The organism is Ramlibacter sp. P4_H7 (assembly GCF_056400765.1).
The window spans coordinates 1-207,452 of the sequence record NZ_JBFUKP010000008.1; the positions used below are offsets into that span (position 1 = coordinate 1).

Below are 207,452 nucleotides of genomic sequence, written 5' to 3' on the forward strand. Positions count from 1 at the left end.
GGCCGGCCCGCCGGCCAGCGRCAGGCGGCTCTCCGCCTTGACCTCCTTCAGCACGACACTGGAGCGCACGTGCGTCACGCCCGGCAGCTTGAACGCGGTCTCGTGCAGGAAGGTCTCGTAGCTCTTGATGTCCGGCACCAGCACCTTGATCACGTAGTCGGCCTGGCCGGTGGTGGCATAGCAGCTGACGATCTGCGGGCTGCCCGCCACCGCCTGCTCGAAGCGGCGCACGTCGTCCTCGTTGTGGCGCGTGAGGTTCACCTCGGCCAGCACGCACAGCGACAGGCCCACCTTTTCGCGGTCCACCAGCGCGGTGTAGCCGCGGATGATGCCCGCCGCTTCCATCTCCTTCACCCGCTTCCAGCAAGGCGTGCTGGACAGGCCCACCGCGTCGGCGAGCTGCTGCACGGTCTGGCGGGAGTCGCGCTGCAATTCGGCAAGCAGCAGCACGTCGTGGCGGTCGAGCTGGTTCATTCCTGTTTTCCGGCGAATGGAAGAACAGCATTCTCCAAGATCCGCCGAACGAGAGGAAATAGGAAGCCCATTCGCCGGCTCTGCGCCTAAGCTTTGCTTTCCCCAAGAAGCGAGTCAAGCCATGGAGACCAGCAGCACCATCGTCCGCCCCGGGTACCGGTTGAGCGACAGCCTCTGGGCCCCGGATGGCGCCATCTTCCTCACCGGCACGCAGGCGCTGGTCCGCCTGATGCTGATGCAGCGCCAGCGCGATGCGGCCGCCGGCCTGGACACGCGCGGCTTCATCAGCGGCTACCGCGGCTCGCCCCTGGGCATGGTGGACCAGGCGGTGTGGAAGTCCGGCAAGAAGTTCGAGGAAGCGGGACTGCGCTTCCTGCCCGCGATCAACGAGGAGCTGGGCGCCACCGCCGTGCTCGGCACGCAGCGCGTCGAAGCCGACCCCGAGCGCACCTGCGCCGGCGTGTTCGCGCTCTGGTACGGCAAAGGCCCGGGCGTGGACCGCGCCGGCGATGCCTTGAAGCACGGCAACGCCTATGGCGCCTCGCCGCACGGCGGCGTGCTGATGGTGGCGGGCGACGACCACGGCTGCGTGTCCTCGTCCATGCCGCACCAGAGCGACCAGGCCTTCCAGTCGTGGCACGCGCCGATCGTGGCGCCGGCCAACGTGGCCGAGTACCTGGAGTTCGGCCTGTACGGCTGGGCACTGTCGCGCTTCTCGGGCAACTGGGTGGGCTTCACGGCCTTGTCCGAGGTGGTGGAAAGCGGATCGACCGTGGACCTCGACCTGGTGAACGCGCGCGTGGCCACCTGGCAGGACGCAGCCACCGTGCGCAGCCTCACCGGCCATGAGCCGCCGCACGGCGGACTGCATTACCGCTGGCCCGACCTGCCCTCGCTCACCATCGAGCAGCGCCTGCATGCCAAGCTGGACGCCGTGCGCGCGTTCGCACGCATCAACAGCATCGATCGCCACGTCGTTCGCAGCGAGCGCGCGACGGTGGGCATCGTCACCGCGGGCAAGGCGCACGCCGACTTCATGGAAGTGTTGCGCCGCCTGGACATCTCGCCCGAGACACTGGCGGCACACGGCGTGCGCATCGACAAGCTGGGCCTCACCTACCCGATCGAGCCGACGCGCATGCGGGAGTTCATGCGCGGACTCAAGGAAGTGCTGGTGATCGAGGAAAAGGGGCCGGTGGTCGAGGAACAGCTGCGCTCCATGTTCTACAACGCGGCCGAGCGGCCGGTGATCGTTGGCAAGCGCGATGCGATGGAACGACCGCTGGTGTCCGCGCTGGGCGAGCTGCGGCCCTCCCGCCTGATCGAGATCGTCGCCAACTGGCTGGTCGGCCACTTCCCCGACCTGGACCGCCGCCACCTGGTGCGCGACTTCACGCTGCCCGAGCTGCTCTCGAACGACAGCGACAGCGTCAAGCGGGTGCCCTACTTCTGCGCCGGCTGCCCGCACAACACGTCGACCAAGGTGCCCGAGGGCTCGCATGCGCAGGCCGGCATCGGCTGCCACTTCATGGCGAGCTGGATGGACCGCGACACGGAGGGCCTGATCCAGATGGGCGGCGAGGGCGTCGACTGGGTCTCGCACGCGATGTTCACCAAGGTGCCGAACGTGTTCCAGAACCTCGGTGACGGCACCTACTACCACTCCGGCTATCTCGCGATCCGCCAGGCCGTGGCGGCGAAGGCCACGCTGACCTACAAGATCCTGTTCAACGACGCGGTGGCGATGACCGGCGGGCAACCCGTGGACGGCATCATCAGCGTGGACGGCATCGCGCGGCAGGTGGAGGCCGAGGGCGTGAAGCAGGTGATGGTGCTGTCCGACGACATCGCCAAGTACGACGCGATCCGCAACCGCTTCCCGGCGGGCACCGAGTTCCACGACCGCGACGCACTCGACGCCGTGCAGCGGCGCCTGCGCGAAATGCCTGGCGTCACGGTCCTGATCTACGAGCAGACCTGCGCCGCGGAAAAGCGCCGACGCCGCAAGAAGGGCGAGCTGGTCGACCCCGCACGCCGCGTCTTCATCAACGACCGCGTGTGCGAAGGCTGCGGCGACTGCTCGGTGCAGAGCAACTGCGTCGCCGTGCAGCCGCTGGAGACCCCGCTGGGCCGCAAGCGCAAGATCGACCAGAGCAGCTGCAACAAGGACTACTCCTGCGCCAAGGGCTTCTGTCCCAGCTTCGTGGGCGTGCTCGGCGGGCAGCCGCGCAAGCGCACGGGGGCACTGGCCGGCGGCGCGCAGGACTTCCTGCAACGCGTCGAGGCCCTGCCGCGTCCGGCGCCGCACGCCTGGTCCGCACCCTACGACCTGCTGGTCACCGGCGTGGGCGGCACCGGCGTCGTCACGGTCGGCGCGCTGGTCGCGATGGCCGCGCACCTGGAAGGCAAGAGCGCCAGCGTGCTGGACTTCATGGGCTTCGCGCAGAAGGGCGGCTCGGTCCTGAGCTTCGTGCGCTTCGCCGACATCGCAGCGCGGCTGAACCAGGTCCGCATCGACACGCAGCAGGCCGACGCGATCCTCGCCTGCGACCTGGTGGTCGGCGCCTCCGCCGACGCGCTGGTCACCGTGCGCCACGGCCGCACCCGCATCCTGGCCAACACCCACGAGGTGCCGGTGGCCGAGAGCCTGCACAACCCGGATGCCAGCCTGCGCGTCCCGCTGCTGCTGGAAAAGCTGCGCTTTGCCGCCGGCGTCGACCGCGTGGAGACGCTGGATGCGCAGGCGCTGGCCGAAGCCTTCCTCGGCGATTCGATCTTCTCCAACATCTTGGCGCTGGGTTCGGGCTGGCAGCGCGGGCTGGTGCCGGTCAGCCTCGAAGCATTGCTGCGGGCCATCGAGCTCAATGGCGTCGCGGTGGACAACAACAAGCTCGCGTTCTCGCTGGGCCGGCTCGCTGCCGCCGATGCCGGTGCGATCCAGGCGCTGCTGCGCGGCGACACGCTGGCCGCACCGGCGCCGGACACGCTGGACGCGATCATCGCCCGCGGCGTCGCGCACCTCACCGGCTACCAGGACGCCGACTATGCGCGACGCTACGCGGACTTCGTCGCGCGGGTGCGTGAACGCGAGGAGGCGCTGCACGCAGACGCGGGCCTCCCCTTCACGCGCACCGTCGCGCAGGGCCTGCTCAAGCTGATGGCCTACAAGGACGAATACGAGGTCGCGCGGCTCTACACGGACGGCGAATTCACGCGCACGCTGCAGCAGCAGTTCGAAGGCGACGTCGCGCTGGAGTTCTACATGGCGCCGCCCGTGCTCAGCCGGGCGAAGAATGGGCAGGCGCCGCGCAAGCTGCGGCTGGGCGGCTGGATGATGCCGCTCATGAAGCTGCTGGCGCAGGGACGGCGCCTGCGCGGAAGCGTGCTGGATGTGTTCGGTCGCACCGCGGAGCGGCGCATGGAGCGCGGGCTGGTCGACAGCTATCGCGCGCGGATCGAAGCCCTGCTGCCGGCGCTCGATGCGCAGCGCCTGAAGGTCGCGACGGAGATCGCCGCGCTGCCGCTGCAGATGCGCGGCTTCGGGCACGTGAAGCTGGCGAACGTGGCGCTGGCGCGCGCGCGGGAGGCGGAGCTGCTGCACCGGTTCGATCCGGCGACGTATCCGCGGCCGGCGGCGTCGCGGGAGCCGGGGCAGCTTCGCGGGATTCGCGTCACGACGGCGGCGTGAGCTCTGTAGGCTGGCAGTGAGCCGTAGGCTGGCGGTGAGCGGCGAAGCCCGAACCCCAGCGATTGCGCGCACCGCTGTGGTTCGCCTGCGGGCTCACCCCAGCCTACGAGTCACCACCAGCCCCCAGCAGTCACCACCCCCCGGTCAGAAGTGCCGCAGCTTGTCCTGCCAGAAAGCAGGCTCCGGGATCACCCCGCAACCCGCCAGCACGTTCTGCGCCATGTGTTCCGGCGAACCGCTGCCGGGAATGGCGCAAGTGACCGCGGGATGGCTCAGCACGAATTTCAGCAGGACCTGCGGCCAACGCGTGCACCCGATCTCCGCGGCCCACGCCGGCAGCGGCTTCGCATGCAGGCGCCGCAGCAGTGCGCCGCCGCCGAAGGGCCGGTTGACCAGCACGGCGACGCCGCGTTCCGCCGCCAGGGGCAGCAGGCGTTGCGCCGACTCGCTCTCCTCGACCGAGTAGTTGATCTGCAGGAAGTCGAGCGCTTCGCTGCGCAGCACCTCCTCGACCTCCGCGTACGCGGACGAGGTGTAGTGCGAGATGCCGACGTAGCGCACGCGCTCCTCCGCCTTCCATTCGCGCAGCGTCGCGAGGTGGACGCGCCAGTCGACCAGGTTGTGGACCTGCAGCAGGTCGATCTGGTCGGTGCGCAGCAGGCGGAACGAATCTTCCATCTGCCGGATGCCCGCTTCGCGGCCGGTGGTCCACACCTTGGTGGCGAGGAAGGCCTCTTCGCGCGTGTCCGCCTCGTCCAGCACCTGGCCGACCGCCGCTTCCGCCTTGCCGTACATGGGCGAACTGTCGACCACGCTGCCCTCGGCCGCGAACAACGCGGCGAGCACGCGCGGCAGCTGCGCGAACTCCGCGCTGCCGGGCGAGCGGTCGAAGCCGAGCCAGGTGCCGCAGCCGATCACGGGAAGCGGCTCGGCGGAGGACGGAATGGGGCGGGTGCGCAGCTGCACGGGCGTCATGGACTCTCCTGCTGGACCCGCACAGTATGGAGGAGCTTGCAGGCCCCGCCCCTGCAGGTTCGCCCGCCCTCGCTTAGGATCGTTGCGTGCGCGACGAAGAACAACAGACCACCGTGGCCGAGCATGCGGCGGCCGCACGCGACGGCGGCGGCCTCGCTTCGGAGGGCAGCCTGCCCTCCTCCACGACCGGCACGGAGGAAGCGCACGCGAGCCCGGCCGAGCCGGCCCCGCATCCCACCGCGTCCTTCGGTGCGCTGTTCAGTGCCGTCATGCTGCCGATGTTCATGGGCGCGGCGGACCAGACCCTGCTGGTCACCGCGACGCCACGCATCGCGCAGGAGCTCGGCGGGCTGGCGCAGACCTCTTGGATCGCAGCGGGTTACCTGCTGGCCGCCACCGTCATGGCGCCGCTGTACGGCCGGATGGGCGACCGCTTCGGCCGGCGCAACGTGATGCTGGTGGCGCTGAGCGTGTTCGCGCTCGGGTCGCTGGCCTGCGCGCTCGCGCCGGACATGCGGCTGCTGATCGCCGCGCGCGTGCTGCAGGGCATGGGCGGCGGCGGCCTGATGGTGCTGTCGCAGGCGCTGATCGGCGAGCTGGTGCCGCCTTGGGAGCGGCCGCGCTACCAGGGCTACTTCGCGATGATCTTCACCACGTCCAGCGTGGGCGGTCCCCTCATCGGCGGCTTCGTCGTGCACCATGGCGACTGGCGCTGGCTGTTTCTCGCCAACCTGCCGCTGGCGGTGCTGGCGTTCTGGCGCATGTCACTGCTGCCGCGCCCGCATCCGTCGGCGGCGCGGCATGCGCCCTACGACCCGGCAGGCTTCATGTTGTTCCTGCTGTGCGCGGCCAGCGCGCTGCTGTGGTTCGGGCAGGTGGGCCACGGCTTCGAGCTGCTGTCGGCGACGAGCGCGGCCTTCGTCGCAGTCGCGCTGGCCTGCGGTTTTGCACTGGCGCGCCAGCAGCGCCGCCATCCCAACGCCTTCCTGCCGCTGGGCATCCTGCGCCTGCCCGGCGTGCCCTGGATCTGCGTCTCGGTGCTGGGATTCGCGGCGACGATGTTCGCGCTGCTGTTCCTGCTGCCGATCTACCTGCAGGTGGCGCGCCACTCCTCCGCGCTGGACGCCGGCCTGCAATTGCTGCCGCTGACGGCCGGCATCGTGGTCGGTTCCACGCTGAACAGCCGCTACAGCGCCCGCACGGGCACCAGCGGCAAGCTGCCGCCCTGGGGTCTCGGAGCGGCTGCGCTGGCGATCGTCTCGCTGGCGCTGCTGCCGCCGCTTCCTTGGCTGATCACCGTCGCCGCGGCGGTGTGCGGCCTGGGCTTCGGCACCGTGATGCCCAGTGCGCAGCTCGCCACCCAGATCCTGGCGGGACGCGAGCGGCTGGGCGCGGCCGCGGCCCTGCTGTCGCTGGTCCGCTCCACCGGTGCCACGCTCGGCACCGCGGCCTTCGGTGGGCTCGCATTCATCCTGCTGAGGCCGCCGGATGGCCGCAGTGACTCGCTGCAACTGCAGGGCCTGGACCCGGCGCGGGTGGAGCATTCCTTCCACATCGTGCTGGGCGTGCTGGCGGTCTTCGCGGCGCTGGCGGCGTTCGCGGCAGCGCGCGCGCCCTGCATGGACCTGCGCCAGCGTGCGGCGCAGGCCCGTCGCTGAAACAGAAAGGAAGATTCGAACCGATGCAACAGACGCAGACCCTGCCTGCCGCCACACCCTGGCGTTACTCCACGCCCGCCATCGTCCTGCACTGGGTGCTCGCGGCACTGATCGTGTTCATGGCCGCGCTCGGCTGGTTCATGATGACCGTCGAGAAACAGCCGGGCGGCGAGCGCTTCTTCGACCTGCACAAGTCCATCGGACTGATCGTCGCCACGCTCGTGCTGCTGCGCATGTTGTGGCGCTTTTTCCATCGGCCGGAACCGCTGCCAGCGGGCGTGCCGCTATGGCAGGCACGGCTGGCGCACCTCGTCCAATGGCTGCTTTACGCCGCCATGGTGCTGTTGCCGGTCACCGGCATCATCGGCGCGAACTACAGCCGCGCGGGGCTCGCCTTCTTCGGGACCGCCCTGCCCCGCTGGGGCGAACCGGCGCGCGCGACCGCGCACCAGTTCTTCCAGTTCCACGAAGCGCTGGTGTGGACCACGGTGGCGCTGGTGGTGCTGCACGTCCTGGCCGGACTGAAGCACCTGCTGGTCGACCGCGACCGAGTGTTCTCGCGCATGTGGCCGGCGCGGCGCTGAGGCGCCGGACTCAGGTCTTGGGCACGCGGCCCTTCACCTCCGGTGCGGCGAGGAAGTCGAAGTCCACGCCCTTGTCCGCCTGCGTGACGGTGGCCAGGAACAGCTTGCGGTAGCCGCGCTCGGCGCTCGGCACCTGCACGGGATTCTGCTGCGCACGCCGGGCCATCTCGGCGTCGGGCACCAGCAGGCTGATCTCGCGCTGCTCCACCGAGAGGCGAATGCGGTCGCCGTTGCGCACGTGCGCCAGCGGGCCGCCGATCGCCGACTCCGGCGTCACGTGCAGCACGATGGTGCCGAAGGCGGTGCCGCTCATGCGGCCGTCGGAGATGCGCACCATGTCCTTCACGCCCTGCCTGGCGAGCTTGCGCGGCAGCGGGATGTAGCCCGCTTCCGGCATGCCCGGCGCGCCCTTGGGGCCGATGTTCTTCAGCACCAGGATGTCCTCGGGCTTCACGTCCAGCTCCTCGCTGTCGATGCGCTCGGCCAGGTCCTGCAACCCCTCGAACACCACGGCGCGGCCCTCGTGCTCCATCAGCTTGGGGTCCGCAGCGGACTGCTTGATGATCGCGCCGCCCGGAGCGAGGTTGCCCTGCAGCACCGCGATGCCGCCTTGCGGATAGATCGGGTTGTCGCGCGGCCGGATGACGTCCTGCTTGAAGGGCGGCGGCGCGCGCTCGAGTTCCTCGCCCAGCGTGCGGCCGGTGACGGTGAGCGCGTCCAGGTGCAGCAGCGGCTTCAGTTCGCGCAGCAGCGCGGGCATGCCGCCGGCCGCATCGAAGTGCTCCATGTAGTGCTGTCCCGATGGCTTCAGGTCCACCAGCACCGGCGTCTCGCGGCCCATGCGGTCCAGCGCCTTGAGGTCCACCTCGAAGCCCAGGCGGCCGGCGATGGCGGTCAGGTGCACGATCGCATTGGTGGAGCCGCCGATGGCCAGCAGCACGCGCATCGCGTTCTCGAAGGCCTTCTCGGTCAGCACCTGGTCGATGGTCAGGCGACTCTTGGCGATCTGCACCGCCACCGCGCCGGTGTGCTCCGCCACCCGCATGCGCGCGGACGTCACCGCCGGCGGCGAGGCGCCGCCCGGCACCGTCATGCCCAGCGCTTCGGCGACGCAGGCCATCGTGCTGGCCGTGCCCATCACCGAGCAGGTGCCGATGCTGGGCACCAGCTGGTTGTTCACGTCGTCGATTTCGCGCTGGTCGATTTCTTCCGCGCGGAACTTGCCCCAGTAGCGGCGGCAGTCCGTGCAGGCCCCGACGGTTTCGCCGCGGTGCGAGCCGGTCAGCATGGAGCCGGTGATCAGCTGGATGGCGGGGAGGCCGGCCGAGGCCGCGCCCATCAGCTGCGCCGGCACGGTCTTGTCGCAGCCGCCGATCAGCACCACCGCATCCATCGGCTGCGCCCGCAGCATTTCCTCGGTGTCCATGGACATGAGGTTGCGCAGGTACATGCTGGTCGGCGCAGCGAAGCTCTCGCCGATGGAGATGGTCGGGAACTTCACCGGCAGGCCGCCCGCCAGCATCACGCCGCGCTGCACCGCCTCGATGAGCTGCGGCATGTTGCCGTGGCAGGGGTTGTAGCCGCTGCCGGTGTCGGCGATGCCGATCACGGGCCGCTCCAGCGCGTTGTCGGTCAGGCCCGCGCCCTTGATGAAGGCCTTGCGCAGGAACAGCGAGAAGCCGGCGTCACCGTAGTTGGTGAGCCCCTTGCGCATGCCGGTGGGGTCCTTGGATTGCGTCATGGATTCATTCGTCGGCCTTCACGCCGGTCTCGTCGATCACCTTGGACCATTTGGCCATCTCGGCCTTCAGGCGGCCGGCCGCTTCGGCGGGCGTCTGTGGCGGCAGCGCATACACGCCTTGCTGCAGGAACTGCTCCTTCGCGGCCGGGTCCTGCATGATTTTGCCGATTTCGGCGTTCAGGCGCGCCAGCACGTCGGCGGGGGTGCCCGCCGGCGCCAGCACGCCGAAGGTGGACACCACGTCGAAGTCCTTCCAGCCCGACTCGTTCACCGTCGGCACTTCCGGCAGCATGGAGATGCGCTGCGGCGTGGTGACCGCCAGCGCGCGCAGCTTGCCGGCCTTGATCTGCTGCAGGGCCGCCGGCACCGTCTCGGCCGCCATGAGGACCTGGCCGCCGACCAGGTCGGTCATCGCCGGGCCGCTGCCCTTGTACGGCACGTGGATCATGTCGGCGCCGGCCTGGACGCGGAACATCTCCACCGCCATGCGCTGCGGCGCACCGGCGCCGGAGGACGCGTAGGTCAGTTTCTTGGGGTTGGACTTGGCATAGCTCACCAGCTGCTGGAAGCTGGTCGCGGGCACCGAAGGGTGCACCACGAACACCAGCGGCACGTAGCCCACCACCTGCACCGCGGTGAGGTCCTTCTGCAGGTCGTAGGCCAGCTTGCCGCGCTCCAGCCGCGCCATGGTCGAATGCGAGGTCATCGCGCCCATCAGCAGCGTGTAGCCGTCGGGCTTGGCCTTGGCGACCAGGTCCGCGCCGATGTTGCCGCCGGCGCCGCCGCGGTTGTCGACGATCACCTGCTGGCCCAGCGCGGTGGACAGGCGCTGCGCGACGATGCGGCCGATCACGTCGGTGGCGCCGCCGGGCGGGTAAGGCACCACCAGCTTGATCGGATGCTCCGGCCAGGCCGCGAAGGCGGCGGCGGGCAGCAGGGCGGCGGCAGCGAAGGCGGCGAGCAGGCCGCGGCGAAGTCTGGGGTGCATGGTGTCTCCTGGGTTCTTGTCGGAATGCTCCAGCTGCGAGTGTCGCGGGGCGCGCGTCGAGGGGAAACCCGCTTCCGCTATCTTCAAACACAAAATACTTTGGATTCCCGATCCGCACAATCGCCCCATGACCGCCACTCCCCGCATGCAGGGCGTCCTTTCGCCCGTCCTCACCCCCTTCAACGCCGACTACACCCCGGATGCGGATCGCTTCATCCGGCACTGCCGCTGGCTGCTGGACCAGGAGGTGGGGCTGGCGATCTTCGGCACCAATTCGGAAGCCAACTCGATGTCGGTGGCGGAAAAGCGCAAGCTGTTCGATGCCCTGCTGGAAGCAGGCATCCCGCCCGCGCGGCTGATGCCGGGGACCGGCTGCTGCGCCATCCCGGATTCCATCGAGTTGACCCGGCGCGCGGTGCAGGCGGGCGTGGGCGGCGTGCTGATGCTGCCGCCGTTCTATTACAAGGGCGTCAGTGACGAAGGGCTGTACCGCAGCTTCGCCAGCATCATCGACGGCGTGGCCGACGAGCGCCTGCGCATCTACCTGTACCACATCCCCCCGGTGTCGCAGACGCCGATCCCGCGCGCGGTGGTCGCGCGCCTGCTCAAGTCCTATCCGGGCATCGTCGCCGGCATGAAGGACAGCGGCGGCGACTGGAAGCACACGCAGGGAATGATCGAGGAGTTCGGCCCCCAGGGTTTCGACGTGTTCGCCGGCAGCGAGAACTTCCTGCTGGCCGACCTGCGCGCCGGCGGCCCGGGCTGCATCACGGCCACGGCCAACGTGAATCCCACGGCGATCGTCCAGCTCTACAAGACCTGGCAGCAGGCCGATGCCGACAGCCAGCAGCAGAAGCTGGACGCAACGCGCGCGGCCTTCGCCCAGTTCCCCCTGATCGCGGCGATGAAGGCGGCGATCGCCTGGAAGACCGGCCGCGCCGACTGGGCGCACGTGCGCCCGCCGCTGGTGGATCTGAGCGCCGAGCAGCAGCAGACGCTGCAGGCGTCGCTGGACAAGGTGGGCTTCACCATGCCCAACGCCGGCGCGCTCGCCTGACTCGCTGGCGAGGCTTACGCCGTTTTGCGCTGGATCAAGCGGCGCGCGCCGGACGTTCGCCGGGAGCCCCGGACCGGTGATCTGCATCAACAACCGCCGGGGGCGCGCGTCGTCTACTTGCGGCCATGATGCCCAGGCCCTTGCAGATGTCCCCCGACCAGCGCGCCGTGCTGTCGGAGTTCGAGCGCCTGCACGCGCAGTGGCGGCAGGCCAGCGAGGCGGCCGACGCGATCGAATGCACCGTGTATGCGGATGGCCCGCAGGACGGCCGACTGCTGCAGCAGCGCCTGGCCGCCGACCGCCTGCACCAGCAGGCGATGCAGTTGCTGCGCGACGCGCCGCTCTGACGCGGCCTAAAGGCGGAAGCGGTCCCGCTGGGCCCGCGCGCATTCCCCCATCACCTGCAGCCCGCGATCGACGTCCTTCGGCCCCGTGACGAAGGGATGCGGCGCGCCCGGCGCGCGGCTGCGCAGCGCGGCCATCTTCTGGATCGTGCCGTCCCAGCCCGTGTGGTTGGACAGCAGCACGTCCACCGGCAGCTGCGCCGTCAGCTTGCGCATGCGCTCCGTGGCTTCCGCGTAGCTTTCCAGCCGGCCCAGGTCCTTGCCGAAGTTGAAGGCGGTGCCGCCCCACAGCAGGGCCTTGTGGCTGCGCCCGCCGGTCTTCACGTCGAACACGGGCGTGATCGTTCCCAGCGTGTGGCCCGGCGTGACGTAGAAGGTCATCGTGGTGTCGCCCAGGGTCAGCTGCTCGCCGTCGCGCACGGCGACGTCGCGTTTGGGCGGGGCGCCCCACTGCGTCGAGTTGAATTCCAGGCCCGTCTCCATCATCCGCCAGTCGATCTCGCTGGCCACCACGCGCGGACGGTAACGCTCGACCAGGTAGTTGGCGCCGCCGTAGTGGTCGCCGTGTCCGTGCGTGACGATCACGTACTTGATGTCGCGGGGATCCAGGCCCAGCTTGGCCATGCCGCCGTCGATGAGCCCGCGCGCCTCCAGCGCGTTGTTCAGCGCGTCGCCACGGCGGGCCCGCTGGCGCGCGTGGCGGGCTGCGGTTCGCACAGCGGCATCAGCATCGTGAGGTCCTCGCCCGCCACGCGCCGAGCCTCGGCGACGTGGGCATCGACGCCGGCCTGGGACGCCGGCCGTTCGGCGACGCTTGCGCAGCCGGCCAGCAGCAGGGCGGCGGCCAGCAGCGGGCGGTGCCAGCGGGAGGGAAGCTCGTTCATCGTCGTCTCCTGTTGTGGGGGTCGGTCGAGGCCATTCTGGCCGAGAAGAGGGCAAAAGCCCCCTCTGTTCAGCGCATTGCCGTCGCAATTGCAACCCGACAATGAACGCCAGGTGCCGGCCCACGGCCCGCGCCGCCGATTCATCAAAAAGGGACGAGAGCAACATGAACCGCAAGCAAGCAATCAAATTGGCCGTCGGCCTGTGCGCCGTGGCCGTCGGCGCGGCCACCTGGGCGAGCAACGACGCCGCCACCGACAAGGAAGCCGTGGCCATGGTCAAGAAGGGCATCTCCTACATCAAGGCCAACGGCAAGGACAAGGGCTTTGCCGCGATCACGGACAGGAACAACAAGGAGTTCCACGACCGCGACCTCTACCTGGCGGCGCACCAACTCGACGGCACCTGCGTCGCGCACGGCACCAACGAGAAGATGGTGGGCAAGAACTTCATCGAGATGAAGGACATGGACGGCAAGGAGTACATCAAGGAGCGCGTGAGCCTCGCCCAGTCCAAGCAGACCTTCTGGACCGATTACAAGTTCAACAACCCCACCACCAGGAAGATCGAGCCGAAGACGGCGTACTGCGAGCGCCTGGACGACGTCGTCGTCTGCGGCGGGGTCTACAAGAAGTAAGCGGCGGAGGCGGGGTGGCCAGGCTCGACAAGCTCCCTGCCCTGTACGCCGAGCTCGCCTCGACGGTGGCGCGCATGGTGCAACTGGCCCGCGCGCACCGCTGGGAGGCGCTCCCCGCCCTCGACGCCCGCTGCACCGACCTGGTGGCGGAACTGCGCGGGCTGGACGCGGGCGGCCTGTCCCCCACGGAATGCACGCGCTTGCTGGCCCTCACCGGCCGGATCCGCGCCGACCAGCACGAACTCAAGCGGCTCGTCCAGCCGCAATTCATCCGGCTCACGCACCGCATTGCACAACTGCAACAGGCATCCTGACCCGTTGCCCGTACCATAGCCGCCGATGGCGAGTACGACGGGAAAGAGTGTTCTGCAGGAGGCGCGGGAGGTCCAGCTGGCGGTCACGCTGATCGAACTGGGCGCGCGGCTGCAATTCATCGAATCGGAAGTCCAGCTCAGTCGCGAGCGGCTGCTGCGCCTGTACAAGGAGATCAAGGGCGCTTCGCCGCCCAAGGGGCTGCTGCCCTTCTCCGTGGACTGGTACATGACGTGGATGGCCAACATCCACGCTTCCATGTTCTACAACATCTACCTGCACATGCTGGAGCATGCCGAAGGCGGGCGGATCGGTGCGCTGGCGCAGGCTTTCCGCATGTACCAGGAGCAGGTGAAGACCCACGGCGACCAGCCGGTGCTGGACTTCACGCGGGCCGCCACGCTGGTGAAATTCTTCGAGGGCGACCTGCTGCAGCTGACGGCCTGCACGCGGTGCACGGGCCGGTTCGTGACCCACCGGTACGAAAACGCGTCCGGCTATGTGTGCGTTCTGTGCCGGCCGCCATCGCGCGCCGGCAAGAAGAAGCGCCCGAGCGACCCGGCGGGGCCCGCGACCGCCGCGGACGCCTGAGTCGCGGTCCCGCGCCGCCCATCCCCGAAGCAGTCCCGCCGGTCCGGCCCCAGCCGCGCCCGCGAGAGATCCTTCACGGAGCCTCTCCAGCCAGGGATGACTTGTGCCGCGCGTCCCGTAACATGATGTGACATTTCAGCGCCCGCCCCCAGGAGTTTCGATTGAATGCCCCCGCCACCGCGTCCCAGGAAATCGCCGACCTCAACCTGACCTACATGCTGCTCGCGCAGAAGCTGCTGCGTGAGGACAAGGCGTCGGCGATGCTGCGCCTGGGCATCAGCGCGGAGATGGCGGACCTGCTGATCGGCATGTCCTTGGCGGAAACCCTCAAGATCGCCGCGAGCAACTTCGTGCTGTGCGCCTTCCGGCTGGACGAACTGCCGATCGTGCAGACCGTCATGCAGGGCGACCGCCAACCCGCGCTGCAGCAAGCCCACATTTCCATCCTGCTGGCCGCGGCGCAGCGGCAGCCGGTGTCCGCACTCGCCGCTCCCCCGGCCTGAACGTGCGGCCCGCCGGATTGCCCGGCGGGTGTCTTCCTCGCTCAGGGCTCCTGGCGAATCACGTCCTGCACCGTGAAGCGCACTTCGCGCAGCAGCGCCGCGCCGCTGGCGGTGGTGCCGTAGCCCGTATGCTGGGCCACCGAAGCCCAGCGCTGCTGCTCGCCATCGTTCAGCAACTTCTCGATCGCCGCGCGGATCGTGTAGACGAAGCGCTTGGACGCGGCATCCTGCGCGCAACTCACCTCGGCGCGGATCGCCATGTCCTTGGGCAGGTCCAGTCCGGTGTTGGCGCCGGCCTTCTGGATCGCCTGCGACAGCTCGCCGGCGGTGATCAGTCGGCAATCGTTGTCCTGCAGCACCGAGTACGTGCCCGCGTGGGCCGCACCGGCGGCGACCAAGGCCAGGGGCAGCAGCATTGATTTCCTCATACGACGCTCCTTCTCCGTTTTCTGGTGAAGGGATCGTAGGGGAGCCGCTTAAGAATCAATCAGCGAAACAACCGGGCCTTTCCGTCCGGTCTTGGATGGACGGTCGCCTGCCGCGATGAGCGGCGCGCAGCCGCCAAGCGGGTCGCGAAAGCGGCCCGAACCTCGCGGGGCGTCAGCCTTCAGCTCACCACGCCGATGTTCCAGGGCACGAACTCGTGGTCGCCCAGGCCCAGCAGTTCGCTCTTGCTGCGTTCGCCGGAAGCAACCTCCAGCACCAGCTGGAAGATCTCTTCCGCGGTCTCGGGCATGGTCTTGGTGCCGTCGAGGATCTCGCCGCAGTTGTAGTCCATGTCTTCGGTCAAGCGGCTGTACATCGGCGTGTTGGTCGCCAGCTTGATCGAGGGCACGGGCTTGGCGCCGAACATGGAGCCGCGGCCGGTGGTGAACAGGATCATGTTGGCGCCGCCTGCGATCTGGCCGGTGGCGGAACACGGGTCGAAGCCCGGCGTGTCCATGAAGACGAAGCCGTTCTGCTTCACCGGCTCCGCGTAGCGGTAGACCTCCATCAGGCCGGTGGTTCCGCCCTTCATGGAAGAACCCAGCGATTTCTCGAAGATGTTGGCCAGCCCGCCGACCTGGTTGCCCGGGCTCACCGCGCCGTTGATCTGCACGTCGCGGCCGGGCGAGTACTCCTGCTTCCACCAGCGGATGCGGTCGATCAGCTTCTCGCCCACTGCGCGGCTGACCGCGCGCCGCGTCAGGGTGTGCTCGACGCCATAGATCTCGGGCGTTTCCGAGAGGATGGCGGTGCCGCCGTGGCGCACCAGGATGTCCATCGCCGCGCCCAGCGCCGGGTTGGCGGTGATCGACGAGAAGCCGTCCGAACCGCCGCACTGCAGGCCGATCTTCAGGTGCTTCGCGGACACCGGGACGCGAACGACGTCGTTCGCCTTCGGCAGCATCTTCTTCACCGCTTCGACCGCCGCCTCGATGGTCTTGCGGGTGCCGCCGGACTCCTGCATCACGAAGGTCTGCAGGCGCGAGTTCACGTCCAGCTTCTCCTGCGCCATCAACCCGGAGAGCTGGTTGCGCTCGCAGCCCAGGCCGATGATCAGCACGCCCGCGAAGTTGGGGTGCTTCGCATAACCGCCGAGCGTGCGCCGCAGCAGGTCCATGGGCTCGCCGCTCATCTCCATCCCGCAACCGAGGCCATGCGACAGCGCCACCACGCCGTCGATGTGCGGAAACTCGGCGAGCCGTTCTTCGGTGAACCATTCGGCCACCTTGTGCACCACCGTCGCCGAGCAGTTGACGGTCGACAGGATGCCGATGTAATTGCGCGTGCCGACCTGGCCGTCGGCGCGCACGTAGCCCATGAACTTCGCCTGCTCGGCGTCAGGCAGCACGGGCGTGGGCACGTACTCCTGGCCGTAGGCGTAGTCCCGGTCGAACTCGCGGAACGTGACGTTGTGCGAGTGCACGTAGGTGCCGGCGGCAATGTCGACGGCCGCGAAGCCGATGCACACGTTGTACTTGAGGATGGGCTCGCCGGCCGCGATGGCGCGGGCCGCGATCTTATGGCCGGCGGGCACCTGGCTGCGGCTGGTGAAGCCCTCGCTGGGCACCGCGGTGCCGATGCCCACGTCCACTCGCGCCACCACCACGTTGTCGCTCGGGTGCAGGCGAATGATGGGACCGGCGACCTTCTTTCCGGAGAGTTCGATCATGGTGGTGCTCAATCGGCGCGAATGTTGGCGTCCTTCACCAGCCTGGCCCAGCGGGGAACCTGCGCCTTCATCAGCTCGGTGAATTGCTGGCTCGTGCTGCCCACGATGGTGAAGCCCTGGCCGGCCACCTTGCCGGAAAGCTCCTTCGACTTCAAGGCCGCGATCGCCTCGTCCTGCAGTTTCTTCACGACCTCGGCCGGCGTGCCGGCCGGCGCGAACAGGCCGTACCAGGTCAGCACCTCGAAGTCCGGCAGCTTCGCGCCCTCGGCGACGGTGGGCAGGTCGGGCCAGGACGGATGGCGCTTCGCACTGGTGATGGCGATCGCACGCAACTTGCCGGACTGGATGTAGGGCGTCACGGCCGGCAGGTTGGCGAACAGCACCGGCACCTGGCCGCCCACCGCGTCGGTGAGCGCGGGCGCCTCGCCCTTGTAGGGGATGTGGGTCATCTTCACCCCGGCCAGGGTGTTGAACAGCTCGCCCGCGACGTGCTGCGGCCCGCCGGCGCCGGCGGACGCATACGAAAGCTCGCCCTTCTTCGCCAACGCGATCAGTTCCTGCAGGTTCTTCGCCGGCACGCTGGGGTGCACCGCCAGGATCATGGGCATGGACACCAGCATGGAGACCGGCGTGAAGTCCTTGACCGGATCGAACGCCAGCTTGGGATAGATGGCGGGCGCCACCAGCATGGTGGACTGCGAACCGAGGAACAGCGTGTAGCCGTCGGCCGGCGACTTGGCCACGAAGGCGGCGGCGATCGTGCCTGTGGCCCCCGGCTTGTTGTCGACGATGAAGGACTGGCCCACCTGGGCGCCCATCTGCGCGCCCACCTGGCGGGCGATGATGTCGGCGCCGCCGCCGGCCGCAAAGCCCACGGTGACCTTCACGGGCTTGTCGGGAAAGCCGGCGGCATGGACGGGAAGCGCGGCGGCAGCCAGCACGGCGATGGAAGCGCACAAGAGGGTGCGGCGGTCACGGTTCATTTCGGTCTCCTCGGAATCAACGGCGCATCATCGACCGCCCCGGCTTCGCGATAAACCGGGCGGCGGCACATTCAATCGATAATGAAGTTTTGTTCCGGATGGACACGCAGTTCCTGCAAAGCTTCGTGATGGTGCTCGATTGCGGCTCGATGGCCGAGGCCGCCCGCCGCCTCGACCTGACGCCGGCGGCCGTCGCCGCCCGGGTGAAGTCCCTGGAAGAAGCGATGGGAACGCCACTGGTGCGCCGAGCCGGCCGCACCGTGAAGGCCACCGAGGCAGGCCTGCGCATCCTGAGCAACGCACGCAGCCTGCTGCGGGACGTGCGCAATCTCCAGGCCCTGGCGACCGACGATGCGCCCCTGGGTGAATGGCGCCTCGGTGTCTCCGCCTCCGCCTTGACCGGCGTGCTGCCGCCGCTGCTGCGCGGGCTCTACCGCAAGCATCCCAAGCTCGCCGTCTACATGGAGCCGGGCAACTCCGGCACGCTGTACCAGCGCGTGACGGCCGGCGTGCTGGATGCCGCGATCATCGTCGAGCCGCAGTTCACGCTGCCCAAGTCCTGCGGCTGGCAGGTGCTGGTCGAGGAGCCGCTGTGCGTGCTCGCCCCCGCGGCGATGGCCGGGCGCGATCCGCTGGACCTGCTGGCCAGCGAGCCGTTCCTGCGCTACGACCGCACCATGTGGGGCGGGCGCATGGCCGACGCCTGGCTGCGCGAGCACCAGATCCAGCCGCAGGAGCGCATCGAGATCGATGCGCTCAATGCGATCGCGGTGTTCGTGCACCAGGGGCTCGGCGTGGCGCTGGTGCCGGACTGGACGCCGCCCTGGCCCGAAGGCCTGGAGGTCGTGCGCATCGCCCTGCCACCGCCGGTGCCGGTGCGGCGCATGGGCCTGGTGTGGAGCGAAGGCCCGAAGGCGGCGCTGGCGCGCGCGCTGCTCGAGCACGCGGCACCGCCGCGCTGATGTCGCGACCTTCCGGAATATTCCCTCGGCCGTTCGCGCGCCGAAGAAATTCTCCTGCGCGACCGCAGGCACGCGCCGGAACCTCGTGACGTCTAACCCATCACCGCAACCCTCGCGGTGTCCCTGGGAGGCTTCATGCAGAACCGCGCGTTATCCATTCTTTCTTCCGCCTCGCTGCTGGCCGTGCTGGCAGCCGGGGCGACGCTTGCCAGCTGCGGCGGCGGCGGCGGCGGCGGCGACAACAACACCACCAACAACGCCGCCCTGCAGGCCACCGGCCGCCAGATCTTCCGCCACGACACCTTCGGCGACGAGATCCTCTGGACCGACAAGCTGCGCATGAACGAAGTGATCGAACAGGCGGTGAGCCCCAAGGTCGCGCTCAGCGTCGGCCTGAAGGTCGATGCGGACGCCCTGCCGCAAGCGGTGAAGGACGGCATCGCCAACGGGACCGTCAACCTCGACAGCCCCGCGACCACCGTCACGCTGATCAAGCTCGATGCCGTCGTCGGGGTCAAGGGCCAGGTGGACACCGTGAATGGCGTCGATCGCCTGACCCGTGTCGGCATCACCTGCGCACTGTGCCACTCCACCGTGGACAACAGTTTCAGCGCCGGGATCGGCAAGCGCCTGGACGCCTGGCCGAACCGCACCCTGAACCCGGGCGCGATCATCGCGCTGTCGCCCGCGCTCACGGCGGCGCAGAAGGCGGTCTACAACTCCTGGGGGCCGGGCAAGTACGACCCGCGCTTCAACATCGACGGCCTCAACAAGCCGGCGGTCATCCCGCCCGCCTTCGGACTCGAAGGCGTCCACAAGGTCACCTTCACCGGCGACGGCGACGAGCTCGCCTACTGGAACCGCTACGTCGCCGTGACGCAGATGGGTGGCCAGGGCAGCTTCAGCGAGCCACGCCTGAACATCAACATCACCAACGGCACGCAGGACCTGGTGTCGTCCAAGCTGCCGGCGCTGCAGGCCTACCAGCTGTCGATCGCGGCGCCGACGCCGCCCGCCGGTTCGTTCGACGCGAACGCCGCCGGACGCGGCCGCGTGCTGTTCGAAGGCAAGGCGCGCTGCGCGAGCTGCCACACCGGGGACCTGTTCACCGACGCCAACGCGCGCCTGCACCCGCCCGTCGATTCGATGGCCGAACCGGAAACGCCCAGCTACGCCGCGCGCTCGGCCACCAAGCAGTACCGCACAAGCCCGCTGCGTGGCGTGTGGCAGCACGCGCCGTACTTCCACGATGGCTCGGCGGCGACGCTGGACCAGGTGGTCACGGTCTACAACACGCGCATGGCCCTGGGCCTGACGCCGCAGGAGATCGCGGACGTCGCGCAATACCTGAAGTCGCTCTAGCGCAGCCAAGGAAATCCCGCAGCCGGATCGCGCGGGCGACAGGCTGCGGGAAAACACCATGCGGGGCGGGCCGCTTTGCATGAAAGCATGCTGACCTCTTTGGCAAGGCCGAGGTCCAGCGGGTGCACGAACTCCAGGAACAGCGCGCGGTCCACACTCCAGCTGCCGGTGGGCCGCTGCTGTCGGTGCGCGACCTGTGCGTGCGCTTCCGCGGCATCACCGCGCTCGACGGCGTGTCCTTCGAGGTGCAGCGCGGCCAGATCGCGGGGCTGATCGGCCCCAACGGCGCCGGCAAGACCACGCTGTTCAATTGCCTGTCGCGCCTGTACGGCTACTCCGAAGGCCGCATCACCTTCGACGGCCAGCCGCTGGAAGCCGTCCCCCGCCACAAGGTGGCCGGGCTGGGCATCGGCCGCACCTTCCAGAACCTGGCCCTGTTCGCCAGCATGACCGTGCTCGACAACATCAAGGTCGGTCGCCACTGCCGCACGCGCAAGGGCTTCCTGGCCAACGCGCTGCGCCTGCCCGGCGTCGCGCAGGAAGAAGCGGACAGCACCCGCCGCGCCACCGAGCTCGTGCGTTTCCTCGGGCTGGAGCAGGTGGCGCAACAGCGCGTTTCCGAACTGCCTTTCGGCACGCGCAAGCGCGTGGAGCTGGGCCGCGCCCTGGCGAGCGAACCCAGCCTGCTGCTGCTGGACGAGCCCGCGGCCGGCCTCAACCATGAAGAGGTGGGCGCGCTGGGCAGCCTGATCCGGGGCATCCGCGACCAGTACCACCTGACCGTGCTCCTGGTGGAGCACCACATGGGCCTGGTGATGAGCGTGTCCGACCACGTGGTGGCACTCAACTTCGGCCGCAAGATCGCCGAAGGCACGCCCGCGCAGGTGCGCAAGGATCCCGAAGTCGTGCAGGCCTACCTGGGGACCGACAACTGATGGCCCAGCCGCTGCTCGAAGTGCGCAACCTGCATGCGGGCTATGGACCGACGGAGGTGCTGCACGGCCTGAGCTTCAGCATTGCCGAGGGCAGCATCACGGCCTTGCTGGGCGCCAACGGCGCCGGCAAGACCACCACGCTGCGCGCCCTGTGCAGCATGGTGCGCGCGAGCGGCGAAGTGCTGTTCGACGGGCAGCGCATCGACGGCAAGTCCACGGAAGACATCGTGCGGCTGGGCGTGGCGCACGTGCCGGACGGGCGCGGCACCTTCACCGACCTCACGACCGAAGAAAACCTGCGCCTGGGCGCCTATGCGCGCCGCGACCATCGCTCGCTGGCCGAGGACTACGAGCGCATGTACCGCCTGTTCCCCATCCTGGCCGAGCGCCGCCACCAGCAGGCGGGCACGCTGTCGGGGGGACAGCAGCAGATGCTGGCGGTGGCCCGTGCGCTGATGCTGAGGCCGCGCCTGCTGCTGCTGGACGAGCCCTCCTTCGGTCTGGCACCCATGGTGGTGAAGGAGATCTTCGAGGTGATGCGCGACATCAACCGCACGCAGAAGGTGACGATCCTGCTGGTGGAGCAGAACGCCGCCATGGCCCTGAAGCTGGCCGACGAGGCCCACCTGCTGGAGACCGGCACCATCCTCATGTCCGGCAGCAGCAAGGACCTGATGAACGACGACGCGGTGCGCCGCGCGTATCTCGGTTACTGACGGACCCTGAAGGAGCCGCATGGAAGCCTTCCTGCACCAGGTGATCGCCGGCCTCGCGACCGGCGGCATCTACGCGAGCCTCGCGCTCGCGCTGGTGATGATCCACAACGCCACGCGCCTGGTGAACTTCGCGCAGGGCGAGATGGCGATGTTCGCCACCTACCTCTGCTGGACCATGATCCAGGCGGGCTGGCCGTACTGGATCGCCTTCGCCGCCACCATCGTGCTGTCGTTCGTGCTGGGCGCCGCCATCGAACGCATCATCATCCGGCCGGTGGAGCGGGCCCCGGTGCTCACGGCGGTGGTGGTGTTCATCGGCCTGCTGCTGATCCTCAACAGCATCGCCGGCTGGATCTTCAGCTACACGATCAAGTCCTTCCCCAGCCCCTTCCCCAGCGCGGCACCCTTCGGGCTGCACATCGTGTCCTCGCACGAACTGGGCGCGATCAGCGTGACGCTGGTGGTGCTGCTGCTGGTCTACCTGTTCTTCCGCTTCACGCCGCTGGGCCTGGCGATGCGCGCGGCGGCGCAGAACCCGGATTCCAGCCGGCTGGTGGGCATTCGCGTGGGCTGGATGCTGGCGCTCGGCTGGGGCCTGGCGGCGGCGATCGGCGCGACGGCGGGCATGATGGTGGCGCCCATCGTGTTCCTCGACCCGAACATGATGACGGGCGTCATCCTCTATGCCTTCGCCGCTGCGCTGATGGGCGGCATCGACAGTCCCGGCGGCGCGGTGGTCGGCGGCTTCATCGTCGGCGTGCTGGAGAACATCGTCGGCGCCTACCTGATCGGCACCGAACTGAAGCTGACGGTGGCGCTGGTGCTGATCGTCGGCGTGCTGGTGGTGAAACCGGCCGGCCTGTTTGGCCGGGTCATCGTGCAGCGGGTCTGAGCATGAACGCCGTCACCCCCACTTCCGACATCGCACCGCTGGCGCCCGCGCAGGCCAGCGGCGGCGTGCGCGGCTGGTCGCCGCGCTGGACGGTGATGGCCATCGTGCTCATCCTCGCCGCGGCGGCCCTGCCCTTCCTGGTCAGCAACTACCGGGTGTTCCAGTTCTCGATGGTGCTGATCTACGCCATAGCGCTGCTGGGCCTGAACATCCTGACCGGCTACAACGGCCAGATCTCGCTGGGACACGGCGCGTTCTACGCGATCGGCGCCTACGTGACGGCCGTGCTGATGGACAAGTTCAACGTGCCCTACTGGCTGTGCATTCCCGCAGCGGGGGCGGTGTGCCTGGTCGCGGGCTTCCTGTTCGGGCTGCCGGCCTTGCGGCTGGAAGGCGTGTACCTCGCGCTGGCCACCTTCGCATTGGGCGTCGCCTTGCCGCAGCTGCTGAAGTACAAGCACCTGGAGGAGTGGACCGGGGGCGTGCAGGGCATCACACTGATCAAGCCGGATCCGCCTTTCGAGTCCCTGCTGGGACTCAAGCTCAACCCCGACCGCTGGCTGTACCTGTTCATCCTCGCCGTGACCGTGCTGATGTTCGTGCTCGCCTGGAACCTGCTGCGCGGCCGCGTCGGGCGCGCACTGATCGCGATCCGCGACCAGCCCATCGCCGCGGCCACCATGGGCATCGACAACGCCCTGTACAAGTCGCTCGCGTTCGGGGTCAGCGCGATGTTCACCGGCGTCGCCGGCGCGCTGGGCGCGATCGCCGTGGCCTTCGTCGCGCCCGACAGCTTCACGATCTTCCTGTCGATCTCGCTGCTGGTCGGCATGGTGGTCGGCGGGCTGGCCTCCATCACGGGCGCGATCTGGGGCGCGATCTTCATCCAGTTCGTGCCCAACCTGGCCGACCAGATTTCCAAGGCCGCGCCGTGGGCGATCTACGGCGCGCTGATGATCCTCTTCATGTACGTGATGCCCACCGGCATCGCGGGCGCCTTGCGCCTGGGGTGGCTGCGCTTCCAGCGCAGGACACGCCGGGCTCCTCCAGCGGCGTGATCGCCGTATTCCCTCCCTGAAAGGAACCTCCATGTCGATCAAGAACCGCATCGCGCTGGCTGCGCTGGGACTGGCGATGGCCGCGACGCCGGCACTCGCCCAGAAGAAGTACGGCCCCGGGGCCAGCGACACCGAGATCAAGATCGGGAACACCATCCCGTACAGCGGGCCCGCGTCGGCCTACGGGATCATCGGCAAGGTCGAGGCCGCGTACTTCAAGATGCTCAACGAGTCGGGCGGCATCGGCGGACGCAAGATCAACTACATCAGCCTGGACGACGGCTACAGCCCGCCCAAGGCGGTGGAGATGGCGCGCCGGCTGGTGGAGCAGGACGAGGTGCTGTTCATGGTCAGCACGCTGGGCACGCCGTCGAACTCGGCGATCCACAAGTACATGAATTCCAAGAAGGTGCCGCACCTGTTCCTGGCCACCGGCGCGTCCAAGTGGAACGACCCGAAGGACTTCCCCTGGACCATGGGCTTCAATCCCAACTACCAGAGCGAAGGCAAGCTGTACGCGCAGCACATCCTGGCGACCAAGCCGAACGCGAAGATCGCGGTCCTGTACCAGAACGACGACTACGGCAAGGACTACCTCAAGGGCTTCATGGACGGCCTGGGCGAAAAGGGCAAGGGCATGGTCGTGAAGACCGCGACCTACGAGGTGACGGACCCGACCGTCGACTCGCAGATCGTCACCCTGCAGGGGTCGGGCGCCGACACCTTCTTCAACATCACCACGCCCAAGTTCGCCGCGCAGGCGATCCGCAAGGTGGCCGACGTCGGCTGGAAGCCGGTGCACTACCTGAACCAGGTGTCCGCCAGCGTGGGCTCGGTGCTCAAGCCCGCGGGCCTGGACAAGTCGGTGGGCCTGATCTCCATGCAGTACATCAAGGACCCGACCGATCCGGCCTGGGCCAACGACACGGCCATGAAGGACTACTTCGCGTTCATGAAGAAGTACCTGCCGGGCGAAGACCCCATGGACGGCAGCGCCACCTACGGCCTGGCCGCGGCCCAGCTGACGGTGCAGGTGCTCAAGCAATGCGGCGACGACCTCACGCGCGAGAACGTCATGAAGCAGGCGGCGAACATCAAGAACTTCCAGGTGCCGATGGCGCTGCCCGGCGTGCTGGCCGCGACGGGTCCGACCGACTTCGCCCCCTTCCAGACCATGCAGCTCGTGAAGTTCGACGGCAAGACCTGGGTGGGGTTCGGCGAGCCGATGGCCGTCAAGTGACGTCGACGGCGAGCGCGTCGTAGGCGAAGAGCCAGTGGTAGCGCTCGCGCACCCGCTCTTCGCTCCACTCCCGGTCCACGTAGGCCTGGGCGCCCTCGGCATCGGCCAGCGCCGGATTGTGGAAACGGCGGCCGGCTTCGATGGCGCCCCGGACGATGCGCCCGGTGCGCTCGACCCTTAGCAATTCATAGCGGCGCAGCGCCTGGGCGGGCTGCGCCGCATGCGCCTGCAGGCAGCGCGCCAGCACCACCCCGTCCTCGATCGCCATGCACGCGCCCTGCGCCAGGAAGGGCAGCGTGGGATGGCAGGCATCGCCCGCCATCGTCACCCGGCCCTCGGCCCAGCGCGCGAGTGGTTCGCGCCCCATCAGCGCCCAGCGATGCGGCGCATGTAGCTGCGCGATCAGTGCCTGCACGTCCTCGTGCCAGCCGCGGAAGTCTGCGGCGCAGTCCGCGCGCGTGCCGCGTTCGGTCCACGACTCCCGCAGCCAGGCCACACCTTCGCGGATGCCCACGAAGTTGAGCAGCGCGCCGCCACGCACGGGATAGGTGATCACGTGGCCGCCCGGGCCGATCCAGTTGGTGCCGACCGGCTCGCGCAGGTGCTCGGGCAGCGCGGCCATGGGGATCAGCCCGCGCCAGGCGGCGCAGCCGGTGAACTCGGGCCGGTCGGCATGACCGAGTTGGGCACGCAGCAGCGAGTGCACGCCGTCGGCGGCGACGAGCGCCTCGCAGGGGACCACTCGGTCGTCGGCCAGCTGCAAGGTCACGCCGTCGGCATCCTGGGTGAACCCGTTGCAGGGCGTGCCCAGATGGATGCAGGCAGGATCCAGCGCACGCACCGCATCGACGAGCACGGCATGCAGGTCCGCGCGGTGCAGCATCAGGTAGGGAAAGCCGTATTCGGCCACCGCGGCAGCGCCCAGGTCGAACAGCTTCCAGCGCTGGCCGGTGCTCCACAGGCGCACCTGCTTGCCGCGCGGAACGCTCGCCACGCGCGCCAGTGCGGGCTCCAGTCCCAGGGCATACAGGCAGCGGGTGGCGTTGGGACTGAGCTGGAGGCCGGCACCCACGTCGCCCAGCACCTTCGCCTGCTCGAACACCTGCACGGCGAAGCCGCGGCGCAACAGCGCGAGGGCCAGCGTGAGTCCCGCCAAGCCCGCGCCGGCGATGGCAACGCGGGGCAGCGACGCGGTCATTCAGCGCGACATCAGGCGGCGCGCCGCGTAGCTGGCGATGTCCACCAGCGCCACCAGCACGATCATGGCCGCGAGCACCGTGCCGGTCTCGGCCATCTGGAACAGCCCCATGTGGAAGGCGAGCATCTGCCCGAGGCCACCGGCGCCGACGACGCCCAGCACCGCCGCCGCGCGGATGTTGTTCTCCCAGCGATAGAGCGTGTAGCTCATGAGCTGGGGCAATACTTGCGGCAGCGTCGCGTACAGGAACACGCGGCCTTCGGCGATGCCGCGCACGCGCAGGGCGAACGCCGGGCCGGGGCCGGCGTTCTCGATCGCCTCCGCGAACAGCCGCCCCAGCACGCCGGTGGTGTGCAGCGCGAGCGCGAGCGTTCCGGCCAGCGGGCCCAGGCCGGCGGCGATCAGCAGCAGCGCGGCCCACATCAGTTCGGGGATGCTACGCAACACGTTCAGCAGTAGCCGCGCCAGCATGCGCCAGCGCGCGGGATCGTCGGCGTGCAGCTTGCTCGCCGGCAGCGCGAGCAGCAGGCCGCCGGCCAGCGCGAGCAGCGTGCCGACCACGGACATGGCCATGGTCTCCAGGGCAGCGGGCAGGAGCTTGCGCAGGAAGGCCGGCTCCAGGTTGGGCGACAGCAGTTCGCCGAGGAAGCGGCCCATGCGCCCCAGCGCCCCAGCGGACAGGAACTTCGCCCACTGCAGGTCCAGCGACCAGAAGCTGGCAGCCACCAGGGCGATGGCCGCGGCGACGAACCAGCAGGCACGGCAGCGCGCGTCGAACAGCTTGGGCGGCAGGCGGTAGACCTCGTTGGCGGCGGCTTGGCGCGGGATGCGGGACATGGCGTTCTCAGGCCAGCACGCGCCGCAGGAAGGCGCTCAGGCGGTCGGTGCCCGCGACCAGCAGCACGAACACGATCAGCATGGTGCTGACTTCGCCGCCGTTGAACATCTTCATCGACGAGTCCATCTGCTGTCCCAGTCCGCCGGCACCGACGAAACCGAGCACCGCGGAAGAGCGGATCGCGCATTCCCAGCGGTACACCGTGTAGCTGGTGAGCTCCGCCGCGTTCTGCGGCAGCAAGCCGTAGAAGAAGGCCTGCAGGCGTCCCGCGCCGTTGCGCAGCAGCGAGGTCGTGGCGTGGGTCTCGCCGCTTTCCAGGATCTCGCCATACACCTTGCCCAGCATGCCGCCGTAGGTCAGCGCGATCGCCAGCACGCCCGCGGTGGGACCCAGCCCCACCACCCGCACGAACACCAGCGCCCACACCAGTTCGGGCACGCTTCGCAGCACCACCATCAGCGCGCGCAGCAGGAAGCGCGCCGCCGCCGGCAGCGTCGCCATCCGGCCGGCGAGCCCGGACACCGACAGCGTGCGCGCCGACAGCAGCGTGAGCGGCAGCGCGATGACCAGGGCCAGCGCCAGCCCCGCGGTGGCGATGGCCACGGTGCGCCAGGTCTCGCGCGCGACCAGCCACAGGAATTCCGCATCCACCCGGGGCGGCACGAAGCCGGCGATGAAGTTCAGCGTCGGCTTCAGGCTCTCCGGCGCGAACAGGGTCCAGGGCTTGAACTCGGTCCACACCAGCATGGGCCACAGCAGCACGCAGCCCGCGAGCAGCCAGCCGACGCGGCGGATCCACGCCGGGTCGCGCATGGCGGGATCGCGGGTCAGGACGGCGGCCATCTCAGCGGCAGGTCATCGCCACGGTACGCGCTTGCTTGGACGGCTCTTCCAGCGGCAGGGTCGGTTCGGACTGCGCTTCCTGCGCATAGAGCTCGCGCAGCAGGTCGGGCGTGACCTGCGCCGCCGGCAGGTCGAACACCAGCTGGCCGGCGCGCAGGCCGATGATCCGGGGAAAGTTCTGCAGGGCGACGGGCACGTCGTGCAGCGTGGTCACCAGCGTGGCGCGCCGTTCGCGCGCCGCCTGCGTGAGCGTGGCGATCGCCTGGCCGGCGCGCGTGGGGTCCAGTGCCGACAGGGGTTCGTCCACGAGCAGCAGGCGCGCCTGCGACAGCAGCGCGCGCGCCAGCCCGACGCGCTGGCGCTCGCCGCCGGAAAGCCGGTCCACGCGGGCGAACAGCTTGTCGGCGACGTCGAAGCGCGCGAGCGCCGCATCGGCCTCGGGGATGCCGGTCGGATAGAACAGGCTGCGCAGGCTGTGCCACAGGCCCTGGTGCGGCAGGCGGCCCGCCAGGACCGCGGTGACGACGCGCTGGCGCGGCGGCAGCGGCGGCACCTGCGGCGCGAGGAACAGCATGCCGCGCAGTTGCTGCAGCTTGCGCGTCGGCATCTTCCACGGGTTGTGCTGGTCCAGCAGGATGCTGCCGCCCGCGGGGCGCAGCGCGCAGGCCAGCAGTTGCAGCAGGGTCGTCTTGCCGGCGCCGGACGGGCCGATCACCGCGACCTGCTCGCCCGCCGCGATGTTCAGCGTCAGGCGCTGCAGGGCGAGGGCCCCGGTGTGGGGCGCCGCCGGATGGCGACCGGAAATGGCGTGCAGTGCGATCTTCATGCGTTCACTTCAGCAGGCCCGCGTTGCGCGCGGCCGCCTCGATGCCCTTGTAGTTCTCGACCTGGGTCGGAATGAAGCGGGTGGCGCGCTGCAGCTCGAGGATCTCCTTGCCCTCGGGCGTGGCCGGCGTGAGTTCGGTGAAGGCCTGCGCCAGCTTCTGGCGCGTGGCGGCCGGCATGTCGGCGTGCACGCTCCAGTTGTAGTCGAAATAGGCCGGCGTGGTGTAGAACACGCGCACCTTGGCCGGGTCGACCTTCTTGTCGGCCACCAGCTTGTCCCACACCGAGATGTTCAGCGCCCCGGCGTCGACCTTGCCCGAGGCGACCGCGGCGACGGTGGCGTCGTGCGCGCCGGAGTAGGCGACGCGCTTGAGGTCCTTGTCGGGATCGATGCCGGCGGCCAGCAGGTAGCTGCGCGGCATCAGGTGGCCGGAGGTGCTGGATTGCGAACCGAAGCTGAGGTTGTGACCCTTCAGGTCGGCCAGGGTCTTGAACGCCGGATCGGTGGCGATGAAGACCGAGCGGAATTTCTCGTCCTCTTCCCGCTGCACCAGCGGAATGATCTTGCCGCCGGAACGCTGGTTGGCCTGCACGAAGGTGAAGCCGCCGAACCAGGCGAGGTCCACCTGCTTGTTCACCAGCGCCTCCACGGCGGCGGCGTAGTCGGTCACCGGCGTGAATTCGACCTTGATCCCCAGCTTGCGCTCCAGGTACTTGGCCAGTGGCGCCGCCTTGCGGGCCAGTTCCGTCGGCGATTCGTCGGGGATGGCGGTGATGCGGAACACCTGCTGGGCCTGGGCGGCGAAGGCGCCGGCCAGGAGGACGCAGGAAAGCAGGACGCGGGACAGGATCTTGGTGTGCACGGAGACTCCGGGAGCGAAAGTGGATTAGACCGCAGTCGGCCTGGGCGCGTGGTCCGTACGGACACTGCGGAAGCCGGCGAAGATGTCGCGGCGGTGCGGTTCGTAGAAGTTGCGGTAGCGCGGATGGGCCAGGGCCGGCGCCGTCGCCGGCGACGCCCCGCGCAGCACGCGCCGCGTGCCGAACCAGGGCTGCGAATAGTCGCGGTAGGGATGCGGCTGGAAACCGGGATAGGGCTCGAAGCGGCTGGCGGTCCACTCCCAGGCGTGGCCCCAGCGAAAGCCCGGGTGCGTGATCGCCGCGCACTCCCATTCCGCTTCCGTCGGCAGGCGCCGGCCGGCCCAGCGGCACCACGCATCCGCCTCGTGGGCGCTCAGGTGCTGCGCCACCTGCTCCTCGCGCACCGGCTCCCATCGACCGTCGCGCATCTGCTCCCACCCGGTGGGGGTGCGGCGCAGCGCCTGCGGACGGCGGTGCGGCAACTTCGCGAGCCACAGCCGGCCTTCCGGTGTCCACCATTGGGGCTCCTCGTAGCCGCCCTGCTCCAGGAACGGCAGGTAGGCGCCCCAGGTCACCGGCTCCGCGTCGATGGCCAGGGCGGCCACGTCCACCGGATGCGCCTGCAGTTCGTTGTCGAATGCAAAGCCGCCCGCCGGCGATCCCAACCGGAAACGAGTCGCCGGCACCGCCAGCTCCGCCCGGTTCGAGGCGGTCACCGGCAGGCTGCTCTCGCGCAGTGCGATGCCCAGGCCCTGCCCCATGTAGGCAGCCGCCTCCGCGTGCATCAGTTCGTGCACCGCCGCCAGCCGGAAGAAATAGAGCTCGGCATCGCTGGCATCCGGCGGCAAGGCGTCGAGCAGCGCCAGCGTCTGCGCCAGGGTGCGCTCGAGGTAGCGCGTCGTCGCGGCGGCGTCCGGCAGCGGCAAGTCCCATCGGCTGGCGTGCGCGACGCGGCTGGAGTCGTACCAGGCATCGGCCTGGGGCAGCAGCGAGGGGGGCCGGCTCACGAAAGGGTCGGCCTGGCTGCCGAGGTCGCGCTGCGGATTGCGGCCCAGCCACCATTCCTGGAACCAGCCCACGTGGCCCAGCTCCCAGAGCGGGGGATTCAGTTCTTCCGCGTACGGCACCTGCGGCCGTGGACCCAGCGCCGCGCGGAAGTCCTCCGCCAGACGGAGCGTGCGCTCACGTGCCCGCAACAGGACCGAGCGCACGGCGGCGGGCGGCCCCCTGCGCAGCGCGTCCGCCTCATCGGTCCCGGCCGCGCTATAAACAGCTGATGTCGAATTCCCCATCGGTGGTGATCGTAAGCCCCGCCCTGGTCGACGCCAACAACGGCAACTGGCGCACCGCGCGGCGCTGGCAGGAACTGCTGTCAGGCCGCCATCCGGTGCGCATCACCAAGGCCTGGCCCGATGCGCAGGCGGACGGCGACACGCTGATGCTCGCGCTGCACGCGCGGCGCTCCGCGGCGCCTATCGCTGCCTGGGCGCAACGTCACCCCGGCCGCGGTCTGGCCGTGGTACTGACCGGCACCGACCTCTACCAGGACATCGCGACCGATGCGGACGCCCGGCGTTCGCTGGACCTGGCCCAGCGCCTGGTGGTGCTGCAGGAACTCGGGCCGCAGGCCCTGCCGCCCGAGCATCGCGGCAAGGCGCGCGTGATCTTCCAGTCCACACCGGCCCTGCCCGCCCTGCCCAAGCCCGCGGACCGGCTGCAGGCCGTGATGGTCGGCCACCTGCGTCAGGTGAAGTCGCCGCAGACCCTGTGGGCCGGGGCCCGGCTGCTGCGCGATCGCCCCGACTTGCGCATCACGCACATCGGCGACAGCGCCGGTGAGCCGTCCCTGGCCGAGGAGGCCCGGGCCACCGCGCGCGACTGCCCGGGGTACGAATGGCTGGGCGGGCTGCCCCATGACGAGACCGTGCGGCACATCCGTTCGGCGCACGTCCTCGTCCACACCAGCGCCCTGGAAGGCGGCGCGCACGTGGTCATGGAGGCGGTGCGCTGCGGAACGCCGGTGCTGGCGAGCCGGGTTCCCGGCAACGTCGGCATGCTCGGCGGCGACTACGCCGGCTACTTCCCCCACGGCGACGCGGCGACCCTGGCGCGGCTGCTGGCGGACTGCCGCGACAGCCGCGCGGCCGAAAACCCCGCGGACCGCCTGCTCGCACGGCTCGGCGCACAATGCGCCCTGCGCGCGCCGCTGTTCGATGCGGGCGCCGAGCGCCAGGCGCTCCTGAACCTGCTGCAAGAACTGGAATCCGCCCCATGAACGCACCGCTGCCCAAAGCCGCCGCCGAACCCCGCCTCACCTCGCTGTCGCATGGCGGCGGTTGCGGCTGCAAGATCGCTCCCGGCGTGCTGTCGGAAATCCTCAAGGGAACGGCCCGGCTGCCGGTGCCGCCCGAACTGCTGGTGGGCATCGAGACCGCGGACGACGCGGCCGTCTACCAGCTCAACGACGAGCAGGCCCTGATCGCCACGACGGACTTCTTCATGCCGATCGTGGACGATCCGTACGACTTCGGCCGCATCGCCGCCACCAACGCCATCTCCGACGTGTACGCCATGGGTGGCAAGCCGATCCTGGCGCTGGCCCTGGTCGGGATGCCGATCAGCGTGCTGTCCACCGCCACCATCGGCCGCATCCTGGAGGGCGGCGAGTCCGTGTGCAAGGCGGCGGGCATCCCGATCGCCGGCGGCCACACCATCGATTCGGTCGAGCCGATCTATGGCCTGGTGGCGCTGGGCCTGGTGCATCCCAAGCGCGTCAAGCGCAATGCCGATGCCAAGGCGGGCGACCTGCTGGTGCTCGGAAAGCCGCTGGGCGTGGGCGTGCTGTCGGCCGCGCTGAAGAAGGAACAGCTCGACGCTGCCGGCTACGACCGGATGATTTCCACGACCACCCGCCTGAACACGCCCGGCCCCGAACTGGCCGCGCTGGAGGGCGTGCATGCGCTCACCGACGTCACCGGCTTCGGCCTTGCCGGCCACGCCCTGGAGCTTGCGCGCGGCGCCGGCCTGTCCCTGGAGATCGAGTGGAGCAAGGTGCCGGTGCTGGAAGGCGTGCGTGAACTCGCCCGCGCCGGCTTCGTCACCGGCGCGTCCGACCGCAACTGGGCCGGCTACGGCGGCGAGATCAGCCTGCCCGGCAGCTTCGACGCAGCGGAGCGCGCGCTGTTGACCGATCCGCAGACCAGCGGCGGCCTGCTGGTGACCTGCACGCCGGACAGCGTGCAGCAGGTGCTGGAGGTGTTCCGCCGCCATGGCTTCGGCCAGGCGGCCGTGATCGGCCACGCCGGTCCCGCCGGCACCGGCGCACGCCTGAACGTTCGCTGAGTCCGTCGTCAGCGGAACGTCGGCGGGCGGTTTTCCATTCCCGCCTGCACGGCCTCGCGCTGGTTCGCGCTGCCGATCAGCCGCTGCTGTTCGAAGGCTTCCGCCAGCAGGACGCGCCCCGCATCGACCGGGGAAGCGGTGTTCAGCAGGCGCTTGGCCCCGCGGATCGCGTCCGGGCTGCTGCCCGCGATCTGGCGCGCCATCGCCCGCGCATCCGCCAGCGGGTCCAGCGTCTCCCGTGTGGCCAGCCCTATCCCGACCGCTTCCTGGCCGCTGACGATGCGGCCGGTGAAGGTCAGCTCGCGCGCCACGTCGGCGCGCGTGAGTTCGGTCAGCAGCACGCAGCCCGCCATGTCGGGCACCAGCCCCCACTTCACTTCCATCACCGACAACCGGGCCTCGGGATGCACCAGCCGCACGTCCGCCCCCAGGGCGATCTGCAGGCCGCCGCCGAACGCGACGCCCTGCACGGCGGCGATCACCGGCACGGGCAGTTCGCGCCAGCCCCACGCCACCTGCTGCCAGGCGTTGGCCAGTCCGTGGGTGCGCGGCACCAGGTCGCCGACCGACGAGGCACCGTCCTGGCCGGCGATGCCCTGCAGGCTGGACTTGTCGAGTCCGGCGCAGAAGGCACGGCCTTCACCGTGCAACACCACGGCACGCACCCGCGCATCGGCACGCAGCTGCGCGATGGCGTCGGTCAGCGCCCGGAACATCTGCGGGTCGAGCGCGTTCATCTTGTCCGCGCGCACCATCGCGACCTCGGCCACGCCCTGCTCGTCCACCGTGACGCGGACCCGTTCCTCGTTCATCGTCGTCTCCTGTTGACCAGTGCGCATTCTGCGCGAGTCAGGCTTTTGAAAGCTTGAACCGCGCCCGAGCGAGGGCACCACCACCGTGCACGGCCGCATGGTCCAGCAAGCAGAACTACTTAGGGTCTACCCCCCTTTCTGCGCTGCAGCATGCCTTGCACCATTGGCGCCTTCGACGGGGCCGATGGTCCCGCTGTCTTGCTACGCCCCACGGAGGAGTGATTTGTCCGCTGAGACCATCCTGGAAACCCAGGGCCTGACCAAGGAGTTCAAGGGCTTCGTCGCCGTGAACAACGTGGATCTGAAGGTCAGGCGCGGCGACATCCATGCGCTGATCGGTCCGAACGGGGCCGGCAAGACCACCTTCTTCAACCTGCTCACCAAGTTCCTGCCGCCCACGCGCGGCAGGATCACCTACCGCGGCACCGACATCACGAACGAGCGGCCGGCACAGACGGCGCGGCGCGGCATCGTGCGCTCCTTCCAGATCTCGGCGGTGTTCCCGCACCTGACCGCGATGGAGAACGTGCGCGCGGCGCTGCAGCGCAACCAGGGCACTTCCTTCCACTTCTGGAAGCCGGAGAAGTCGCTGTACCCGCTGCACGAGCGCGCGCTGCAACTGCTCGCCTCGGTGGACCTGCAGGACTTCGCCCACGAGCTCACCGTCAACCTGCCGTACGGCCGCAAGCGCGCGCTGGAACTCGCCACCACCATGGCGCTGGAGCCGGAACTGATGCTGCTCGACGAGCCCACGCAGGGCATGGGACACGAGGACGTGCACCGCGTGACCCAGCTGATCAAGAAGGTGTCCCAGGGTCGCACCATCCTGATGGTGGAACACAACATGAACGTCGTGTCCTCCATCGCCGACCGCATCACGGTGCTGCAGCGCGGCGCCGTCATCGCCGACGGCCCGTACGCGGAGGTGTCGAAGAATCCGCAGGTGATCGAGGCCTACATGGGCTCGGCCGACACCGAACTGCAAGGGGCGCATTGAATGTTGACCCCCACGATTGCGGCTGCGCCGCTGCACTGCCCCCCGAGGGGGCCCATGCCTCCTTCGGGCGGCCGGGCGGAGGCATGATGCCCGCCAACGAGTTGCTGCACATCGAAGAGCTGCACGCCTGGTACGGCGAATCGCACGTCCTGCACGGCGTGAACATGAACGTCAACGAGGGCGAGGTGGTGTCGCTGCTGGGACGCAACGGCGCCGGCCGCACGACCACCATGCGCGCGATCATGGGGCTGACCGGCGCGCGCAAGGGCTCCATCCGCATCCGCGGCGAAGAGACGATCAAGCTGCCGCCGCACCGCATCGCGCGCCTGGGCCTGGGCTACTGCCCGGAAGAGCGCGGCATCTTCGCGAGCCTCTCCGCCGAGGAAAACCTGATGCTTCCGCCCGCCATCGCCCAGGGCGGCATGAGCGTGGCCGAGATCTACGACATGTTCCCCAACCTGAAGGAGCGCGCCGCGAGTCCCGGCACGCGCCTGTCCGGCGGCGAACAGCAGATGCTGGCGGTCGCTCGCATCCTGCGCACCGGCGCGCGCCTGCTGCTGCTGGACGAGATTTCCGAAGGCCTGGCACCGGTGATCGTGCAGAAGCTCGCCGAGACCATCCGCACGCTCAAGGCCAAGGGCTACACGATCGTGCTGGTGGAACAGAACTTCCGGTTCGCCGCGCCGCTGGCGGACCGCTTCTACGTGATGGAACACGGCCGGATCGTGCGCGAGTTCGCGCAGTCCGAGCTCGCCGCCAACACGGAGATGCTCAAGGAATACCTGGGCGTATAAGTCAGCAAGCTGTTTTCAACGAAGGAGACCCCATGAAACTCAAGAACGCACATGCAGCCGTCGCGCTCGGTGCCGCCGCCCTGTTCGGCGCCGCCGCTCCCGCGCAGGCGCAGATCTCCGGCGACGTGATCCGCATCGGCGTCATCACCGACATGTCCAGCGTGTACGCCGACATCGGCGGCCAGGGCAGCGTCGAAGCCATCCGGATGGCCATCGCCGAAATGGGCGGCGCCATCGGCGGCAAGAAGATCGAAGTGATCTCGGCCGACCACCAGAACAAGCCCGACGTCGCGGCCACCAAGGCGCGCGAATGGTTCGACACGCAGGGCGTGGACATGTTGATCGGCGGCACCAACTCCGGCACCAACCTGGCCATGGCCAAGGTGGCGCAGGAGAAGAAGAAGCCCTTCATCTCCGTCGGCGCGGCGACCTCCGCCCTGACCAACGAGCAGTGCTCGCCCTACACCCTGCACTGGGCCTACGACACCACCGCCCTGGCCAAGGGCACCGGCGGCGCCGTGGTCAAGCAGGGCGGCAAGACCTGGTACTTCCTGACCGCCGACTACGCCTTCGGCCACCAGCTGCAGGCCGACACCACGCGCGTGGTCGAAGCCAACGGCGGCAAGGTGGTGGGCTCGGTGCGCGCCCCGCTGAACGCCAGCGACTTCTCGTCCTTCCTGCTGCAGGCGCAGGGCAGCAAGGCCCAGATCCTGGGCCTTGCCAACGCCGGCGGCGACACGATCAACTCGATCAAGGCGGCCAACGAGTTCGGCATCACCAAGACGATGAAGCTGGCGGGCCTGCTGGTGTTCATCAACGACATCCACTCGCTGGGCCTGAACACCACGCAGGGCATGTACCTGACCGACAGCTGGTACTGGAACCAGAGCAAGGAAACGCGCGACTGGGCGCGCAAGTTCTTCGACAAGATGAAGCGCATGCCCTCCTCCGTGCAGGCCGGTGACTACTCCAGCACCTTGCAGTACCTGACCGCGGTGAAGGCCGTGAACAGCGACGACCCGGAGAAGGTGCTGGACCACATGAAGAAGGCGAAGTTCAACGACGTCTTCATGAAGAACGGCTATGTCCGGGGCGATGGCCGCGTGATCCACGACATGTACCTGATGCAGGTGAAGACCCCGAAGGAGTCCACCGAGCCGTGGGACTACTACAAGGTGGTCCAGGTGTTCAAGGGCGAAGAGGCCTGGACCACCAAGGCCGAGAGCAAGTGCGCCCTCTGGAAGTGACCCGCTAACCGCCTGATGTCGCCGGCCCCGCGTGGGGCCGGCCTTTCCTCCCTCCCATGACCGAAATCTTTGGCATCCCGTTGCAGGCCTTCCTGGGCCAGCTCATGCTGGGCCTGGTGAACGGCGCCTTCTACGCCATGCTGAGCCTGGGGCTGGCGGTGATCTTCGGCCTGCTCGACATCGTGAACTTCGCGCACGGCGCGCTCTACATGGTCGGCGCGTTCGCCGCGTGGATCATGCTGGACAAATGGGGCGTGAACTACTGGGCGGCGCTGGTGATCGCGCCGCTGATGGTGGGCGCGCTCGGTGTGCTGATCGAACGCGCATTCCTCAAGCGGCTGTACGGCCTCGACCCGCTGTACGGCCTGCTCCTCACCTTCGGCCTCTCCCTCATCCTGGAAGGCATCTTCCGGGACCAGTACGGCGTATCCGGCCAGTCCTATCCGGTGCCGGAACTGCTGGGAGGTTCCACCAACCTGGGCTTCATGGTGCTGCCCAACTACCGCGCCTGGGTGGTGTTCTCCTCCATCACCGTCTGCCTGGGCACCTGGTACCTGATCGAGCGCACGCGGCTGGGCGCCTACCTGCGCGCCGGCACCGAGAACGCCAAGCTGGTGCAGGCCTTCGGCGTGAACGTGCCGATGATGATCACGATGACCTATGCCGTGGGCGCGGCGCTGGCCGCTCTGGCCGGAGTGCTGGCCGCGCCCGTGATCCAGGTGCGTCCCGTGATGGGCTCCAACCTGATCATCGTGGTGTTCGCCGTCGTGGTGATCGGCGGCATGGGCTCCATCCTCGGCTCCGTGATCACCGGCCTGCTGCTGGGCGTGATCGAAGGCCTCACCCGCGTGTTCTACCCGGAGGCTTCCAACGTGGTGGTGTTCGTCATCATGGTGATCGTGCTGATGCTGCGGCCCGCCGGCCTGTTCGGCAAGGAGGCCTGACATGAGTTCTTCCGTCACCACTTCGCTGACGCCCGACGCCGCCGTGCCGGGCGCGACCACGCCGGTCGCGCAGGCACCCTCGAGCAGCAAGGCGGTCCGCCTGACCTACCTGGCGCTGCTGGCGCTGGCGGTCATCGCGCCATTGCTCGGGCTGTACCCGGTGTTCGTGATGAAGGCGCTGTGCTTCGCGCTGTTCGCCTGCGCCTTCAACCTGCTGCTGGGATTCACAGGCCTGCTGTCCTTCGGCCATGCCGCCTTCTTCGGCTTCGCGGCCTACGTCACGGGCTACGTCGTGAAGGTGCAGGCCTGGCCCCCGGTCGTCGGCATCCTGGCGGGCACCGGCGTCGCCGCCTTGCTGGGCATCCTGTTCGGCCTGATCGCGATCCGCCGCCAGGGCATCTACTTCGCGATGATCACGCTGGCCCTGTCGCAGATGGTGTTCTTCGTCTGCCTGCAGGCGCCCTTCACCGGCGGCGAAGACGGCCTGCAGGCGGTGCCGCGCGGCACACTGTTCGGCATGCTGCCGCTCGCCTCCGACACCGTCATGTACTACGTGGTGCTGGTGATCTTCGTCGCCTGCTTCCTGTTCATCCAGCGGGTGGTGACCTCGCCGTTCGGGCAGGTGCTCAAGATGATCCGCGAGAACGAGCCGCGCGCCATTTCGCTGGGCTACGAGGTCGACCGCTACAAGCTGCTGGCCTTCGTGCTGTCGGCGTCGCTCTCCGGGCTGGCGGGTTCGCTCAAGTGCCTGGTGATGGGGCTCGCCTCGCTGACCGACGTGGACTGGACGATGTCCGGCGAAGTGATCCTCATGAGCCTGCTGGGCGGCGTGGGCACCTTCCTCGGTCCGGTGATCGGCTCGGTGCTGGTGATCTCGCTGCAGGACACGCTGGCCGACAAGGTCGGCGCCTGGGTGACCGTGATCATCGGTGCGATCTTCGTGGTCTGCGTGCTGGCCTTCCGCAAGGGCATCGTCGGCGAGGTGCTCGCCTGGCGCGACCGGCGCAAGGCGAAGGCCAGGGCCTGAGAGACCCTGGAGTGCAAAAAAAAGCGGCCGCGAGGCCGCTTTTTTCATGGCACGCCGCGGCTCACATCTTCGCCGCGGTCCGCAGCTCGGCGTACGGAACGACCCGGCCATGCAGCGGCAGGATGCGGTCCACGTCCCAGCCCTGGCGCTGCACGTTGGTCACGAGGTTCACGTGCAGGGGGTTGGCCTGGGCCGGCGGGGGACTGTTGGGCGGACCCGGAGTGTAGGCGTCGGCTTCCACCAGCAGCCGTTCCTTGGGCAGCCAGGCCATCATGAAGCCCTGCGCGTGCGGGCTGCCTTCGATGAAGAGCACCTGCACCGTGCGCGTCGCGTCACTGAAGGTCCGGGAGCCGCCGACACCCAGCAAGGTCGGGCGCCGCCCGGACTGCGCGAGCGCATCGGGGCGGATCGCGTTGGGCGTGGCGAAGGTCTGCTCGAAGAAGGCACGGGCCGGCTCGCTCACCACCAGCGTGGCGCCGGTCGCCCCCGCGGCGCGCAATCCGCCGGCATGGTCGAAGTGGTGGTGCGAATTCACCACGTAACGCAGCGGCTTGTTCGGCACGAGGCGCCTGGCCTCCGCCATGACTGCATTCGCGCGCCCGTCGTACAGCGGGCTCTCGATCAGCATCACGTGGTCGGCGAATTCCACCAGCACGCTGTTGTGCGAACCGCCGCCCAGGTGCCACACGCCGTCCGCCACCTTGTTGGCGTCCACCTTCTCGGCGAACTGCGCCACCAGCGCGGGCACCTCGCTGGCGAAGGGAGCGTTGGCCTGGACCTCGGTGACGTTGATGTCGAGCACGGGATGGCCGCCCTGGCTTTGCACGATGCGCGCCGGGAACTTCACGCCGCCCCAGTCGCGCCAGCCCGAATAGACGGTGCTCACGGCGGTGTCCCCGCTGACGGGATGCGGCATCACGGAATCGACGCGCTGCACCAGCCCGTCCGCGCCGATCCACGCGGTGGCGCGGTATTGCCCCGCCTGCGCGAACGAGACCACCGACATGCCGCCTTCGCTGCGGACGGTCGCGTTGTTGCGCAGCGCCGCCTTCACCACGCCATGCGGCGTGGTCCAGAGGTCGTGGATCCGGCTCTCCAGGGCCACAGGCGCCGCGGCCGGCGCCGGGCCCACCATGTTCCAGGCCTGGTTGCCGCGCACCCACGCGGACGCGCGCTGATCACCCATGCCCATGGGCGGAATCCCACCGCCGCCATTCACCTCGGACCGGGCCCGCACGGAGTCTTCCCGCAGCGCCGCGTTCTCGTAGTCGGCCCACCGCGCGTAGCTGGGGATGTTGATCCGCGGCCAGGGCGTGCCCGGCACGTACGCCTGCCCGAAGGTGGCGCCCGTGCCGCTGCCGGCGTAGCGCAAGGTCTTGAGCTGGGTGCCGCCCATCGCCTGGTCGGCCTGCGCGAGGACGGCGGCGGCGTCGTCCCGTGTGGCGCAGGCCACCAGCAGTCCGGCGGTCGCGAGGGAAGCCAATGCATGGCGAAGCATGTCGTCTCCTTGCCAGGGCCGCCGCGCGCGCGTTGCGGAGACGTGCCGGCCGGTTGTCATTCAGGTGATTGGAAGGTCGCGCGCGTGCCGTTAGGCTCGGCCTCTCACAGCGGAGTTCCCCCATGAAAGACCTGTTTTCCCTAACTGGCCGCGTCGCCCTGGTCACCGGCGGCTCCCGCGGCATCGGCCGCATGATCGCCACCGGCCTGCTGCACCAGGGCGCGAAGGTCTACATCACGGCCCGCAAGGCCGCCGCCTGCGATGCCACCGCGAGGGAGCTGTCGGCGATCGGGCCGTGCATCTCGCTGCCGATCGACGTGTCCACGGTCGAGGGCGCGCGCCAGCTGGCCGCCGAGATCGGCCAGCGCGAGCCGGCCCTGGACATCCTGGTGAACAACGCCGGTGCGGCCTGGGGCGAGGATTTCGACACCTTCACGGAAGCCGGCTGGGACAAGGTGGTGGACCTGAACATGAAGGCGCCCTTCTTCCTCACGCAGGCGCTGCACGAAGCGCTCAAGCGCGGCGCCAAGGCCCGCCCGGCCAAGGTGATCAACATCGCCTCGATCGACGGCATCTCGGTGAACCAGTGGGACACCTACTCGTACACCGCCAGCAAGGCCGGCCTGATCCACCTGACCAAGCGGATGGCGCTGCGCCTGGCGCAGGACAACATCGTGGTCAGCGGGATCGCACCGGGGCCGTTCCCATCGGACATGAACAAGCAGGCGCGCGACCACGGCGAGGAGGTCGCGCACCGCGTGCCCGCCGGGCGCATCGGCACCACGGAGGACATGGCGGGCGCCGCCATCTTCCTGGCATCGCGCGCCGGCGACTACGTGGTCGGCGAGACCATCGTGGTGGACGGCGGGGTCACGATCGCCCGGGGCAGCTGATGCCTCAGTGCTTCAGGCCCGCCAGCGTGTAGTTCTGCGGGCCCCGGCTGGCGATCTTGATGGCGCCGACCTTGTTGCCCAGCTGGGCGCAGCGGGTGAGGGACCAGCCCTGCTCCAGGCCGTACAGCAGGGCGCCGCGCCAGGCATCGCCGCAGCCGGTTGGATCGACGATGGCCTTCGCCTGTTCCGGCGCCACCAGGGTCACCTCGCCATTGACCCACACCTCGCAGCCGTCGCCGCCCAGCGTGACCACCAGTCCCTGCACCCGGCGCGAGATCTCGGCGCTGCTCCAGCCGGTGCGCTCGGACAGCATCTTGCCCTCGTAGTCGTTGACGGTGACCCAGGTCGCCAGGTCGATGAAGTTCGCCAGCTCCGTGCCGTCGAACATCGGCAGGCCCTGGCCCGGGTCGAACACGAAGGGGATGCCGGCGGCCTTGAACTGCTGCGCGTGCTGCAGCATCGCGTCGCGGCCATCGGGCGAGATCATGCCCAGCTTGATGTCGTCGCGCGGCTTCACCTGCATCCGGTGCGCCTGCATCATCGCGCCGGGGTGGAAGGCGGTGATCTGGTTGTTGTCCCGGTCCGTCATGATCATCGCCTGGGCCGTGTAGGTGTCGTCCACCCGCAGCACGAAGCCGGTGGCGATGCCCAGCCGCTCGAAGCGCTGCAGGTAGTCGCCGCCGTCGCTGCCGACGGCGCCCATGGGCAGCGGCGTCCCGCCCAGCAGCTTCAGGGCATAGGCGATGTTGCCGGCGCAGCCGCCGAAATCACGGCGCAGGGCGGGGACCAGGAAGGACACGTTCAGGATGTGCAGCTGGTCGGGCAGGATCTGCTCGGCGAAGCGCCCCTCGAAGGTCATAATGGTGTCGAACGCGAGCGATCCGCAGATGACGGCTGCCATGGCAAGTCTTTCTTGGTGGAGTCAGGGATAGAAGGCAAGGAGGCGGTAGCCCGCCACGCGCGCGCCGCCGGTCGTGCCGAGCGCGATGCCCAGGCTGCGCGACCAGTCGCTGGTGGCGGGGATCACCGCCGCATTCGCGCCCAGCTCCGCGGGCGTGAGCACGCGCCGCGCGATGGTCTGGTCCTGCGAATCGGTGAGGGTCAGCTCGATCGCGGGCGCCGCCACCGGCACGGGGGCGGTGTTGCGCAGCGTGAAGCTGAGGCGGTAGGTGTCGTCGCGCAGGCGGTTGAAGCCCGACGTCTCGATGACCACGGATTCGATCTGGCGCGGCGCGGTCAGGGCGCAGCCCAGTACGGCACACATGCCTTCGAGCAGCGGCCGCATGCCGGGGGAGCTCAGTGCCAGCCGGTCCCGGTCCTGGTAGGCGACCTGCAGCGTCAGCAGCGCCGCCAGCAGCACGCCCGAGGAAGCCAGCGCGAGCCGCATGCCCGGACGGCTCCAGAATTCCTGGCGCCGCGCCTGCTGCACGAACGAGACGTCCTCCAGGTCCTCGTCCTCCGGCCCCGCCCGGTCGAAGTCGAAGTCCTCGGGCAGCATCTGGCTTTCCTCGCCAGGCTCGGGAATCTGCGAGTCGCGCAGGCCCAGCACCTCCGCAGGGCGGAACACGAAGGGCGCGTCCAGTGGCGAAGGCTCCAGCGCCACGTGGCTGTCTTCGCCGAAGAAGTCGGACGGGTCGGTGGATTCGCTGGCGGCACGTTTGTGCGGAGGCGCGGCCCGGGCCGGCGCCTCGGGGGCATCGGCGTCCTTCGACTCGTTCGCCATCTCGGCCGGGCGGGTGGGCATGTCGGCCGGGCGCGTGGCCTGTTGCGCCAGCTCGGGCTCCACCAGCACGGATTCGTCGCTCAGGTGCTTGCTGGCGTCGAACACCTCGCTGCAATGGCCGCAGCGCACCCAGCCTTCGGAGATCTTCAGCTGGTCCGCGACGACACGAAACATCGTGCCGCAGGCGGGGCAGCTGGTGATCAGGCTCATGAGCCAGCGATTGTAGAGAGGCCGCTCAGAAACGCGCCGTCATCAGGATCCAGCCGTCCTGCTCGTCGCTCACTTCGAGCTGGCAGTGCGGCGCGTAGGCCGCCTTCAGTTCGTCGGCCTGGCGCGACAGGATGCCCGCCAGGACCAGGTGCCCGCCGGGCGCGACATGCGCGCACAGCAGGGGGGCCAGCACCTTGAGCGGCGTGGCCAGGATGTTGGCGAGCACGGTGTCGTACCGGCCCTGTGCCAGATCGGGCAGGCCCGCCGTGACCTGCACGCCGTTCGCGCGGGCGTTGGCCTCGGTGGAACGGACCGCCGCCTCGTCGATGTCGACCGCGTCCACGCTGGCTGCGCCGAACTTGGCTGCACCGATGGCGAGGATGCCGGAACCGCAGCCGTAATCCAGCACGCGCTGCGCCTGCGGCGCGTGGCGGGCGATCCAGCGCAGGCACATGCGCGTGGTCGGGTGCGTTCCGGTGCCGAAGGCCAGGCCGGGGTCGAGCCGGATGACGTCCTGCGCCTGCGCGGGCGGTTCGTGCCAGGTCGGGACGATCCAGAAGCTGGGCGTGATCTCCACCGGCTCGAATTGCGATTGCGTCAGGCGCACCCAGTCCTGCTCGGGCACGTCGACGATGGCGATGAACTTGCAGCCGGCGAAGAAGTCCTGCGGCGCGAGCAGTTCCGCCGCCTCCTTGGCCTGGGCCTGGCCGGGGAACAGCGCGATCACCAGCGAGCGCTGCCAGCCCTCCTTGGGCGGCGGCATCCCGGGCTCGCCGAACAGGGCCTGTTCCGCCGGTGTCTGGGCGTCGGCGTCCTCGACCGAGACGCTCAGCGCGTCGAGCGCCTCCAGCGCGTCACTGACCGCCTCGACGCGCTCCTCCGGGCACAGCAGCCGCAGTTCGAACATGGTCGACCCGGCCCTCACCTCTTATGGTGCGACAGCCACTCTTCGAGATAGTGGATGTTGGTGCCGCCGGCCATGAACTTGGCGTCGACCATCAGCTCTCGGTGCAGCGGGATGTTGGTCTTGATGCCTTCCACCACCGTCTCGCCCAGCGCCCCCCGCATGCGGGCCAGCGCCTGCTCGCGGGTGTCGCCGTGGACGATGATCTTGCCGATCATGCTGTCGTAGTTGGGCGGCACGAAGTAGTTGTTGTACACGTGCGAGTCCACCCGCACGCCGGGGCCGCCGGGCTGGTGCCACAGCGTGATGCGCCCGGGCGAGGGCACGAAGTTGTACGGGTCCTCGGCGTTCACCCGGCACTCGATGGCGTGGCCGCGCAGGACGATGTCGCGCTGCGCGAACGGCAGCTTCTCGCCGGCGGCGACGCGGATCTGCGTCTTGACGATGTCGATGCCGGTGATGAGCTCCGTCACGGGGTGCTCGACCTGCACCCGGGTGTTCATCTCGATGAAGTAGAACTCGCCGTTCTCGTACAGGAACTCGAAGGTGCCCGCGCCGCGGTAGCCGATCCTCTTGCAGGCGGCGGCGCAGCGCTCGCCGATCTTCTCGATCAGCTTGCGCGGGATGCCGGGGGCCGGAGCCTCCTCGATCACCTTCTGGTGCCGGCGCTGCATGGAGCAGTCGCGCTCGCCCAGGTAGACGGCGTTCTTGTGCTTGTCGGCGAGGATCTGGATCTCGACGTGGCGCGGGTTCTGGAGAAACTTCTCCATGTACACCGACGGATTGTTGAAGGCCGCGCCGGCCTCGGCCTTGGTCATCTGCACCGCGTTGATCAGGGCCGCCTCGGTGTGGACGACGCGCATGCCGCGACCGCCGCCGCCACCGGCGGCCTTGATGATCACCGGGTAGCCGACCGCCTTGGCGATGCGCCGCACTTCCGCGGCGCTGTCCGGAAGTTCGCCTTCCGAGCCGGGCACGCAGGGGACGCCCGCCTTGATCATGGCCTGCTTGGCCGAGACCTTGTCGCCCATGATCCGGATGGACTCGGGCGTGGGACCGATGAACTGGAAGCCGCTCTTTTCCACCCGCTCGGCGAAGTCGGCGTTCTCGGACAGGAAGCCGTAGCCGGGGTGGATCGCCTCGGCGTCCGTTACTTCGGCCGCCGAGATGATGGCCGGCATGTTCAGGTAGCTCTGCGCGGAGGCCGCCGGCCCGATGCAGACGGCCTCGTCCGCCAGCTTGACGTACTTGGCCTCGCGGTCGGCTTCGGAATAGACCATCACGGCCTTCACCCCGAGCTCGTTGCACGCCCTTTGAATGCGCAGCGCGATTTCCCCGCGGTTCGCGACCAGGATCTTCTTGAACATGCTCACTCGATCACGAACAGCGGCTGGCCGTATTCGACTGCTTGCCCGTTCTCGCAAAGGATGGCGGTGATGGTGCCCGACTTGTCGGCCTCGATCTCGTTGAGGATCTTCATGGCCTCGATGATGCAGATCGTTTCGCCTTCCTTGATCTGGCTGCCGATCTCCACGAAGGACTTGGCTCCCGGCGCGGAGGCCCGGTAGAAAGTCCCCACCATCGGCGACTTGACCGTGTGGCCCTTGGGCGCCTCGGGCGCCGCGACCGGGGCGGGTGCAGCGGCCGCGAGCGCCGGAACGGCTGCAGCGGCAACGGGCGCCGCAGGGGCGGCGACGGCTTGAACCATCGCGGGCCCGCCCTTGACGATGCGGACCTTGCCCTCCGCTTCCGTGATCTCCAGTTCGGACACGTTCGATTCGGACACCAGGTCGATCAGTGTCTTGAGTTTGCGCAAGTCCATGGGGAGGTTCTCCTGCCTCGTTCGAGAGGACGCGAATTTACAGCAAAATTCGCTTACTTACGTCTTTTTCGCCGAACGACGCTCATTTTTCGTGTTGTCTTCAGCCGAAGCATGCCCGACATGAAGCGAAGGTGGCCGCTCCTGGAGTCAGCCGAGGCCCGACCAGGCTTTCAGGTCGGCCTCGCTGAGCCGGCCCATTCTACGCTGGCGCACGCGGCCCTCCGCGTCCAGCATCACCGAGAACGGCAGGCCCCCGGCGAGGTTGCCCAGTTTCCGGGTCAGCTCCGTTCCCTCGAGCCCGGCCAATCCAATGGGAAACGAGACCGGGGTTCGCTGCAGGAACTTGCGGACGGAGGTGGGCTGGTCGATCGCGAGCCCGACCACTTGCCAGCCGTTCGCTGCGTGTTGGCGATAAAACGCATCGAGAAGCGGCATTTCCTCGATGCAGGGCGCGCACCAGGTCGCCCAGAAATTCACCAGCAGCGGCTTGCCGCGCAGGGACGCCATCGCGAGCGGGCCACCCTGCGGCGTCTCGAAATTCAGGCCCCAGAGCTGCTGCGACGCGTCGTCGGCGAGTTCGGCAGGGCGCAAGCGCCACCAGGCCATGCCGGCACCGGCCGCCGCCGCGGCACCGGCGACCCCCGCGAACAACCAGGCACGCCGTCGCGGCGATGGCGCGGTCGCGACGCTCTCTTCTTCATGCATCTCCGTGTTCCTTCAGCAAGGCGCGGACCGCCGCCAGGTCGCCGCGGGGAGTCCGCCCCTTGGCATCCGGCTTCAGCGCGCCCCGCAAGTCGTCGTGATCGTAGACCAGCAGGTGCACCCCCACCTGCTCGCCCAGTTCGGCGCTCATGCTGCTGATGCTCAGGGCTTCCACCGGCTCCCCCTGGAACCCGTTCACCGTCCGCGGCGTGTAGTCCACGTCGTGGTCGATCAGCTTGATCTCCGCCGATTTGGGATCGTCGCAAAACAGCTGGACGTAGATGTCGGACAGTCGCGTGGCCGTTCCATGCCACACCGCCCCGGCCAGGTGCGGGCGGAACTCCGCCATCCGTTCCATCCAGGTGAGCGCAAGCCTGCGCAACGCGGCCAGCTCCGCGGGCTGGGTGTCCGCGCAGAAGATGTCGATGTACTCGCGCACTGCATCTTCCAGCGACTCGTTGTCCGGGAGAGCGGTCCGCGCGCCCAGCCCGAGCTGCTTGACGGCACGGCGCTTCGCCGGCCCGTATTCCAGACCCTCTTCCACCACCAGCCGTGCGGCGGTGGCGGCGATCTCCGACTGCAGGGTGTCCATCGGGTCCATTCTGCATTGCCCTGCCTGCCCCCGGGCCCTACAGTGGCTTGCCTTCACGAGCAGGAGACCGGCATGCAGAGCACCATGATGAACACCCCGCTGTCGCTCAACCACCTGCTGGAGCGCGCCGGGCAGCTGTTCCACCGCAACGAGATCGTTTCGCGCCTGCCGGACAAGAGCCTGCGCCGCCATACCTACGGCGAGTTCCACCGCCGCACGCGCAGCCTGGCATCGGCCCTGCAGAAGCTGGGCCTCAAGAAGGGCGAGCGCGTCGCCACCCTCTGCTGGAACCACCACGCCCACCTGGAGTGCTACTTCGGAATTCCCGCGGCCGGCGGCGTGATGCACACGCTGAACCTGCGCCTGTCGCCCGACGAGATCGGCTGGATCGCCGGCGACGCCAAGGACCGCTTCCTCGTGGTGGACGACGTGCTGCTGCCGCTCTACCAGCAGGTCGCGAAGCTGCACCGGTTCGAGAAGGTGATCGTGTTCCCCTTCTCGGGCGCCCGGGTCGCACCGGAGTACATGGACTATGAAGCGCTGCTGGCCGACGCGGACCCGGACGGTTTCCGCTATGCCGAGCACGGCGAGGACGATCCGGTGGCCATGTGCTACACGTCCGGGACGACCGGACGGCCGAAGGGGGTCGCCTACTCGCACCGCTCGACCATCCTGCACACGCTGGTGGCCAGCCTGGGCGACTTCTGGGGGCTGCGCGGCACCGACGTCGTGATGCCGGTGACGCCCATGTTCCACGCGAACAGCTGGGGCATGCCCTACGGGGCGGTGATGATGGGCGTGAAGCTGGTGTTCCCGGGTCCGCACCTGCATCCCGAGGACCTGCTGGACCTGATGCAGGTGGAGCCGCCCACCCTGTCGCTGGGCGTGCCCACCATCTGGATGGGCCTCATCCAGACCTACGACGCCGCCCAGGCGAAGGACTCTCCCCACCACGGCCGCTGGACGCTGCCGCGCGGCATGCGCTCGCTGGTGGGCGGCGCGGCCGTGCCGGAGGCGCTGATCCGCGCCTTCGACCGCCATGGCATCTGGATCGAACAGGGTTGGGGCATGACCGAGACCTCGCCGGTCTGCACGATCTCCTACCCGCGCGCGGAGCTGCAGGGCGCCAGCGACGACGAGAAGTACCGGCGCGCCGCGATGGCCGGCGTGCCCGTGCCGCTGGTCGACCTGCGCGTGATCGGCGAAGGCGGTCCCCAGCCCTGGGACGGCCAGAGCGTGGGCGAGATCCAGGTGCGCGGTCCCTTCATCACCGGCAGCTACCACGAGGTGCCGATCAGCCCCGAGAAATTCACGGACGATGGCTGGCTGCGCACCGGCGACGTCGCCTCGGTGGACGAGCTCGGATTCGTGCGCATCACCGATCGCACCAAGGACCTGATCAAGTCCGGCGGCGAATGGATCAGCTCGGTGGACCTGGAGAACGCCCTGATGGCGCACCCCGCCGTGGCCGAAGCGGCGGTGATCGCCATCCCGGACCCGAAATGGAGCGAACGCCCGCTCGCCTGCGTCGTCCTGAAGAAAGGCAGCGACCCCCGACCCGCCGAATTGAACGAACACCTGCTGAAGCACAGCTTCGCGAAATGGCAGCTGCCCGAGCGCTACGAATTCATCGAAGCGGTGCCGCGAACCTCCACTGGAAAGTTCTGGAAGCTCAAGCTGCGTGAACGATTCCCGCGCTAGCGCGGGACACCGGCCGAGCACGGGCGCGCGCCCCGATAATCGCGCCCCATGCACATCCATATTCTCGGCATCTGCGGCACGTTCATGGGAGGACTTGCCGCGCTCGCCCGCGAAGCGGGACACCGGGTCACCGGCTGCGACGCGGGCGTCTACCCGCCCATGAGCGACCAGCTGCGCAGCCTGGGTATCGACCTGATCGAGGGCTTCGGCGTCGAGCAGCTGGCCATCAAGCCGGACGTCTGGGTGGTCGGCAACGTCGTTTCACGCGCGCGCCAGCCCGACGGCACGCCCCGGTACCCGCTGATGGAAGCGATCCTGGACCAGGGCCTGCCCTACACCAGTGGCCCGCAGTGGCTGGCCGAGCACGTGCTGCAGGACCGCCACGTGCTGGCCGTCGCCGGCACGCACGGCAAGACCACGACCACGTCCATGCTGGCTTGGATCCTGGAGCACGCCGGGCTGCAGCCCGGGTTTCTGGTGGGGGGCGTACCGCTCAACTTCGATGTGTCCGCGCGCCTCGGCAACACCGCGCGGCCTTTCACGCCCTTCGTGATCGAGGCCGACGAGTACGACACCGCCTTCTTCGACAAGCGCAGCAAGTTCATCCATTACCGTCCGCGCACCGCCATCCTGAACAACCTCGAATTCGACCACGCGGACATCTTCGACGACCTGGCCGCGATCGAACGGCAGTTCCACCATCTCGTGCGCACCGTGCCCTCCACCGGACGCATCGTCGTCAACGGGCTGGAGGAAAGCCTCACGCGCGTGCTGCACCGGGGCTGCTGGAGCGAGGTGCGCAGCTTCGGCGCGACCGTCAGCGACTTCCGGGCCGAAGGCGAACCCAATCGCTTCGACGTGCTCGAACAGGGCCACCGCGTCGCGGCCGTGCACTGGGAAGTCGGCGGCGTGCACAACCAGCTCAATGCGTTGGCCGCGATTGCCGCGGCCCAGCACGTGGGCGTGACGCCGGCCACCGCCGCGACCGCGCTGCGCGAGTTCCGCAACGTCAAGCGGCGCATGGAAGTGATCGGCATCGCCAACGGCGTCACGGTCTACGACGACTTCGCGCACCACCCTACTGCCATCCGCACGACCCTCGACGGGCTGCGCCGGCAGGTGGGCAGCCAGCGCATCCTGGCGGTGTTCGAGCCGCGCAGCAACACCATGAAGCTGGGCACGATGAAAGCGCAGCTGCCGTGGAGCCTGGAGCAGGCCGACCTCGCCTTCTGCCATGCCGGCGGCCTGGGCTGGGATCCGTCGGATGTCCTCAAGCCGATGGGCAACAAGGCCCTGGTCGGACGCGACATCGCGGAGCTGGTGGAACAGGTGGGCACCGCCGCTCGACCGGGCGATCACGTGCTGTGCATGAGCAATGGCGGCTTCGGCGGGATCCACGCGAAGCTGATGGAGCGCCTGGGCGCCGCCCGCTAGCGCTGCTTACTCGCGCATCAGCGGCACCGGCGCCGTCATGTCCGAGATCGGGGCCCTCGGCAGGTCCGTCGGCCGGGGAGCCGAATCCATCACGGACTGGAACACGTCGCTGTTGGCGATCGTGCCGTCGCGAGCGGAGGCCGGACGCACCACCGGCCCTGCGGCCCGCTTGGCATTGGCGGTGATGGAGCCCACCACATACAGGGCGGACAGCACGCGCGCCAGCGCCTCCGCACCCAGGCCGGTCGCCTGTTGCAGGCCGTTGAAGTTCATTCCGGGGTTTCCAGCCAGTTCCCGTATGACCAGCAGGTGCGCATCCTTCAGCTGGCGCTGCGGCAGGCGCGGCGGCCGCCGGAAGTACAGGGGCTGGGTACGGTAGTGCGAAGGCAGCAGTTCACGTTCGCTGCGCTGGGCGTACTGCCACATCACCTGCGACACGCTCGCGCGCGGATAGCCCGGCGGGATGACGACGGCGCCGTGGTCGCGGATGCACCAGCTGGCCTCCACGAAATCCTTGGACGTGACACCGGGCCGGACGCCGGCGCCCAGCTTCAGGTCGACCACGGCCAGCAGGTCGCTGCCGCGCAGGACCTCCCACGAACCCGATGCGAGCCGCGGCTGGTTTTCGGCGATGCTGGAGGCGAGGGCGAACTGGGACAGCGTCACCTGCAGCCAGTCGGCAAAAAGGTTGAGCACCCGCGTGGTGTCGACCTGTTCACCGAGCTGGAAGGTGACCGCCGGCTTGAAACCGGGCGCGATGACCGGAACGGAGAAGGCGACCGGGCGATCGACGTCGCTGAGCGCAAGCTGCACGGGTCGATCGGACGCCGTCGCCGGCTGGACGCGCAGGTGCTGGTCGGGCAGCAGCACGGTCCGGGCGCCATCCAGCCACCAGCCATCTGCCTCCGTGAAGGCAGCGATTTCCCAGCGTGCGCGGCCGTTGCTGGCCGCCGCCGCGGCGGCCGATGCAAGTTTCTGTTGTTCCCCCGTGTAGCCGGCCATTCCCAGCCGGAGCACGGGGATCTCGATGCTCATGGATTCCCTCCTCGGCAGCAGCCGAGTCAAAATGACTATACCGAGGGAGTTACCAAATGTAAATACAGCAAATGGTATTAATCAACGGCTACGGCGCTGGCGCACGGCCTGGGCCAGCGTGTCCAGAACCTCGAGCGATTCGGTCCAGCCAATGCAGGCGTCGGTGATGCTTTTGCCGTACTCAAGAGCCTGCGGCTGGTCCTTCCCGGGAGCGAACTTCTGGGCACCGCCGACCAGGTGGCTTTCCACCATGACGCCGAAGACGTTCCGGGAGCCCGAAGCGATCTGGCCGGCGATGTCCCGCGCCACTTCCACCTGCCGTTCGTGTTGCTTGCTGCTGTTGGCGTGGCTGCAGTCGACCATCAGCGTCGCCGGCAGCTTGGCCGCTTCCAGTTCCTTGCAGGCCGCGGTGACGCTCGCGGCGTCGTAGTTCGGTTCCTTGCCGCCTCGCAAGATGACGTGGCAGTCCCGGTTGCCGTTGGTCTGCACAATCGCGACCTGGCCGTTCTTGTGGACGGACAGGAAATGGTGCGGGCGAGCCGCGGCCTGGATCGCATCGGTGGCGATCTTGATGTTGCCGTCGGTGCCATTCTTGAAGCCGATCGGAGCGGACAACCCGGAAGCCAGCTCGCGGTGCACCTGGCTTTCGGTGGTGCGCGCGCCGATGGCGCCCCACGAGATGAGGTCGCCGATGTATTGCGGCGAGATCACGTCGAGGAACTCGCTGCCGGCCGGCAGCCCGAGCCGGTTGATTTCGATCAGCAGCTGGCGGGCGATGCGCAGGCCCTCGTCGATGCGGTAGCTCTCGTCCAGGTAGGGATCGTTGATCAGGCCCTTCCAGCCCACCGTGGTGCGCGGCTTCTCGAAGTACACGCGCATCACGACTTCCAGCGTGTCGCGGTACTTGGTTCTGGCTTCCTTCAGCTTGCGGGCGTAGTCCACCGCCGCCGAAGGATCGTGGATCGAACAGGGACCGATCACGACCAGCAGCCGGTCGTCCTTGCCGGCCATGATGTCGTGGATGGATCGCCGGGTCTCGCTGATCAGCGTCTCCACCGGAGTGCCGCGGATGGGGAAGAAGCGGATCAGGTGTTCGGGAGGAGGAAGCACGGTGATGTCCTTGATGCGTTCGTCGTCGGTCTGGCTGGTCTTGTCGACGGGACGCGAATACCAGGCATCGGTGGCGGTCGTGGCTTTGGCGGTCATGGACGGCTTCTCTTCCTCTGTGCTTTCGTGGGGGCCAAGAAAAAACCGCCGGGGGTGCCGGCGGTTTGTTCGAGGTTCTTTGCGTGTGTCGCGGGTACGCTCAGATCTCTCTTCCGCCGGGGGCGCTGGAGAACCAAAAGTAGCCAAAAAAGAAAACGCGAACGGGACGCATGGCAGGCAATTTAGCACATTCCGCTGACGGTCCCGCCAGCCGCGCGCGAAACCGGGGCTTTCAGCGCCGCAGCTTGTGCCACCACTGGCGCCCGCGATCCCCAGGCGGCTCCGAGAGCTGGCCAAGGTCGGACGCCTCGGCTGCCGCCAGGCCTTCGCGCTCCAGCCACTGCTCGTACATGTCGACCAGCAGCATGCCCTCGCCCAGCGTGCGCCAGGACATCAGCGCGAACTCCTCCGGCGTCACGGTCACCTCGTCGTTCCGCCGATCGAAGCAAAGCAGCCACTGGCCGATCAGGACTCGGAAGCCGTCGAGCGCGTGGAGGTAGCCGCCGAACTCATACAGTCCGCGCCAGGCGAACCCGAGGTTGGCGACAGTGCCTCGGTGGTCGCGCAGCACGGTCAGCATGTCCATCAGGATCGGCGCCGCGTGGCTGCGGTGACGGCTCATGCGCAGGCCGGCCACCACGCCCTCGGCATGCAGCGCCAGCTGCTGCATGCTGTCCGAGAGGATGCGGCTGTCCTCGTCGGCGATCCCGTTGCGCAGGAAGTTGCTCAGTTCACCGAACGTGTGGGCGCTCGGCAGCTGGCTGCACGCACCTGGCAGCAGTCGGGAGCTCGAGGGAACGGTGCTGTGCATCGGGCAAGGACTAGAGGCGGCCGAGTATGAGCTTCGCCTCCCCGCTGCACCAGCCCGGAGTCCCTGCCGCCTCCGGACGGCAGGTTTTCGCTGTCAGGCGGTGCCGCCGACGGTCAGGCCGTCGATCCGCAGCGTGGGCTGCCCCACGCCGACCGGCACGCTCTGGCCTTCCTTGCCGCAGGTGCCGACGCCGGTGTCGAGCTTCATGTCGTTGCCGATCATGCTGACGCGGGTGAGCGCGTCGGGACCGTTGCCGACGATCGTGGCGCCCTTGACCGGGTAGAGGATCTTGCCGTTCTCGACCCAGTAGGCCTCGCTCGCGGAGAACACGAACTTGCCCGAGGTGATGTCCACCTGCCCGCCGCCGAAGTTGGTGGCGTAGAGACCCTTGGTGATGCTCGCCACGATCTCTTCCGGGGCCCGGTCACCGCCCAGCATGTAGGTGTTGGTCATGCGCGGCATCGGGATGTGCGCATAGCTTTCGCGGCGGCCGTTGCCGGTGGGCGCGACGCCCATCAGGCGCGCGTTCATGGAGTCCTGGATGTAGCCGCGCAGGATGCCGTCCTCGATCAGCACGTTGCGCTGGCTGGGGTTGCCTTCGTCGTCCACGTTCAGCGAACCGCGGCGGTCCTGGATGGTGCCGTCGTCGAGCACGGTCACGCCCTTGGCCGCCACGCGCTGGCCGATGCGGCCGGAGAACGCGCTCGAGCCCTTGCGGTTGAAGTCGCCCTCCAGGCCGTGGCCCACCGCTTCGTGCAGCAGGATGCCCGGCCAGCCCGGCCCGAGCACCACGGTCATCTCGCCGGCCGGCGCCGGGCGCGATTCCAGGTTGGTCATCGCCGCCTTGACCGCATCGTCCACGTATTGCTGCAGGTGCTCGTCGTCGAAGTAGGCGAGGCCGAAGCGGCCACCACCGCCACCGGAACCCATTTCGCGGCGGCCGTTCTGTTCGGCGATCACGGTCACCGACAGGCGCACGAGCGGGCGCACGTCCGCGGCGATGGTGCCGTCGGCCCGCGCCACCAGCACCACGTCGTACTCGCTCGCCAGGCCGGCCATCACCTGCGCGACGCGGGGATCCTTGGCGCGCGCCATCTGTTCCACGCGCTCCAGCAGTTTCACCTTGGCGGTGCTGTCGAGCGTGCCGATCGGGTCGAGGCCCTGGTACAGCGAACGGCTGCCCGCCACCCGGGTCCCGGGCACTTTCGCGCGGGCGTTCTTCGCGGCGCCGGCGATCGAGCGCACGGTGCGCGCCGCATCGAGCAGCGAGGCTTCCGAAATGTCGTCGGAGTAGGCGAAGGCGGTCTTCTCGCCGCTCACGGCCCGCACGCCCACGCCCTGGTCGATGCTGAAGCTGCCGGTCTTGACGATGCCCTCTTCCAGGCTCCAGCCTTCGCTGCGCGTGTACTGGAAGTACAGGTCGGCGTCCTCGACGCGGTGCGCGCGGATCTCGGCGAGGGCGCGCGTGAGGTGCGATTCGTCGAGGCCGAAGGGTTCGAGCAGCAGCGCCTTGGCGGTGGCGAGGCGCTCGATGGTGGGTTCGCGGGAAATCATCGGACCATTGTAGGCCGCGGGTCCCTTTCCCCGGGGGCGGACCGGTCAGTTCGCGATCGTTCTCAGCAGTGGCAACCGGGCGAGGTCCTCCAGCAACGCCTGCGCGCTGGCATACCGGTCTTCCGGCTGCTTGGCCATCAGCTTGTCCACGACCGGCTGCAGTCCACCGTGTTCCGCCGGCAGCAGCGGTGTCGGCGCGGTGAGATGGCGGGCCAGCAGCAGTTCCAGGCTCTCGGCGCTGAAGGGCCGCGAGCCGGTGAGCATTTCGAACAGCATCACGCCCAGGCTGTAGAGGTCGCTGGCCGGGGTGATGGCCTTCCCCGAAGCCTGTTCCGGGCTGAGGTAGTACGGCGTTCCCACCACCTCGCCGTGCCGCGTGTCGGTCAGCGCCAGCGCGGCGTCCTGCACCATCGCCTTGGCCACGCCGAAGTCCGCCAGTGCGACGCTGCCGTCGGCATGCAGCATCACGTTCTCGGGCTTCAGGTCGCGGTGCACGATGCCATGAGCGTGGATCACGGCGAGGGCCTGCGCGATCTGCGTGAGCACCTGCATCACCCGTTCGCGCGGCAGCGGCCCGCGCAGCTCGGACCGCAGGTCGCCGCGCTCGAAATACTCCATAGCGATGTACGCGTGGTCGTCGGTGAACCCCTGGTCGTAGATGCGGATCACGTGGGGATCGTCGATCCTGGACAGCAGCGCGTATTCCTGGATGAAGCGCGACAGGTTGGCTCCCGCGGCCTGGCCCGAGGCGTCCAGCACCTTCAGCACCACCGGCAACTGGTCCTGCTCGCGCACCGCGAGGTAGACCTCGGTCATTCCGCCCGATGCGAGCTTGCGCGTGAGCCGAAAGCCCTTCAGGCGCAGCGGCGCCTCGCCCGGCGCGAAGCGATGGTGCTTCAGGGTGGACAACTTGCTGCGCAGCGCGCCCTTGACGGCCCGCGCCGTGATCTCGGAATTGACCTGCACGGCCTGGCGGATCTCCTCGGCGCGCTCGGCGACGGCCGCCATCCCGTTGGCGCGGTCCTGTGCCGTCGCCTCCAGGCCGACGACCTCCACCACGTCCACCCAGCCATTGCGGCCGCGGACTTCCAGCGAGGTGCCGCCGCCGGTCTGCACGCCGTCGCCCGCCCGCTCCAGCACCGACGCGCTGGCGACAACGGTCCAGCCCAGTTCCTTGCTCGCGCCCTGCAGCCGCGCCGCGGTGTTGACGGTGTCGCCGATCGGCGTGGTCTCCTTCATCTGCGTGGACCCGAGCCGGCAGATCGTGACCTCGCCCGCGTGCAGGCCGACACCGATGGCGAAGGGCGGCAGCCCGCGGTCGGCGAAGCGCTGCTCCAGCCAGCCGCGGAATTCATGCGTGGCCAGTGCCAACGCCAGCGCGGCGGAGAGCGCGCGGCGCGCGGCCGGCAGGGGCGAGGTCGCACCAAGGTCGGAGAACACCGCCATCAGGCCATCGCCGATGAACTTGAGGTGCTGTCCGCCATGGCGCAGCACCGGATCGGAGGTGCGTTCGAAGTACTGCGTGAGCAGTTCCGCCACCTCGCTGGAATTCAGCTTCTCCGCGATGGACGTGAAGTTGCGGATGTCCGAGAACAGCACCGTGGCCGTCAGCACCTGGTCGGCCACCGCGCCCAGCGGCGGCTCGAGGGCGAAGCGATCCGCCATCGGCAGGCCGCCCAGGCTTTCGGTGAACGCACGGCGCAGGTGCTCCTCGCGCTCCGTGACCGCGGAGTGGATGCTCTGCTCGATGCGCCCCCGCTTCTTCAGCAGCCCCTCCAGCGCTTCCAGCAGCTCCACCCGGGTGAACGGCTTGGCCAGGTAGTCGTCCGCGCCCGCCGTCATGCCGCGGCGCATGCTGGCGCGGTCGTCCAGCGCGGTGAGCATCAGCACCACGGTGGTCGCGAGCGCGGGGTCGGCGCGCATCGCCTCCACCATCGCGAACCCGTCGATGCCGGGCATGTTGATGTCGCTCACGACCACTTCCGGTCGCAGCGACCGTGCCCGCTCCAGGCCTTCCGTCCCGTTGATGGCGACGCTCACCTCGTAGCCCTCGAGCTTGAGCAGCCGGGCGACGTTGTTGCGGATGGCGTCGTCGTCCTCGACGACCAGCACGGTCGTCATGGCTGGAACAGCTTGATCAGCGCGGCATCGTCGAGCCCGGCCCAACCGGACTCCGCGGCGCGGTTGAAGGCCTCGTGCGCGACGGGGCCGAGCAGGCCGCGGAAGCCGGCCGCCGACGCGGCTTCCAGCGCAAGGCGGGTGTCCTTCTGCAGCAACGTGACGTGGGCACGGGGTTCGAAATCGCCGGCGATGGCCCGCCGCATCCGGTCCGAGCCGATCCAGCTCTGGCCGCTGGACTGCTCGATCACGTCCAGCGTGCGGGCGGGATCGAGCCCCAGCCGCTGCGCCAGCGCGACCGCCTCGGCGGCGCCGGCCAGGTTGATGCCGGCGAGCAGGTTGTTCACGAGCTTCGTTCGCGCGCCGTCGCCCGGCCGCGTGCCGACCCGGAACAGGCGCGAGCTGAGGGTGTCCAGCAGCGGACGATGCGCGTCGAACACCGCGTCGGCGCAGGCCACCATCAGGCTCATGCTGCCGTCCCGCGCGCGGGCGGGGCCGCCCGACATCGGCGCATCGATCGCGACCAGGCCACGCTGGTGCAGGGAGTCCGCCAGCCGCTCCACGTCCTGCGGCGAGATCGTGGGACAGAGCAGGACGGCGTGGCCTGGCGCCAGCGCCGCCGCGGCACCCCGCGGACCGAACAGGACCTCCCGCGCCTGCGCCGCGTCCACGACGCAGACGATCAGGGCGGCGGCGCCGGCGGCGCACTCCCCGGGACTTGCGGCCCGCGTCGCTCCCTGGGCGACCAGGGCGTCCACGCGTTCGGCGACCAGGTCGCAGGCGCGCACCTGCCAGCCGCGGTCGAGCAGGCGCGCCGCCATGCTGCCTCCCATGTTGCCGACGCCGACGATGCCGATCTGCTTGTTCATGACGCCGGCGCCGCCCCTTGCGGCCAGCGCCCTCCAGGTCCACCATGCATCGCGGCATTATGGGCGGGAAGGCGCCGCGCGCACCCGGACATCCCCCATTGAGCAGAAGAGGACGGCGCCCGCACGATCCATACTCCCGCGAGGACGGACCGCCTGGAGGAGAGGAAGACTTGATGGAGAGAGCCGGCGCATCGGCGCCCCGCGAAGAGGTCCACCAGCGGCTGCTGGAACTGCTGGCCGAACAGAGTCGCCGCGTGCCCGTCGCGGTCGGCTGCCTGATGGTGGTCGTGGCGCTCATGGCGGCCCAGCGCATGCCGGTCTGGATCCCCGCCGCCTGGTTGCTCGGCGCGATCACGGTGCTGCTCATGCGCCGCCATTGGCTGGCTCTCCTGCCAACGCAGATCGATCGTCCTTCCGACCAGCGGGTGGGAACGGCGGTCCGCCTGAGCTTCCTCAACGGCTGCGTGCACGGCATGTGCCTCGGGGCCTTCCCCTTCCTGCCAGAAGTCGAGCGCTCCTTCTTCACCCTGCTGATCCTGGCCTTGTGCACCGGCGCGGTCGGCACGACGGCGGGGCACCGCAAGATCTTCCTCGCCTACGTGATCCCGGCGGCGGGCACCCTGCCCCTGTGGTGGCTGCTCAACCCCGGCGGCGACACCGCCAGCCTGACCACGCTCTCGCTGGCGGTGCTGATCGTGATGTACCTGTGGGTGCTCATCACCGTGGCGAACAACGCGTGGCGCAACTTCAACGAGTCGGTGCGCATCCGCTTCCAGGACCACGAAATGGCCGCCCAGTTGCGCGAGGCCCTGGCCCAGGCGACGCAGGCCAACCAGGCGAAGACGCGCTTCCTGGCCGCGGCCAGCCACGACCTGCGGCAGCCGCTGCACACCATCGGCCTGCTGGTGGCCGCCCTGTCGCTGCGGCCCATCGAGGGGCGCGACCGGGAGGTCGTGGACCTCCTCAGCCAGGTCACGGTGGCCCTGTCTGAACAGCTCGACCAGCTGCTGGACATCTCCAAGCTGGACGCCGGCATCGTCGAGCCGGAACGCAGGATCGTGGACATCGGCGAGATGCTGCGGATGCACCACGCGGAGATGCGGGCGGCCTTCGAGGAGAAGGGACTGGTCGCGGTGCTGGATTGCCCGGTCGGCGCGCGCTGCTGGACCGATCCGGCGCTGGTGCTGCGGGTGCTGCGCAACCTGACGGAGAACGCGATCAAGTTCACGCCGCCGCAAGGCCAGGTCACGCTGCGCCTGCGGGTCGAGGGCAGCCATGCGCTGTTGTCGGTCCAGGACACCGGCCGCGGCATCCCGCCCGAGGAGCAGGCGATGGTGTTCGAGGAGTTCTACCAGGTCGACAACCCGGAGCGCGACCGCACCAAGGGCCTGGGCCTGGGCCTGTCGATCGTGCGCCGGCTCTGTAGCCTGCTGGGGATCGCGCTGGAGCTGCAGTCGGCGCAGGGCCAGGGCACCACGGTCACCCTGCGCATCCCGCTGGAGACCTACGGCGCGCTCTCGCAGCCGCAACCGGCAGCCCCGGCGGGGCAGAACTTCACCGGTGTCAGCGTGCTGGTGATCGACGACGAGCGCTCGGTGCGCATGGGCATGCGCGTGCTGCTGGAGGAACTGGGCTGCCGCTGCGCCGAGGCCAGTTCGATCGGGGAGGCCACGCGGCAGGCCCGTGCGGCCAGGCCGGACGTGATCCTCGCGGATATGCGCCTGCGCAACGGCGAGAACGGCATCCAGGCCATCGCCAGCATCGTCGAGGCGATCGGCCCCACGCCTGCGCTGCTCATCAGCGGCGACACCGCGCCGGACCGCCTCAAGGAAGCGATGCTGGCCGGCATCAAGCTGCTGCACAAGCCCGTTGCCCTGCCCTTGCTCCAGGCCGAACTCGCCGCCCTGCTGGACTCGCGGGTCGCGCCATGAACGGCCCGCCGCGCGGGCGTTCACCGGAAAGCCTGCGCTGGCTGTCGCAGGATTACGCGGTGCTGCGGGAAGAGGCGGCCCACGCCGTGTTCGATGCCGTGATCGTCGGCAGCGGGTATGGCGGCGCGATGGCGGCCGCGGAACTCGCGGGCCGGCGCGATGCGCGAGGCCATTCCCCGCGCGTGTGCGTCCTGGAGCGCGGCAAGGAATACGCACCGGGCATGTTCGCCGGCAGCCTGCAGGAGCTGCCGCCGCACCTGCGCGTGAACCGCAAGGGCCACTGGAAGACGCTAGGCCCGCTGGATGCGCTGCTGGACGTGCGCCTGGGGCCGGACGTGTCGACGGTGCTCGGCAACGGCCTGGGCGGCACTTCCCTCATCAATGCCGGCGTGATGCAGGAACCGGACCTTGCCGCCACCGGCTTGCCGCCGGAGGTGATCGCCGACCTCACGCCGCAATGCTTCCACGAGGTGAAGACCGCGCTCGGCGCCAGCCCGCACCTCGAGCGTGACCATCCGAGGCTCGGTGCCCGGCCGTTGGCCAAGACGCAGGCCCTGCGCGCGGTCGCGGCGGCAAGCCAGCTGCCCTATCACGACGCCTGGATCACCGTGCAGACCCGGGACGGGGATGCCAACGTTCCGCAATGCACGCTGTGCGGCGACTGCATGACCGGCTGCAACGTGGGCGCCAAGAAGTCCCTGGACACGACGCTGCTGGTGCAGGCCTGGGCGCGCGGCGCCGAGATCTTCACCGGCGGCAGCGTGCTGGCGGTGCGTCGCGACGCGGCCACGGGGGACTGGCTGCTCAAGACGGTCTTCACCAGCGAGTCGCTGCGCGAGCGGCACGAAGCGGTGGAGGTGCGCGCACGCAAGGTGATCCTCGCCGCCGGCGCCCTCGGCAGCACGGAGATCCTGCTGCGCTCGCAGCAGGAAGGCCTGCCGGTGTCGGCGCGGCTGGGCGAACGGTTCTCCTGCAACGGCGACAACCTGGTGGCGGTCCATGCCGGCCAGGCGCCGGTGCACACCACCACCGAGGAATGGCAGCCGCTGCGGGATCGCCGCGTCGGCCCGACGATCACCGGCGTGGTCGAATTGCCGGGACTGCTGCTGCAGGAATTCGCGGTTCCCGCCGCGCTCAAGCGCCTGTTCGACGAGAGCGTCACCACCTCGGCGCTGTTCCACGACCTCACGCGCCGACCGAAGCGCTCCGCGGGACAGGAGAAGCTCGGCCTCGACAGCATGGCGGTCGATCCCGAGGCGATGGAAAACACCCTGCTGGTGGGCCTGATCGGTCACGACGAGGCGGACGGGCGCATCGCGCTCCCGCAAGCGTCCCCGGGAAAGAAGCCACGCGAAAGCGAAGGCTCGGCGCACGTGGTGTGGCCCGGCATCCGGCGCTCGCAGCGGATGGAGGACGCGTATGCCGCGGCGCAGAAGGCGCTCGGCGCCGATGCGGGCGCCAAGGTGCTGCCCAATCCCGCGTGGCGCCTGCTGCCTGCGGACACCGAGTTCCTGCTGCGCGGCCAACGCGGCCCGGTGCTGACGGTGCATCCGCTCGGCGGATGTGCGATGGGGTCCACCCACCTCGACGGCGTCGTCGACTCCCTGGGCTGCGTGTTCGATCCCGAAGGCAGGCCGGGCCACATGGTGCACGACGGACTGGTGGTGCTGGACGGCTCCATCATCCCGGGCTCCCTGGGTGCCAATCCCGCGCTCACCATCGCCGCCGTGGCACGGCGCGCCGTACGCACGCTCGCGGCGGACTGGGGCTGGCGCGCCGGCACGGGCACGCGCCTGATTCCCCTCGAGCCGCGCCCGGTGTACCGCCAGCCTGCCGATTGCACGCCGGCGGAACCGATCCCCACCAGCGTCGAGATCGTCGAGCGGCTCGCCGGCAAGGCGGGCCAGCACTGGGTGGAATGGACGCTGTTCTACCGGCCCATCGAGGTCCGCGAGCTCACCTCCAAGGCCGTGCGCCAAATGCAGGTGGATCCCCTGCGCTCCTTCCTGCGGGTGTATGCCGACGACCCGCCGCCACCGCCCAATGGCGACGGCCACGACAAGGCCTGCGACGCCCGGGCCCGGCTGCTGTCCCTGAAGGAATACCAGCGGGACGACCTCGCTCTCTACAAGGCGAGCGTGGGCGGGACGCTCACGGTGCGGGAGCCCCGCCTGGGCTGGACGATCTGGCCGCGCGCCGTGCGCGCCACGTTCGCCTGGGTGGTGAACCGGGGATTGCGCGAGCTGTGGGACCGCTTCGTCAAGCGGGCGCCCGGGGCCGTGAATCTCACGGTGGGCAGCTTCGTCGGCTCCGCCACCCGCTCCGCCGAATTGCGCTGCCTCGACTACGAAGTCCGCATCGAACAGGTCGCCTGGGCCCGCGACAGCATGCAAGGCAAGTTGCCGGCCGGGGCGAAACTCACCGGCAGCAAGAAGCTCACCTATGGACTGCGCAGCAATCCATGGCGCCAGCTCACGCAACTGAAGATGCTGGGCTTTCCGGGCGTGTCCGAGGCCGTGCTGCGGCTCGATGCGCGCTTTCTCGCGCGCCAGGGCTTCCCGCTGCTGCGCATCACGCGGCAGCAGAACCAGATGGTGGCGCTGGCGGAACTGGCTTCGCTGGGCCTGGCGTGGGCCCGCATGCTGGTGAGCATCCACCTGTGGTCCTTCCGCGCGCCCGACGCGGCGGCGCCCCGCCTGCCGCAGTTGCTGCCCGGTGCGGTGCAGGGCCTGCCGCCGCCGGTGATCCGGGAGCTGGACCTGGAGCCGCGCGACTGGCGAAAGCCCGTGCGCGTGCGGCTGACGCGTTACCCGAACGGCGGGACCAGGCCGCCGGTGGTGCTGCTGCACGGCTACAGCGCGAGCGGCAGCACCTTCACCCATCCGGCGGTGCCCCATCCGCTGGCGCGCCACCTGTGGCACGACCAGCGCGACGTGTGGGTGCTGGACCTGCGCACCAGCGCCGGCATGCCGACGGCGACGCTGCCCTGGCGCTTCGAGGACGCGGCGCTGGCCGACCTGCCGGTGGCCATCGCCCACATCGTGCGCGAGACCGGCCGGCCGGTGGACGTGTTCGCCCATTGCATCGGCGCGGTGATGCTGGGCATGGCGCTGCTGGCCGACCGCAATCTGCAGAACTACAAGCCGGTCGAATTGCCCGGGGAAGGCCGCACGCCCACCCGCTATCCGCTGGAACTGAAGGCCTTGCGCAACAACATCCGCCGCATCGTGCTGTCGCAGAAGGGCCCCATGCTCGTGTACTGCGACGACAACATCCTGCGCGCGTACTTCATGCGCGCGCTGCGCCACGCGGTGCTTCCCGACGACTACCAGTTCCGCGTGCGTCCCGACGCACCGCTGTCGAGCCAGCTGCTGGACCGCGTGCTCGCCACCCTGCCCTACCCGGAGGACGAGTACCTGCGCGAGAACCCGGTGCGGCCCTGGCAGCGCACGCCCTGGGCGGGGTTCCGGCACCGGATGGACGCGCTCTACGCACGCGACTTCTCGCTGGGCAACATCGCCGACGGCACCCTGGATGCAATCGAGGACCTGTTCGGCCCCCTCAACCTGGACACCGTCGCCCAGGCCATCCACTTCGCGCGGCAGAACACCATCACCGACGGCGCCGGCCGGCCCTTCGACACCAGCGTTCCCGCCCTGAGCCGGCGCTGGCCGCGCGGCGGCACGCTGAGCATCCACGGCGAACACAACGGCCTCGCCGACGTCAAGACGCTGGAGGTGATGCAGGCGCAGATGGCGCTGGCCCAGGTTCCGTACGAAACACGCATGATCCTCGGCCACGGCCACCAGGACTGCCTGATCGGCGTCCATGCCGACGGCGCCGTGTTCCAGCACATCAGCACGTTCCTGGACTCGCCATGACGGCTCCGCTTCTCCTGTGGCAGTTGCCCGCCGAAGCCCTGCGCTTCGATGCAAGGCGCAAGGAATGGAACGTGCGGTCCGCGCCGGGACTCGGACGCGCGCGTGCGCTGTTCGTGCCGGTGCAGGCGCTTGGCGGCAGCCCGGGCGGCTGGAAACTGGCGCTCGCGAACCGCGCGCAACGCGCCCTCACGCTGGTGAACGACCGCACCTGGGTGGCCGTCGCGATCGATACCGCGGGCGCCCTGCCCGAAACGACCCACTACCTCTGCCTGCTGCGCTACGACCAGCCGCCTGACCGGCCCGGTGGGGCATTCGACAAGGAACGGGGCCTGCCCGGCCCGGAGGTCTCGCCCGAGGAACTGGAGACCGTGTTCGCGGAACTCCTGCGCGCGGAGCCGGAGCGCATCGCCAACGAGGTCGTCATGCCTCCGACAGCCCCGAAGTCCGGGATGCCGATGGGCGATGTGAGCGGTGGTGGGGGTGAGGGCAACGCGGGAAGCGAGAACAGCGCCGGCAATGCAGCGCGCGCGATGCGTTCCACCGCGCGTGCCAGCGTGTCGCCCGCAGCGGCACAGGAATCGCAGGGGTCACAGGATGCGCCCTCGCCGGTGCGTTTCGCCTTCGCGAGTTGCCAGTACCCGGCGGGCTTCCTGGACCGCGACCTGGCCCACGCGTCGTACGAAGCGCTCGCCCGCCACGTCAAGGCCGGGTACGACCCCGTACACCTGGTGCTGCTGGGCGACCAGGTCTACACCGACGCCACCTACGGGCTGCTCGATCCGGCCCGCCTGGACGATCGCTTCCGCATGCCCTACGAGGACCTTGCGAGCCGCAGCACGGGCCCCTGGGCGTGCCTGCCGCAGAACCTGCTGGCGGCCACGCGCATGACGCCGGACGACCACGAATTCGTCGACAACTGGGAGCCCTTCTACCCGGGCGCCACCGGCAGCCGATTCGACCTGGGCATCGCCGCCTACTGGGCCCACCAGCGGCGCGAGGATCCCAACGCCGACTTCGACCTGCACATCGAGGAACAGGGCCCCGGCTGGCGGCTGTTCATGGCCGACAGCCGCACGCAGCGCTGCCATCGCAGCGCCGAAACCCTGGCCGATGCCACGCTGCTCGGGCGCCACCAGACCGGCCTGCTGGAACGCTGGCTGGAAGCCGCGGACCCCGCCGACCTGAAGATCGTCACCACGGCGGCGATGCTGCTGCCGCGCCTTCGGCAGTACGTGGACGATCCCCTCTACCTCGACAACTGGCAGGGCTATCCGGCGTCGTTCTACCGCATGCTGGCGTTCATCTGCGACCGGCAACTGCGCAACCTGGTCTTCCTGTCCGGCGACGCCCACCTGGGCTGCAGCGTCCGGGCCACGGTGCGCAACCTGGACACCGGCCAGTCGGCACGGTTCGAGTCGCACCACGCGCCGGCGCTCTACGCGCCCTATCCGTTCGCCAACGAGTCGCCTTTCAACCTGCTGCTGCCGGATCGCTTCCGCTTCAGCGTGGCGGTGGACGGCACCGTGGCCAACTACGAGTGCACGGCGGAGGGCAGCATGCTGCCGGCGGAGCGCCAGGGCTGCGGCCTGCTGCTGGCGCGGCCCGGCAGCGACGGCTGGACCACCGAGGTGTCGGTGGTCGGGGACTAGGAAATCCGCACGCCGTGCTCCGCCGCCATGTACACCGCCTCGGTGCGGTTGCGGGTGCCCAGCTCCTGGTAGATCGCGCGCAAGTGGGTCTTGACCGTGCCATCGCTGATGCCCAGTTGGCGGGCGATCAGCTTGTTCGAGTTGCCGCGCAGCGCCGCGCGCAGCACGTCGGCCTGGCGCTCGGTCAGTTGCGGGAAGGCATCGCGCACGTCGCGCGTGTGCACCGGCGTCATGCCCCCGGTGGGCAGGTAGACGCCGCCATCGGCGATGGTCCGCACGGCGCTCATCAGCTGCGCCGGCGGTGAATCCTTGGGAATGAAGCCGGCGGCGCCGAAGTCCACCGCGCTGCGCACCAGTTCCGCGTTGCGGTCGCCGGAGAGCACCACCACGCGGGTGAGCGGAGCCGACTCGCGCAGCGCCTCCAGCGCGCGCTCGCCGGCCAGTCCATCCATGTGCCAGTCCAGCAGGATGAGGTCGAACATCGCGTCGCGGGTCGCGGCCACCGCATCCTCGGCGGAGCCGGTCAGGGTGACCTCCATGCTCGGATCCAGTTTCTCCAGCAGGAGGCGCAGGCCCTCCCGGAACAGGGAGTGGTCGTCGCACACCAGAACTCGCATGTCAGCCTCCTTTCGCCCGAACCGCAGGATAGCGGGAGGACCCGATCCCAACCCAACGACCGTCGGCCTGCCTGCGCAAGGCCGCACCGGCACTTCACCCCATCGCCAGCGCACGCCTCACGACTGCACCAGCCGCTTCGACCGTGAGATCGACATCAGGATCCCCAGGCCCAGCCCCAGCGTGACCATCGCGGTGCCCCCATAGCTGATGAAGGGCAGCGGCACCCCCACCACGGGCAGGATGCCGCTCACCATGCCCATGTTCACGAAGGCATAGGTGAAGAAGATCATGGTCACCGCGCCCGCCAGCAGCCGCGAAAAGAGCGTCGGCGCTTCCAGCGCGATGGCCAGCCCGCGCAGCACCAGGAACAGGAAACTGGCGATCAGGAACAGGTTGCCCAGCAACCCGAACTCCTCCGAATAGGCGGCGAAGATGAAGTCGGTGGTGCGTTCGGGAATGAACTCCAGGTGGGTCTGCGTGCCCTGCATGAAGCCCTTGCCGAAAACGCCGCCCGAGCCGATCGCGATCATCCCCTGGATGATGTGGAAGCCCTTGCCCAGGGGGTCCTTGGTCGGATCGAGCAGCGTGCAGATCCGCTGCTGCTGGTAGTCGTGGAGCACCGGCCAGCGGACGCCATCGGCACACAGCGCGCCCTCGAAGGCGACGATGAGCACGAGGCCGACCATGCCGAGCAGAACCGGCGGGACGATGAGCTTCCAGGACAGGCCGGCGAAGAAGATCACCGCCAGGCCGGCGGACAGCACCAGCAGCGAAGTCCCCAGGTCGGGCTGCTTCAGGATCAGCCCGACCGGGATGGCGAGCAGCACCGCCGCGACGATGAAATCCAGCGGACGCAGCTGGCCTTCCCGCTTCTGGAACCACCAAGCCAGCATCAGCGGCATCGCGATCTTGAGGATTTCGCTCGGCTGGATCACCACGCCGACGTTGAGCCAGCGCCTGGCGCCCTTCTTGGTCACGCCGAACACTGCCACCGCCACCAGCAGGCCGACGCCCAGCAGGTAGAGCGGGACGGCAAAGCTCATCAGCCGCTGCGGCGGCACCTGCGCCACGATGAACATGATCGTCCCCGCCAGCAGCATGTTGCGGCCATGGTCGACGAAGCGGGTGCCGTGGTCGAATCCGGAGCTGTACATGGTCAGCAGGCCGGCGCAGGCCAGCAGGAACACCGCGAAAGCCAGGGGACCGTCGAATCCCTGCAGCAAGGGGACGGCGCGTTGCCGAAGGGACGGTTTCTCGAAGACGGCGGCCATGCCCGATTATCCTCTGCCCTCTCATCCGATTGGCCGTAGCCCGGCAGATGCCGGCTGCTAACATCCTCTCGCTGGCCATGAACATCCTCGTCGTCGACGACCACCCCCTTTACCGCAGCGGCGTGGTTTACACCTTGCAGAACACGGGGATGGACGTGGATGTCATCGAGTGCTCCTCGCTCGACGCCGCTTTCCAGCGGCTGGACGCGGGGCTGCAGCCGGACCTGATGGTGCTCGACCTGCAGATGCCCGGCTACCAGGGCCTGGACTCGGTGCGCGCCGTGCGCAACCGCCGCCCGGAAGTCCCGGTGCTGGTGCTCTCCGGCAGCGAGGATCCCGCCATCGTGCGCGAGTGCATCGACCTCGGCGCCTTCGGTTTCGTTCCCAAGTCCGCGCCGAGCGACCAGTTCCATGCCGCACTGTCGCTGGTGCTGTCGGGCGGGGTCTACCTGCCGCCGACCAGCCTGAGCGTCGGCTCTCCGGCCACTCGCGCGCAGCAGGACGCCTGGAGCCGGCTCGGCGCGCACCTGACCGAGCGCCAGCGCCAGGTGCTGCTGGGCATCGTGCAGGGCAAGCCGAACAAGGTGATCGCCCGAGACCTGGGGCTGTCCGACACCACCGTCAAGTCGCACGTGGCGCACATCCTCGATGCCCTGGTCGTGTCCAACCGCACCGAGGCCGTCTACGCTCTGGCCCGGGCCGGACTGAGCATCCGCGACCTGCAGCCCTCCTCGCCCGATTCCGTCTTCTGAATCTCAGCGCAGGGCGTCGGCGGACTCGTGGTTCGGGAAGGCCGCGCCGATGGCGTCGAGCAGCCGTTCCGGCGTGATGGGTTTCTGCAGCACCGGCAGGTCGAGGCCCAGCTGGGCGATGTCGGGCTCACCAGTGATGATCCACGCCGGCACCCAACCGTAGGTCGCGCGCACGGCCTCCACCACATCCACCCCCGTTCCCTCGGCGAGCCGGTAGTCCGCCAGGAGCAGGTCGGGCGCCTCGTTGAGGCTGCGCAGCACCTCGCGCAGCTGGGGCAGCGAACTCGCCCCGGCCACCCGCGCCCCCTCTTCCTGCAGCCAGCTGCACAGGGCGTCGCGGGCCAGCCGGTCGTTTTCCACCACGGCCACCAGGAGGCCGCGCAGCATCGAAGCGCCGCGATCGCGAAAGGGCAGTGGCGCGGGGCGGCTCTCCTCGTGCGCGATCGGCAGCCGCACCGTGACCCGGGTGCCGCGGTCCGGCTCGGAATCGATGCGCAGTCCCGCCTCCATCAGATCGGCCATGTGGCGCGAGGTGGCGAGCCCGAGGCCGATCCCCTCTGCTTCCGCGAGGCTGGCCGACCGGCCGCGGTAGAACGCGTTGCAGGCCTGGGCGAGGTCCTCCGGCTCCATGCCGACCCCCTGGTCGCTCACGGTCAGCACGACCTCGTCGTCGTCGCGCTGCACGCGCAGCACGATCTCGCCCTGCAGCGAGTACTTGAAGGCGTTGTCCAGGAAGTTGCGCAGCATCCGCTCGAGCAGCACCGGGTCGGCCGCCACCCGGTAGTGTTCCGGCATGACCAGGCGGAATCGCAGGGCGCGCGCGGCGCATTTCTCCGCGAAACCGGTGACGGCCGCGCCGACGATGTGCTCCAGGTGCACCGGCTGCACCACGGCGCGCATGGTGCCCGCATCGATCTGCGCGAAATCCACCAGGTGCCGGAACATGCCGTCGATGGATTCCCCGGTGCGCACGATCTGCTGCGCCATGGCGTCGCGGCGGGCCGGGTCGGTGGACTTGCGGAAGATGTCGGACAGGAACAGCAGCGCCTGCACCGGCTGCCGCAGGTCGTGGCTGGCGGCGCCGAGGAAGCGCGAGCGGGCGCGCTGGGTCTCCTGCTGGGCCTGCAGGGCCGCCCGCAACTGCCGCACCAGCACCGCGTTCTGCTGGGCAGCCTCCACCGCGTCGCGCAGCTGCGACTGCACGATGTGCGCGAGGCGCACCAGCATCGGCCCGCCCAGCAGCATCGCGACCCCGATCAGCAGCACCTCGCGCGAGCCGGTGTGGCGCAGCCAGCCCAGGAACACCGTGCTCAGGCAGGCCGCAAGGTACAGGGCGTACACCCGGGGCTGCACGGCCAGCACGGACACGGCGACCGACACCCAGCCGACGGTGATGATGGTGAGCACGCCCAGGTCGGCCACGGAGACATAGCCGGAAAACAGCGGGACGGAGAGCGTCGCGAACCAGCCAGTGAGCGCGACCACCACGGCGATGTGGCGCAGCGTCCCCTCGGTCGCGCCCTCGCGCGCGACCAGCCGGCGGAAGTAGGGCTGGCGCGCCAGCATGCAAATGGCGAGCAGCAGGTACCAGGCAAGAAAGGGCGCCCAGCCCACCACGGGGACGAAGACCACGCCCAGGGTGGCCCCCATCAGCAGGGCCGTGCCTGCGCCCGCCCCGGTCTGGGCGAGGATCATGTGAACGCTTCGCTTGACCAGCTCGGCGGAGGCGTCCGTGACGCCCGCCGCCCGTTGTTCATGATCGGGCAACCGCTTCTCCACGCTAGAAACTGGCTCGGAACGCCGAGTTTGTGCATTCCCCGGCGCCGGACCTCTACCATCCGGCGGATGGACGTCACCAGCCACCTTCTGTACCTCCACGGGTTTCGCTCGTCCCCACGCTCGTTCAAGGCGCAGCGGATGGAGCACGCCATTCGCGAACGCCACCCTGCCGTGACCTGGTGGTGTCCGCAGCTGCCCGCTTCTCCCCAGGCCGCCATGCGCATGGTACGTGAGGGCATCGCGCAGTGGCCAGCTTCGCGCATGGCCGTGGTCGGATCTTCCCTGGGCGGCTTCTATGCGACGTCGGTGGCGGAGGAAACCGGCTGCCCCGCGGTGCTGCTCAATCCGGCCGTGGATCCGGCGCGCGACCTGGGCCGCTACATCGGCGAGCAGACGGCCTGGCACGATCCCGCCGAGCATTTCTACTTTGCGCCGGAGTACGTGGACGAACTGCGCGCCCTCGCGCGCGGCCCGGTGCGCCACCCGGAGCGCTACTTCGCCGTGATCGCCAAGGGCGACGAGGTGCTGGACTGGCGCGAGATGACGGGCCGCTACCCGGGCATCCGCGTCAAGCTGCTGGAAGGCGGCGACCACGCATTGTCGGATTTCGACCGGCACATCGACGAAGTGCTCGCCTTCCTGCGGCTCGCCTAGCCGGGCGGGCGGGGCCCCGGGGCCCGCATGGGACAATCCACCCATGTTCGTGTTGTTTGAAGACGCCGGGAAATTCCTGGCCGGCCGTGTGCTGTCCGAGACGGATGCCTCCGCGCAGGTGGAGCTGGACAGCGGCAAGCGCGTCAAGGTCAAGTCGGCCAACGTCCTGCTGAAGTTCGAGAAGCCCCAGCCCCAGGAACTGCTGCGCGAGGCGCAGGCGCTGGCGTCCGGCATCGAGCTGGACCTGGCCTGGGAATTCGCGCCCGAGGCGGAATTCGGCTTTGCCGACCTGGCGCGCGAGTACTTCAGCGCGCAGGCCACGCTCGCCCAGCAGGCGGGCGCGCTGCTGCGCCTTTTCGACGCGCCGCACTACTTCCGGCGCGCCGGCAAGGGGCGCTTTCGCAAGGCACCGGCGGAGATCCTGCAGCAGGCGCTGCTGGCCATCGAGAAGAAGAAGCAGGTGCAGGCGCAGATCAGCGCCTGGGCCGCGGAGCTCGCCGCCGGCAGCTGTCCGCCGCCGATCCGCGAGCAGCTCTACAAGATCCTGTTCAAGCCGGACAAGAACGCGCCCGAATACCGGGCGGTCGTGGAAGCCTCGCGCAGCACGCACACGGCGCCGCTGGACCTGCTGCAGAAGTCGGGCGCGATCACCTCGCCGTACCAGTTCCACTGGAAGCGCTTCCTGCTCGAGTACTTCCCCAAGGGCACCGGCTTTCCGCCGGTGGCGGCGCCGGCCATCAAGGACGACCTGCCGCTGGCGACGGTGCAGGCGTTCTCCGTGGACGACTCCAGCACCACCGAGATCGACGATGCGCTGTCGGTGCAAGGGCTGGGCAGCGGCACCGTCACCGTAGGCGTCCACATCGCCGCCCCGGGCCTCGCGATCCAGACCGGCACCCCGCTGGACCAGCTGGCCCACCAGCGGCTGTCCACGGTCTACATGCCCGGCCACAAGATCACCATGCTGCCGGACGACGTGGTGCAGGCGTACACGCTGATGGAGGGCCGGGACTGCCCCGCCGTGTCGCTCTACGTGCAGTTCGACGAGGCGACTCTGGAAGTCAAGGCCAGCGAGACCAAGCTGGAGCGCGTGCCGATCGCGGTGAACCTGCGGCACGACCAGCTCGATGCGACGCTCACCGAGGAGTTCCTGGAGGACCCGGATGCCGCCACGGACCACGTGCCGGCGCCCGCCGCCCGCTTCCACCGGGAGCTGTGCTTCCTGTTCCGACTGGCCAGGCAGTTGAAGGCGCAGCGCGAGGTGGTGCGCGGCAAGCCGGAGAGCTTCAACCGCCCCGACTACAACTTCCGCGTGCCGGCCGCGGCCGAGGCCGGGCCCGAGGGCGACGAGCCGGTGGAAATCACGGTGCGCCGGCGCGGTGCGCCGCTGGACCTGATCGTGGCCGAGGCCATGATCCTGGCCAACAGCACCTGGGGCCTGTGGCTGGCCGACATCGGCGTGCCCGGCATCTATCGCAGCCAGGCGAGCCTGGCGCCCGGCGTGAAGGTGCGCATGGGCACCAAGGCTCAGCCGCACGCGGGCATCGGCGTCAAGGCCTATGCCTGGAGCACCTCGCCGCTGCGCCGCTACACGGACCTGGTGAACCAGTGGCAGATCATCGCGGCCGCGCGCCACGGCCGCACCGCGGCGCTGGCCGCGCCGTTCAAGCCCAAGGACGCGGAGCTGTTCTCCATCATCTCGGCCTTCGACGCCGCCTATTCCGCTTACAACGCGCACCAGGCGGGTATGGAGCGCTACTGGACGCTGCAGTACCTGCGGCAGCAGGACGTCCGCGAACTCGATGCCACGGTGTTCAAGGAAGGCCTGGCGCGCGCCGACGCCTTGCCGCTGGTGCTGCCCGTGCTGGGCGCGGCCGACCTGCCGCGCGGCGCCCGCGTGCGCCTGAAGCTGGGCGAGATCGACCTGATCACGCTCGACGTGAGCGGCACCGTCCTCCAGCGCCTGGACACCGCGCCCGAAGCGGCAGTGTCGGCGGAGGACGACACCGAGGAGGAAACCGTCGCCGGCCCGATTGCGATCGCGGTGGATGTCACGGACACTTCCGAGGACAACTCCTCCGTGGCGCCGGCAGCGCCGATGTGACGTCGTGAACCTGAAGTCCCTCAGCACCCTGCAGATCGCTCTGGGCGTGTCCGTCGTCGTCCACGCCGCGGTGCTGACCCTGCGCATCGTCGATCCGGAAGGCTTCAACCGCGTCTTCCAGGACACGCCGCTCGAGGTCGTGCTGGTGAACGCGCGCAGCAACGAGAAGCCGGACCGCGCCCAGGCCATCGCGCAGAGCAGCCTGGCCGGCGGCGGCGAGCTCGAAAAGGGCCGCGCCACCTCGCCCCTGCCTCCTTCCGCGCTCTCCAGCATCGGCGACGCCGCCGAGGACGAGCAGCAGAAGATCGAGCAGATGCAGGAGCAGCAGATGCTGATGCTGGCGCAGATCAAGCGGACCCTGGCCGCGATGCCGCCGGCCGATCCCAAGCTGGCCCGCAACAATCCCGAGGCCGCCGCGCGCGAGGACAAGCGCCGCCACCTGATGAAGCTGCTCGCCGAGATCGAGAAGCGCATCAACGAGGAAAACGCACGGCCCAAGAAACGCTACATCAGCCCCTCAACGCGCGAGGAGGTGTATGCGGTCTACTACGACACGCTGCGCCGAAAGATCGAGGACCGCGGCACCCACAACTTTCCCGAGCTGGCCGGGCGCAAGCTCTATGGCGAGCTGACCATGATCGTCACCGTGAACCACGATGGCAAAGTGCTGGACACCGAGGTGGTCGAAACCTCGGGCAACCACACGCTCGACCGGCGCGCCGCGACCATCGCCCGCGCCGCCGGGCCGTTCGGCCGCTTCAACGACGCGATGCGCCGCAAGGCCGACCAGATCGTGGTGGTGTCGCGCTTCAAGTTCACCCGCGACGACACGCTCGAAACCCGGCTCACCAACCGCTGAGACCCGACCGACCGTGGACCGTTACTGCGTCATGGGAAATCCCGTGGACCACAGCAAGTCGCCGTGGATCCACGCACGCTTCGCCGCCCTCACCGGCGAGCCGGTGGCCTACGGCAAGCGCCTGATCGGCCTCGACGAGTTCCCGCAGGCCGTGCGCGCCTTCATCGCCGAAGGCGGCAAGGGCTGCAACATCACCGTGCCTTTCAAGTTCCAGGCCGCGTCTCTGGTGACGCGGCGCAGCGCGCGCGCCGCGCTGGCCGAAGCCTGCAACATCCTCAGCTTCGACGCCGGCGCCATCGTCGGCGACAACACCGACGGCATCGGGCTGGTCCATGACCTGGAGCGCAACGCCGGCCTGCCGCTCGCCGGCCGCGACCTGCTGCTGATGGGCGCCGGCGGTGCGGCCGCCGGGGTGCTGGGCCCGCTGATCGACGCGCGCCCGCGCCGCATCGTGGTGGCCAACCGCACCGTCGCCAAGGCGCAGTCCCTGGTGGAACGGCACGCCGCACTGGCGCGCGAGCGTGGCGTGGAGCTGCGCGCGACGACCCTCGCGGACATTCCGGGCGACTTCGACGTCGTCATCAACGGCACGGCCAGCAGCCTGAGCGGCAGCGGCGTGCCGGTGGACGCGCGCGTGCTGCGGCCCGGCGCGCTCGCCTGCGACATGATGTACGGGCCGGCCGCCGAGGGCTTCCTGCAGTGGGCGCGCGAGCACGGCGCGGTCGGCCGCGACGGCCTGGGCATGCTGGTGGAGCAGGCGGCCGAAGCCTTCCTGATCTGGCGCGGCGTGCGGCCGCCGTCGGCGCAGGTGCTGGCCGAACTGCGACAGGAGCTGCAGCGGTGAAACCGGTCCTGCGCTGGCTCGCGCTGGTGCTGGCCGCCCTGGTCGCCCTCCAGCTTTTCTTCGTGCTGCGCATTGCTGCGATGGCCGTGATCGCGCCCGAGTCCACGACCTTCCAGCGCTCGGAGGCCTGGCGCATCGTCAACGAGAAGCACCGGCTGCCCTGGCGGCAGCAGTGGGTGCCCTATGACCGCATCTCGGACCACCTGAAGCGCGCGGTGATCGCCTCCGAGGACGGCAGCTTCGTCAACCACGACGGCGTGGACTGGGACGCGCTGGAGAAGGCCTGGGCCCGCAACGCCAAGGCGGAGGAGATCTACGCCAGGCGCGCGGCACTTGCACCGGCGCGCGCGCGCACGCCGAAGATCGTGGGCGGCTCCACCATCACGCAGCAACTGGCGAAGAACCTGCTGCTCTCCGGCGAGCGCAGCCTGCTGCGCAAGGGGCAGGAGTTCGTTCTGACGATGGCGCTGGAGCACACGCTCAGCAAGCAGCGCATCCTGGAGATCTACCTGAACAGCGTGGAATGGGGAGACGGCGTGTTCGGCGCCGAGGCCGCGGCGCAGCACTACTTCCGCAAGGGCGCGAGCCGGCTCTCGCCCTACGAGGCCGCGCGGCTGGCCGTGATGCTGCCGCAGCCCAAGCGCTTCGAGAAGATGCCGGGTTCCAGCTACCTGGCCGGGCGCACCTCCACCATCGTCGCCCGCATGCGCGACGCCGAGCTGCCTTGAAGGCCGCCCTGTCGCCCTGGGCTGCCCGGGCGCTGGGCTGGTTCCTGCTGCAATTGGTACGCGTGCTGACGGGCGCGCAGGCGCGCTGGCACGGCTGCCCGCCGCAGGCCGAACAGCGCATCTACTTCGCCAACCACCAGAGCCACGCGGACCTGGTCATGATCTGGGCGGCGCTCCCGCAGGAGCTGCGCAGCATCACGCGGCCGGTGGCGGCGCGCGACTACTGGACGAAGACGCCGCTGAAGCAGTGGATCACCACCGCGGTGTTCAACGCGGTGTACGTCGACCGCGAACGCAAGGGCGACAGCGATCCGCTGGAGCCATTGGAAGCGGCGCTGGCCAGCGGCGACTCCATCATCCTGTTCCCCGAAGGCACGCGCGGGGACGGCGAGGAACCGCAATCGTTCAAATCGGGCCTGTACAGCCTGGCGCTGAAGTTTCCGCACGTGGTGCTGGTGCCGGCCTGGATCGACAACATCCAGCGCGTGATGCCCAAGGGCGAGGTGGTGCCGGTGCCCATCCTGTGCTCCGTCACCTTCGGCGCCCCGATCCGGCTGGAAGCCGGCGAAGAACGCCGGGCCTTCCTCGACCGCGCACGGGCGGCGGTCATCGCCTTGCGCGACCTATGAACCAGGCCCTGCGCAACCTGACGGCCTCGGAGCAGGTGGGCGCGCTGTTCCTCGCCGTGTTCGGCATCCTGGTCCTCACCAGCGTGGCGGCCTTCCTGCTGACGCTGCGCGAGCAGCGCACGGCGCACGACGAGACCTGGCGGACCGAACTGGACGACTTCCGACACCTGCTGGGTCGTTCCTGGGCCATGGTGGTGCTGTTCTGGCTCGCGTGGGCCAGCGGCGAGACCTTCGCCACCGTGCTGTTCGCGCTGATCGCGTTCTTCGCGCTGCGCGAGTTCATCACGCTGTCGCCCACCCGCCGCGGCGACCATCGCAGCCTGGTGCTGGCCTTCTTCGTGGTGCTGCCCCTGCAGTTCTGGCTCGTGGCGACGCGGCACTTCGACCTGTTCACCGTCTTCATCCCGGTGTACGTGTTCCTCGCGATCCCGGTGGCGAGCGCGTTGTCGGGCGATCCGCAGCGCTTCCTGGAGCGCAACGCCAAGCTGCAGTGGGGCATCGTGGTCTGCGTCTACGGCATGAGCCACGTGCCCGCGCTGATGCTGCTGGAGTTTCCCCGCCGCAACTACCAAGGCAAGCAGGCCTTCCTGGTGTTCTTCCTGGTGATCGTGGTGCAGACCTGCATGGTGGTGCAGCACCTGGTCACGCGCAGGCTGCGCCGGCCGGCCAGCCTGCCGGGCATCAGCAGCAGTTTCAGCTGGCGGCCCTGGGGCTGGGGGGTGTTCGTCGGCAGCGTGCTGGGCGCCCTGCTGTCGTTCATTACGCCCTTCCAGCCCGGACAGGCGCTGGCCGCGGCCTTCGTGGCCTGCGTGGCCGGCTCGCTGGGACACCTCGTGATGAAGGCGCTCAAGCGCGATCGCGGCGTGACTTCGTGGGGACCGCGCGGGCGGTCCGTCACGGGCGCCAACGGCCTGCTGGAACGGGTGGACGCCCTGTGCTTCGCCGCGCCCATCTTCTTCCATTCGGTGCGCTGGTACTTCGGCGCCTAGGAGCCCGCGCTCCAAGCCCCGGCGCAGGCCCGTTGCTGTGCCGCGCAGGCTCCAAGCCTTAAGATCGGCCCATGCGCATTCTCGGCATCGATCCCGGCCTGCAGACCACCGGCTTCGGCGTCGTCGATGCCGAAGGCCACACGCTGCGCTACGTGGCCAGCGGCACCATCAGCACCACGCACCTCGCCCGCGGCGACCTGCCCGCGCGGCTGAAGGTGCTGTTCGACGGGATCGGCGAACTGCGCGCGCGCTACCAGCCGGATTCCGCCGCGATCGAGATCGTGTTCGTGAACGTCAACCCGCAGTCGACGCTGCTGCTCGGACAGGCCCGCGGCGCCTGCGTCACGGCGCTGGTGTCCTGCAACCTGCCCGTGGCCGAGTACACGCCCATGCAGATGAAGCAGTCGGTGGCGGGCACCGGCCGCGCGGCCAAGGCGGAAGTGCAGCAGATGGTCAAGCGGCTGCTGCAGTTGCCCGGGCTGCCGGGCAAGGACGCCGCCGATGCGCTGGCCCTGGCGATCACGCATGCGCACGCGGGGGTCGGCACCGCGCGCATCCAGGCGGCCGGCCAGGTGGCGCGGCGCAACACCGGCTCCTACAAGACGGGGCGGGTCATCTAGGCCCGCGTCCCCAGGTTCAAGCCGCCAGCCGCTCCACGAACAGGATCGCGAAGAAGCCCAGCGCCGCCAGCAGGGTCCACTTGAGGATCACCAGCCCGAGGCGCTTGTACCTGGGGTTGGCGGTGAAGGCATACAGCGCGAACAGGACCCCGGCCGCCAGCAACAGCAGCAGGACCAGCGTCCTGACGAGGACCATCCCCTACCAGGCGCGCACGGGTTGTGCGAAGCCCGCGGGCGCGTCGCGCTCGTTGCCGAAGCTCACCACTTCGAACGCCTCCTGGTCGGCCAGCAGCGCCCGGATCAGCTGGTTGTTCAGCGCGTGGCCCGAGCGGAACGCGCTGTACGCGGCCAGCAGCGGCTTGCCCGCCAGGTACAGGTCGCCCATGGCGTCCAGGATCTTGTGCTTGACGAACTCGTCGTCGTAGCGCAAGCCCTCGGCATTGAGCACCCGGTAGTCATCCACCACGATCGCGTTGTCCATGCCGCCGCCCAGGGCCAGGCCGCGCGACCGCATCATCTCCACGTCCTTGGTGAAGCCGAAGGTGCGCGCGCGGGCGATGTCACGCGAATAGTGGCCCGAACTCAGGTCGAATTCGTAGCGCTGGCCGGTGGAGTTCACCACCCGGTGGTCGAAGTCGATCTCGAAGCCGAGCTTGTAGCCGTGGAAGGGGTCCAGGCGCGCCCACTTCAGGTTCTCGCCCTCGCCCTCGCGCACTTCCACCGGTTTGGTCACGCGGATGAAGCGCCGGGGGGCGTTCTGCAGCTCGATGCCGGCGCTTTGCAGCAGGAACACGAAGGATGCCGAGGAGCCGTCCAGGATCGGAACCTCTTCGGCCGTGATGTCCACATACATGTTGTCCACGCCGAGGCCGGCGCAGGCGGACATCAGGTGCTCCACCGTGTGCACCTTGGCGCCGCCATTGGAGATGGTGGATGCCATGCGCGTGTCGGTCACCGCCTCGGCGGACACGGGGATGTCCACCGGCTGCGGGAGGTCGACGCGGCGAAACACGATGCCGGTGTCGGGCTGCGCCGGGCGCAGCGTCATCTCGACCCGCTGGCCGCTGTGGAGGCCCACGCCGACGGCCTTGGTCAGGGTCTTGAGGGTGCGTTGCCGGAGCATGCGTGCGATTTTAGTGGCGCCCGCATTTCCGCCCCGTTGAGTTTCCGCATGTCCCCGATAGAGCCAGCCCATTGGCTCAGCCTCCACCCGCGGCGTGAAGCGCGGATGAAGCGGCGGTAAAGGACAAAAAACGGGCCCCGTGGGGCCCGTTGCGCCTGAACGACTGCAAGATCAATCCGCCTGCTTGCGCAGGAAGGCCGGGATCTCGAAGTCGTCCATGCCGCCGCTCGACAGGGCGTCGACCTTGGCCGCCGCCTGGGTGCGGTTGGTGCGCCACACGCTCGGCACCGCCAGGCCGCCGTAGTCCGGCTGCTGGGGCGCGGCGCCGCCGCCCGTCTGCATCTCGCGCGTGACGATCGCGCCCGGCCCGCCCACGACGTTGTTGATCGTCGGCACGTTGAACGGCACGTTGTCGGTGCCGGTGCGCAGCACCTGCAGGGGCGGCGCCGTGCGGCGCTGCTGGCCCTGGCGCGACAGGCCGGTGGCCACCACGGTGACGCGGACCTGGTCGCCGAGCTCGTCGTCGTAGGCGGTGCCGTAGATCACGTGCGCGTCCGGCGAGGCGTAGGCGCGGATGGTGTTCATCGCCAGCTTGGACTCGGACAGCTTCAGGCTGCCCTTGGCCGCGGTGATCAGCACCAGCACCCCCTTGGCGCCGGACAGGTCGATGCCCTCCAGCAGCGGGCAGGCCACGGCCTGTTCCGCGGCGATCCGCGCGCGGTCCGGGCCGGCGGCCAGGGCCGTGCCCATCATCGCCTTGCCCGGCTCGCCCATCACCGTGCGCACGTCCTCGAAGTCCACGTTGACGTGGCCGGGGACGTTGATGATCTCCGCGATGCCGCCGACGGCGTTCTTCAGCACGTCGTTGGCGTGCGCGAAGGCCTCGTCCTGGGTGATGTCGTCGCCCAGCACTTCCAGCAGCTTCTCGTTCAGCACCACGATCAGCGAATCGACGTTGGCTTCCAGCTCGGCCAGCCCGCTGTCGGCGTTGGTCATGCGCCGGCCGCCTTCCCAGTCGAACGGCTTGGTCACGACCCCGACGGTCAGGATGCCCATTTCCTTGGCCACCCGCGCGATCACCGGCGCGGCGCCGGTGCCGGTGCCGCCGCCCATGCCGGCGGTGATGAACAGCATGTGCGCGCCCGTGATCGCCTCGCGGATCGATTCGACCGCGGCTTCGGCGCATTCCCGGCCCTTTTCCGGCTTGCTGCCGGCGCCCAGGCCCGTGCCTCCGAGCTGGATGTGCTTGTGCGCCGAGCTGCGCGCCAGCGCCTGCGCATCCGTGTTGGCGCAGATGAACTCCACGCCTTGCACGCTGCGCTCGATCATGTGCGCCACCGCGTTGCCGCCGCCACCGCCCACCCCGATCACCTTGATCTGCGTGCCCTGGTGGAACTCCTCGACTTCGATCATTTCGATGCTCATGTCTTACTCCTGATTCGTTGCAGTTGCCACTGACTTGCTTGTTGGTATTGCGTCGTTAACGCTGGAACGGTGGATCGGTGCACCGACTTCGCTCCTTTCTGCGGGGTGGACTCCCGCGCGCCAGCCACAACCGGTAGGGACTCATGATCAGAAGTTCCCCACGATGAAATCCTTGATCCGGCCGAAAGCGGTCTTCACCGAGCCGCTCTTCTGCGCCACCTTCTGCCCGCGTACGCGCGCGATGCGCGCCTCTTCCAGCAGGCCCATGACCGTCGCGGCGCGCGGCTGGGCAACCATGTCGGCTAGCGCGCCGGTGTACTGCGGCACGCCGCGGCGCACGGGCTTGAGGAAGATGTCCTCGCCCAGTTCCACCATTCCGGGCATGACCGCGCTGCCGCCGGTGATGACGATGCCGGAGGACAGCACTTCCTCGTAGCCGGATTCCCGCACCACTTGCTGCACGAGCGAGAAGATCTCTTCCACCCGCGGCTCGATCACGCCGGCCAGCGCCTGGCGCGACAGCATGCGCGGCCCGCGGTCGCCCAGGCCCGGCACTTCCACCTGCGTCTCCGCGTCGGCCAGCAGCTGCTTGGCGAAGCCGGACTCCACCTTGATGTCCTCGGCGTCCTTGGTCGGCGTGCGCAGCGCCATGGCGATGTCGCTGGTGATCAGGTCGCCGGCGATGGGGATCACCGCGGTGTGGCGGATCGCGCCGCCGGTGAAGATCGCCACGTCGGTGGTGCCGGCGCCGATGTCCACCAGCGCCACGCCCAGTTCCTTCTCGTCGGCGGAAAGCACCGCGCTGCTGGAGGCCAGCGGGTTCAGCAGCAGCTGCTCCACCTCCAGCCCGCAGCGGCGCACGCACTTGATGATGTTTTCCGCCGCGCTCTGGGCGCCGGTCACGATGTGCACCTTGGCTTCCAGGCGGATGCCGCTCATGCCGATCGGCTCCCGCACGTCCTGGCCGTCGATCACGAATTCCTGCGGCTCCACCAGCAGCAGGCGCTGGTCGGTGGAGATGTTGATCGCCCGCGCGGTTTCCACCACGCGCGCGACGTCGGCCGGCGTCACCTCGCGGTCCTTCACGGCCACCATGCCGCTGGAATTGATCCCGCGGATGTGGCTGCCCGTGATGCCGGTGTAGACGCGGGTGATCTTGCAGTCCGCCATCAGCTCCGCTTCCTTGAGCGCCTGCTGGATGCTCTGCACCGTGGCGTCGATGTTGACGACCACCCCGCGCTTCAAGCCGCTGGACGGCGCCACGCCGAGCCCGGCGAGCTTGAGTTCGCCGCCCGGCATCACCTCGGCCACGACGACCATCACCTTGGCCGTGCCGATGTCGAGTCCGACGACGAGATCCTTGTAGTCCTTGGCCATCCGCTTTGTTTCCTCAGTTCCTCCGAGCGGCCACCTCGGTGGTGGCCACGCCCCTCAACTTCACCGCATACCCGTCCGTGTGCCGAAGGTCCGCGGCCACCAGCGCCTCCGGGCGCCGGCCGTACTTGGCCGTGACCTGGGTCAGCGTCTGCACGAAGCGCTGGCAGCGCGCCAGCACGTCCTCCATGGTCCCCCGCCCCAGTTCCACCGTCGCGCCGCTGTCCAGGTGCAGCGTCCAGCCGCCGCGGCCCGACAGCGACAGCTGTTCGATGCCCAGGTCCAGCTTGTCCAGCATCGGCTTCAGCCCGTGGTACATCGCCAGCACCTGCGGCGCCGTCCCCTCGGGGCCCACCAAGCGCGGCATGTCGTCCTGCTCCACGTCGCCGGGGTTGGCGTCGAAGACGTTGCCCTGCGCACTGACCAGGCGCGATTCGCTTTCCGTGCCCCAATAGGCCTGCGGCTCCTGCTCGTGCAGTTCCACCCGCAGCTTGTTGGGAAACTGCCGCTTGACCACTGCCAGCCGCACCCAGGGCACGGACTCGAAGGCCTCGCGCGCCTTTTGCAGGTCGACGGTGAAGAAGTTGCCGGCGAGCTTGGGCGCCACGTTGGCACGCAGCGTCGCCGCGCTGTTGTGGCTGACGTCGCCCTGCACCACGATGCCCCGGATGGCGAACACCGGATGGCGCAGCGCCCACCAGCCCAGCGCCGCCACCAGCATCAGGCCGCAGGCGATGAACAGCACCGTGGCGGTGATGTTCATCAGCCTCACGTCCATCGGCACGGGTGGCAGCTGCTTCTTCCTCATGCCGCGGCGGCTCCTTCCTGGTCCAGCGTGGCATCGGCCAGCAGCTGCAGGCACAGATCCTCGTAGCTGATGCCGGCGGCGCGCGCCGACATCGGCACCAGCGAGTGCCCCGTCATGCCGGGCGACGTGTTGATCTCCAGCAGCGAAGGCTTGCGGCTGGCGGCATCGATCATCACGTCGACGCGGCCCCAGCCGCGGCAGCCCAGCACGCGGTAGGCCTTCAGCACGATCTCCTGGATCGCCGCTTCCTCGCCTTCGGGCAGGCCACAGGGCACCAGGTACTTGGTGTCGTCGGTGAAGTACTTGTTCTGGTAGTCGTAGTTGCCTTCCGGCGCGACGATGCGAATCACCGGCAGGGCCCGGGCGGACTCGCCGGTGCCCAGCACCGGGCAGGTCACCTCGTCGCCGGCAACGAACTGCTCGCACAGAACGTCGGCATCCAGGGCGGCCGCGGCATCCACCGCGGCCTGCATCTCGGAGTAGCCCTGCACCTTGGCGACGCCGATCGACGAGCCTTCGCGCGCCGGCTTGACGATCAGGGGCAGCCCGAGGTCGTCCGGAATCCTGATCACGTCGTCGCGGCCGTAGGCGCCCCGGTGCAGCAGCGTGTACTTCGGCGTGGGGACGCCCTCCGCGATCCAGACGCGCTTGGTCATCACCTTGTCGATGGAGATCGCCGACGCCATCACGCCGGAGCCCGTGTACGGGATGCCGAGCAGCTCCAGCGCGCCCTGCACCGTGCCGTCCTCGCCGAAGCGGCCGTGCAGCGCGATGAAGCAGCGCTTGAAGCCCTTGCGCTTGAGTTCCACCAGGTCGCGTTCGGCCGGGTCGAAGGCATGCGCATCGACGCCCTTGGACTGCAGCGCCTTCAGCACGCCGGCACCGGACATCAGCGACACCTCGCGCTCGGCCGACTTGCCGCCCATGAGGACGGCGACCTTGCCGAATTCCCTGGGATTCGCGGCCTGGCTCATGCCTGGCCTCCCAGTTCCAACACCTTCGCGGGCACGCCGCCGATCGAGCCGGCGCCCATGCACATCACCACGTCGCCGTCGCGCACGGTGTCCAGGATGGCTTGCGGCAGGTCGCCGATCTCGCCCACGAACTGCGGTTCCACCTTGCCGGACACGCGCACCGCGCGCGCTAGGGAGCGGCCGTCGGCCGCCACGATCGGCTCCTCGCCCGCTGAATACACCTCGGACAGCAGCACCATGTCGGCCGTGCCCAGCACCTGCACGAAGTCCTCGAAGCAGTCGCGCGTGCGGGTGTAGCGGTGCGGCTGGAAGGCCAGGACGATGCGCTGGCCCGGGAAGGCGCCGCGGGCCGCGGCGAGCGTCGCCTTCATTTCCACGGGGTGGTGGCCGTAGTCCTCGATCACGGTGAAGGTGCCGCCGCCCTGGGCCGCGGGCACGGGCAGCTCGCCGTAGCTCTGGAAGCGGCGGCCGACGCCGCGGAATTCCGCCAGGGCTTTCGTCACGGCGCCGTCCGGAATGTTGAGTTCGACCGCGATCGCGATGGCCGACAGCGCGTTCAGCACGTTGTGCATGCCCGCCAGGTTCAGCTTGACGTGCAGGTCGGGCAGCGTGACGCCGTTGCGGCGCTGCACCGTGAAGTGCATTTGCGGCCCCACCGCCTTGACGTTCACCGCGCGCACCTGCGCTTCCTCGTTGAAGCCGTACGTGGTCACCGGGCACTGCACCTGCGGGATTATCGAGCGCACCGCCTCGTCCTCGACGCACAGGATCGCCGTGCCGTAGAAGGGCATGCGGTGCAGGAACTCCAGGAAGGCCTTCTTCAGGTTGTTGAAGTCATGGCCATAGGTGTCCATGTGGTCGGCGTCGATGTTCGTCACCACCGCCATCACCGGCAACAGGTTCAGGAAGGACGCGTCGGATTCGTCGGCCTCCACCACGATGTAGTCGCCCGAACCGAGCTTGGCGTTGGCGCCGGCGCTGTTCAGCTTGCCGCCGATCACGAAGGTGGGGTCGAGTCCGCCCTCGGCCAGCACGCTGGCCACCAGGCTGGTGGTCGTGGTCTTGCCGTGCGTGCCCGCGATCGCGATGCCCTGCTTCAGGCGCATCAGCTCCGCCAGCATCACCGCGCGCGGCACGATCGGGATCTTGCGCTTGCGCGCGGCCACGACCTCGGGGTTGTCCTGCTGCACGGCCGTCGACGTGACGACCGCGTCGGCGCCGATCACGTTCGCGGCCGCGTGGCCGACGAAAGTCTGGATGCCCAGGTCGGAAAGACGACGCAGGGTGGCGCTGTCGGCGATGTCGGAACCGGAAATCAGGTAGCCGAGGTTGCGCAGGACTTCGGCGATGCCGGACATGCCGGCGCCCCCGATGCCCACGAAGTGGATGTGCTTGATGGCGTGTTTCATCGTGCGAGTGCCTCGCAGGCGGCGACCATCTGTTCGGTCGCCTGGGTCTTTTCCAGCCGCTTGGCGGCCACGGCGCGCTGCAGCAGTTCAGGCCGACCGAGCTTCTGCAGCAGGTTGGCCAGGAATTGGGGGGAGAGGTCGCGTTGCTGGACCAGCCAGCCGGCGCCCGCGTCGACCAGGAACTTGGCGTTGGTGGTCTGGTGGTCGTCCACCGCGGAGGGGAAAGGGACGAACAGCGCGGGCGCGCCCACGGCGGCCAGTTCGGTCACCGTGCTCGCGCCGGCGCGGCAGACCACGAGGTCGGCATCCGCATAGGCCGTGGCGGTGTCGTCGATGAAGGGGGTGAGCTCGGCCTGCACGCCGGCGGCGGCATAGTTGGCACGCAGTTCGTCGATCTGCTTGGCGCCGCTCTGGTGCAGCACGCGCGGGCGCACCGCCTCGGGAATGAGCGCCAGCGCCTTGGGAACGATCTCGTTCAGCGCCCTCGCGCCGAGGCTGCCGCCCACCACCAGCAGCTTGAGCGGGCCGCTGCGGCCAGCAAAGCGCTGCTCCGGCGCCGGTTGCCGCAGGAAGGCTTCGCGCAGCGGGTTGCCCACCCACTCGCCCTTGCTGATCACCTGCGGGAAGGCGCTGTAGACGCGATCGGCCACGCCGGCGAGCACCTTGTTGGCCATGCCGGCGACCGAGTTCTGCTCGTGCAGCACCAGCGGCCGGCCGAGCAGCACGCTCATCATGCCGCCCGGAAAGGTGATGTAGCCGCCCAGGCCGACCACCACGTCCGGCTGCACCCGGCGTACCACGCAGATGCTTTGCCAGAAAGCGCGCAGCAGCTTGAGCGGCAGCAGCAGCAGCGTCGTCCACCCTTTGCCGCGCACGCCGCCGAAAGCGATGGTTTCCAGCGGAAAGCCGCGCGACGGCACCAGCTGTGCCTCCATGCTGTCGGGGGCGCCCAGCCAGTGCACGCGCCAGCCGCGCGCGCGCAGGGCTTCGGCAACCGCCAGGCCGGGGAAGATGTGGCCGCCGGTGCCGCCGGCCATCACCAACGCTGTCGCTGTTGGCGCTGGCCGCTGGGCCGGATGTGGCTCCCCCTCACCCCGACCCTCCCCCTCGAGGGGGAGGGAGGAATGCATGGTGCTCATCGCGAGGATCATGGCCGGCCTCCCCGCATCAGCAGCCGGTTCTCGTAGTCGATGCGCAGAACGACCGCGATCGACACCACGTTCATCAGCACCGCCGAGCCGCCGTAGCTCATGAGCGGCAGCGTGAGCCCCTTGGTCGGCAGCGCGCCCAGGTTCACGCCCATGTTGATGAAGGCCTGGAATCCCATCCAGATGCCGACGCCCTGCGCGACCAGGCCCGCGAACACGCGGTCCAGCGCAATCGCCTGCCGGCCGATGTGCATGATCCGCCGCGTGATCCACAGGAACAGGCCGATCAGCAGCAGCACGCCCACCAGGCCGAACTCCTCGCCGATGACGGCCAGCAGGAAATCGGTATGGGCTTCCGGCAGCCAGTGCAGCTTCTCCACGCTGCCGCCCAGGCCAACGCCGAAGATCTCGCCGCGGCCGATGGCGATCAGCGAGTGCGACAGCTGGTAGCCCTTGCCCAGCGCGTTCTTCTCGCTCCAGGGGTCGATGTACGCGAAGATCCGCTCGCGCCGCCACTCGGACATCGCGATCATCAGCATGAACGCGATGATCATCACCGCCGCGATCAGGAAGAACATGCGCGCGTTGACGCCGCCCAGGAACAGGATGCCCATGGCGATCACCGCGATCACCATGAAGGCGCCCATGTCGGGTTCGGCCAGCAGCAGCATGCCGACGATCGCGACGGCCAGCGCCATCGGCAACACCGCGCGGAAGAAGCGCTCCTTGACCTCCATCTTGCGCACCATGTAGTTGGCGGCATAGAGCAGCACCGCGAACTTGGCGAGCTCGGACGGCTGGAAGGAGATCGGCCCCAGAGCGAGCCAGCGGCGTGCCCCGTTGACGCCCTTGCCCACGTGCGGGATCAGCACGACCATCAGCGTGAGCAGCGAGAAGACGAACAGCCAGGGAGCCAGCCGCTCCCAGGTTTCCACCCGCACCTGGAAGGCCAGCAGGCCGGCCACGAAGGACAGCACCAGGAACAGCGCGTGGCGGTTCAGGAAGTAGGTGTGCGCGTAGCGGCCGAACTTGGGGTTGTCCGGCATCGCGATGGACGCGGAATACACCATCACCAGGCCCCAGGCGAGCAGCGCCACCGTCACCCACAGCAAGGCGGGGTCGAAGGTCCGGATGGCGAAGTCCTGGCGCGCGCGGTCGGGCATCCACGACGAGGCGGAGGCATGGTCGCGGCTGAACGGGGTGCGCAGGCCGGAGAGGACGGCGGTCAGGTTCAAGCCTCGCCTCCCTGCAGGAGCGCGCCGGCCTCGTCGGCCACCGCCTGCACCGCCGCGCGGAACACTTCGGCGCGGTGCGGATAGTTGCGGAACATGTCGAAGCTGGCGCAGGCCGGCGACATCAGCACCGCATCGCCGGCGTGGGCGCGCTGCGTCGCCAGCGTCACGGCCTCTTCCATCGAACCGGCATCCAGCAGCGCAACGCCGGTGGACTCCAGCACTGCGCGGATCTGCGGGCCGTCCCGGCCGATCAGCACCACCGCCCGCGCGAAGCGTGCCACCGGTGCGGCCAGCGGCGAGAAGTCCTGGCCCTTGCCGTCCCCGCCCAGGATGACCACCAGCTTGCGCTCGGCGCCGAGGCCCTGCAGCGCGGCGACCGTGGCACCGACGTTGGTGCCCTTGCTGTCGTCGAAGTACTCGACCTCGTTGACGATGCCGACCGGCTCCACGCGGTGCGGTTCGCCGCGGTACTCACGCAGGCCATACAGCATCGGGCCCAGCTGGCAACCGGCGGCCGTGGCCAGCGCCAGCGCGGCCAGGGCGTTGATCGCGTTGTGGCGGCCGCGCACCCGCAGCGCATCGGCAGGCATGAAGCGCTGCAGGTGCACCTCCGGTTCCTCGTCCTTGCGCCGCTTTTCCGTTTCGTCGGCTTCGTGCGCGCGCACCAGCCACGCCATGTCGGCCACGACTTCCAGGCCGAAGTCGCCGGGGCGCTTGGGAAGGTCGCCGCCGAAGGTGAGATAGGGGCGCTGTTCGTACTTGCCGCCCTTCAACCGCACCGGCGCGGGCAGCATCTTCATCACCAGCGGATCCTCGCGGTTGAGGATCATCATGGCGGCCTTGCCGAACACGCGGGACTTGGCTTCGGCGTAGGCTTCCATGGTGCCGTGCCAGTCCAGGTGGTCCTGCGTCAGGTTGAGCACGGTCGCCGCGGTGGGTTCGAAACCGCTCACCCCATCGAGCTGGAAGCTGGACAGCTCCAGCACCCACACCTGCGGCAGCGCACCCGACTCGCGCTTTTGCGACAGCGTGTCCAGCAGCGTGGGGCCGATGTTGCCCGCGACCGCCACGGTCTTGCCGCTGCGCTCCACCAGCTGGCCGGTCAGCGCGGTCACGGTGGTCTTGCCGTTGGTGCCGGTCACGGCCAGCACGGCGGGGTGGTAGCCGTCCGACCGGCGCATGGCGGCGAGTGCGTCGGCAAACAGTTCCAGCTCGCCCCGCACGGGGACGCCAACGGCGCGCGCAGCCTGTGCCACCGGCGCCACCTGCGCGGGCGACAGTCCCGGGCTGCGCAGCACCAGCCGCTGGCCCTCGGCCAGCGCCGCGTCGAACGCACCGGCGACGAAGCGCGCCTGCGGCACCTGCTCCTGCAGCTGCGGCAGTTGCGGTGGCGCCTCGCGCGTGTCGGCCACCGTCACCTGCGCCCCGTGCAGCGCGCACCAGCGCGCCATCGCGAGCCCGGAGGCGCCGCAGCCGAGGACGAGGACGGGGAGGTCGCGCAGCTGTTCCATCACCGCAGCTTCAGGGTGGACAGGCCGATCAGGCACAGCAGCATCGTGATGATCCAGAAGCGGACCACGACCTGCGTCTCCTTCCAGCCGGTCTTTTCGAAGTGATGGTGCAGCGGCGCCATCAGCAGGATGCGGCGGCCCTCGCCGTAGCGCTTCTTGGTGTACTTGAAGTAGACGACCTGCGCCATCACCGACAGCGCCTCGACCACGAAGATGCCGCCCATGATGGCCAGCACGATCTCCTGCCGCACGATCACGGCGATGGTGCCCAGCGCGCCGCCCAGCGCCAGTGCGCCGACGTCGCCCATGAACACTTGCGCGGGATGGGCGTTGAACCACAGGAAGGCCAGGCCCGCCCCGGCGACCGCCGCGCAGAAGATCAGCAGCTCGCCCGATCCGGGGATGTGGGGCAGGAACAGGTAGCGGGCATACACCGTGTTGCCGGTCACGTACGCGAACACGCCCAGCGCCGACCCGACCATCACCACCGGCATGATGGCCAGGCCGTCGAGGCCGTCGGTGAGGTTCACGGCGTTGCTCGAACCGACGATCACGAGGTAGGTCATGAGCACGAAGCCGAACACGCCCAGCGGGTAGCTGATCTCCTTGACGAAGGGCACCAGCAGGTTGGCCTTGGGCGGCAGGTTCATGTCGAACCCCGAGCGCACCCAGTCGATGAACAGGCCCAGCACGCGCACGTTGGTGGTCTCCGAGACGCTGAAGGCCAGGTACAGCGCCGCGACCAGCCCGATCAGCGACTGCCAGAAGTACTTCTCGCGCGAAGGCATGCCTTCCGGGTCCTTGTTGACCACCTTGCGCCAGTCGTCCACCCAGCCGATCGCGCCGAAGCCCAGCGTCACCAGCATCACGATCCAGACGAAGCGGTTGGTCCAGTCGAACCAGAGCAGCGTGGACACCGTGATGGAGATCAGGATCAGCACGCCCCCCATGGTCGGCGTGCCGCTCTTGATCAGGTGAGACTGCATCGCGTACTCGCGCACGGGCTGCCCGATCTTCAGCGCCGCCAGGCGGCGGATCACCCAGGGGCCCGCCAGGATGCCGATCAGCAGCGCGGTCATCGCCGCCATCACCGCACGGAAGGTGATGTACTGGAAGACGCGCATGAAGCCGAACTCGTGGCCATGGCTCTGCATCCAGGCGGCAAGGCTAACGAGCATCGGACCCCCTCTTCGACTGTTCTTGTCTTGCGTGGCCCGTGATGGCGTCCACCACCCGTTCCATCTTCATGAAGCGCGATCCCTTGACCAGCACGCTTTCGGCCTGCCCCAGTGCCTCGACCACGGCGGCGTTCAGCGCGTCGACGTCGGCGAAATGCCGGCCCTTCATGGCTCCGGCCTGCTCGCCGAGCGTGAACAGCTGCTCGATGCCGCGCTCGCGCGCGTAGTGGCCGACTTCGGCGTGGTAGGCCGGACCCTGGTCCCCCACTTCGCCCATGTCTCCCAGCACCAGCAGCCGCGGCCCCGGCAGTTCGGCGAGCACGTCGATCGCCGCGCGCACGGAGTCCGGATTGGCGTTGTAGGTGTCGTCGACCAGGGTGAGCGTGCGGGCACCCAGCGCCACGCCGAGCGCGCGCGAGCGGCCTTTCACCGGCTCGAACGATTCGAGTCCGCGCATGACGGCCTGCAGCGGGGCGCCCGCGGCCAATGCGCAGGCGGCAGCCGCCAGCGCGTTGCGCACGTTGTGGCGGCCGGCGATATGGAGTCGGAACGTGATGGCCCCGGCAGGCGTTTCCGCCCGCACCTGCCAATGTCCCTCTTGCCATTCAGACCCGGCCAGAACGAGATCGGCGCCGCTGTCGCGCGCGTCGCCGAAAGTCATGCAGGGCCGCGCGCCGGCCAGCCCTGTCCAGAGCATCGTGTAGGGATCGCCGGCGGGGAACACCGCCACGCCCTGTCGGGGCAGCGCGTCGAACACGCTGCCGTTTTCGCGCGCCACGGCTTCCACCGTGGCCATGAATTCCTGGTGCTCCCGCTGCGCGTTGTTGACCAGCGCAACGGTCGGCTCCGCGATGTGGCCCAGATAGCCGATCTCGCCGGGATGGTTCATGCCCAGCTCGATCACGCCGACGCGGTGCGCGCCGGTCAGGCGCAGCAGCGTGAGCGGCAGACCGATGTCGTTGTTCAGGTTGCCCTGCGTCGCCAGGTGGTGGCTGGGGTGCCATGCCCTCAGGATGGACGCGATCATCTGCGTCACCGTGGTCTTGCCGTTGCTGCCGGTCACCGCGATCAGCGGCAGCTGGTAGCGGCGGCGCCAGGCCTGGGCCAGCGTGCCGAGCGCGAGCCGGCTGTCGTCCACCTCGATCCCGGGCATGCCGGCGGGCAGCCGGCCCGGTTGCGCGATGGCAGCCACGGCGCCCTTGGCGAACGCATCGGCAAGGAAGTCGTTGGCGTCGAAGCGTTCGCCCTTCAGTGCGACGAACAGATCCCCGGCTTCCAGCGTGCGGGAGTCGGAGTGCACGCGCCGGACCTGCACATTGCCGTCGCCCACGAGCCTGCCGCCGGTCCAGCCGGCGGCCTGCTGCAGGTTGAACATGTGCATCACTTGCGGGCCCCCAGCGCCTTGCGCGCATGTGCCTGGTCGGAGAACGGGTGCTTGACGCCCTGAATCTCCTGGTCATCCTCGTGGCCCTTGCCGGCAATCAGGATCACGTCCTGCGGCGCCGCTGCGGCGACCGTGTCCGCGATCGCGCGGGCCCGGTCGGCTTGCACCTCGGCCGCGTCCGCATGGGACAGGCCCAGCAGGATCTGGTCGATGATGGCCTGCGGCTGTTCGCTGCGCGGGTTGTCGCTGGTGACCACCACGCGGTCGGCGTTGCGCTCGGCGACCGCCGCCATCAGCGGACGCTTGGTCGCGTCGCGATCGCCGCCGCAGCCGAACACGCACCAGATGCGGCCGCCGCGCTGCTGCGCCAGCGGACGCAGCGCCTGCAGGCCCTTTTCCAGGGCGTCCGGCGTGTGCGCGTAGTCGACGGCCACCAGCGGCTTGCCCGCCTCGTTCAGGCGCTCCATGCGCCCCGGCACCGGCAGCAGGTCGGCGCAGGCGGCCACCGCGGCGGCCAGCGGCACGTGCAGCGCACGCATCATGCCGATCACGCCCAGCAGGTTGGCCACGTTGTACTGGCCGATCAGGCTGGTGCGCAGTTCATGGCGCTCGCTGCCCTCGGCGATCACGAAGCGCAGGCCAGCGTCGGTGTAGCCGATGTCGTGCGCCCGCAGGCGCGCGTCACGCCGGCAGGAGCAGGTCCACAGGTCCAGCACGGCCCGCTGCAGCATCGCTTCCAGGTCGGCGCCCTTGGGATCGTCCACGTTCACCACGGCCGCCTGCAGGCCGGGCCAGCGGAACAGTTCGGCCTTGGCGGCCCAGTAGGCCTCCATGCTGCCGTGGTAGTCCAGGTGGTCCTGCGTGAAGTTGGTGAAGGCGGCGACGCGGATGAGCGTGCCGTCCAGGCGCCGCTCGACGATGCCGATGGAAGACGCCTCGATCGCGCAGGCACGGTCGCCCTGTTGCACGAACTGGCGCAGGTGGCGCTGCATCAGCACGGGGTCGGGCGTCGTCAGGCCGGTGTGCTCCACGTGCGGCGGCCGGCCGATGCCCAGCGTGCCGACCATGCCGCACGGGACCGGTTGCGGGTCCAGGTGGGTCAGGGCCTGCGCCAGCCACCAGGCGGTGGATGTCTTGCCGTTGGTCCCGGTGACGGCCAGCACGTCGATCTCCTTGCTGGGCTCGCCGTAGTAGATCGACCCGATGGGGCCGGTCGCCGCCTTGAGGCCTTCGTACGCGGCAACCGCATCGCTGGCGAAGCCGTACGCCTCGCTGCCCGCGAATTCCACCAGGCAGGCCTTGGCACCCTGCTGCAGGGCGGTGGGCACGAACTTGCGCCCGTCGGTGGCGGCGCCCGGCCAGGCGATGAAGCCGTCGCCCGCGCCCACCTTGCGGCTGTCGCAATGCACCTCGCCGCTCACGCGCGAGCGCAGCCACTCGGCCGCTTCCCTGGGCGTGCGCAGGACGCGCATCAGAAGGACTCCTCCACGGCCTGCACCACGATCTGCGGCTTCACGTTCATGTCGGGCTGCACGCCCAGCATGCGCAGCGTCTGCTGCACGGTGGCGCTGAACACCGGAGCGGCGACGTCGCCGCCGAAGTAACGCCCGCCGCTCGGTTCGTCGATCATCACGGCCACCACGATGCGCGGCGTTTCCACGGGAGCCACGCCCACGAAGAAGCCGCGGTACTTGCGATCCGCGTAACCCTTGCCTTCCTGCTTGTGCGCCGTGCCGGTCTTGCCGCCCACCGAGTAGCCCATGGTCTGCGCCTTGGGCGCGGTGCCGCCGTTCTGGGTCACCAGGTGCAGCATGTGGCGCACCGCCTGCGCCGTCTCCGGCTGCAGCACGCGCACGCCGGCGGCGGGGCCCTGCGCCTTCAGCAGCGTGACCGGCGCCAGCTCGCCGTCGCGCGCGAACACGGTGTAGGCGCGCGCCAGCTGGAACAGGCTGACCGACAGGCCGTAGCCATAGCTCATCGTCGCCTGCTCGATCGGGCGCCAGGTCTTGTAGGCGCGCAGCTTGCCGCTCACCGCGCCGGGGAAGGGAAGCTGCGGGCGCTGGCCCAGGCCGACGGCGCTGAACATGTCCCACATCTCGCGCGGCTGCAGCTGCATGGCCATCTTGACGGTGCCCACGTTGCTGGACTTCTGGATCACCTCGTTGACGGTCAGCAGGCCGTGCGGGTGGGCGTCGCTGATGGTGGAACCGCCGATCGTGATGCGCCCGGGCGCGGTCTGGATCGGCGACGTGGGCTTCACGAGCCCCTTCTCCAGCGCCACCGACACCACGAAGGGCTTCATGGTGGAGCCCGGCTCGAAACTGTCGGTGAGCGCGCGGTTGCGCAGCTGCGCTCCGGTGAGGTTCTGCCGGTTGCCGGGCGCGTAGCTCGGGTAGTTGGCCAGCGCCAGCACCTCGCCGGTCTGCACGTCCAGCACCACGACGCTGCCCGCCTTGGCCTTGTTCTCCAGCACGGCGTCCTTGAGCTTCTGGTAGGCGAAGAACTGCACCTTGCTGTCGATGGACAGCTGCAGGTCCTTGCCGGCCACCGGCGGCACCTGCTCGCCCACGTCCTCGACGATGCGGCCCAGGCGGTCCTTGATGACGCGGCGCGAGCCGGCGCGGCCCGCCAGGTCCTTGTTGAACGCGAGCTCGACGCCCTCCTGGCCGTGGTCCTCGACGTTGGTGAAGCCCACGATGTGCGCCGCGGCCTCGCCTTCCGGGTACTGGCGGCGGTATTCCTTGCGCTGGTACACACCCTTGATGTCCAGCGTCGTGATCTGGCGCGCGACCCCATCGTCCACCTGGCGCTTGAGCCAGACGAAACTCTTGTCCTCCTCCAGCTTGGCCATCAGCTCGGCCAGTGGCATCTGCAGCAGCTTGGCCAGCTGGGCGAGCTTGACCTTGTCGCGTTCCACGTCCTCGGGGATGGCCCAGATGCTGGGCACGGGGACGCTGGTGGCCAGCAGCAGGCCGTTGCGGTCGAAGATGCGGCCGCGGTTGGCCGGCAGTTCCAGCGTGCGGGCGAAGCGCACCTCGCCCTGGCGCAGGTAGAAGTCGTTGCCGAACACCTGCACCCAGGCGGCGCGGCCCGCGAGACCCAGGAACGCGAGGGCCAGGCCGGCCACGATGAACTTGCTGCGCCACACGGGCGTGCGGCTCGCCAGCAGCGGGCTGGAGGAATAAGCGACGACCCGCCCGCTCATTGCGATGCCTCCGGCCGCGCGGCGATGCCCTTGAGCGTCACATATTGCGTGATCGCCGGCGTCGCGGGGCGCATATGAAGCTGCTCGCGCGCGATGCGATCCACCCGACCGGGCGTGGCCTGCGCGCGCTTCTCCACCTGCAGCCGCTCGTTCTCGATCTCGAGCTTGCGGAAGTCGTTCTGCGCCCGCTCGATCTCGGTGTAGAGGCGGCGCGAGTCGTACTGCACGCGCACCAGGAACAGCGCGCTGGCCATCACGGCCACCAGCAGGACGAGGTTGAGGCGGATCATCACACCGGCGTCCTCTCGGCCACGCGCATGATGGCGCTGCGCGAACGCGGATTGGCCGCGACCTCTTCGGCCGTCGGCTTGACGCGTTCGATCGCCTTCAGCTTCATCGGCTTGGGCGCGGCGAACGGCGCGCGCCGGTCCACTTCATCGCGCGAGTGCTTCGCGATGAACTGCTTGACGATCCGGTCTTCCAGCGAATGGAAGCTGATCACCACCAGCCGGCCGTGCGCTTGCAACACGTTGAGGCTCGCCGTCAGCGCCTGTTGCAGCTCTTCAAGCTCGGCGTTGACGAAAATCCGAAGAGCCTGAAATGTGCGCGTAGCAGGGTCCTGGCCCGGCTCGCGGGTTTTGACCGCACCAGCCACGAGCTGGGCCAGTTCGGCGGTGCTTGCAAGAGGGCCCCGTTCCTGTCGCCGAGCTGCAACCGCCTTTGCAATCTGAACAGCAAACCGTTCTTCACCATAGTCACGGATCACCTCCGCCATCTGTTCCACCGGTGCGGTGGCGAGCCACTCCGCGGCGCTCTGGCCGCGCGTGGGGTCCATCCGCATGTCGAGCGGTCCATCGGAACGAAACGAGAAGCCCCGTGCGGGGTTGTCGATCTGCGGCGAGCTGACGCCCAGGTCCATCAGGATTCCGGTCACGCTCGCCGCTTCCAGCTCGGAGAGCGCGGCGAAGCCCTGGTGGCGGATTTCGAAACGCGGATCCTCGATCGCGTTGCCCACCGCCACGGCTTCCGGGTCCTTGTCGAAGGCGACGAGGCGGCCCCGCGCGTCCAGCTGCGACAGGATCAGGCGCGAGTGCCCGCCGCGGCCGAAGGTCGCGTCGATGTAGGTTCCATCCGGCTTGGTAACGAGGGCGTCGACTGCTTCGTTCAACAAGACGGTGGTGTGTTGCCATGTGCCTGCCACCACTTGCCTTCAGAATGAAAAGTCCTGGAAGGCCTCGGGCATCTCGCCACGCATTGCCTCGGCCTCCTTGGCCTCGTAAGTCGCCTTGTCCCAAAGTTCAAAGTGGTTGCCCATGCCCAGCAGCATCGTTTCCTTCTCGATGCCCGCCGCGGCTCGCAACTCCGGCGACACCAGGATGCGGCCGGTTCCATCCAGCTCCACGTCCATGGCGTTGCCCAGGAAGATTCTCTTCCACCACTGCGCCGACATGGGGAGCTGGGCGATGCGTTCACGAAATTTTTCCCACTCGGGCCGCGGAAAAATCATGAGGCAGCCGTGCGGGTGCTTGGTGATCGTCAGCTGGCTGCCGCCGTTGACGCCCAGGGCGTCGCGATGCCGGGTCGGCATGGAGAGCCGCCCCTTGGCATCGAGACTCAGCGACGACGCGCCCTGGAACACTTTGGTCAGCCCTCACTACGGTGGATGCGCTGAGTATGGAGAGTTATCCCACTCTCCACCACTTCATTGCACTTTTTTGCACTGTAGCAGGAAAACGCTGAGGCGCAATGGGCGCGCCTACTTTTTCGCAATGAAATCAAGCACTTAGAAGCGTTTTCGGAGGCGCGCGGCCTCCGAAAATCGTTCTAAAGCAAGCACTTACGTGGTGCTCTGCATGTGTTGCGTGAGCGGCATCAGAGGATGTAGCGCGAAAGGTCCTCGTCGCGGCTGAGTTCTTTCAGCCTGGCGTCGACGTAGGGGGCATCCACCGTCACGGACTGGCCTTCGAGCCGGGCCGCGTCGAAGCTCACCTCGTCGAGCAGCCGCTCCATCACGGTGGAGAGCCGCCGCGCGCCGATGTTCTCGGTGCGCTCATTCACGTCGCAGGCGATCTGCGCCAGCCGGGTGATGCCCTCGGGGGTGAACTTCAATTCCACCTTCTCGGTCGCCAGCAGCGCCTGGTACTGCTTGACCAGCGACGCATGGGTGCTGGTCAGAATCGCCTCGAAGTCCTGCACCGACAGCGAGGACAACTCCACGCGGATGGGAAAGCGTCCCTGCAGTTCGGGAATGAGGTCGCTCGGCTTGGAGAGATGGAACGCGCCGCTGGCGATGAACAGGATGTGGTCGGTCCGGATCGGCCCGTACTTGGTGGACACCGTGGTGCCTTCCACCAGCGGCAGCAGGTCGCGCTGCACGCCCTGGCGCGAGACCTCGGCACCGGAGCCTTCGCTGCGCGACGTCACCTTGTCGATCTCGTCGATGAAGACGATGCCGTTCTGCTCCGCGCTCTGGATCGCGACGGCCTTGATCTCGTCCTCGTTGACCAGTCCCGCCGCCTCTTCGTCGATGAGGAGCTTCAAGGCCTCGGCGATCTTCAGCTTGCGCGACTTGCGCCGCGCGCCGCCGAACTGCGAGAACAGTCCCTTGAGCTGCTCCGTCATGTCCTCCATGCCGGGCGGACCCATCACCTCGAGCTGCGGCTTCTGCTCGGCGACCTCGATCTCGATGTCCTTGTCATCGAGCTCGCCCTGGCGCAGCTTCTTGCGGAACACCTGGCGCGCCGTGCTGTCGCCCGCCTCCTCGCCGCGCGCCGGCGGAATCAGCACGTCGAGGATGCGATCCTCGGCCGCGTCCTGCGCGCGCGCACGCACCTTCTTCATTTCCGAGGTGCGGGTCTGCTTGACCGCCATCTCGGCCAGGTCGCGCACGATGGAATCGACGTCCTTGCCGACGTAGCCCACCTCGGTGAACTTGGTCGCTTCCACCTTGATGAAGGGCGCGTCCGCCAGCTTGGCCAGGCGCCGTGCGATCTCGGTCTTGCCCACGCCGGTGGGGCCGATCATCAGGATGTTCTTGGGCGTGATCTCCTGGCGCAGCTTTTCCTCGACCTGCTGCCGGCGCCAGCGGTTGCGCAGCGCGATGGCGACCGCGCGCTTGGCGTCCTTCTGCCCAACGATATGCCGATCGAGCTCGGAGACGATCTCCTGCGGCGTCATGGAACTCATGCGTCCTCCCCCTGGACAGGTCGCCTGGCGACCTGCTCCGCCGCCCCTTCGGGTGGCCGTGCGGCGCGCTTCATTCCAGCACCTCGATCGTGTGGTTCATGTTGGTGTAGATGCAGATCTCGCCGGCGATCTCCAGCGACTTCTTGACGATGTCGCGGGCACCGAGCTCGGTGGAGTCCAGCAGCGCCTTCGCCGCGGCCTGGGCGAACCCGCCGCCGGAACCGATGGCGACGATGCCCTGCTCCGGCTCCAGCACGTCGCCATTGCCGGTGATGATCAGAGACGATTCGCGATCGGCCACCGCGAGCATCGCCTCCAGCCGGCGCAGCACGCGGTCGGTGCGCCAGTCCTTGGTGAGCTCGATGGCGGCGCGAACCAGGTGGCCCTGGTGCTTTTCCAGCTTGCCCTCGAAGCGCTCGAACAGCGTGAAGGCGTCCGCCGTGGCGCCGGCGAATCCCGCCAGCACCTTGTCGTGGTAAAGCTTGCGCACCTTGCGCGCCGTGCCCTTGACGACGATGTTGCCCAGGGTGACCTGGCCGTCGCCGCCAATGGCGACTTGCCAGCGGCCATCGGCGCCCTGGCGCCGGACGCTGACGATGGTCGTGCCGTGAAACTGTTCCATATGTCCTTGCAGCTTGGGGTGAGCGCCCCCGAATGCAAGAACCGGGTCGGGCGCTACTCGTTGCGGATGGTAATCCGCGCGTGCTCGCTGATGCCGATGACGTTGAAGAACGCCGCCACCAGGCGGTGCACGTCGGAGAACTGCAGCTGCCGTCCCTCGGCCTCGCGCGCCGTCACCCAGTTGAGCACGGTGCCGGCCGCGGTGAAGTCGATGCGGATCAGCCGCGCGCACGAGATGATCATGATGTCCGCGTCGGCCAGCCTGGCGTCGAGCAGTTCGATCGCTTCCTTGCCGTCGCCGAGGATCTGCCCGGACAGTTCCACGGTCGCGACGCTGGAGAGCTGCGAGCTCATCGCCGGCATCTGCGAGTCGCCGTAGGTCATCATGCTCGACACGACGGAATCCCGGAACGCCTCGCCGACGATGGTGTTGCGGGTGGCGACGCTGCCATCGGGCTGCAGCGCCTTGTAGTCGCATCGGGCGCTGTCCCAGGACGGCGGGGACACCTCGTAAGTGACGCAGTAGTCCAGTGCGGCGAGCTCGAATTCGTCGGGCCGGTGCATCACGCGCAGCACTTCCATGCGCAGCTTCCACCAGGCCGGATTGACGCCGCGGTCGCTGGAGGGCGTGGCGTCGCGCAGGACCTTCTCCAGCGCGTCCGCGCCGATGAAGCGCAGCTGGACGTTCTGCCCGGCCCACTGGGTGAACAGCTTGGTCAGCGGCTCCACGGCGCCCTCGACGACCGAGGTCAGCTTGGTCCAGTTCAGCTTGTACGGCTGCGTGGCCTTGCCCAGCGCGGCGTTCAGCGCCGCGGCCGTCTGCGTGCCGAAGACGGCGGGGCAGTTCCAGTCGGCCGCGTTCTGCCCGGGCGCAGCGCTGGGGGCGGGCTGGCTCATGCGGCTCACGATCTCGGGCATGGAGAACCACTGCGGCGCCGACCGGCCGAAGCGGCCGGCGAAATCGATGGCGGCGCTCTCGAAGCGGTCCTGCTTGCCGGCGGCACGGTACAGGTCGAACAGAGTGAGCCAGGTCTCGTCGTGGTTCACGCGCGAACCGTTCGGCGCGAGCACTTCCATCAGGCCGGCCTCGGCGCCTTCATCGTCGCCGTTGGCAAAGCGGATGGAGGCCTCCTCGAGTTCGGGGTCGTGCACGAACTCCTCGACCTGGATCGCGAACTGCTTGGACTGCGAGAAGCTGCTCGGCCCGCTGGGCACGCTCGGCGTTCCTGCGGATGCACTTTCGGCCAGGCTGGACGGGACTTCGGAGGCGAACGAAGAAGGGATGCGTGCGCCGTCGTGCACCGAGGGCGCGTGCGGTGGCACCAGGCCGAGCGCCTGCGTGGACGCTTCCTGCGGCGCGTCGCCCAAGGTGGGCGGGGACGGCGCGGTGGCTTCATGTGCCGTGAGGCCACCTGCGGCCGTGCGCGAGTAGCTGCTGGCGCCGGGCGGCAGGCCGTTGCCGCGCATGGCTTCCGGCGTGACGTGGGCGGACACCGGGAAGCTGCTGCTTCCAGGCTGCTGCGACTGCCCGCCATGCTTGGTCTTCCACCACTGCATGGACATCTGCGCTTCGATCTCGTCGATCTTCTTGAGCGTCGTCGCGCGGTCGTCCGGCTTGGACGGCATCGAGCTCTGGAAGAAGGACGGCCGCAGTCCCGGGTCCTGGCCGGCGAGCACCTCGCTGCGGCGCATCTTGCGCAGCATGTCGAACTCGCGCTTGCGGACGAAATCGTTGCGCCGCTTGCGCTCGATCATCTCCTTGAGCATCTGCTTGGAGTACGAGCTCTCGCGGTCGGCGTCGCCGCCTTCGTTCTCGCTGAATCCGCTGCTGGGATTGCGCACGAACCGCACCACCCGCGACAGCAGGCCACCGGGTGCGGAATCGTCTTTCTGGCTCATGGATGGCAGAAGTACTGCGGGCGCGACGCGGACCGGGTTCAGTCGCCGAACATCTTCTGCTTGAGCTCCCGGCGCTGCTGCGCCTCGAGCGACAGCGTCGCGGTGGGACGGGCGAGCAGGCGACCGACGCCGATGGGCTCGCCGGTCTCGTCGCAATAACCGTAGTCACCCGCATCGATGCGGGCGATCGACTGTTCGATCTTTTTCAGCAGCTTGCGCTCGCGGTCGCGGGTGCGCAGTTCCAGGGCGTGCTCCTCCTCGATCGTCGCGCGGTCCGCGGGATCGGGAACGATCACGGTGTCCTCTCGCAGGTGCTCGGTCGTCTCGCCGGCGCTGTTGAGGATTTCCTGTTTCAGCTGCAGCAGCTTCAGGCGGAAGAACGCCATCTGCTTCTCGTTCATGTACTCCGAATCCGCCATCGCCAGGACTTCGGCGTCCGACAGTTCCTCGGCGGACTTCGTCTTCCAGTTGTTCGCGAGCTTCGGGTCCTTCTTGATGGCCACAACGGGCGGGGGCGTCAGTACGGATTGGGTTGCCATGGGGGTGTAGGTTGCCTTTGCGGACCCGAATGCGCCGGGGGCCGGGGCGACCGGGGATTGCGCGAACCGGGGAGCGGGCTGAGCCTGCTTCGGGGACTGCGCACTCCCAGGGGCCGGCCGCATGGGTGCGGGTGCCGCGGGTGGAGGGGATGCCTTGGCGGGGGCGGCCTTCGTGGGGGCCGGGCTCGCCTTGGCAGGAATTTTCTTGGCGGCGGCAACGACCGCCTTGGCGCCGGACACCACGGCCTTGGCCACGGCGCCGACGACCTTGCCCGCGGTGGTCTTGGCGGCCTTGGGAGCTGCCTTGACTGCGGACTTGGCCGGCGCCTTCGCCGGGGCCTTGGCTGCCGCTTTTGCGGCCGGCCGGCTGGCCGGCTTCACCGGCTTGCTTGTTTTTTTCGCGACGGGCTTGGCGGCCGACTTGGCCGGCGCCTTCTTCGCCGGCACCTTGGCGGCCGGTTTCGCCGCCTTGACCGGCTTGGAAGACTTGGCCGTGACCTTGGCTTTGGCCGCAGGTTTCTTCGTTTTGGCAGCGACCTTGGGCTGAGCCTTCACTTCCCGTCTCCTCGCGTTGTCGGCGCTGGCGGCATGCAGATCCGTGCCTGCATTCCTGCCTGTCGTTGTTGGTGGGGCGCCGTCATGACCGCGATTTATACCCTGAGTTAAGGGCTCTGCACGGCCGTGGACCTCCTTTTCGTTGGCGCGCTCGCCCTCCACCCTGCGCGGGGGAGATTCCGTGAGTTGCGGAAGCGAGACAAACATGGCGCGGGTTTGCAAAGGGCGCCAGCGTAACGCGCCTCTCTCGGCGGGACGGCTCAGACCACGCCGCGGCGCCGCGTCAGACAAGGCACTGCTCGAGCCCCTGCAAAAGGATGTCCTTGGGAAGGTCGATGCCGATGAAGACCATCTTGTTGGTGCGCGGTTCGCCCTCCGCCCACTGGGGGCCCAGGTCGCTTCCCATCAGCTGGTGCACGCCCTGGAAGATCACCTTGCGCTCGGTGCCCTTCATGTGCAGCACCCCCTTGTAGCGCAGCATGCGCGGCCCGTAGATGTTGACGATCGCCCCCAGGAAATCCTCCAGCTTCATCGGGTCGAACGCGCGGTCCGACCGGAACACGAAGCTCTTGACGTCGTCGTCGTGGGCATGGTGGTGGGGATGGTCGCAGTGCTCGCCGTGCTCATGGTCATGGTCGTGGTGGTCGCCATGGGCGTGGCCGTGCTCGTCCTCGTCCTCCTTCAGGAAGTCCGGGTCGATGTCGAGCTTGGCGTTGAGGTTGAAGCCCCGCAGGTCGAAGACGTCCTTGATCGGCACGTCCCCGAAGTGCACCGCCTGCTGCGGCGCGCGCGGGTTCATGTGCTTGAGGCGGTGGGCCAGGGCATCCACCTCATCCTTGCCGACCAGGTCGGTCTTGCTGATGAAGATCTGGTCGGCAAAGCCCACCTGCCGGCGCGCTTCCTGGCGGTCGTCCAGCTGCCAGTCCGCATGCTTGGCATCCACCAGGGTCAGGATCGAGTCCAGCAGGTAGCTTTCGGCGATCTCGTCGTCCATGAAGAAGGTCTGCGCCACCGGGCCGGGGTCGGCCAGGCCGGTGGTCTCGATCACCACGCGGTCGAAATCCAGCAAGCCCTTGCGCTTCTTGGCGGCGAGCAGCTGCAGCGCCTCGCGCAGGTCCTCGCGGATCGTGCAGCAGATGCAGCCGTTGCTCATCTGGACGATTTGCTCCTTCGTGTCGCTCACCAGGATGTCGTTGTCGATGTTCTCCTCGCCGAACTCGTTCTCGATCACGGCGATCTTCTGGCCATGGGCTTCGCTCAGCACGCGCTTGAGCAGGGTCGTCTTGCCGGAACCGAGGAAGCCGGTGAGGATGGTGGCGGGGATGAGGCTCATGAAAACTCCTGGGGAACCGGATAGTTTAAGAAGGAAACATGGGGCGTGCGGTGCACGCCTCAAGCCTTGCGGATCACCACCAGGCCCTTGAGGTATTCGCCCTCCGGAAACGCCAGCGTCATCGAATGGTCGGGCGCCGCGCCGAGACGATCGGCGATGTACCCGTCGACGCCCGCATCGGTGCCCGCGGAGGCCACGATCTTGTGGAACAGGTCTGCCGAGATGCCACCGGAGCACGAGAAGGTGAAGAGCACGCCGCCAGGCGCCAGCAACTTGAGCGCGAGCCGGTTGATGTCCTTGTACGCGCGAGCCGCCTTTTCCGCATGCGCAACGGTCGGCGCCAGCTTGGGCGGATCCAGCACGATCGCGTCGAAGCTGCGGCCCGATTCGCCGAAGCGGCGCAGGCTGGCATTCACGTCCGCATCGAGGAATTCGGCGCGGCCGGCGTCGAAGCCGTTGAGCGCCACGTTCGCACGGGCGCGTTCCAGGGCCGGAGCGGACGAATCGATGGAGCACAGCTCCGTGGCCCCACCCGCCAAGGCCGCCACGCTGAAGCCGCCGGTGTAGCAGTAGCAGTTGAGCACGCGCTGCGCACCCAGCCGACGGACCCACTCGGCAAAGCGCGCGCGGCTGTCCCGTTGGTCCAGGTAGAAGCCGGTCTTGTGGCCGCCGGCGATGTCCAGGCCGAACCTCCAGCCGTGCTCGGCGATGGTGAGCTCGGTCGGACCCTCGCCCCGCAGCCAGCCGGTTGCTTCGGGCAAACCCTCGAGCCCTCGCGAGCTGGCGTCCGATCGTTCATAAAGCCGTTGCAGGCCGGTCACAGACAGCAGGGAATCGGCCAGGACTTTCTTCCAGCGTTCGGCTCCGGCGGACAGGAACTGCGCGACCAGCGTGTCGCCGTAGCGGTCGACCACGAAGCCGGGCAGCCCGTCGGACTCGCCGTGGACCAGCCGCGCGCCCTCGCTGGGAACCTTAAGACGCCCGCGTAGGGCCACGGCCTGTGCTAGCCGGTTGCCTAAGAAGGCCGCATCGATGCGCTGGTCCTCGTCGAAGCCCCACGCGCGCGCCCGGATCTTGGAGGCCGGGCTGAAGGCGGCCCAGGCCAGGAAACGGCCGTCATGGGCCTCCACCCGCACCGTCTCCCCGGCGTCCGCCCCCCCTCTGGCCACCGCCGAATCGAACACCCATGGGTGCCGACGCAACAGTGAGCGCTCCCGGCCTTCCCGCAATCGGATCATTTTCATGTCCCTATTGTCGGGCGGGGCCGAACCCGTAAGAATGTGCAACAGGATTGGCAGTCAAGGAGAACGCCGGATGGCCTGGTTCGCACGGATGCGCTGGATCGCAGCCGCGGTGCTTTCCCTGGCGACGCTCGTGCTTGCCGGGGAAGCCGCCGCGCGCGAGGTGCTCCGTTTCGACACCGGCCGGCAGCCCGTGATGCTGCACGACGGGGGCGATGCCTGGGTCGACGACAGCGGCAAGGCCAGCGTGAAGGACGTGGCACGCGACGGCGGCATCCGCTGGCACCCCACCAGCGACAACGAAATCTACAAGCTCGACAAGGGCCAGGCGCTCTGGATCCGGTTCACGGCACCTCCCGCGCCCACGGCGGAGCGCTGGTACCTGGAGGTGCCCTACCCTGGCGTGGACCGGGTCACGCTGTTCGTGCAGAACGCCGCCGGTGAATGGACCGAGCGTTCCGCCGGCGACACCATCGCGATCAGCGACTGGCCCCTGCCCCACCGCCACCCGATCATGCCGGTGTCGGTGTCGCCGCAGGAACCCCGCGTTCACCTGCTGCGCATCCAGAACGGAACGATCTTCGGCGCACCCCTGCAGTTCGTGAGCGACAGCTACATGGGCCGCACCGAACAGGGCATCTCGCTCGCACTGGGCATCTACTTCGGGCTCGTGGTGCTGGCGGTGATGCTGTCGGTGACCGGCGCGGTCACCCTGCAGGACCAGGGCTACGTCCTCTATTCGATTTCCGCCGTCCTGATGGCGCTGACCCAGGCGACCATCACGGGCCTCGCCGGCTTGCACCTGTGGGGCGACGTGCCGTGGTGGAACAACATGGCACCGCAGGTGATGCCGCTGTTCGCCATCGCGTCGCTGCAGCTGTTCTTCGCCGAGGTGGTGTCGCTGCGGGAACGATCGCGCATGTTCTACCGGATCCTGGTGGTGGGCGCGTTCGTGTCCGTGCCGCTGGCGATCTACCTGATGCTCACGCCGAACGTGATGGAGCGGCTGCAGCTGATCATCATCTACTTCCTCGCGGCCACGGCCGCCGGCCTGGGCGTGGTGATCTGGGCGACGCTGCGCGGCGACCGCTACGCGCCCTGGCTGCTCGTGGGCTCCTCGCCGGTGGCCATCGGCGCCCTGTTCCCCATCGCGCGGGCCGCCGGCCTGATCCCCATCAGCACCTGGACCACGCATGGCATGCAGTTCGCCATCGCGGCGGAACTGCCCATCCTGCTGATCGTGCTGGCCATGCGCAGCCAGCACCGGCGCGAGCACGTGCGACGGATCCAGGGCCTGGACCGCATCGACCCGGCCACCGGCCTGATCAACGCCGCGGTGTTCCACGAACGGCTGGTGCGGTTGATCGCCCGTTCGCAACGCCTGAAGTTCCGCAGCGCCATGCTGCTGGTGGACGTCGGCAACATCGACCAGATCCGGCGCCAGTTCGACTCCGACTCGGCACGCGAACTCACGCTGCGCGTCGCGGGCCGCCTGCTGTCGGTGGCGCGCGAGATCGACACCGTCGCGCGCCTGTCGGAGCACCGCTTCGGCATCCTGCTGGAAGGACCCTTGCATGCCGACGAAGTCGCCGAGGCCGGGCCGCGCATCGTGGCGCGCTGCCTGATGCCGTTCAAGGGCCGGCCGCTGGAGTGGTCCGCCCACGTGCGCGTGGCGCAGGCGCTGATCCCCATGGACGGCAACGATCCCTCGCAGCTGATCGGACGGCTGGAGATGCTGCTTGCCAGCGCGCCGGCGGACAGCCGCCGCGCCGTGTTCATGCTGTCGCGCTCCAATACCGCGCCGGCCGCGCTGACGCCCTGACGACATCCCTCGGGTAAGTACCGAGTCCTGGTCCCGGACCCGGGTGCGACAACCTGCTTCGTCGCATCCGCATCGCGTCCAACCAGGAGATCTCCGCATGACCACCCCATCCCGCTCTGGCCTCGTCCCGCGTTGCTGGCGCACGGCCTGCGCCGCCGCCGCAGTGACGGTCGCGTGCGCACCGGCCCTGGCGCAGGAGACCTTCAAGATCGGCATCGTGAGCTTCCTGTCCGGCCAGGCGGCCGAGAGCTTCGGCGTGCCCGCGGTCAACGGGGCCAAGGTGCTGGTCGATGCCTTCAACAAGGGCGCCGCGCCCGCTCCGTACAACAAGGTCGGCTTCGGTGGCATGAAGATCGAGGCGGTCTACGTCGACGAGAACGGCGGCGCCACCAAGCAGGTGCAGGAACTGCGCAACCTGTACGAGCGCGAGAAGGTGGATGCGGTGGTCGGCTATGTCGGCTCGGGCGACTGCCTTGCGGTGGCGCCGGTCGCCGAGGAAATGAAGAAGTTCCTGATCCTCTACGACTGCGGAACCCCGCGCATCTTCGAGGACGGCAAGTACAGCTACGTGTTCCGCACCGCCGCCCACGCCACCATGGACAACGTGGCGCTCGCGCGCTACCTGAAGTCGCGCAACGTGAAGGTCGAGCGCTACAACATGATCAACCAGGACTACGCCTGGGGACAGGACAGCAAGAAGGACTTCACCCTGGCGATGGCGAACCTCTACAAGGACGCCAAGGTCGATGCCGACCTGCTGCCCAAGTTCGGCGCCGGCCAGTACGGCACCGAGGTCTCCGCGCTGCAGTCCAAGCCGGCGGACATCCTGCACTCCAGCCTCTGGGGAGGCGACCTGCAGGCCTTCATCCTCCAGGCGGGCGCGCGCGGCGTGTTCGCCAAGCAGACCCCTGTGTTCTCGGCAGCCGACCACGTGCTCCCGAGCCTGGGCGAGAAGATGCCCAACGGCGCGATCCTCGGCGCCCGCGGCGCCTATGGGCTCATGTCCCCGAAGTCGGCGCTGAACGACTGGTGGTGGGACCTCTACTCCAAGGCCTACAACGTCTATCCGGTGCAGGCGCCCTACCGCATGGTGCAGGCGATGCTGGGCCTGAAGCTCGCGGCTGAAAAGGCGATGGCGGCCAATGGCGGCAAGAAGCCGACGGCGGAGCAGTTGGCCGCCGCGCTGACGGGCAGCACCTGGGAATCGCCCGCGGGCCCCATCCGCATGGCGCTGGGCGATGGGCACCAGGCGATCCAGGAGACCGCCATCGGCCGCACCCGCTGGGACGCGGGCAAGAAGATGGTGCTGCTCGAGGACATCCAGCGCTTTCCCGCCGAGTGCGTCAATCCGCCCGCGAACATGAAGAGCGAGGACTGGCTGAAGGCCGGCATGCCGGGCGCGAAGTGCTGAAGGCGGCCGGCCCCGTCGCCGGCCAGGCCTTGCATCCCGACGCGTAGGGCGGAGCTCACTTGTCGCTGGTTCTCACGATCCTGTTCGACGGGCTCACCTACGCGGCGTGGCTGTTCATCGTCGCGCTGGGCCTCACGCTGGTGTTCGGCGTCCTCAAGATCCTGAACATCGCGCACGGCAGCTTCTACGCCGTGGGCGCCTACGCGGGCGCGAGCCTGGTCGCCTGGCTGATCTCGCTGAAGTTCTCGCCGGCGCTGAGCGTCGTCGCGCTGGTGCTGGCGGCGGCGGGCGTCGCGGCGGTGCTGGCACCGCTCACGGAGCGGGGGCTGCTGCGCATGTTCTACCAGCGCGACGAGGTGCTGCTGGTGCTGGTCACCTACGCGCTGTTCCTGATCCTCGAAGACGTGACCAAGCTGCTGTGGGGCGTGAATCCCTACTACGCCTCCGACACCTACCAGGCCTTCGGCAACCTGCAGGTCGGCCCGATCAACTACGCCGGCTACGACCTCATGCTGGTGTTCGTGGCGCTGCTGGCCGGCGGCTTGAGCTGGTGGGTGCTCAATCGCACGCGCCAGGGCAAGATCGTCACGGCCGTGATCCACAACGCCGAGATCGCCGCGAGCATGGGCGTCAACGTCTCGCGCGTGTACACGTACGCCTTCGTCGCCGGCGTGTTCCTCGCGGCGCTGGGCGGCGCGCTCACCGCGCCCATGATCTCGGTGCAGCCGGGGTTGTCGGTCGGCGTGATCATCGTCAGTTTCGCGGTCGTGATCATCGGCGGGCTCGGCAGCATCGAGGGCGCGGCGCTCGGCGCCATCGTGGTCGGGCTCGCCCGCGCGGCCTCGGTGCACCTGTGGCCGGCCGCGGAGCTGTTCAGCATCTACATCGTCATGGCCATCATCCTGGTGTTCCGTCCCGAAGGCGTGTTCCAGCGGGTGCAGGCCCGCAAGATCTGAAGGACCGCCTTGCCTGCCAATGCCCTCCACCGCACGCTGCTGGCCACGGCCGGCGGCTTCGTGCTGCTGCTCGTGGCCGGATGGATCACGCCGCGCTGGCTCACCTCGCTCGCGACCCTGGCACTGGCCAATGGGCTGGTGTCGCTGGGCATCGTGGTGATGATGCGCAGCGGCGTCGTGCCGTTCGGGCAGGGCCTCGTGTTCGCCGCCGGCGGCTACGCGGCGGCCTTGCTGTTCAACAAGGCGGGAGTGACGGACATCCTGCTGCTCAGCCTGCTGGGCGGCGCAGCCGGCTGCCTCGTTGCCGCGCCCTTCGCGCCGCTGCTCGCGCGCTACCGCGGCATCTTCTTCGCCATGCTCACGCTGGCCCTGTCGATGGTGCTGTACGGATTGCTCATGAAGACCGAGACGCTGGGCGGCTCGGACGGCTTCAACGTGTCGCGCCCGACGCTGTTCGGCTGGAAGGCGCCCGATGCCACCGCGCATTACCTGCTCTGGGCCGTGACGGCCGGCATCGTCTGCCTGCTCACCGGCCTCGTGCGCATCTACTGCGATTCGCAGCGCGGCCTGCTGTCGCTGGGCGTGCGCGACAACGAGCTGCGGGTGGAATACCTCGGCACCTCGGTCGCCGACATCGTCGCCTGGAACTACGTGATCGCCGCGGCGCTGGGCGGCGTCGGCGGCGCACTCGGCGTGCTGGCGCTGGGCCACATCGACCCGAACTTCAGCTACTGGACCACTTCGGGTGAGTTCGTGTTCGTGGCGATCCTGGCGGGCCACCACAGCGTCGTCGCGGTGTTCGCGAGCTCCCTGCTGCTGGAGCTGGTGCGTTCCTTCTCCAGCGCCTATTTCCCCAACACCTGGCAGCTGGCCCTGGGCCTGTTCCTGCTGCTGGTGATCCGCTTCCTGCCCGACGGCCTGGGTTCGCTGCTCGCGCGCCGGCGCTGGCTGCCGGGGAAGCCGGCATGATGGCGGCCGCCCTGCACGATCCCGCCGCGCCCGTTCTCTCGGCACGCAACCTGCAGCGCACGTTCGGCGCCGTCGTCGCCGCGTCGGACATCAACATCGACGTTGCGGCCGGCGAGCGGCTGTGCCTGATCGGCAGCAATGGCGCCGGCAAGACCACGTTCGTCAACATGGTGACCGGTTACCTGAAGCCGAGCGCCGGCAGCATCCTGCTGGCCGGCGAGGACATCACGCGGCGCTCGCCGCGCGAGATCACGCGGCGCGGCGTCGCCCGCTCCTTCCAGATCCCGCAGCTGTGCCTGCACATGACGGTGCTGGAGAACATGCTCACCGCCCTGCACTGCAGCCGCGCGCACCGGCACTTCCTGAAGCCGGCACGCGATGGCGAATCGCTGGCGCGCTGCGAGCAGCTGCTGGCGGAATTCGACCTGGCCACCCACACGACGCGGCCGGTGCGCGAGCTGCCCGGCGGCGTGCGCAAGCTGCTCGACATCGCCATGGCCTTGACCGCGCACCCCCGCCTGCTGCTGCTGGACGAGCCCACCAGCGGCGTGAGCGCGGACGAGAAGTTCGCGGTCATGGACACGGTGGTGCGCGCGATCGAGGCGCACCAGGGCCGCTCGCCCGTCACCGTGGTGTTCGTCGAGCACGACATGGACATCGTCCGCCGCTATGCGAGCCGGGTTGCCGCGTTCTACAGCGGCCGGGTGATCGCCGACGGACTGCCCGAGCGCGTGCTGGAGGATGCCGACGTGCAGCGCTACGTCACCGGCTCCACGCCCGCCGTCGCGGGGGAGGCCGCATGATCTCGATCGAGAACGCCCGCGTCGCGATCCAGAACGTCGAGGTGCTGCGTGGCTTCACCCTGCGCCTGCGGCCCGGCACGATGGTCGGACTGATCGGCCGCAACGGTGCCGGCAAGACCACCGTGATGCGAACGGTGATGGGCCACCTGCCGCTGCTGGGCGGCCGCTTGCTGGTCTCCGGCACGGAGCTCGCGCGCGCTCCCGCCCACCGGCGCGCGGCGCTGGGCATCGGCTACATGCCCGAGGACCGCGGGCTGGTGCCCGAGCTCACGGTGGAGGAGAACATCTGCCTGCCGCTGTGGGTCTCGCCCCGCCTGAACGTGCGCGATCGCCTGGCCTTCGTCTACGGCATCCTGCCCGAGCTGCTGGAGATGCGCGAGCGCAAGGCCCTGCTCCTCTCCGGCGGGCAGCAGAAGCTGGTCGCGCTGGCGCGCGCGCTGGCCGTTGGCACCAGCGTGCTGCTGCTGGACGAACCATTCGAAGGCGTGGCCCCTGCGCTGTCGCAGCGCCTGTCCGAAGTGGTCGGCCAGCTGCGCGGCTCCGGGCTGTCCGTGCTGATCAGCCAGTCCGACCTGAACCACTCGCGGCACCTGCTGGACGAGGAGGTCGTGATCGAACGGGGTGCCAACGTGTCCGTGGGAGCGCCGGCATGAGAGAAGGGTGGCCCCCCGTGCCGCTACGGCACGAGCGGCACTTCGGCGACCGCGTGCTGCGCTGCTTCGCCGAGCGGCCGGCGCACCTGCCCGCGATGCTGGCGCAAGCGGCCGCGCAGGATCCAGTTGCCGAAGCACTAGTCGACAACGAGCGCCGCTGGAGCTGGGGCGCGCTGGCCGATCAGGCCGCGCGCGTGGCCGTGGGACTGCGCGCGGCCGGTGTCGCTGCCGGTGACCGCGTGGTGCTGCTCGCTCCCAACCGCGCCGAGTTCGTCATCGCCTGCCATGCCGTGCTGCGGCTGGGCGCCGTGCTGGTGCCGGTCAGCATGCGCGAAGCGGGTCCCGGGGTCGCCTACATCCTGAGCCAGTGCCGCGCCTCGCTGGTGATCGCCGACGCCGCCATGGTCCCGCTTTTGCCGGGCGCGCTGGAGGATGGCCAACCTTTGCGCCGCGTGGCGCTGCCAGCAGCCGCCGCAGTCGAAGGGTGGCTGCCCTGGGCCGACCTGCTGGCGAGCGGCGCCACCGCCTTCCAGGACGCGCAGCCCGCCGAGGACGACGCCGCCGTCATCCTCTACACCTCGGGCACCACGGGCAAGCCCAAGGGCGCGGTGCTCACGCACCTGAACCTGATCCACTCGGTGCTGCATTACCGGCACTGCCTCGGGCTGCGCCCGGGCGAGCGCGGCCTGCTGGCCGTGCCGGCCTCGCACGTGACCGGGCTGGTCGCCCTCGTGCTGACGATGGCGGGCGTCGGCGGGGCGGTGGTGCTGCTGGCCGAATTCAAGGCCGCGAGCAGCCTTGCCCTGGTGGCGCGCGAGCGCGTGAGCTACACGCTGATGGTGCCGGCGATGTACGCGCTGTGGCTGCGCGAGCCGACGCTGGCGCAGACCGACCTCGGCTCGCTGCGCCTCGCCGGCTTCGGCGGTGCGCCCATGGCGGGCGCGACGATCGAAGGCTTGCGGCGTACTTGCCCGGGCATCCGCCTGTTCAACGCCTACGGATCGACGGAGACCGCTTCGCCCGCCACCATGACGCCCGCGGGGTCCGATCGCCTCGAAGCCGTCGGCCGGCCGCTGCCCTGCGCCGACATCCGCGTGATGGACGACGACGGCCGCGAGGTTCCCGCGGGCACGCCGGGCGAGGTGTGGATCGGCGGGCCGATGGTGGTGCCGCGCTACTGGGACAACCCGCAGGCCACCGGCGACGGCTTCGTCGCGGGCTACTGGAAGTCGGGCGACATCGGCACCCTCGATGCCGAAGGCTACCTGTACGTGCACGACCGCAAGAAGGACATGATCAACCGCGGCGGCTACAAGGTGTTTTCGGTGGAGGTGGAGAACTGCCTCCTGGGCCATCCCGCGGTGCAGGAAGCCGCGACCGTCGGCGTGCCCTGCCCCGTGCTGGGCGAGCGCATCCACGCCTTCGTCTACGCACCCGGCATGGCCGATGCCGACACCCTGCGCGACGAGCTCGTGGCCCGGTGCCGGACCGAACTGGCGGACTACAAGACGCCCGACTTCTGGACCTGGCTGGCCGAGCCCCTGCCGCGCAACGCGAACGGCAAGGTTCTCAAGCGCTCGCTGCGGGAGCTGGCGGCCTAACGCTTGCGCCTGGCGCGCGGATGCGCCGCGTCGTAGGCTTTCGCGAGATGCTGGAAATCCAGCCGCGTGTACACCTGCGTGGTGCCGATGTTCGCGTGCCCCAGCAGTTCCTGCACCGCCCGCAGGTCGCCGCTGGACTGCAGCATGTGGCTGGCGAACGAGTGGCGCAGCATGTGCGGATGCACCGGCGTCGCGAGCCCCGCCTGCAGGCTGCGTTGCCGCAGCCGCTGCCAGATGGCCTGGGCACTCAGCCGCGCACCGTGCCGCCCGAGGAACAGCGCCGGCTCCTGCGCGTGCGGCGCGGCGCCGCGCAGGTCCAGCCAGTGCCGCAGGGCCGTGATCGCCTTGCTGCCCACCGGCACCGTGCGGCGCTTGCTGCCCTTGCCCAGCACGTGGGCCTCCCCGGCCTGCAGGTCGATCCAGCCCTTGGCCGCCCCGCTCGCCTGCGCATCCAGGCCCACCAATTCGCCCACCCGCAGGCCGCAGCCATAAAGCAGTTCGACGATGGCCGCGTCGCGCGCCTCCATCCAGGGATCCGCTTCGTCGGCGCTGAATTCGGCCAGCTGCACCGCGTCGTCGACGCTCAGCGCCTTGGGCAGCGGCTTGGGCGCCTTGGGCGCCTTCACGTCGAGGACGGGATTGCTCTTGACCAGCCCTTCCCGGCCCAGCCAGGTGTAGAAGCCGCGCCAGCCGGAGAGGATCAGCCCGATGCCGCGGCCGCTGCGGCCGCCCGCATGCATCTGCGCGATCCAGCGCCGGATGTGCGCGTTCTGGACCTGGAGCAGGCCGACCTCCGCCCGGATGGCGCTCTCCGACAGCTTCTGCAGGTCCAGCGCGTACAGCTCCACGGTGCGCGCCGCGAGCCGCTTCTCGACCCGCACGTGTTCGAGGTAGCGCTCGACCAGTGCCCCGTCGTCCAAGGGGGCGCCTTTCAGCGCGGGCGCAGCCGCGACAGCGCCGCGGACGCGAGTTCGGCGATGCGTTCCAGGAAGTCCGTCGCGAGCCCCGACTCGAAACGCTGCGGATCGGGCGAGGCCAGCACCAGCATGCCGAAGGCGGTGGCACTGGTGTCGCTGAGCGCGCCCGGGCGCAGCGGCACCAGCGCGATGGACAGCGCCGTGGCCGGATCGTCCAGCCAGCGCACCGCTTCCAGCCCGGTCGCCATGCCGCAATAAGGCGTCGTGAGCGACGAGGCGAAGGTCTTGGCGTCCTCGCTCGCGCCCTGGGCGAAGGGTTCGCCGGCGTAGCGGGCGTCGACGTCCCACACCTTCAACGCGACCTGCGGCACCATGAACTGGGACTGCAGTTCCCCCACCAGCATGGCCGGCAGCGCGCGCGTGGACTGCACCAGCAGCATGGACTTGGCCCAGCGCAGGATGCGGTCGGTGATCACCATGTTCTCGTTGCCGTGCCGCACCATGTCCATGATGCGGTGCTCAAGCGACTTGATCTTCTCGCGCAGCATCTCGGCCTGCCGCTCCTGCAGGCTCACCGCGCGGTTGCCATGCGGGCTGGTCAGCTGCACGGCCGCCAGCAATTCAGCGTGCCGCTCGAAGAATTCGGGATTGTTCGCGAGCCAGTTCGCGATGTCGTCCTCGGTGATCGGGTTCATCTGGTTGGCCGCCATGTCACTCCTGCAGTTCGATTTCGCCTTCGAAGACCGTCACGGCCGGTCCCGTCATGTACACCGGCGCGTCACCGCCGCCCCATTCGATGGTGAGCAGGCCGCCCCGCGTCTCCACGTCCACCCGCGCATCCAGCCTGCCCAGCCGGATGCCCGCCACCACGGCGGCGCAAGCGCCCGTGCCGCAGGCGAGCGTCTCGCCCGCGCCGCGCTCCCACACGCGCAACCGGATGCGCCTGCGGTCCAGCACCTGCATGAAGCCGGCGTTCACCCGCTTGGGAAAGCGCGTATGCCGTTCGATGATCGGGCCCTGTGCCGCCACCGGCGCGTGGTCCGCGTCGGCCACTTCCTGCACGGCGTGCGGGTTGCCCATGGACAGCACCGCGACGGAGACGATCTCGGACTCGGCGTGGGTGCCCAGCGCCAGGTGCCATTTTTGCCAGGCGCCGTCCTTGTGCGGGCTCAGCCCCGCGGCGTCGAAGGGCACCTGCGGCAGGTCGAACACGGGCCGCCCCATGTCCACCGTCACGCGGCCATCGGCATTGAGCCGCGGCTCGATCACGCCGGAGATCGTCTGCACCCGGATGCGGTCGCTGCTGGCGAGCCCCTTGTCGGCCACGTAGCGCGCGAAGCAGCGCGCGCCGTTGCCGCACTGCTCCACCTCGCCGCCGTCGGCGTTGTGGATCACGTATTCGAAGTCGATGCCGGGGCCGGGAGACGGCCGCACCGACAGGACCTGGTCGGCGCCGACGCCGAAGTGGCGATCGGCCAGCTGCCGGATCTGCGCCGCGCTCAGGCCGAGGCGCTGGCGGGTCTCGTCGAGCACGACGAAGTCGTTGCCCGCGCCTTGCATCTTGGTAAAGCGGATGCGCATGCCGCAATTATCCGCGCAGGCGGTCGAGGAAGCGATCGACGAAGAACAGCCGGTCCTGTCCCCACCAGCGTTCGTTGTGTCCACGCACGATGAAGGTCGGCGCGCCGAAGACCCCCAGCCGCACCGCCTCCTCGCTGAAGGACTGGTACTCCTGCTGCACGGCGGGGGTGCGCTCCAGAGCGTGCAGCGCCGCCCCGTCGTAGCCGTTCTCGTCGGCCACGGCCATGCGCACCTCGGCCTGCGAGGTGTCGCGCTCCTCGGCCCACAGGGCGCGCAGCAGCGCATGCGACAGCACAAAGGCATCCTGGCGCTGCTGCTGCGCCGCGATCACCATCCAGCCGGCGTACTTGTTCCAGTCGGGGTCAGCGGGGGTCGTCTGCGGATAGTGCTGGGGCTCCAGGTTCAGCGGCATGCCCAGGTGCTCGCGCCAGCGCGCCAGTTCCTCGGCGTGGTAGCTGCGGCGCGGCGCCGGCCGGGTGCGGATCGGCACGCCGCCGGTCTGCACCACCACCGCCTGGAAGTCGTAGGGCTTGAGCACCAGCTTCACGCGATGGCGCCGGACGATGTCCTGCAACTGCGGCCCGGCAAAATAGGCCCACGGCGATGACAGGCTGTAATAGCAGTCCAGTTGAATCGTCATCCGCGGATGATATGCCCCTCGATGCTTGACGCTGCCCAGCTGCCACCCGTCCCGCCGCAGTCCCTTTCCAGCCCGCGCGACGACGCCGCGCTGGCCCGCCTCGCGCGTGCGGCGCAAGCCGACCTGGCGCGGCTGAACCTGCCTCCCGCCAACTGGGTGCCGCCGGCGGCGGCGCCCGATGGCGCCCCCGTGCTCGACGTGCTGGTCGCCGGCGCGGGCATGTGCGGGCAGACCGCGGCGTGGGCGCTGCTGCGCGAAGGCATCACCAACCTGCGGGTGATCGACCGTGCGGCGTGCGGCGACGAAGGACCCTGGGGCACCTATGCGCGCATGGTGACGCTGCGCAGCCCCAAGCACCTCACCGGCCCCGACCTCGGCGTGCCCTCGCTCACCTTCCGCGCCTGGTACGAAGCCCAGCACGGCGACGCCGGCTGGGCAGCGCTGCACAAGATCGGGCGCATCGACTGGCGCGACTACCTGCTGTGGGTGCGCGACACGATCGGGCTGCGGGTGGACAACGGCGTCACGCTGCTGTCGGTGGACGACGAGGGCGGGCTGCTGCGTGCGCGCCTGGCTTCGGCCGCGGGCACGGAAACGGTGTGGGCGCGCAAGCTGGTGCTGGCGCTCGGGCGCGACGGCAGCGGCGCCACGCGCTGGCCGGCCTTTCCTTCGCTGCGGCGGGACGATCCGCTGGCGGCGGGTCGCGTGTTCCATTCCGCCGATCCCGTCGACTTCGAGGCCTGGCGCGGCCGTCGCATCGCCGTGCTCGGCGCCGGCGCATCCGCGTTCGACAACGCCGCCTGCGCGCTGGAAGCCGGCGCGCGGGTGGACCTGTTCGCGCGCCGCGCCCTCCTGCCGCAGGTCAACAAGAGCAAGTGGACCGCCTTCGCCGGATTCTTCCGCGGCTTCGAGGCGCTGGACGACCAGCGCAGGTGGCGCTTCTATACCTACATCTTCGACGAGCAGGTGCCGCCGCCGTGGGAAACGGTGCGGCGCTGCGATGCCCACGCCGGCTTCGCGCTGCGGCTGGCAACGCCCTGGTCCGACGTGCGCCCGCAGGCGGACGGCGTGCTGGTGAGCACGTCGGCAGGCAGCGAGCGCTTCGACGCGGTGATCTTCGGCACCGGCTTCGACGTCGACTTGCTGGACCGCCCGGAACTGACGGGCTACGCGGGCCAGGTCGACACCTGGGCGCGGCACGTGGCGCCGGAACAGGCGGCGAGCCACCCCGAGCCGGCGCGCTTTCCCTACCTCGGCCCGGGCTTCGAACTGCGCGCGAAGGGCGAGCAGCACCGCGACGCGCTCGCGCGCATGCACCTGTTCAACTGGGGCAGCACGATGAGCCACGGCGCGCTGGCCGGGGACATCCCGGGCCTGTCGGTGGGTGCGACCCGGCTGGCGCAAGCGATCGCCCGCGACCTGTTCGTCGCCGATGCCGATGCGCACTGGGATCGGCTGCAGGCGCTGGAGGAGCCGGAACTGCTGCCGACGAAGTGGTACGTGCCGCCGGAGCGGCGCTGATCTTCGGTCCTGGCGAGGCCGGATCCATCGGCGGCGACACCGCTGCCGCGGTGCCAGCGCGATCGCGCTGCGCGCAGCCTCACGTCCGCGCGTACGTTCCCAGTTTCTCGTTGTGGAGCGCGATCGCCTCGTTGAAATAGCGCGAGCCCCGCTGGTGCATCGCCTCGGGCGGTGGCGCCTCCGGGAACAGGCAGGCGCACAGGCCGTCCGGCTGCGCCGCTGCCAGCATGGCCTCAAGCTCGGCCTGTCCGACCGCGTCCTCGTTCACTTCGGCGACTTTGCGGTACGAGCTCCAGTACGCACGCAAGCCCTCGCAACAGGCGAGCGCGCGCGCCGGATCGGTGCGGTGCAGCGCCTGCAGGAAGCCCGCCGCGCGCCCGGTGACCTGGCGGTAGAACGCCGCCGTGTAGGCGTCGGGCGGCGACGGGATGGCCTGGAACACGAAGGCGTGCAGCACCATGCGCTGCAGGCTGTCGAGCACCGCGTCGTGCTGGCCCAGCTGCTCGTCGAGCTCGGCGCGCAGCCGGTAGGCGTTGGCGATGACCTCGTTGTCGCGATCCCTCAGCTCCACGGCCTCGGCGAGCGCCAGGCACTCGTTGCACCGGCGCCGGGCGTCCTCGGGACGGCCCGTCTCGAAAGACAGGTCGGCCAGGTGGTACAGCACCCACGGCCGGCTCCAGTCGCTGTCGGGGAAGATCGCCAGCGCATCCTCGTACAGGCGCTCCGCCTCGGCATGGTCCCGGGCGCCGAAGCGGCAGGCCTCGGCCAGGAAGATGTCGGTGAGCGCGCGCGTGTGGCGCACCACGGGGGCCTCGGTGCCCAGGAGATCGCCGTCGAGCCCGCCAAGCTCGCGCAGTTCGGTCAGCGCCTTGCGCACGCCTTCCCACTCGTCCCCCGTCCTGCGCTGCGTCTCCTTGGGGTAGGCCGCATCGAAGGCCGCCAGCAGGTCCAGGGCGCGGCGCGCCTCGTCCGACAGCCGCTTGGTGGACGCCTGCTGCAGCAGCCGCGTGCAGAAGGGGAAGTCGGCGTAGCAGCCCCACCACCAGAAGGCGTTGAAGTAGATGCTGCCGAAATCGACGATGGCCGAGGCCGGGTCCCCGGAGCGGGCGAGGTGGTACAGGAAATCGTCCATTGCGTCCTGCCACTGCGCGTTCTCGTAGCGGTACTGGTAGCCGTAGCGGCCGGGGTCGTGCTCCTGCTGCTCGTACCGCTTGAGCCATTGCGAGAAATGCTGCATGGCACGCCGGTGCAGCGCCTGCGCCTGGTCGGCCGAAAGTTCGGCGCGCGCGAATTCCGCGATCGTGCGGTGCATCGTGTAGGGCAGGTCGTGCGGGTCGTCGCCGCTGTTCGCCGTTTCGACCAGCCCGGCGTCGTGCAGCGCGTAGACCAGGCTCGCGGGCCCGTCCAGCACCGCGGCCGCCGCCTCCTCGGTGAACTTGCCCGGTTTCGGGCGAAAGATGGCCAGCGCCTGCAGGGCGCGCCGGCTCGCGTCGTCCGGCAGCGCGTCGTAGCTGATCCGGATGGCCCGCTGCATCGGCTCGGTGCGTTCCTTGAACCGTTCCTGGATGTCCCGGAAGGCGTCGGCGATGCGGCGGCGCTGGTTGGCCCACGAGGCCTGGCGCAGGTGCATGCCCAGCAGCAGCAAGCCCTGCGGCAGCCCGCCGACGGCCTGGAAGATGGCGCGGGCCTCGTCGGGGAACATGTCCACGGCGTTCGGCGCCAGCTGGCGCAGGAACTCCACGCCGTCGTCCTCGCTGAGTTCATCGACCACGTGGACCTCGAAGCCCGCGCCCAGCATGCCGGCCACCTTGCCCTGCTCGCGCGTGGTGACCAGGTGGGCGCAGTTGGGCGCCTGCAGCAGCAGCGTCCGCGCCGGCTCCAGGTCCCAGGCGTCGTCTACCACCAGCAGCATGCGGCGCTGGCCGATCTGCCGGCTGAGGGCGGCGGCCCACTGCTCCATCGCCTGTTGATCCGCCTCGCCGGGCGTGGCCCCCGGATCGGGTGCCAGCTTGTCCAGCTCTTCGATCTTCTGCGGTGGCAGGCCGATCGCGGCGCCCCACTTCTTGAGCTCGGACAGCACGTTCGGCTTCAGGTTCAGGCTGGCCCACAGCACGCCGCTGTCGAAGCGCTCGCGCATGTCGCGGTCGTTGGCCAGCGCGGTGGCCAGCGCGCTCTTGCCCACGCCGGGCGTGAAGCACAGCGCCACGTGGCGGCCGGTGGACAGCGCGTGCTTCAGGTCCTGGAGCAGCGCATCCCGGCCGACCAGCGCGTAGTCGGGCGGCACCGGCGCCTGGAACACGACCTGGTCGTCCAGGTCCAGCGCCGTGCCGGGGGCGACGCCGGCTTCGCGCAGCAAGGGGCGCAGCAGCGAGACCGGAATGGCCATGGCCTGGCCCTCGCGCTTCGCGTCCTTCGCCTGCGCGATGCCGATCACGCGCCGGTTGCGGTCGAGCACGGGCCCGCCGCTGTCGCCGGGATTGACGCTGCCGGCCAGCCCGATCCGGCCGTGCGCGTCGCTCAGGCCGCTGATGGCGCAGGGGAACTGCTGGGCATGGGTGTAGTGCTCCGCCGCGGAGTAGCCCCACACGCTGACCGCGTCGCCGATCCGGGTGTCACGGGTCCAGCTCTCGTGCAGAAGCGGCTCCGGCATCGGCGAGTCCAGCGGCACGGTGCTTTCGAGCACCGCGAGGTCTTCCGTCGACGTCGCCACCACCTGGTAGGAGCACGGGTGCTCGGCCGGGTACGGCAGGTTCACGCGCAGCTGGGTCGCCGGCTTGCCGTCGGTCGTCGGGTAGACCACGTGCCGGCAGGTGACCACGTGGCCTCGCGCGCTGACGATGAACCCGGTGCCCAGGACCGGGGCGCCGTTGGCCGCCACGCCCGTGATGCGCACCACGTACAGCGGCGGCTTGATCGGGACGGGATCAGGCATGGTCGCCTACTTGGCCGGCGACTTCCACTCGACCAGCACCTTGAAGTTCGCTTCGCCCGAAGCCTTGGTCAGCATCGGGACGCCGGCCTCGCCGCCGAGCTTGACGCCGAACTCCACCACCACCTTCTCCGCGTGCGGCAGGCGGCTGAGGGAGTCGTAGAGGCTGTTGCAGCAGGTCGTGATGAGGTTCTGCACCTCGCCGAACTGGCGCCCCAGGTCGCCGATGCTGGCCACCGCGTCCATGCCGGGCGGCACGCCCTGCAGCGCGCCGGGGGAGAGCTTCTCCACACCCGCGGGCAGCTCGACCGCTTCGTCGGTCTCGACGAGGAAGGAAGCGCCGTCGACCTTCATGAGGATGGCTTTGCCCATGCCGCTTCCCCTTCAGGCGGAGCCTGAGACGACGTAGTCGCGCACCGTCTGGCAGACCTGGATGTGGTATTCGCTCATCAGCGCCTCGCGGGCGCGCTGCTGCACGGTGCGGTGCTCCGGGTGGGTGCGCCACGCCTCGAGCGTTTCCAGCGATTCGAACTCGACGATCGAGACGTTCTCGCCGTCCTCGGCCGCGAAGTCCTTGTACGACACGAAGCCGGGCATGGCCGACGCCAGTTCGTACATGCGGCCGCCCAGGCGGGCCAGTTCCCCCAGATCGACGCCCTCCCGGAGCCGCGATCGAAAGACGATGACGATCATGGGCGTGCCTCCTCGGCGAGTGGTCTGCTTTTGTAGGCCAGCCGCCGGGATTGCGCAAGTCCACCCACGCGAAGGCGCCACGGGCGCGGCGCTTCGCTTCAGGGACGCGGGATCAGTCCAGCGTGATGCTCGACGCCCGCACCACCTCTGCCCACTTGAGGCGGTTGGCGTGCACGGTCTGCCTGAACTGCTCGGGCGTCTCCAGCCGCACCGTGTTGCCCGCGCCTTCCAGCCGCTCGCGCACGTCGGGCATCTGCAGGACCTGGCGCACCGCGGCGTTCAGCCGGGCGACCACGGCGGCGTCGGTGCCCTTGGGCGCGAACAGGCCGAACCAGGTGGAGCTGTCGAAACCCTGGGTGCCGTTGATGCCGCTCTCGGCGATGGTGGGCACCTCCTGCACGGCCGCGACGCGCTTGGCGGTGGTCACCCCCAGCAGCCGCACCTTGCCGGCCTTGTACTGGGTCAGCACGGTCTGCACCTGGTTCATGATGCAGCAGGTCTCGCCCTTCAGGATCGCCTGCATCGCCTCGGGGCCGCCCTTGTACGGCACGTGCACCATGCTCAGGCCCAGGCGCGAGTTCAGCTCGGCGAAGGCCATGTGGGTGCCGGTGCCGTTGCCGGTGGACGCGTAGTTGTACTTGCCGGGATTGGCGCGCACCAGGTCGACGAACTCCTTGAGCGTCTTCACGTTCATCACGTCGGCATTGATGGTGAGCACGTTCGAGACGTCCAGGATCGGCGACACGGGCACGAAGTCCGCTTCCACGTCGAAGGGCAGCTTCCTGTACAGGGCGGCGTTGCTGCCGTGCGTGGCCGCGGTGCCGAACACCAGCGTGTAGCCGTCCGGCCGGGCGCGCGACACGTATTCGCTGGCGACGTTGCCGGCGGCGCCCACCTTGTAGTCGATCACGACCGGCTGCCCCAGGACCTTGCCCAGCGGCTCCTGGATGGTGCGCGCGACCACGTCGACGCCGGAGCCTGCCGGGAAGGTCATGACGAAGGTGACCGGATGCTGGGGCCAGTCGGCCGGCGCCTGCGCCTGCGCGAAGGGACCGGCGACGAGTGCGGCGCAGGCGGCCAGCGCGGCACGGCGGAGGAGGGAGAAGGAACGCACGCGGGACTCCATGGAAGCAGCGACGTCGCATTGTCGCAAGCACCGTGCCTTCCTGGCCACCATGAGCTTATGCTCCGTGCTTTCCCTGACACCCGAGACGAACCATGCGCATTCCCGACTGGACGCCCGAACGCAAGCCCCAGCCGCACGACCTGGTGCAGGCGATCCTGGAGCGGCGCGGCGGCGCGCTGCTCAACCTGGACCGCGCCCTGCTGTGGAGCGAGCCGCTCGCGCGCGGCTGGAACGGCTACCTGAAGAATGTGCGCACCGGCCTGGGCGCCAGCCGCCAGCTGCGCGAGCTCGGGATCTGCACGGTGGCGCTGCTCACGGGCGCCCACTACGAGTACCACCACCACGCCCCCGATTACCTCGCCGCCGGTGGCACGCAGGCCGGGCTCCACGCGCTGCAGGCCTACGTGCGCGGCGGCGCGCAAGGCGAGCCCGCGGGACTCGCGGACGACGAAGCACTGGTGGCGCGCTACGCGGCCCAGATGACGCGCGACGTGAAAGTCGACGACGCCGTGTTCGCGCGCATGCAGGCACGCTTCGAAACCACCGACCTGGTGGAAATCACCGCCGCCATCGCAACCTACAACATGGTCGCCCGCTTCCTGCTGGCGCTGGGCGTGACCCCCGAAGAGAAGTAGCGCCCCAGCGATTTCTTCGTTATTCAGCCTTGATGTTGTTGTCCTTGACCACCTGCGCCCAGGTATCGATCTGTTTGTCGATGAAGACGCGGGCGGCGTCGGGCGTGCCGCCCACCACCGTCATCCCCTGGCCGGCGAGCTTGGCGGCGATCTCGGGCACCTTCAGGACCTTGTTGATCTCGTCGTTCATGCGGGCGACGATCTCGGGCGGCACTTTCGCCGAGGCGAGCACGCCCCACCACGCGGGAGCATCGAAGCCGGGATAACCGCTCTCGGCCACCGTCGGCACGTCCGGCAGCTCGGACGAGCGCTTGCTGGTCGTGACGGCCAGCGGCCGCAGCCGCTTGCTTTCGATGTGCGGCTTGGTGACGAAGATGGAGGCCACCGACAGCGGCACGTGGCCCGCCACCGCGTCCTGCATCAGCGGGCCGCCGCCCTTGTACGGAACGTGCGTCCACTGCAGGCCGCCGTTCTTGCCGAGCAGCGCCATCGCCAGGTGGCCCAGGCTGCCGGAGCCGATGCTGCCGTAGCTCACGTTCTTCTTCGCCTTGGCCGCCGCGACCACGTCGGCGAAGGTCTTGTACTCGGACGCGGCGTTGGTCGCGATCACCATCGGCGCCGTGCCCAGCAGGATCACCGGCGCGAGGTCCTTGCGCGTGTCGAAGGGCATGTTCGGGATCAGGCTCGGATTGACCCCGTGCGTGTCGAACACCACCGCGTACGTGTAGCCGTCGGGTGGCGCGTTCACGACCGCGGCCGTGCCGATGGAGCCGGAGGCGCCGGCCTTGTTCTCCACGATGACGGTCTGCCCCAGCTGCTGCGTGAGCTGCGTCGCCAGGATGCGCGCCACCTGGTCCACAGATCCCCCCGGCGGGAACACCGCCACCAGCTTGATCGGCTGGCGCTTCGGCCAGTCCGCCACCTGCGCCTGGACGGGGAGGACGGCGCCGGCCAGGAGGGCCAGCGCCAGCATGGTTCTGCGCGTGTTCATGCGGGCTCCGCGTGATGTAATGCCCGGCATGGTACGAGCCAGCCAGCTTCTGCACCCTCAGCGTGAACCCGCAGTGCCGCGACCGGCCGCCACCGTCCTGCTGCTGCGCGACGGCGCGACCGGGCTCGAAGTGCTGATGACCCGCCGCTCCGACACCGCGAGCTTCGCGCCCGGAGCTTACGTGTTCCCCGGCGGCGGCATCGATGCCGGCGATGCGCAGTCGCACGACATCGCCGCACGGCGCCCGACCCAGGGCGAACTGCACCTGACGCAGGCGATCGCCGCGATCCGCGAGAGCTTCGAGGAACTGGGCATCCTGCTGGCACGGCACCCGGACGGCCGGCCGGCGGACGCACGCGACATTGCCGCGCTGGACCGCGCCGCGCCGTTCGCCGCGCAGTGCCGCACGCGCGGCCTCGTGCTGGCCGCCGACCAGGTGTTCGTGCTCGCGCACTGGATCACCGACCGCGACCTGCCGCGCCGCTTCGACGTTCCCTTCCTGGTCGCCCGCGTGCCCGAAGGCCAGCAGCCCGATGCCGACGAGGCCGAGCAGTTCGAACCGCTCTGGGTGCGGCCGGGCGAAGCGCTGGCGCGCCACAAGGCGGGCCAGTTCTTCATGATCTTTCCCACCATCCGCACGCTGGAGCGGCTGGAGAAGCTCGCCACCGTCGACGCCGTGCTGGCCGCCTGCGCGAGCGAACAGCCGCTGTGGACCAGCTGTCCGCGCGCCGGCCTGGTGCAGGGCGCGGAGGCGCGCTTCATGGAACACGAGATGCAGTACGGGGAGCTGGCGCTGGTGTGTCCCGACGGACAGCTGCTGCACCACCTGGACTGGAACACCGACCAGCCGGTGCCGCTGCTGCGCAACCTGCAGCGCATGACGGCGCCCAACCCCGGCGTGATGACCGGCCCCGGCACCAACAGCTACATCGTGGGCGATCCGGACACCGGCTACATCGTCATCGATCCCGGCCCCGACGAGCCCGAGCACCAGCAGCGGCTCTGGCGTGCCGCCAACGGCGACATCCGCCTGATCGTCTGCACGCATTCGCATACGGACCACTCGCCCGGGGCGCGGCCGCTGCAGGCGCTGTGCCGCGTCCGGCCGCCGATCCTCGGCCTGCCTTCGGCCCCGACCGCGCGACCCGCCAGCGCCTTCACGCCCGACCGGACGCTGGCCGACGGCGAGGTGGTGTGGGTGGAAGGCGGCGGCCACGCGCACAGCCTGCAGGTGGTGCACACCCCGGGGCACGCGGCCAACCACCTGTGCCTGGTGCTGCTGGAGGACGGCCTGCTGTTTTCCGGTGACCACATCCTCAACGGCAGCACCACCGTGGTCGACCCGCCCGACGGCGACATGACCGCCTACCTCGATTCGCTCGACCGGCTCGACGCCACCTGCCAGCAGCACGGCATCGAATTCATCCTGCCGGCGCACGGGCACGTGCTGGGATTCGCGCGCCAGGCGATCCGCCAGCTGAAGGCGCACCGCCTGCAGCGCGAGGCCCGCATCGTGGCGGCCATGCGCGAGCGTCCCAACGGCACGCTGGAAGACTGGGTGGAACTCGCCTACGCGGACGTGCCGCCGCGCATGTGGCCGGTCGCGCGCCGCTCGCTGCTGGCGCACGTACAACGGATCGAGGCGCTGCAACTGGCCGGATAGCAGGCGCCTCGCTAAACTGCCCCGAAACCCTGGGGAGCCTGGATGGAGGAAGACGCCGAATCGGCGCGGTCGGGCATCACCGCGCACCCGCTGGAGTTCACCGGCGCCGGCAGCGAATACTTTCGCGTCTGGATCGTCAACCTGCTGCTGTCCATCGTGACGCTGGGCTTCTACACGCCGCTGGCCCGGCGCCGCACCGCGCAGTACTTCTACGGTCACACGCTGGTGGCCGGCAGCCCCCTGGAATTCACCGCGCAGACCCGGCGCATGCTGGTGGGCTTCGTGCTCTTCGCCCTGCTGTACGGCGCACTCAAGCTGGCTTCGAACACCGGGCAGGACCGCGTCGTCGCCGTCATGCTGCTGGGCGGCGCGCTGCTGGCGCCCTACTTCTGGGGCAGCGCGATGCGCTTTCGCTTCAACGCGACGCGCTGGCGCGGCGTGCGCCTGCAGTTCACCGCCAGCTGGGGCGAGGTCTATCGCGCGAGCTGGCCGGTGTTCGCCTTCGCCGCGGTGTGGGCGGCGGGCCTGTCGCTGATCCCGGCCGTGGTGCCCCGCGGCAAAGGCGCAGCCACCATCGGTCCGGTGCTCGCGATCGGCATCGCGACGGCAGCGCTCAGCCTCCTGTGCGCCATCCGGCTCGAATACAACTACAAGAGCCTGATGGTGGCGCGCGGACGCATCGGCGGCCAGCCGGGCCGCTGGAAGCCGCGCTTCGGCGACTTCGTGCGGATCTGGCTCGCCACGCTGGGTGTCTTCCTCGCCGTCGTGCTGCTGGCGGCGGCGGTCCTCGGCGTGACGGCGGGCGGATCCTTCGCGCTGCTCAAGGGCATGAAGGGAGGCGGCGCGATGGCGGTGCTGCTGGCCATCGCCATCGGCGCGCTGGCGCTGTTCCTGCTGTTCCTGGCCTCGGCACCGGCGCGCGCCTACCGCGAAGCGCGCATGTTCCAGCTGGTGTGGAACAACATCGGCGTCAGCCAGGTCGCGCGCTTCAAGTGCGACCTGAAGCCCTGGCCCTACGTGGGCCTGCGCGTGAAGAACGTGCTGCTGGCGCTGCTGACGCTGGGCTTCTACCGGCCGTTCGCGCTCGCCAGCGAATACCGCATGAAGACCGAGTCGGTCACCCTGCACGCCAAGGGCGGCCTGGACCAGCTCTCCGGGCAGCTCGCGCGCGAAGAACAAGGCGTGGGCGACGCGATCGCGGACGCGGTCGGCCTCGGCCTGGTGGGTTGAGGTCCATGGCCGGCGCCGTGCGCGCGCTGTGGTTCGACGGCCGCACCAGCGCGGGCCGGGCGGTCGACGTGCAGCTGGAGCCGGGCGCACGCGGCCCCTCGCTTGCACTGGATGCCACCGGCAGCACTCCCCTCGTCCTGCGCCACGACCAGGTGGAATGGCCGGAGCGCTGGAGCGCGACGCGGCGGCCGCGCAAGCTGATCGTCGACCTGGGTCCGCACGGCAGCCTGCAGGTGGACGACCCCGACGCGTGGGAAGCCGCGCTGGAAGCCGCGGGGCACAGGCCGTCGCTTGCGCAGCGCATGCACACGCGCTGGAGCACCTTCGCCCTGGTCTTCGCCGTGGCGGCGGTGCTGGTCTTCGCGTTCTACCGCTGGGGGACGCCCTGGGCCGCGACGCAGCTGACGCGCCAGGTGCCGCTGTCCTGGGAGACGGCGCTGAGCGACGGCTTCCTGCGCGACCTGGACGTCGGCTGGCTCAAGCCCAGCAAGGTTCCCGCGGAACGCCAGGCCGCGCTGCGCGCGCGCTTCGACGCACTGGGCCGCGCGCTGCCGGCGGAGCTGCGCCGCTATCCGGGCTACGCGCCGCGGCTGGTGCTGCACTTCCGGCGCGGCATGGGCGCCAATGCGTTCGCACTGCCCGGCGGGACCATCGTGATGACCGACGGGATCGTCGAACTCGCGGACAAGCACCAGCTGGGCGACGACGCGCTGGTCGGCGTGCTGGCCCACGAGATCGGCCACGTGATGCACCGCCACACCACCCGCCTGATCGTCGAACAAGGCGTCCTGAACGTGGGGCTGGGACTCGCGCTGGGCGACGTCAGCTGGCTGCTGTCCACCGGCAGCTCGCTGCTCACCGGCCTCTCCTACCGCCGCAGCCACGAGACCGAAGCCGACTGCTTCGCCCAGGCGCTGATGACCCGCACCGGCGGCCGCACCGAACCCATGGCCGACCTGTTGCTGCAGATGGAAGGCGCGGGCAAGAAGCAGCGCACGGGCGACAACAGCTGGATGGAACTGGCCAGCAGCCACCCCGCCACCGCGCAGCGCGCGCAGGCGCTCAAGAGCGGCACCGCCCCCGCCTGCAGATAGCCAGGGCGAGCAACGCGACGCCCTCCCCATCCACGCAGTGGCCCGTGGACCGCGCGGAATAGCATGCAGCGCGGTCCCTCCATGAACAAAGCCGGATTCACTCCGGCTTTGTTCATCCGATCAGGCCACTCGAAAAACGCCCCAGCGTTTTTCGAGTGAATGTAGTTGTGAAGTCCACCGATACGCCGGATTTTGTGCGCCCGGTTGCCCGGGCGTGACCGTCATTCTTCTGGGCCGGGGGTCGCCCCCACGGCTCGGTGCTACCTACCCGCCAGCTCCGCGGGACCACGTCAACGCTGGCCTATTTGGTATTGCTGCGCGTAGAGATTGCCCGTTTCACCCGGCCTGCCGCCGCTGCGCAAAGCCCCCCGAAGAGGGCTTTGCGGCGGCTCGCGCCGCCGCGACGGCAGTCCGACTCGTCTCTGTTGCTCTGATCCTCACCTCACGGTGGACAGGTGTTGCCTGCTACGCTGCCCTGTGCAGTCCGGACGTTCCTCCAGTGCGGCCTTTCGGCACTTGCACCAGCGACGGCCTGGTGGGCTTCACGGGAACGATTATCCACCGCCAAAGGACAAGGCCCCGTCAGGGGCCTTGTTTTCACCTCCGCCGAAGGCGTTACGCTTGCTGCTGCAGCGCGGCGATGCGCTCCTCGATCGGCGGGTGGGTGGAGAACAGCTTGCCCACGCCGGAGGTGATGCCGAAGGCCTGGATGCTCTTGGGCAGTTCGCCGGGAACCATGCCGCCCAGGCGGGCCAGCGCGTTGATCATCGGCTGCCGGCGGCCCATCAGCTGCGCGGAGCCGCGGTCGGCGCGGAACTCGCGCTGGCGCGAGAACCAGGCCACGATGATCGCCGCCAGGAAGCCGAGCAGGATGTCCAGCACGATGGTCGTCACGAAGTAGCCGATGCCGGGGCCCGAACGGTTCTCGCCCTTGCTCAGGAAGCCGTCGACCAGGTAGCCGATCACGCGCGACAGGAACACGACGAAGGTGTTCATCACGCCCTGGATCAGCGTCATGGTGACCATGTCGCCGTTGGCGATGTGCGCGACCTCGTGGCCGATCACGGCCTCGACCTCCTCGCGCGTCATGCCTTGCAGCAGGCCGGTGGACACCGCGACCAGCGCGCTGTTCTTGAAGGCGCCGGTGGCGAAGGCGTTGGGCTCGCCCTCGAACACGCCGACTTCCGGCATGCCGATGCCGGCCTGGTCGGCGAACTTGCGGACGGTCTCGACGATCCAGGCCTCGTCGGCGTTGCGCGGCTGCTCGATCAGCTGCACGCCGGCGCTCCACTTGGCGATGGTCTTGGACAGCAGCAGCGAGATGATGGCGCCGCCGAAACCCATGACCAGCGCGAACCCGAGCAGCTGGCCCAGGTTGAGGCCGTTCGCCGTCAGGTACCGGTTGACACCCAGCAGGTTGGCGACGATGCCGAGCACCACCACCACGGCCAGGTTGGTCAGGACGAACAGGACGATGCGTTTCATTGTTGGATCACTCCGAAGGGTGGAAGACAGTCACCCTCGCGCGCCAGATGAGGTTGGCAGCAGTGGAAATCAAGAGCGCGAGGAGCCCGCGGACGTTGTTGTTGGAGTGGGTTCTGACGTCTTGCGTGGACGGAAAACGAGGGAGTCATCATAAAAGGAAAAGTTCTCGTTCCCGCTCCACCAACCGGGGATGCCCAGCACCGGCAAGGGCGTGAAGGGCTTGGCCGCCAGCGCATCGGCCGTGCAGCGCGCGGCCAGCCAGCCGTCCGCGTCCGCTCCTGATTCCAGAGCAGCATCGCTGCGCCAGACATGCGCGGTGAGCCCTTTTCGCGGCCGGAGCAGCTGCTCCAGGAGCGCGTGGCCGAAGACCAGCAGCCGGGCCTCGCGCCACAGCGGGCGCAGGTCCACGAACAGCCGCCGCCATTCGCGCGCCACCAGGGCGTCCCACAGCGGCGGCGGCGCGGCGAGCAGCGCGCCGTTCTCGTCGAACACCGTGATCGCGTCGCGCACGGGCCCGCGCCGCGCGCCGACGCCGTCGCGGGCGATGGCCTGCGCCTGCAGCGCATTGAGCGCGGACTTGGCGCGCGGAAAGCGCAGCCAGGCCAGCCCGTTGAAGAAGTCGTGCGGTCCGGGTCGCACCGGGCACTGCCGCGTGGCGAAGATGAACTGCTCGTAGGCCATGCCCGCAGGGAGCGCCTCCTGCGGCACGAAGCGCACGGGCGCAGGGCCCGCCGCGTCGAGCGCCTCGTGCGGCGGCCGGCCGGCCGCCACGGCCTGCGCCACCGTCTCGCCCGGGTCGCGCCAGGGTGCGAACCAGGGCTCGCCCCAGCGGACGTCCATCAGGCCGGATGCGCTTTCAGGCGCACCTTGTTCGGCTGCGACGAAGGAATGAGCTCCACGTAGCCGGCGCTCTTCTTGAGGAAGTTGGGGCCGCTGGCGTTGCGTCCCAGCAGCTTGGCATCCCGCAGCTTCTTGACCACGTCGTTGAGTTCCAGCGAGCGTCCCTGCCGGAAGCCCTCGATCGATTCCAGCAGCTGGCGCACGGGGTCCGCAGCCGCGGGCGCTGCCGCCGGGGCGGCGGCCCTCTTGCGGCCGGCCGTCTTGCGCGCGGGCTCGCGAGCGGGTTCGCGCGCGGGCTCGGGTGCGGACGCGGCCGCTGCCTCGGAAGACAGCGCGGAGCCCGGGTCGACATAGACCAGTTCGTCGTAGCAGCGCGAGAGGTCGCCGTCGGCCGACTTGGCCGCGTGGGCGAAGCAGATCACCCAGGTGCCCTCTTCCCGCAGGCGCAGCGCCAGCGGCGCGAAATCGGCGTCGCTGGAGGCGATCGCCACCACGGGCGGCAGGCTGGTCCGGTGCAGCAGGTCCATCGCATCGACCACCAGCAACGCATCGGTCGTGCCCTTGCCCTGGTTGACGAAGGCGCGCACGCCGTGGCGCAGCAGGCACTCGCGCATGCCGGCCAGCTTTTCGTGACCGCCGTAGGCGCGGCGCACGGTCAGCCGCAAACCGCGCTGCGCCAGCCGGCCCACGGCCTGCTCGACGCCCTGGGCGGAGACGTTGTCCGCGTCGATCAGCAGCGCGGCCTCGCCACCGGTGTCCGGGTCGTGCATCGTGCTCATGCCGCCACCTGCCAGGCCAGCGTCTCGCCGCCGCGCAGCGGCTTCAGCTCCGCCTCGCCAAAAGGCACCTGCTCCGGCAGCTGCCAGGCCTGCTTCTTCAGAGTCAGCCGGCCCGTGTTGCGCGGCAGTCCGTAGAAGTCGGCGCCGTGGAAGCTCGCGAATCCTTCCAGCTTGTCGAGCGCCCCGGCGGCGTCGAAGGCCTCGGCATACAGCTCCATGGCGGACAGCGCCGTGTAGCAGCCGGCGCAGCCCAGCGCGTGCTCCTTCAGCAGCGCCGGGTGCGGCGCGCTGTCGGTGCCCAGGAAGAACTTGGGGCTGCCGCTGGTGGCGGCCTCCACCAGCGCCTGGCGGTGCACCTCGCGCTTGAGCACCGGCAGGCAGTAGTAGTGGGGCCGGATGCCGCCGGTGAACAGCGCGTTGCGGTTGTACAGGAGGTGGTGCGCGGTGATGGTGCCGGCGGTGAAGCGGTCGGCGTCGCGCACGTACTGCACCGCCTCCTTCGTGGTCATGTGTTCCACCACGATCTTCAGCTCGGGGAAATCGCGGCGCAGCGGTTTCAGTTTCGTTTCCAGGAACACGGCCTCGCGGTCGAAGATGTCCACTTCGGGATCGGTCACTTCGCCGTGCACCAGCAGCAGCATGCCCGCGCGCTGCATGGCCTCCAGCGTCTTGTAGGTCTTGCGCAGGTCGGTCACGCCCGCGTCGCTGTTGGTGGTGGCGCCGGCCGGATAGAGCTTGGCCGCCACGACGCCGGCGCGGCGCGCCACCATGATCTCCTCGGGCGCCAGGTTGTCGGTGAGGTACAGCGACATCAGCGGCTCGAAGTCGAGGCCCGCGGGCGTGGCGGCGAGGATGCGTTCGCGGTACGCCGCCGCCAGCGCCGCGGTTGTCACCGGCGGCCGGAGGTTGGGCATGATCAGCGCACGGCCGAACTGCGCGGCCGAATGCGGCACGACCGAGGCCATGGCCGCGCCGTCCCGCACGTGCAGGTGCCAGTCGTCGGGGCGGGTGATGGTGAGTTGCTGCATCCGCCTATTGTCCCAGAGCCCCGTGGGCGGCCCGGTCGTGCAGGCGGGGCGCGATCCGCGGCCGCCCTCTGCGCCTGCCGAGCGTGGCGAGGCCCAGCGGGCCGCCGCGACCGGTCGCCCCGGCTCAGTGGCTGAGGATCTTGTTGAGGAAGTCCTTGGTCCGGGGCTTGCGCGCCTCGGAATTGCCGAAGAACTCTTCCTTGGAGCAGTCCTCGAGGATGTAGCCGCCGACGTCGATGAAGATCACGCGGTTGGCCACCTTGCGGGCGAAGCCCATCTCGTGCGTGACCACCATCATGGTCATGCCTTCCTTGGCCAGGCCCATCATCACGTCCAGCACCTCGCCCACCATCTCGGGGTCGAGCGCGGACGTGGGCTCGTCGAACAGCATCGCGATCGGGTCCATCGACAGCGCGCGGGCGATCGCCACGCGCTGCTGCTGGCCGCCGGACAACTGGCCGGGGAACTTGTCCTTGTGCGCCATCAGGCCCACGCGGTCCAGCATCTTCAGGCCACGCGTCTTCGCTTCGTCCATGCTGCGGTTGAGCACCTTCACCTGGGCGATGGTCAGGTTCTCGGTCACCGACAGGTGCGGGAACAGCTCGAAGTTCTGGAACACCATGCCCACGCGGCTGCGCAGCTTGGGCAGGTTGGTTTCCTTGGCGTTCACCTGGATGCCGTCGACGAAGATCTCGCCCTGCTGGATCGGCTCCAGCCCGTTGACGGTCTTGATCAGGGTCGACTTGCCGGACCCGGAGGGCCCGCACACCACCACCACGTCGCCCTTGTTGATCTGCACCGAGCAGTCGTGCAGCACCTGCACGGTACCGTACCACTTCGACACGTTGCGGATGTCGATCATCGGATGTTGCGGGTCGCTCATGGGCTTGCTTCTCTGATTCTTTGGTGGGAACTACCGGATGATGGCGATCTTCTGCTGCACCCGCTTCACGATCCAGGACAGGCTGAAGCAGAGCACGAAGTAGAGGATCGCGGCGAGGATGTAGGACTCGCGCGGATGGCTCAGGTTGTTGCCCGCCACGGTGAAGCCGTGCAGCATGTCGTGCGCCGTGATGATGTACACCAGCGACGTGTCCTGAAACAGGATGATGGTCTGCGTGAGGAACACCGGGATCATGTTGCGGAAGGCCTGCGGCAGCACCACCAGCCGCATGTTCTGGCCGTAGGTCATGCCCAGCGCCTGGCCGGCGTAGACCTGCCCGCGGGCGATCGACTGGATGCCGGCGCGCACGATCTCGCTGAAGTACGCCGCCTCGAAGGCGATGAAGGTGACGATCGCCGACAGCTCGGCGCCGATCGGCCGCCCGATCAGCAGCGGCACCAGCAGGAAGAACCACAGCAGCACCATCAGCAGCGGCACCGAGCGCATGCCGTTGACGTAGGTCGCGGCCACCAGTTCCAGCGGCTTGATGCCCGAAAGGCGCATCAGCGCCAGCACGGTGCCGAACACGATGCCGCCGATGGTGGCGATCGCGGTCAGCTCGAAGCTGAAGACCATCCCGCTCAGGATGTACGAGCGGAAAACGTCCCAGGTGAAGAAGGAGAAATCGAGTGCGTGCATGTCAGTGCCCGCCCCCGGTGGTGGCCACCATGCCCGGCACGCGCACCCGCTTCTCGATGAACGCCATGAGGCGGTTGATGGTGAAGGCCGAGACGATGTACAGCGCGGTCACCGCCATGTACACCTCGACGCCGCGCGAGGTTTCCTCGCCCACCTGCTGGGCGAAGAAGGTCAGTTCGGTGATCGACACCGCGAAGGCCACCGAGGAATTCTTGAAGATGTTCATCGTCTCGCTGGTGAGCGGCGGGATGATGATGCGGAAGGCCATCGGCAGCAGCACGTAGCGGTAGCACTGCGCCGTGGTGAACCCCATGGCCATGCCGGCGTAGCGCTGGCCGCGCGACAGCGCCTGCACGCCCGCGCGCACCTGCTCGGCGATGCGGGCCGAGGTGAACAGGCCCAGGCCCGCGACCACCAGCACCAGCTTGGGCGTGTCGGCGAAGGCCGGGAAGACCACCGGCACCACGTGGTACCAGAGGAAGATCTGGACGAGCAGCGGGATGTTGCGGAAGAACTCGACCCACCAGTTGCCGATGCGCGTGAGCCACGGGCTGTCCGGCAGGGTGCGCATCACGCCGATCAGCGAGCCGACCACCAGCGCCACCACCAGCGACAGGCCGGCGACCAGCACCGTCTGCCCCCAGGCGGAGAGCAGCCAGTCGAGGTAGGTCTGCGTGCCGGTGGACCCTCCCGTGCCGAAGCAGCCGGGCACCGCGGTCCGTTCGATCGTGTCCTGGCAAAAGACCTGCCACTCCATCGCCATCCGCTCCTCCTCGTCTTGGTAACTCTGAAAAATCGCCGGAGGCGATTTTTCAGAGTTTGCTAGTCAGTGTGAAGAGGACCGGCTTTGCCGGGCTTCGTCACACTAACCAAGCCACCGAAAAATCCGCCCTGGCGGATTTTTCGGTGAACGACTTACTTGTTGAACTCTTCGGCCGGCGCGTCGGACGGGGCCTTCAGCAGGCCGGTCAGGATCTTGCCCATGGGCAGGTTCACGCTGGTGTTCTTCGGCGGGATCGGCGTCATGAACCACTTCTTGTACAGCAGGTCGATCTCGCCGGCCTTGATGGCGCCGCGGATGTAGTCGTCCACCGCCTTCTTGAAGTTCGGGTCGTCCTTGCGGATCATGATCGCGATCGGCTCGACGTTGAGCGTCTCGCCCACGATCTGGTAGCCCTTGGGATTCTGCGAGGAGGCGATCAGGCCGGCCAGGATGTTGTCGTCCATCACGAAGGCGTCGGCGCGGCCGGACTCCAGCAGCAGGAAGCTGTCGGCGTGGTCCTTGCCGTAGACCTCCTTGAACTGGATGCCCTGCGCGCGCTTGTTCTTGCGCAGCAGCGCCACCGAGGTGGTGCCGGTGGTGGTGGCCACGGTCTTGTTGTTCAGGTCGGCGACCGACTTGATCTTGGAGTCGGTCTTCACCGCGGTGCGCACTTCCGTCACGTAGGTCGTGAAGGCGAAGGCGACGTCCTTCTGGCGGGCCGCGTTGTTGGTGGTGGAGCCGCACTCGATGTCCACGGTGCCGTTCTGCACCAGCGGGATGCGGTTGGCGGAGGTGACCGGCACGTATTCGACCGGGACGCCCGGCAGCACGGCCTTCAGGATGCGCTGGCACAGCTCGACGTGGTAGCCGGTGAACTGGCCGCCGCCCAGCGTGTAGGAGAGGGGCGCGGACGATTCGCGCACGCCCATCACCACCTTGCCGCCGGACTTGGCCTTGGCGAGCGTGTCGGTGGCCTGGGCGAACACGCCGACCGAGGCGGCCGCAAGGGCAACTGCCAGCACGAACTTCTTCTTCATTCCAATCTCCTTGTGTAGCGCTTACTGCGAAAGGGCAAATTCTAGGCGGGCCGGCGCGCGTTCCGGGACCCTCCATGGCGCCGGAAGCTTAGGGCTTGCGAGGGGGGGCAGTAAGCAGGGTTTATGCCCGGTGGCATGCCACCGGCCGGTGCGCCCTCAGGGTTTCGGCAGCGTGCCAGCGCGCGCCGCATCCACCAGGAAGGCCCACAGCGACTGCGCCGTGCCCTTGGCCGGCTGCTTGCCGGACGGTCGCCCCCGGTAGGCGCGCACCTCCATCGCGATCTCCAGCCCCTGCATGTCGGCCGGCGCCGCGCTCACCAGCTTGCGCGCGCGCAGCTCCTTCTGCACCGCGCTGTGCGGCAGGAAGGCCACCCCGTGCCCCTCCAGCGCCATCACCTTGAGCCCCTCGGCCATGTCCGTCTCGTAAACGCGGTCGAGGTGGATCGCCGTGCCGGCCTGCTTGAGGAGCAGGTCCGTCACCTGCCCCAGGTAGGCCCCCGGTGCGTACCCCAGGTAGGGCAGCGGCTGCGAGGGGCGGCCGGGCAGCCGGAACATCGGCTCGCCGTGCTCGTCGGGCTTGCAGTAGGGCGCGAGCGTTTCCGTGCCCAGCGTGAGCATCTCGTAGCGGTCGGCATCCAGCTGCAGCGGCTGGGAGGCATGGTGGTAGGCGATCAGCACGTCGCAGCTGCCCTCGACCAGCCGCATGGCGGCGTCGTGCACGTTCAGCGCGATCAGCCGGCTCTTGATGGGACCGAACTTGTCCCGCAGGCTGGACACCCAGGCGGGAAAGAAGGTGAAAGCCAGCGTGTGCGGCACGGCGAATTCGATGACGTCGTGGCCGGCCGATGCATGGCCGCGCAGCATGGCGCGCGTGTTGTGCAGCGCCTGCAGCATCTCCAGGGACTGCGCGTACAGCGTCTCGCCGGCGGGCGTCAGGCGCGTGGGGTAGGAGCTGCGGTCCACGAGGTCGGTGCCGGCCCAGGCTTCCAGCGCCTGGATGCGGCGGGAAAAGGCCGGCTGCGTCACGTGCCGCAGCTGCGCGCTGCGGCTGAAGCTGCGGGTCTCGGCCAGGCTGACGAAGTCTTCCAGCCATTTCGTTTCCATGGCCGGGCATTAGACCACCGGCCGGCACGCCCGCGCGAGCCGCCCGGCGCGGCACCCGTTCAGGCCACGCCGGCGTCGGGCGGGCCCTTGAGCTCCACGGTGTTGCCTTCCGGGTCGCTCAGGTACAGCGACGGCCCCCGCCCTTCGGCGCCGAAGCGCAGCGCCACGTCGCCGGCCGCCACGCCATGCGCCTGCAGGTGGGCGCGGATGGCGTCCGCATCCCACGGGTCGACGCGCAGGCAGAAGTGGTCCAGGTTGCGCCCCTCGCGGCCCGGCGCCGCGCCGCCGGCGCGCCCGAGCTCGCTGTCCACGGGCACCAGGTCGATCAGGCCGCGGCCCGCGCGCAGCTGCACGAGGCCGATCCTGGCGTCGATGCGGTGCACCGGACAGCCGAGCACTTCGCCGTAGAAGCGGACCATGGCGTCCACGTCCCGGACACGCAGCACCAGGTGGTCGATCTCGCGGATGCGCAGCATGGTGGACCGATTGTGGACCGCTTCAGAAGGCCGTGAGCCGCGCCGTCACCTGGCCGTTTTCGATGCGCAGCTCGGCCGCGGAGATCGGCAGCCGGAAGCGCCGCGGCCCGGCGCTGCCCGGGTTCACGTACAGCACGCCGTCACGCTCCTCCACCTTCGGCTGGTGCGAATGGCCGGAGACCACCACGCGCGCCTGCGCCGGCAGCGCCAGGTCCTGCAGGTCGTGCACCAGATGGATCACCACGCCGGCGATCTCCACGGTCTGCGCTTCCGGCAGGCGCTGCGCCCAAATCCCCCGGTCGTTGTTGCCGCGAACCGCCGTCAGGGGCGCCAGCGGCGCCAGCGCCTGCAGCACCGCCTCGCCGCAGATGTCGCCGGCGTGCAGGATGTGGTCGCTGCCGCGCAGGTATTCCAGGACCTCGGGCCGCAGCAGGTCGTGCGTGTCCGAGACGAGGCCGACGCGGACCGGCTCAGCCCGGGTCGATCGCGAGGGCATGCGCGATGCGCTGGCGCGCCGCGGCCAGCCGCTCGGGATGGGCTTTCTTCAGGCGGGCGAGCAGCGCGTCGATCTGCTCCAGCGCATCGATCGCGTCCTGCTCCTTGACCTGCTCGATGCGCAGCTGGATCTCGCGCAGCCGCTTGAGGGATTTCTGCCCCTTGGCGGTGGTGGGCGGCGTCTGCGCCGCCAGGTCGACCAGCACCTCGGTGATCAGCCCCAGCTGCCGCCCGTAGGTCGCCACGTCGAAGGCCTTGCGTTCGATGGTCGGATCGCCCGCGGTCGGTGCGATTCCGTTGAAGAACCACTGGGTGTCGGGCTCGATGCGCTGGGCGACGCTGCCGCCGAAAGGCAGGGTGACCTGGGGCGCCCAGAAGAAGAACCAGGGGCTCATGCTTGTCCTCCCGTTGTCGGTGCGGCGAGCGTACCGCGTCCGGCACGCGCCACGTTCAATGCCACAGCAGCGCGCTCGGCTGCCCCGGTCAGTGGTCCGGGATCAGCCGCTTGCCGAGAGGAATGGCGTCGTCCTGGGCGTAGCCGAGTGCGCGGTAGAAGGCGAGGACATCGGCATTGCTGGTGCGCACCAGCAGGCTCAGCTTGGGGCAGCCGCGTGCCAGCAGCAGGTCTTCCACCTGCCGCATGAGCCGCGCGCCGAGGCCGCCGCGCCGGTGGGCCGTGGCCACCGCCAGGTAGTTCACCCAGCCCCGGTGGCCCTCGTAGCCCGCCATCACGCTGGCGACGATGCGGCCGTCGTCCTCGGCCACCAGGAACAGCTCGCGCTGCACCTGCAGCTTGCGGGCGATGTCCTTGTGCGGATCGTTCCACGGCCGGGTGAGGCCGCAGGCCTGCCAGAGGGCGACCACCTGCGCCTCGTCGGCTTCGCGGAAGGGCCGGATCTCCATGGTGCTACCGGGCCCGCCGCACTTCCAGGATGCCGTTCTGCGTCGCGTGCGCGTACACGGCGGCGTCGCGCTGCGCCATGTGCAGCAGGATCCTGGGCGCCTGCCACATCACCACCCGGTTCAGCAGCACCCCGGCGGCCACCAGCATCGCGCCGGGCCAGGTGCGCCCGGTCAGCGCCAGGGCCAGGCCGACGCCGATGACGGGGATGACCACCACGATGAGCATCAGCCGCTGCGCGACGTAGCGGCGCGCGAGCTTGGGATCGACGACGACGCGGAAGTGCCCGGCCGGCAGGCCGGCGCGGAAGTCCTCGTGCGCGATGTACTCGGCGAAGTCGCCGTCGGCCGCCCCCTGCGCCATCACATGCCGATCACTTCGGCGAAGGCCTCGCCCTCGGCGCTCTGCTGCAGGGCCCACATGTCGGCGTAGCGTCCGTTGCGGGCCAGCAGCTGCTGGTGCGTGCCGCGCTCGATGATGCGGCCCAGTTCCATCACCAGGATCTCGTGCGCATCCACCACCGTGGACAGCCGGTGCGCGACCACCAGCGTGGTCTTGTTCTGCGCGGCGCTGCGGATCTCCGCCTGGATCGCCCGCTCGTTGGCGCTGTCCAGGGCCGAGGTCGCCTCGTCGAAGATCAGGATCGGCGGATTCTTCAGCAGCGTGCGCGCGATCGCCACCCGCTGCTTCTCGCCGCCCGAGAGCTTGAGCCCGCGTTCGCCGACCATGGTCTGGTAACCCTTGGGCGTGGACGCGATGAAGTCGTGGATGCGTGCGGCCCGGGCCGCCTCCTCCACCTCGGCGCGCGAGGCGCCGGTGCGGCCGTAGGCGATGTTGTATTCGACGGTGTCGTTGAACAGCACCGTGTCCTGCGGCACGATGCCGATCGCCTGGCGCACGCTGCCCTGCGTGACGGCGCGCACGTCCTGGCCGGCGATGGTGATGCGCCCCTGCTGCACGTCGTAGAACCGGTACAGCAGGCGCGCCAACGTGGACTTGCCGGAACCCGACGGCCCGACCACCGCCACCGTCTTGCCCGCCGGGATCTCGAAGCTCACGTCGTGCAGGATGGTGCGGCCGGGCTCGTAGGAGAAGGTGACGTGCTCGAAGCGGACCGTCCACTCGCCGCCGCGCAGCGGCTGGGCGCCCGGCGCATCCGCCACCTCGCGCTCCTTTTCCATCAGCGTGAACATCTTGTCCAGGTCGGTCAGGCTCTGCTTGATCTCGCGGTACAGCACGCCCAGGAAATTGAGCGGGATGTACAGCTGGATCATGTAGGCGTTGATCATCACCAGGTCGCCCAGCGTCATGCGCCCCTCCACCACGCCGGTGGTCGCGCGCCACAGCATGGCGACCAGGCCGATGGCGATGATCAGCTGCTGCCCGGTGTTGAGCATGGACAGCGTGGTCTGCGCCTTCAGGCGCGCGCGGCGCAGCCGCTGCAGGCTCACGTCGTAGCGGGCGGCCTCGAATTCCTCGTTGTTGAAGTACTTGACCGTCTCGTAGTTCAGCAGCGAATCGACCGCCTTGGTGTGCGCGGCCGAATCGAACTCGTTGGCCTCGCGCCGGAACTTGGTGCGCCACTCGGTGATGCTGACGGTGAAGACGATGTAGACCACCAGCGCCGCGATCGTGATCCAGGCGAACCAGACATCGAACTTCACKGCCAGGATGGTCAGCACCATGGCCACCTCGATCAGCGTCGGCACGATGCTGTAGAGGGAGTACGAGATCAGCGACTCGATGCCGCGCACGCCGCGCTCGATGTCGCGCGTCATGCCCCCCGTCTGGCGCTCCAGGTGGAAGCGCAGCGACAGTGCGTGCAGGTGGCGGAAGGTCTCCAGCGCGATGCTGCGCGCGGCGCCCTGCGTCGCCTTGGAAAACACCAGGTCGCGCAGTTCGGTGAACAGCGACGTCGACAGCCGCAGCAGGCCGTAGCCGACCAGCAGGCCGATCGGGACCACCAGCAGCGCCGCCGGATCCCCCACCTTGATGTTCATCGCGTCGATCAGGGTCTTCAGCAGCAGCGGCACGCCGACGTTGGCCACCTTGGCGGCCACCATGAAGGCCAGCGCGGCCAGCGCCCGCCACTTGTAGTCCCAGAGGTAGGGGAACAGGCGCTTCAGGGTGCTCCAGTCCGAGCGCGGCTGCGCCGGACCGGTGCCGGGAAGGGGAATGGAGGAGCTGAGTTCGGCGCCGCGGCGCATGGGGGACAATCCGTGGGTGTTGGCTTCAGATTGTGCCCATGTCCGAAAAACAAAGTGCTGCCGCGGGCCACGGCCCCGCCGCCCCGCCCACCGACAAGGAGCTGGTGCTCAAGGTGATCCCCATGCCGGCGGACACCAACGGCAACGGCGACATCTTCGGCGGCTGGGTCATGGCCCAGGTCGACCTGGCCGGCTCGGTGATCCCGGCGCGCATCATCCGCGGCCGCATGGCCACCGTGGCGGTGAAGGAATTCGTCTTCAAGGAGCCGGTGCGGGTGGGTGACATCCTGAGCTTCTACTCGTCCGTCACGCGAATCGGCAACACCTCGATCACCGTGGACGTCGAGGTGTTCGCGGAAAGCTTCCGCGCCCAGGGCGACTACGTGAAGGTGACGGAAGCCCTGCTGACCTACGTGGCCATCGACGAGAACGGCCGGCCGCAGCCGATCAAGAAGCCCTAGAACCTGCCGTGCCGCCCTTCGCCCGCGGCGAAGCGGCCGGCGCCCTGCAGGCCGTCGGCGATGCGCGCCTTGCTGCGCTCCCACTCGCCGTGCAGGGCCTGCGGCAGGTCCTTGCCCCACTGCTCGTAGGCATTCATCCGGTCGGCGCGCATCGTCTCCTGCGGGAATTTCGCCAGCTGCTGCGCCAGCGCGATGGCGGCTTCGCGCGCCTGGCCGTGCGGCACGACGCGGTTCGCGAGCCCCATCGCCAGGGCCTCCGCCGCCTCCACCTTGCGGCCGGTGAGGATCAGGTCCATGGCGTGCCCCAGGCCCACCAGCCGCGGCAGCCGCACCGTGCCGCCATCGATCAGCGGCACGCCGAAGCGGCGGCAGTACACGCCGAAGTAGGCGTCCTCTTCCAGCACGCGCAGGTCGCACCACAGCGCCAGTTCCATGCCGCCGGCCACCGCGGCCCCGCTGACGGCGGCGATCACCGGCTTGGACAGCAGCAGGCGTGACGGCCCCATCGGGCCGGCCGGCCGCGCATCGGCCGGCGCGAAGTCCAGGTCGGCCAGCACCGCGCCGCCACCGGCCTGCTGCGCCATGCGCGCGCCGTACTGCAGGTCCCAGCCGGCGCAGAAGTGGCCGTTGGCGCCGTGGAACACCGCGACGCTCGCCTGGGCGTCTTCGTCGAAGCTGACGAAGGCCTCGTACAGGGCCTGCGCGGTGTCCTTGTCGACGGCGTTGCGCACCTGCGCGCGGTCGAGCGTGACCACGGTGACCGCACCGAGTCGTTCCACATGCACCGAGGGGTTCATGCGGTCATTACACACCAGCGTGGTGCGGTCCGCTGCGCGACAGTCTCCGGGCGAACCCTCTGTGTGCGGCGCACGGTCGCCGCTATAACAAGGCGCCACCAGACAAGAGGATCCGAGTGCAATTCCTGCAATTGGTGATCAGCGGCGTCGCACAGGGCTGCATCTACGGGCTGATCGCGTTGGGGTTCGTCCTGATCTACAAGGCGACCGAGACGGTGAGCTTCGCGCAGGGCGAGCTGATGATGCTCGGCGCGTTCTTCGGGCTCGCCGCGATGACGATGATGGGCTTTCCCTTCTGGGTCGCGGTGCTCAGTTCCATCGCCGCCATGGCCCTGTTCGGCCTGCTGCTGGAAACGCTCGTCATCCGCCCCATCCTGGGCCAGCCGGCCTTCTCCATCGTGATGCTCACCATCGGCATCGGCTACGTCGCGCGCGGGCTGATCACGATGATCCCCGGCATCGGCACCGAAACCCACACGCTGCCCGTGCCCTACAAGGACCAGGTGTGGAACGCGGGCGGGCTGGTGCTGAACGTGGAGCAGATGGTGGTGATCGCCGCCACGGCGGTGCTGTGCGCCCTGCTGTTCACGGTCTTCCGCTACAGCAAGGTCGGCATCGCGATGCAGGCCGCGTCGCAGAACCAGCTGGCGGCCTACTACATGGGCATCCCGGTCAAGCGCCTGAACAGCCTGGTGTGGGGCCTCGCCGCGGCGGTCGCGGCGGTGGCGGGCCTGCTGCTGGCGCCGATCACGTTCGTGCACGCCAACATGGGATTCATCGGGCTGAAGGCCTTTCCGGCCGCGGTGGTCGGCGGCTTCGGCAGCCTGCCCGGCGCGATCGTCGGTGGCCTGATCATCGGCGTGGTGGAGTCGCTCTCGGGCTTCTACCTGCCGGAGGGTTTCAAGGACATCGCTGCCTACATCGTGGTGCTGGTGATGCTGGTCGTGCTGCCCAACGGGCTGTTCGGCGAGAAGCTGCGGAAGAAAGTCTGATGCGGTTCCTGTTCAAGACCGACTACGCGCAGGACATCCGCCTGGCCAGGCACGGCGGCCACCTGTTCTGGTACGGGCTGCTGCTGGTGCTGCTGCTGGCCGCGCCGGTGCTGCTGCCGGAATACCTGCTGGCGCAGCTCACCTTCATCCTGATCTACGGCATCGTGGGCCTGGGGCTGATGCTGCTGGCCGGCTTCACCGGCCTGTTCTCCATCGGCCATGCCGCCTTCTTCGGCGTCGGCGCCTATGCGCAGGCCGTGCTCACCGGCATGGGCTGGCCCTTCCCGCTGGCGCTGGCGGTGGGCGCCGCGCTGTCGGCGGCGGTGGGCATCGTGGTCGGGCTGCCGGCGCTGCGGGTCAAGGGCATCTACCTGGGCATCGCCACGCTGTCCTTCGGCTTCATCGTCGAGGAGGTGTTCGCGCGCTGGGAAAGCGTCACCGGCGGCAACGCGGGCAAGACGGTGGGCGCCGTGAAGATGTTCGGCTGGACCGCCGACACGGGCGCGTCCTTCTACTTCGTGTGCCTGGTGGTCGCGGTGGTCGCCACGCTGGCCTGCCTGAACCTGCTGCGCTCGCCGACCGGACGCGCCTTCGTCGCGATCCGCGATTCCGAGATCTCCGCGCAGAGCATGGGCATCCACCTGGCGCGCTACAAGACCTTGAGCTTCGCGATCTCGGCGGCGCTGGCGGGCATCGGCGGTGCGCTCTATGCGCACCAGATCCGCTTCCTCTCGCCCGACCAGTTCAACATCATCCAGTCGATCGACCTGTTGCTGATGGTGGTCATCGGCGGGTTGGGCTCCATCCACGGCGCCTTCCTGGGCGCGATCTTCCTGATCGGCTTGCCGCAGGCGATCGGCGCGGTGAAGGACTATCTGCCGCAAGCCATCGGCCAGGCGCCGGGCCTGAAGGCCGTGATCTACGGGGCCGTGCTGATCGCCTTCGTGCTGTTCGAACCGCTGGGCCTGTACGGCCGCTGGCTCAAGGTGCGCACCTACCTGCAGCTGTTCCCGTTCTATCGCAAGGGCCTGTTCAAGCGGCAGAAGGCCTTCCAGAAATCCGACAGGCTCAGATGAACGACGTGCTCCTTTCGGCCAGCAACCTCAGCGTGCGCTTCGGCGGCGTGCTGGCGGTCAACAACGTGAGCTTCGACGTGCGGCGCGGCGAGGTGTTCACGCTGATCGGCCCCAACGGCGCCGGCAAGACCACGGTGTTCAACCTGATCAGCCGCATCTACAACCCGACCACGGGCACGATTTCATTCGAAGGCCAGCCGCTCACCGCACAGCCGCCGCACCGCATCGCCTCGCTGGGCATCGCCCGCACCTTCCAGAACATCGAGCTGTTCGAGCACGCCTCGGTGCTGCACAACCTGCTGATCGGCCGCCACACGCACCGCCGCACCGGCCTGTTCGCCGACATGTTCTTCACCGCCAGGACCCGCGCCGCCGAGATCGCCGCCCGCGAGAAGGTGGAGCAGGTGATCGACCTGCTGGAGCTGCAGCACCACCGCGACTCGATGGTGGCCGGCCTGCCCTACGGCGTGCGCAAGGTGGTGGAACTGGCCCGGGCGCTGTGCACCGAGCCCAAGCTGCTGCTGCTCGACGAGCCGTCCTCCGGCCTCAACGTGGAGGAGACGGAGGACATGGCGTTCTGGATCCAGGACATCCAGCAGGAACTGGGGATCACCGTGCTGATGGTGGAGCACGACATGACGCTGGTGTCCAAGGTGTCCGACCGCGTGCTGGCCATGAACCAGGGCGAGGTGCTCGCCATGGGCACGCCGCGCGAAGTGCAGACGCACCCGGGCGTGATCGAGGCCTACCTGGGGTCGATCGAGGATGTTTCCTCGCTGCGTCGGGGGGACCTCGACCCGAGCGCCCCCACCCCGGCCCTCCCCCAGCGGGGGAGGGAGGAAACGGCATGACCGCCAATCCTCCTGCCGTGAGCGACCTGCCGGTGCTCAAGCTGTCCAACGTGGAGAGCGCCTACGGACCGATCAAGGCGATCCGCGGCGTCAGCCTGCAGGTTCGGCGCGGCGAGATCGCCACGGTGCTCGGCTCCAACGGCGCCGGCAAGACCACGATCCTCAAGACCATCTCGGGAATCATCGACCCGCGCAAGGGCAGCGTGGAGTTCAAGGGCGAGAACATCACGGCGCGCGATCCGGCGTTCATCGTGCAGCAGGGCCTGTCGCACGTACCCGAAGGCCGCGAGGTGTTCCCCCTGCTGTCCGTGCACGACAACCTGCTGATGGGCGCCTACACCCGCCGCGACCGCGACGGCGTGGCGCGCGACATGGAGGCGGTCTACCACTACTTCCCCATCCTGCAGGAGCGCTCCGCGCAGGACGCCGGGCTGCTGTCCGGCGGCCAGCAGCAGATGCTGTCGATCTCGCGCGCCATCATGGCCGCGCCCGACCTGATCCTGCTGGACGAACCCAGCCTGGGCCTGTCGCCCAAGCTGACCAAGGAGATCTTCGAGATCGTGGTGCGCATCAACCGCGAGCGCGGCACCACCATCCTGCTGGTGGAACAGAACGCCAACATGGCCCTGAATGCCTCGGACTACGGCTACGTGCTGGAGAACGGGCGCATCGTGATGGAAGACACCTGCGCCAGGCTGCGCGAGAAGGAAGACATCAAGGAGTTCTACCTGGGCATGAAGGAAGCCGGCGTGCGCGGCGAGCGGCGCTGGAAGAAGAAGAAGAACTGGAGATAGCGATGCGCAGACTCTGGGACCTCACCCACACCCGGCCCGCGACGGGCATCGTGCTCGCGGGCGACACCATCCCGCAGATGTTCTGGAACGGCGTCGCGCAGCGGGGCGCCGACGTCTGGATGCGGCAGAAGGAGCTGGGCATCTGGCGCAGCTGGAGCTGGCGGCAGACCGGTGACGCCGTGCGCGAAATCGCGGGCGGCCTGCTGGCGCTGGGCTTCGCGCCGCACGACACCGCCTCCATCCTGTCGAACACCGTCATCGAATGGGTGCTGGCCGACCTCGCGGTGCTGTCCTGCGGCGGCGTCTCCAACGGCATCTACCCCACCGATGCCGCGTCGCAGGTGCACTACCTGTGCGAGGACTCCCGCACCAGCATCCTGTTCGTGGAGGACGACGAGCAGCTGGACAAGGCGCTGGAAGTGCGCGCGCAGCTGCCAGGGCTGAAGAAGATCGTGGTGTTCGACATGGAGGGCTTGCGCGACCTGAGTGACCCCATGGTGACCAGCCTGGACGAACTGCGCCGCCTGGGGCGCGAGTACAACGCGCAGCACCCGGACGAAGTGATGCAGCGCGTGCAGCAGGTCCGGCCCGAGGACCTCGCGATCCTGGTCTACACCTCGGGCACCACGGGCAAGCCCAAGGGGGCGATGCACTCGCACCACGGCCTGGTCTACACCGTGCGCGGCTACAACACGCTGATCGCGGGCGGACCGGACGACGAGCGCATGTGCTTCCTGCCCCTGTGCCACATCGCCGAGCGGCTGGGGGGCGAGTATTTCGCGCTCTACACGGGCTCGAAGCTGAACTTCGTGGAGAACCCCGAGACGGTGCCGGAGAACGTGCGTGAGATCGCGCCCACCGTGTTCACCGCGGTGCCGCGCGTCTGGGAGAAGTTCTATTCGGGCGTGATGATCGGCCTGAAGGAAGCCAGCACCGTGCAGCAGGCCGCCTACGCCTGGGCGATCGGCGTGGGCACGCGCATCGCCGGCAAGGTGCTGGCCGGCCAGCCGGTGGGCGCCGCGCTCAAGGCGCAATACCTGCTGGCCGACCGGCTGGTGTTGGGCAACGTGCGCAAGATGATCGGCATCGACCGCTGCCGCTTCCTGGTCACCGGCGCGGCGCCGATCTCGCCCGAGCTGGTGAAGTGGTACCTGGCGCTGGGCGTGCCCATGCTGGAGGTGTGGGGCATGACCGAGACCTGCGGCGCCGCCACCGGCATCCCGCTCGACCGGATCAAGCCCGGCTCCATCGGCCCGGCCGCCAGCTACAACCAGGTGCGCATCGATGCCGCCACCGGCGAGATCCAGGTGAAGGGACCCAACGTCTTCATGGGCTACCTGAACCAGCCGGAGAAGACGGCCGAGACCTTCACCGCCGACGGCTGGCTGCGCACCGGCGACGTCGGCGGCGTGGACGCGGAGGGCTTCTTCCGCATCACCGACCGCATGAAGGACATCATCATCACGGCCGGCGGCAAGAACATCACGCCCAGCGAGTTCGAGAACGAGCTGAAGTTCTCGCCCTACATCACCGACGCCGTGGTGATCGGCGACAAGCGTCCCTACCTCACGGTGATCGTGATGATCGACCAGGAGAACGTGGAGAAGTACGCGCAGGACAACGACGTGCCTTTCTCCAACTACGCCAGCCTCACGCGCGCGCCCGAAGTGCAGGCGCTGATCCAGGGCGAGCTCGACCGGGTGAACAGGAAGTTCGCGCGGGTCGAACAGGTCAAAAAGTTCTTCCTGCTGGACACGCAGCTGTCCGCCGAGGACGAGGAGCTGACGCCCACCATGAAGCTCAAGCGAAAACTGGTGCAGCAGAAGTACGCGCCGCAGATCGAGGCGATGTACGTCGCCTGATTTTTTCATCCAAACCGAAGGAGACCGTTGATGAAACTGACCCCGAGCATCGCCCTGGCCACCCTGGCCCTGGCCTGCGTGCCCGCCCTTGCGCAGCAGCAGGGCGTGAGCAAGGACACGATTTTGATCGGCACCATCCAGGACCTCTCCGGTCCGCTCGCCGGCTACGGCAAGCAGGCCCGCAACGGCATGCAACTGCGCATCGACGAACTGAACGAACAGCAGGGCAGCGTGCACGGCCGCAAGCTCAAGCTGCTGGCCGAGGACGACGGCTACGACCCCAAGAAGGCGGTGCTGGCGGCGCAGAAGCTGGTGAACCAGGACAAGGTGTTCATCATCGCCGGCCACCTGGGCACGGCCCCCAACATGGCCTCCATGCCGGTGCAGTTCGAGAAGAACATCGTCAACTTCATGCCGATCACCGCGGCGCGCGAGATGTACGAGCCGCTGCACAAGCTGAAGTACTCCTTCGCGGCCACCTACTTCGACCAGATCCGGCTGGCGCTGCCGAAGATGGTGAAGGAAAAGAACGTCAAGAAGGTCTGCACCATCTACCAGGACGACGACTTCGGGCTGGAAGTGGAGCGCGGCGCCGAAGCCGGCCTCAAGACCATCGGAATGGAGGTGGCCGAGAAGACCACGTACAAGCGCGGCGCCACCGACTTCTCCTCGCAGGTCGCCAAGATGAAGTCCTCCGGCTGCGAACTGGTGGTGCTGGGCACCATCATCCGCGAGACCATCGGCACCATCGGCGAGGCGCGCAAGACCGGCTTCAACCCGGTGTTCCTGGGTTCCAGCGCCGCCTACACCGACCTGATCCACAAGCTGGGCGGCAAGCCCATGGACGGCCTGTACGCCACCATGACGGTGCAGCACCCGTACCTGGACGAGGCCTCGCAGCCCATGCGCTTCTGGGCCAACAAGTACAAGACCAGGTTCAACGAGGACCCCACCGTGTTCTCGGTGTACGGCTACGTGATCATCGACAGCTTCATCAAGGCGGCGCAGAAGGCGGGCCCCAACCTCACCACGGACAGCTTCGTCAAGGCGATGGATTCCATGACCTTCGAGCCCGACATGTTCGGCAACCCGAAGGCGACCTACACCGCGACCAAGCGGCTGGGCAACGACATCTCCCGCCTGTCGCAGATCAAGGACGGCAAGTGGGTGGTGGTGAGCGACTACGCAAAGTAAGGATGCGCTGAGCGCACGAAGGCCGCCTGTGGGCGGCCCTTTTTCCTGGCGGTGCCCTGGGCGCGATCCTCACTCCTGCGGGATGTCGTAGTCGCGCACGAACTGCCGCCAGGTTGTCGCGGCGGCGTCGATGGCCTCGGCCATCTGCTGCGGCGTGCCGCCCGCCACGCGCAAGCCCTGGGATTCGAGCGCGGCGCGCATCGTGGGGTCGCCCAGCGCGCGCCCGACCTCCTGCGCGATCCGGGCCGCCACGTCGGCCGGCGTTCCCGGCGGCGCGACCAGCCCGTTCCAGGTGGGCAGCGTGTCGGTGGCGACACCGGCATCGGCCAGCGAGGGCACGCCGGGCACCACTTCGCCGCGTCCCGGCAGGGTCGCCAGCAGCCGCAGCTTGCCGCTCTTCACGTGCGGCAAGGCCGCCGCCAGCGGGCCGATGTTGAACTGCAGTTCGCCGCTGATCAGGTCCGGCATGAGCTGGACGCCACCCTTGTAGGGCACGCGCAGCGCCTTGAGGCCGGCGGCGCGCAAGTAGTGCATCGTCACCATGTATTCGCTGAGCACGCCCGTGCCGTAGCTCAAACGGTCCGGGTTGGCCTTCAGGTACGCGGTGAATTCAGCCACCGAGGTGGCCGGCACCTTCGGGTTGACGAACAGCCCATAGACCACGTTCACGACGGAGGCCACGGGCACGAATTCGCCCATGGACTTCACCGGCGCCGATTTCACCAGCAGCGGCATGCCGGTCATCGACGACATGGCCCACAACAGGGTCTGGCCGTCGGGTGGCGCGGCCAGGACGGCCAGCACCGCCGGCACGCCGTTGCCGCCGGGCCGGTTCTCCACCGTCACCTGGTGGCCGCGGCTCCTGGCCAGCGACTGCGCGATCAGGCGCGCTGCGGTGTCGGAGGCGCCACCGGCCGGCGTGGCCACCACGATCTTCAGCGGCGGGCCAGCCGGAACGGTCTGCGCCGACGCCGGGCGGCGGTCGGTCGCCCCGACGGCGACGGCCGACAGCGCGGAGAGCAGGAAGGAGCGCTTGTTCATCTCGGGTGCCTCGGGCGGGGTTGCAGGGAACCGACTGTAGGAAGGCTGCACGCGCCGGGAAAGCCGTCGCGGGCTGCATCCAGCGTTAACATTTTGTTGTGGCGCCTTCCGGGCGCTCCGATGGAAGGCCGCCCGATGGACAAGCTCAAGGCACTCGACTACTTCGTGGCATCGGTGGAGGGCGGCAGCTTCGCGCGCGCCGCGCAGCGGCTGGAGATCAGCGTGCCGGCGGTGCAGAAACTGGTCGGGGCACTCGAGCGCTCGCTGGGCGTCAGCCTGCTGGAGCGCAGCGCAAGGGGGGTGCGCCTGACGCCCAGCGGCCGCGAATACCTGGACCGATGCCGTCCCCTGCTGGCCGAAATCGACGAACTGGGACAGGCCGAACGCCGGCTCAGGGGCTCGGCCGGGCGGCCCAGCGGGACGCTGGCCGTGGCTGCGCACCCGCAGCTCGCCCACCACGTGCTGCTGCCTGCGCTGCCCCGCTTCCACGCGCTCTTTCCGGAGGTGGAGATCGACTTCCGCACCGTGAACCGCATCGGCGACGCCGACGCCCTGACCGCGGACGTGCTGATGCTGCATGGCTGGCCCGAAGTGCCGCCCGACTACGTGCATCGCAAGCTGGGCGGCGCCCGCAGCCTGATCATGGCGGCCCCCGACCACTGGGCCGTCCATGGCGTGCCCCGGCAGCCCTCGGACCTGGCCGGCTACACCTGCCTCCTGATGCGCAACCCGGCGGGCATCCTGCTCGACCTCTGGGAATTCACCCGCGATGGCACGACGGTCCAGGTCCCGGTGCGGGGCTGGCTGTCCAGCAATGCGCGCGAAGCGGTGCTGGACCTGGTGGTCGGAGGGCATGGGGTCGGACGCTTCACCGAACTCACCACCCGCGACCACGTGAAGTCGGGTCGGCTGGTGCCGGTGCTGCTGGACTGGGAAGTGCAGGGCGGCCCGCCCGTGAACCTGCTTTACAAGGGCAGCGCCCGGCGCGCGCCGCAGCTGCGCGCGTTCATCGACTACGCGTTGCAGTGCCTGCGCGACCTGGATGCCCATGACGACGCCGCCTTCCCGCGCCTGTCGACGGACCGGCCGGCCTGGCACCTGCGCGGCTACGGGCGGGCATCGGCGACGGTGCGGGGTGCGCGCTGAAGCGCGTGCGCGGGAGATGCCGCTGGCGGCGCAGAAGCTGGTCAACCAGGACAGAATCTTCGCGATGGTCCTCCTACCACGACCAGATCCGCGCGGCGCTGCCGCGGCTGGCGCGGGGGAAGCAGGCCAAGCGCGCAGCCCTGGGCGCGGGCCCGGCTCCCCGCCCCCGCCGGTGCGCTTTGTTGGTACCCTCGTCCGGTGAGTGCCCCCAACCCGCTGAAGAGCCCGGAGCTCGAGTTCAAGTCGCTGCTGGTCCTGGTGCTGATCGCGTCGGCGCTGTTCGTGCTGATCGTCTGGCCCTTCTTCGGTGCCGTGTGCTGGGCGGTCTTCATCGCCCTCGTGTTCTGGCCGATGCACCAGCGGTTCCTGCGCGGCAGCCACCACAGCCCCAACATGGCCGCCGCGGCCTCGCTCACCGTGATCCTGATCATCGTGATCCTGCCGCTGGCAATGCTGGCGGGATCCATCACCCAGGAGGCCTCGCTGCTGGTGGCGCGGGTGCGCTCGGGCGAGGTGCAGTTCTCCAGCTATTTCCAGCGCATGCTGGAGGCGCTGCCCATCTGGGCGCGCTCGATGCTGGAGCGCTTCGGCATGGGCGACCTGCAGCTGCTGCAGCAGAAGATCATGGCCATGATCGGCGCCAGCGGCCAGGTGGTCACCAGCCGGGTGGTGGGCATCGGCCAGGTCACGCTGGACTTCGTGGTCGCCTTCTTCACCATGCTGTACCTGCTGTTCTTCCTGTTCCGCGACGGCGAGCGGCTGGCGCAGTCGATCGCGCGCTCGATTCCCCTGCATCCGCAGCACACGCGCCGCCTGCTCACGCAGTTCGCCACCGTCGTGCGCGCGACCGTCAAGGGCAACATCGTGGTGGCGCTGGTGCAGGGCGCGCTGGGCACCGTCGCCTTCGCCTTCCTGGGGCTGCCGGCTGCCGTGCTGTGGGGCGCCGTGATGGCGCTGCTGTCGCTGCTGCCGGCGGTGGGCGCCGTGCTGGTGTGGGGCCCGGTCGCCGCCTACTACTTCTTGAACGGCCAGTTGGTCCAGGGCATCGGCCTCACCGTCTGGGGCGCGCTCGTGATCGGCCTGGTGGACAACCTGCTGCGGCCCATGCTGGTGGGCAAGGACACCCGCATGCCCGACTACCTGGTGCTGGTCGCCACGCTGGGCGGCATCGTGGTGTTCGGCCTCAACGGCTTCGTGATCGGGCCCGTGATCGCCGCGGTGTTCCTGGTCAGCTGGGAAATGCTCGCGTCGGTCCGCCAGGAACCCACTACGCCGCCGCCGCCCTGAAGCGCTGCCAGGATCGCGCGCAGATGCGCCCCGAAGTCCTCCCCCGCAGCACCGCGCGCCAGAACCGCGAACGCGTGATGGCCGCCATCCAGCGGGGTTGCGGCATCGGGCGCTGAGCTTCAGGGGCTGCACCCACCGACGTCGAGGGCGTCTTTCCCATGCCCATGGGACCTTCGTCCAATGGCGGCTGCGGCGCGATGCGCCTATCGTCGCCCCTTTCACCAGTCCATCCACCATGATCCGGAACACCCTTGTCGCCTGCGCGGCGCTCTTCGCTTCGGCCGCGTTCGCTCAGTCTTCGGACCGTTGGCAGTTCAGCGCCGCCCTCAATGTCTTCGTTCCCACCGTGAAGGCGCAGACGGTGTTTCCACCCAGCGGCGGCGGCAGCGCCGCCAGCGTCGACGGCGGCGGCATCCTGGACAACCTGGAAACCTTCTTCATGGGGTCCTTCGAGGCGCGCAAGGGCGTCTGGGGGTTCTTCACCGACGTGGCCTACCTGGACATGAGCGCGGGCAAGTCGGGCTCGCAGGACCTGAAGCTCGGTCAGGTCGGCCTGCCGGTGGGCGCGTCCGCCAACGTGAACTTCGGACTCAAGGGATGGGTGTGGACCGCCGCAGGCACCTACCGCCTCGCGACCACCCCCAAGTACCACGTCGACCTGATCGGGGGCACGCGCCTGCTCGACATCGAAACCAAGACAGACTGGACGCTGGGCGGCAACATCGGGTCCGTCGCCATTGCAGACCGTGCCGGCGCCCGCAGCAGCACCCTGAACAACTGGGACGTGATCATCGGCGCCAAGGGCCGCCTGGCCCTGGGCGCGGACGGCAAGTGGTTCATGCCTTATTACATCGACGTCGGCGCCGGCGAGTCCAAATGGACGGTGCAGGCGATGACTGGAGTCGGCTACGCCTTCTCCTGGGGCGACATCGTCGGCAGCTGGCGCTACCTCGGCTACGAGATGAAGTCCGGCAGCGCCCTGCAGGACCTGAGCTTCAATGGGCCGATGGTGTCAGCGGTGTTCCACTGGTAGCCGACGTCCGCCGGGGAGATCGGCGCGACGCCGGTCGACGACGACCGCATGATGCTGGTGCAGTGGCTGTACCGGAACGACACAGAGGAACAGTGCAGCACGCGGTCGCTCCTAGCCTGGACGCCGCGATCACCGCGGAGGACTGCGACGTCCTGGAAGCGACCGATGCCGACGCCTGCGTGGACACCACGCGCAAGGTCGAATTCCTGAACGCGACCCTCACGCCCTGGCTGCAGGCGACGCCGATGCGGCTGCGGCCCTGATGACGGAGGACGACCCGGTGGCCAGCGGCGGCACGGCGGACCTGCGCTACCTGTTCGTGGCGGGGCGGGAGGTGGTGCGGGATGGGCGCATTCCGCAGCTCGATGTGCTGGAGCTCGACGGCGCAGCGGCGCGGCCGTGCGAGGCATCCTGGCCCGCGCTTGAATGCCAAAAAGGACCGCCTTCCGACCCCCAATGAGACGGTCCGCGATTTATTCCCGAAACCTTCTCCTCCCTTTGGTGGAGCTTGGATACCGCCCGTCACATTAGGCCGATTGCCTACCTTTCCCTAGGGAGAGGCCTGTGCTCCACTGCTCCCCATGAGCAGCAACGACGCACTCATCGCCCTCGCCTGCATGACCGTGGCCATCGCCGTGGGCGTGCAGCTGTGGCGCTCCGTGCGCCGGGGCGCGATGCGGCGCGCACGTCGCCGGCGCTACCGGCAGGCGGGCTACGCGACCCGGCCGCAGCACCTGTCCGAGGACGGCCAGGAACGCTACGGCGCCATGACGCCGGAACGGGCCCACGCCATCCGCCGCGAGGCCGAGCAGGCGGCCCGCCGCGCCGCGGGAGGCCAGCTGCCCGAGCCGCAGAATCCCTATGCGCGCGGGACCCAGGAGTTCGTGCTGTGGGTGGCCACTTACCACCTCACCATGACCGAGATCGACGAAGAGACTGCCGCGGCGCGCGCCGGCGCCGTCTCCGAGCACGCCTGAGCGGCGCACCCGGGCCCTGGCCCGCCCCATCCTTCCCATCGCCCGGCATGTCGCGCCTGTCGCGCGCGCAAGTCTTGCGCTGACGCAAGAATTCGCCACCAGCCTTGCGCTACCTTGCCGATGCAAGGAGCAGTGCAACGATGATCGAATGGGACCAGCGCTACAGCGTGGAAATCGCCGAGATCGACCGGCAGCACCGCAAGCTGTTCGACCTCCTCAACGAACTCTATGTGGCCATGCAGGAAGGCCAGGCCGACCAGGTCGTGGGCAAGGTGCTCGACCGGGTGGTGGACTACACCGTGCTGCACTTCGCCCACGAGGAAAGGCTGTTCACCCAGTACGGCTATCCGGGCGCCGCGGCGCACCGGGACGAACACGCCCAGCTCACCGCCCAGGCGAAGGCGCTGGCCGAGCGGCTCAAGTCCGGCAAGGGCGACGTGCCCGTGAGCACCCTCAAGTTCCTGTGCGACTGGCTGTCCCGGCACATCCTCGGGTCGGACAAGGGCTACGCCGCCTTCCTGGCCCAGCAAGGCGTTCACTAGCGAAGACACGCAGCGAGGGCTAACATGGCGGGCGTCATCGCCTTCGCCATGGATCCGATTCCCTTCCTCGACCCCGAGGTCAAGCCGCCCGAATACCGCGTGCCGCGCGGGCGCAGCGGCGTCGGCGCGCAATCCGCGCTGGAGATCCTGCTGCAGGACCTGGAACGCATCCGCCGCGCCAAGGAAGCCTACGGCGAACCGCCACGGCGGCAAGAGACGCTGCAGTTCCGGTTCTAGCCGGCTGCCTCTTTCCCACCTCCTGTTACCGTGCCCACACCCGGTCGCGCGCGCGCCAGCCCGCGATTTTCCTGATCTGGATCAACTGCCATCCGCCGGCGAAGCGGCTTTCGACGGTCCCATGTGCGTAAACGCACATGCCAGCGGCCCCCCGGTTTTTACAGTCGAGAGCTGGAACCACTCACCCCTTCAACGACTGCCATGAACCACATCCGCCGCTCCGTTTCCATCGCCATCGCCGCCGCCGGCCTGGCCCTCTCCGCCGTGTCCTTCGGCGCCGCCACGCCCGCCCCCACCGGCGCCTACAAGGTCGATGCCGCCCACTCCGGCGCCTTCTTCGAAGTCGGCCACCTCGGTGGCGTCAGCCGCTTCTCCGCCCGCTTCAACGACATCGCCGGCGACTTCGTGCTCGACACGCCCGAGAAGAGCAAGGTCAATGTGACCATCAAGACCGACAGCATCGACAGCAACGTCGAAGCGCTGGACAAGCACCTGAAGAGCCCCGATTTCTTCAACGCCGTGCAGTTCCCCACCATGACCTTCAGCTCCACCGCCGTGAAGCTGGACCCCAACGGCGCCGGCACCCTCGCCGGCAACCTGACGCTGCGCGGCGTGACCAAGCCGGTCACCTTCCAGTTGAAGCAGATCGGCGCCGGCAAGGGCATGAAGGGCGAGCAGCGCGTCGGCTACGTCGCCACCAGCACCATCAAGCGCACCGACTTCGGCATGAGCTACGGCGTGCCGGGCGCGGCCACCGACGAAGTGGACCTGCGCATCAACATCGAAGGCGTCAAGCAGTAAGCCTGGCCTGCGGCGCCGTCCCCCGACGGCGCCGCGCCGCTGACCCGAGCCATCCCATGCCCGAGACCTCGTTCTTCCTGCCCCTGGTGCTGCAAAGCGCGGTGGTGCCCCTGGGCGTCGCGCTGGCCGTGCTGGCGGCCCTGCGCGCCGCGCGCCTGCGGGCGCCGGCTGCGCTGCTGGCGCTGGTCGCCGGCTTCCTCGCCTCCTACTTCCTCACCATGCGCGCGCAATGGTCGCTGGTGCCCAAGGTCGCCCTCGACTGGCTGCCGTGGATCACCCTGGTGGTCGCTGCCGCCGCGTTCGCCGTCGAGCGCCTGCCGGCTGCCGCGGCCCGCGTCGCGGTGCGCTCGGTCGTGTCGCTGGGAATCGGCGGACTGCTCGTGTCCGGCGCCGTTGCCAGCCTCGGCCCGCAAAAGGCCGTGCTGTCCGCGCTGGTGATCGGCCTCGTGCTCGCGGTGCTGTGGACGCTCTCCCCCCGCCCTGCCCAGGGTGCCGCGACCCGGCCGCTGCTGCTGATGGTGGCCGCCGGCGGCACCGGACTGGCGCTGATGGTGGATTCCAGCCAGTCCATGGGTCAGCTCAGTGGCGCGCTGGCGATGACGCTGGCCGCCTGCACGCTGTTCGCCCTGCCGCGCCTGGCCACCCCGTTCGCCCCCGCGGCGGCGGCAACCGCGGTGGTCGTGCTCGGCACGCTGCTGTCGGCCGCGCACCTGTATTCCGGCTTCTCGCTGGGCTACGTGGCGCTGCTGGGCGCCGGCCTGCTGATCGACCCGGTGCTCGGCGTCGTGCGCCGCAGCCGCGAAGGCGGCCTGCCCTGGATCCCGGCCGCGGTGCTCACCGCCATCCCCGTGCTGGTCACGGTGGCGCTCGCCGTCAAGGCCATGCAGGAAACCGGCGGGTACTGATCCCTCCCCAGTCCCGCCCCTCGCGAGGCCGCCTGTGCAACAGGCGGCCTTTTTTTCAGTCGGCGCGCGCCGGCGGCACGGGCACTGCGGCCTCTTCCCCCGCGGTGCCGGCCTGGCGCGAGGGTATCGCCGCGGTCCACATCGCCACGTCCGATTCCGTCATGGTGCTCGCCGGCGTCAGGCGGCCGTCGGTGTAGCCGAGCCGCTCCACGTCGTGCAGGTACTGCTCGCGCGAGATCAGCGTACCGGCGCACACGCGCGGGTCGTGAGCGGGCGGCCGCGCGACTTCGGCCTGCAGCTTCTCCATCAAGGACTCCATCACCCATGGCGGCACGCGATGGCGTTCCCCCGGGTAGATGAAGCCGAACAGCGTCAGGTGCGCGAGCAGCACGCGCCAGTGGGCGCCGAAGCGTTCCACCAGCCGTCCCCAGTCGATGCGTTCGGCGTTGGCCTGCAGCAGGTGCGCGATGTCGGCGCCGTCGTAGCGCTCGCGCTCCATGATGAAGGCCTTGGACAGCATGCTGTCCTCCATGTTCGCCACGCGCACCGGCACGCCCAGCACGTCGGCCCAGGCGTTGTCGTGGAACCAGCGGTCGTCCACCGGCGTCAGGCCGTTGCCCGAGTTGAAGATCAGGTCGATGAAGTCCTCGCCCGCGTAGACCTTGGCCAGCCAGTGCGGGTAGGTGAGTTCGGTGTGCCAGCCTTGCGCCTGCATCACCTGCTGCACGCGGTCCAGGTCCTGCCGCCGCAGGAACAGGTCCAGGTCCTTGGTGGAGCGGCGGATGCCGGTGAAGCAGGCATGGGCGAAGGCGCCGCCGACCAGGAACGGGATCTCCGCGTCCACCAGCGACCGCAGCGCGCGACGGTAGAAGGCGGCGGTGTCCGGAGCGACCTCGTCCTCGAGGGAAGGTGCGAGAGGAATGGTGGAGCACATGCACCGGAGATTAGGTCGCGGCCCCGCGGAATCCTCTCGGCCGGGACGCCATCGCCGCTAAGGACGAGGAACCGCACAAAGCGTCAGCGCCCGCCTACAGCCCGCCCCCGGGGCCGGGTGCAGCATGGGCGTTCCTCAGCCAGTAGAACGCGTCCGTCATGCACAAGCCCGCCCGCAGTGTCCGCTTCGCCGCCGTCGGCGACCTCCACGTCACCAAGGACGCGGCCGGTAGCCTTCGCGCGTTCTTCGCCCAGGCGGCCGAGGCGGCGGACGTGCTGCTGCTGTGCGGCGACCTGACCGACTACGGCACGCTGGAGGAAGCGCAGGTGCTGGCCGACGAGCTGGCGGTCGTGAAGATTCCAATCGTCGCCGTGCTGGGCAACCACGACCACGAGTCCGGCACGCCCGAGGTGGTGACGGAGACGCTCACCCGCGCCGGCGTGCGTGTGCTCGACGGCGAGGCGGTGGAGATCGAGGGCGTGGGCATCGCGGGCACCAAGGGCTTTGCCGGCGGCTTCGGCCGGGGCTCACTGGGCGCCTGGGGCGAGCCCGCCATCAAGATGTTCGTGCAGGAGGCGCTGCAGGAGGCGATGAAGCTGGAAGCGGCGCTGGCCAAGCTGCGCACGCCGCGCAAGATCGCGCTGCTGCACTACGCGCCGGTGGCCGGCACCCTCCAGGGCGAGCCGCTGGAGATCTTTCCCTTCCTGGGCAGCAGCCGCCTGGAGGAGCCGCTGCTGCGCTACCCGGTCGATGCGATCTTCCACGGCCATGCGCACCGCGGCTCGCTGGAATCCACCACCATCGCCGGCGTGCCGGTGTTCAACGTCGCCAAGCCCCTGCTGCAGCGCAAGCTGCCGGACCAGCCGCCGTTCCGCCTGTACGAAGTCGTGCGCGAGCCGGAGGAAGCCGCCGAACCGGCCGCCGCGCAAGAGGTGAAGTGAGGACTGCAGGGGCGCGCCAGCCCGGCGTGCAAGTGCGGGCCGACTCTGGGATAGTGCGCCGATGTCCTTGCCTGCCTCGCCGGTCTTCTGGGGCGTCACCGCGCTGGCGGTGGGCGCGCTGCTGGCCACCTGCGACGCCGTGCGGCCCGATGCGACACCGGACACGCAGGCGGCTCGCCGCAGCGAGAACACCCGGGACCTGCTGCCCGGCACCTGGCTGCGCGAATACACCAGCCGCGACGTGCGCGTGCGCCGCGTGCTGCGCCTGCAGCCGGACGGCGCCTTCCACGAGTCGGTGCGCGGCGTCGATCCGGCCGGCACCGTCGTCGAGCACGTCCACGAAGGCACGTGGCTCTACGACGGCACCAACCTCAAGCGCAAGTACACGCTGGTGGACGGCAGCCCGCCGTCGCGCCTGAACGTTCCTTTCGCCACCTTCGAGATCGCGTTCGAGACGCGCAACGAGTTCGTCGGCGTGGACCACATCCACCGCAACCGCGTCGTCTACACGCGGGTGCCGGAGGACACGCGGCCCTGAGCGCTCACGCCAGCGGGTCCCTGTACGTTGACAGCGCCGTGGCGGCGTTCTTCATCGGCTCGCTGCAGAAGCGGCCGGTGCGGGCACGGGTGTTGTAGTCGTGGCGCCGGGCGCAGGCGCTGATTCATCCTTCTTGCCGCAACCGGTGATCGTGAGCACCAACGCGGCCAGGATGCTGAGGAACAGTTGGGTTCTCATGGAAACCTCCACTGGAATGGCGGGTATCGATTATTGCGGCAGCACGCGCCGCATGGGGCGTTGCGACGCGGCCGGGCTGGGTGAGCCTCAGCGGTGGCGCACGGGTCAGGAGATGATGTAGGCGCCCGCGCCGCTCGACAGCAGCTTCCCGTCGTCGCCCAGGAATTCCATGCGCGTGCTGGCCACGCGCGAGCCCAGCCGCAGCACCTCGGCGCGCAGCTCGAAGCTCTCGCCGATGGCGGGCCGCAGGTAGTCGATGCGCAGGTCGATCGTGCCGAGCTTGCCAAAGCGATGCAGCCGCTGCGCCGGCAACTCGTCCATGTGGCGCGCGCCGATGGCCGCCATCACGGCAAGGCCGCCCATCGCGTCCAGTCCGGCGCTGATGACGCCGCCGTGCAAGCGGTTGAAGCTGTAGTGGCCCACCAGGTCGGGCTTCATCGCGATGCGGCCGATCACCCGGTCCGGGCGCAGCTCGACGATCCTGAGGCCCAGCACGCGGTTGAACACGATCCTTTCCTCGAAGATCGAACGCAGGCCGGCGACGAACTCATCCTCGAAGGCGGCGGGGACGGCGGGGGGATGGCGGGTCATAGGCCCAATTGTCGCGCTGCCAGGTCCTTCATGATTTCCTCGGCGCCGCCACCGATCATCATCACCTTGACCTCGCGGTAGATGCGCTCGCTCTTCGTGCCGCGCATGTAGCCCATGCCGCCCAGGATCTGCACGGACTGGTCGGCGCAGAACTGCATCGCCTGCGTGCTCTGGTTCTTCAGCAGGCAGACCTGCGCCACGCACTCCGGGTCGGATTCCAGCCGGCCCTCGTCGGCCAGGGCGGTGGCGGCGTGCAGCCAGGCCTCGGTGGCGCGGATGCGCATCTGCATGTCCATGAGCTTGTGGCGGATCACCTGCTTCTCGACCAGCGCCGAGCCGAAGGCCTGGCGCTCCCGCGCCCACGCGAGCGCCTCGTCGTAGCAGGCCTGCGCGAAGCCGAGCGCCATGGCCGACATCGCCAGCCGCTCGCCGTTGAAGTTGCCCATGATCATCCGGAAGCCCGCGCCCTCCTCGCCCACCAGGTAGCGCGCCGGCACCCGCACGCCGTCGAATCGCAGCAGCGCGGTGTCGCTGGCGTGCCAGCCCATCTTCTCCAGCCGGGTGCGCGACAGGCCCGGCGCGGAGCCCGGCACCACGATCATCGAGATGCCGGAAGCGCCGCGCGTTCCCGGCTCGCCGGTGCGCACGGCCACGGTGATCCAGTCCGCGCGCAGGCCGGAGGTGATGAAGGCCTTCTCGCCGTCGATGACGTAGTCGGCGCCGTCCCGGCGGGCTTTCGTGCGCAGGCTGGCCACGTCCGAGCCGCCGCCGGGCTCCGTGATCGCCAGCGCCGCGATCTGCTCGCCGCGGAGCACCGGTGGGATCAACTCCTGCTGCAGCGCCGGCGCGCCATGGCGCAGCACCGGCGGCAGGCCGATGTTGTGCGAGAACAGCGCGGCCATCACGCCGCCGCTGCCGCCATGGCGCGCGAGCGTCACCGACATGGCGTTGCGCAGGGCATGCGGCGCCGGCGTGCCGCCCAGGGCCTCCGGATAGCCGAGCCCGAGCAGGCCCAGCTGCGCGGCCTCGCGGTACAGCCCGCGCGGGACCTCGCCGGCGACATCCCAGGCCTGCGCGTTCGGCGCGATCCGCTCCAGCGCGAAGCGGCGCACGGTGTCGGTCAGCGCCGCGACGTCGGCTTGCAGTTCCGCGGTCACTGCGCAACCGCTCCCAGGGATGCCGCCTCGAAGGTGACCAGCACCTGCGACGTGGCGACCTGCTGGCCCGCCGCCACGTGCAGGCTCAGCACGGTGCCGTCGCGGCCGGCGGCCAGCGCGTGCTCCAGCTTCATCGACTCCACCACCACCAGGGTCTCGCCCTTCTTCACCGCGGCGCCGGGCTGGGCGTGCACGGCGATCACCTTGCCGTTGAAGGGCACGCGCAATTCGTTGGCGCCGGCGGCGGCGGCGCTGCCGGCCGGCGGCTCGAACGAGGCATCGTGCAGGAACAGGTCCACCGACCCGACCTGCACGTGCCAGCGCCCCGCGCCCAGCGTGGCCACCTGCGCCTGCCCGGCGGCGATGCCCTCGGATTCGCTCATCGGCACTTCGAACACGTCGTTGCGGTGGCCGATGCGCACCGGCCGTGCGAACGGCGAGGCCAGCGCGGGCGCCGCGCCGTGCGGCAGCAGCGCGGAGAAGGCGGCCTCCGCCGCGACCCCGAACTCCTCCTCCTCCAGCTGCCGGCGGATCGAGTCGCCGTGCTCGGCCAGGAAGGGTATGCGCGCCTGGCCCCTGACGAACACCGGATGGCGCAGGCAGGTGGCGAGCAGGCGGCGGTTGGTGGGAAAGCCCAGCACCTGCAGCCGGTCGAGCGCGGCCGCGAGGCCGGCGATCGCGCGGGCGCGCGTGCTGGCGTGGACCACCAGCTTGCCCAGCATCGAGTCGTAGTACGGCGGCACCTCGAGTCCTTCGAACAGCGCGTGGTCGAAGCGCAGCGCCGGCCCCTCGCGCGGCGGCACGAAGTGCAGCAGCCGGCCGGTGTGCGGCGTGAAGTGCTCGTCCTCCGCACACAGGCGCACCTCGATCGCATGGCCGTCGAAGCGCAGTTCGGACTGGCGGCAGGGCAGCCGCTCGCCGCAGGCGATGCGCAGCTGCCAGGCCACCAGGTCCAGCCCGGTCACCATCTCGGTGACCGGATGCTCCACCTGCAGCCGGGTGTTCATCTCCATCAGGTAGAAGGCGCCATCCTCGTCCAGCAGGAACTCCACGGTTCCGGCGCCGACGTAGCCGGCGGCGCGCGCCAGCTCCACGGCGCACTTGCCCATGGCCTGGCGCAAGGTGTCGTCGACGGCGGGACTGGGCGTCTCCTCGATCAGCTTCTGGTGGCGCCGCTGCACCGAGCAATCGCGCTCGCCCAGGTGGATGCAGTTGCCGTGCATGTCCGCGAACACCTGCACCTCGACGTGGCGGGGCGACAGCAGCGCGCGTTCCAGCAGCAGCTCGCCCGAACCGAATGCGGACTCGGCTTCCGAGCGCGCGCTGCGCAGCGCCGCGGGCAGCTGCTCCGGCTCGGCGACGAGCCGCATGCCGCGGCCGCCGCCGCCCGCCGCGGCCTTGACCATCAGCGGAAAGCCGATGTCCTGCGCTTCCGCCAGCAGCCGCTCTTCCGACTGGTCCTCGCCCTGGTAGCCGGGCAGGCAGGGAATGCCGCGCGCCTGCGCCAGCTGCTTCGCGCGCGCCTTGCTGCCCAGCATGCGGATGGCCTCCGCGGTGGGGCCGATCCAGGTCAGGCCGGCGTCCTCCACCGCCTGCGCGAATTCCGCGTTCTCGCTGAGGAATCCGTACCCGGGGTGCACCGCGTCGGCGCCGCAGCCGCGCGCCGCGGTCACCAGCTTGTCCATGCGCAGGTAGGAATCGGCCGAAGCGTTGCCGCCCAGCGCGACGGCCATGGTGGCTTCGCGCACGTGCAGCGCCTGGGCGTCGGCCTGCGAGTACACCGCCACCGTCTCGACGCCCAGGCGGTGCGCCGTGCGGATGATCCGGCGGGCGATCTCGCCGCGGTTGGCGATGAGCAGGCGGCGGATCTTCATGTCACTGCGCGTTCGGGCGCTTGGCGATGCCCATCAGCTTGGCCAGGATGCCCATCATCACTTCGTCGGCGCCGCCGCCGATGGAGGCCAGGCGGCCGTCGCGGAACATGCGCGAGACCTTGTTCTCCCAGGTGAAGCCCATGCCGCCCCAGAACTGCAGGCAGGTGTCCGGCACCAGCCGGTTCAGCCGGCCCGCCTTCAGCTTGGCCATGGAGGCGAGCTCCAGCACGTCCTGCCCCTGCACGTACAGGTCGCAGGCACGGTAGGTGAGCGCGCGCAGCGACTCCACCTCGGTCTTCATCTCGGCCAGCTTGAACTGCACCCACTGCTGGTCCGCCAGCGCCGCGCCGAACAGCTTGCGCTCCTGCGCCCATTCGATCGTCCACTGGATGCAGTTGGTGAGCGACTGCAGGCAGCTGGCCGCGGCCCACAGGCGCTCTTCCTGGAACTGCTGCATCTGGTAGATGAAGCCCTGGCCCTCGGCGCCGATGCGAAAGCGCTGCGGCACCCGCACCTCGTCGAAGTAGATCAGCCCCGTGTCGGAGCTGTTCATGCCGATCTTGCGGATCTTCTTCGCCACCTCGATGCCGGGGCGCAGCTTGCCTTTCTCGCGCATGGGCACGATCACCAGGCTCTTGTTCTTGTGCACCGGGCCCTCGCCGGTGTTGACCAGCATGCACATCCAGTCGGCCTGCAGGCTGTTGGTGATCCACATCTTCTGGCCGGTGATCACGTAATCGTCGCCATCCTTGCGCGCGCGGCTCTTGATTCCGGAGACGTCGCTGCCGGCGGCCGGTTCGCTCACTCCGATGCAGGCCACCATGTCGCCGGCGATCGCGGGCGCCAGGAACTCGCGCTTGAGTTCCTCGCTGCCGAAGCGCGCCAGCGCCGGCGTCGCCATGTCGGTCTGCACGCCGATCGCCATCGGCACGCCGCCGCACTCGATGTGGCCCAGCGCCTCCGCCATCGCCATGGAGTACGAGTAGTCGAGGCCGGCGCCGCCGTAGGCCTCCGGCTTGGTCAGCCCCAGCAGGCCCAGCTGGCCCAGGCGCTTGAACACCTGGTGCGCGGGGAAGATCTCCGCCTCTTCCCATTCGTCGACGTGCGGATTGATCTCCTCGGCGATGAAGCGCTGCAGCGTCTTCTGGATCTCGAGGTGTTCGTGGCTGTAGTCCATGGTGGCTTCCTCACATGCGCGCGACGCCGAATTGCAGCGGGCGCAGCGTTTTCTCTTGGGCTTCGCGGATCGTGTCCAGGCAGAAGGCGAGCACCGCGCGGGTGTCGCGCGGGTCGATCACCCCGTCGTCCAGCAGCAGGCCCGAGGTGTAGAAGGCGTCGGCCTGCGACTCGAACACCTGCACGATCCTGTCGAACTGCGCCTTCGCCTGCGCGGGATCGGTCGGCACGCCCTTGCGCGCCGCGGCCGCCTCGCTCACGATCTGCATGGTGCGCGCCGCCTGCTCCCCACCCATCACGGCGGTGCGGGCGCTGGGCCAGCTGAAGAGGAAGCGGGGCGCATAGCCGCGGCCGCACATGCCGTAGTTGCCGGCGCCGAAGGAGGCGCCGCACTGGATGGTGATCTGCGGCACGGTGGCATTGGTCACGGCCTGGATCATCTTGCTGCCGTGCTTGATCATCCCGGCCTGCTCGCTCTCCTTGCCGACCATGTAGCCGGTGGTGTTCTGCAGGTAGACGATGGGGTGCCCGAGCTGGCACATCCACTGGATGAAGTGCGTGGCCTTGTTGGCACCTGGCACGTCGATCGGGCCGTTGTTGCTGATGAACCCGACGGGGTGGCCGGCGATGCTGCCTTGCGCACACACCGTGGCCGCGCCATAGAGCGGCTTGAACTCCAGCAGCCGGTCGCCATCCACCAGCCGCACTATCACCTCCCGCATGTCCACCGGTTCGCGCAGGTTGGGGGGCATCAGCGTGAGCAGGTCTTCGGCGCGTGGGTCCGGCTCCAGCTTGCGGCGCGCCTGCGCCAGGCCGGTGCCGGCGATCACCTCGCGGGCGATGCCCAGCGCGTGGCGGTCGTCCTCCGCCAGGTATTCGCCGAGGCCGGACACGCCGGCGTGCATCTCGGCGCCGCCCAGTTCCTCCTCGGTCGCCACCTCGCCGGTCGCCGCCTTCAGCAGCGGCGGCCCGGCAAGGAAGGCGCGCGAGCGGCCGCGCACCAGGATCACCACGTCGCTCAGCCCCGGCATGTAGGCGCCGCCCGCCGTGCCGGACCCGTGCTGCACGGTGACCACCGGCAGGCCCGCGGCCGACAGGCGCGCCAAATTGCGGAACAGCGCGCCGCCCTGCACGAAGCCTTCCACGCGGTAGCGCATCAGGTTGGCGCCCGCGCTTTCGACCAGGTGGATGAAGGGCAGCTTGTTCTGCAGCGCCAGTTCCTGCACGCGCAGGATCTTGTCCAGGCCCATGGCCTGGATCGCGCCGGCATCGATGCCGGAGTCGCTGGCCACCACCATGCAGCGCACGCCGCGCACGAAGCCGATGCCGGCCACCATGCCGCCGCCCGGCACGGAGGCCTCGGGATCCTTGCTGTCCTGCAGGAAGCCGGCCAGCGTGCACAGCGGCAGGAAGGCCTCGCCGGGGTCCAGCAGAAGGCCCACGCGCTCGCGCGGCAGCAGCTGCCCGCGCTTGTCGAACACCGGCCGCGCCTCCCCGGATTTCTGCTCGGTCCGCCGCTCCAGCGCGCGCAGCGCGTGGATGCGCGCCAGCATCGCCTCGCGCCGCTGCTGCGCCGCGTCGGCGCGGGGATTCCAGGCCGATGCGAAGCTCATGACTGGAGCAGCCCCGGCTTCTGGTAGCGGTGGAAGCCTTCGAAGGGCTTGACGGCATCGCGCTGCTGCGCGTCGGCCGGCGCGCCCACCTGGCCCCAGCCCATGCGCACCTGCGGCCGCGCGCCGTCGATGCGCAGCACGGTGCCGCTGACGAAGGAGGCGCCCGGCGACAGCAGGAAGACGATGCCGGCGGAGGTCTCGGCCTCGTTGCCGAAGCGCCCGGCCGGCACCGTCGCGGCCATCTCTCGCAGCATGGGGCCCGCATCGGGCGGGTAGTGGTCCATGCCGCTGGAGGCGATGTAGCCCGGCGCCACCGCGTTGACGCGCACCCCGCTCTTGGCCCACTCCAGCGCCGCGGTCTCGGTGAAGCTCACCATGCCGGCGCGGGCGGCGCCGCTGTGGCCCATGCCCGGCATGGAACCCCAGATGTCCGCGACGATGTTGACGATGGCGCCGCCGTGCGCCTGCATCGACTGCACGAAGCATTCGCGCGCCACCAGGAAGCCGCCCGTGAGGTTGGTGGCCACCACCGCCTCCCAGCCCTTGGCGCTGATTTTCTCCAGCGGCGTGATGTACTGGCCGCCCGCGTTGTTCACCAGGCCGTGGATGCGGCCGTGGGTGGCGACGATCGCCTGCACCACGTCCTGCACGCCGGTCTCGTCGCGGATGTCGCAGGCGTGGAAGCTGCAGCGGCCGCCGTCGACGATGATTTCCTCGGCCACCGTCTGCAGCTTCTCCAGCTTGCGCCCGAGCAGCACCACGTGCGCTCCGAGCGACGCGAGCTCGTGCGCCGTGCAGCGGCCGATGCCGGAGCCTCCGCCGGTGACGAGGATGACCTGGCCGGCGAACAGGCCGGGAGCGAACACGGAACGGTAATGGCCACTCATGGGGTTTCTCCGATGAACAATGCCAGCGCAGCGGCTGTGAGGTCGTCCAGCGAGGCTTCGCGGCGGCGGTCGAACCACTGCACCGACCAGTTGAGCGCGCCGAACACCAGCAGGCGCGCGAGCTTCACGTCCGCCTGCAGGCGGCCGCTGTCGTGCAGCTGGCGCAGCACGGGGTCCCACACGCCCTCGTACTCGCTGCGCAGGTCGGCGAGCTGGGCGCGCTGGCGCGGCGTGATCGAACGCGCCTCGTACAGCATCACGGGATAGAAATCGCTGCCGCTGCCCAGCAGCACCTCGAAATGGTTGCGCACCAGGCGGCGCAGCTGTTCCCGCGGGTCGGCACCGGCCAGCTCGGCGAGCAGCCGGCGCTGGCGCTCCAGCGCGCTGCGCATGCCCTCCTCCATGACGGCGAACAGCAGGGCCTGCTTGGTCTTGAAATGGTAGAAGGGCGAGCCGCTCTGCATGCCCGCGGCGGCGGCGATGTCGCGCGTGCTGGTGGCGTCGAAGCCCTTGCGGCGGAACAGCCGTGCCGCCCCCAGGATCAGCGCGCGCCGCCGGTTGCCGTCATCGCGCTCGTCGACACTCTTGCGCGGACGCCCGCGCGGGCGCTTCGCGGCGCCGGGCGCTGCGCGGACCGTGCGGGCGGTGGCGGGCTCCATGGCGGGGGACCATAGCAGAGCCCCGCATTTACGGCAAGCAAGTGCTTGGTGAAAATCCCTAGGCGGCCAGCGCGTCGCGGACCCGGCTGAGCCGCTCGTGCGCTTCGGCAGCCACCGCCTGGAGCTGCGGGTTGTCGTTGTCCGCTGTCAGCATCAGCGGGTCGGCGAACACCACCGCCACCTGCCCGGGGCCGTCTTCCCGCACCAGCACATTGCAGGGCAGGAAGCGGCCGATGTCCGGGTCGGACGTCACCGCGCGGTGCGCCAGCCTGGGGTTGCAGGCGCCGAGGATGCGGTAGCCCGGAATGTTCTCGCCGATCTTCTCGCGCAGCGCGGCCTGCACGTCGATCTGGCTGAGGATGCCGAAGCCCTCGACCTTGAGCGCCTCGGTGACGCGTTCGATCGCCTGCGCGAAGGGCAGGGCCAGCTGGGCCTTGATGAGGGACATGGACGCTCCATTGAAAAATAATCTATTTAATTATAGATTGTTCGGCGCCGAAGTCCACCGGTCGCCTGAAGCCCCCGTGTTTCCTCACGCTGTCGCCGGCAGGTCCTGCTGCCACTCGATGCGATAGAGCTCGCGTTCCTGCGTCTTGCCGCGGATGGGCACCACCCCGAGGGCCTGGAAACGGGCGCCGGGCGGCGGCTGGCCAAGACGGTCGATGACCGCATCGGTGGCCAGGATCCCGCGCGCCCCCGCCGACCCGGACAGCCGCGCGGCCACGTTCACCGCGTCGCCGAAGCAATCGCCGGCCATCTCGACCAGCTCACCGCAATCGAGCCCGACCTGCAGTTCCAGCGGCTGTCCGGGGGCGCCACCTCGCCGCCGCGCATGCTCCCTCTGCAAGTGCACCACCGCGGCCAGCGCCTGGGACACGTCGCCGAACACGGCCATCACGCCGTCGCCCAGCGTCTTCACCACCCGGCCGCCGTGCCGCACGCACACTTGGCCGATCCACCGGGTCAGCCCGGTGATCACGTGCGTGGCCGCCTCGTTGCCGAGCCGCTCGAACACGCCCGTGCTGCCCGTGAGGTCGGCAAACACCACCGTGGCGACGCGCGTCATCGTTGCGGGAAGCTCTTTCATCGTGCCCATTTCAGCGCCGCTCCCGCAGGCAGTCCGCAAGATAGGGCGCCGTGCGGCTGTCGCGCGCCTGCGCGACCTGCGCCGGTGTGCCGGCCGCGACGACGCGCCCGCCCTGCGCGCCCGCGCCCGGACCCATGTCGATCACCCAGTCGCTCTGCACCACCACGCGCATCTCGTGTTCGACCACCACCACGGTGTTGCCTTCGTCGACCAGCCGCTGCAGCTGCGCCATCAGGCGGTCGGCGTCGGCGGCATGCAGCCCCGTGGTGGGCTCGTCCAGGATGTAGAGCGTGTCGCCGCGGTGCGTGCGCTGCAGCTCGGTGGCCAGCTTGATGCGCTGCGCTTCGCCGCCCGACAGCTCGGTGGCGGGCTGGCCCAGGCGCAGGTAGCCCAGGCCGATGTCCAGCAGCACCTGCAGCGGCCGCAGCACCGCAGGCTCCTGTGCGAAGAAGGCCGCGGCCTCCTCCACCGTCATCGCCAGCACCTCGGCGATCGACTTGCCCTGCCACTGGATCTCCAGCGTCTGCGGGTTGTAGCGGGCGCCATGGCAGTCGGGGCACGGCGCGTACACGCTGGGCATGAACAGCAGTTCCACCGAGACGAAGCCTTCGCCCTCGCAGGTCTCGCAACGGCCCTTGGGCACGTTGAAGGAAAAGCGCCCCGGGTCGTATCGCCGCCTGCGCGCCGCCGGCGTCGCCGCGAACAGCTTGCGCACGGCGTCGAACAGGCCGGTGTAGGTCGCGAGGTTGGAGCGCGGCGTGCGGCCGATCGGCTTCTGGTCCACCTGCACCAGCCGGCGGATCGCGCCGGTGTCGCCGGCCAGCCGCCCCGACCACGTGCCGTCGCGCGCGCTCGCCTCCAGCAGCTCGTCGGCCTCCTCCTCGCCATCGGGCAGGTCGCTGCCCAGGTGCTGCGCCACCAGTTCCAGCAGCGCGCGCGTGACAAGCGTGGACTTGCCCGAGCCGGACACGCCCGTCACCGCGGTGAGGCAGCCGAGCGGGACCTGCGCGTCGAGGGCCTGCAGGTTGTTGCGCGTCACGCCTTCCAGCCGCAGCCAGCCGCGCGCAGCGCGCAGCGGCTGATGCGGAAGCTCCACCTCGCCGAACAGGTAGCGCCGCGTCTGCGAAGGCCCGACCTGTGCCAGGCCAGTCGGCGGTCCGCTGTACAGCACTTCGCCGCCCCGCTCGCCGGCCGCGGGACCCACGTCCACCAGCCAGTCGGCGCGGCGCATGAGCGAGAGGTCGTGCTCGACCACGTAGACCGAATTGCCGCTGGCCTTCAGCCGCTGCAAGGCGGTCAGCAGCGCCTCGCCGTCGGCCGGGTGCAATCCCGCCGACGGCTCGTCCAGCACGTAGATCACGCCGAACAGCTGCGAGCCCAGCTGCGTCGCCAGCCGCAGGCGCTGCAATTCGCCCGGCGAGAGCGTGGGCGTGCTGCGCTCCAGCGAGAGATAGCCCAGTCCCAGTTGCACCAGCGTGCGCAGGCGGCCACACAGGTCGTGCGCGAGCCGCTGCGCCGCCAGCCGTTTCTCTTCCGACACCGCGGAGGTGAGGCGCACGTCCGGCGCGGCGGCGTGCGCGGCGCCGCCGCGCGCCACCCTGGCCTGCGTGGCGCGCTTCGAAGCCGCGCGCGACAGCTTGTCCCCCGCCGGCATCACGTCCTGCAGCCGGCCCCGGGCGACCGGCTCCATGATGCGCGCCACCTCCTCGATCGGCAGCTGCGACAACGCACCGATGTCGTGGCCGGCGAACGTCACCGACAGCGCCTCCGGCTTCAGCCGCTTGCCTTCGCACACGGGGCACGGCGTGCTGACCATGAACTGCGCCACCCGCTTCTTCATCATCGCGCTCTGCGTGCTGGCGAAGGTGTGCAGCACGTAGTTGCGCGCGCTGGTGAAGGTGCCCATGTAGGCGGGCTCGGTCTTGCTTCGCAGCGCCTGTTTCGTCTCCTTCGGCGTGAACCCGGGGTACACCGGCACCGTCGGCGTCTCGTCGGTGAACAGGATCCAGTCGCGCAGCTTGCGCGGCAGCTCGCGCCAGGGCGTGTCCACGTCGTGGCCCAGGCTCACCAGGATGTCGCGCAGGTTCTGCCCGTGCCAGGCCGGTGGCCAGGCGGCGATGGCCCGCTCGCGGATGCTCAGCGCATCGTCCGGGACCATGGACGCTTCGGTCGCGTCGTACACGCGCCCCTGGCCGTGGCAATGCGGGCAGGCGCCCTGCGGCGTGTTGGGCGAGAAGTCCTCCGCGAACAGCATGGGCTGCCCCGGCGGATAGTGGCCCACGCGCGAATAGAGCATGCGCAGCACGCTGGAGATGGTGGTGACGCTGCCCACCGAGGAGCGCGTGCTTGGCGTGCCGCGCTGCTGCTGCAGGGCCACGGCCGGCGGCAGGCCCTCGATGCTGTCGACGTCGGGCACACCCGCCTGGTCGATCAGGCGGCGGGCGTAGGGCGCGACCGATTCGAGGTAGCGGCGCTGCGCCTCCGCGTAGATGGTTCCGAAGGCGAGCGAGGACTTGCCCGAGCCCGAGACGCCGCTGAACACCACCAGCGCATCGCGCGGCACGTCGACGTCGACGTCCCGCAGGTTGTGTTCGCGGGCGCCGCGCACCTGCACGAAGCCGCGTTCCGCGTGCGCAACGGCGCCGTCTCCGGCGGCCGCCTCCGCGGGCGCCTGCTTGTCCTGTTCTTTTCCCATGCTCCCGCCAAAGCTAGAGCCATGGGGGGCGTGGGGTCGTGGGAGGCGTCGCAAAGTCCTGTAGGAGCCGCTCCCCTAAGATCGGGGAATGTCCAGCCTGCCTGCCCCGGTGTCGCGCCGCCCCGTCCACACCCGCAACATCCGCTTCGAAGGTTTCCTGCGCGACGATGACCTGTGGGACATCGATTGCGAACTGAGCGACACCAAGTCCAACCCGATCCACATGCGCGAACGCGGCACGCTGCCGCCCGGCGAGCCGGTGCACCTGCTGCGCGTGCGGCTCACGGTCGACGACCACTTCACCATCCGCGCGGTGCAGACCGCTGCCGTGAACACTCCGTTCGGCGAATGCCAGTCGGCCGCCGATGCGCCGATGCAAAAGCTCGTGGGCCTCACCATGGGCCCCGGCTGGCGCAAGAAGATCGAGGGCGCCATCGGCGGCGTCGCCGGTTGCACCCACCTGCGCGAACTGGTGTTCAACGCCGCCACCGCGGCCTTCCAGATGATCCCGCACCACCGCGCGCTGCAGCGCGGCCAGAAGGACGACAGCGCCACCGCCGACGGCAAGCCGCCCTTCTACATGGGCCAGTGCATGACCTGGGCCTTCGACGGCCCGGTGGTGCAGCGGCTGGCGCCGCACTTCTACCGCGCGCCGCAGCCGCTCAAGAAGACCGGCTGAGTCAGGCCGGCACCGGGGCAGGATCACGCGGGCCCCAGTGGCTCAGGCGCACCCCGAGCGCCGTGAGCAGCCCGTACAGGGCCATCGCGCCGCCGACCAGCGAGAACAGCATCCACGGTTGCGCGCCTGCGCCGAGCGCGCTGCCCAGCACCAGCACGAACAGGAAGCGAGCGAAGCCCGCCGCCACCGGCGCCGCCACCTTGCCCGCGCCCTGCGCGGCGAAATAGAGCGTCAGGCCCAGCCCCAGGAAGGGGAAGCCGGCGCCGGCGCAGCGCAGGTAGGTGCGCGCGTGCGCCAGCACGCCGGCGTCGCGCGTGAACCAGCCGGCCCACGCGTCGGGCCACAGCACGACGACGAAGCCGATCGCGCCCAGCAGGGCCGCCGACACCGCGCCGGCGGTCCAGGCGACGCGCCGCGCCCGCACGATGTCGCGCGCGCCCACCGCCATGCCGACCATGGGCACGGCCGCGACGCCGACGCCGAAGGCGATCGGCACCAGCAGGAACTCCAGCCGCGCGCCGATGCCGTAGCCGGCCAGTGCCTCGGGCCCGTGCCCGGCCACGAACGAAGTCACCGCCAGCACCGTCCCCACCGTCAGCAGCGGCGACAGGCAGGCCAGCGCGCCGACGCGCAGGATGTCCTGGAACAGCGGCCACTGCAGCGCGATGCCGCGCAGGTCCAGCCGCACGCGGGTCTGGCCGCTGCGCACGTAGCGCCACAGCACGCCGGCGGCGAGCCAGTACGCGATCACCTGGCCCAGCGCGACGCCGGGCATGCCCAGCCGCGGCGCGCCGGCCAGGCCCAGGCCCAGCGTCGCGCCGATCGCCACCTGCACCAGCGAGACGCCCAGGATCGCCGCCGACGGCACGCGCATGTCGCCGCTGCCGCGCACCAGGGAGATCAGCGTGTTGAAGAGCCAGATCGCGGGGACCGCGCCGAACACCCACGCGCCGTAGCGCCCCGCCTCGGCCAGCACCTCGCCGCTGCCGCCCCGGCCGGCCAGCAGGCGGAAGAACAGCGGCCCGGCCGACCACATCAGCACCGTGAAGACCAGGCCCAGCACGGTGCCGATGCACAGGGCGTGCACGGCCAGCGCCCGCGCGCGCTCCGGCTGGCCGCCGCCCAGCGCGCGGCTGATGGCCGACGACACGCCGCCGCCCATGGCGCCGGACGAGAACATCTGCATCAGCATCACGAAGGGGAACACCAGCGCCATGGCCGCCAGCGCGGTCTTGCCCAGCAGGCCCACGTAGACCGTCTCGCCGATGCCGACCGCGGTGGCGGCGACCATCGCGAACACGTTGGGCACCGCGAGGCGCAGCAGCGTCGGAAGGATCCGCCCTTGCAACAGCGGGCTGGCCACCGTCAGCCGCCTTCCAGCAACCAGGCGCGCGCCTCGTCTTCGCCGCGGAAGCCGCGCAGGTGGAAGTCATGGCGGGCTGCGACCTTCTGGCTGTTGTAGCTGTCGGGATCGTCGGGCACGACGGTGGCCAGGCGCTGCAGGTGCTGCAGCTTGCGCACCACCAGTTCGCCGATGAAGAACTGGTCGCTGAAGTAGAGCCGGCCGACCACGCCGCGCAGGTCGACCATCACGAGCCGGTCATGCGCAGCGATCGTCTCGCTGGCCGCCTGGTCGATCAGGTCGGCGTAGTTCTTGAGGGACGCCGGGCCGCTCGCCTGGTAGCGCACGTACCGCGGCAGGCGCTCCACAACGATATTGAACGGCATGCGGCCTCCCGGTAGCGCGCCATTCTAGGACGCCTTCCGCACGGCCGCCTTCGCAGCGGCCGCACGCTCGAGCAGCAGGTCGCGCTCGCGACCGTTGCCAGCCAACGCCGCCGCTTCCTCGAACGCATCGCCCGCCTCGCCGTGACGGCCCAGCTTCGCGAGCAGGTCACCGCGCACGCTGGGCAGCCACTGGTAGCGGCGCAGGGCGGGGTCGTCGCGCAGCCGCTCGACGATCGCCAGCCCGGCGGCGGGACCGTCGGCCATCGAGACCGCCACCGCGCGATTGAGCTCCACCACCGGCGACGGCGCCACCTCCGCCAGGGTGGCGTACAGCGCGGCGATGCGGGTCCAGTCGGTTTCCACGGCGCTCGGCGCGCGAGCGTGGCAGGCCGCGATGGCCGCCTGCAAGGCGTACACCCCGTGCCCACCTCCGAGCTGCCCGGCGCGCTCCAGGGCCGCGAGCCCGCGCCGGATCAGCAGCCGGTCCCAGCGCTTGCGATCCTGGTCGGCCAGCAGGATCGGCCGGCCCGCGCCGTCCGTGCGCGCGCCCATGCGCGACGCCTGCAGCTCCATCAAGGCCAGCAGGCCGTGCACTTCGGGCTCGCGCGGCGCGATCTCCGCCAGCATGCGGCCCAGGCGCAGTGCCTCGTTGGCGAGCTCGGGCCGCATCCAGTCGCTGCCCGCCGTGGCGGTGTAGCCCTCGTTGAACACGAGGTACACCACCTCGAGCACGGAGACCAGGCGCTCGGCCAGTTCCGCGCCGCGCGGCACCTCGTAGGGAATCTTCGACTCGCTGAGCGTGCGCTTGGCGCGCACGATGCGCTGCGCGATCGTGGGCTCCGGCACCAGGTAGGCGCGCGCGATCTCGTGCGTGGTGAGGCCGCCCAGCAGCCGCAGCGTGAGCGCCACCCGCGCTTCGGTCGAGAGCACCGGGTGGCAGGCCGTGAAGACCAGGCGCAGCAGGTCGTCGCCGATGTCGTCCTGCCGCGCGGCGTCGAGGGCATCCACGAAGTCCGGCACGATCAGAGCCTCCTGTGCTTCCAGGTCCTGCCCCAGCTCGGTGAGCTTCTGGTCCTGCAGCTTGCGGTGCCGCAGGTGGTCCAGCGCGCGGCGCTTGGCGGTCGTCATGAGCCAGGCGCCCGGCTTGTCGGGGATGCCGTCGCGCGGCCAGTGCTCCAGTGCCGCGACCAGCGCGTCCTGCGCCAGTTCCTCGGCGAGGCCGACATCGCGCACCATGCGCGCGACCACGGCGACGATGCGTGCGGCATCGATGCGCCAGACCGCCGCGATCGCCTGGTGCGTGGCCGAGTGCATCCGTGCCGCTGCCGATCAGCCGGCCGGAATCGGCATGACTTCCATCACCTCCACGCCGTCGCCCGGGAACAGCGTGAAGTGCGGATGCTCGAGGAACAGGCGGGCCGCCGCATCCTGCGACTCGGCCCGGACGATGGTGAACGCGCCCAGGTTGTTGCGGATGTCGCTCACCCCCTCGCGCGAAACCCGCTTGGTCTTGCTGAGCGGCCCCCCCATTTCCACGATGACCGCCGCGTGGTCCTCGGCCCACTTCTTCCATCCGGCGATCCCTTCGCCCTCGCGCCGCCGGCGCTCCGCCTCGGGAAGCTTTTGCCAGGCGTCCATCGCGTTCGGCGAACCGGTGAAAACACATAGATAGTTCTTCATGCGAATCTCCTGAAAGGTTTCAAGCGTGCGGCGGCGCCGCGTTCGGGTCCATCCACGTGAGCTCCCACAGGTGCCCGTCCAGGTCCTCGAAGCCGTGGCCGTACATGAAGCCGTGGTCCTGCGGCGCATTCGGCGCCTTGCCGCCCGCGGCCAGCGCCTTCTTCACCAGCTCATCCACTTCGGCGCGGCTCTCGCAGGACAGGCATACCAGCACCTCGGTGCTCTCGCGCGCATCGGCGATCCGCTTCTTGGTGAAGCCCTGGAAGAAGGACTCCACCAGCAGCATGGCGAAGATGTCCTCGGAGATCACCATGCAGGCGCCCTGCTCGTTGCTGAACTGCGGGTTGAAGGAAAAGCCGAGCGCCGAGAAGAAGGTGCGCGAACGCGCCATGTCTCGGATCGGCAGGTTGACGAAGATCTTGCGGGCCATGGCGGTATCCTGTTCAGCGGTGGCCCTCGACATTGGCGTGCAGCCGGTCGAGGTTCTGTTCGTTGGCGGGGATGCAGATGGGCGCCATGCGGTCGCGCTCGCCGGCATCGTCGAAGACCTGCTGCCAGCCGACGCGCGTGCCCGCGCCTTCGTCCTGCAGGGTGATCGTCAGGTCAAAGCCGTGCGTCCTGTCTTCGTGCCGGATCACCACGCGCCGGTCCGGTTCGATCAGCGTGAAGATGTTGTGGTTTTGGTAGTCCTTGCCGTCGGGCCCGTGCAGCACGAAGCGCCAGTGCCCGCCGGGTCGGAAATCGCAGGTGTCGACCGTGCTGGTGAAGCCCGCGGGACCCCACCAGAGGGCGAGACGCTGCGGGTCGGCGATCGCGCGGTACACCTCGTCGCGGCGAAAGGGCAGCACGCGGGATGTTGCGATTTCGCGCGCGGCTTCGTCGGTCCTGTCCATTCCGGCTCCTTCAGGCGCGCCCGGCGCGCAAGTCATCACGGGGGTTCAGCATCGCGGCCTCCTCACTTGATGTCGATCTTCTCGAAGCGCTTCTTGGTCTCTTCCTCCACGATGCCGTCGAAGTCGTCCATCTCGTAGAGCTGGCGCACCTCGATGTGGCAGGCCACGCCCTCGCCGATCGGGTTGGGGAAGCGCCGGGACCATTCGACGGCCTCATCGCGGGTGCGGGTCTGGATCAGCGTGTAGCCGGCGACCAGCTCCTTGGACTCGGTGAAGGGGCCGTCGACGACGGTGCGCTTGCCGCCGTCGTAGTTCACGCGCCAGCCCTTGCTGCTGGGTTGCAGGCCCGACGCATCGAGCAGCGCGCCCGCGCGCGCCAGTTCCTCGTGGAAGGCCGCCATCGCCTGGAACAGCGGCTCGGGGTTGGGTGGAAATCGGCCGGCCTCGCTGTCGGGGGTGGCCTTGACGATGATCATGAAGCGCATGGGATGCTCCTTGTGCACGGACGGGAAGCGGCGCCCTTCGCCGGCTTCTGCATCCACGACGAACCGGGCGCGCCGGAATCGACAACCATCCGTCCGGGGGAAACCCCTAGAGGTAGCAGGGCGCGGTTTCGCGCACCTCGACCGTGGCCCATTCGGCGGCGGGGCAGCGGCTCGCCAGGGCCAGCGCTTCCTCGCGCGTCTTCACGTTCACCAGGAAGAAACCTCCCACCATTTCCTTGGCCTCGGCGAACGGCCCGTCGACCACCTGCGGCTTGCCGGCGCGGACCCGGACCCGCGCGCCCGTCTGCTGCGAGGCGAGGGATTCGACCGCCAGCAGCTTGTCCTGGCGCTTCAGCTCGTCGGCGAAATCCACCATGCGCTGGAACACGGCTTCGCCCTCCGCGCGCGTGCGCGTGCCGCGCTGGGCCGGGTCTTCGACGATCAGGAGCATGTAGGCCATGGCGGCGATGATAGTGGCGGCGCCCCGCGCGCGCCAAGCCGGGCCGTCCGGTTCACCAGCAGTCTCGTCCGCACGCGGCCGGTTCAGGCGCTCGCCCGGTTCAGCATCCGACCCAGTACGGCCAGCGCCGCGGCGACGTAGGCCAGCGCGGCCGGCACCCACATGACGAGCCCCCCGAGCTGCTGGTCGTCCACCGCGTCGATGCCCAACGCGAGGGCCTGCTCTGCGTAGGGCGCATACCAGGGCGTCGGAGCCAGGCTCAGCAGCGCGCCCAGCGCGCTCGTGTGCAGCATCGTCGCGAACAGCGACAGCGCCGCATGGCCGGGACCGTAGCGGCCGCGCGGGTCGTGCCCCAGCACCGACCACCAGAAGAACAGCGCGGTGCCCAGGAAGGACAGGTGCTGCAGGATGTGCCAGCCCTCGTGGTGCAGGGCGGCGTCGAACGCCACCGGGACGTGCCAGCCCCACAGCGCGATCGCATGCAGCGCGAACGCCCCGAGCGGATCGGTCAGCGCCGACCACGATCCGGACCAGGCCCGGTTCTGGAACGCGCGGCCGACGACGCGGCGCTGCACCGGCGGCAACGCCCAGGTCCAGGTGGCGAGCGGCCGGCCGATCACCAGCAGCGGCGCGGCCACCACCATCAGCAGTTCGTGCTGCACCATGTGCGCGGAGAACAGGCGGCTGCCCAGCGCATCCAGCGGCGTCACCAGCGCTGCCGCGAGCGCGAGCCAGCCGAAGGCGAAGCAGGCCGCCTGCGGCACGCGCACGCCGCGCCGGCTGCCTGCACGGGTCCACAACCGCTGCAGGCCCAGCGCGTAGCCCGACGCAGACAGTGCCAGCAGGACCAGCAGCCAGGGTTCGGTGTTCCAGCTGCTCCACGCCGACGGCGCGGCCGGCGCGCCGCCGGGTGCATGTGCGAAGGCCGCCGGTGCCGCCAGCAGCAGCAGGATCAGGGCTCGCAAGGCGTCAGCACCCACAGCGTGAACCACATGGCCAGGATCACCAGCGCGGACAGCGCGGCGACCGCGCTCGCCATGTTGGCGAGGAAGCGCCGGCGCCCGTGCGCATGGCCTTCGTCGCTGTCGTGCGAGCCCGGTTCGCCGCGCCGCAGCGACGATTCGCCGAAGGCCACCACCGCCATCACCACGACGATGGTGAGCGCGACCGCGGCGACGATGTGCAGCTGCAGGCGGGCCTGCGCGCTGCACGACGGCGTCACCATGGAGTAGAGCACGCTCTGCGTCGCGAGCGCGATGGTGGGCGTGACGACCAGGGCGAGCCAGCTCTTCATGTTCACAACGCCCGCGCGCCCCAATAGATCACCAGGTAGATCGGGATCCAGGTGGCCACCACGAAGTACCAGTAGAAGGAGTTCTCGCTCACGTCCACGTAGCGCTTGCCGTCCAGCGGCCCCGTGAAGAACAGCACCGCCAGGACGACGGTGTCGATCAGGTCGGTCACGATGTGGGTGGTGTGCAGTCCCAGCAGCAGCCACACGACGGACCCGTAGGCACTGCTGTCCCAGCGCGTGTTGAGCGCGGCGAACTCGAAGCCGCGGACGACCGCAAAGACCACGCCGAAGACCACGCTGGCCAGCAGCCACACCCGCACGCCGCGCAAGTCCAGCCGTTCCGCCGCCTTCTTCGCCAGGTGCGCCGGCAGGAAGCTCGCCAGCATCACGCCCGTGTTGAGCGTGCCCCACAGCAGGTCGGGCGGCCGCGAGCTGATCGGCCAGGTGTCCTGGTGGCTGCGCAGGTAGAAGTACGCCATGATCGCCAGCCCGAACACGGTGCCCTCGATCGCCATCATGCCCAGCGTGCCCCACCACATCAGGCTGCGGTGGCCGAACACCACCGTGGGCAGTTCGCCGACGTCGAGCGCCGCGCCCTTCACGACCGCTTCGTCGCTCATGGGATCTTCTCCAGCGCGAGTTCCTCTTCCGCCTCCCTGGGCTTGGGCCAGAACCAGGCGATCAGCGCGATGGTGACCGGCACGGCGCCCCACACCACCGCCCAGGGCGTGAAGATGGAGCCGATGAACAGGACGGTGGTCGCCGCGGCCGCGAGGAAGGGCCAGGGTGACGGTTCCGGGAAGGTCATGCGGCTGTCCGGCCTGGCGTCCGCCACGGTCACCGTGAGCAGCTCGCGCATGTCGGCGGCCAGCCCCGCCACGTGGTTCGGCTGGCCTTCCGGGACCCCTTGCCACAGCGGGTCGCGGCCGTGCACCACCGGCAGCGCGGGGAAGTTGCAGCTGCGCGGCGGCGACTCCGCCAGCCACTCCAGCGTGCCGGCGCCCCAGGGATCCGGCCCGGCGAACTCGCCGCGCAGCGCACTGCGCACGGCATTGACCAGCGTGAGCAGGATGCCGGTGGCCAGGGTGACGGCACCCAGGGTGGCCAGCAGGTTCAGGTCGCCCCAGCCCAGTTCCTCCGGGTAGGTGTAGATGCGCCGCGGCATGCCCTTCAGTCCCAGCAGGTGCATGGGGAAGAAGGCGACGTTGAAGCCGATGAACATCAGCCAGAAGCTCCAGCGCCCCAGGTGCTCGGACATCATGCGGCCGGTGAACTTGGGGTACCAGTAGTAGAGGGCGCCGAACAGCGGGAACACCGCGCCCCCCAGCAGCACATAGTGCAGGTGCGCCACCACGAAGTAGCTGTCGTGCACCTGCGTGTCGAGCGAGACGGACGCGAGCATCAGCCCGGTCATGCCGCCGATGACGAGGATCACGAAGAACGAGAGCACGTAGTACAGCGGCACCTTGAAGTTCAGGCGGCCGGTCCACAGCGTCGCGATCCAGCAGAAGATCTGCACGCCGCTCGGGATCGCGATCAGCATGCTGGCTGCCGTGAAGAAGGTCTTGCCCAGCTCCGGCACGTTGGTGGCGAACATGTGGTGCACCCACAGCCCGAACGACAGGAAGCCGGTGGCGATCATGGACAGCACCATCGCCGTGTAGCCGAACATGGGCCGCCGCGCGAAGGTGGGGATCATGGCGGACATGAAGCCCAGGCCGGGGATGAAGATCAGGTAGACCTCGGGGTGGCCGAAGAACCAGAACAGGTGCTGCCACAGCAGCACGTCGCCGCCCTCGCCCGGGTTGTAGAAATGGGTGGCGACCAGCCGGTCCAGGATCAGCAGCGTGCTGGCCAGCGCAACCGCCGGCATCGCGAACAGGATCATGAAGGACACCACCAGCATCGCCCACACGTACAGCGGGATGCGGTTGAGCGTCATGCCCGGCGCACGCAGCTTGAACACCGTGCCGATGATGATGATCGCGTCCAGCAGTGCCGACACCTCGGTGAAGGTGATCATCTGCGCCCAGAAGTCGGTGCGCTTGCCGGCGCTGTACTCGGGACCCGAGAGCGGGACGTACGCGAACCAGCCGGCCTCCGGGCCCGTGTTGCAGAGGAAGGCGATGTAGATCATCACCCCGCCGAACAGGAAGATCCAGTACGAGTAGGCGGTCATGCGCGGGAAGGCGGTGCTGCGCGTGCCGAGCATGAGCGGAACGAGGTAGATGGCCACCGCCTGCATCACCGGCACGGCGAACAGGAACATCATCGTCGTGCCGTGCATGGAGAAGACCTGGTTGTACAGGTCCGGCCCCATCAGCGTGTTGCCGGGACGCGCGAGCTGCATGCGCATCGACGCAGCCAGCAGGCCGCCCAGCGCGAAGAACACCAGGCAGGTGACGAGGAAGCGCCGGCCGATGGCCTTGTGGTTCACCGCGCAGAACCAGCCGAAGAAGCCGCGCGGATCGCACCAGGTGTCGTCGAGCAGGCGCGCCACCAGCTCTCCGCCGGCCAGGCCGTCCCGGGTCTTGCCCTTGTGCGGATGCGGCTTCTCGCCCATCGGGCCGCGCGTGCGTTCTTTCATTTCAGCGTTTCCAGGTAGGCCACGAGTGCGAACAGGTCCTCGTCGGACATCCGGTTGGCCGGCATGTTCACCCCGGGCTTGTGCTGGTGCGGATCCGTGATCCAGCTGGCCAGGTTCTCCGCCGTGTTGGGCAGCGTGCCGGCGGCGATCGTGCGGCGGCTCGCGACGTGCGTGAGGTCCGGCGCCTTGTGCGCCTGCGCGATCGTGCCCTGCACGGCATGGCACATCGCGCACTGGATGGACTGGAACAGCTGCTTGCCGCGCTGCGCCTGCGCATCGGTGGGCTCGGGCGCGGGCTGCAACTGCGCCTGCCGCCATTGCGCGAACTCGGCCGGCGGCTGCGCCTGCACCTCGAAGGCCATGAAGGCGTGCTGGAAGCCGCAGAACTCCGCGCACTGCCCGCGGTAGATGCCGGGCTGGTCGGCCTGGAAGGCGATGGTCGTGGTGCGGCCCGGGATCAGGTCGCGCTTGCCGGCGAGGCTGGGCACCCACAGGCTGTGGATCACGTCGCCCGACTTGAGCTCGATCAGCACCGGCCGGCCCACCGGCACGTGGATCTCGTTGGCCGTCTCGAAAGTTTCCGACACCGGCCCGTCCTTGTACTTCACGGTCCACCACCACTGGTGCGCCGTCACCTCGACGTGGATCGGCTGCTGCAGCGGCAGGCGGGCCAGCGCGCGGTCGGTGAACACGCTGGCGGCCAGCAGCGCCAGCAGCAGGATGATGGACGCGGCCACCGCCATCGTCACCGCGCGCGCCAGCCGCGGCTCGGGCACGTTCACCGTGCCCAGGTCGGGCGGCTCCGGTACGTGCACGCGGGGTGCGCGGCGGATTGCCAGGAACAGCGCCGCCATGACGGCGGCAAACACCGCACCGCACACCCCCAGGAAGATGCGCCACAGGTCGACGATGTGCGCGGCCTGCGGACCCAGCGCATGCAGCGCATCGTGCAGCCCGGGATTCATCGCACCTCCAGCGATTGCTCGGCCCGCGACACTCCCTTCTGGATGGCCGGTTGCGGGGAACGGAAGTTCTCCGGCTTGCCGGGATAGAGCGAGTCGCTGCGCGAGGGCGCGACGTCCGTGCGCACGCCGCCCCCCATGGCCCGCACGTAGGCGACGATCTTCCACACCTGGTCGTCGGGAATGTGGCCGCCGAAGGAGGGCATGCCGTTGGGCCGGCCCTGCACGATGGTGCGGAACAGGCTCTCCGGGTCGCTGCCGTAGCGCCACTCGCTGTCCATCAGCGCGGGCCCCATGCCGCCGCCGCCGTTGGCGTGGCAGCCCGAGCAGTTGTACCAGCGGTACAGGCGCTTGCCCTCGTTCACCGCGAAGGCGTTGTCGTCGTACATGCTGACGTTGTCGGCCGGTGGCTTGACGTAGCCGCCGAGCGCCATGCCCGGCTGGTTGATGCTTTGCCGGACCAAGGATGCATCGGGTCCGGCGTTCTGCCGCTCCGCCCGGAAGTGGCGTTCCTCGCGCTCGCAGCCCGAGATCATCGCGACCAGCACCAGCACCAGCAGCACCGTCCAGAACCAGGGTTTCATGGCGCCTCCTGCGGGACGCGCGGCACCCCGTACTCGGCCAGGATGTGGTCGATGTCGCCCTGCCGGCGCGCGATGAAATCGTCGAGGCGGTCGCGCAGCGCCCGGTCGCCGCGGCGCACGCCCATCGCGATGGCGAAGGCGAAGGGCTGAGCCTTCAGCGTCTCGGGCGGCGGCAGGTAGTGCAGCTGCAGCGGCGCCGCGGATTGCCGTGCGTAGTAGCCGGCCTGCGGTCCCCAGACGAAGGCCGCGTCGAGCTCGCCGCGCGCCATCGCCTGCACGATGCGCGCGGCCGCGGGCTGCTCGCCGGCGATGGGAAAGCCGACCACGTTGGCGGTGGCGCCGGCCTGCGCCAGCGCGTGGCCGGGCGGCGTGGCGGCCAGGTCGTCGCCCACGAGCTGCACGCCGATGCGCCACCGGCGCAGGCGCGGATCCGCGAAGTCGCGCGGCGGTGCGGCGTCCGGTCCGGGCTCGACCAGCATGTAGCTGGAGCGGTAGTAGGGCCGCGTGTTGAGCGTGCGCTCGAAGCCCGCCGGCACGCCGATGATGAGGTCGCACAGGCCCGCACCCATCGTCTTGCGCACGAAGCCGCGCAGGTCGGGCAGCCAGGCGTACTCCAGGGGCAAGCCGAAGTCGTCGGCGATCAGCTGGGCGATGCGGTTCTCGAAGCCGCTGCGCTGCGCGTGCGAGTACGGCAGGTTGTCGGGATCGGCGCAGACACGCAGGGACGGCCGCTCGAGGTCCTGCGCCGGCTGCGCGCCGCAGGCACTGGACGCCGCCAGCGCGGCCACCGCGGCGAGCGCGAGCAGCGAGGCGGCGCGGCGCTTCACCTGGCTGCTCCCTGCAGGCCGAACACGTACAGGTGCCCGCCCTTCTTCGTCACCGCCGGCAGGTCGCGCATCACGTTCACGAAGCCGCCGCCGGCCGTTCCGTCGCGGGAATCGAGATTGCCGGAGACGATCGCGCCCGACCAGCCGCCCACGCCGGCGAGCACGGCCACGTACTGCTGGCCGTCGGCCGCGCGGAAGCTCACCGGCTGCCCGATGACCCCGGACTCGGTCTTGAACTGCCAAAGCACCGTGCCCTTGCGCGCGTCCACCGCCTTGAACCAGCCGTCCATGGTCCCGTAGAACGCGAGGTCGCCGGCGGTGACCAGCGCGCCGCTCCACACGGGGAACTTCTCCTCGATGTCCCAGGCCTTGCGCTGCCGCACCGGGTCCCAGGCCGTGAAGCGACCGCGCATGCCGCCGGGCCCGGCGTACATCTTCAGGTCGGCACCGACGAAGGGCGTGCCCGCGATGTAGCTCACCTCGTAGGTGATCGCGTCCTGGCACAGGTTCTGGTGCGGGATGTAGAGCAGCTGCGTGCGCGGCGACCACGCCGCCGGCTGCCAGTCCTTGGCGCCGGGCGACGCGGGGCAGATGCTGCGCACGGTCTCGCCGGCACGCGGCGACTTGGCCGGGTTGTAGCGCAGCGCACCGGTCTCCAGGTCCACGCCGCTGGAGGTGGTGGTGTGGACGAAGGGCGCGGCCGAGATCACCTGCCCGCTGGTGCGGTCGATCACGTACAGGTAGCCGTTGCGGTCGGGATGCAGCAGCACCTTGCGCCGCGCGCCGGCGATGTCCAGGTCGACCAGGATGCTCTCGTTGACGCCGTCGTAGTCGTGCAGGTCGTGCGGGCTGGTCTGGTAGTACCAGATCGCCTCGCCGGTGTCGGGGCGGCGCGCGAACAGGCCCGAGGTCCACTTGTTGTCGCCGGGGCGCTGCTCCGGGTTCCAGGGCCCGGGATTGGCGGTGCCGTAGTACAGCAGGTCCGCCTCGGCGTCGTAGGAGACGAAGCCCCACACCGTGCCGCCGCCGATCTTCCACGCCTCGCCCGGCCAGGTCTTGGTGCCCAGGTCCTGGCCCTGGTCGGCACGGTAGTAGGGCTTGAAGTTGGGGCCGATCAGCACGTCCTTGTCCGGCCCGGTCGTGTACGCGCGCCAGGCGATCTTCCCGCTCGCGGCGTCGAGCGCGGTGACCCAGCCGCGCACGCCCAGCTCGCCGCCGCTGTTGCCGACGATGACCTTGCCCTTGACGGCCAGCGGCGCCATCGTCATGGTCTCGCCGTTCTTGATCTCGCCGAGCTTGGTGCGCCACAGCTCCTTGCCGGTCTTCGCATCGAGCGCGATCGTCTGGTTGTCCAGCGTGTTGAAGAACAGCCGCCCCTGCGCATAGGCGCCGCCGCGGTTGACCGTGTCGCAGCAGGCGACGCCCTTGGCCGACGCCTGCGGCTTCGGGTCGAACACCCACTTGAGCGGAAAGCCCGGCTTCGCGAGGTCGAAGGCGAACACCAGGTTGGGAAAGGGACCGACCACGAACATCGTGTTGTCGGCCACGATGGGGGCGGCCTCGTGGCCGGCGTCGAGGCCGGTCGGGTAGTGCAGCGCGAGCTTCAGCTGCGCGGCGTTGCCGGTGTGGATCTGCGCGAGCGGGCTGAAGCGGGTGAGCGCGGCGTCCTTGCCGGCCGTGCGCCACTCACCGTCGTCGACGGCGGGCTGGCCCCAGGCGGCGGCAGTGCATAAGAGGGCCACGAGGCCCGGCAAGGGTGGTCGCATCCGCACCATCTCCACGCATGAGTGAAGCCCCTTGTTCCTCGCCGCGCCACCGCGGACACCCGTGTTGTCTCGCCCTCGAGGGCCCTGCTTTTGTGCAAATCAGTTTACACAGCGCGCCCCGGCTTGGGGCCGCTCGATCGGGCCATTGCGAACCGCGAGCTCGGCCATCGCCCTCCCGTCCAGCAACGAGGACGTGCGAAGTGAAAACTTTCGCACGAGCCTGCGCTTCAGGTCGGACTCTTGCCGGCCTGCAGGGACGGCACGCGCGTTGCCGTCCGGTTCCGGTACCAGCGCGTGATCGCCTTGCGCGCCGGACCCTCGATGTAGCGGTAGGTGTAATGGGAAGCCGCCAGCACCAGCGCCACCCCACCGGCCAGGATGATGGCTCGGCCGGCGAGCGGCGGAACCCCCAACAGCCGCAGCACGCGGCCCATCACGAAATGCCAGGCGGCCAGCACCCAGAAATGGTTCAGGTACACGGAGTAGGAGATCTCCCCCAGCCAGTGCAGCAACGGTGTCCTCAGGGGCCGCGTGAGCCAGCCGCGATCGGGCCAGGTGGCGGCGACCAGCAGGAAGAAGCCGGGGATCGCGGCGACGTCGTTCAGGCCCAGCAAGGGCGTGCCGAGGGCGATCGCCGCACCGGCGGCCTGGAGCACGCCCAGCGTGGTGTCGGACAGCCGATCGACCTGCGCGCGCGTGGCATAGAGGATCATGCCGAGCGAGAAGCCGGCGAGGCAGCGCAGCACGGCCGCGCCCTTCACGATGTCCAGGACGCCCGTCGTCGCAGCCACCCACGCGTAGAAGCACACGGCCGCCGCGCCCATCACGGCAAGGGCCGCGCGCCCGCCGCGCACCATGAAAGCCGCCAGCGCCGGAAACAGCGCATAGGCCACCGCCTCGGTGCTGATCGACCAGCTCGGAACGTTCCAGCCGATCCGGCCCGTCACGCCCCAGCCGTTCAACAGGAACAGCTGCTCCACGAAGTTCAGCAGGCTGCCGGGCGACCACAGATCCGGAGCGACCATCTGCTTGCCCAGCACGCGGCCCACCGCCGTTTCGGCGAGCGCCTCGGCCAGCAGCACGAGCAGGCAGAACACGTGCAGGGGGTAGATCCGGGCGAAGCGCAGCAGCCAGAAGGACTTGATGTCGGTCCAGCCGAAGGGCGCGCGCTCATCCGCGCGGGCCGAATAGCTGATCACGAAACCGGACAGGATGAAGAACAGGTCGACCCAGAGGTAGCCGACGCGGAAGAACGGCGTCGCGCTCTCCCACGAAAACAGCACGGGCGCGCCGAACTGCAGGTGATAGAAGACGACCAGCAGGGCGGCAATCCCGCGGATCGAGGTGTGGGAAACGATGTAGCGCTGCGTCATCGGAGCGGGGAAACCATGGCGCCGATGATATGGGCTGCTACCGGCTCGCGCCAAGGCGGAGTGCCGGCTCGGGGTGCTTCTTGCGAGGAGAAGAGGCCCGGCGCGGTGGGCGGCGTGATGACGGTCCGGACCGGCGTGGGGCAGCCCACCTGGGCGAATGTCCCCCGTCAGGGGCTGAAGCCCCTGCCTCCTCCTTTATTTCGCCCAGATGGGCTGCCCCACACCAGTCCTGCGCCGCAGGGTTCGCGCCGAGGGCAGACGACGCTTCAGTGAGAGCGCTTGCGCAATCCAGGGTCAGGTCCTTGTGCGCGGTGGTCCGGGCCGCATGCAACCCCGACGCAGGATGAGGGCGGGGCAGCCCGTTTCGGCGAAATAAAGGAGGAGGTGCGGGCTTCAGCCCGCGCCGGGGGACATTCGCAGAAACGGGCTGCCCCGTCCTCGTCCGGCCCACCGCGCGCCGTGCTCGCACCGGTACCGGTATCCGTACTCGTGCCCGTGCGCCCGCCCTCAATCCACGAAGAAGTCGGGGATGAACTTCAAGTTGCCCGGCGTCACCGCATACCGGTCCAGATCGACCTGCCCGTGCCCAGCCAGCAATGTGTCGTCGATGTAGAAGTTGCCGGTGTTCTTGTCGTCGCGCGCATCGGAGGTCAACACCAGGTACGCAGCGTCCGCCAGGATCTCCGGCTTGCGGCAAGCCTTCAGGTCGACGCCCGGAATCATCTGCAGCGCCGCGGTGGCAATCGCGGTGCGCGGCCACAGGCTGTTGACGGCGATGCCGTAGCGGCGGAACTCGCCCGCATGTCCCAGCGTGCACATGCTCATGCCGTACTTGGCCATGGTGTAGGCCGTGTGCGGGGCGAACCAGTGCGTCTTCATCGACAGCGGCGGCGACATGGTGAGCACGTGCGCGTTGCGGCCGGCGGCGGCCGACTTCTTCAGCTCCGGCAGGCAGGCCTGGGTGCACAGGTAGGTGCCGCGCGCGTTGATCTGGTTCATCAGGTCGTAGCGCTTCATCGGCGTGTGCTCGGTGTCGGTCAGGCTGATCGCACTGGCGTTGTTCACCAGGATGTCGATGCCGCCGAAGGTCAGCACGGCCTGCTGCACGGCGGCGAGCACGCCGGCCTCGTCGCGGATGTCCACCTGCAGCGGCAAGGCCTTGCCGCCCGCGGCACGGATCTCCTCGGCGGCGCTGTAGATGGTGCCGGGCAGCCTGGGATCGGGCTCGGTGGTCTTGGCGGCGACCACGATGTTGGCGCCGTCTGCCGCGGCGCGCTTGGCGATCGCGAGGCCGATGCCGCGCGAGCCGCCGGTGATGAACAGGGTCTTGCCTTTCAGGTCCATGTCACACCTTCGAGAAGTCGGGACGGCGCTTTTCCAGGAAGGCCGTGAAGGCCTCCTTGGCGGCGGGCGACGTGAGCAGGCGCCGGAAGCTTTCGCCCTCGTCCGCCATCTGCTGCTGCACCGCGCCCTGCTGGCCCTTCTTCATCAGCCGCTTGGTCTCGACCAGGCTGGTGATCGGCTTGGCCGCAAGCTTCCTGGCCTGCGCGCTGGCGTAGCCGTTCACCTCGGTAGGCGGCAGCACGCGATTGACCAGGCCGACTTCCAGCGCGGCCTCTGCCATGAAGGGCTCGCCCAGCAGCAGCGCTTCGGCGGCGCGGTGGTAGCCCAGCATCTGCGGCAGCAGCAGGCTGGCGGCCGCTTCCGGGCACAGGCCCAGGTTGACGAAGGGCATGGAGAAGGCCGCGTTGTCGCCCGCATAGACCAGGTCGCAGTGCAGCAGCATCGTGGTGCCCACGCCGACGGCGGGACCGCACACGGCCGCCAGCAGCGGTTTCGGGAACGCCGCGATGCCCTGCAGGAAGCGGAACACCGGCGAGTCGGCGCCGGCGGGCGGCTGGTTCAGGAAGTCGCCGATGTCGTTGCCCGCGGAGAACACCGTCTCTTGGCCCTGGACCAGCACCACGCGCACGGAGGCATCCTCGCGCGCCTGGGCGAGGCCGTCGGCGAGCGCCCCGTACATGGCCGAGGTGATGGAGTTCTTGCGCTCCAGCCGGTTCAGGGTGAGGGTGATGACGCCGGCTTCGGCGTGGAGGAGGATGTCGCTCATGGTTGCAATGCTTTCTGGACGAATTCGAGGCGGTCCTGGCCCCAGAACATCTGGTCGCCGACGAAGAAGGTGGGCGCGCCGAACACGCCGCGCGCGACCGCCTCCTGGGTGACCACCTTCAGCTCGTCCTTCACCGCTGGATCGGCGGTGAGGGCGAGCAGCTTCTCGGGTGCGAAGCCCGCCTGCTGCAGCACGGCGGCCACGGTGGCGGGATCGTTCATGTTCTTCGCGTCGACCCAGATCGCGCGGTAGACGGCATCCACGTAGGGCACCATGCGCGCGGGCTCGCGCATCTGCAGGCCCAGCGCGCCGCGCATCAGCATCAGCGTGTTGATCGGGAAATGCGGGTTGTGGCGGTAGGGCACGCCATAGCGCGTCGCGTAGCGCTGCAGGTCGTCCTGCATGTACTGGCCCTTGGCCGGCACCTCCATCGGCGAGCGGTTGCCGGTGGCCTGGAACACGCCGCCGAGCAGGAAGGGCCGGTACTCGATCTCGCTGCCGGCCTCGCGAGCGATCTTCGGCAGCTGGGTCCAGGCGAGATAGGACGCGGGACTGCCCACGTCGAAGTAGAACTCGACGGCATGGTGTCTTGCCTCGCTCATATCTGCCCTTTCGTTCGAGGTCATGCGGTGATGATCGGCGGCTGGCGACGGAGGGTCAAGACTGGACGTCTTGACCCTTCGTCGACGGCCGGCGAGGGCGCCGCAGGGCCCGAACCCTTCGGGCTGGGCTGCAATGGGGCGCATGCCGCGTTACGTCCACAGGTCAATGCGTCCAGCATTGACCTGCGCCCGCGCCTTGCCTGCGCCCCATTGCAACCCAGCGAAAGGGCAGATAGGAGCGAGGCAAGACACTGCATCAGAATTTCTCCATCCAGGGACGCAGGTCCAGTTCGTGGGTCCAGGCATCGCGCGGCTGGCTGTGCAGCATCCAGTAGCTGTCGGCGATGTGGTCCGGATTGAGGATACCCTCCCTCTCCTTCAACGCGTAGCGCTCGGGGAAGTTGTCGCGGATGAAGGCGGTGTCGATCGCGCCATCGACCACGACGTGCGCCACGTGGATGCCGCGCGGCCCCAGTTCGCGCGCCAGGCTCTGCGCCAGCGCGCGCAGCGCCGCCTTGGCGCCGGCGAAGGCCCCGAAGTTGGCCGCGCCGCGCATCGAGGCTGTCGCGCCGGTGAACAGCATGGTGCCCTTGCCGCGCGGCGCCATGCAGCGCGCCGCCTTTCGAGCGGTCAGGAAGCCGGCGAAGCAGGCCATCTCCCAGACCTTGTAGTACTTGCGCGCAGTCTCTTCCAGGATGCTGCTGGGCACGTTCGCGCCGATGTTGAACACGAACACCTCGATGGGACCGATGCGCGCCTCGATGTCGTCGAACAGCGCGTTGACCGCATCCTCGTTGCGCGCGTCGGTGCCGAAGCCGTGCGCCTGGCCGCCCGCGGCTCGGATCTCGTCGACCAGGGGCTGCAGCTTGTCGGCGCTGCGCCGGACGGCGCACACGGTGTAGCCGCCGCGCGCGAAGCGTTTCGCGATCGCGCCGCCGGTGGCATCGCCCGCGCCGATGACGACGGCGACGGGACGCGCGGGTTCGGAAGCCATGGCGCTCACTCCTTGTAGTACATGACCTGGTGGGTGGTGGCCAGCAGCTCGCCCTGCTCGTTCCAGAGCTGGCCGGTGTGGTCGAAGTATCCGCTTCCGAAGCCCTGGCCGCGCGCCTGCGCGAGCAGGTAGCCGGTGCCGGCCGCCTGCAGCTCGGCCGCGGCCGCGTGGAAGTACACCGTCATCGACACGGTGCCCAGCGGCGTCTGGCGTGCGCGGCGCAGCCAGATGCGCGGGAAGAACACGTCGCACAGCGCGGCCAGCGAAGCGAAGTCGAGCGGCCGCGGCGGATCGTCGCGCACCCACATGCGGCTGAGGCTCTCCGTCCCGCCGTGACCGTCCCAGTCGCGCGGGATGGTCCCCGCCAGGAAGCGCATCTCGTAGCGTTCCAGCCAGGCGACGCCGCGGCGCGAGGTGCGCGCGACCTCCTGCGGCGGCGGCACCTGCGGCATCTTCGCCTCGTGGTCACCCCAGGTCGGGCGGCGCACGGCGGTCAGCGCGGTGGCGGTGGCGACCACCTCATCGCCCTGCACCATCTCGATGATCCAGTGCTGCGTGGACCGGTTGGTGCGCGCGGCGCGCGGCCGAACCTCGAAGGTGCCGTCGGCAACGGCGGCCGCGAAGTTGACCGTGAACGCCACCGGATCGCCCAGCCGTTGCGGATGGCGCAACACCGCATTGAGGCACTGCGCCGCCGTGATACCGCCGTAGGGGCCGATGAAGTTGGCGTAGGCCGGACTGGTGTGCCCCGTGAAAGCATGCTCGCCCAGCGGCTGCAGGGCGATCGCGGTGTCGAAGACGTCGTCGCTCATGTTGTGAGCGGCGCGACCGCGAGGGTGACACTTTCCATGCTGGCTCTCCTCTTCTTGACTCCACTCCCTCCCCCTCTGGGGGAGGGTTGGGGTGGGGGCGCGGTGCGACGTAATGGTGGGACGAGTGAGGCCACCAGCGCCCCCATCCCAACCTTCCCCCAAAGGGGGAAGGAGCCAGTCCCATCAGACCCGCTCGAAGATCCCCGCCGCGCCCTGGCCCATGCCCACGCACATCGTGACCATGCCGTACTTCAGATTCTTGCGGCGCAGCGCGTGCACCACTGTCGCGGAGCGGATAGCCCCGGTGGCGCCCAGGGGATGGCCCAGCGCAATCGCGCCGCCCATGGGGTTCACCTTCGAAGGGTCGAGCCCGAGCGTGTCGATCACGGCGAGCGACTGCGCGGCGAACGCTTCGTTCAGCTCGATCCAGTCGATGTCGTCCTGCTTCAGCCCCGCGTTCTTCAGCGCCGCCGGGATCGCCTCGATGGGGCCGATGCCCATGATGTGCGGCGGCACCCCGCGGCTGGCATAGCTGACGAAGCGCGCCAGCGGCTGCAGGCCGAAGCGCTTCACCGCCGCCTCGCTGGCCAGGATCAGGGCGCCGGCGCCGTCGGAAGTCTGCGAGCTGTTGCCGGCGGTGACGCTGCCACGGGCGGCGAACACGGGCCTGAGCTTGCCCAGCGTCTCCACCGTGGTGTCCGGGCGCGCTCCCTCGTCGAGGCTGAGCTTGCGCGTGCGCACCGAAACCTCGGCGGATTCCAGGTCGAGCGAGCGCTCGGGCACGTCCAGCTCGGTCATCTCGGCTGCGAACTCGCCGGCCTGCATGGCGGCGATCGCCTTCATGTGCGAGCGCCAGGCGAATGCGTCCTGCGCATCGCGCGACACCTTCCACTGCCGCGCCACCTTCTCGGCGGTGAGTCCCATGCCGTAGGCGATGCCGTAGCTCTCGATGTCGTCGGGATTGGCAAAGATGGTCGGCGACAGCGAGGGCGAGTTGCCCATCATGGGCACCATGCTCATGCTCTCGGTGCCGGCGGCGATCATCACGTCGGCCTCGCCGACGCGGATGCGGTCGGCGGCCATCTGCACCGCGGCCAGGCCGGAGGCGCAGAAGCGGTTGACGGTGATGCCGCCCACGCTCTTGGGCAGGCCCGCGAGCACCGCCGCGACGCGCGCCACGTTCAGGCCCTGCGGCCCCTCGGGAATGGCGCACCCGCAGATGATGTCCTCCACCGCGTGCGGATCGAGCCCGGGCACCTGCGCCATCGCCGACTTCAGCACGGTGGCCAGCAGGTCGTCCGGCCGCATGTTGCGCAGGAAACCGCGGTGCGAACGCCCGATGGGCGAGCGGGTGGCGGCGACGATGTAGGCGTCCTGGATTTGTTTCACGAGAGAGTCTCCTGTCTTTCTCTACTCCCTCCCCCGCTGGGGGAGGGTTGGGGTGGGGGCACGCGCCGCCAACATCTTCAGTTGTTCAAGAATCGCCGTGCGCACACCTTCAAGGTTGGTGAACGGCGCGTCGGTCGGAAATCGCAGGACGGCGAAGCCCTGCTCACGAAAGAACGCGTCCCGGCGCTGGTCGTATTCGACATGGGTCGCATGTTGCGATCCGTCCAGTTCCACGAGCAGTTTCGGATCGAGGCATGCAAAGTCCGCGACGTAGCTGCCCAGAGGGTGCTGGCGACGAAATTTCACGCCCAACTGCTCCGCACGCAAGCCCCACCAGAGCTTGTGCTCCGACTCGGTCATCTCCCTTCGGAGAACCCGGGCGTTGCGCTGTGCCTTGAGAGTTGATTGGTGTTGCATCTCGCCCCCACCCCACCCTCCCCCAGCGGGGGAGGGAGAGCAGAACAGCATCAATTCCGCACCGGCTTCCCCGTGCTCAGCATCCCCAAGATCCGCTCCTGCGTCTTGGGGTGCTGCACCAGCGCGCAGAAGGCCTGGCGTTCCAGCGTCATCAGGTACTCCTCGTTGACCAGCGTGTTGGCGTCGACGTCACCGCCGGTGACCACGTTGGCGATCAGCGAGGCGATGTGGAAGTCGTGCGCGCTGGCGAAGCCGCCGTCGCGCAGGTTGACCAGCTGGCCCTGGATGGTCGCCTTGGCGCTGCGCCCTGCGACCGGAAACAGGCGCTTGTGCGGCGCCCGGTAACCGGCGTCGAACATCGCCTTCGCCTGCTGCAGCGCGACGTACAGCAGTTCGTCCTTGTGCGGCACGATGATGTCGCTGTCCAGCAGGTAGCCCAGCTTGCGCGATTCGATCGCGCTGGTGCCCACCTTGGCCATCGCCGCGGCGGTGAAGCCCTCGGTGAGGAACTTCAGCAGGTCCTTGTCGGTGCTGGTGGCGGAATTCTCCGCCGCACGGCGCGCGATGTAGGTCAGGCCGCCGGCGCCCGGCACCAGGCCCACCCCCACTTCCACCAGGCCGATGTAGCTCTCCATGTGGACCACGCGCCTGGCCGAGTACAGGCCCAGCTCGCAGCCGCCGCCCAGCGCCAGGCCGCGGATCGCGGACACCACCGGCACGCTGGCGTAGCGCAGGCGCAGCATGGTCTGCTGCATGAAGCCTTCCGCATCCTCGATCGCGGACACGCCCACGGCGATGAACGCGGGCAGCGTGGACTCGAGGTCGGCGCCAGCGCTGAAGGGCTCGTCGCCCGACCACACCACCAGGCCCTGGTACTCCTTCTCCGCCAGCTCGATCGCCTGCATCAGGCCTTCGCACACCTCGGGGCTGATGGTGTGCATCTTGGTTTTCAGGCTGACGATCAGCACCTCGTGGTCCAGCGTCCACAGGCGGATGGTCCTGTCCTCGTGCAGCGTCGTGCCCGCGGTCTCGAAGCGCGGACCGGCCTCGCCGCGCAGCAGTTCCGGGAACAGCTGGCGCCGGTAGACGGGCAGCACGCGGCGCGGCTGGAACTGCCCCGTGGTCGGATTGAACGAGCCCTGCTCCGTGTGCACGCCGCCCGCTTGCGCGACCGGCCCCTCGAACACCCACTTGGGCAATGGCTCCTTGGACAGCGCCTTGCCGGCGTCAATGTCTTCCTGGATCCACTGCGCCACCTGCAGCCAGCCCGCCTCCTGCCACAGCTCGAACGGACCCTGCTTCATGCCGAAGCCCCAGCGCAGTGCCTGGTCCACGTCGCGCGCGGTCTCGGCGATGGTGGCCAGGTGCACGGCGGCGTAGTGGAAGCCGTTGCGCAGGATGGACCAGAGGAACTGGCCCTGCGGCCCGCTGGCATTGCGCAGCAGCTTCAGGCGCTCGCCCGCGGGCTTCTTCAGCATGCGGCCGTAGACCTCGTCGGCCTTCTCGCCGGCGGACACGTAGGATCCGCTCTCCAGTTCGAAGCGCTGGATGTCGCGCCCGACCTTCTTGTAGAAACCGGCCTTGCTCTTCTGGCCGAGGTTGCCCAGCTCCAGCAGCTTCTTCAGAACCTCCGGCGTGCCGAAGCTGCCGTAGAAGGGATCGGTCTCGGGCGACAGCGTGTCCTGCAGCGTCTTGATGACGTGCGCCATCGTGTCCAGGCCCACGACGTCTGCGGTGCGGAAGGTGCCGCTGGAGGCGCGGCCCAGCTTCTTGCCGGTGAGGTCGTCGACCACGTCGAAGGTGAGGCCGTACTTCTCCACCTCGCGCATCGTCGCCAGCATGCCGGCGATGCCCACGCGGTTGGCGATGAAGTTGGGCGTGTCCTTGGCGCGCACGACGCCCTTGCCGAGGCCGCTGGTGACGAAGCTTTCCAGCTGGTCGACGATCGCGGGATCGGTCGTCGGCGTCGCGATCAGCTCCACCAGCACCATGTAGCGCGGCGGATTGAAGAAGTGGATGCCGCAAAAGCGCGGCTTGATCGCCTCGGGCAGCGCTTCGGACAACTTGGTAATCGACAGGCCCGAGGTGTTGGACGCGAGGATCGCATGCGGCGCCACGTGCGGCGCGATCTTCTTGTACAGGTCCAGCTTCCAGTCCATGCGCTCGGCGATCGCCTCGATCACCAGGTCGCACTCGCCCAGCAGCGCCATGTGCTCCTCGTAGTTCGCCGGCTGGATCAGCGCGGCATCCTCGGGCACGCCCAGCGGCGAGGGCTTGAGCTTCTTGAGCCCTTCGATCGCCTTGGTGACGATGCCGCTCTTGGGGCCTTCCTTGGCCGGCAGGTCGAACAGCACCACCGGCACCTTCACGTTTACCAGGTGGGCGGCGATCTGCGCGCCCATCACGCCGGCGCCCAGCACCGCGACCTTCTTCACCTGGAAGCGCTGGCGGGCGGCCTCGGCGGCGGCCGCGCGGACCGCGGCCTGTTCGTCTTGATCTTTGTACATTTCTGCCTTTCTCCCTCCCCCACCGGGGGAGGGTTGGGTGGGGGCGCCCTTAGCGCGAAGAGCGCCCCCACCCTGCCCTCCCCCAGCGGGGGAGGGAAATACCGAAACCTATTGAACCCGCACCCAGGTCTGCGTGCGATAGAAGGGGCCGATGAAGCCGCGCACCTGCAGCTTCTGGCCGGCGTCGATGGGCGCGAGCTTCAGCGTGTATTCCTTGCCGTTTTCGGGGTCGAGGATCTTGCCGTGCTCCCACACGTCCTGGCCCTCGGCCTTCTTCGCGCCGCGGATGATCTCCAGCCCCTGGATCGCCTGGCCCTTGCGCTCGTCCTTGCACTCCTCGCAGGTCGGCTTGGCGTCCTTCTTCAGGGTCTTCTCGATGCGGCCGTTCAGCACGCCGGCGTTCTCGACGATGCGGATTTCGGCCTTCGCATCGCCGGTCTTGTCGTCGACGCTGCGCCACAGGCCCACGGGGCTGGTCTGCGCGAATGCGACACCGGCAGCGGCGGCCACGAGGAAGGTGACGAGTCTTTTCATGCCAGGGCCGCGTCCGTGTCGAGCAGGTTCTTCACGCCCGAGCGCGCGGTGCGCATCAGCGTCGCGGTCTCGGGGAACAGGCGCGCGAAGTAGAAGCGCGCCGTCTGCAGCTTGGCCTGGTAGAACGGATCGGTGTTGCCGGCCTCGATCTCGCGCAGCGCGACCTGCGCCATGCGCGCCCAGAAGTAGCCGAACACCAGGTGGCCCAGCACGCGCAGGTAGTCCACCGCGGCGCCGCCCACTTCGTCGGCATTCTGGAAGGCCTTGAAGCCCAGCTCGGTGGTGAACTTGGTGATCTGGTCACCGAGATAGGCCACGGGGTTGATGAACTCGGCCATCTTCTCGTTGACGCCCTCTTCCTCCACCAGTTGCGCCACCAGCTTGCCGAACTTCTTCAGCGTGGCGCCGTTGTTGCCCAGCACCTTGCGGCCCAGCAGGTCGAGCGACTGCACGGTGTTCGTGCCTTCGTAGATCATGTTGATGCGGTTGTCCCGCACGAACTGCTCCATCCCCGACTCCTTGATGTAGCCGTGACCGCCGAACACCTGCATGCAGGCATTGGTGGCGGTGTGGCCGTTGTCGGTCAGGAAGGCCTTCACGATCGGCGTGAGCAGCGCGACGATCTCGCCGCTGTCCTTGCGCACCTTCTCGTCGGGGTGGTACAGCTCCTTGTCCAGCAGCATCGTGCAGTAGATCGCCATCGCGCGGCCACCCTCGGCGTAGGCCTTGGCGGTCAGCAGCATCTTGCGCACGTCGGGGTGCACGATGATCGGGTCGGCCGGCTTGTCCTTGGCCTTCGGGCCGGACAGCGAGCGCATCTGGATGCGGTCCTTGGCGTAGGCCAGCGCGTTCTGGTACGCCACTTCGGTCAGGCCCAGCGACTGGTTGCCGACACCGAGGCGCGCGGCGTTCATCATCACGAACATCGCCGGCAGGCCCTTGTTCGGCTCGCCCACCAGCGTGCCGACGGCGCCGTCGAGCACCAGCTGCGCCGTCGCGTTGCCGTGGATGCCCATCTTGTGCTCCAGGCCGCCGCAGAAGATCGGGTTGCGCTCGCCCATCGAGCCGTCCGCCTTCACCTTGAACTTGGGCACCAGGAACAGCGAAATGCCCTTGCTGCCCTGCGGCGCATCCGGCAGGCGCGCGAGCACCAGGTGGATGATGTTCTCCGCCATGTCGTGCTCGCCGGCGGAGATGAAGATCTTGTTGCCGGTCAGCTTGTAGGTGCCGTCGGCCTGCGGTTCGGCCTTGGTGCGCAGCATCCCCAGGTCGGTGCCGCAGTGCGGCTCGGTCAGGCACATGGTGCCGGTCCACTCGCCCGAGACCAGCTTGGGCAGGAACAGCTTCTTCTGTTCGTCGGTGCCATGCGCATGCAGCGCCTCGTAGGCACCGTGCGACAGGCCCGGGTACATGGTCCACGCCTGGTTGGCGCTGTTCAGCATTTCGTAGAAACACTGGTTCAGCACGAAGGGCAGGCCCTGGCCGCCGAAGTCCGGATCACAGGACAGCGAAGGCCAGCCGCCTTCGACGTACCTGGCGTAGGCATCCTTGAAACCGGCGGGCGTGGTGACCTCGTGGGTCTCCTTGTCCAGCGTGCAGCCCTGCTCGTCGCCGGCGATGTTCAGCGGGAAGGTCACTTCGGCGGCGAACTTGCCACCTTCTTCCAGCACCGCGTTGATGGTGTCGACGTCGATGTCGGCGTGGCGCGGGCAGGCCTTGAGTTCCTCGGTGAGGTTCAGCACCTCGTGGATGACGAACTGCATGTCGCGCAGCGGCGGCGTGTACGTGGGCATCTTGTTTACTCCTTGGCGCTCTTGGCCGATCGGGCGGATTTGCTGGAAAGTCGCGGGGACTGCGCGGCGCCGTAGCGCCGCAGGATGTTTTCGAAGCCCGTGTGGGCACGGGCGATCGAACCGGGGTTCTTGAGGAAACGGGCCTCGTAGTGCAGCGCGAGGATCAGGCCATGGATCTCGAACAGCATCTGCTCCTCGTCGGTCGCGCCGTCGAGGTGGCCTTCTTCCTTGGCGATCGCGATCGCGCGCTTCATTGCCGTGTGCCAGGTCTGCACCGACCAGGCGAGCGCATCGCGCACCGGGCCGGGACGGTCGTCGAACTCCACGGCGCCGCTGATGTAGATGCAGCCCGAGTCCAGTTCGACCGAGGTGCGCTGCATCCAGTTGGCGAACATGGCGCGCAGGCGCGGCAGGCCGCGCGGCTCGCTCATCGCCGGATAGAACACTTCCTGTTCGAATCGCTGGTGGTACTCGCGGATCACGGAGATCTGCAGTTCCTCGCGCGAGCCGAAGTGGGCGAACACGCCCGACTTGCTCATCTGCGTGACCTCGGCCAGCGCGCCGATCGACAGGCCTTCCAGCCCGATCTGCGTGGCCAGCCCCAGCGCCGCGTCGACGATCGCCGCCTTGGTCTGCTGGCCCTTGTGCAAGGCTTTGCCTTCCCGGGCACGGGCGGACTTCAGCGGCAGGGGGGTGACGGACATGGGCAGGCCAAATAAAACGAACGATCGTTCTATTCTGCAGCATTTCCGCCGATCCGGGTGGGGTCGGCTAGGGAGGGGACTCCAAAGCGGCGACGGCGCACCGCGCCGTCAAGGGGCCCGCCTGCGCAAGCTCATCCCCTGGCGCGCACGGCCCGCCCCGGCCGTACGCCCTGCGGTCGGGGGTCGCTACTCCACCTTGGCACCCGACTGCTGCACGGTCCGGCCCCACTTGTCCACTTCGTTCTTCAGGAAGCTCGCGGCCTCCGCCGGCGGCGTCCACGTGGCCGCGAAGCCCTGGGCCGCGAACCGTTCCTGCACCGCGGGCTGCGCCAGCGCCGCCTTGAGCTCCTCGCTCACGCGGGCGAGCACGGCCGCCGGCGTGCCCGCGGGCGCGAGCAGCCCGTTCCAGGCATAGGCCTGGTAGCCGGGCAGGCCGGACTCGGCGATCGTCGGCAGCTCCGGCGCCGCCGGCGAGCGCTGCGCGCCGGTGATGGCCAGCGCGCGCAGCTTGCCCGCCTTCACGAACGGCATGGCGGACAGCATGGTGTCGAACATCACCGGCACCTGGCCGGCGATCAGGTCGTTCAGCGCCGGCGCACTGCCCTTGTACGGAACGTGGGTCATGGGTGCGCCGGCCATGCTGGCGAACAGCTCGGCCGACAGGTGCGTGGACTGCCCGTTGCCCGAGGAGGCGAAGCTCACCGACTTCGGCTTGGCCTTGGCCAGCGCGATCAGCTCCGCCACGCTCTTGGCCGGAAAGTCGGGATGCACCACCAGCACCAGCGGGCCCTGCGTCAGCAGCGACACCGGCACGAAGTCGCGCTGCACGTCGTAGGTCAGGTTCTTGAACAGCGTCTTGTTGATCGCATGGGCGGTGGTCGCCACCAGCAGCGTGTAGCCGTCGGCCGGCGCCTTGGCGACCGCGTCGGCGCCCAGGTTGCCGCCGGCACCCGGCCGGTTGTCCACGATGAAGGGCTGGCCGGTCTGCGCCTGCAGCCGCTCGGCAACGACGCGCGCCACGATGTCCGTGGGGCCGCCGGGCGGGTACGGCACCACCAGCTTCACGGGCTTCGCGGGCCAGGCCTGCGCCAGCGCCTGCACCGGCGCCAGCAGCGCCAGCGCGAGGGGAATCCACCATGTCATTGCACTGTCTCCTGCAAGGTTCGTTCTGATCCGCGGGCCGCCTTGCGCTCGCTCATTCCAGCTTCACGCCGGACGCGGCGCCGACGCGCGTCCACTTCTCGCGCTCGCTGGCAAGGAAGCGGGCGAATTCGTCGGGCGTGATGCCGCTCGGGTCCGCGCCCAGCTCCAGCAGCTTCTTGGCGGTCTCCGGCTCCTGCAGGATCGCGGCCACTTCCTTGTAGAGCATCTGCTGGAGCGGCTTGGAAATGCCGGGGGGACCCATCAGGCCGAACCAGGCGGACATCTCGTAGCCGGGCACGCCGGCCTCGGCCATCGTCGGGATCTCCGGCGCGGTGGGCCAGCGCTTGCTGGTGGTGACGGCCAGCGCGCGCACCTTGCCGCCGCGGATGTGGGCCATCGCCGAGGGCAGGTTGTCGAAGGCCGCGGGCACCTGGCCGCCCATCAGGTCGATCAGCATCGGCCCGCCGCCCTTGTACGGTACGTGCAGCATGTCGATCTTGGCGGTCACCTTGAGCAGTTCGCCGCTCATGTGCGGCGAGCCGCCCTGGCTGGTGGAACCGAAGCTCAGCGCGCCCGGCTTGCTGCGCGCCAGCGCCAGGAAGTCCTCCAGCGTGCGCACCGGCAGGTCCTTGTTGACCAGCAGCACGTTGGGCGTGCCGGCGATGATGGTGATCGGCGTGAAGTCGCGCACCGGGTCGTAGGGCGGCGTCTTCTGCAGCGCCGGGATGATGCCGTGGCTGGCGATGGTGGACAGCAGCAGCGTGGTGCCGTCGGGCGCGGCCTTGGACACCTGCTGCGATCCCACCACGCCGCCGGCGCCGGCCTTGTTGTCGATCACCACCGGTTGCCCGAGGCGCTCGGACAGGCGCGCCCCGACGGTGCGCGCCAGCAGGTCGCTGGTGCCCCCCGGCGGATAGGGCACCACGATCTTGATGGGCCGGTCGATGCGGGGTTGCGCCTGCGCGACTGCCCAGCCGGGCGTCAGCGCCGCGGCAGCGAGGGCGAGCGCCACCCGGCGCTTGAATGCATGCATGCTTGTCTCCTGGTTCTTGTCGGGTTCAGCGGGGCAACAGCCTGGCCTGCTGCATGCGCTCCAGCCAGTCGTGGAAGGAATCCTCGGTGTCCATGCAGCCGTGGAAGCCGTGCTGGTGCAGCTTGATGGGGCTGAGCACCGAATCGGCCGGGCGCTGCAGGCCGTGGCCCAGCGCGCGGTCGGTGAACTGCCACGAGCTGCCGATCATCTGCTGCAGCGTCAGCCGCTGCAGCCCGTGGCGTTCGACCACGCGCTGCCAGGTGTCCTCGCGCCCTGGCATGGCGTCGGTGAGCGACAGCGGCACGTCGTCGCCACGCTCCATGCCGAAGCGCGCCGCGATCGAGCCCCAGATGTCCTGCCACACCAGCATGTCGCCGTTGATGACGTTGTAGGTCTCGTTGGCGGCCACCTCGTGCGTCGCGCAGAAGTGCGCGGCCTGCGCGATCAGCCGCGCGTCGCTGGCGGCGTTGATGTAGCGCCCGCCGCCAGGGAAGTGCAGCGGCTGCCCCAGCTCGCGCTGGATCGCGGCATACGCGCCGATCGCGCCGACGATGTTCATGGGACTGGAGACCGCGTAGCCGAACACCAGCTGCGGCCGCAGGATGGAGAAGGTCCAGGCCGCGTGCGGCTGGCGCTCGCGCAGCATGTCCTCCTGCAGCCAGTAGAAGTTGGCGTGGTTGTGCCGCGGCCAGCGTTCCTTGGCCGGCACCCGCGCCGGCTCCACGTGGCCGCCGTAGGCCTTGGTGCCCTGCATGATCGTGACGTGGCGCAGGCCCTTCGCCTTTGCTTCGAGTGCATCGAGCAGGTTGCGCAGCATGGCCTCGTTGGTCTTCATCTGGCGCTCGTCGCGCCAGCCCGCCACCAGCTCCGGCAGCTCGAACAGCGCCGCGAACAGCACGTGCGTCACGCCCGCCAGGCCGTCGGCGGCGGCCGCGCAGGCGTTCGCGTCGGTGAGATCCAGCGGCACGTGGATTGCGCCCTCGGGCAGCGGGAAGGGCCGGCGCGACAGCGCCAGCACCTGGAAATCCGGCTGCGCAGCGAAGTGCTCGGTGGCGGCCTTGCCCACGACGCCGCTGGCGCCGGCAATCAGGATCGTGTGTTTCTTGCGGCTGGCCATGTGCCGTCCCCTCAGGCCTTGGCGAGCAGTTGCTGCCCGTGCAGCTTGCCGCGCAGCGCGTCCGGCACCTCGATCTCGAAGCCCAGCACCGCCGCGGACAGCGCCTTGCCGTAGTTGTCCAGGCACAGGCTGCGCGAGACGCCGCCGCCCAGCGCGCCCTGGCAAACGAAGTTGAAGGCGTCGATGTTGGGCGCCTCGTAGCGGGTCACCTCGCCACGGATCGCGCCCTTGTAGAAGGCCTTGAAGCGCTCGGCGCTCAGCTGGTCCTTCAGCAGGGGATAGAACTCCGGTTCGAATGCGAACACCGCGATGTTGGAGGTGTCGCCCTTGTCGCCGGAGCGGGTGTGGGCCACGTGCTGCAGTTTCACTTTCATGGCTTCAGCTTTCGAAATAGGAGATGGAGGCCGGCACCGCCTCGCGCGGCACCAGCGAGGACCAGACGCCGATCACCTCGCGCACGCGGTCCGCGTGCGGCACGCGCTTGCCGGTGTGGCCGATGCCGCTGACGGCCATGCCGTCGACCTCGCGGCCGACCTTGTTGGCCTGCTCGCGCGTCCTGGTGCGCGCGGCCACGCGCACGGCGATCTCGTAGGGCTCGGGCGCATCGGCCGGCGTGGCCGCGCCGTGGATGGCGTTCAGGCCCAGGAAGTCGATGCGCACCTCCTCGGCCTCCAGGCCGACGATGCGGAAGCGCTCGGTCAGGATCTTCTTGGCCAGTTCGGCGCGGCGCAGCGCGCCGGGGCCCGCGTAGAAGAACATGTCCTCGCCGATGAAGCCTTCGGTGCAGCCGATGGAGACCTTCAGCGTGGGCGTGCGCGGCTTGCCGGCTATGCCCGAGACCTTGACGCGGGACGGGCCCACCTGCTCCAGCTTGGCGCTGGTGAAGTCCACCACCACGTCCGGCGTCAGGTAGTTCGCCGGGTCGTGCACCTCGTACAGCATCTGCTCCTTGACCGTGCGCAGGTTGACGTCGCCGCCGGTGCCGGCCACCTTGGTGAGCACGGTGGTGCCGTCGGGCTGCACCTCGGCGATCGGGAAGCCGAAGTTCCAGGGCTCGGGCACGTCCTTGAATCCGGGGTCGCTGAAGTAGCCGCCGGTGACCTGAGCGCCGCATTCCATCAGGTGGCCGATGCCCATGCCCTGCCCCAGCTTGGCCCAGTCGCTGGGCGACCAGCCGAACTCGAACATCATCGGCGCCATGAAGATCGAGGGGTCGGCCACGCGGCCGGTCACCACGATCTGCGCGCCGGCGGCCAGCGCCTGCACGATCGGCTCGGCACCGAGGTAGGCCTCGGCCGAGATCAGGGTGGGCGCCAGAGTCGCGGTCGGCTGGCCGTTTTCCATGATCTTCTGCGTGAGCGACAGCACCCGGTCGGTGATCAGGCTGCCGTTGACCGACGCCACCTTCACGCCCTTGTGCCCCATCTGCTGCAGCCAGTGGACGATGCGCCTGGCGGCGGCGTCCGGGTTGATCCAGCCCTGGTTGCTGATGATGCGGGTGCCGTTCTTCATGCACCCGGGCAGCACCGCCTGCATGCGGTCGTCCAGGTAGGTGTCGTAGCCCTCGAACGAGGGATCGCGGCGGGCGCGCACCTGCGCCGCCGACACCGTGGCTTCGGCCATGGTCTCGAAGCACAGGTAGTCCAGCTCGCCGCGGTCGGCATTCAGCTTGGCGGGCTCGACCCGGTCGCCCCACCAGGCGGCGCCGGCACCGATGCGGATGGATGGTTTCATCAGGTTTTCCTTTGGTAGACGACGGCGTCGAGCGCCACGCAGCCCTGGCCGCGCGGGCGCACCATCACGGGGTTGACATCCAGCTGGCCGATGCCAGCCTGGGGATCCGACATGAGCTGGCCGACGGCGACGGCGGCCTCGCAGAAGGCGGGCACGTCCATCGGCGGTTCGCCGCGCACGCCATCGAGCAGCGGCGCGATGCGCAGGCGGCGCAGCGCCTGCTCCACCTGTGCGGAGGTGAAGGGCGCCAGCAACACCTGCACGTCGGGCATGGCCTCGACGTACTTGCCGCCGTCGCCCACCAGCACCACCGGGCCGAACACGGGGTCGATGCGCGCGCCGATCATCAGCTCGCGCAGGCCGCTGTCCTGGGCCGCGACGATGACGCCGCTCAGTACGATGTTTGCCTTGCTGGCGGCTGCCTGCATGGCGCGGAACGCTTCGCGCACGCCCTGCGCGTCGGCGATGCCCAGCCGCACCAGCCCCAGCTCGCTCTTGTGCGAGGCCTCGGCCGTGCAGCCCTTGACCACCACGCGCACCGAACCCAGCTGCGCGAACGCGGCGGCAGCCTCTTCCTCGCTCGTGCATAGGCGGTGCGGGACCACGGGCACGCCGCGGCTCGCCAGCAGGGCGAGGCTGGACGCTTCATCCAGCAGCTGTGCGCCTTCCGGCGGTTTCGGCGGTTGCGGCAGTGCCGGCGCGCGCGCCCGCGTCTCTTCCAGCAACGCCATGTGCGTCAGGTACAGGCCCAGCGCGTGCACCGCCTCGCCCTCGGTCGGGAAGACCACCAGGCCGTGCTTCTTGAACTGCCCGGCGATGCTCTTCTGCGGGGCCGCCATCACCAGCGGCTTGCCGGTCTCGGCGGCGAAGTTCGCGGCGTCGCGCGAGAAGGCATCCACGTCGTAGCCGGCGCCGGCCACGGCGATGCCGATCAGGAAGGCGTCGGCTGCGGGATCGCGCGAGATCGGCGGCAGGATGCCGCCGAACAGTCCGCTGTTGGTCAGCAGCGCCGCGGTGATGTCCACCGGATTGCGCACGGTGGCGAAGCCGGGAAGGATGCCGCGCAGCGCGTCCTGCGTGGACTCCTGCAGCGGCTCCAGCGGCATGCCGGCCTGCGTGGCCGCGTCGGCGGTGAGCACGCAGACGGCGCCGGAATTGCTGATCGCCACCAGCCGCCGGCCCCGCGGCCGCCAGCCCTGCAGGTACAGCGGCGCGCTGTTCACCAGGTCGGCCATCGAGTCGGCGCGCAGGATACCGTGCTCGCGCAGGAAGGCGTCGACCGTGCGGTCCTCGTTGGCCAGCGCGCCGGTGTGCGACTGCGCCGCCACCTGGCCGGCCGCGGTGCGGCCGGACTTGAGCACCACGATGGGCAGGTCGCGCTCCCGCGCCACGCGCGCCGCCTCGGCCAGGTTCCACGGGTCCGGGATGCCCTCCAGGTACAGCAGCAGCAGCTTGAGCTCGGGGTCTTCCGCGACCACGGCCGCCAGTTCGCACACGGTGACGTCGCAGTCGTTGCCGGTGGCGTGCGAGTGGCGCACGCCCAGGCCGCGCTCGCGCAGGAGACCATAGGGAATGACGGCCATCGCGCCGCTCTGGCTGACGATGCCAATCGGGCCGTCGGCCGGCTGCACCTCGGTGAACATCGTCGAGAAGCTCAGCACGGCGCCGGTGCCGAAGTTGGCCAGGCCCTGCGAGTTGGGCCCGACCAGGCGCATGCCGGCGGCGCGCGCGCGCTCGCGCATGGCGCGTTCCTGCTGCTTGCCCTGCTCGTGGACCTCGCCGAAGCCGGAGCTCATGATGATGCCGACCGAGACGCCGGCGCTCGCGCACTCGTCCACGGCCTGCACGGCCAGGTCGCCCGGCACCGCGATGATCGCCACGTCCGGAACTTCCGGCAGGTCCTGCAGGCCCTGGTAGCTGCGCAGCCCCTGCACTTCGGCGCGCGCCGGATTGATGGGGAACACCTTGCCCTGGTAGCCGAAGCGGGACAGGTAGGCGATCGGCCGGCCGCCGATCTTGTGGGCGTTGTCGGAGGCGCCGATCACGGCGATCGAGCGGGGAGCGAGCGCGCGGCGCAGGGCGGCGCGGGGATCAGGCGGCATCGGGATCCTTCACGAAATAGGGAAGCAGGCGGCCGGAGATGGCGCGCATCTGGCAGCGCACGGGCGTGTCCAGGGCGAGGCCGGGCTCGGCATGCCCCATGACCCGGAAGCCTTCACGCAGGTCCACCAGCACGATGCTGTAGGGCAGCAGGGACTTGAATTCCTCGGAGGGCGCGCGATGCACCAGCGTGCTGGCGTGCAGCGTGCCCGCACCGTCGGCGGCGAGTGTCTGCGGTGGCGCGTGGCCGCAGGCGGGACAGAAGTCGCGCTGGAAGTACCAGACGTTGCCGCAGCCCCCGCAGCGCTGGTACTGCAGCCGGCCGTCGGCGCCTTGCGCTTGCATCGGCTGGTTCATGCCTTCTCCATCACCAGGCTCACGTGCGAGGACAGCACGCCGCCATCCGCATGCAGCAGCGCCACGCCCGCGCGGGCGGCCTGGCGTTCGCCGGCGCGGCCCGTGATCTGCAGGTGAGCTTCGGCCAGGTGCGCCATCGCTCCGGCCACGCCGCAGTGCCCATAGGACAGCAGGCCGCCGTGCAGGTTGAGCGGCACGGCGCCCTCGCGGCCGAAGCGGCCCTCGCGCGCCCAGGCGCCGGCCCGGCCGCGCGGCGCCAGGCCGATCTCCTCCAGCAGCATGGTCAGCGTGATGGTGAAGCTGTCATAGATGCCGGCGTACTCGACGTCGGCGAGGCTGCGGCCGGCGTCCTGCAAGGCGCGCGCGGTGCAGGCGCCCGCGCCCAGGGTGGTCAGGTCGTCCATGGCGCTGATGTGCTGCGCGTTGTGGTGCTGCGCGGCGCCGAGGATGCGCACCGCATTCGCGCCGCCGGGTTCGGCCGAGACGACCAGGGCACAGGCGCCGTCGGCGGTGGCGCAGCAATCCAGCAGCTTGAGCGGGGTGGCGATCGGACGCGAGGCCAGCACCTCGTCCTCGGTGATCGGCGTGCGGAACTGCGCGCCCTCGTGCCGCGACGCGTGCGCCCGCATCAGCACCGCCAGCGCGGCAAAGTCGCGTTCGCTGTTGCCGAAGGCGTGCATGTAGCGCGAGGCCACCAGCCCGTAGTAGGCCGGGATGCTCGCGCCCAGCGGCACCTCGTAGACGGGGTGGCCGACCTGGGCCAGCACCTGCACCACCGAATCGCGGCTCTGGCCGGTCATGCGGTTCTCCCCGCCGACCACCAGGATGCGGCGGGCAGCGCCCGAGCGCACCAGATGGTGCGCGAGCATCACCAGGCCCATGCCGGTGGCGCCACCCATCTGCACGGTGTGCGCGTAGCGCGGGTGCAGGCCGAAGTGTTCGGCGAACAGCGTGGCCAGCATCAGGTGCGGCAGCGTCGTGGAGTAGCCGCACAGCAGGCCGTCGATGTCCTGCCGGGCCAGTCCCGCATCGGCCAGCGCGAGAGTGCCGGCCTGCGCCATCAGGTCCAGGCTGTTGCGGCCTTCGTGCCGCCCATAGCGGGTGAGGCCGCTGCCCACCAGCCAGCTCATTGGATGCCCTCCCCCACGCTGGTCCGGGCGGCGCTCATGCCGCCTCCAGTTGCGGTTCGTTGGCGGACAGCTCGCCGGCTTCCTGCTGCAAGCCCTTCACCAGCATCGGCAGGCGCGAGAGGATGCGGTCGCTCAGCGCCGCGATGCTCAGCGCCGCGGACGGTCGGCCGTCGGCGCCGAAGATCGGCACCGCCACCCCTCCCATCTGCTCCACCACCACGTCCAGCAGCAGCGCATAGCCGTTGTCGCGCGAGCGCTGGACCTCCTCGCGCAGGCGCTGCGGCGGGATCCGCGGGTAGCGCTCGGCCAACCGCGGCTTGATCAGTTCGATCACCGTCTCGCACTCGTCCGGCGGCAGCCACGCCAGCAGCGCCAGGCTGCCCGCGCCCGCGCCCAGCGGCCGGCGGCTGCCGATGTCGAGGTAGTTGGCGCGGATCGGGAAGCTGCCGAACTCGCGGTCGATGCAGACCGACTCCAGGCCATGCCGCGTCGACAGCAGCGCGGTGTCGCCGCTCAGCGCAGCCAGCCGCACCAGCGCGGGCCGCGCGCGATCGCGGATGTGGTCGCGGCCCTGCATCGCCAGCCCCAGCAGCAGTGCCTGGTTGCCCAGCAGGTAGCGCTTGGCGTTGGCGGGATCGCGGCGCACGAAGCCCTCCTCGATCAGCGTGTCCAGGATGCGCAGGCAGGTCGGCGCGCTGAGCTCGGCCCCGGCGGCGATGTCGGCCAGCCGCAGGGACTCCGGGTTGGACAGGATCTTCAGGATGCGGCAGACCTTCTGCGGCGCATTCGTGCTGGAGGCTTGGTACATCTTGGAAAACAGGAATCAGGCCGTGGCGGCCGCTTGCCCGCCACCGAGGTAGACGCGGTGGATCAGGTCGCCCTCGCGCAAGTCCTCGGAGAAGGCGGAGGTGGCGACGCGCCCGGTCTCCATCAGGTAGGCATAGCGCGCGTGCCGCAGGGCCTTGTCCACCAGCTGCTCGACCAGCAGGATGGCCAGGCCGCTGGCGCACAGCTGCGAGGCGACGTCGAGGATGCGGTCGATCACCATCGGCGCCAGGCCGCTGGAGGGCTCGTCCAGGATCAGCAGCTGCGGGTCGCCGATCACGCCCTGCGCCACCGCCAGGATCTGCTGCTGGCCGCCCGACAGGCGCGAGGCCATCTGGTGGCGGCGCTCCGCCATCTCGGGGAACAGCGCGTAGATGCGATCGAGCTTGCCGCGGTCGCCGTGCGGCGCATGCGCGTAGGTGCCGATCAGCAGGTTGTCCTCCACCGACAGGCTGTGGAACACGCGGTGGCCTTCCAGCACCTGCACCACGCCGGCCTGCACGATCTCGCGCGGCGCCAGCTGCGTGATGTCGCGGCCGGCGAAGCGCACGCGGCCCGAGCGCTTGGGGATGAGCCCCGACACCGCGTGCAGCAGCGTGCTCTTGCCCGCGCCGTTGCGGCCCAGGATCACGACGAACTCGCCCTTGCGCACGTCCAGCGAGACGCCGTGCACCACCTCCGCCTTGCCGTAGGCGACGTGCAGGTCCTCGACGGACAGAAGCACTTCCGCGGGACGCGTGCGTTGCGATGCGCTCATGCTCAGGCTCCCAGGTAGACGCGGATCACTTCGGGGTCCTGGCGCACCTCGTCGGGCAGGCCGTGGCGGATCATGCGGCCGACGTTGAGCGTCGTGACGCGGTCGCAGATGCGGAACACGAAGTCGGTGTGGTGTTCGACCAGCAGCACGCCGATGCCGGCGTCGCGCAGCGTGCGCACGACGTTGGCCAGGTGCTCGATCTCCTGCGGCGTCAGGCCGCCGGCGGGTTCGTCCAGCAGGATGAACTTCGGCCGCATCGCCAGGCCGCGGGCGATCTCCAGGAAGCGCTGCTCCGCGTGGTCCAGCAGGTTGGCGCGCCGGTGCAGTACATGGCCCAGGCCCACGCCGTGCAGCAGCTCGGTCGCGCGCGCCAGCAGGGCCTTGTCCTCGCGCGCCACCGAGGGCAGCGCGAAGGTGGTGGCGAGAAAGCCCGAGCGCGCATGCGGCCAGGCGCCCAGCACCGCGTTCTCCAGCACCGACAGCATCGGCAGCAGGCGTGGCTTCTGGAAGGTCCGCGCGATGCCGGCGCGCGCGCGGCGCTGCACGGGCGCGGCCGACAGGTCCTCGTCGCCCAGGCGGATGGCGCCGGCGCTGGGCTGGTAGTAGCCGGACAGCAGGTTCAGCAGCGTGGTCTTGCCGCTGCCGTTGGGGCCGATGAGGCCATGCACCTCGCCCGGCCGCAGGTCCAGGGAGACATCGTCGAGCGCGTTGAGGCCGCCGAAGTGCTTGGTGACGTGCTCGGCCCGCAGTTCGGCCGCGCGCGCCGCCGCGGCGTCCGCCGCCGGCGCCTCGGCGAGCGGCGGGT

The 207,452-nt window shown here is 69.3% G+C and carries 203 protein-coding genes and 1 other RNA gene; 70 read left to right on the forward strand and 134 right to left on the reverse strand.

Annotated features, from left to right (window positions below):
• On the reverse strand, positions 1-474 hold a 474-nt coding region (locus AC1DSA_RS12585), incomplete at its 3' end, for an Lrp/AsnC family transcriptional regulator (protein WP_477889587.1).
• Between the two features lie 121 nt (positions 475-595).
• Between AC1DSA_RS12585 and AC1DSA_RS12590 the strand changes: the two genes are divergently transcribed.
• On the forward strand, positions 596-4,162 hold the full coding sequence (locus AC1DSA_RS12590; protein ID WP_477889589.1) for an indolepyruvate ferredoxin oxidoreductase family protein: 3,567 nt from the start codon (positions 596-598) through the stop codon (positions 4,160-4,162).
• A 144-nt stretch (positions 4,163-4,306) separates the two neighbouring features.
• Here the strand turns inward: AC1DSA_RS12590 and AC1DSA_RS12595 are convergent, their stop codons facing one another.
• Entirely contained in the window at positions 4,307-5,137 is an 831-nt protein-coding gene (locus AC1DSA_RS12595; protein ID WP_477889591.1) for an aldo/keto reductase, read from the reverse strand.
• An 86-nt stretch (positions 5,138-5,223) separates the two neighbouring features.
• Between AC1DSA_RS12595 and AC1DSA_RS12600 the strand changes: the two genes are divergently transcribed.
• On the forward strand, positions 5,224-6,795 hold the full coding sequence (locus tag AC1DSA_RS12600) for an MFS transporter (RefSeq protein ID WP_477889593.1): 1,572 nt from the start codon (positions 5,224-5,226) through the stop codon (positions 6,793-6,795).
• A gap of 23 nt (positions 6,796-6,818) precedes the next feature.
• Positions 6,819-7,379: a cytochrome b gene (locus AC1DSA_RS12605; protein ID WP_477889595.1), complete on the forward strand. Its 561-nt coding sequence runs from the start codon at positions 6,819-6,821 to the stop codon at positions 7,377-7,379.
• Between the two features lie 10 nt (positions 7,380-7,389).
• Here the strand turns inward: AC1DSA_RS12605 and AC1DSA_RS12610 are convergent, their stop codons facing one another.
• Positions 7,390-9,120, reverse strand: coding sequence for an IlvD/Edd family dehydratase (locus tag AC1DSA_RS12610; RefSeq protein WP_477889597.1), 1,731 nt, complete (start codon positions 9,118-9,120; stop codon positions 7,390-7,392).
• A 4-nt stretch (positions 9,121-9,124) separates the two neighbouring features.
• Positions 9,125-10,108, reverse strand: a complete 984-nt coding sequence (locus AC1DSA_RS12615) for a tripartite tricarboxylate transporter substrate binding protein (protein WP_477889599.1) — start codon at positions 10,106-10,108, stop codon at positions 9,125-9,127.
• A gap of 127 nt (positions 10,109-10,235) precedes the next feature.
• On the opposite strand from AC1DSA_RS12615, the gene AC1DSA_RS12620 reads away from it, so the two are divergent.
• Complete coding sequence (locus AC1DSA_RS12620; protein WP_477889601.1) at positions 10,236-11,165, forward strand: dihydrodipicolinate synthase family protein; 930 nt, start codon at positions 10,236-10,238, stop codon at positions 11,163-11,165.
• Between the two features lie 125 nt (positions 11,166-11,290).
• The gene (locus tag AC1DSA_RS12625) at positions 11,291-11,512 is read left to right on the forward strand and encodes a hypothetical protein (protein WP_477889603.1); all 222 of its coding nucleotides are present in this window, start codon (positions 11,291-11,293) and stop codon (positions 11,510-11,512) included.
• Between the two features lie 6 nt (positions 11,513-11,518).
• On the opposite strand, the gene AC1DSA_RS12630 is transcribed toward AC1DSA_RS12625, so the two are convergent.
• Together AC1DSA_RS12630 and AC1DSA_RS12635 are read right to left on the reverse strand one after the other, a co-directional pair.
• On the reverse strand, positions 11,519-12,226 hold the full coding sequence (locus AC1DSA_RS12630; RefSeq protein ID WP_477889605.1) for an MBL fold metallo-hydrolase: 708 nt from the start codon (positions 12,224-12,226) through the stop codon (positions 11,519-11,521).
• Positions 12,172-12,393, reverse strand: a complete 222-nt coding sequence (locus AC1DSA_RS12635; protein WP_477889607.1) for a hypothetical protein — start codon at positions 12,391-12,393, stop codon at positions 12,172-12,174. Before AC1DSA_RS12635 ends, AC1DSA_RS12630 begins: the two co-directional genes overlap by 55 nt.
• A gap of 164 nt (positions 12,394-12,557) precedes the next feature.
• Here AC1DSA_RS12635 and AC1DSA_RS12640 point away from each other — a divergent pair, with 164 nt between their 5' ends.
• From AC1DSA_RS12640 to flhD, 4 genes are all read left to right on the forward strand, one after another.
• On the forward strand, positions 12,558-13,028 hold the full coding sequence (locus AC1DSA_RS12640) for a cache domain-containing protein (RefSeq protein ID WP_477889609.1): 471 nt from the start codon (positions 12,558-12,560) through the stop codon (positions 13,026-13,028).
• Between the two features lie 14 nt (positions 13,029-13,042).
• Complete coding sequence (locus AC1DSA_RS12645) at positions 13,043-13,342, forward strand: flagellar protein FliT (protein ID WP_477889611.1); 300 nt, start codon at positions 13,043-13,045, stop codon at positions 13,340-13,342.
• A gap of 25 nt (positions 13,343-13,367) precedes the next feature.
• On the forward strand, positions 13,368-13,931 hold the full coding sequence (flhC, locus tag AC1DSA_RS12650) for a flagellar transcriptional regulator FlhC (RefSeq protein WP_477889613.1): 564 nt from the start codon (positions 13,368-13,370) through the stop codon (positions 13,929-13,931).
• 161 nt (positions 13,932-14,092) lie between these two features.
• The gene (gene flhD, locus AC1DSA_RS12655) at positions 14,093-14,434 is read left to right on the forward strand and encodes a flagellar transcriptional regulator FlhD (RefSeq protein WP_477889615.1); all 342 of its coding nucleotides are present in this window, start codon (positions 14,093-14,095) and stop codon (positions 14,432-14,434) included.
• A gap of 41 nt (positions 14,435-14,475) precedes the next feature.
• Here flhD and AC1DSA_RS12660 read toward each other — a convergent pair whose 3' ends face one another.
• From AC1DSA_RS12660 to AC1DSA_RS12670, 3 genes are all read right to left on the reverse strand, one after another.
• Entirely contained in the window at positions 14,476-14,862 is a 387-nt protein-coding gene (locus AC1DSA_RS12660; protein WP_477889617.1) for a hypothetical protein, read from the reverse strand.
• A 179-nt stretch (positions 14,863-15,041) separates the two neighbouring features.
• Positions 15,042-16,589, reverse strand: a complete 1,548-nt coding sequence (locus AC1DSA_RS12665; protein WP_477889970.1) for a UxaA family hydrolase — start codon at positions 16,587-16,589, stop codon at positions 15,042-15,044.
• Between the two features lie 8 nt (positions 16,590-16,597).
• Positions 16,598-17,572 carry a Bug family tripartite tricarboxylate transporter substrate binding protein gene (locus tag AC1DSA_RS12670; protein WP_477889619.1) on the reverse strand — a complete coding sequence of 325 codons (975 nt, stop codon included), beginning with the start codon at positions 17,570-17,572 and terminating at the stop codon, positions 16,598-16,600.
• Positions 17,573-17,670: 98 nt separating this feature from the next.
• Here AC1DSA_RS12670 and AC1DSA_RS12675 point away from each other — a divergent pair, with 98 nt between their 5' ends.
• The 7 genes from AC1DSA_RS12675 to AC1DSA_RS12705 all read left to right on the forward strand — a co-directional run bounded on the left by AC1DSA_RS12675 (position 17,671) and on the right by AC1DSA_RS12705 (position 24,737).
• Positions 17,671-18,534 (forward strand): LysR family transcriptional regulator, encoded by an 864-nt coding sequence (locus AC1DSA_RS12675; protein ID WP_477889621.1) that lies wholly within the window; start codon positions 17,671-17,673, stop codon positions 18,532-18,534.
• 135 nt (positions 18,535-18,669) lie between these two features.
• Entirely contained in the window at positions 18,670-19,896 is a 1,227-nt protein-coding gene (locus tag AC1DSA_RS12680) for a c-type cytochrome (protein WP_477889623.1), read from the forward strand.
• A 122-nt stretch (positions 19,897-20,018) separates the two neighbouring features.
• Positions 20,019-20,831: an ABC transporter ATP-binding protein gene (locus AC1DSA_RS12685; RefSeq protein WP_477889625.1), complete on the forward strand. Its 813-nt coding sequence runs from the start codon at positions 20,019-20,021 to the stop codon at positions 20,829-20,831.
• The gene (locus tag AC1DSA_RS12690) at positions 20,831-21,547 is read left to right on the forward strand and encodes an ABC transporter ATP-binding protein (RefSeq protein WP_477889627.1); all 717 of its coding nucleotides are present in this window, start codon (positions 20,831-20,833) and stop codon (positions 21,545-21,547) included. The genes AC1DSA_RS12685 and AC1DSA_RS12690 overlap by 1 nt, the downstream gene beginning before the upstream one ends.
• A gap of 19 nt (positions 21,548-21,566) precedes the next feature.
• The gene (locus AC1DSA_RS12695; RefSeq protein WP_477889629.1) at positions 21,567-22,439 is read left to right on the forward strand and encodes a branched-chain amino acid ABC transporter permease; all 873 of its coding nucleotides are present in this window, start codon (positions 21,567-21,569) and stop codon (positions 22,437-22,439) included.
• A gap of 2 nt (positions 22,440-22,441) precedes the next feature.
• Entirely contained in the window at positions 22,442-23,497 is a 1,056-nt protein-coding gene (locus AC1DSA_RS12700) for a branched-chain amino acid ABC transporter permease (RefSeq protein WP_477889631.1), read from the forward strand.
• 31 nt (positions 23,498-23,528) lie between these two features.
• Positions 23,529-24,737 carry an ABC transporter substrate-binding protein gene (locus AC1DSA_RS12705; protein ID WP_477889633.1) on the forward strand — a complete coding sequence of 403 codons (1,209 nt, stop codon included), beginning with the start codon at positions 23,529-23,531 and terminating at the stop codon, positions 24,735-24,737.
• On the opposite strand, the gene AC1DSA_RS12710 is transcribed toward AC1DSA_RS12705, so the two are convergent.
• The 6 genes from AC1DSA_RS12710 to senA are packed head-to-tail and all read right to left on the reverse strand — an operon-like array spanning position 24,730 to position 30,594.
• Complete coding sequence (locus tag AC1DSA_RS12710) at positions 24,730-25,935, reverse strand: FAD-dependent monooxygenase (protein ID WP_477889635.1); 1,206 nt, start codon at positions 25,933-25,935, stop codon at positions 24,730-24,732. The genes AC1DSA_RS12705 and AC1DSA_RS12710 overlap by 8 nt on opposite strands.
• Complete coding sequence (gene phnE / locus AC1DSA_RS12715; RefSeq protein WP_477889637.1) at positions 25,936-26,772, reverse strand: phosphonate ABC transporter, permease protein PhnE; 837 nt, start codon at positions 26,770-26,772, stop codon at positions 25,936-25,938.
• Between the two features lie 7 nt (positions 26,773-26,779).
• Positions 26,780-27,616 (reverse strand): PhnE/PtxC family ABC transporter permease, encoded by an 837-nt coding sequence (locus tag AC1DSA_RS12720; protein WP_477889639.1) that lies wholly within the window; start codon positions 27,614-27,616, stop codon positions 26,780-26,782.
• Position 27,617: 1 nt separating this feature from the next.
• The gene (locus AC1DSA_RS12725) at positions 27,618-28,442 is read right to left on the reverse strand and encodes a phosphonate ABC transporter ATP-binding protein (protein WP_477889641.1); all 825 of its coding nucleotides are present in this window, start codon (positions 28,440-28,442) and stop codon (positions 27,618-27,620) included.
• A 4-nt stretch (positions 28,443-28,446) separates the two neighbouring features.
• Complete coding sequence (locus AC1DSA_RS12730) at positions 28,447-29,304, reverse strand: putative selenate ABC transporter substrate-binding protein (protein WP_477889643.1); 858 nt, start codon at positions 29,302-29,304, stop codon at positions 28,447-28,449.
• Between the two features lie 24 nt (positions 29,305-29,328).
• Positions 29,329-30,594 (reverse strand): selenoneine synthase SenA, encoded by a 1,266-nt coding sequence (gene senA, locus AC1DSA_RS12735; RefSeq protein WP_477889644.1) that lies wholly within the window; start codon positions 30,592-30,594, stop codon positions 29,329-29,331.
• On the opposite strand from senA, the gene senB reads away from it, so the two are divergent.
• Positions 30,579-31,577, forward strand: coding sequence for a selenoneine biosynthesis selenosugar synthase SenB (gene senB / locus AC1DSA_RS12740; protein ID WP_477889646.1), 999 nt, complete (start codon positions 30,579-30,581; stop codon positions 31,575-31,577). The two genes, senA and senB, sit on opposite strands and share 16 nt — an antisense overlap.
• Positions 31,574-32,644, forward strand: a complete 1,071-nt coding sequence (selD, locus tag AC1DSA_RS12745; RefSeq protein ID WP_477889648.1) for a selenide, water dikinase SelD — start codon at positions 31,574-31,576, stop codon at positions 32,642-32,644. The genes senB and selD overlap by 4 nt, the downstream gene beginning before the upstream one ends.
• A gap of 8 nt (positions 32,645-32,652) precedes the next feature.
• Here selD and AC1DSA_RS12750 read toward each other — a convergent pair whose 3' ends face one another.
• Complete coding sequence (locus tag AC1DSA_RS12750; RefSeq protein WP_477889650.1) at positions 32,653-33,456, reverse strand: crotonase/enoyl-CoA hydratase family protein; 804 nt, start codon at positions 33,454-33,456, stop codon at positions 32,653-32,655.
• A gap of 223 nt (positions 33,457-33,679) precedes the next feature.
• Between AC1DSA_RS12750 and AC1DSA_RS12755 the strand changes: the two genes are divergently transcribed.
• The 5 genes from AC1DSA_RS12755 (at position 33,680) to AC1DSA_RS12775 (ending at position 38,465) form a co-directional block, all read left to right on the forward strand.
• Positions 33,680-34,453 (forward strand): ABC transporter ATP-binding protein, encoded by a 774-nt coding sequence (locus AC1DSA_RS12755; RefSeq protein ID WP_477889652.1) that lies wholly within the window; start codon positions 33,680-33,682, stop codon positions 34,451-34,453.
• 86 nt (positions 34,454-34,539) lie between these two features.
• Entirely contained in the window at positions 34,540-35,247 is a 708-nt protein-coding gene (locus AC1DSA_RS12760) for an ABC transporter ATP-binding protein (RefSeq protein ID WP_477889654.1), read from the forward strand.
• Between the two features lie 32 nt (positions 35,248-35,279).
• The gene (locus tag AC1DSA_RS12765; RefSeq protein ID WP_477889656.1) at positions 35,280-36,494 is read left to right on the forward strand and encodes an ABC transporter substrate-binding protein; all 1,215 of its coding nucleotides are present in this window, start codon (positions 35,280-35,282) and stop codon (positions 36,492-36,494) included.
• A 56-nt stretch (positions 36,495-36,550) separates the two neighbouring features.
• Positions 36,551-37,438, forward strand: a complete 888-nt coding sequence (locus tag AC1DSA_RS12770) for a branched-chain amino acid ABC transporter permease (protein ID WP_477889658.1) — start codon at positions 36,551-36,553, stop codon at positions 37,436-37,438.
• A gap of 1 nt (position 37,439) precedes the next feature.
• The gene (locus tag AC1DSA_RS12775; RefSeq protein ID WP_477889660.1) at positions 37,440-38,465 is read left to right on the forward strand and encodes a branched-chain amino acid ABC transporter permease; all 1,026 of its coding nucleotides are present in this window, start codon (positions 37,440-37,442) and stop codon (positions 38,463-38,465) included.
• A 61-nt stretch (positions 38,466-38,526) separates the two neighbouring features.
• On the opposite strand, the gene AC1DSA_RS12780 is transcribed toward AC1DSA_RS12775, so the two are convergent.
• Entirely contained in the window at positions 38,527-39,963 is a 1,437-nt protein-coding gene (locus tag AC1DSA_RS12780; RefSeq protein ID WP_477889662.1) for an MBL fold metallo-hydrolase, read from the reverse strand.
• A 122-nt stretch (positions 39,964-40,085) separates the two neighbouring features.
• Between AC1DSA_RS12780 and AC1DSA_RS12785 the strand changes: the two genes are divergently transcribed.
• Positions 40,086-40,856, forward strand: coding sequence for an SDR family oxidoreductase (locus tag AC1DSA_RS12785; RefSeq protein WP_477889664.1), 771 nt, complete (start codon positions 40,086-40,088; stop codon positions 40,854-40,856).
• Between the two features lie 4 nt (positions 40,857-40,860).
• Here the strand turns inward: AC1DSA_RS12785 and AC1DSA_RS12790 are convergent, their stop codons facing one another.
• From AC1DSA_RS12790 to AC1DSA_RS12820, 7 genes are all read right to left on the reverse strand, one after another.
• Positions 40,861-41,757: a carbohydrate kinase family protein gene (locus tag AC1DSA_RS12790; protein WP_477889666.1), complete on the reverse strand. Its 897-nt coding sequence runs from the start codon at positions 41,755-41,757 to the stop codon at positions 40,861-40,863.
• A 21-nt stretch (positions 41,758-41,778) separates the two neighbouring features.
• The gene (locus AC1DSA_RS12795; protein WP_477889668.1) at positions 41,779-42,789 is read right to left on the reverse strand and encodes a DUF3426 domain-containing protein; all 1,011 of its coding nucleotides are present in this window, start codon (positions 42,787-42,789) and stop codon (positions 41,779-41,781) included.
• A gap of 25 nt (positions 42,790-42,814) precedes the next feature.
• On the reverse strand, positions 42,815-43,696 hold the full coding sequence (prmA, locus tag AC1DSA_RS12800; protein WP_477889670.1) for a 50S ribosomal protein L11 methyltransferase: 882 nt from the start codon (positions 43,694-43,696) through the stop codon (positions 42,815-42,817).
• 14 nt (positions 43,697-43,710) lie between these two features.
• Positions 43,711-45,060, reverse strand: a complete 1,350-nt coding sequence (gene accC, locus AC1DSA_RS12805) for an acetyl-CoA carboxylase biotin carboxylase subunit (RefSeq protein ID WP_477889672.1) — start codon at positions 45,058-45,060, stop codon at positions 43,711-43,713.
• Positions 45,061-45,062: 2 nt separating this feature from the next.
• A complete protein-coding gene (gene accB / locus AC1DSA_RS12810) occupies positions 45,063-45,515 on the reverse strand; it encodes an acetyl-CoA carboxylase biotin carboxyl carrier protein (protein ID WP_477889674.1) in 453 nt (150 codons plus the stop codon).
• A 147-nt stretch (positions 45,516-45,662) separates the two neighbouring features.
• Complete coding sequence (locus AC1DSA_RS12815) at positions 45,663-46,220, reverse strand: TlpA family protein disulfide reductase (RefSeq protein ID WP_477889675.1); 558 nt, start codon at positions 46,218-46,220, stop codon at positions 45,663-45,665.
• A complete protein-coding gene (locus tag AC1DSA_RS12820) occupies positions 46,213-46,809 on the reverse strand; it encodes a hypothetical protein (protein ID WP_477889677.1) in 597 nt (198 codons plus the stop codon). The genes AC1DSA_RS12815 and AC1DSA_RS12820 overlap by 8 nt, the downstream gene beginning before the upstream one ends.
• A gap of 72 nt (positions 46,810-46,881) precedes the next feature.
• Between AC1DSA_RS12820 and AC1DSA_RS12825 the strand changes: the two genes are divergently transcribed.
• Both AC1DSA_RS12825 and mpl read left to right on the forward strand, forming a co-directional pair.
• Positions 46,882-48,510 (forward strand): long-chain fatty acid--CoA ligase, encoded by a 1,629-nt coding sequence (locus AC1DSA_RS12825; protein WP_477889679.1) that lies wholly within the window; start codon positions 46,882-46,884, stop codon positions 48,508-48,510.
• 48 nt (positions 48,511-48,558) lie between these two features.
• The gene (mpl, locus tag AC1DSA_RS12830) at positions 48,559-49,944 is read left to right on the forward strand and encodes a UDP-N-acetylmuramate:L-alanyl-gamma-D-glutamyl-meso-diaminopimelate ligase (protein WP_477889681.1); all 1,386 of its coding nucleotides are present in this window, start codon (positions 48,559-48,561) and stop codon (positions 49,942-49,944) included.
• 6 nt (positions 49,945-49,950) lie between these two features.
• On the opposite strand, the gene AC1DSA_RS12835 is transcribed toward mpl, so the two are convergent.
• The 6 genes from AC1DSA_RS12835 to AC1DSA_RS12860 all read right to left on the reverse strand — a co-directional run bounded on the left by AC1DSA_RS12835 (position 49,951) and on the right by AC1DSA_RS12860 (position 57,537).
• Positions 49,951-50,979, reverse strand: coding sequence for a hypothetical protein (locus AC1DSA_RS12835; protein WP_477889683.1), 1,029 nt, complete (start codon positions 50,977-50,979; stop codon positions 49,951-49,953).
• An 81-nt stretch (positions 50,980-51,060) separates the two neighbouring features.
• Positions 51,061-52,185, reverse strand: coding sequence for a 3-deoxy-7-phosphoheptulonate synthase (locus AC1DSA_RS12840; RefSeq protein ID WP_477889685.1), 1,125 nt, complete (start codon positions 52,183-52,185; stop codon positions 51,061-51,063).
• A 232-nt stretch (positions 52,186-52,417) separates the two neighbouring features.
• Positions 52,418-52,996, reverse strand: a complete 579-nt coding sequence (locus tag AC1DSA_RS12845; RefSeq protein ID WP_477889687.1) for a hypothetical protein — start codon at positions 52,994-52,996, stop codon at positions 52,418-52,420.
• 93 nt (positions 52,997-53,089) lie between these two features.
• Positions 53,090-54,550, reverse strand: coding sequence for a metalloprotease TldD (gene tldD, locus AC1DSA_RS12850; protein ID WP_477889689.1), 1,461 nt, complete (start codon positions 54,548-54,550; stop codon positions 53,090-53,092).
• A gap of 45 nt (positions 54,551-54,595) precedes the next feature.
• Positions 54,596-56,671, reverse strand: coding sequence for a protein kinase domain-containing protein (locus AC1DSA_RS12855; protein WP_477889691.1), 2,076 nt, complete (start codon positions 56,669-56,671; stop codon positions 54,596-54,598).
• Entirely contained in the window at positions 56,668-57,537 is an 870-nt protein-coding gene (locus tag AC1DSA_RS12860) for an NAD(P)-dependent oxidoreductase (protein ID WP_477889693.1), read from the reverse strand. Before AC1DSA_RS12860 ends, AC1DSA_RS12855 begins: the two co-directional genes overlap by 4 nt.
• A 173-nt stretch (positions 57,538-57,710) precedes the next feature.
• On the opposite strand from AC1DSA_RS12860, the gene AC1DSA_RS12865 reads away from it, so the two are divergent.
• The 3 genes from AC1DSA_RS12865 to AC1DSA_RS12875 are packed head-to-tail and all read left to right on the forward strand — an operon-like array spanning position 57,711 to position 64,998.
• Positions 57,711-59,468: a hybrid sensor histidine kinase/response regulator gene (locus AC1DSA_RS12865; RefSeq protein WP_477889695.1), complete on the forward strand. Its 1,758-nt coding sequence runs from the start codon at positions 57,711-57,713 to the stop codon at positions 59,466-59,468.
• The gene (locus AC1DSA_RS12870) at positions 59,465-63,349 is read left to right on the forward strand and encodes an FAD-dependent oxidoreductase (RefSeq protein WP_477889697.1); all 3,885 of its coding nucleotides are present in this window, start codon (positions 59,465-59,467) and stop codon (positions 63,347-63,349) included. The genes AC1DSA_RS12865 and AC1DSA_RS12870 overlap by 4 nt, the downstream gene beginning before the upstream one ends.
• Positions 63,346-64,998: an alkaline phosphatase D family protein gene (locus AC1DSA_RS12875; protein ID WP_477889699.1), complete on the forward strand. Its 1,653-nt coding sequence runs from the start codon at positions 63,346-63,348 to the stop codon at positions 64,996-64,998. Before AC1DSA_RS12870 ends, AC1DSA_RS12875 begins: the two co-directional genes overlap by 4 nt.
• On the opposite strand, the gene AC1DSA_RS12880 is transcribed toward AC1DSA_RS12875, so the two are convergent.
• Together AC1DSA_RS12880 and rodA are read right to left on the reverse strand one after the other, a co-directional pair.
• Entirely contained in the window at positions 64,995-65,615 is a 621-nt protein-coding gene (locus AC1DSA_RS12880; protein WP_477889701.1) for a response regulator, read from the reverse strand. The two genes, AC1DSA_RS12875 and AC1DSA_RS12880, sit on opposite strands and share 4 nt — an antisense overlap.
• A gap of 117 nt (positions 65,616-65,732) precedes the next feature.
• On the reverse strand, positions 65,733-66,887 hold the full coding sequence (rodA, locus tag AC1DSA_RS12885) for a rod shape-determining protein RodA (protein WP_477889703.1): 1,155 nt from the start codon (positions 66,885-66,887) through the stop codon (positions 65,733-65,735).
• 77 nt (positions 66,888-66,964) lie between these two features.
• On the opposite strand from rodA, the gene AC1DSA_RS12890 reads away from it, so the two are divergent.
• On the forward strand, positions 66,965-67,639 hold the full coding sequence (locus tag AC1DSA_RS12890) for a response regulator (RefSeq protein WP_477889705.1): 675 nt from the start codon (positions 66,965-66,967) through the stop codon (positions 67,637-67,639).
• 3 nt (positions 67,640-67,642) lie between these two features.
• On the opposite strand, the gene AC1DSA_RS12895 is transcribed toward AC1DSA_RS12890, so the two are convergent.
• Positions 67,643-69,406, reverse strand: coding sequence for a hybrid sensor histidine kinase/response regulator (locus AC1DSA_RS12895; RefSeq protein ID WP_477889707.1), 1,764 nt, complete (start codon positions 69,404-69,406; stop codon positions 67,643-67,645).
• 78 nt (positions 69,407-69,484) lie between these two features.
• Between AC1DSA_RS12895 and AC1DSA_RS12900 the strand changes: the two genes are divergently transcribed.
• From AC1DSA_RS12900 to ruvC, 8 genes are all read left to right on the forward strand, one after another.
• The gene (locus AC1DSA_RS12900) at positions 69,485-70,072 is read left to right on the forward strand and encodes a YqiA/YcfP family alpha/beta fold hydrolase (RefSeq protein ID WP_477889709.1); all 588 of its coding nucleotides are present in this window, start codon (positions 69,485-69,487) and stop codon (positions 70,070-70,072) included.
• 43 nt (positions 70,073-70,115) lie between these two features.
• The gene (locus AC1DSA_RS12905) at positions 70,116-72,176 is read left to right on the forward strand and encodes a ribonuclease catalytic domain-containing protein (RefSeq protein ID WP_477889711.1); all 2,061 of its coding nucleotides are present in this window, start codon (positions 70,116-70,118) and stop codon (positions 72,174-72,176) included.
• Positions 72,177-72,186: 10 nt separating this feature from the next.
• Entirely contained in the window at positions 72,187-73,035 is an 849-nt protein-coding gene (locus AC1DSA_RS12910; protein WP_477889972.1) for an energy transducer TonB, read from the forward strand.
• A 31-nt stretch (positions 73,036-73,066) separates the two neighbouring features.
• On the forward strand, positions 73,067-73,879 hold the full coding sequence (aroE, locus tag AC1DSA_RS12915; protein ID WP_477889712.1) for a shikimate dehydrogenase: 813 nt from the start codon (positions 73,067-73,069) through the stop codon (positions 73,877-73,879).
• Positions 73,876-74,607 (forward strand): transglycosylase domain-containing protein, encoded by a 732-nt coding sequence (locus tag AC1DSA_RS12920; RefSeq protein WP_477889714.1) that lies wholly within the window; start codon positions 73,876-73,878, stop codon positions 74,605-74,607. Before aroE ends, AC1DSA_RS12920 begins: the two co-directional genes overlap by 4 nt.
• Positions 74,604-75,236, forward strand: coding sequence for a lysophospholipid acyltransferase family protein (locus tag AC1DSA_RS12925; protein WP_477889716.1), 633 nt, complete (start codon positions 74,604-74,606; stop codon positions 75,234-75,236). Before AC1DSA_RS12920 ends, AC1DSA_RS12925 begins: the two co-directional genes overlap by 4 nt.
• Positions 75,233-76,225 carry a phosphatidate cytidylyltransferase gene (locus AC1DSA_RS12930; RefSeq protein ID WP_477889718.1) on the forward strand — a complete coding sequence of 331 codons (993 nt, stop codon included), beginning with the start codon at positions 75,233-75,235 and terminating at the stop codon, positions 76,223-76,225. The genes AC1DSA_RS12925 and AC1DSA_RS12930 overlap by 4 nt, the downstream gene beginning before the upstream one ends.
• Positions 76,226-76,296: 71 nt before the next feature.
• Positions 76,297-76,845 (forward strand): crossover junction endodeoxyribonuclease RuvC, encoded by a 549-nt coding sequence (ruvC, locus tag AC1DSA_RS12935; protein ID WP_477889720.1) that lies wholly within the window; start codon positions 76,297-76,299, stop codon positions 76,843-76,845.
• 16 nt (positions 76,846-76,861) lie between these two features.
• On the opposite strand, the gene AC1DSA_RS12940 is transcribed toward ruvC, so the two are convergent.
• The 23 genes from AC1DSA_RS12940 to AC1DSA_RS13050 all read right to left on the reverse strand — a co-directional run bounded on the left by AC1DSA_RS12940 (position 76,862) and on the right by AC1DSA_RS13050 (position 102,996).
• Complete coding sequence (locus AC1DSA_RS12940; RefSeq protein ID WP_477889722.1) at positions 76,862-77,041, reverse strand: hypothetical protein; 180 nt, start codon at positions 77,039-77,041, stop codon at positions 76,862-76,864.
• A 3-nt stretch (positions 77,042-77,044) separates the two neighbouring features.
• Positions 77,045-77,968, reverse strand: coding sequence for a UDP-3-O-acyl-N-acetylglucosamine deacetylase (gene lpxC, locus AC1DSA_RS12945; RefSeq protein ID WP_477889724.1), 924 nt, complete (start codon positions 77,966-77,968; stop codon positions 77,045-77,047).
• A 171-nt stretch (positions 77,969-78,139) separates the two neighbouring features.
• The gene (ftsZ, locus tag AC1DSA_RS12950; protein ID WP_477889726.1) at positions 78,140-79,393 is read right to left on the reverse strand and encodes a cell division protein FtsZ; all 1,254 of its coding nucleotides are present in this window, start codon (positions 79,391-79,393) and stop codon (positions 78,140-78,142) included.
• Positions 79,394-79,540: 147 nt separating this feature from the next.
• Complete coding sequence (ftsA, locus tag AC1DSA_RS12955; RefSeq protein WP_477889728.1) at positions 79,541-80,770, reverse strand: cell division protein FtsA; 1,230 nt, start codon at positions 80,768-80,770, stop codon at positions 79,541-79,543.
• Positions 80,771-80,783: 13 nt separating this feature from the next.
• Positions 80,784-81,575 carry a cell division protein FtsQ/DivIB gene (locus tag AC1DSA_RS12960; protein ID WP_477889730.1) on the reverse strand — a complete coding sequence of 264 codons (792 nt, stop codon included), beginning with the start codon at positions 81,573-81,575 and terminating at the stop codon, positions 80,784-80,786.
• Positions 81,572-82,549, reverse strand: a complete 978-nt coding sequence (locus AC1DSA_RS12965; RefSeq protein ID WP_477889732.1) for a D-alanine--D-alanine ligase — start codon at positions 82,547-82,549, stop codon at positions 81,572-81,574. The genes AC1DSA_RS12960 and AC1DSA_RS12965 overlap by 4 nt, the downstream gene beginning before the upstream one ends.
• Positions 82,546-83,958 (reverse strand): UDP-N-acetylmuramate--L-alanine ligase, encoded by a 1,413-nt coding sequence (murC, locus tag AC1DSA_RS12970; protein ID WP_477889734.1) that lies wholly within the window; start codon positions 83,956-83,958, stop codon positions 82,546-82,548. Before murC ends, AC1DSA_RS12965 begins: the two co-directional genes overlap by 4 nt.
• Positions 83,955-84,995: an undecaprenyldiphospho-muramoylpentapeptide beta-N-acetylglucosaminyltransferase gene (gene murG, locus AC1DSA_RS12975; RefSeq protein WP_477889736.1), complete on the reverse strand. Its 1,041-nt coding sequence runs from the start codon at positions 84,993-84,995 to the stop codon at positions 83,955-83,957. Before murG ends, murC begins: the two co-directional genes overlap by 4 nt.
• A 110-nt stretch (positions 84,996-85,105) precedes the next feature.
• Positions 85,106-86,452, reverse strand: coding sequence for a putative lipid II flippase FtsW (gene ftsW, locus AC1DSA_RS12980; RefSeq protein WP_477889974.1), 1,347 nt, complete (start codon positions 86,450-86,452; stop codon positions 85,106-85,108).
• Positions 86,338-87,852, reverse strand: coding sequence for a UDP-N-acetylmuramoyl-L-alanine--D-glutamate ligase (gene murD, locus AC1DSA_RS12985; protein ID WP_477889738.1), 1,515 nt, complete (start codon positions 87,850-87,852; stop codon positions 86,338-86,340). The genes ftsW and murD overlap by 115 nt, the downstream gene beginning before the upstream one ends.
• On the reverse strand, positions 87,852-89,030 hold the full coding sequence (gene mraY, locus AC1DSA_RS12990; RefSeq protein ID WP_477889740.1) for a phospho-N-acetylmuramoyl-pentapeptide-transferase: 1,179 nt from the start codon (positions 89,028-89,030) through the stop codon (positions 87,852-87,854). The genes murD and mraY overlap by 1 nt, the downstream gene beginning before the upstream one ends.
• Positions 89,020-90,405 carry a UDP-N-acetylmuramoyl-tripeptide--D-alanyl-D-alanine ligase gene (locus AC1DSA_RS12995; protein WP_477889742.1) on the reverse strand — a complete coding sequence of 462 codons (1,386 nt, stop codon included), beginning with the start codon at positions 90,403-90,405 and terminating at the stop codon, positions 89,020-89,022. Before AC1DSA_RS12995 ends, mraY begins: the two co-directional genes overlap by 11 nt.
• 5 nt (positions 90,406-90,410) lie before the next feature.
• Positions 90,411-91,886 carry a UDP-N-acetylmuramoyl-L-alanyl-D-glutamate--2,6-diaminopimelate ligase gene (locus AC1DSA_RS13000; protein WP_477889743.1) on the reverse strand — a complete coding sequence of 492 codons (1,476 nt, stop codon included), beginning with the start codon at positions 91,884-91,886 and terminating at the stop codon, positions 90,411-90,413.
• Positions 91,886-93,619 (reverse strand): peptidoglycan D,D-transpeptidase FtsI family protein, encoded by a 1,734-nt coding sequence (locus tag AC1DSA_RS13005; protein WP_477889745.1) that lies wholly within the window; start codon positions 93,617-93,619, stop codon positions 91,886-91,888. The genes AC1DSA_RS13000 and AC1DSA_RS13005 overlap by 1 nt, the downstream gene beginning before the upstream one ends.
• The gene (gene ftsL, locus AC1DSA_RS13010) at positions 93,616-93,909 is read right to left on the reverse strand and encodes a cell division protein FtsL (RefSeq protein WP_477889747.1); all 294 of its coding nucleotides are present in this window, start codon (positions 93,907-93,909) and stop codon (positions 93,616-93,618) included. Before ftsL ends, AC1DSA_RS13005 begins: the two co-directional genes overlap by 4 nt.
• Complete coding sequence (rsmH, locus tag AC1DSA_RS13015; RefSeq protein ID WP_477889749.1) at positions 93,909-94,820, reverse strand: 16S rRNA (cytosine(1402)-N(4))-methyltransferase RsmH; 912 nt, start codon at positions 94,818-94,820, stop codon at positions 93,909-93,911. Before rsmH ends, ftsL begins: the two co-directional genes overlap by 1 nt.
• Positions 94,821-94,829: 9 nt before the next feature.
• On the reverse strand, positions 94,830-95,258 hold the full coding sequence (gene mraZ / locus AC1DSA_RS13020; RefSeq protein WP_477889751.1) for a division/cell wall cluster transcriptional repressor MraZ: 429 nt from the start codon (positions 95,256-95,258) through the stop codon (positions 94,830-94,832).
• A gap of 233 nt (positions 95,259-95,491) precedes the next feature.
• Positions 95,492-96,805 (reverse strand): ATP-dependent protease ATPase subunit HslU, encoded by a 1,314-nt coding sequence (gene hslU, locus AC1DSA_RS13025; RefSeq protein ID WP_477889753.1) that lies wholly within the window; start codon positions 96,803-96,805, stop codon positions 95,492-95,494.
• A 70-nt stretch (positions 96,806-96,875) separates the two neighbouring features.
• A complete protein-coding gene (gene hslV / locus AC1DSA_RS13030; protein WP_477889755.1) occupies positions 96,876-97,427 on the reverse strand; it encodes an ATP-dependent protease subunit HslV in 552 nt (183 codons plus the stop codon).
• A 53-nt stretch (positions 97,428-97,480) separates the two neighbouring features.
• Complete coding sequence (locus tag AC1DSA_RS13035) at positions 97,481-99,325, reverse strand: STAS domain-containing protein (RefSeq protein ID WP_477889757.1); 1,845 nt, start codon at positions 99,323-99,325, stop codon at positions 97,481-97,483.
• A 38-nt stretch (positions 99,326-99,363) separates the two neighbouring features.
• A complete protein-coding gene (gene dksA / locus AC1DSA_RS13040) occupies positions 99,364-100,419 on the reverse strand; it encodes an RNA polymerase-binding protein DksA (RefSeq protein ID WP_477889976.1) in 1,056 nt (351 codons plus the stop codon).
• Between the two features lie 283 nt (positions 100,420-100,702).
• The gene (locus tag AC1DSA_RS13045; protein WP_477889759.1) at positions 100,703-101,752 is read right to left on the reverse strand and encodes a CobW family GTP-binding protein; all 1,050 of its coding nucleotides are present in this window, start codon (positions 101,750-101,752) and stop codon (positions 100,703-100,705) included.
• Between the two features lie 59 nt (positions 101,753-101,811).
• The gene (locus AC1DSA_RS13050; RefSeq protein ID WP_477889978.1) at positions 101,812-102,996 is read right to left on the reverse strand and encodes a class I SAM-dependent rRNA methyltransferase; all 1,185 of its coding nucleotides are present in this window, start codon (positions 102,994-102,996) and stop codon (positions 101,812-101,814) included.
• A gap of 70 nt (positions 102,997-103,066) precedes the next feature.
• Between AC1DSA_RS13050 and AC1DSA_RS13055 the strand changes: the two genes are divergently transcribed.
• From AC1DSA_RS13055 to AC1DSA_RS13085, 7 genes are all read left to right on the forward strand, one after another.
• Positions 103,067-104,815: a sensor domain-containing diguanylate cyclase gene (locus tag AC1DSA_RS13055; RefSeq protein ID WP_477889761.1), complete on the forward strand. Its 1,749-nt coding sequence runs from the start codon at positions 103,067-103,069 to the stop codon at positions 104,813-104,815.
• A gap of 97 nt (positions 104,816-104,912) precedes the next feature.
• A complete protein-coding gene (locus AC1DSA_RS13060; protein WP_477889763.1) occupies positions 104,913-106,226 on the forward strand; it encodes an ABC transporter substrate-binding protein in 1,314 nt (437 codons plus the stop codon).
• A gap of 59 nt (positions 106,227-106,285) precedes the next feature.
• On the forward strand, positions 106,286-107,182 hold the full coding sequence (locus tag AC1DSA_RS13065; protein WP_477889765.1) for a branched-chain amino acid ABC transporter permease: 897 nt from the start codon (positions 106,286-106,288) through the stop codon (positions 107,180-107,182).
• Between the two features lie 9 nt (positions 107,183-107,191).
• Positions 107,192-108,151: a branched-chain amino acid ABC transporter permease gene (locus AC1DSA_RS13070; RefSeq protein ID WP_477889768.1), complete on the forward strand. Its 960-nt coding sequence runs from the start codon at positions 107,192-107,194 to the stop codon at positions 108,149-108,151.
• Positions 108,148-108,954 (forward strand): ABC transporter ATP-binding protein, encoded by an 807-nt coding sequence (locus AC1DSA_RS13075; protein WP_477889770.1) that lies wholly within the window; start codon positions 108,148-108,150, stop codon positions 108,952-108,954. The genes AC1DSA_RS13070 and AC1DSA_RS13075 overlap by 4 nt, the downstream gene beginning before the upstream one ends.
• Positions 108,951-109,607, forward strand: a complete 657-nt coding sequence (locus AC1DSA_RS13080; protein WP_477889772.1) for an ATP-binding cassette domain-containing protein — start codon at positions 108,951-108,953, stop codon at positions 109,605-109,607. Before AC1DSA_RS13075 ends, AC1DSA_RS13080 begins: the two co-directional genes overlap by 4 nt.
• Positions 109,604-111,208, forward strand: coding sequence for a class I adenylate-forming enzyme family protein (locus tag AC1DSA_RS13085; protein WP_477889774.1), 1,605 nt, complete (start codon positions 109,604-109,606; stop codon positions 111,206-111,208). The genes AC1DSA_RS13080 and AC1DSA_RS13085 overlap by 4 nt, the downstream gene beginning before the upstream one ends.
• Here AC1DSA_RS13085 and AC1DSA_RS13090 read toward each other — a convergent pair.
• The 4 genes from AC1DSA_RS13090 to AC1DSA_RS13105 are packed head-to-tail and all read right to left on the reverse strand — an operon-like array spanning position 111,205 to position 114,346.
• Positions 111,205-112,128, reverse strand: a complete 924-nt coding sequence (locus tag AC1DSA_RS13090; RefSeq protein WP_477889776.1) for a tyrosine recombinase XerC — start codon at positions 112,126-112,128, stop codon at positions 111,205-111,207. The genes AC1DSA_RS13085 and AC1DSA_RS13090 overlap by 4 nt on opposite strands.
• Positions 112,129-112,139: 11 nt before the next feature.
• Positions 112,140-112,835, reverse strand: a complete 696-nt coding sequence (locus tag AC1DSA_RS13095) for a DUF484 family protein (protein WP_477889778.1) — start codon at positions 112,833-112,835, stop codon at positions 112,140-112,142.
• A 1-nt stretch (position 112,836) separates the two neighbouring features.
• The gene (gene dapF, locus AC1DSA_RS13100; protein ID WP_477889780.1) at positions 112,837-113,706 is read right to left on the reverse strand and encodes a diaminopimelate epimerase; all 870 of its coding nucleotides are present in this window, start codon (positions 113,704-113,706) and stop codon (positions 112,837-112,839) included.
• Positions 113,707-113,713: 7 nt separating this feature from the next.
• Positions 113,714-114,346: a DsbA family protein gene (locus AC1DSA_RS13105; RefSeq protein ID WP_477889782.1), complete on the reverse strand. Its 633-nt coding sequence runs from the start codon at positions 114,344-114,346 to the stop codon at positions 113,714-113,716.
• 21 nt (positions 114,347-114,367) lie between these two features.
• Between AC1DSA_RS13105 and AC1DSA_RS13110 the strand changes: the two genes are divergently transcribed.
• On the forward strand, positions 114,368-115,867 hold the full coding sequence (locus tag AC1DSA_RS13110) for an NAD(P)-binding domain-containing protein (RefSeq protein WP_477889784.1): 1,500 nt from the start codon (positions 114,368-114,370) through the stop codon (positions 115,865-115,867).
• A 79-nt stretch (positions 115,868-115,946) separates the two neighbouring features.
• Here the strand turns inward: AC1DSA_RS13110 and AC1DSA_RS13115 are convergent, their stop codons facing one another.
• The 4 genes from AC1DSA_RS13115 to AC1DSA_RS13130 form a co-directional block, all read right to left on the reverse strand.
• Positions 115,947-118,799, reverse strand: a complete 2,853-nt coding sequence (locus AC1DSA_RS13115; RefSeq protein ID WP_477889786.1) for a trypsin-like peptidase domain-containing protein — start codon at positions 118,797-118,799, stop codon at positions 115,947-115,949.
• A 6-nt stretch (positions 118,800-118,805) separates the two neighbouring features.
• The gene (locus tag AC1DSA_RS13120) at positions 118,806-119,168 is read right to left on the reverse strand and encodes a CU044_2847 family protein (protein WP_477889788.1); all 363 of its coding nucleotides are present in this window, start codon (positions 119,166-119,168) and stop codon (positions 118,806-118,808) included.
• 12 nt (positions 119,169-119,180) lie between these two features.
• Entirely contained in the window at positions 119,181-119,489 is a 309-nt protein-coding gene (locus AC1DSA_RS13125; RefSeq protein ID WP_477889790.1) for an antibiotic biosynthesis monooxygenase family protein, read from the reverse strand.
• A 112-nt stretch (positions 119,490-119,601) separates the two neighbouring features.
• The gene (locus tag AC1DSA_RS13130) at positions 119,602-120,615 is read right to left on the reverse strand and encodes a Bug family tripartite tricarboxylate transporter substrate binding protein (RefSeq protein ID WP_477889792.1); all 1,014 of its coding nucleotides are present in this window, start codon (positions 120,613-120,615) and stop codon (positions 119,602-119,604) included.
• Positions 120,616-120,707: 92 nt separating this feature from the next.
• Here AC1DSA_RS13130 and AC1DSA_RS13135 point away from each other — a divergent pair, with 92 nt between their 5' ends.
• A complete protein-coding gene (locus AC1DSA_RS13135) occupies positions 120,708-121,250 on the forward strand; it encodes a carboxymuconolactone decarboxylase family protein (protein ID WP_477889794.1) in 543 nt (180 codons plus the stop codon).
• A 19-nt stretch (positions 121,251-121,269) separates the two neighbouring features.
• Here the strand turns inward: AC1DSA_RS13135 and AC1DSA_RS13140 are convergent, their stop codons facing one another.
• Positions 121,270-122,241 (reverse strand): tripartite tricarboxylate transporter substrate binding protein, encoded by a 972-nt coding sequence (locus AC1DSA_RS13140; RefSeq protein WP_477889796.1) that lies wholly within the window; start codon positions 122,239-122,241, stop codon positions 121,270-121,272.
• A gap of 28 nt (positions 122,242-122,269) precedes the next feature.
• Here AC1DSA_RS13140 and AC1DSA_RS13145 point away from each other — a divergent pair, with 28 nt between their 5' ends.
• Genes AC1DSA_RS13145 through AC1DSA_RS13155 form a run of 3 tightly spaced genes read left to right on the forward strand, consistent with a single transcriptional unit; the run spans position 122,270 to position 126,228 of the window.
• The gene (locus tag AC1DSA_RS13145; protein ID WP_477889798.1) at positions 122,270-123,904 is read left to right on the forward strand and encodes an MBL fold metallo-hydrolase; all 1,635 of its coding nucleotides are present in this window, start codon (positions 122,270-122,272) and stop codon (positions 123,902-123,904) included.
• Positions 123,905-123,946: 42 nt separating this feature from the next.
• Positions 123,947-125,134 (forward strand): YjgN family protein, encoded by a 1,188-nt coding sequence (locus AC1DSA_RS13150; RefSeq protein WP_477889800.1) that lies wholly within the window; start codon positions 123,947-123,949, stop codon positions 125,132-125,134.
• 5 nt (positions 125,135-125,139) lie between these two features.
• Positions 125,140-126,228, forward strand: a complete 1,089-nt coding sequence (locus AC1DSA_RS13155) for a M48 family metallopeptidase (protein WP_477889802.1) — start codon at positions 125,140-125,142, stop codon at positions 126,226-126,228.
• Positions 126,229-126,393: 165 nt separating this feature from the next.
• On the opposite strand, the gene rnpB is transcribed toward AC1DSA_RS13155, so the two are convergent.
• The 16 genes from rnpB to AC1DSA_RS13235 form a co-directional block, all read right to left on the reverse strand.
• An RNA gene (gene rnpB / locus AC1DSA_RS13160) (RNase P RNA component class A) lies at positions 126,394-126,772 on the reverse strand.
• 71 nt (positions 126,773-126,843) lie between these two features.
• A complete protein-coding gene (gene htpX / locus AC1DSA_RS13165) occupies positions 126,844-127,713 on the reverse strand; it encodes a protease HtpX (protein WP_477889804.1) in 870 nt (289 codons plus the stop codon).
• 69 nt (positions 127,714-127,782) lie between these two features.
• Positions 127,783-128,553 (reverse strand): DUF3025 domain-containing protein, encoded by a 771-nt coding sequence (locus tag AC1DSA_RS13170; RefSeq protein WP_477889806.1) that lies wholly within the window; start codon positions 128,551-128,553, stop codon positions 127,783-127,785.
• Positions 128,553-129,332 (reverse strand): NYN domain-containing protein, encoded by a 780-nt coding sequence (locus tag AC1DSA_RS13175; RefSeq protein ID WP_477889808.1) that lies wholly within the window; start codon positions 129,330-129,332, stop codon positions 128,553-128,555. Before AC1DSA_RS13175 ends, AC1DSA_RS13170 begins: the two co-directional genes overlap by 1 nt.
• Entirely contained in the window at positions 129,329-130,360 is a 1,032-nt protein-coding gene (gene pyrC, locus AC1DSA_RS13180) for a dihydroorotase (protein ID WP_477889810.1), read from the reverse strand. Before pyrC ends, AC1DSA_RS13175 begins: the two co-directional genes overlap by 4 nt.
• A gap of 124 nt (positions 130,361-130,484) precedes the next feature.
• Positions 130,485-131,222: an amino acid ABC transporter ATP-binding protein gene (locus tag AC1DSA_RS13185; RefSeq protein ID WP_477889979.1), complete on the reverse strand. Its 738-nt coding sequence runs from the start codon at positions 131,220-131,222 to the stop codon at positions 130,485-130,487.
• Between the two features lie 51 nt (positions 131,223-131,273).
• The gene (locus AC1DSA_RS13190) at positions 131,274-131,942 is read right to left on the reverse strand and encodes an amino acid ABC transporter permease (RefSeq protein WP_477889812.1); all 669 of its coding nucleotides are present in this window, start codon (positions 131,940-131,942) and stop codon (positions 131,274-131,276) included.
• A 1-nt stretch (position 131,943) separates the two neighbouring features.
• A complete protein-coding gene (locus AC1DSA_RS13195) occupies positions 131,944-132,705 on the reverse strand; it encodes an amino acid ABC transporter permease (protein ID WP_477889814.1) in 762 nt (253 codons plus the stop codon).
• Between the two features lie 152 nt (positions 132,706-132,857).
• Entirely contained in the window at positions 132,858-133,742 is an 885-nt protein-coding gene (locus tag AC1DSA_RS13200; RefSeq protein WP_477889816.1) for an amino acid ABC transporter substrate-binding protein, read from the reverse strand.
• A 156-nt stretch (positions 133,743-133,898) separates the two neighbouring features.
• Positions 133,899-134,846 (reverse strand): LysR family transcriptional regulator, encoded by a 948-nt coding sequence (locus AC1DSA_RS13205; RefSeq protein WP_477889818.1) that lies wholly within the window; start codon positions 134,844-134,846, stop codon positions 133,899-133,901.
• 59 nt (positions 134,847-134,905) lie between these two features.
• Entirely contained in the window at positions 134,906-135,322 is a 417-nt protein-coding gene (locus AC1DSA_RS13210; RefSeq protein ID WP_477889820.1) for a VOC family protein, read from the reverse strand.
• Between the two features lie 22 nt (positions 135,323-135,344).
• The gene (locus AC1DSA_RS13215; RefSeq protein WP_477889822.1) at positions 135,345-135,818 is read right to left on the reverse strand and encodes a metallophosphoesterase family protein; all 474 of its coding nucleotides are present in this window, start codon (positions 135,816-135,818) and stop codon (positions 135,345-135,347) included.
• The gene (locus AC1DSA_RS13220) at positions 135,793-136,212 is read right to left on the reverse strand and encodes a hypothetical protein (protein WP_477889824.1); all 420 of its coding nucleotides are present in this window, start codon (positions 136,210-136,212) and stop codon (positions 135,793-135,795) included. Before AC1DSA_RS13220 ends, AC1DSA_RS13215 begins: the two co-directional genes overlap by 26 nt.
• 88 nt (positions 136,213-136,300) lie before the next feature.
• Entirely contained in the window at positions 136,301-136,720 is a 420-nt protein-coding gene (locus tag AC1DSA_RS13225) for a GNAT family acetyltransferase (RefSeq protein ID WP_477889826.1), read from the reverse strand.
• A gap of 4 nt (positions 136,721-136,724) precedes the next feature.
• The gene (locus AC1DSA_RS13230; RefSeq protein ID WP_477889827.1) at positions 136,725-137,081 is read right to left on the reverse strand and encodes a hypothetical protein; all 357 of its coding nucleotides are present in this window, start codon (positions 137,079-137,081) and stop codon (positions 136,725-136,727) included.
• On the reverse strand, positions 137,081-138,925 hold the full coding sequence (locus tag AC1DSA_RS13235) for an ABCB family ABC transporter ATP-binding protein/permease (RefSeq protein ID WP_477889829.1): 1,845 nt from the start codon (positions 138,923-138,925) through the stop codon (positions 137,081-137,083). Before AC1DSA_RS13235 ends, AC1DSA_RS13230 begins: the two co-directional genes overlap by 1 nt.
• A 38-nt stretch (positions 138,926-138,963) precedes the next feature.
• On the opposite strand from AC1DSA_RS13235, the gene AC1DSA_RS13240 reads away from it, so the two are divergent.
• Positions 138,964-139,386, forward strand: a complete 423-nt coding sequence (locus AC1DSA_RS13240) for an acyl-CoA thioesterase (protein ID WP_477889831.1) — start codon at positions 138,964-138,966, stop codon at positions 139,384-139,386.
• On the opposite strand, the gene AC1DSA_RS13245 is transcribed toward AC1DSA_RS13240, so the two are convergent.
• Complete coding sequence (locus tag AC1DSA_RS13245) at positions 139,383-140,183, reverse strand: crotonase/enoyl-CoA hydratase family protein (protein ID WP_477889833.1); 801 nt, start codon at positions 140,181-140,183, stop codon at positions 139,383-139,385. The two genes, AC1DSA_RS13240 and AC1DSA_RS13245, sit on opposite strands and share 4 nt — an antisense overlap.
• A 116-nt stretch (positions 140,184-140,299) precedes the next feature.
• On the opposite strand from AC1DSA_RS13245, the gene AC1DSA_RS13250 reads away from it, so the two are divergent.
• The 6 genes from AC1DSA_RS13250 to AC1DSA_RS13275 are packed head-to-tail and all read left to right on the forward strand — an operon-like array spanning position 140,300 to position 146,952.
• Positions 140,300-141,175 carry a branched-chain amino acid ABC transporter permease gene (locus AC1DSA_RS13250; RefSeq protein ID WP_477889835.1) on the forward strand — a complete coding sequence of 292 codons (876 nt, stop codon included), beginning with the start codon at positions 140,300-140,302 and terminating at the stop codon, positions 141,173-141,175.
• Positions 141,175-142,251, forward strand: coding sequence for a branched-chain amino acid ABC transporter permease (locus tag AC1DSA_RS13255; protein ID WP_477889837.1), 1,077 nt, complete (start codon positions 141,175-141,177; stop codon positions 142,249-142,251). Before AC1DSA_RS13250 ends, AC1DSA_RS13255 begins: the two co-directional genes overlap by 1 nt.
• Positions 142,248-143,102: an ABC transporter ATP-binding protein gene (locus AC1DSA_RS13260; RefSeq protein WP_477889839.1), complete on the forward strand. Its 855-nt coding sequence runs from the start codon at positions 142,248-142,250 to the stop codon at positions 143,100-143,102. Before AC1DSA_RS13255 ends, AC1DSA_RS13260 begins: the two co-directional genes overlap by 4 nt.
• On the forward strand, positions 143,099-143,896 hold the full coding sequence (locus AC1DSA_RS13265) for an ABC transporter ATP-binding protein (protein WP_477889841.1): 798 nt from the start codon (positions 143,099-143,101) through the stop codon (positions 143,894-143,896). Before AC1DSA_RS13260 ends, AC1DSA_RS13265 begins: the two co-directional genes overlap by 4 nt.
• A 2-nt stretch (positions 143,897-143,898) precedes the next feature.
• Positions 143,899-145,758, forward strand: a complete 1,860-nt coding sequence (locus AC1DSA_RS13270; protein ID WP_477889843.1) for an AMP-dependent synthetase/ligase — start codon at positions 143,899-143,901, stop codon at positions 145,756-145,758.
• Between the two features lie 30 nt (positions 145,759-145,788).
• Positions 145,789-146,952: an ABC transporter substrate-binding protein gene (locus AC1DSA_RS13275; RefSeq protein ID WP_477889845.1), complete on the forward strand. Its 1,164-nt coding sequence runs from the start codon at positions 145,789-145,791 to the stop codon at positions 146,950-146,952.
• A gap of 69 nt (positions 146,953-147,021) precedes the next feature.
• On the opposite strand, the gene AC1DSA_RS13280 is transcribed toward AC1DSA_RS13275, so the two are convergent.
• The gene (locus AC1DSA_RS13280) at positions 147,022-147,993 is read right to left on the reverse strand and encodes a Bug family tripartite tricarboxylate transporter substrate binding protein (protein WP_477889847.1); all 972 of its coding nucleotides are present in this window, start codon (positions 147,991-147,993) and stop codon (positions 147,022-147,024) included.
• A 135-nt stretch (positions 147,994-148,128) separates the two neighbouring features.
• Here AC1DSA_RS13280 and AC1DSA_RS13285 point away from each other — a divergent pair, with 135 nt between their 5' ends.
• From AC1DSA_RS13285 to AC1DSA_RS13330, 10 genes are all read left to right on the forward strand, one after another.
• On the forward strand, positions 148,129-149,139 hold the full coding sequence (locus tag AC1DSA_RS13285) for a LysR family transcriptional regulator (RefSeq protein WP_477889849.1): 1,011 nt from the start codon (positions 148,129-148,131) through the stop codon (positions 149,137-149,139).
• A gap of 198 nt (positions 149,140-149,337) precedes the next feature.
• On the forward strand, positions 149,338-150,426 hold the full coding sequence (locus AC1DSA_RS13290) for an AI-2E family transporter (protein WP_477889851.1): 1,089 nt from the start codon (positions 149,338-149,340) through the stop codon (positions 150,424-150,426).
• A gap of 235 nt (positions 150,427-150,661) precedes the next feature.
• Positions 150,662-151,459: a hypothetical protein gene (locus AC1DSA_RS13295; RefSeq protein ID WP_477889853.1), complete on the forward strand. Its 798-nt coding sequence runs from the start codon at positions 150,662-150,664 to the stop codon at positions 151,457-151,459.
• 92 nt (positions 151,460-151,551) lie between these two features.
• A complete protein-coding gene (locus AC1DSA_RS13300; RefSeq protein WP_477889855.1) occupies positions 151,552-151,722 on the forward strand; it encodes a hypothetical protein in 171 nt (56 codons plus the stop codon).
• On the forward strand, positions 151,722-151,919 hold the full coding sequence (locus AC1DSA_RS13305; RefSeq protein ID WP_477889857.1) for a hypothetical protein: 198 nt from the start codon (positions 151,722-151,724) through the stop codon (positions 151,917-151,919). The genes AC1DSA_RS13300 and AC1DSA_RS13305 overlap by 1 nt, the downstream gene beginning before the upstream one ends.
• 121 nt (positions 151,920-152,040) lie before the next feature.
• Positions 152,041-152,436, forward strand: coding sequence for a hypothetical protein (locus tag AC1DSA_RS13310; RefSeq protein ID WP_477889859.1), 396 nt, complete (start codon positions 152,041-152,043; stop codon positions 152,434-152,436).
• A 140-nt stretch (positions 152,437-152,576) separates the two neighbouring features.
• Positions 152,577-152,978 carry a bacteriohemerythrin gene (locus AC1DSA_RS13315; RefSeq protein WP_477889861.1) on the forward strand — a complete coding sequence of 134 codons (402 nt, stop codon included), beginning with the start codon at positions 152,577-152,579 and terminating at the stop codon, positions 152,976-152,978.
• Between the two features lie 48 nt (positions 152,979-153,026).
• Positions 153,027-153,215, forward strand: a complete 189-nt coding sequence (locus tag AC1DSA_RS13320; protein WP_477889863.1) for a hypothetical protein — start codon at positions 153,027-153,029, stop codon at positions 153,213-153,215.
• Between the two features lie 201 nt (positions 153,216-153,416).
• Positions 153,417-154,016, forward strand: a complete 600-nt coding sequence (locus AC1DSA_RS13325) for a YceI family protein (RefSeq protein ID WP_477889865.1) — start codon at positions 153,417-153,419, stop codon at positions 154,014-154,016.
• 56 nt (positions 154,017-154,072) lie between these two features.
• Complete coding sequence (locus tag AC1DSA_RS13330; protein WP_477889867.1) at positions 154,073-154,921, forward strand: hypothetical protein; 849 nt, start codon at positions 154,073-154,075, stop codon at positions 154,919-154,921.
• A 55-nt stretch (positions 154,922-154,976) separates the two neighbouring features.
• Here the strand turns inward: AC1DSA_RS13330 and AC1DSA_RS13335 are convergent, their stop codons facing one another.
• Complete coding sequence (locus AC1DSA_RS13335; protein WP_477889869.1) at positions 154,977-155,855, reverse strand: nucleotidyltransferase; 879 nt, start codon at positions 155,853-155,855, stop codon at positions 154,977-154,979.
• A 158-nt stretch (positions 155,856-156,013) separates the two neighbouring features.
• Between AC1DSA_RS13335 and AC1DSA_RS13340 the strand changes: the two genes are divergently transcribed.
• On the forward strand, positions 156,014-156,796 hold the full coding sequence (locus AC1DSA_RS13340; protein ID WP_477889871.1) for a metallophosphoesterase family protein: 783 nt from the start codon (positions 156,014-156,016) through the stop codon (positions 156,794-156,796).
• 61 nt (positions 156,797-156,857) lie between these two features.
• Positions 156,858-157,334: a hypothetical protein gene (locus tag AC1DSA_RS13345; protein ID WP_477889873.1), complete on the forward strand. Its 477-nt coding sequence runs from the start codon at positions 156,858-156,860 to the stop codon at positions 157,332-157,334.
• A 51-nt stretch (positions 157,335-157,385) separates the two neighbouring features.
• Here AC1DSA_RS13345 and AC1DSA_RS13350 read toward each other — a convergent pair whose 3' ends face one another.
• The 11 genes from AC1DSA_RS13350 to AC1DSA_RS13400 all read right to left on the reverse strand — a co-directional run bounded on the left by AC1DSA_RS13350 (position 157,386) and on the right by AC1DSA_RS13400 (position 169,271).
• A complete protein-coding gene (locus AC1DSA_RS13350; RefSeq protein WP_477889875.1) occupies positions 157,386-157,532 on the reverse strand; it encodes a hypothetical protein in 147 nt (48 codons plus the stop codon).
• A 105-nt stretch (positions 157,533-157,637) separates the two neighbouring features.
• Positions 157,638-158,123, reverse strand: coding sequence for a thioesterase family protein (locus AC1DSA_RS13355; protein ID WP_477889877.1), 486 nt, complete (start codon positions 158,121-158,123; stop codon positions 157,638-157,640).
• Complete coding sequence (locus tag AC1DSA_RS13360; protein ID WP_477889879.1) at positions 158,120-159,280, reverse strand: acyl-CoA dehydrogenase family protein; 1,161 nt, start codon at positions 159,278-159,280, stop codon at positions 158,120-158,122. The genes AC1DSA_RS13355 and AC1DSA_RS13360 overlap by 4 nt, the downstream gene beginning before the upstream one ends.
• Positions 159,277-161,148 (reverse strand): acetyl/propionyl/methylcrotonyl-CoA carboxylase subunit alpha, encoded by a 1,872-nt coding sequence (locus AC1DSA_RS13365; protein ID WP_477889980.1) that lies wholly within the window; start codon positions 161,146-161,148, stop codon positions 159,277-159,279. Before AC1DSA_RS13365 ends, AC1DSA_RS13360 begins: the two co-directional genes overlap by 4 nt.
• A gap of 7 nt (positions 161,149-161,155) precedes the next feature.
• Positions 161,156-162,331, reverse strand: coding sequence for an acyl-CoA dehydrogenase family protein (locus tag AC1DSA_RS13370; protein WP_477889881.1), 1,176 nt, complete (start codon positions 162,329-162,331; stop codon positions 161,156-161,158).
• Positions 162,332-162,341: 10 nt separating this feature from the next.
• Entirely contained in the window at positions 162,342-163,943 is a 1,602-nt protein-coding gene (locus AC1DSA_RS13375) for an acyl-CoA carboxylase subunit beta (RefSeq protein ID WP_477889883.1), read from the reverse strand.
• Complete coding sequence (locus AC1DSA_RS13380) at positions 163,940-164,830, reverse strand: SDR family oxidoreductase (RefSeq protein WP_477889885.1); 891 nt, start codon at positions 164,828-164,830, stop codon at positions 163,940-163,942. The genes AC1DSA_RS13375 and AC1DSA_RS13380 overlap by 4 nt, the downstream gene beginning before the upstream one ends.
• A complete protein-coding gene (locus AC1DSA_RS13385) occupies positions 164,827-165,489 on the reverse strand; it encodes a TetR/AcrR family transcriptional regulator (RefSeq protein ID WP_477889887.1) in 663 nt (220 codons plus the stop codon). Before AC1DSA_RS13385 ends, AC1DSA_RS13380 begins: the two co-directional genes overlap by 4 nt.
• Before the next feature lie 58 nt (positions 165,490-165,547).
• A complete protein-coding gene (locus AC1DSA_RS13390; RefSeq protein WP_477889889.1) occupies positions 165,548-165,937 on the reverse strand; it encodes a DUF302 domain-containing protein in 390 nt (129 codons plus the stop codon).
• 84 nt (positions 165,938-166,021) lie between these two features.
• A complete protein-coding gene (locus AC1DSA_RS13395; RefSeq protein ID WP_477889891.1) occupies positions 166,022-166,576 on the reverse strand; it encodes an adenylate/guanylate cyclase domain-containing protein in 555 nt (184 codons plus the stop codon).
• A gap of 10 nt (positions 166,577-166,586) precedes the next feature.
• Positions 166,587-169,271 (reverse strand): excinuclease ABC subunit UvrA, encoded by a 2,685-nt coding sequence (locus tag AC1DSA_RS13400; protein WP_477889893.1) that lies wholly within the window; start codon positions 169,269-169,271, stop codon positions 166,587-166,589.
• Between the two features lie 88 nt (positions 169,272-169,359).
• Here AC1DSA_RS13400 and AC1DSA_RS13405 point away from each other — a divergent pair, with 88 nt between their 5' ends.
• On the forward strand, positions 169,360-169,950 hold the full coding sequence (locus AC1DSA_RS13405; protein ID WP_477889895.1) for a DUF2889 domain-containing protein: 591 nt from the start codon (positions 169,360-169,362) through the stop codon (positions 169,948-169,950).
• 1 nt (position 169,951) lies between these two features.
• Here AC1DSA_RS13405 and AC1DSA_RS13410 read toward each other — a convergent pair whose 3' ends face one another.
• The 39 genes from AC1DSA_RS13410 to AC1DSA_RS13600 all read right to left on the reverse strand — a co-directional run.
• On the reverse strand, positions 169,952-171,313 hold the full coding sequence (locus AC1DSA_RS13410; RefSeq protein ID WP_477889897.1) for an MATE family efflux transporter: 1,362 nt from the start codon (positions 171,311-171,313) through the stop codon (positions 169,952-169,954).
• Positions 171,314-171,315: 2 nt separating this feature from the next.
• The gene (locus AC1DSA_RS13415; protein WP_477889899.1) at positions 171,316-171,678 is read right to left on the reverse strand and encodes a hypothetical protein; all 363 of its coding nucleotides are present in this window, start codon (positions 171,676-171,678) and stop codon (positions 171,316-171,318) included.
• 24 nt (positions 171,679-171,702) lie between these two features.
• The gene (locus tag AC1DSA_RS13420) at positions 171,703-172,992 is read right to left on the reverse strand and encodes an RNA polymerase sigma factor (RefSeq protein ID WP_477889901.1); all 1,290 of its coding nucleotides are present in this window, start codon (positions 172,990-172,992) and stop codon (positions 171,703-171,705) included.
• 15 nt (positions 172,993-173,007) lie between these two features.
• Positions 173,008-173,358 carry a hypothetical protein gene (locus tag AC1DSA_RS13425; protein WP_477889903.1) on the reverse strand — a complete coding sequence of 117 codons (351 nt, stop codon included), beginning with the start codon at positions 173,356-173,358 and terminating at the stop codon, positions 173,008-173,010.
• 19 nt (positions 173,359-173,377) lie between these two features.
• Positions 173,378-173,788 (reverse strand): VOC family protein, encoded by a 411-nt coding sequence (locus AC1DSA_RS13430; RefSeq protein WP_477889905.1) that lies wholly within the window; start codon positions 173,786-173,788, stop codon positions 173,378-173,380.
• A 13-nt stretch (positions 173,789-173,801) separates the two neighbouring features.
• Positions 173,802-174,251 carry an SRPBCC family protein gene (locus tag AC1DSA_RS13435; protein ID WP_477889907.1) on the reverse strand — a complete coding sequence of 150 codons (450 nt, stop codon included), beginning with the start codon at positions 174,249-174,251 and terminating at the stop codon, positions 173,802-173,804.
• A 62-nt stretch (positions 174,252-174,313) separates the two neighbouring features.
• A complete protein-coding gene (locus tag AC1DSA_RS13440; RefSeq protein WP_477889909.1) occupies positions 174,314-174,736 on the reverse strand; it encodes a YciI family protein in 423 nt (140 codons plus the stop codon).
• A 106-nt stretch (positions 174,737-174,842) separates the two neighbouring features.
• Positions 174,843-175,196 (reverse strand): YciI family protein, encoded by a 354-nt coding sequence (locus AC1DSA_RS13445; protein ID WP_477889911.1) that lies wholly within the window; start codon positions 175,194-175,196, stop codon positions 174,843-174,845.
• Between the two features lie 83 nt (positions 175,197-175,279).
• A complete protein-coding gene (locus tag AC1DSA_RS13450) occupies positions 175,280-176,161 on the reverse strand; it encodes a cytochrome c oxidase assembly protein (protein WP_477889912.1) in 882 nt (293 codons plus the stop codon).
• Complete coding sequence (locus AC1DSA_RS13455; RefSeq protein ID WP_477889914.1) at positions 176,149-176,490, reverse strand: hypothetical protein; 342 nt, start codon at positions 176,488-176,490, stop codon at positions 176,149-176,151. The genes AC1DSA_RS13450 and AC1DSA_RS13455 overlap by 13 nt, the downstream gene beginning before the upstream one ends.
• A gap of 2 nt (positions 176,491-176,492) precedes the next feature.
• Complete coding sequence (locus tag AC1DSA_RS13460) at positions 176,493-177,110, reverse strand: cytochrome c oxidase subunit 3 (RefSeq protein ID WP_477889916.1); 618 nt, start codon at positions 177,108-177,110, stop codon at positions 176,493-176,495.
• Positions 177,107-179,053 (reverse strand): cytochrome c oxidase subunit I, encoded by a 1,947-nt coding sequence (gene ctaD, locus AC1DSA_RS13465; RefSeq protein WP_477889981.1) that lies wholly within the window; start codon positions 179,051-179,053, stop codon positions 177,107-177,109. The genes AC1DSA_RS13460 and ctaD overlap by 4 nt, the downstream gene beginning before the upstream one ends.
• A gap of 20 nt (positions 179,054-179,073) precedes the next feature.
• Complete coding sequence (gene coxB, locus AC1DSA_RS13470) at positions 179,074-180,042, reverse strand: cytochrome c oxidase subunit II (RefSeq protein WP_477889918.1); 969 nt, start codon at positions 180,040-180,042, stop codon at positions 179,074-179,076.
• Positions 180,039-180,623 carry a c-type cytochrome gene (locus AC1DSA_RS13475; RefSeq protein ID WP_477889920.1) on the reverse strand — a complete coding sequence of 195 codons (585 nt, stop codon included), beginning with the start codon at positions 180,621-180,623 and terminating at the stop codon, positions 180,039-180,041. Before AC1DSA_RS13475 ends, coxB begins: the two co-directional genes overlap by 4 nt.
• Positions 180,620-181,450 (reverse strand): quinoprotein dehydrogenase-associated putative ABC transporter substrate-binding protein, encoded by an 831-nt coding sequence (locus AC1DSA_RS13480; RefSeq protein WP_477889921.1) that lies wholly within the window; start codon positions 181,448-181,450, stop codon positions 180,620-180,622. Before AC1DSA_RS13480 ends, AC1DSA_RS13475 begins: the two co-directional genes overlap by 4 nt.
• Entirely contained in the window at positions 181,447-183,216 is a 1,770-nt protein-coding gene (locus AC1DSA_RS13485) for a methanol/ethanol family PQQ-dependent dehydrogenase (protein ID WP_477889923.1), read from the reverse strand. The genes AC1DSA_RS13480 and AC1DSA_RS13485 overlap by 4 nt, the downstream gene beginning before the upstream one ends.
• A gap of 227 nt (positions 183,217-183,443) precedes the next feature.
• Complete coding sequence (locus tag AC1DSA_RS13490) at positions 183,444-184,589, reverse strand: acyltransferase family protein (protein ID WP_477889924.1); 1,146 nt, start codon at positions 184,587-184,589, stop codon at positions 183,444-183,446.
• Positions 184,590-185,096: 507 nt separating this feature from the next.
• A complete protein-coding gene (locus AC1DSA_RS13495) occupies positions 185,097-185,933 on the reverse strand; it encodes an SDR family oxidoreductase (RefSeq protein WP_477889926.1) in 837 nt (278 codons plus the stop codon).
• A 1-nt stretch (position 185,934) separates the two neighbouring features.
• Complete coding sequence (locus AC1DSA_RS13500) at positions 185,935-186,699, reverse strand: enoyl-CoA hydratase (RefSeq protein WP_477889928.1); 765 nt, start codon at positions 186,697-186,699, stop codon at positions 185,935-185,937.
• Positions 186,696-187,301, reverse strand: coding sequence for a 2-hydroxychromene-2-carboxylate isomerase (locus AC1DSA_RS13505; RefSeq protein ID WP_477889930.1), 606 nt, complete (start codon positions 187,299-187,301; stop codon positions 186,696-186,698). The genes AC1DSA_RS13500 and AC1DSA_RS13505 overlap by 4 nt, the downstream gene beginning before the upstream one ends.
• Before the next feature lie 256 nt (positions 187,302-187,557).
• Positions 187,558-188,295, reverse strand: a complete 738-nt coding sequence (locus tag AC1DSA_RS13510) for an SDR family oxidoreductase (RefSeq protein ID WP_477889932.1) — start codon at positions 188,293-188,295, stop codon at positions 187,558-187,560.
• 5 nt (positions 188,296-188,300) lie between these two features.
• Positions 188,301-189,107, reverse strand: a complete 807-nt coding sequence (locus AC1DSA_RS13515) for an acyl-CoA thioesterase (protein WP_477889934.1) — start codon at positions 189,105-189,107, stop codon at positions 188,301-188,303.
• A 183-nt stretch (positions 189,108-189,290) separates the two neighbouring features.
• Positions 189,291-190,496, reverse strand: coding sequence for an acetyl-CoA C-acyltransferase (locus AC1DSA_RS13520; RefSeq protein WP_477889936.1), 1,206 nt, complete (start codon positions 190,494-190,496; stop codon positions 189,291-189,293).
• A 21-nt stretch (positions 190,497-190,517) separates the two neighbouring features.
• Positions 190,518-190,856 (reverse strand): DUF559 domain-containing protein, encoded by a 339-nt coding sequence (locus AC1DSA_RS13525; RefSeq protein WP_477889938.1) that lies wholly within the window; start codon positions 190,854-190,856, stop codon positions 190,518-190,520.
• Between the two features lie 107 nt (positions 190,857-190,963).
• The gene (locus AC1DSA_RS13530) at positions 190,964-193,420 is read right to left on the reverse strand and encodes a 3-hydroxyacyl-CoA dehydrogenase/enoyl-CoA hydratase family protein (protein ID WP_477889940.1); all 2,457 of its coding nucleotides are present in this window, start codon (positions 193,418-193,420) and stop codon (positions 190,964-190,966) included.
• A gap of 108 nt (positions 193,421-193,528) precedes the next feature.
• Positions 193,529-193,954 carry a DUF2147 domain-containing protein gene (locus AC1DSA_RS13535; RefSeq protein WP_477889942.1) on the reverse strand — a complete coding sequence of 142 codons (426 nt, stop codon included), beginning with the start codon at positions 193,952-193,954 and terminating at the stop codon, positions 193,529-193,531.
• A complete protein-coding gene (locus AC1DSA_RS13540; protein ID WP_477889944.1) occupies positions 193,951-195,747 on the reverse strand; it encodes an acyl-CoA dehydrogenase C-terminal domain-containing protein in 1,797 nt (598 codons plus the stop codon). Before AC1DSA_RS13540 ends, AC1DSA_RS13535 begins: the two co-directional genes overlap by 4 nt.
• A gap of 5 nt (positions 195,748-195,752) precedes the next feature.
• Positions 195,753-196,451, reverse strand: a complete 699-nt coding sequence (locus AC1DSA_RS13545) for a TetR/AcrR family transcriptional regulator (RefSeq protein ID WP_477889946.1) — start codon at positions 196,449-196,451, stop codon at positions 195,753-195,755.
• A gap of 186 nt (positions 196,452-196,637) precedes the next feature.
• Complete coding sequence (locus tag AC1DSA_RS13550; RefSeq protein ID WP_477889948.1) at positions 196,638-197,594, reverse strand: tripartite tricarboxylate transporter substrate binding protein; 957 nt, start codon at positions 197,592-197,594, stop codon at positions 196,638-196,640.
• A 52-nt stretch (positions 197,595-197,646) separates the two neighbouring features.
• A complete protein-coding gene (locus AC1DSA_RS13555) occupies positions 197,647-198,627 on the reverse strand; it encodes a Bug family tripartite tricarboxylate transporter substrate binding protein (protein ID WP_477889950.1) in 981 nt (326 codons plus the stop codon).
• Positions 198,628-198,652: 25 nt separating this feature from the next.
• Positions 198,653-199,744, reverse strand: a complete 1,092-nt coding sequence (locus AC1DSA_RS13560; protein ID WP_477889952.1) for an SDR family oxidoreductase — start codon at positions 199,742-199,744, stop codon at positions 198,653-198,655.
• Positions 199,745-199,755: 11 nt separating this feature from the next.
• Positions 199,756-200,118 (reverse strand): AtuA-related protein, encoded by a 363-nt coding sequence (locus AC1DSA_RS13565; protein ID WP_477889954.1) that lies wholly within the window; start codon positions 200,116-200,118, stop codon positions 199,756-199,758.
• Positions 200,119-200,122: 4 nt separating this feature from the next.
• The gene (locus AC1DSA_RS13570; RefSeq protein ID WP_477889956.1) at positions 200,123-201,478 is read right to left on the reverse strand and encodes an acyclic terpene utilization AtuA family protein; all 1,356 of its coding nucleotides are present in this window, start codon (positions 201,476-201,478) and stop codon (positions 200,123-200,125) included.
• A complete protein-coding gene (locus tag AC1DSA_RS13575) occupies positions 201,478-203,580 on the reverse strand; it encodes an acetate--CoA ligase family protein (RefSeq protein ID WP_477889958.1) in 2,103 nt (700 codons plus the stop codon). The genes AC1DSA_RS13570 and AC1DSA_RS13575 overlap by 1 nt, the downstream gene beginning before the upstream one ends.
• On the reverse strand, positions 203,570-203,935 hold the full coding sequence (locus tag AC1DSA_RS13580) for a Zn-ribbon domain-containing OB-fold protein (RefSeq protein ID WP_477889960.1): 366 nt from the start codon (positions 203,933-203,935) through the stop codon (positions 203,570-203,572). Before AC1DSA_RS13580 ends, AC1DSA_RS13575 begins: the two co-directional genes overlap by 11 nt.
• Positions 203,932-205,065, reverse strand: a complete 1,134-nt coding sequence (locus AC1DSA_RS13585; protein WP_477889962.1) for a thiolase family protein — start codon at positions 205,063-205,065, stop codon at positions 203,932-203,934. Before AC1DSA_RS13585 ends, AC1DSA_RS13580 begins: the two co-directional genes overlap by 4 nt.
• A gap of 34 nt (positions 205,066-205,099) precedes the next feature.
• Positions 205,100-205,873 carry an IclR family transcriptional regulator gene (locus tag AC1DSA_RS13590; protein ID WP_477889964.1) on the reverse strand — a complete coding sequence of 258 codons (774 nt, stop codon included), beginning with the start codon at positions 205,871-205,873 and terminating at the stop codon, positions 205,100-205,102.
• A gap of 15 nt (positions 205,874-205,888) precedes the next feature.
• Positions 205,889-206,647 carry an ABC transporter ATP-binding protein gene (locus tag AC1DSA_RS13595; RefSeq protein ID WP_477889966.1) on the reverse strand — a complete coding sequence of 253 codons (759 nt, stop codon included), beginning with the start codon at positions 206,645-206,647 and terminating at the stop codon, positions 205,889-205,891.
• Between the two features lie 2 nt (positions 206,648-206,649).
• A partial coding sequence (locus AC1DSA_RS13600; protein ID WP_477889968.1) for an ABC transporter ATP-binding protein occupies positions 206,650-207,452 on the reverse strand: 803 nt, incomplete at its 5' end.

What these genes read in the sequence shown, in the direction of transcription:
- AC1DSA_RS13085 (WP_477889774.1), top strand. Translation starts at nt 109,604, where the DNA reads ATGAGAGAAGGGTGGCCCCCCGTGCCGCTACGGCACGAGCGGCACTTC.
- AC1DSA_RS13580 (WP_477889960.1), bottom strand. Translation starts at nt 203,935, where the DNA reads ATGAACCAGCCGATGCAAGCGCAAGGCGCCGACGGCCGGCTGCAGTAC.
- AC1DSA_RS13075 (WP_477889770.1), top strand. Translation starts at nt 108,148, where the DNA reads ATGATGGCGGCCGCCCTGCACGATCCCGCCGCGCCCGTTCTCTCGGCA.
- AC1DSA_RS13340 (WP_477889871.1), top strand. Translation starts at nt 156,014, where the DNA reads ATGCACAAGCCCGCCCGCAGTGTCCGCTTCGCCGCCGTCGGCGACCTC.
- AC1DSA_RS13370 (WP_477889881.1), bottom strand. Translation starts at nt 162,331, where the DNA reads ATGGACTACAGCCACGAACACCTCGAGATCCAGAAGACGCTGCAGCGC.
- AC1DSA_RS13570 (WP_477889956.1), bottom strand. Translation starts at nt 201,478, where the DNA reads ATGAAACCATCCATCCGCATCGGTGCCGGCGCCGCCTGGTGGGGCGAC.
- AC1DSA_RS13245 (WP_477889833.1), bottom strand. Translation starts at nt 140,183, where the DNA reads ATGAACCCCTCGGTGCATGTGGAACGACTCGGTGCGGTCACCGTGGTC.
- AC1DSA_RS13125 (WP_477889790.1), bottom strand. Translation starts at nt 119,489, where the DNA reads ATGATCGTCATCGTCTTTCGATCGCGGCTCCGGGAGGGCGTCGATCTG.
- AC1DSA_RS13385 (WP_477889887.1), bottom strand. Translation starts at nt 165,489, where the DNA reads ATGGAGCCCGCCACCGCCCGCACGGTCCGCGCAGCGCCCGGCGCCGCG.
- AC1DSA_RS13420 (WP_477889901.1), bottom strand. Translation starts at nt 172,992, where the DNA reads ATGCACTCGGCCACGCACCAGGCGATCGCGGCGGTCTGGCGCATCGAT.
- AC1DSA_RS13460 (WP_477889916.1), bottom strand. Translation starts at nt 177,110, where the DNA reads ATGAGCGACGAAGCGGTCGTGAAGGGCGCGGCGCTCGACGTCGGCGAA.
- AC1DSA_RS13185 (WP_477889979.1), bottom strand. Translation starts at nt 131,222, where the DNA reads ATGATCGACATCCGCAACGTGTCGAAGTGGTACGGTACCGTGCAGGTG.
- AC1DSA_RS13140 (WP_477889796.1), bottom strand. Translation starts at nt 122,241, where the DNA reads ATGAACACGCGCAGAACCATGCTGGCGCTGGCCCTCCTGGCCGGCGCC.
- AC1DSA_RS12825 (WP_477889679.1), top strand. Translation starts at nt 46,882, where the DNA reads ATGCAGAGCACCATGATGAACACCCCGCTGTCGCTCAACCACCTGCTG.
- AC1DSA_RS13330 (WP_477889867.1), top strand. Translation starts at nt 154,073, where the DNA reads ATGCCCGAGACCTCGTTCTTCCTGCCCCTGGTGCTGCAAAGCGCGGTG.
- AC1DSA_RS13275 (WP_477889845.1), top strand. Translation starts at nt 145,789, where the DNA reads ATGAAACTGACCCCGAGCATCGCCCTGGCCACCCTGGCCCTGGCCTGC.
- AC1DSA_RS13575 (WP_477889958.1), bottom strand. Translation starts at nt 203,580, where the DNA reads ATGCCGCCTGATCCCCGCGCCGCCCTGCGCCGCGCGCTCGCTCCCCGC.
- AC1DSA_RS13285 (WP_477889849.1), top strand. Translation starts at nt 148,129, where the DNA reads ATGGACAAGCTCAAGGCACTCGACTACTTCGTGGCATCGGTGGAGGGC.
- AC1DSA_RS13045 (WP_477889759.1), bottom strand. Translation starts at nt 101,752, where the DNA reads ATGAGCCTCATCCCCGCCACCATCCTCACCGGCTTCCTCGGTTCCGGC.
- AC1DSA_RS12940 (WP_477889722.1), bottom strand. Translation starts at nt 77,041, where the DNA reads ATGGTCCTCGTCAGGACGCTGGTCCTGCTGCTGTTGCTGGCGGCCGGG.
- AC1DSA_RS13525 (WP_477889938.1), bottom strand. Translation starts at nt 190,856, where the DNA reads ATGACCGAGTCGGAGCACAAGCTCTGGTGGGGCTTGCGTGCGGAGCAG.
- AC1DSA_RS13535 (WP_477889942.1), bottom strand. Translation starts at nt 193,954, where the DNA reads ATGAAAAGACTCGTCACCTTCCTCGTGGCCGCCGCTGCCGGTGTCGCA.
- AC1DSA_RS12855 (WP_477889691.1), bottom strand. Translation starts at nt 56,671, where the DNA reads ATGACGACCGTGCTGGTCGTCGAGGACGACGACGCCATCCGCAACAAC.
- AC1DSA_RS12900 (WP_477889709.1), top strand. Translation starts at nt 69,485, where the DNA reads ATGGACGTCACCAGCCACCTTCTGTACCTCCACGGGTTTCGCTCGTCC.
- AC1DSA_RS12865 (WP_477889695.1), top strand. Translation starts at nt 57,711, where the DNA reads ATGGAGAGAGCCGGCGCATCGGCGCCCCGCGAAGAGGTCCACCAGCGG.
- AC1DSA_RS12815 (WP_477889675.1), bottom strand. Translation starts at nt 46,220, where the DNA reads ATGCATGAAGAAGAGAGCGTCGCGACCGCGCCATCGCCGCGACGGCGT.
- AC1DSA_RS13270 (WP_477889843.1), top strand. Translation starts at nt 143,899, where the DNA reads ATGCGCAGACTCTGGGACCTCACCCACACCCGGCCCGCGACGGGCATC.
- tldD (WP_477889689.1), bottom strand. Translation starts at nt 54,550, where the DNA reads ATGATTTCCCGCGAACCCACCATCGAGCGCCTCGCCACCGCCAAGGCG.
- AC1DSA_RS13155 (WP_477889802.1), top strand. Translation starts at nt 125,140, where the DNA reads ATGGCCGGCGCCGTGCGCGCGCTGTGGTTCGACGGCCGCACCAGCGCG.
- htpX (WP_477889804.1), bottom strand. Translation starts at nt 127,713, where the DNA reads ATGAAACGCATCGTCCTGTTCGTCCTGACCAACCTGGCCGTGGTGGTG.
- AC1DSA_RS13260 (WP_477889839.1), top strand. Translation starts at nt 142,248, where the DNA reads ATGAACGACGTGCTCCTTTCGGCCAGCAACCTCAGCGTGCGCTTCGGC.
- accB (WP_477889674.1), bottom strand. Translation starts at nt 45,515, where the DNA reads ATGGACTTGCGCAAACTCAAGACACTGATCGACCTGGTGTCCGAATCG.
- AC1DSA_RS12710 (WP_477889635.1), bottom strand. Translation starts at nt 25,935, where the DNA reads ATGACCGCGTCGCTGCCCCGCGTTGCCATCGCCGGCGCGGGCTTGGCG.
- mpl (WP_477889681.1), top strand. Translation starts at nt 48,559, where the DNA reads ATGCACATCCATATTCTCGGCATCTGCGGCACGTTCATGGGAGGACTT.
- AC1DSA_RS13215 (WP_477889822.1), bottom strand. Translation starts at nt 135,818, where the DNA reads ATGCCCTCGCGATCGACCCGGGCTGAGCCGGTCCGCGTCGGCCTCGTC.
- AC1DSA_RS13170 (WP_477889806.1), bottom strand. Translation starts at nt 128,553, where the DNA reads ATGGACGTCCGCTGGGGCGAGCCCTGGTTCGCACCCTGGCGCGACCCG.
- AC1DSA_RS13105 (WP_477889782.1), bottom strand. Translation starts at nt 114,346, where the DNA reads ATGACGATTCAACTGGACTGCTATTACAGCCTGTCATCGCCGTGGGCC.
- AC1DSA_RS12725 (WP_477889641.1), bottom strand. Translation starts at nt 28,442, where the DNA reads ATGAAGATCGCACTGCACGCCATTTCCGGTCGCCATCCGGCGGCGCCC.
- AC1DSA_RS13110 (WP_477889784.1), top strand. Translation starts at nt 114,368, where the DNA reads ATGCTTGACGCTGCCCAGCTGCCACCCGTCCCGCCGCAGTCCCTTTCC.
- AC1DSA_RS13565 (WP_477889954.1), bottom strand. Translation starts at nt 200,118, where the DNA reads ATGAAAGTGAAACTGCAGCACGTGGCCCACACCCGCTCCGGCGACAAG.
- AC1DSA_RS12620 (WP_477889601.1), top strand. Translation starts at nt 10,236, where the DNA reads ATGACCGCCACTCCCCGCATGCAGGGCGTCCTTTCGCCCGTCCTCACC.
- ctaD (WP_477889981.1), bottom strand. Translation starts at nt 179,053, where the DNA reads ATGGGCGAGAAGCCGCATCCGCACAAGGGCAAGACCCGGGACGGCCTG.
- ruvC (WP_477889720.1), top strand. Translation starts at nt 76,297, where the DNA reads ATGCGCATTCTCGGCATCGATCCCGGCCTGCAGACCACCGGCTTCGGC.
- AC1DSA_RS13095 (WP_477889778.1), bottom strand. Translation starts at nt 112,835, where the DNA reads ATGGCGGCCAACCAGATGAACCCGATCACCGAGGACGACATCGCGAAC.
- AC1DSA_RS13515 (WP_477889934.1), bottom strand. Translation starts at nt 189,107, where the DNA reads ATGAGCGACGACGTCTTCGACACCGCGATCGCCCTGCAGCCGCTGGGC.
- AC1DSA_RS12690 (WP_477889627.1), top strand. Translation starts at nt 20,831, where the DNA reads ATGGCCCAGCCGCTGCTCGAAGTGCGCAACCTGCATGCGGGCTATGGA.
- AC1DSA_RS12765 (WP_477889656.1), top strand. Translation starts at nt 35,280, where the DNA reads ATGAAACTCAAGAACGCACATGCAGCCGTCGCGCTCGGTGCCGCCGCC.
- AC1DSA_RS13510 (WP_477889932.1), bottom strand. Translation starts at nt 188,295, where the DNA reads ATGGCTTCCGAACCCGCGCGTCCCGTCGCCGTCGTCATCGGCGCGGGC.
- AC1DSA_RS13425 (WP_477889903.1), bottom strand. Translation starts at nt 173,358, where the DNA reads ATGAAGAACTATCTATGTGTTTTCACCGGTTCGCCGAACGCGATGGAC.
- AC1DSA_RS13495 (WP_477889926.1), bottom strand. Translation starts at nt 185,933, where the DNA reads ATGGACCTGAAAGGCAAGACCCTGTTCATCACCGGCGGCTCGCGCGGC.
- AC1DSA_RS13400 (WP_477889893.1), bottom strand. Translation starts at nt 169,271, where the DNA reads ATGGGAAAAGAACAGGACAAGCAGGCGCCCGCGGAGGCGGCCGCCGGA.
- AC1DSA_RS12670 (WP_477889619.1), bottom strand. Translation starts at nt 17,572, where the DNA reads ATGAACCGTGACCGCCGCACCCTCTTGTGCGCTTCCATCGCCGTGCTG.
- AC1DSA_RS12770 (WP_477889658.1), top strand. Translation starts at nt 36,551, where the DNA reads ATGACCGAAATCTTTGGCATCCCGTTGCAGGCCTTCCTGGGCCAGCTC.
- hslU (WP_477889753.1), bottom strand. Translation starts at nt 96,805, where the DNA reads ATGAGTTCCATGACGCCGCAGGAGATCGTCTCCGAGCTCGATCGGCAT.
- AC1DSA_RS12960 (WP_477889730.1), bottom strand. Translation starts at nt 81,575, where the DNA reads ATGAGGAAGAAGCAGCTGCCACCCGTGCCGATGGACGTGAGGCTGATG.
- AC1DSA_RS13550 (WP_477889948.1), bottom strand. Translation starts at nt 197,594, where the DNA reads ATGACATGGTGGATTCCCCTCGCGCTGGCGCTGCTGGCGCCGGTGCAG.
- AC1DSA_RS12595 (WP_477889591.1), bottom strand. Translation starts at nt 5,137, where the DNA reads ATGACGCCCGTGCAGCTGCGCACCCGCCCCATTCCGTCCTCCGCCGAG.
- AC1DSA_RS13585 (WP_477889962.1), bottom strand. Translation starts at nt 205,065, where the DNA reads ATGAGCTGGCTGGTGGGCAGCGGCCTCACCCGCTATGGGCGGCACGAA.
- AC1DSA_RS12965 (WP_477889732.1), bottom strand. Translation starts at nt 82,549, where the DNA reads ATGAGCCAGGCCGCGAATCCCAGGGAATTCGGCAAGGTCGCCGTCCTC.
- AC1DSA_RS13230 (WP_477889827.1), bottom strand. Translation starts at nt 137,081, where the DNA reads ATGGCGCAGGGGGCGGCCGACGGCGACTTCGCCGAGTACATCGCGCAC.
- AC1DSA_RS13225 (WP_477889826.1), bottom strand. Translation starts at nt 136,720, where the DNA reads ATGGAGATCCGGCCCTTCCGCGAAGCCGACGAGGCGCAGGTGGTCGCC.
- murG (WP_477889736.1), bottom strand. Translation starts at nt 84,995, where the DNA reads ATGGCCGGCGGCACCGGCGGCCACATCTTCCCCGGCCTGGCGGTTGCC.
- AC1DSA_RS12640 (WP_477889609.1), top strand. Translation starts at nt 12,558, where the DNA reads ATGAACCGCAAGCAAGCAATCAAATTGGCCGTCGGCCTGTGCGCCGTG.
- phnE (WP_477889637.1), bottom strand. Translation starts at nt 26,772, where the DNA reads ATGTCCCGCATCCCGCGCCAAGCCGCCGCCAACGAGGTCTACCGCCTG.
- AC1DSA_RS13505 (WP_477889930.1), bottom strand. Translation starts at nt 187,301, where the DNA reads ATGAGCGAGGCAAGACACCATGCCGTCGAGTTCTACTTCGACGTGGGC.
- AC1DSA_RS12750 (WP_477889650.1), bottom strand. Translation starts at nt 33,456, where the DNA reads ATGAACGAGGAACGGGTCCGCGTCACGGTGGACGAGCAGGGCGTGGCC.
- AC1DSA_RS13295 (WP_477889853.1), top strand. Translation starts at nt 150,662, where the DNA reads ATGATCCGGAACACCCTTGTCGCCTGCGCGGCGCTCTTCGCTTCGGCC.
- rodA (WP_477889703.1), bottom strand. Translation starts at nt 66,887, where the DNA reads ATGGCCGCCGTCTTCGAGAAACCGTCCCTTCGGCAACGCGCCGTCCCC.
- senB (WP_477889646.1), top strand. Translation starts at nt 30,579, where the DNA reads ATGTCGAATTCCCCATCGGTGGTGATCGTAAGCCCCGCCCTGGTCGAC.
- murC (WP_477889734.1), bottom strand. Translation starts at nt 83,958, where the DNA reads ATGAAACACGCCATCAAGCACATCCACTTCGTGGGCATCGGGGGCGCC.
- AC1DSA_RS12695 (WP_477889629.1), top strand. Translation starts at nt 21,567, where the DNA reads ATGGAAGCCTTCCTGCACCAGGTGATCGCCGGCCTCGCGACCGGCGGC.
- AC1DSA_RS13130 (WP_477889792.1), bottom strand. Translation starts at nt 120,615, where the DNA reads ATGGAGTCCCGCGTGCGTTCCTTCTCCCTCCTCCGCCGTGCCGCGCTG.
- AC1DSA_RS13055 (WP_477889761.1), top strand. Translation starts at nt 103,067, where the DNA reads ATGGCCTGGTTCGCACGGATGCGCTGGATCGCAGCCGCGGTGCTTTCC.
- AC1DSA_RS12845 (WP_477889687.1), bottom strand. Translation starts at nt 52,996, where the DNA reads ATGCACAGCACCGTTCCCTCGAGCTCCCGACTGCTGCCAGGTGCGTGC.
- AC1DSA_RS12615 (WP_477889599.1), bottom strand. Translation starts at nt 10,108, where the DNA reads ATGCACCCCAGACTTCGCCGCGGCCTGCTCGCCGCCTTCGCTGCCGCC.
- AC1DSA_RS13440 (WP_477889909.1), bottom strand. Translation starts at nt 174,736, where the DNA reads ATGCGCTTCATGATCATCGTCAAGGCCACCCCCGACAGCGAGGCCGGC.
- AC1DSA_RS12795 (WP_477889668.1), bottom strand. Translation starts at nt 42,789, where the DNA reads ATGAGCCTGATCACCAGCTGCCCCGCCTGCGGCACGATGTTTCGTGTC.
- AC1DSA_RS13255 (WP_477889837.1), top strand. Translation starts at nt 141,175, where the DNA reads ATGCGGTTCCTGTTCAAGACCGACTACGCGCAGGACATCCGCCTGGCC.
- AC1DSA_RS13555 (WP_477889950.1), bottom strand. Translation starts at nt 198,627, where the DNA reads ATGCATGCATTCAAGCGCCGGGTGGCGCTCGCCCTCGCTGCCGCGGCG.
- AC1DSA_RS13000 (WP_477889743.1), bottom strand. Translation starts at nt 91,886, where the DNA reads ATGCGCGTCCTGCGCACGCCCAGGGAAGCGGCCGAGTGGCTGCGCTCG.
- aroE (WP_477889712.1), top strand. Translation starts at nt 73,067, where the DNA reads ATGGGAAATCCCGTGGACCACAGCAAGTCGCCGTGGATCCACGCACGC.
- AC1DSA_RS13345 (WP_477889873.1), top strand. Translation starts at nt 156,858, where the DNA reads ATGTCCTTGCCTGCCTCGCCGGTCTTCTGGGGCGTCACCGCGCTGGCG.
- AC1DSA_RS13355 (WP_477889877.1), bottom strand. Translation starts at nt 158,123, where the DNA reads ATGACCCGCCATCCCCCCGCCGTCCCCGCCGCCTTCGAGGATGAGTTC.
- AC1DSA_RS13375 (WP_477889883.1), bottom strand. Translation starts at nt 163,943, where the DNA reads ATGAGCTTCGCATCGGCCTGGAATCCCCGCGCCGACGCGGCGCAGCAG.
- AC1DSA_RS13135 (WP_477889794.1), top strand. Translation starts at nt 120,708, where the DNA reads ATGCGCATTCCCGACTGGACGCCCGAACGCAAGCCCCAGCCGCACGAC.
- AC1DSA_RS13240 (WP_477889831.1), top strand. Translation starts at nt 138,964, where the DNA reads ATGTCCGAAAAACAAAGTGCTGCCGCGGGCCACGGCCCCGCCGCCCCG.
- AC1DSA_RS12635 (WP_477889607.1), bottom strand. Translation starts at nt 12,393, where the DNA reads ATGAACGAGCTTCCCTCCCGCTGGCACCGCCCGCTGCTGGCCGCCGCC.
- AC1DSA_RS13150 (WP_477889800.1), top strand. Translation starts at nt 123,947, where the DNA reads ATGGAGGAAGACGCCGAATCGGCGCGGTCGGGCATCACCGCGCACCCG.
- murD (WP_477889738.1), bottom strand. Translation starts at nt 87,852, where the DNA reads ATGGAACAGCTGCGCGACCTCCCCGTCCTCGTCCTCGGCTGCGGCGCC.
- AC1DSA_RS12705 (WP_477889633.1), top strand. Translation starts at nt 23,529, where the DNA reads ATGTCGATCAAGAACCGCATCGCGCTGGCTGCGCTGGGACTGGCGATG.
- lpxC (WP_477889724.1), bottom strand. Translation starts at nt 77,968, where the DNA reads ATGCTCCGGCAACGCACCCTCAAGACCCTGACCAAGGCCGTCGGCGTG.
- AC1DSA_RS13265 (WP_477889841.1), top strand. Translation starts at nt 143,099, where the DNA reads ATGACCGCCAATCCTCCTGCCGTGAGCGACCTGCCGGTGCTCAAGCTG.
- AC1DSA_RS12660 (WP_477889617.1), bottom strand. Translation starts at nt 14,862, where the DNA reads ATGAGGAAATCAATGCTGCTGCCCCTGGCCTTGGTCGCCGCCGGTGCG.
- AC1DSA_RS13430 (WP_477889905.1), bottom strand. Translation starts at nt 173,788, where the DNA reads ATGGCCCGCAAGATCTTCGTCAACCTGCCGATCCGAGACATGGCGCGT.
- AC1DSA_RS12860 (WP_477889693.1), bottom strand. Translation starts at nt 57,537, where the DNA reads ATGAACAAGCAGATCGGCATCGTCGGCGTCGGCAACATGGGAGGCAGC.
- AC1DSA_RS12995 (WP_477889742.1), bottom strand. Translation starts at nt 90,405, where the DNA reads ATGTTCAACCTGCAGCAGGCCGCCGGCTGGACCGGCGGCAGGCTCGTG.
- AC1DSA_RS13310 (WP_477889859.1), top strand. Translation starts at nt 152,041, where the DNA reads ATGAGCAGCAACGACGCACTCATCGCCCTCGCCTGCATGACCGTGGCC.
- AC1DSA_RS12610 (WP_477889597.1), bottom strand. Translation starts at nt 9,120, where the DNA reads ATGACGCAATCCAAGGACCCCACCGGCATGCGCAAGGGGCTCACCAAC.
- AC1DSA_RS13315 (WP_477889861.1), top strand. Translation starts at nt 152,577, where the DNA reads ATGATCGAATGGGACCAGCGCTACAGCGTGGAAATCGCCGAGATCGAC.
- AC1DSA_RS13005 (WP_477889745.1), bottom strand. Translation starts at nt 93,619, where the DNA reads ATGAGCGGGCGGGTCGTCGCTTATTCCTCCAGCCCGCTGCTGGCGAGC.
- AC1DSA_RS13545 (WP_477889946.1), bottom strand. Translation starts at nt 196,451, where the DNA reads ATGTCCGTCACCCCCCTGCCGCTGAAGTCCGCCCGTGCCCGGGAAGGC.
- AC1DSA_RS12890 (WP_477889705.1), top strand. Translation starts at nt 66,965, where the DNA reads ATGAACATCCTCGTCGTCGACGACCACCCCCTTTACCGCAGCGGCGTG.
- AC1DSA_RS13335 (WP_477889869.1), bottom strand. Translation starts at nt 155,855, where the DNA reads ATGTGCTCCACCATTCCTCTCGCACCTTCCCTCGAGGACGAGGTCGCT.
- AC1DSA_RS13590 (WP_477889964.1), bottom strand. Translation starts at nt 205,873, where the DNA reads ATGTACCAAGCCTCCAGCACGAATGCGCCGCAGAAGGTCTGCCGCATC.
- AC1DSA_RS13320 (WP_477889863.1), top strand. Translation starts at nt 153,027, where the DNA reads ATGGATCCGATTCCCTTCCTCGACCCCGAGGTCAAGCCGCCCGAATAC.
- AC1DSA_RS12680 (WP_477889623.1), top strand. Translation starts at nt 18,670, where the DNA reads ATGCAGAACCGCGCGTTATCCATTCTTTCTTCCGCCTCGCTGCTGGCC.
- AC1DSA_RS13445 (WP_477889911.1), bottom strand. Translation starts at nt 175,196, where the DNA reads ATGGCCTACATGCTCCTGATCGTCGAAGACCCGGCCCAGCGCGGCACG.
- AC1DSA_RS13530 (WP_477889940.1), bottom strand. Translation starts at nt 193,420, where the DNA reads ATGTACAAAGATCAAGACGAACAGGCCGCGGTCCGCGCGGCCGCCGCC.
- AC1DSA_RS13205 (WP_477889818.1), bottom strand. Translation starts at nt 134,846, where the DNA reads ATGGAAACGAAATGGCTGGAAGACTTCGTCAGCCTGGCCGAGACCCGC.
- AC1DSA_RS13485 (WP_477889923.1), bottom strand. Translation starts at nt 183,216, where the DNA reads ATGCGACCACCCTTGCCGGGCCTCGTGGCCCTCTTATGCACTGCCGCC.
- mraY (WP_477889740.1), bottom strand. Translation starts at nt 89,030, where the DNA reads ATGCTCGTTAGCCTTGCCGCCTGGATGCAGAGCCATGGCCACGAGTTC.
- pyrC (WP_477889810.1), bottom strand. Translation starts at nt 130,360, where the DNA reads ATGCAGCAACTCACCATCACCCGCCCCGACGACTGGCACCTGCACGTG.
- AC1DSA_RS13500 (WP_477889928.1), bottom strand. Translation starts at nt 186,699, where the DNA reads ATGAGCGACATCCTCCTCCACGCCGAAGCCGGCGTCATCACCCTCACC.
- AC1DSA_RS13455 (WP_477889914.1), bottom strand. Translation starts at nt 176,490, where the DNA reads ATGAAGAGCTGGCTCGCCCTGGTCGTCACGCCCACCATCGCGCTCGCG.
- AC1DSA_RS12605 (WP_477889595.1), top strand. Translation starts at nt 6,819, where the DNA reads ATGCAACAGACGCAGACCCTGCCTGCCGCCACACCCTGGCGTTACTCC.
- hslV (WP_477889755.1), bottom strand. Translation starts at nt 97,427, where the DNA reads ATGGAACAGTTTCACGGCACGACCATCGTCAGCGTCCGGCGCCAGGGC.
- AC1DSA_RS12820 (WP_477889677.1), bottom strand. Translation starts at nt 46,809, where the DNA reads ATGGACACCCTGCAGTCGGAGATCGCCGCCACCGCCGCACGGCTGGTG.
- coxB (WP_477889918.1), bottom strand. Translation starts at nt 180,042, where the DNA reads ATGAATCCCGGGCTGCACGATGCGCTGCATGCGCTGGGTCCGCAGGCC.
- AC1DSA_RS12775 (WP_477889660.1), top strand. Translation starts at nt 37,440, where the DNA reads ATGAGTTCTTCCGTCACCACTTCGCTGACGCCCGACGCCGCCGTGCCG.
- AC1DSA_RS13060 (WP_477889763.1), top strand. Translation starts at nt 104,913, where the DNA reads ATGACCACCCCATCCCGCTCTGGCCTCGTCCCGCGTTGCTGGCGCACG.
- AC1DSA_RS13200 (WP_477889816.1), bottom strand. Translation starts at nt 133,742, where the DNA reads ATGAAGAAGAAGTTCGTGCTGGCAGTTGCCCTTGCGGCCGCCTCGGTC.
- senA (WP_477889644.1), bottom strand. Translation starts at nt 30,594, where the DNA reads ATGGGGAATTCGACATCAGCTGTTTATAGCGCGGCCGGGACCGATGAG.
- AC1DSA_RS13120 (WP_477889788.1), bottom strand. Translation starts at nt 119,168, where the DNA reads ATGGGCAAAGCCATCCTCATGAAGGTCGACGGCGCTTCCTTCCTCGTC.
- AC1DSA_RS13175 (WP_477889808.1), bottom strand. Translation starts at nt 129,332, where the DNA reads ATGAGCACGATGCACGACCCGGACACCGGTGGCGAGGCCGCGCTGCTG.
- AC1DSA_RS12675 (WP_477889621.1), top strand. Translation starts at nt 17,671, where the DNA reads ATGGACACGCAGTTCCTGCAAAGCTTCGTGATGGTGCTCGATTGCGGC.
- AC1DSA_RS12840 (WP_477889685.1), bottom strand. Translation starts at nt 52,185, where the DNA reads ATGACCGCCAAAGCCACGACCGCCACCGATGCCTGGTATTCGCGTCCC.
- AC1DSA_RS13475 (WP_477889920.1), bottom strand. Translation starts at nt 180,623, where the DNA reads ATGAAACCCTGGTTCTGGACGGTGCTGCTGGTGCTGGTGCTGGTCGCG.
- AC1DSA_RS13540 (WP_477889944.1), bottom strand. Translation starts at nt 195,747, where the DNA reads ATGCCCACGTACACGCCGCCGCTGCGCGACATGCAGTTCGTCATCCAC.
- AC1DSA_RS13560 (WP_477889952.1), bottom strand. Translation starts at nt 199,744, where the DNA reads ATGGCCAGCCGCAAGAAACACACGATCCTGATTGCCGGCGCCAGCGGC.
- AC1DSA_RS13415 (WP_477889899.1), bottom strand. Translation starts at nt 171,678, where the DNA reads ATGCCGTTCAATATCGTTGTGGAGCGCCTGCCGCGGTACGTGCGCTAC.
- AC1DSA_RS13435 (WP_477889907.1), bottom strand. Translation starts at nt 174,251, where the DNA reads ATGGACAGGACCGACGAAGCCGCGCGCGAAATCGCAACATCCCGCGTG.
- AC1DSA_RS12930 (WP_477889718.1), top strand. Translation starts at nt 75,233, where the DNA reads ATGAACCAGGCCCTGCGCAACCTGACGGCCTCGGAGCAGGTGGGCGCG.
- AC1DSA_RS13115 (WP_477889786.1), bottom strand. Translation starts at nt 118,799, where the DNA reads ATGCCTGATCCCGTCCCGATCAAGCCGCCGCTGTACGTGGTGCGCATC.
- AC1DSA_RS13390 (WP_477889889.1), bottom strand. Translation starts at nt 165,937, where the DNA reads ATGTCCCTCATCAAGGCCCAGCTGGCCCTGCCCTTCGCGCAGGCGATC.
- accC (WP_477889672.1), bottom strand. Translation starts at nt 45,060, where the DNA reads ATGTTCAAGAAGATCCTGGTCGCGAACCGCGGGGAAATCGCGCTGCGC.
- selD (WP_477889648.1), top strand. Translation starts at nt 31,574, where the DNA reads ATGAACGCACCGCTGCCCAAAGCCGCCGCCGAACCCCGCCTCACCTCG.
- flhC (WP_477889613.1), top strand. Translation starts at nt 13,368, where the DNA reads ATGGCGAGTACGACGGGAAAGAGTGTTCTGCAGGAGGCGCGGGAGGTC.
- AC1DSA_RS12785 (WP_477889664.1), top strand. Translation starts at nt 40,086, where the DNA reads ATGAAAGACCTGTTTTCCCTAACTGGCCGCGTCGCCCTGGTCACCGGC.
- AC1DSA_RS13490 (WP_477889924.1), bottom strand. Translation starts at nt 184,589, where the DNA reads ATGACGCAGCGCTACATCGTTTCCCACACCTCGATCCGCGGGATTGCC.
- AC1DSA_RS13190 (WP_477889812.1), bottom strand. Translation starts at nt 131,942, where the DNA reads ATGCACGCACTCGATTTCTCCTTCTTCACCTGGGACGTTTTCCGCTCG.
- AC1DSA_RS12880 (WP_477889701.1), bottom strand. Translation starts at nt 65,615, where the DNA reads ATGCGAGTTCTGGTGTGCGACGACCACTCCCTGTTCCGGGAGGGCCTG.
- AC1DSA_RS12720 (WP_477889639.1), bottom strand. Translation starts at nt 27,616, where the DNA reads ATGGCCGCCGTCCTGACCCGCGATCCCGCCATGCGCGACCCGGCGTGG.
- AC1DSA_RS13305 (WP_477889857.1), top strand. Translation starts at nt 151,722, where the DNA reads ATGACGGAGGACGACCCGGTGGCCAGCGGCGGCACGGCGGACCTGCGC.
- AC1DSA_RS12870 (WP_477889697.1), top strand. Translation starts at nt 59,465, where the DNA reads ATGAACGGCCCGCCGCGCGGGCGTTCACCGGAAAGCCTGCGCTGGCTG.
- AC1DSA_RS12760 (WP_477889654.1), top strand. Translation starts at nt 34,540, where the DNA reads ATGCCCGCCAACGAGTTGCTGCACATCGAAGAGCTGCACGCCTGGTAC.
- AC1DSA_RS13380 (WP_477889885.1), bottom strand. Translation starts at nt 164,830, where the DNA reads ATGAGTGGCCATTACCGTTCCGTGTTCGCTCCCGGCCTGTTCGCCGGC.
- AC1DSA_RS12875 (WP_477889699.1), top strand. Translation starts at nt 63,346, where the DNA reads ATGACGGCTCCGCTTCTCCTGTGGCAGTTGCCCGCCGAAGCCCTGCGC.
- ftsZ (WP_477889726.1), bottom strand. Translation starts at nt 79,393, where the DNA reads ATGAGCATCGAAATGATCGAAGTCGAGGAGTTCCACCAGGGCACGCAG.
- AC1DSA_RS13210 (WP_477889820.1), bottom strand. Translation starts at nt 135,322, where the DNA reads ATGCTGCGCATCCGCGAGATCGACCACCTGGTGCTGCGTGTCCGGGAC.
- AC1DSA_RS12780 (WP_477889662.1), bottom strand. Translation starts at nt 39,963, where the DNA reads ATGCTTCGCCATGCATTGGCTTCCCTCGCGACCGCCGGACTGCTGGTG.
- AC1DSA_RS12700 (WP_477889631.1), top strand. Translation starts at nt 22,442, where the DNA reads ATGAACGCCGTCACCCCCACTTCCGACATCGCACCGCTGGCGCCCGCG.
- AC1DSA_RS12625 (WP_477889603.1), top strand. Translation starts at nt 11,291, where the DNA reads ATGATGCCCAGGCCCTTGCAGATGTCCCCCGACCAGCGCGCCGTGCTG.
- AC1DSA_RS13050 (WP_477889978.1), bottom strand. Translation starts at nt 102,996, where the DNA reads ATGAAAATGATCCGATTGCGGGAAGGCCGGGAGCGCTCACTGTTGCGT.
- AC1DSA_RS12835 (WP_477889683.1), bottom strand. Translation starts at nt 50,979, where the DNA reads ATGAGCATCGAGATCCCCGTGCTCCGGCTGGGAATGGCCGGCTACACG.
- AC1DSA_RS13395 (WP_477889891.1), bottom strand. Translation starts at nt 166,576, where the DNA reads ATGAAAGAGCTTCCCGCAACGATGACGCGCGTCGCCACGGTGGTGTTT.
- AC1DSA_RS12905 (WP_477889711.1), top strand. Translation starts at nt 70,116, where the DNA reads ATGTTCGTGTTGTTTGAAGACGCCGGGAAATTCCTGGCCGGCCGTGTG.
- AC1DSA_RS12790 (WP_477889666.1), bottom strand. Translation starts at nt 41,757, where the DNA reads ATGGCAGCCGTCATCTGCGGATCGCTCGCGTTCGACACCATTATGACC.
- AC1DSA_RS13405 (WP_477889895.1), top strand. Translation starts at nt 169,360, where the DNA reads ATGTCCAGCCTGCCTGCCCCGGTGTCGCGCCGCCCCGTCCACACCCGC.
- AC1DSA_RS13195 (WP_477889814.1), bottom strand. Translation starts at nt 132,705, where the DNA reads ATGGCGATGGAGTGGCAGGTCTTTTGCCAGGACACGATCGAACGGACC.
- AC1DSA_RS13080 (WP_477889772.1), top strand. Translation starts at nt 108,951, where the DNA reads ATGATCTCGATCGAGAACGCCCGCGTCGCGATCCAGAACGTCGAGGTG.
- AC1DSA_RS13325 (WP_477889865.1), top strand. Translation starts at nt 153,417, where the DNA reads ATGAACCACATCCGCCGCTCCGTTTCCATCGCCATCGCCGCCGCCGGC.
- AC1DSA_RS13350 (WP_477889875.1), bottom strand. Translation starts at nt 157,532, where the DNA reads ATGAGAACCCAACTGTTCCTCAGCATCCTGGCCGCGTTGGTGCTCACG.
- AC1DSA_RS12590 (WP_477889589.1), top strand. Translation starts at nt 596, where the DNA reads ATGGAGACCAGCAGCACCATCGTCCGCCCCGGGTACCGGTTGAGCGAC.
- ftsA (WP_477889728.1), bottom strand. Translation starts at nt 80,770, where the DNA reads ATGGCCAAGGACTACAAGGATCTCGTCGTCGGACTCGACATCGGCACG.
- prmA (WP_477889670.1), bottom strand. Translation starts at nt 43,696, where the DNA reads ATGTTCGAACTGCGGCTGCTGTGCCCGGAGGAGCGCGTCGAGGCGGTC.
- AC1DSA_RS13595 (WP_477889966.1), bottom strand. Translation starts at nt 206,647, where the DNA reads ATGAGCGCATCGCAACGCACGCGTCCCGCGGAAGTGCTTCTGTCCGTC.
- AC1DSA_RS13220 (WP_477889824.1), bottom strand. Translation starts at nt 136,212, where the DNA reads ATGAGCCCCTGGTTCTTCTTCTGGGCGCCCCAGGTCACCCTGCCTTTC.
- ftsL (WP_477889747.1), bottom strand. Translation starts at nt 93,909, where the DNA reads ATGATCCGCCTCAACCTCGTCCTGCTGGTGGCCGTGATGGCCAGCGCG.
- AC1DSA_RS13035 (WP_477889757.1), bottom strand. Translation starts at nt 99,325, where the DNA reads ATGAGCCAGAAAGACGATTCCGCACCCGGTGGCCTGCTGTCGCGGGTG.
- AC1DSA_RS13145 (WP_477889798.1), top strand. Translation starts at nt 122,270, where the DNA reads ATGGTACGAGCCAGCCAGCTTCTGCACCCTCAGCGTGAACCCGCAGTG.
- AC1DSA_RS13280 (WP_477889847.1), bottom strand. Translation starts at nt 147,993, where the DNA reads ATGAACAAGCGCTCCTTCCTGCTCTCCGCGCTGTCGGCCGTCGCCGTC.
- AC1DSA_RS12665 (WP_477889970.1), bottom strand. Translation starts at nt 16,589, where the DNA reads ATGATCGAACTCTCCGGAAAGAAGGTCGCCGGTCCCATCATTCGCCTG.
- dapF (WP_477889780.1), bottom strand. Translation starts at nt 113,706, where the DNA reads ATGCGCATCCGCTTTACCAAGATGCAAGGCGCGGGCAACGACTTCGTC.